The 230,686-nt window shown below is 36.0% G+C and carries 193 protein-coding genes, 3 pseudogenes and 1 riboswitch (2 of these 197 only partly in view); of the genes and pseudogenes, 117 read left to right on the forward strand and 79 right to left on the reverse strand.

Going from position 1 to position 230,686, the window contains the following annotated elements; all coding sequences use genetic code 11:
* Positions 1–1,277: the 5' portion of an OmpA family protein gene (locus CLU97_RS06195; RefSeq protein ID WP_121487152.1), read on the reverse strand. Its footprint begins 55 nt before the window's first position; the window shows 1,277 of its 1,332 coding nt (coding positions 1–1,277); the start codon lies at positions 1,275–1,277; its stop codon lies off the left edge, out of view.
* Positions 1,278–1,395: 118 nt separating this feature from the next.
* Positions 1,396–2,871 (reverse strand): proline--tRNA ligase, encoded by a 1,476-nt coding sequence (proS, locus tag CLU97_RS06200; RefSeq protein ID WP_121489668.1) that lies wholly within the window; start codon positions 2,869–2,871, stop codon positions 1,396–1,398.
* A 143-nt stretch (positions 2,872–3,014) separates the two neighbouring features.
* Here proS and CLU97_RS06205 point away from each other — a divergent pair, with 143 nt between their 5' ends.
* Positions 3,015–4,112 carry a prolyl-tRNA synthetase gene (locus CLU97_RS06205; RefSeq protein WP_121487153.1) on the forward strand — a complete coding sequence of 366 codons (1,098 nt, stop codon included), beginning with the start codon at positions 3,015–3,017 and terminating at the stop codon, positions 4,110–4,112.
* A 54-nt stretch (positions 4,113–4,166) separates the two neighbouring features.
* On the forward strand, positions 4,167–5,552 hold the full coding sequence (locus CLU97_RS06210) for an OmpP1/FadL family transporter (protein ID WP_228437548.1): 1,386 nt from the start codon (positions 4,167–4,169) through the stop codon (positions 5,550–5,552).
* Between the two features lie 59 nt (positions 5,553–5,611).
* Here the strand turns inward: CLU97_RS06210 and CLU97_RS06215 are convergent, their stop codons facing one another.
* Together CLU97_RS06215 and CLU97_RS06220 are read right to left on the reverse strand one after the other, a co-directional pair.
* On the reverse strand, positions 5,612–6,340 hold the full coding sequence (locus CLU97_RS06215; RefSeq protein ID WP_121487155.1) for a ZIP family metal transporter: 729 nt from the start codon (positions 6,338–6,340) through the stop codon (positions 5,612–5,614).
* Positions 6,273–7,064 (reverse strand): class I SAM-dependent DNA methyltransferase, encoded by a 792-nt coding sequence (locus tag CLU97_RS06220; protein WP_228437550.1) that lies wholly within the window; start codon positions 7,062–7,064, stop codon positions 6,273–6,275. The genes CLU97_RS06215 and CLU97_RS06220 overlap by 68 nt, the downstream gene beginning before the upstream one ends.
* Before the next feature lie 137 nt (positions 7,065–7,201).
* Here CLU97_RS06220 and CLU97_RS06225 point away from each other — a divergent pair, with 137 nt between their 5' ends.
* Positions 7,202–8,368: a class I SAM-dependent RNA methyltransferase gene (locus tag CLU97_RS06225; protein ID WP_121487156.1), complete on the forward strand. Its 1,167-nt coding sequence runs from the start codon at positions 7,202–7,204 to the stop codon at positions 8,366–8,368.
* 755 nt (positions 8,369–9,123) lie between these two features.
* On the opposite strand, the gene CLU97_RS06240 is transcribed toward CLU97_RS06225, so the two are convergent.
* Both CLU97_RS06240 and CLU97_RS06245 read right to left on the reverse strand, forming a co-directional pair.
* Positions 9,124–9,930, reverse strand: coding sequence for a helix-turn-helix domain-containing protein (locus CLU97_RS06240; protein ID WP_121487158.1), 807 nt, complete (start codon positions 9,928–9,930; stop codon positions 9,124–9,126).
* A 38-nt stretch (positions 9,931–9,968) separates the two neighbouring features.
* Positions 9,969–10,982 carry an SDR family NAD(P)-dependent oxidoreductase gene (locus tag CLU97_RS06245; protein WP_121487159.1) on the reverse strand — a complete coding sequence of 338 codons (1,014 nt, stop codon included), beginning with the start codon at positions 10,980–10,982 and terminating at the stop codon, positions 9,969–9,971.
* A gap of 209 nt (positions 10,983–11,191) precedes the next feature.
* Here CLU97_RS06245 and CLU97_RS06250 point away from each other — a divergent pair, with 209 nt between their 5' ends.
* The 8 genes from CLU97_RS06250 to CLU97_RS06285 all read left to right on the forward strand — a co-directional run bounded on the left by CLU97_RS06250 (position 11,192) and on the right by CLU97_RS06285 (position 22,362).
* Positions 11,192–12,196, forward strand: a complete 1,005-nt coding sequence (locus tag CLU97_RS06250) for a glycosyltransferase (protein ID WP_121487160.1) — start codon at positions 11,192–11,194, stop codon at positions 12,194–12,196.
* A 778-nt stretch (positions 12,197–12,974) separates the two neighbouring features.
* Positions 12,975–14,585 carry a T9SS type A sorting domain-containing protein gene (locus CLU97_RS06255; protein ID WP_121487161.1) on the forward strand — a complete coding sequence of 537 codons (1,611 nt, stop codon included), beginning with the start codon at positions 12,975–12,977 and terminating at the stop codon, positions 14,583–14,585.
* Positions 14,586–14,593: 8 nt separating this feature from the next.
* Entirely contained in the window at positions 14,594–15,829 is a 1,236-nt protein-coding gene (locus tag CLU97_RS06260; RefSeq protein WP_147436455.1) for a hypothetical protein, read from the forward strand.
* Between the two features lie 70 nt (positions 15,830–15,899).
* Positions 15,900–16,781, forward strand: coding sequence for an IS982 family transposase (locus CLU97_RS06265; RefSeq protein ID WP_121486905.1), 882 nt, complete (start codon positions 15,900–15,902; stop codon positions 16,779–16,781).
* A 2-nt stretch (positions 16,782–16,783) separates the two neighbouring features.
* On the forward strand, positions 16,784–18,370 hold the full coding sequence (locus CLU97_RS06270) for a hypothetical protein (protein ID WP_121487163.1): 1,587 nt from the start codon (positions 16,784–16,786) through the stop codon (positions 18,368–18,370).
* Between the two features lie 77 nt (positions 18,371–18,447).
* A complete protein-coding gene (locus tag CLU97_RS06275) occupies positions 18,448–21,225 on the forward strand; it encodes a DUF6443 domain-containing protein (protein WP_121487164.1) in 2,778 nt (925 codons plus the stop codon).
* Positions 21,225–21,902 carry a JAB-like toxin 1 domain-containing protein gene (locus CLU97_RS06280; protein ID WP_121487165.1) on the forward strand — a complete coding sequence of 226 codons (678 nt, stop codon included), beginning with the start codon at positions 21,225–21,227 and terminating at the stop codon, positions 21,900–21,902. The genes CLU97_RS06275 and CLU97_RS06280 overlap by 1 nt, the downstream gene beginning before the upstream one ends.
* Positions 21,874–22,362, forward strand: coding sequence for a hypothetical protein (locus tag CLU97_RS06285; RefSeq protein ID WP_121487166.1), 489 nt, complete (start codon positions 21,874–21,876; stop codon positions 22,360–22,362). The genes CLU97_RS06280 and CLU97_RS06285 overlap by 29 nt, the downstream gene beginning before the upstream one ends.
* 238 nt (positions 22,363–22,600) lie before the next feature.
* Here CLU97_RS06285 and CLU97_RS06290 read toward each other — a convergent pair whose 3' ends face one another.
* The gene (locus CLU97_RS06290) at positions 22,601–23,830 is read right to left on the reverse strand and encodes an aminotransferase class I/II-fold pyridoxal phosphate-dependent enzyme (RefSeq protein WP_121487167.1); all 1,230 of its coding nucleotides are present in this window, start codon (positions 23,828–23,830) and stop codon (positions 22,601–22,603) included.
* A 158-nt stretch (positions 23,831–23,988) separates the two neighbouring features.
* On the opposite strand from CLU97_RS06290, the gene CLU97_RS06295 reads away from it, so the two are divergent.
* On the forward strand, positions 23,989–24,447 hold the full coding sequence (locus CLU97_RS06295; protein ID WP_121487168.1) for an Lrp/AsnC family transcriptional regulator: 459 nt from the start codon (positions 23,989–23,991) through the stop codon (positions 24,445–24,447).
* Between the two features lie 23 nt (positions 24,448–24,470).
* Here CLU97_RS06295 and CLU97_RS06300 read toward each other — a convergent pair whose 3' ends face one another.
* From CLU97_RS06300 to CLU97_RS06315, 4 genes are all read right to left on the reverse strand, one after another.
* Positions 24,471–25,556, reverse strand: coding sequence for a serine hydrolase domain-containing protein (locus tag CLU97_RS06300; RefSeq protein WP_121487169.1), 1,086 nt, complete (start codon positions 25,554–25,556; stop codon positions 24,471–24,473).
* A 198-nt stretch (positions 25,557–25,754) separates the two neighbouring features.
* Entirely contained in the window at positions 25,755–26,786 is a 1,032-nt protein-coding gene (locus CLU97_RS06305) for a bestrophin family protein (protein WP_121487170.1), read from the reverse strand.
* 117 nt (positions 26,787–26,903) lie between these two features.
* On the reverse strand, positions 26,904–28,976 hold the full coding sequence (locus tag CLU97_RS06310; protein ID WP_121487171.1) for a thiamine pyrophosphate-dependent enzyme: 2,073 nt from the start codon (positions 28,974–28,976) through the stop codon (positions 26,904–26,906).
* A gap of 75 nt (positions 28,977–29,051) precedes the next feature.
* Complete coding sequence (locus CLU97_RS06315) at positions 29,052–31,193, reverse strand: S8 family peptidase (protein WP_121487172.1); 2,142 nt, start codon at positions 31,191–31,193, stop codon at positions 29,052–29,054.
* 256 nt (positions 31,194–31,449) lie between these two features.
* Between CLU97_RS06315 and dnaE the strand changes: the two genes are divergently transcribed.
* From dnaE to CLU97_RS06340, 4 genes are all read left to right on the forward strand, one after another.
* On the forward strand, positions 31,450–36,117 hold the full coding sequence (gene dnaE, locus CLU97_RS06320) for a DNA polymerase III subunit alpha (protein WP_121487173.1): 4,668 nt from the start codon (positions 31,450–31,452) through the stop codon (positions 36,115–36,117).
* 392 nt (positions 36,118–36,509) lie between these two features.
* A complete protein-coding gene (locus CLU97_RS06325; protein ID WP_121487174.1) occupies positions 36,510–36,818 on the forward strand; it encodes a hypothetical protein in 309 nt (102 codons plus the stop codon).
* Positions 36,752–40,012, forward strand: a complete 3,261-nt coding sequence (locus tag CLU97_RS06335) for a T9SS type A sorting domain-containing protein (RefSeq protein ID WP_147436456.1) — start codon at positions 36,752–36,754, stop codon at positions 40,010–40,012. Before CLU97_RS06325 ends, CLU97_RS06335 begins: the two co-directional genes overlap by 67 nt.
* Before the next feature lie 171 nt (positions 40,013–40,183).
* Positions 40,184–42,511 (forward strand): GEVED domain-containing protein, encoded by a 2,328-nt coding sequence (locus CLU97_RS06340; protein WP_121487177.1) that lies wholly within the window; start codon positions 40,184–40,186, stop codon positions 42,509–42,511.
* A gap of 160 nt (positions 42,512–42,671) precedes the next feature.
* Here CLU97_RS06340 and CLU97_RS23600 read toward each other — a convergent pair whose 3' ends face one another.
* Positions 42,672–42,830: a hypothetical protein gene (locus CLU97_RS23600; protein ID WP_164723348.1), complete on the reverse strand. Its 159-nt coding sequence runs from the start codon at positions 42,828–42,830 to the stop codon at positions 42,672–42,674.
* A gap of 43 nt (positions 42,831–42,873) precedes the next feature.
* Positions 42,874–43,641, reverse strand: a complete 768-nt coding sequence (locus tag CLU97_RS06345) for an ion transporter (protein WP_228437846.1) — start codon at positions 43,639–43,641, stop codon at positions 42,874–42,876.
* A 209-nt stretch (positions 43,642–43,850) separates the two neighbouring features.
* On the opposite strand from CLU97_RS06345, the gene CLU97_RS06350 reads away from it, so the two are divergent.
* Together CLU97_RS06350 and CLU97_RS06355 are read left to right on the forward strand one after the other, a co-directional pair.
* Positions 43,851–44,948 (forward strand): Nif3-like dinuclear metal center hexameric protein, encoded by a 1,098-nt coding sequence (locus CLU97_RS06350; protein WP_121487178.1) that lies wholly within the window; start codon positions 43,851–43,853, stop codon positions 44,946–44,948.
* A 2-nt stretch (positions 44,949–44,950) separates the two neighbouring features.
* Positions 44,951–45,727, forward strand: a complete 777-nt coding sequence (locus tag CLU97_RS06355; RefSeq protein WP_121487179.1) for a zinc ribbon domain-containing protein — start codon at positions 44,951–44,953, stop codon at positions 45,725–45,727.
* A gap of 63 nt (positions 45,728–45,790) precedes the next feature.
* On the opposite strand, the gene CLU97_RS06360 is transcribed toward CLU97_RS06355, so the two are convergent.
* From CLU97_RS06360 to CLU97_RS06365, 3 genes are all read right to left on the reverse strand, one after another.
* Positions 45,791–46,642 carry an IS3 family transposase gene (locus CLU97_RS06360; protein WP_262689617.1) on the reverse strand — a complete coding sequence of 284 codons (852 nt, stop codon included), beginning with the start codon at positions 46,640–46,642 and terminating at the stop codon, positions 45,791–45,793.
* Between the two features lie 14 nt (positions 46,643–46,656).
* Complete coding sequence (locus CLU97_RS23980; RefSeq protein WP_228437552.1) at positions 46,657–47,088, reverse strand: hypothetical protein; 432 nt, start codon at positions 47,086–47,088, stop codon at positions 46,657–46,659.
* Between the two features lie 192 nt (positions 47,089–47,280).
* Entirely contained in the window at positions 47,281–49,059 is a 1,779-nt protein-coding gene (locus CLU97_RS06365) for an AMP-dependent synthetase/ligase (protein WP_121487180.1), read from the reverse strand.
* Positions 49,060–49,416: 357 nt separating this feature from the next.
* On the opposite strand from CLU97_RS06365, the gene CLU97_RS06370 reads away from it, so the two are divergent.
* Together CLU97_RS06370 and CLU97_RS06375 are read left to right on the forward strand one after the other, a co-directional pair.
* The gene (locus tag CLU97_RS06370; RefSeq protein WP_105702523.1) at positions 49,417–50,556 is read left to right on the forward strand and encodes an acyl-CoA dehydrogenase; all 1,140 of its coding nucleotides are present in this window, start codon (positions 49,417–49,419) and stop codon (positions 50,554–50,556) included.
* A gap of 24 nt (positions 50,557–50,580) precedes the next feature.
* Positions 50,581–50,946 carry a hypothetical protein gene (locus CLU97_RS06375; protein WP_105702524.1) on the forward strand — a complete coding sequence of 122 codons (366 nt, stop codon included), beginning with the start codon at positions 50,581–50,583 and terminating at the stop codon, positions 50,944–50,946.
* 268 nt (positions 50,947–51,214) lie between these two features.
* Here CLU97_RS06375 and CLU97_RS06380 read toward each other — a convergent pair whose 3' ends face one another.
* From CLU97_RS06380 to CLU97_RS06410, 7 genes are all read right to left on the reverse strand, one after another.
* A complete protein-coding gene (locus CLU97_RS06380; RefSeq protein WP_121487181.1) occupies positions 51,215–52,159 on the reverse strand; it encodes a DUF4349 domain-containing protein in 945 nt (314 codons plus the stop codon).
* A gap of 331 nt (positions 52,160–52,490) precedes the next feature.
* Entirely contained in the window at positions 52,491–53,879 is a 1,389-nt protein-coding gene (locus CLU97_RS06385; protein ID WP_121487182.1) for a hypothetical protein, read from the reverse strand.
* 154 nt (positions 53,880–54,033) lie between these two features.
* Positions 54,034–54,240, reverse strand: a complete 207-nt coding sequence (locus CLU97_RS06390) for a helix-turn-helix transcriptional regulator (RefSeq protein WP_121487183.1) — start codon at positions 54,238–54,240, stop codon at positions 54,034–54,036.
* Positions 54,237–54,479 carry a hypothetical protein gene (locus tag CLU97_RS06395; protein WP_121487184.1) on the reverse strand — a complete coding sequence of 81 codons (243 nt, stop codon included), beginning with the start codon at positions 54,477–54,479 and terminating at the stop codon, positions 54,237–54,239. Before CLU97_RS06395 ends, CLU97_RS06390 begins: the two co-directional genes overlap by 4 nt.
* 64 nt (positions 54,480–54,543) lie before the next feature.
* A complete protein-coding gene (locus CLU97_RS06400; RefSeq protein ID WP_121487185.1) occupies positions 54,544–55,932 on the reverse strand; it encodes a hypothetical protein in 1,389 nt (462 codons plus the stop codon).
* Positions 55,933–56,086: 154 nt separating this feature from the next.
* Positions 56,087–56,527 carry a LuxR C-terminal-related transcriptional regulator gene (locus CLU97_RS23480; RefSeq protein WP_147436457.1) on the reverse strand — a complete coding sequence of 147 codons (441 nt, stop codon included), beginning with the start codon at positions 56,525–56,527 and terminating at the stop codon, positions 56,087–56,089.
* Between the two features lie 808 nt (positions 56,528–57,335).
* Entirely contained in the window at positions 57,336–58,931 is a 1,596-nt protein-coding gene (locus tag CLU97_RS06410) for a peptide chain release factor 3 (RefSeq protein WP_121487187.1), read from the reverse strand.
* A 280-nt stretch (positions 58,932–59,211) separates the two neighbouring features.
* On the opposite strand from CLU97_RS06410, the gene CLU97_RS06415 reads away from it, so the two are divergent.
* The 8 genes from CLU97_RS06415 to CLU97_RS06450 all read left to right on the forward strand — a co-directional run bounded on the left by CLU97_RS06415 (position 59,212) and on the right by CLU97_RS06450 (position 71,956).
* Complete coding sequence (locus tag CLU97_RS06415; RefSeq protein ID WP_121487188.1) at positions 59,212–60,042, forward strand: CPBP family intramembrane glutamic endopeptidase; 831 nt, start codon at positions 59,212–59,214, stop codon at positions 60,040–60,042.
* Positions 60,043–60,084: 42 nt separating this feature from the next.
* Positions 60,085–60,660, forward strand: a complete 576-nt coding sequence (rdgB, locus tag CLU97_RS06420) for an RdgB/HAM1 family non-canonical purine NTP pyrophosphatase (RefSeq protein ID WP_410493361.1) — start codon at positions 60,085–60,087, stop codon at positions 60,658–60,660.
* A gap of 69 nt (positions 60,661–60,729) precedes the next feature.
* Complete coding sequence (locus CLU97_RS06425; protein WP_121487189.1) at positions 60,730–61,644, forward strand: ribonuclease Z; 915 nt, start codon at positions 60,730–60,732, stop codon at positions 61,642–61,644.
* Between the two features lie 7 nt (positions 61,645–61,651).
* A complete protein-coding gene (locus tag CLU97_RS06430; RefSeq protein WP_410493362.1) occupies positions 61,652–62,422 on the forward strand; it encodes a TIGR02757 family protein in 771 nt (256 codons plus the stop codon).
* A gap of 12 nt (positions 62,423–62,434) precedes the next feature.
* Positions 62,435–62,992 (forward strand): DUF1003 domain-containing protein, encoded by a 558-nt coding sequence (locus CLU97_RS06435; protein ID WP_121487190.1) that lies wholly within the window; start codon positions 62,435–62,437, stop codon positions 62,990–62,992.
* A 203-nt stretch (positions 62,993–63,195) separates the two neighbouring features.
* Positions 63,196–65,556 carry a choice-of-anchor L domain-containing protein gene (locus CLU97_RS06440; RefSeq protein ID WP_121487191.1) on the forward strand — a complete coding sequence of 787 codons (2,361 nt, stop codon included), beginning with the start codon at positions 63,196–63,198 and terminating at the stop codon, positions 65,554–65,556.
* Between the two features lie 178 nt (positions 65,557–65,734).
* On the forward strand, positions 65,735–69,313 hold the full coding sequence (locus CLU97_RS06445; protein WP_121487192.1) for a choice-of-anchor L domain-containing protein: 3,579 nt from the start codon (positions 65,735–65,737) through the stop codon (positions 69,311–69,313).
* Positions 69,314–69,598: 285 nt separating this feature from the next.
* Positions 69,599–71,956 carry a choice-of-anchor L domain-containing protein gene (locus CLU97_RS06450; protein WP_121487193.1) on the forward strand — a complete coding sequence of 786 codons (2,358 nt, stop codon included), beginning with the start codon at positions 69,599–69,601 and terminating at the stop codon, positions 71,954–71,956.
* Between the two features lie 132 nt (positions 71,957–72,088).
* Here CLU97_RS06450 and rsmA read toward each other — a convergent pair whose 3' ends face one another.
* Positions 72,089–72,859, reverse strand: coding sequence for a 16S rRNA (adenine(1518)-N(6)/adenine(1519)-N(6))-dimethyltransferase RsmA (gene rsmA, locus CLU97_RS06455; protein ID WP_121487194.1), 771 nt, complete (start codon positions 72,857–72,859; stop codon positions 72,089–72,091).
* Between the two features lie 91 nt (positions 72,860–72,950).
* Here rsmA and CLU97_RS06460 point away from each other — a divergent pair, with 91 nt between their 5' ends.
* From CLU97_RS06460 to rluF, 5 genes are all read left to right on the forward strand, one after another.
* Positions 72,951–73,850: a cell division protein FtsX gene (locus tag CLU97_RS06460; RefSeq protein ID WP_121487195.1), complete on the forward strand. Its 900-nt coding sequence runs from the start codon at positions 72,951–72,953 to the stop codon at positions 73,848–73,850.
* A gap of 2 nt (positions 73,851–73,852) precedes the next feature.
* Entirely contained in the window at positions 73,853–74,149 is a 297-nt protein-coding gene (locus CLU97_RS06465; RefSeq protein WP_175579935.1) for a DUF3098 domain-containing protein, read from the forward strand.
* A 113-nt stretch (positions 74,150–74,262) separates the two neighbouring features.
* Positions 74,263–75,081: an undecaprenyl-diphosphate phosphatase gene (locus CLU97_RS06470; protein WP_121487196.1), complete on the forward strand. Its 819-nt coding sequence runs from the start codon at positions 74,263–74,265 to the stop codon at positions 75,079–75,081.
* Between the two features lie 21 nt (positions 75,082–75,102).
* A complete protein-coding gene (truB, locus tag CLU97_RS06475) occupies positions 75,103–75,801 on the forward strand; it encodes a tRNA pseudouridine(55) synthase TruB (protein WP_121487197.1) in 699 nt (232 codons plus the stop codon).
* Between the two features lie 32 nt (positions 75,802–75,833).
* Positions 75,834–76,556, forward strand: a complete 723-nt coding sequence (rluF, locus tag CLU97_RS06480; protein WP_121487198.1) for a 23S rRNA pseudouridine(2604) synthase RluF — start codon at positions 75,834–75,836, stop codon at positions 76,554–76,556.
* Between the two features lie 42 nt (positions 76,557–76,598).
* Here the strand turns inward: rluF and CLU97_RS06485 are convergent, their stop codons facing one another.
* Positions 76,599–77,861, reverse strand: a complete 1,263-nt coding sequence (locus CLU97_RS06485) for a helix-hairpin-helix domain-containing protein (RefSeq protein ID WP_121487199.1) — start codon at positions 77,859–77,861, stop codon at positions 76,599–76,601.
* Between the two features lie 373 nt (positions 77,862–78,234).
* On the opposite strand from CLU97_RS06485, the gene CLU97_RS06490 reads away from it, so the two are divergent.
* From CLU97_RS06490 to CLU97_RS06505, 4 genes are read left to right on the forward strand one after another with little or no spacing between them, the layout of a single operon-like run.
* Positions 78,235–79,845: a T9SS type A sorting domain-containing protein gene (locus tag CLU97_RS06490; protein ID WP_121487200.1), complete on the forward strand. Its 1,611-nt coding sequence runs from the start codon at positions 78,235–78,237 to the stop codon at positions 79,843–79,845.
* Positions 79,846–79,850: 5 nt separating this feature from the next.
* Positions 79,851–83,588, forward strand: a complete 3,738-nt coding sequence (locus tag CLU97_RS06495) for a DUF5977 domain-containing protein (protein WP_121487201.1) — start codon at positions 79,851–79,853, stop codon at positions 83,586–83,588.
* Positions 83,589–83,593: 5 nt separating this feature from the next.
* On the forward strand, positions 83,594–87,079 hold the full coding sequence (locus tag CLU97_RS06500) for a DUF6443 domain-containing protein (RefSeq protein WP_121487202.1): 3,486 nt from the start codon (positions 83,594–83,596) through the stop codon (positions 87,077–87,079).
* Complete coding sequence (locus tag CLU97_RS06505; RefSeq protein ID WP_121487203.1) at positions 87,076–87,564, forward strand: hypothetical protein; 489 nt, start codon at positions 87,076–87,078, stop codon at positions 87,562–87,564. Before CLU97_RS06500 ends, CLU97_RS06505 begins: the two co-directional genes overlap by 4 nt.
* 421 nt (positions 87,565–87,985) lie before the next feature.
* Here CLU97_RS06505 and CLU97_RS06510 read toward each other — a convergent pair whose 3' ends face one another.
* On the reverse strand, positions 87,986–88,330 hold the full coding sequence (locus tag CLU97_RS06510; protein ID WP_105683719.1) for a MerR family transcriptional regulator: 345 nt from the start codon (positions 88,328–88,330) through the stop codon (positions 87,986–87,988).
* A 213-nt stretch (positions 88,331–88,543) separates the two neighbouring features.
* Here CLU97_RS06510 and CLU97_RS06515 point away from each other — a divergent pair, with 213 nt between their 5' ends.
* On the forward strand, positions 88,544–89,425 hold the full coding sequence (locus tag CLU97_RS06515) for an AraC family transcriptional regulator (RefSeq protein ID WP_121487204.1): 882 nt from the start codon (positions 88,544–88,546) through the stop codon (positions 89,423–89,425).
* Between the two features lie 174 nt (positions 89,426–89,599).
* Here CLU97_RS06515 and ccoG read toward each other — a convergent pair whose 3' ends face one another.
* Complete coding sequence (ccoG, locus tag CLU97_RS06520) at positions 89,600–91,042, reverse strand: cytochrome c oxidase accessory protein CcoG (protein WP_121487205.1); 1,443 nt, start codon at positions 91,040–91,042, stop codon at positions 89,600–89,602.
* Between the two features lie 254 nt (positions 91,043–91,296).
* On the opposite strand from ccoG, the gene CLU97_RS06525 reads away from it, so the two are divergent.
* Positions 91,297–92,190 (forward strand): SMP-30/gluconolactonase/LRE family protein, encoded by an 894-nt coding sequence (locus CLU97_RS06525; RefSeq protein ID WP_121487206.1) that lies wholly within the window; start codon positions 91,297–91,299, stop codon positions 92,188–92,190.
* 103 nt (positions 92,191–92,293) lie between these two features.
* Here the strand turns inward: CLU97_RS06525 and CLU97_RS06530 are convergent, their stop codons facing one another.
* On the reverse strand, positions 92,294–93,601 hold the full coding sequence (locus CLU97_RS06530; protein ID WP_121487207.1) for a DEAD/DEAH box helicase: 1,308 nt from the start codon (positions 93,599–93,601) through the stop codon (positions 92,294–92,296).
* 534 nt (positions 93,602–94,135) lie between these two features.
* On the opposite strand from CLU97_RS06530, the gene rpsA reads away from it, so the two are divergent.
* From rpsA to CLU97_RS06550, 4 genes are all read left to right on the forward strand, one after another.
* Complete coding sequence (gene rpsA / locus CLU97_RS06535; protein ID WP_045494893.1) at positions 94,136–95,926, forward strand: 30S ribosomal protein S1; 1,791 nt, start codon at positions 94,136–94,138, stop codon at positions 95,924–95,926.
* Positions 95,927–96,308: 382 nt separating this feature from the next.
* On the forward strand, positions 96,309–98,939 hold the full coding sequence (locus tag CLU97_RS06540) for a T9SS-dependent M36 family metallopeptidase (protein ID WP_228437554.1): 2,631 nt from the start codon (positions 96,309–96,311) through the stop codon (positions 98,937–98,939).
* Between the two features lie 125 nt (positions 98,940–99,064).
* Positions 99,065–100,042: an EamA family transporter gene (locus CLU97_RS06545; protein WP_121487209.1), complete on the forward strand. Its 978-nt coding sequence runs from the start codon at positions 99,065–99,067 to the stop codon at positions 100,040–100,042.
* Positions 100,043–100,134: 92 nt separating this feature from the next.
* Complete coding sequence (locus CLU97_RS06550; RefSeq protein WP_121487210.1) at positions 100,135–101,127, forward strand: alpha/beta fold hydrolase; 993 nt, start codon at positions 100,135–100,137, stop codon at positions 101,125–101,127.
* 105 nt (positions 101,128–101,232) lie between these two features.
* On the opposite strand, the gene CLU97_RS06555 is transcribed toward CLU97_RS06550, so the two are convergent.
* Positions 101,233–102,375, reverse strand: coding sequence for an MFS transporter (locus CLU97_RS06555; RefSeq protein WP_121487211.1), 1,143 nt, complete (start codon positions 102,373–102,375; stop codon positions 101,233–101,235).
* Positions 102,376–102,451: 76 nt separating this feature from the next.
* On the opposite strand from CLU97_RS06555, the gene CLU97_RS06560 reads away from it, so the two are divergent.
* Positions 102,452–103,234, forward strand: a complete 783-nt coding sequence (locus CLU97_RS06560; RefSeq protein WP_121487212.1) for an AraC family transcriptional regulator — start codon at positions 102,452–102,454, stop codon at positions 103,232–103,234.
* A gap of 248 nt (positions 103,235–103,482) precedes the next feature.
* Positions 103,483–103,926 carry an SRPBCC family protein gene (locus tag CLU97_RS06565; protein WP_121487213.1) on the forward strand — a complete coding sequence of 148 codons (444 nt, stop codon included), beginning with the start codon at positions 103,483–103,485 and terminating at the stop codon, positions 103,924–103,926.
* Between the two features lie 75 nt (positions 103,927–104,001).
* Here CLU97_RS06565 and rplS read toward each other — a convergent pair whose 3' ends face one another.
* Positions 104,002–104,358 (reverse strand): 50S ribosomal protein L19, encoded by a 357-nt coding sequence (rplS, locus tag CLU97_RS06570; RefSeq protein ID WP_002980648.1) that lies wholly within the window; start codon positions 104,356–104,358, stop codon positions 104,002–104,004.
* Positions 104,359–104,654: 296 nt separating this feature from the next.
* On the opposite strand from rplS, the gene CLU97_RS06575 reads away from it, so the two are divergent.
* Both CLU97_RS06575 and CLU97_RS06580 read left to right on the forward strand, forming a co-directional pair.
* Complete coding sequence (locus CLU97_RS06575; RefSeq protein ID WP_121487214.1) at positions 104,655–107,393, forward strand: fibronectin type III domain-containing protein; 2,739 nt, start codon at positions 104,655–104,657, stop codon at positions 107,391–107,393.
* A 190-nt stretch (positions 107,394–107,583) separates the two neighbouring features.
* Positions 107,584–108,285, forward strand: a complete 702-nt coding sequence (locus tag CLU97_RS06580) for a CoA transferase subunit A (RefSeq protein WP_047376945.1) — start codon at positions 107,584–107,586, stop codon at positions 108,283–108,285.
* Between the two features lie 52 nt (positions 108,286–108,337).
* Here the strand turns inward: CLU97_RS06580 and CLU97_RS06585 are convergent, their stop codons facing one another.
* Positions 108,338–110,137, reverse strand: coding sequence for an ABC transporter ATP-binding protein (locus CLU97_RS06585; protein WP_121487215.1), 1,800 nt, complete (start codon positions 110,135–110,137; stop codon positions 108,338–108,340).
* Between the two features lie 124 nt (positions 110,138–110,261).
* Between CLU97_RS06585 and CLU97_RS06590 the strand changes: the two genes are divergently transcribed.
* Positions 110,262–110,915: a CoA transferase subunit B gene (locus CLU97_RS06590; protein ID WP_121487216.1), complete on the forward strand. Its 654-nt coding sequence runs from the start codon at positions 110,262–110,264 to the stop codon at positions 110,913–110,915.
* Between the two features lie 373 nt (positions 110,916–111,288).
* Here CLU97_RS06590 and CLU97_RS06595 read toward each other — a convergent pair whose 3' ends face one another.
* Together CLU97_RS06595 and CLU97_RS06600 are read right to left on the reverse strand one after the other, a co-directional pair.
* Positions 111,289–112,107: a DUF4197 domain-containing protein gene (locus CLU97_RS06595; RefSeq protein ID WP_121487217.1), complete on the reverse strand. Its 819-nt coding sequence runs from the start codon at positions 112,105–112,107 to the stop codon at positions 111,289–111,291.
* A gap of 29 nt (positions 112,108–112,136) precedes the next feature.
* Positions 112,137–112,904 carry an IS5 family transposase gene (locus tag CLU97_RS06600; RefSeq protein WP_121486240.1) on the reverse strand — a complete coding sequence of 256 codons (768 nt, stop codon included), beginning with the start codon at positions 112,902–112,904 and terminating at the stop codon, positions 112,137–112,139.
* A 353-nt stretch (positions 112,905–113,257) separates the two neighbouring features.
* Here CLU97_RS06600 and CLU97_RS06605 point away from each other — a divergent pair, with 353 nt between their 5' ends.
* From CLU97_RS06605 to CLU97_RS06645, 9 genes and pseudogenes are all read left to right on the forward strand, one after another.
* On the forward strand, positions 113,258–115,516 hold the full coding sequence (locus tag CLU97_RS06605) for a family 20 glycosylhydrolase (RefSeq protein WP_121487218.1): 2,259 nt from the start codon (positions 113,258–113,260) through the stop codon (positions 115,514–115,516).
* 7 nt (positions 115,517–115,523) lie between these two features.
* The gene (locus CLU97_RS06610; protein WP_121487219.1) at positions 115,524–116,165 is read left to right on the forward strand and encodes a Crp/Fnr family transcriptional regulator; all 642 of its coding nucleotides are present in this window, start codon (positions 115,524–115,526) and stop codon (positions 116,163–116,165) included.
* A 266-nt stretch (positions 116,166–116,431) separates the two neighbouring features.
* A complete protein-coding gene (locus tag CLU97_RS06615) occupies positions 116,432–117,226 on the forward strand; it encodes a sulfite exporter TauE/SafE family protein (RefSeq protein WP_121487220.1) in 795 nt (264 codons plus the stop codon).
* A gap of 86 nt (positions 117,227–117,312) precedes the next feature.
* Positions 117,313–118,734: an MBL fold metallo-hydrolase gene (locus CLU97_RS06620; protein ID WP_121487221.1), complete on the forward strand. Its 1,422-nt coding sequence runs from the start codon at positions 117,313–117,315 to the stop codon at positions 118,732–118,734.
* Positions 118,735–118,744: 10 nt separating this feature from the next.
* A complete protein-coding gene (locus tag CLU97_RS06625) occupies positions 118,745–119,308 on the forward strand; it encodes a YeeE/YedE family protein (protein WP_121487222.1) in 564 nt (187 codons plus the stop codon).
* A 27-nt stretch (positions 119,309–119,335) separates the two neighbouring features.
* A complete protein-coding gene (locus CLU97_RS06630) occupies positions 119,336–119,827 on the forward strand; it encodes a DUF6691 family protein (RefSeq protein WP_121487223.1) in 492 nt (163 codons plus the stop codon).
* Positions 119,828–119,972: 145 nt separating this feature from the next.
* Positions 119,973–120,964: pseudogene (locus CLU97_RS06635) on the forward strand (isoaspartyl peptidase/L-asparaginase family protein).
* Between the two features lie 191 nt (positions 120,965–121,155).
* Positions 121,156–121,710: a hypothetical protein gene (locus CLU97_RS06640; protein WP_121487224.1), complete on the forward strand. Its 555-nt coding sequence runs from the start codon at positions 121,156–121,158 to the stop codon at positions 121,708–121,710.
* An 18-nt stretch (positions 121,711–121,728) separates the two neighbouring features.
* Positions 121,729–122,391 carry a copper homeostasis protein CutC gene (locus tag CLU97_RS06645; protein ID WP_121487225.1) on the forward strand — a complete coding sequence of 221 codons (663 nt, stop codon included), beginning with the start codon at positions 121,729–121,731 and terminating at the stop codon, positions 122,389–122,391.
* Positions 122,392–122,519: 128 nt separating this feature from the next.
* Here the strand turns inward: CLU97_RS06645 and CLU97_RS06650 are convergent, their stop codons facing one another.
* Complete coding sequence (locus CLU97_RS06650) at positions 122,520–123,287, reverse strand: IS5 family transposase (RefSeq protein WP_121486240.1); 768 nt, start codon at positions 123,285–123,287, stop codon at positions 122,520–122,522.
* Between the two features lie 179 nt (positions 123,288–123,466).
* Here CLU97_RS06650 and CLU97_RS06655 point away from each other — a divergent pair, with 179 nt between their 5' ends.
* The 6 genes from CLU97_RS06655 (at position 123,467) to CLU97_RS06680 (ending at position 133,675) form a co-directional block, all read left to right on the forward strand.
* Positions 123,467–123,853 (forward strand): GxxExxY protein, encoded by a 387-nt coding sequence (locus CLU97_RS06655; RefSeq protein ID WP_121487226.1) that lies wholly within the window; start codon positions 123,467–123,469, stop codon positions 123,851–123,853.
* Positions 123,846–126,314: a beta-mannosidase gene (locus CLU97_RS06660; RefSeq protein WP_121487227.1), complete on the forward strand. Its 2,469-nt coding sequence runs from the start codon at positions 123,846–123,848 to the stop codon at positions 126,312–126,314. The genes CLU97_RS06655 and CLU97_RS06660 overlap by 8 nt, the downstream gene beginning before the upstream one ends.
* Before the next feature lie 132 nt (positions 126,315–126,446).
* Entirely contained in the window at positions 126,447–127,355 is a 909-nt protein-coding gene (locus CLU97_RS06665; protein WP_121487228.1) for an AEC family transporter, read from the forward strand.
* Between the two features lie 226 nt (positions 127,356–127,581).
* Positions 127,582–130,029, forward strand: coding sequence for a primosomal protein N' (gene priA / locus CLU97_RS06670; protein WP_121487229.1), 2,448 nt, complete (start codon positions 127,582–127,584; stop codon positions 130,027–130,029).
* Between the two features lie 161 nt (positions 130,030–130,190).
* Positions 130,191–131,660, forward strand: a complete 1,470-nt coding sequence (gene dacB / locus CLU97_RS06675) for a D-alanyl-D-alanine carboxypeptidase/D-alanyl-D-alanine-endopeptidase (protein WP_121487230.1) — start codon at positions 130,191–130,193, stop codon at positions 131,658–131,660.
* Between the two features lie 83 nt (positions 131,661–131,743).
* Positions 131,744–133,675, forward strand: coding sequence for a M1 family aminopeptidase (locus CLU97_RS06680; RefSeq protein ID WP_121487231.1), 1,932 nt, complete (start codon positions 131,744–131,746; stop codon positions 133,673–133,675).
* Positions 133,676–133,743: 68 nt separating this feature from the next.
* Here the strand turns inward: CLU97_RS06680 and CLU97_RS06685 are convergent, their stop codons facing one another.
* Positions 133,744–134,622: a cupin-like domain-containing protein gene (locus CLU97_RS06685; protein ID WP_121487232.1), complete on the reverse strand. Its 879-nt coding sequence runs from the start codon at positions 134,620–134,622 to the stop codon at positions 133,744–133,746.
* Positions 134,623–134,780: 158 nt separating this feature from the next.
* Between CLU97_RS06685 and kbl the strand changes: the two genes are divergently transcribed.
* The 5 genes and pseudogenes from kbl (at position 134,781) to gldG (ending at position 139,635) form a co-directional block, all read left to right on the forward strand.
* Positions 134,781–135,977 (forward strand): glycine C-acetyltransferase, encoded by a 1,197-nt coding sequence (kbl, locus tag CLU97_RS06690; protein ID WP_121487233.1) that lies wholly within the window; start codon positions 134,781–134,783, stop codon positions 135,975–135,977.
* A gap of 220 nt (positions 135,978–136,197) precedes the next feature.
* On the forward strand, positions 136,198–136,620 hold the full coding sequence (locus CLU97_RS06695; protein ID WP_147436458.1) for a hypothetical protein: 423 nt from the start codon (positions 136,198–136,200) through the stop codon (positions 136,618–136,620).
* Between the two features lies 1 nt (position 136,621).
* Positions 136,622–137,172, forward strand: a pseudogene (locus CLU97_RS06700) (CopD family protein).
* 59 nt (positions 137,173–137,231) lie between these two features.
* Positions 137,232–137,960 carry an ABC transporter permease gene (locus CLU97_RS06705; protein WP_121487235.1) on the forward strand — a complete coding sequence of 243 codons (729 nt, stop codon included), beginning with the start codon at positions 137,232–137,234 and terminating at the stop codon, positions 137,958–137,960.
* Between the two features lie 4 nt (positions 137,961–137,964).
* Positions 137,965–139,635 (forward strand): gliding motility-associated ABC transporter substrate-binding protein GldG, encoded by a 1,671-nt coding sequence (gene gldG, locus CLU97_RS06710; RefSeq protein WP_121487236.1) that lies wholly within the window; start codon positions 137,965–137,967, stop codon positions 139,633–139,635.
* 70 nt (positions 139,636–139,705) lie between these two features.
* On the opposite strand, the gene CLU97_RS06715 is transcribed toward gldG, so the two are convergent.
* From CLU97_RS06715 to CLU97_RS06725, 3 genes are all read right to left on the reverse strand, one after another.
* Positions 139,706–140,371, reverse strand: a complete 666-nt coding sequence (locus CLU97_RS06715; RefSeq protein ID WP_121487237.1) for a hypothetical protein — start codon at positions 140,369–140,371, stop codon at positions 139,706–139,708.
* Between the two features lie 480 nt (positions 140,372–140,851).
* Entirely contained in the window at positions 140,852–141,490 is a 639-nt protein-coding gene (locus tag CLU97_RS06720) for a hypothetical protein (RefSeq protein WP_121487238.1), read from the reverse strand.
* Positions 141,491–141,602: 112 nt separating this feature from the next.
* Entirely contained in the window at positions 141,603–142,031 is a 429-nt protein-coding gene (locus CLU97_RS06725) for a DUF4268 domain-containing protein (RefSeq protein WP_121487239.1), read from the reverse strand.
* Positions 142,032–142,181: 150 nt separating this feature from the next.
* Here CLU97_RS06725 and CLU97_RS06730 point away from each other — a divergent pair, with 150 nt between their 5' ends.
* From CLU97_RS06730 to CLU97_RS06745, 4 genes are all read left to right on the forward strand, one after another.
* Positions 142,182–142,589: an RrF2 family transcriptional regulator gene (locus CLU97_RS06730; protein ID WP_121489672.1), complete on the forward strand. Its 408-nt coding sequence runs from the start codon at positions 142,182–142,184 to the stop codon at positions 142,587–142,589.
* A gap of 88 nt (positions 142,590–142,677) precedes the next feature.
* Positions 142,678–142,866: a hypothetical protein gene (locus CLU97_RS06735; RefSeq protein WP_121487240.1), complete on the forward strand. Its 189-nt coding sequence runs from the start codon at positions 142,678–142,680 to the stop codon at positions 142,864–142,866.
* 1 nt (position 142,867) lies between these two features.
* Entirely contained in the window at positions 142,868–143,755 is an 888-nt protein-coding gene (locus CLU97_RS06740; protein ID WP_121487241.1) for a sulfite exporter TauE/SafE family protein, read from the forward strand.
* An 88-nt stretch (positions 143,756–143,843) separates the two neighbouring features.
* Complete coding sequence (locus CLU97_RS06745; protein WP_047376912.1) at positions 143,844–144,134, forward strand: putative quinol monooxygenase; 291 nt, start codon at positions 143,844–143,846, stop codon at positions 144,132–144,134.
* An 84-nt stretch (positions 144,135–144,218) separates the two neighbouring features.
* Here the strand turns inward: CLU97_RS06745 and CLU97_RS06750 are convergent, their stop codons facing one another.
* The gene (locus tag CLU97_RS06750; RefSeq protein WP_121487242.1) at positions 144,219–145,511 is read right to left on the reverse strand and encodes a T9SS type A sorting domain-containing protein; all 1,293 of its coding nucleotides are present in this window, start codon (positions 145,509–145,511) and stop codon (positions 144,219–144,221) included.
* A 196-nt stretch (positions 145,512–145,707) separates the two neighbouring features.
* Entirely contained in the window at positions 145,708–146,514 is an 807-nt protein-coding gene (locus tag CLU97_RS06755; RefSeq protein WP_121487243.1) for a T9SS-dependent choice-of-anchor J family protein, read from the reverse strand.
* Between the two features lie 95 nt (positions 146,515–146,609).
* Here CLU97_RS06755 and CLU97_RS06760 point away from each other — a divergent pair, with 95 nt between their 5' ends.
* The 9 genes from CLU97_RS06760 to CLU97_RS06800 all read left to right on the forward strand — a co-directional run bounded on the left by CLU97_RS06760 (position 146,610) and on the right by CLU97_RS06800 (position 156,062).
* Positions 146,610–148,715, forward strand: coding sequence for a TonB-dependent receptor plug domain-containing protein (locus CLU97_RS06760; protein WP_121487244.1), 2,106 nt, complete (start codon positions 146,610–146,612; stop codon positions 148,713–148,715).
* Between the two features lie 16 nt (positions 148,716–148,731).
* Positions 148,732–149,847, forward strand: coding sequence for an HmuY family protein (locus CLU97_RS06765; RefSeq protein WP_121487245.1), 1,116 nt, complete (start codon positions 148,732–148,734; stop codon positions 149,845–149,847).
* A gap of 21 nt (positions 149,848–149,868) precedes the next feature.
* Positions 149,869–150,747, forward strand: coding sequence for a hemin ABC transporter substrate-binding protein (locus CLU97_RS06770; RefSeq protein ID WP_121487246.1), 879 nt, complete (start codon positions 149,869–149,871; stop codon positions 150,745–150,747).
* The gene (locus tag CLU97_RS06775; protein WP_121487247.1) at positions 150,731–151,771 is read left to right on the forward strand and encodes a FecCD family ABC transporter permease; all 1,041 of its coding nucleotides are present in this window, start codon (positions 150,731–150,733) and stop codon (positions 151,769–151,771) included. The genes CLU97_RS06770 and CLU97_RS06775 overlap by 17 nt, the downstream gene beginning before the upstream one ends.
* A complete protein-coding gene (locus tag CLU97_RS06780) occupies positions 151,771–152,544 on the forward strand; it encodes a heme ABC transporter ATP-binding protein (RefSeq protein WP_121487248.1) in 774 nt (257 codons plus the stop codon). Before CLU97_RS06775 ends, CLU97_RS06780 begins: the two co-directional genes overlap by 1 nt.
* A gap of 2 nt (positions 152,545–152,546) precedes the next feature.
* The gene (locus CLU97_RS06785; RefSeq protein ID WP_121487249.1) at positions 152,547–153,197 is read left to right on the forward strand and encodes a class I SAM-dependent methyltransferase; all 651 of its coding nucleotides are present in this window, start codon (positions 152,547–152,549) and stop codon (positions 153,195–153,197) included.
* A gap of 4 nt (positions 153,198–153,201) precedes the next feature.
* Positions 153,202–154,230 carry a hemin-degrading factor gene (locus CLU97_RS06790; protein ID WP_121487250.1) on the forward strand — a complete coding sequence of 343 codons (1,029 nt, stop codon included), beginning with the start codon at positions 153,202–153,204 and terminating at the stop codon, positions 154,228–154,230.
* Between the two features lie 117 nt (positions 154,231–154,347).
* A complete protein-coding gene (locus CLU97_RS06795; protein WP_121487251.1) occupies positions 154,348–155,220 on the forward strand; it encodes a ChaN family lipoprotein in 873 nt (290 codons plus the stop codon).
* A 206-nt stretch (positions 155,221–155,426) separates the two neighbouring features.
* Positions 155,427–156,062 (forward strand): peptide deformylase, encoded by a 636-nt coding sequence (locus tag CLU97_RS06800; protein WP_121487252.1) that lies wholly within the window; start codon positions 155,427–155,429, stop codon positions 156,060–156,062.
* 191 nt (positions 156,063–156,253) lie between these two features.
* Here CLU97_RS06800 and CLU97_RS06805 read toward each other — a convergent pair whose 3' ends face one another.
* Genes CLU97_RS06805 through CLU97_RS06815 form a run of 3 tightly spaced genes read right to left on the reverse strand, consistent with a single transcriptional unit; the run spans position 156,254 to position 157,778 of the window.
* Positions 156,254–156,679, reverse strand: a complete 426-nt coding sequence (locus CLU97_RS06805; RefSeq protein ID WP_121487253.1) for an organic hydroperoxide resistance protein — start codon at positions 156,677–156,679, stop codon at positions 156,254–156,256.
* On the reverse strand, positions 156,676–157,113 hold the full coding sequence (locus tag CLU97_RS06810; protein ID WP_121487254.1) for a MarR family winged helix-turn-helix transcriptional regulator: 438 nt from the start codon (positions 157,111–157,113) through the stop codon (positions 156,676–156,678). Before CLU97_RS06810 ends, CLU97_RS06805 begins: the two co-directional genes overlap by 4 nt.
* A 32-nt stretch (positions 157,114–157,145) precedes the next feature.
* The gene (locus CLU97_RS06815; RefSeq protein ID WP_079241094.1) at positions 157,146–157,778 is read right to left on the reverse strand and encodes an NAD(P)H-dependent oxidoreductase; all 633 of its coding nucleotides are present in this window, start codon (positions 157,776–157,778) and stop codon (positions 157,146–157,148) included.
* Positions 157,779–158,033: 255 nt separating this feature from the next.
* Between CLU97_RS06815 and CLU97_RS06820 the strand changes: the two genes are divergently transcribed.
* Positions 158,034–158,786, forward strand: coding sequence for an SDR family oxidoreductase (locus tag CLU97_RS06820; RefSeq protein WP_121487255.1), 753 nt, complete (start codon positions 158,034–158,036; stop codon positions 158,784–158,786).
* Between the two features lie 6 nt (positions 158,787–158,792).
* On the opposite strand, the gene CLU97_RS06825 is transcribed toward CLU97_RS06820, so the two are convergent.
* The 14 genes from CLU97_RS06825 to CLU97_RS06890 all read right to left on the reverse strand — a co-directional run bounded on the left by CLU97_RS06825 (position 158,793) and on the right by CLU97_RS06890 (position 170,582).
* Positions 158,793–159,104 carry a hypothetical protein gene (locus CLU97_RS06825; RefSeq protein ID WP_121487256.1) on the reverse strand — a complete coding sequence of 104 codons (312 nt, stop codon included), beginning with the start codon at positions 159,102–159,104 and terminating at the stop codon, positions 158,793–158,795.
* Between the two features lie 69 nt (positions 159,105–159,173).
* Positions 159,174–160,133, reverse strand: coding sequence for a protein-glutamine glutaminase (locus CLU97_RS06830; protein ID WP_147436459.1), 960 nt, complete (start codon positions 160,131–160,133; stop codon positions 159,174–159,176).
* A gap of 427 nt (positions 160,134–160,560) precedes the next feature.
* Positions 160,561–161,289 carry a lipoyl(octanoyl) transferase LipB gene (gene lipB, locus CLU97_RS06835; RefSeq protein WP_121487258.1) on the reverse strand — a complete coding sequence of 243 codons (729 nt, stop codon included), beginning with the start codon at positions 161,287–161,289 and terminating at the stop codon, positions 160,561–160,563.
* Positions 161,290–161,320: 31 nt separating this feature from the next.
* On the reverse strand, positions 161,321–162,055 hold the full coding sequence (gene trpA / locus CLU97_RS06840; protein ID WP_121487259.1) for a tryptophan synthase subunit alpha: 735 nt from the start codon (positions 162,053–162,055) through the stop codon (positions 161,321–161,323).
* A gap of 89 nt (positions 162,056–162,144) precedes the next feature.
* Complete coding sequence (trpB, locus tag CLU97_RS06845; RefSeq protein ID WP_121487260.1) at positions 162,145–163,323, reverse strand: tryptophan synthase subunit beta; 1,179 nt, start codon at positions 163,321–163,323, stop codon at positions 162,145–162,147.
* A 4-nt stretch (positions 163,324–163,327) separates the two neighbouring features.
* A complete protein-coding gene (locus CLU97_RS06850) occupies positions 163,328–163,873 on the reverse strand; it encodes a GNAT family N-acetyltransferase (protein ID WP_121487261.1) in 546 nt (181 codons plus the stop codon).
* Positions 163,870–164,382: a hypothetical protein gene (locus CLU97_RS06855; protein WP_121487262.1), complete on the reverse strand. Its 513-nt coding sequence runs from the start codon at positions 164,380–164,382 to the stop codon at positions 163,870–163,872. The genes CLU97_RS06850 and CLU97_RS06855 overlap by 4 nt, the downstream gene beginning before the upstream one ends.
* Positions 164,383–164,398: 16 nt before the next feature.
* Positions 164,399–165,076, reverse strand: a complete 678-nt coding sequence (locus tag CLU97_RS06860; RefSeq protein ID WP_121487263.1) for a phosphoribosylanthranilate isomerase — start codon at positions 165,074–165,076, stop codon at positions 164,399–164,401.
* Positions 165,077–165,087: 11 nt separating this feature from the next.
* Positions 165,088–165,861, reverse strand: coding sequence for an indole-3-glycerol phosphate synthase TrpC (gene trpC / locus CLU97_RS06865; RefSeq protein ID WP_121487264.1), 774 nt, complete (start codon positions 165,859–165,861; stop codon positions 165,088–165,090).
* A gap of 182 nt (positions 165,862–166,043) precedes the next feature.
* Entirely contained in the window at positions 166,044–167,030 is a 987-nt protein-coding gene (gene trpD / locus CLU97_RS06870; RefSeq protein ID WP_121489673.1) for an anthranilate phosphoribosyltransferase, read from the reverse strand.
* 41 nt (positions 167,031–167,071) lie between these two features.
* Positions 167,072–167,674 carry an anthranilate synthase component II gene (locus tag CLU97_RS06875; RefSeq protein WP_121487265.1) on the reverse strand — a complete coding sequence of 201 codons (603 nt, stop codon included), beginning with the start codon at positions 167,672–167,674 and terminating at the stop codon, positions 167,072–167,074.
* A gap of 71 nt (positions 167,675–167,745) precedes the next feature.
* Complete coding sequence (locus CLU97_RS06880) at positions 167,746–169,170, reverse strand: anthranilate synthase component I family protein (protein ID WP_121487266.1); 1,425 nt, start codon at positions 169,168–169,170, stop codon at positions 167,746–167,748.
* A 246-nt stretch (positions 169,171–169,416) separates the two neighbouring features.
* Positions 169,417–170,061, reverse strand: coding sequence for a hypothetical protein (locus CLU97_RS06885; protein WP_121487267.1), 645 nt, complete (start codon positions 170,059–170,061; stop codon positions 169,417–169,419).
* Between the two features lie 59 nt (positions 170,062–170,120).
* Positions 170,121–170,582, reverse strand: a complete 462-nt coding sequence (locus CLU97_RS06890) for a cupin domain-containing protein (RefSeq protein WP_121487268.1) — start codon at positions 170,580–170,582, stop codon at positions 170,121–170,123.
* A gap of 191 nt (positions 170,583–170,773) precedes the next feature.
* Here CLU97_RS06890 and CLU97_RS06895 point away from each other — a divergent pair, with 191 nt between their 5' ends.
* The 4 genes from CLU97_RS06895 (at position 170,774) to lysS (ending at position 174,179) form a co-directional block, all read left to right on the forward strand.
* Positions 170,774–170,992: a hypothetical protein gene (locus tag CLU97_RS06895; RefSeq protein ID WP_121487269.1), complete on the forward strand. Its 219-nt coding sequence runs from the start codon at positions 170,774–170,776 to the stop codon at positions 170,990–170,992.
* Entirely contained in the window at positions 170,992–171,366 is a 375-nt protein-coding gene (locus CLU97_RS06900; protein WP_121487270.1) for a c-type cytochrome, read from the forward strand. The genes CLU97_RS06895 and CLU97_RS06900 overlap by 1 nt, the downstream gene beginning before the upstream one ends.
* 3 nt (positions 171,367–171,369) lie before the next feature.
* Complete coding sequence (rlmF, locus tag CLU97_RS06905) at positions 171,370–172,299, forward strand: 23S rRNA (adenine(1618)-N(6))-methyltransferase RlmF (RefSeq protein WP_121487271.1); 930 nt, start codon at positions 171,370–171,372, stop codon at positions 172,297–172,299.
* 182 nt (positions 172,300–172,481) lie between these two features.
* On the forward strand, positions 172,482–174,179 hold the full coding sequence (gene lysS / locus CLU97_RS06910; RefSeq protein WP_121487272.1) for a lysine--tRNA ligase: 1,698 nt from the start codon (positions 172,482–172,484) through the stop codon (positions 174,177–174,179).
* Between the two features lie 36 nt (positions 174,180–174,215).
* Here the strand turns inward: lysS and CLU97_RS06915 are convergent, their stop codons facing one another.
* The 3 genes from CLU97_RS06915 to CLU97_RS06925 are packed head-to-tail and all read right to left on the reverse strand — an operon-like array spanning position 174,216 to position 177,083.
* On the reverse strand, positions 174,216–174,731 hold the full coding sequence (locus tag CLU97_RS06915; RefSeq protein WP_121487273.1) for a ClbS/DfsB family four-helix bundle protein: 516 nt from the start codon (positions 174,729–174,731) through the stop codon (positions 174,216–174,218).
* A gap of 7 nt (positions 174,732–174,738) precedes the next feature.
* Entirely contained in the window at positions 174,739–175,743 is a 1,005-nt protein-coding gene (locus tag CLU97_RS06920; RefSeq protein ID WP_121487274.1) for a cytochrome d ubiquinol oxidase subunit II, read from the reverse strand.
* Positions 175,740–177,083, reverse strand: coding sequence for a cytochrome ubiquinol oxidase subunit I (locus CLU97_RS06925; RefSeq protein ID WP_121487275.1), 1,344 nt, complete (start codon positions 177,081–177,083; stop codon positions 175,740–175,742). Before CLU97_RS06925 ends, CLU97_RS06920 begins: the two co-directional genes overlap by 4 nt.
* A gap of 234 nt (positions 177,084–177,317) precedes the next feature.
* On the opposite strand from CLU97_RS06925, the gene gyrB reads away from it, so the two are divergent.
* From gyrB to CLU97_RS06980, 11 genes are all read left to right on the forward strand, one after another.
* Complete coding sequence (gene gyrB, locus CLU97_RS06930) at positions 177,318–179,252, forward strand: DNA topoisomerase (ATP-hydrolyzing) subunit B (RefSeq protein ID WP_121487276.1); 1,935 nt, start codon at positions 177,318–177,320, stop codon at positions 179,250–179,252.
* Positions 179,253–179,333: 81 nt separating this feature from the next.
* On the forward strand, positions 179,334–179,756 hold the full coding sequence (locus CLU97_RS06935; RefSeq protein ID WP_121487277.1) for a DUF5684 domain-containing protein: 423 nt from the start codon (positions 179,334–179,336) through the stop codon (positions 179,754–179,756).
* Between the two features lie 524 nt (positions 179,757–180,280).
* On the forward strand, positions 180,281–180,634 hold the full coding sequence (locus CLU97_RS06940; RefSeq protein ID WP_317125976.1) for a transposase: 354 nt from the start codon (positions 180,281–180,283) through the stop codon (positions 180,632–180,634).
* A gap of 90 nt (positions 180,635–180,724) precedes the next feature.
* A complete protein-coding gene (locus CLU97_RS06945) occupies positions 180,725–181,048 on the forward strand; it encodes a helix-turn-helix domain-containing protein (protein WP_121487278.1) in 324 nt (107 codons plus the stop codon).
* A gap of 428 nt (positions 181,049–181,476) precedes the next feature.
* Complete coding sequence (locus CLU97_RS06950) at positions 181,477–183,369, forward strand: DUF3857 domain-containing protein (RefSeq protein ID WP_121487279.1); 1,893 nt, start codon at positions 181,477–181,479, stop codon at positions 183,367–183,369.
* Positions 183,370–183,416: 47 nt separating this feature from the next.
* Positions 183,417–185,306 carry a transglutaminase-like domain-containing protein gene (locus CLU97_RS06955; RefSeq protein WP_228437556.1) on the forward strand — a complete coding sequence of 630 codons (1,890 nt, stop codon included), beginning with the start codon at positions 183,417–183,419 and terminating at the stop codon, positions 185,304–185,306.
* A gap of 658 nt (positions 185,307–185,964) precedes the next feature.
* Positions 185,965–187,248 (forward strand): tetratricopeptide repeat protein, encoded by a 1,284-nt coding sequence (locus tag CLU97_RS06960; protein WP_183084527.1) that lies wholly within the window; start codon positions 185,965–185,967, stop codon positions 187,246–187,248.
* A 436-nt stretch (positions 187,249–187,684) separates the two neighbouring features.
* Positions 187,685–188,119, forward strand: coding sequence for a transposase (locus CLU97_RS06965; protein ID WP_121487282.1), 435 nt, complete (start codon positions 187,685–187,687; stop codon positions 188,117–188,119).
* 331 nt (positions 188,120–188,450) lie between these two features.
* Positions 188,451–188,984 carry a hypothetical protein gene (locus tag CLU97_RS06970; RefSeq protein WP_147436461.1) on the forward strand — a complete coding sequence of 178 codons (534 nt, stop codon included), beginning with the start codon at positions 188,451–188,453 and terminating at the stop codon, positions 188,982–188,984.
* 1,124 nt (positions 188,985–190,108) lie between these two features.
* Entirely contained in the window at positions 190,109–190,933 is an 825-nt protein-coding gene (locus CLU97_RS06975) for an RsiV family protein (protein WP_121487284.1), read from the forward strand.
* Between the two features lie 44 nt (positions 190,934–190,977).
* Entirely contained in the window at positions 190,978–191,829 is an 852-nt protein-coding gene (locus tag CLU97_RS06980) for a diacylglycerol/lipid kinase family protein (protein ID WP_121487285.1), read from the forward strand.
* Positions 191,830–191,940: 111 nt separating this feature from the next.
* Here CLU97_RS06980 and CLU97_RS06985 read toward each other — a convergent pair whose 3' ends face one another.
* Positions 191,941–193,221, reverse strand: coding sequence for a dicarboxylate/amino acid:cation symporter (locus CLU97_RS06985; RefSeq protein WP_121487286.1), 1,281 nt, complete (start codon positions 193,219–193,221; stop codon positions 191,941–191,943).
* Between the two features lie 272 nt (positions 193,222–193,493).
* On the opposite strand from CLU97_RS06985, the gene CLU97_RS06990 reads away from it, so the two are divergent.
* The gene (locus CLU97_RS06990) at positions 193,494–195,566 is read left to right on the forward strand and encodes an ADP-ribosyltransferase domain-containing protein (RefSeq protein WP_121487287.1); all 2,073 of its coding nucleotides are present in this window, start codon (positions 193,494–193,496) and stop codon (positions 195,564–195,566) included.
* A gap of 1 nt (position 195,567) precedes the next feature.
* Positions 195,568–195,855: a hypothetical protein gene (locus tag CLU97_RS06995; protein WP_121487288.1), complete on the forward strand. Its 288-nt coding sequence runs from the start codon at positions 195,568–195,570 to the stop codon at positions 195,853–195,855.
* Between the two features lie 128 nt (positions 195,856–195,983).
* On the opposite strand, the gene ggt is transcribed toward CLU97_RS06995, so the two are convergent.
* Positions 195,984–197,672, reverse strand: coding sequence for a gamma-glutamyltransferase (gene ggt, locus CLU97_RS07000; protein ID WP_121489674.1), 1,689 nt, complete (start codon positions 197,670–197,672; stop codon positions 195,984–195,986).
* 202 nt (positions 197,673–197,874) lie between these two features.
* Between ggt and CLU97_RS07005 the strand changes: the two genes are divergently transcribed.
* Complete coding sequence (locus tag CLU97_RS07005; protein WP_121487289.1) at positions 197,875–198,840, forward strand: NAD-dependent epimerase/dehydratase family protein; 966 nt, start codon at positions 197,875–197,877, stop codon at positions 198,838–198,840.
* Positions 198,841–198,955: 115 nt separating this feature from the next.
* Positions 198,956–199,678: a polysaccharide deacetylase gene (locus CLU97_RS07010; RefSeq protein WP_228437558.1), complete on the forward strand. Its 723-nt coding sequence runs from the start codon at positions 198,956–198,958 to the stop codon at positions 199,676–199,678.
* 123 nt (positions 199,679–199,801) lie between these two features.
* Here the strand turns inward: CLU97_RS07010 and CLU97_RS07015 are convergent, their stop codons facing one another.
* Both CLU97_RS07015 and CLU97_RS07020 read right to left on the reverse strand, forming a co-directional pair.
* On the reverse strand, positions 199,802–201,007 hold the full coding sequence (locus CLU97_RS07015) for a metallophosphoesterase (protein WP_121487291.1): 1,206 nt from the start codon (positions 201,005–201,007) through the stop codon (positions 199,802–199,804).
* Between the two features lie 65 nt (positions 201,008–201,072).
* A complete protein-coding gene (locus CLU97_RS07020) occupies positions 201,073–202,146 on the reverse strand; it encodes a 3-oxoacyl-ACP synthase III family protein (protein WP_121487292.1) in 1,074 nt (357 codons plus the stop codon).
* 101 nt (positions 202,147–202,247) lie between these two features.
* Here CLU97_RS07020 and CLU97_RS07025 point away from each other — a divergent pair.
* The 8 genes and pseudogenes from CLU97_RS07025 to CLU97_RS07060 all read left to right on the forward strand — a co-directional run bounded on the left by CLU97_RS07025 (position 202,248) and on the right by CLU97_RS07060 (position 208,537).
* Positions 202,248–202,816 (forward strand): annotated as a pseudogene (locus CLU97_RS07025) (hypothetical protein).
* 3 nt (positions 202,817–202,819) lie between these two features.
* Complete coding sequence (gene ubiE / locus CLU97_RS07030) at positions 202,820–203,551, forward strand: bifunctional demethylmenaquinone methyltransferase/2-methoxy-6-polyprenyl-1,4-benzoquinol methylase UbiE (RefSeq protein WP_047096897.1); 732 nt, start codon at positions 202,820–202,822, stop codon at positions 203,549–203,551.
* Between the two features lie 3 nt (positions 203,552–203,554).
* On the forward strand, positions 203,555–204,337 hold the full coding sequence (locus CLU97_RS07035; protein ID WP_121487293.1) for a porin family protein: 783 nt from the start codon (positions 203,555–203,557) through the stop codon (positions 204,335–204,337).
* Positions 204,338–204,475: 138 nt separating this feature from the next.
* The gene (locus CLU97_RS07040) at positions 204,476–204,778 is read left to right on the forward strand and encodes a hypothetical protein (protein ID WP_041461837.1); all 303 of its coding nucleotides are present in this window, start codon (positions 204,476–204,478) and stop codon (positions 204,776–204,778) included.
* Positions 204,778–205,065 carry a cell division protein ZapA gene (locus CLU97_RS07045; protein ID WP_121487294.1) on the forward strand — a complete coding sequence of 96 codons (288 nt, stop codon included), beginning with the start codon at positions 204,778–204,780 and terminating at the stop codon, positions 205,063–205,065. Before CLU97_RS07040 ends, CLU97_RS07045 begins: the two co-directional genes overlap by 1 nt.
* A gap of 233 nt (positions 205,066–205,298) precedes the next feature.
* Positions 205,299–206,864: a ribonuclease Y gene (gene rny / locus CLU97_RS07050; RefSeq protein ID WP_183084528.1), complete on the forward strand. Its 1,566-nt coding sequence runs from the start codon at positions 205,299–205,301 to the stop codon at positions 206,862–206,864.
* Positions 206,865–206,937: 73 nt separating this feature from the next.
* Complete coding sequence (locus CLU97_RS07055) at positions 206,938–208,179, forward strand: MFS transporter (RefSeq protein WP_121487296.1); 1,242 nt, start codon at positions 206,938–206,940, stop codon at positions 208,177–208,179.
* 178 nt (positions 208,180–208,357) lie between these two features.
* Positions 208,358–208,537 carry a hypothetical protein gene (locus CLU97_RS07060; RefSeq protein ID WP_034695964.1) on the forward strand — a complete coding sequence of 60 codons (180 nt, stop codon included), beginning with the start codon at positions 208,358–208,360 and terminating at the stop codon, positions 208,535–208,537.
* An 81-nt stretch (positions 208,538–208,618) separates the two neighbouring features.
* Here the strand turns inward: CLU97_RS07060 and CLU97_RS07065 are convergent, their stop codons facing one another.
* The 4 genes from CLU97_RS07065 to CLU97_RS07080 all read right to left on the reverse strand — a co-directional run bounded on the left by CLU97_RS07065 (position 208,619) and on the right by CLU97_RS07080 (position 212,767).
* Positions 208,619–209,554: a YeiH family protein gene (locus tag CLU97_RS07065; protein ID WP_121487298.1), complete on the reverse strand. Its 936-nt coding sequence runs from the start codon at positions 209,552–209,554 to the stop codon at positions 208,619–208,621.
* 164 nt (positions 209,555–209,718) lie between these two features.
* On the reverse strand, positions 209,719–210,594 hold the full coding sequence (locus tag CLU97_RS07070; RefSeq protein ID WP_121487299.1) for a LysR family transcriptional regulator: 876 nt from the start codon (positions 210,592–210,594) through the stop codon (positions 209,719–209,721).
* Positions 210,595–210,730: 136 nt separating this feature from the next.
* A complete protein-coding gene (locus tag CLU97_RS07075) occupies positions 210,731–212,038 on the reverse strand; it encodes a voltage-gated chloride channel family protein (RefSeq protein ID WP_183084529.1) in 1,308 nt (435 codons plus the stop codon).
* 31 nt (positions 212,039–212,069) lie between these two features.
* Positions 212,070–212,137: riboswitch (Fluoride riboswitch) on the reverse strand.
* Positions 212,138–212,299: 162 nt separating this feature from the next.
* Positions 212,300–212,767 (reverse strand): acyl-CoA thioesterase, encoded by a 468-nt coding sequence (locus CLU97_RS07080; protein ID WP_121487300.1) that lies wholly within the window; start codon positions 212,765–212,767, stop codon positions 212,300–212,302.
* Positions 212,768–212,888: 121 nt separating this feature from the next.
* Here CLU97_RS07080 and CLU97_RS07085 point away from each other — a divergent pair, with 121 nt between their 5' ends.
* Together CLU97_RS07085 and CLU97_RS07090 are read left to right on the forward strand one after the other, a co-directional pair.
* Positions 212,889–213,242 (forward strand): arsenate reductase family protein, encoded by a 354-nt coding sequence (locus CLU97_RS07085; protein WP_121487301.1) that lies wholly within the window; start codon positions 212,889–212,891, stop codon positions 213,240–213,242.
* Positions 213,243–213,357: 115 nt separating this feature from the next.
* Positions 213,358–213,690 (forward strand): hypothetical protein, encoded by a 333-nt coding sequence (locus CLU97_RS07090; RefSeq protein ID WP_147436462.1) that lies wholly within the window; start codon positions 213,358–213,360, stop codon positions 213,688–213,690.
* 72 nt (positions 213,691–213,762) lie between these two features.
* Here CLU97_RS07090 and gcvT read toward each other — a convergent pair whose 3' ends face one another.
* Genes gcvT through idi form a run of 3 tightly spaced genes read right to left on the reverse strand, consistent with a single transcriptional unit; the run spans position 213,763 to position 215,831 of the window.
* Positions 213,763–214,839 (reverse strand): glycine cleavage system aminomethyltransferase GcvT, encoded by a 1,077-nt coding sequence (gene gcvT, locus CLU97_RS07095; RefSeq protein ID WP_121487303.1) that lies wholly within the window; start codon positions 214,837–214,839, stop codon positions 213,763–213,765.
* Positions 214,840–214,848: 9 nt separating this feature from the next.
* Positions 214,849–215,322 carry a hypothetical protein gene (locus CLU97_RS07100; RefSeq protein ID WP_121487304.1) on the reverse strand — a complete coding sequence of 158 codons (474 nt, stop codon included), beginning with the start codon at positions 215,320–215,322 and terminating at the stop codon, positions 214,849–214,851.
* Entirely contained in the window at positions 215,322–215,831 is a 510-nt protein-coding gene (gene idi, locus CLU97_RS07105; protein ID WP_121487305.1) for an isopentenyl-diphosphate Delta-isomerase, read from the reverse strand. Before idi ends, CLU97_RS07100 begins: the two co-directional genes overlap by 1 nt.
* Before the next feature lie 307 nt (positions 215,832–216,138).
* Between idi and CLU97_RS07110 the strand changes: the two genes are divergently transcribed.
* Positions 216,139–216,549, forward strand: coding sequence for a phosphoheptose isomerase (locus CLU97_RS07110; RefSeq protein WP_089695560.1), 411 nt, complete (start codon positions 216,139–216,141; stop codon positions 216,547–216,549).
* Positions 216,550–216,635: 86 nt separating this feature from the next.
* Positions 216,636–217,595 carry a D-2-hydroxyacid dehydrogenase gene (locus CLU97_RS07115; protein ID WP_121487306.1) on the forward strand — a complete coding sequence of 320 codons (960 nt, stop codon included), beginning with the start codon at positions 216,636–216,638 and terminating at the stop codon, positions 217,593–217,595.
* Between the two features lie 75 nt (positions 217,596–217,670).
* Here CLU97_RS07115 and mscL read toward each other — a convergent pair whose 3' ends face one another.
* Positions 217,671–218,048 (reverse strand): large conductance mechanosensitive channel protein MscL, encoded by a 378-nt coding sequence (mscL, locus tag CLU97_RS07120; protein ID WP_121487307.1) that lies wholly within the window; start codon positions 218,046–218,048, stop codon positions 217,671–217,673.
* 245 nt (positions 218,049–218,293) lie between these two features.
* Between mscL and CLU97_RS07125 the strand changes: the two genes are divergently transcribed.
* Positions 218,294–219,811, forward strand: coding sequence for an NAD(P)H-hydrate dehydratase (locus CLU97_RS07125; RefSeq protein WP_121487308.1), 1,518 nt, complete (start codon positions 218,294–218,296; stop codon positions 219,809–219,811).
* A 105-nt stretch (positions 219,812–219,916) separates the two neighbouring features.
* On the opposite strand, the gene lgt is transcribed toward CLU97_RS07125, so the two are convergent.
* Complete coding sequence (gene lgt, locus CLU97_RS07130; RefSeq protein WP_121489676.1) at positions 219,917–220,765, reverse strand: prolipoprotein diacylglyceryl transferase; 849 nt, start codon at positions 220,763–220,765, stop codon at positions 219,917–219,919.
* A 443-nt stretch (positions 220,766–221,208) separates the two neighbouring features.
* Positions 221,209–221,460 carry a membrane protein insertion efficiency factor YidD gene (yidD, locus tag CLU97_RS07135; RefSeq protein WP_047423501.1) on the reverse strand — a complete coding sequence of 84 codons (252 nt, stop codon included), beginning with the start codon at positions 221,458–221,460 and terminating at the stop codon, positions 221,209–221,211.
* A 101-nt stretch (positions 221,461–221,561) separates the two neighbouring features.
* Here yidD and CLU97_RS07140 point away from each other — a divergent pair, with 101 nt between their 5' ends.
* Positions 221,562–222,839 (forward strand): replication-associated recombination protein A, encoded by a 1,278-nt coding sequence (locus CLU97_RS07140; protein ID WP_121487309.1) that lies wholly within the window; start codon positions 221,562–221,564, stop codon positions 222,837–222,839.
* A gap of 234 nt (positions 222,840–223,073) precedes the next feature.
* On the opposite strand, the gene CLU97_RS07145 is transcribed toward CLU97_RS07140, so the two are convergent.
* From CLU97_RS07145 to CLU97_RS07165, 5 genes are all read right to left on the reverse strand, one after another.
* Complete coding sequence (locus CLU97_RS07145) at positions 223,074–223,511, reverse strand: hypothetical protein (RefSeq protein WP_121487310.1); 438 nt, start codon at positions 223,509–223,511, stop codon at positions 223,074–223,076.
* Positions 223,512–223,615: 104 nt separating this feature from the next.
* A complete protein-coding gene (locus tag CLU97_RS07150) occupies positions 223,616–225,859 on the reverse strand; it encodes a DUF2339 domain-containing protein (protein WP_121487311.1) in 2,244 nt (747 codons plus the stop codon).
* Between the two features lie 112 nt (positions 225,860–225,971).
* A complete protein-coding gene (locus CLU97_RS07155; protein WP_121487312.1) occupies positions 225,972–226,679 on the reverse strand; it encodes a hypothetical protein in 708 nt (235 codons plus the stop codon).
* A gap of 363 nt (positions 226,680–227,042) precedes the next feature.
* Positions 227,043–227,891, reverse strand: coding sequence for a prephenate dehydratase (gene pheA / locus CLU97_RS07160; protein ID WP_121487313.1), 849 nt, complete (start codon positions 227,889–227,891; stop codon positions 227,043–227,045).
* A gap of 245 nt (positions 227,892–228,136) precedes the next feature.
* Entirely contained in the window at positions 228,137–228,553 is a 417-nt protein-coding gene (locus CLU97_RS07165; RefSeq protein ID WP_121487314.1) for an acyl-CoA thioesterase, read from the reverse strand.
* 134 nt (positions 228,554–228,687) lie between these two features.
* On the opposite strand from CLU97_RS07165, the gene dnaA reads away from it, so the two are divergent.
* Positions 228,688–230,142, forward strand: a complete 1,455-nt coding sequence (gene dnaA, locus CLU97_RS07170; protein ID WP_089695534.1) for a chromosomal replication initiator protein DnaA — start codon at positions 228,688–228,690, stop codon at positions 230,140–230,142.
* 99 nt (positions 230,143–230,241) lie between these two features.
* Positions 230,242–230,686: the 5' portion of a low molecular weight protein-tyrosine-phosphatase gene (locus CLU97_RS07175; protein WP_121487315.1), read on the forward strand. Its footprint extends 5 nt past the window's final position; 445 of the gene's 450 nt are visible here — the first part of the coding sequence; it begins with the start codon at positions 230,242–230,244; its stop codon lies off the right edge, out of view.

Below are 230,686 nucleotides of genomic sequence, written 5' to 3' on the forward strand. Positions count from 1 at the left end.
GCTTTTGCATCTACTTTAGCAAATTGACTTCCGTAACCGTCAGCAGCAATTACCTGTGCACCAACTCCAGCTTTAGCTAAAGCAGCTTTAATGAATTCAGCTCTTGCTTTTGACAATTTTACGTTAGAAGCTTCGTTTCCTGTTTTATCAGTATAACCTCCCACTTTGATTTTTGCTTCAGGGAAAGCTTTAAGGATAACCACTAAGTTATCCAGCTGTCCTTGAGAACCTGCTTCAAGCTCAGTAGAACTTCCCATTTTGAAATTTACATGGTCAAAATCGTACCACTTGTCTTTCAATGCAGAATCATCAGCCGCATTTTTGTAACCGCCAGATTTCAGGAATGAAATCATCTGATCTTCCATACCACCTTTATAACCTTTTAACATTACTCCGTTAAGCTCAATGTCTTCATCGGTTTTAGCAGTGGTAGCAGCTGGTGTTGCTGTAGTAGCCGTAGCCGCTGTATCTGTAGTAGAACTTGTAGAAGCGGAGTCAGACGTAGTGGTAGTTGTAGTAGTTGTCTGTTTTTTCTCACACTGCTTCCATAAGAAATACGCAGCTGCGATCAATAATAAAAGCGGAAGCAACCATTTCCAGATTGAACCTCCGCCTTGATTATTGTTGTTGTTATTTTCAAATCTTTCTCTTACTTCTCTGGCTCCTTCAGATACATTTTCTCTAGCTGTAGCTACACCTTCTGCGATGTTATCTTTAGCTGTAGAAGTTACCGAAGAAACAGTTTCCTTCGCCTGGCCAAACCAATTTTCAGCTCCTAATCCAAAGGAAGCCAAAGAAAGACCTGCAGGCAGTAAAGACGAAATAATGCCTTTCTGATCGTTCAGTAAGCTGGAAATACCTGAAGCACCCAAATTATTGTCTGCTGCATATTTTCCTACTGTACCTACCGTAGCTCCAGTCACCAGGTTTAACAAAGAACCTGCAGTGGTGTTGCTGACTCCTGAAAAACTAGCAATGGAATTAACTAATCCACTTACTTTATCTCCGAAAATTGAAGATAACAAGGTAGAGATGATAGGATTACTAGACGCCCCGCCTAATAAATTTCCTAAAATTCCACTTGAAGAGGCTTGTGTAATAGCATCCACAACGCCAGGCTTATCTGCATTATTGGCTAATCCACCTACTACAGCAGGTAATAATCCGCCAATTGCTTTAGAAATACCGGATTCACTTTCTCCAAACTGCGATGCAGCCTGTGAAACCAATGCGGGACCTAATTGTCCTTTAATTAAATCAATGACATTTAAAGACATAATAAATAAATTTTTTTGATTAATGTTGACATAAATTTAAACAAAAATCCGTCCAAACGTCATTTTTTTTGAATATTTCTTTAAACTTTAATGATTTTACTCTAAATTATTAAAATTTTTAATAAGCTTTTGCGAATAATACACGTCTCTTAGAAGGTTTTCCGGAAATCAAAGAAATCCCTGCTTCTACATCATCATCCAAAGGAATACATCTGATTGTTGCCTTCGTTTCATCTTTAATTTGCTCTTCTTCTTCAGCGGTTCCGTCCCAATGAGCATAAATGAACCCTCCTTTTTCTTCCAAAACTTTTTTGAACTCTTCGTAAGTATCTACTTTTGTGATATTATTTTTTCTGAATTCAAAAGCTTTATTATAGATATCCTGCTGAATCGTTTTCAATAACTCTTCAATGTAAGTATCAAGACCGTCAATAGAACGAATTTCTTTCGTCAGGTTATCTCTTCTTGCAATTTCCACAGATTTATTTTCAAGATCTCTTGGTCCCATTGCAATTCTTACAGGAACTCCTTTCAATTCATACTCTGCGAATTTCCAGCCTGGTTTGTTCTGAGTGTCATTGTCGAACTTCACAGAAATACCTTTTGCTCTCAGTTTAGCCTGAATATCCAAAGCCACTTCACTGATTTGCTCTAACTGCTCTTCTCCTTTAAAAATTGGAACAATTACTACCTGAATTGGTGCCAAAGTAGGAGGTAGTACCAATCCGAAATCATCAGAATGAGTCATAATTAAAGCTCCCATCAGACGGGTTGAAGTACCCCATGAGGTAGCCCATGCATGTTCAATTTTTCCTTCTTTGTTGGTGAATTTTACATCAAATGCTTTTGCGAAATTCTGTCCTAAGAAGTGAGATGTTCCTGCCTGTAAAGCTTTTCCATCCTGCATTAATGCTTCTATACAATAGGTTTCATCAGCTCCTGCAAATCTTTCAGATGGCGTTTTCAATCCCTGAATTACCGGCATAGCCATAAAGTTTTCAGCAAAATCTGCATATACTTTATTCATCTTTTCTGCTTCTTCAATAGCTTCATCTTTGGTAGCGTGGGCAGTGTGCCCTTCCTGCCACAAGAATTCTGCAGTTCTTAAGAAAAGACGTGTTCTCATTTCCCAACGAACCACATTCGCCCATTGGTTGATCAATATCGGTAAGTCTCTGTAAGACTGAATCCAGTTTTTGTAAGTATTCCAGATAATTGCTTCTGAAGTAGGACGAACGATAAGTTCTTCTTCCAGTTTCGCATCCGGATCTACAATCAGTTTGGATGGATTGTCCGGATCTGTTTTTAATCTGTAGTGGGTAACAACAGCGCATTCTTTTGCAAAACCTTCTGCATTCTTTTCCTCTGCCTCAAACAAGCTCTTGGGCACAAAAAGCGGGAAGTATGCGTTAACGTGACCTGTTTCTTTGAACTTTTTATCCATTTCATCACGCATTTTTTCCCAGATTGCATAGCCATACGGTTTGATCACCATACATCCACGCACGCCTGAGTTTTCAGCTAAATCAGCTTTTACAACCAGCTCATTATACCATTTGCTGTAATCTTCGCTTCTTGAGGTTAATTTTGCCATTATTTTTTTAAATTTTTTTAACTTTTGTACATTATTGTTATCTAAAAATAAAAATCTATTTTTGATAGATTTTTTTACCAGTGTTTGGTACATTTTTGGTACAGATTGCAAATATAATTTAAATTAAAAATTTTTACGTTATCATGAAAAGAAATATACATAAAAATTTGTTTGGTCTGCTAAGATCCAAAGGGGTGTTGGCAATATCAGGCGGATTATTACTTGTGTCTTGTGGTGCTCAGATGGGAGGGTATAGCGAGACAGACGGGGTGTATTACGACCCCAATAAGGATACGCTACCTGAAGGAGTTATCATTAATGATAGCGGAAACAGAGTAGGAGAATATTATGACTACTATCAGGATTCTAATGTGATTCAGAATGCACAGGCAAATTCCAGAGAACAGCAAAACAGATATAATGACTGGGGTAATACCAATACCAATTGGAATACCAATGCCACAGACTCCGACTGGGGACTTTATGCAGGTTCTCAGACTAACTACTATGACAACTCATGGGGATGGGGATCTCCTTGGGGATGGTATGGTGGTTACAGCCCGTATTGGGGTTGGGGTATGAACCGCGGCTGGGGCTGGGGTGCAAGCATGTCCTGGGGTTGGGGCGGATCATTCGGTTGGGGCTGGGGAGGCTCTTTCGGATGGGGAAGTCCTTACTGGGGTGGTTATGGTGGCTATTATGATCCATTCTGGGGCGGATACTACGGAAACCCATATTGGGGATACGGAGGAGGCTACTGGGGTGGTGGTTACTACAACAGACCGGTTTACAGAAGAAGTGGTGTAAGTGGAGGCGGATTCCAGAATACTGGAGTAGCTAACGCTGTATACAGAACAAATACAAATAATTCAGGTTTCAGAAACAGTAATGGAAATGGTGGATTCAGAAACACCAATAATGGAGGTTTCAGAGATTCTAACTCAAGTGGAGGTTTCAGAAACAGCAATGGTAATTCAGGAGGCTTCAGAAACAGTAATTCGGGAGGTTTCAGAAATACACAGCAAAACGGTGGATTCCGTAATTCGGCACCACAGACAAGACCTAATTATAATTATCAGCAGTCACAGCCAAGAAATAATGGAGGGTTCAGATCTAATGATTCCGGAGGTTTCAGATCTAGCGGAGGCTTCAACGGCGGTGGAGGCGGCGGCTTCAGAGGTGGTTCTGGCGGCGGTGGCGGAATGAGATCCGGCGGCGGTGGCAGAGGAGGCTTCAGATAATTGTTCAAACTAATAAACTATTAAAAAATAATGTTAAAAAAATCTTTAGTAATAATGAGTATTTCTGCTGCATTTTATGCGCAGGCTCAGGATGTTTCTGTGATCAGAAATACTGTGGATGTTTACTCAAATACTCCTATGGTGGGGTCTGCTAAATTTAATGCAATGGCCGGATCTAATGGTGCGCTTGGTGGTGATGCAAACTCTTTGCTTACTAACCCGGCAGGTTTAGGGGTGGCTATTTCAGGAGAGGTTTCAGGAACTTTATCTATTTTAGGAAATAAAAACAGCAGCTCGTTGGCTGGTTCCACGATGGACTACAGCAAAACCAAAGGAGATCTTGGAAATGCAGGAGGAATAATCGCTTTTCCTTTGATGACAGAGAGTAAATGGAAATTTATTAATATCGGTATTAACTTTTCAAATCAGCAGCTGGACAATGTAATTCAGTCGCCGGGAAATAATAATATTGTTTATGCTTTTGATAAAGCTGATATAACGAAAGACGCTGCATTGGCAGGACATATGTATGAAAGATACGGTAATTTGTCAAAGATGAGCTTTGGGGTAGGAGCCAATTACAATCATAACCTGTATTTAGGAGCTGGTTTTAATTTCTTCAATGCTTCATTAGATCAGTATGATACTTTATTTTACCGAAATCTAACCAATAATTCTACAGAAGCATTTAGCAAGCAGGACACCCCATATTCAGAGAGATCTTCTGGCTTTTCTGCTTCGTTAGGGGTTATCGGAAAGCTAAGTCCTAATTTCAGATTGGGAGCATCTATCGAATCACCTACTTTCTGGAATATAGACAGAAATTACTATTTCTATAATGATGCTACTTATGGAGATGATATAGGAGCTGAAAACAGAAAATTCACTTCACCGCTTAAAGCAACTGTGAGTGCTGCATTTGTGGCAAGTAAAAACTTCTCTTTCAACGTAGACTATACCCTTGGACTTACAAAACCTGATTATAAGGTTTACGGAGGTGCAGAAAGAGAATTGAATGACTTCTTTAAAGAAAACTATAAAAATCTCTCAGAAGTAAGAGTAGGAGCTGAGTACAGAGTACAGCAGTTCAGACTGAGAGGAGGATATTCTTACCAGTCAAGTCCTTTCGATGCACTTACAATCAGCAGATTTAATGATGCAGGAAGTGTAGGAGATCAGTCTTACAGCAATCTGATATTAAGTGACAGAAATACACTTTCATTCGGTATTGGATATGATTTCAAATCATTCTATATAGATGCCTCTTATCAGAATATCTCTTCTAAATATACAAACCCTTTCATGAGAGGATATATGGGAGACAATTTTGATTCATCTTATTATTCCAGCACTAAAATCTTCGAAAGTGATTCTTACGCTGTAAGTGATGTAAAAAGTAACAGAAATAATTTCTTCCTGACTTTAGGATGGAAATTCTAAGCTTCTAAAATAGTAAGCTATATAACAAAAAAGCTCCGGATTTCATTTCGGAGCTTTTTTTATTTTTTTAATGTAGGAGGATGCTGATGGAAAACATGCATCATTAATGCAAGTGAAACTCCTAAAACAACCAACCCTATTTTTACCCAGTCTATATTGTGATTTTTATTACTTTCAAAAATAATCACAGAAGAAATATGAAGGAAAATTCCCCCTACAATGGCCAGAAAATAGGGCTGAAGATCAGGATTGAAATAATTTCCTAATAACATTCCCATAGGAGAAGCCATTGCAAATAAGGCTATAATAAGAATGGAAGGGTAAGATGAAGAACTTTTGGATTCTCCTTTTCTGTTAAATAAAAATGCTCCCAGAATAAATGAAATCGGAAGATTGTGAAATACAATTCCCCAAAGGTAAGGCGACATCTCGTGCGTTTCATTGGCAAGAGGAATCCCTTCAATAAAAGCATGGATGAATAATCCTACCATTAAAGCAGCGGGAAGAATATTATGTTCGCTATGATGATGGAAGTGCCCGTGTTCAAAACCTTTGGTAAGAGCTTCCAGAATCATCTGCAGAAGAACTCCTCCAATTACAAATATCCCAAGATTGCTGCTTCCGGCAGAGGTATAAACCTGCGGGAAGACTTCATTGAGACAGATTGTAATCAAAAAACCGGCACTTAATATCAGAAGATTTTTGGCCAGCTTTTCTTTTTTACCAAAGTGTTTTCCCAGGAATACTCCTGTTACTACACTTAAAATCAGTAAAAGTACTGTTGTCATTATTTTTCTTAAATAAATTGATGCATCGCGGAGAATTTTCTTTTTTAAATTCATTCAGCTGATAATCTCCCCAGATTTTTATTCTTTCAAAACCACATTCGGAGGCATAATTGTGAATAGCATCCAGTGTGTGAAGCTTTACCTTTTCAAAGAAATGAAACGGCTTACCGTCAGTTTCAAAGCGGATATCCTTGATAATATGTCTGCCCTCGATCTTTTTCAGGATCTTAAAGTCAATATCACCGCGGGTTATGGTGGTTTCAGGAACTAAAGTATTTCTTACAAATTCTTCATTCAGATAATCTAATACAAAATATCCTCCGGGCTTCAAGGCATTGTATACAGACTGAAACACTTTTTTATCATCACTTTCATTATCAAAATACCCAAAACTTGTAAATAAGTTGAAGACAGCATCCATAGGATCTGCATCAATCGGGTTTCTCATATCATGAACTTCAAAAATCAAAGTTTGATTTTCAAATTGTTTGTCAGATTCAATACTTTGTCTTGAAAGGTCAAGCCCCAAAACATCATATCCTAATTTATTAAGGAAAACAGAGTGTCTTCCCTTTCCGCAGGCAAGATCTATGATTTTCGACTGAGGCGGCAACTGAAGGTCCGCAGTGAGCTTTGTAATGAAGTTTTCAGCTTCAGTATAGTCTCTGTTGCTATAAAGCAAATGATAATAAGGGGTATCAAACCAAGATTCAAACCATTCCATAACGCAAAAATAGTTAAATTTGTGCGGTTAAAAGCAAAGTATTTTACAACATTAAGAGATTGAAAAATTCAATTGGACAAGAAGTTGGATAGCTAATCTTTTAATTTTTAAAGCTTTAAATCTTTTAATTCAAACTTATGGATACAGAAAATATTAAAATACAGATAAAGACATTCTTCGGATTGGAGCAGATTCTGGCGGAAGAAATCAAAAAATTGGGAGGAAGGAATGTTGAAATTAAAAACAGAGCGGTAAATTGTGAAGGAGATCTAGGTTTTCTTTATAAAATCAATTATTCTGCGAGAACAGCATTGAAAATTCTGGTGCCTATTCATGAATTTAAAGCTTTTAATCAACATCAGTTCTATGACAGACTATTCAAATTTGAATGGGAAAATTTTATGGATGTTGACCAGTCTTTTTCTATTGATGCTACTGTAAATTCTGAAACATTCAAGCATTCTCAGTTTGTGACTTTAAAAATGAAGGATGCAATTGTAGATTATTTCCAAGAAAAATTCAAAAAACGTCCGAATGTAGAAACGAGAAATCCGGATATCAAATTCCATCTTCATATAGACAGAGAATTGGTCATGATTTCCATGGACTCTTCTGGTGATCCTTTGTTTAAAAGAGGGTATAGAAGAGAGCAAGGTGAAGCGCCTATTAATGAAGTGTTAGCAAGCGGAATGCTTCAGCTGGCAGGCTGGGACGGAAAAGGAAATTTCCTTGATCCTATGTGTGGTTCAGGAACATTATTGATTGAAGCTGCAATGATTGCGATGGATCTTCCTGCTCAGATTTTCAGAAAAAGATTCGGGTTCCAGAACTGGAATAACTATGATGCTGATCTGTTTGCAAAAATCAAAGAATTCAGAATTAACAGAGTGAGACAGTTTGATGGGAAAATTGTTGGATATGACATTGATGCAAGAATGCTGAATGCTGCAAGAATGAATGTAGAAGCCGCAGAAATGGAAGATGTTATCGAGATTAAAAAACAGAACTTTTTTGATTCCAAGAAGGAGCTTTTCCCATTGTTGATGGTATTCAACCCTCCTTATGACGAGAGAATTTCCATTAATGATGATGATTTCTATAAAAAAATAGGAGATACCTTCAAAACGCATTACCCCAATACATTGGCTTGGCTTATTTCTTCAGATTTAGAAGCAGTGAAGAAGATCGGTCTGCGTCCTTCAAGAAAGATCAAACTTTTCAACGGAAAGCTGGAAACGAGATTCTTACAATACGAAATGTATGAAGGAACGAAGAAAGTACATAAATTGGAAGATAATAAATAGCAAAAAAAGTTGTTAGGAGATTTTTTTGATCTGTTAGACACTCTATTTAGTGTAGTCGGGCTTTTTCAGAGTGGTTCGGAATCATCATGTTCAAGTTCTGACAGAAAGAGCCTGAATTATGATGAGAAACCTCAAAAGAAAGAATCTAAGAGATCAAAATATTTCACAGAGAAAGTAAGTGCCTTAGCCTTGTTATTGGCAGCATTTTCTTTTTTTATTGTTTTTAAAGACCCTTTACCTGCAAAAAATTATACACAAACCTTAGTCATAGCTTCTTTAATAGGAACTGTTATTTCACTTATAGTGTTTTTTATTTTGTACGTTTTGGAGCTTTATTATTTTAAAACCCTGTTTAAACTGATTCTTTTCAGCTGCTCAGTAATTGTTTTTTTTATTTCAGCAATATTATATATCTACTTGAGGTCGGGATTTTTTATATAATAGGACAAAATAATATGAAGGAACGAAGAAAGTTCATAAATTGGAGGATCATAAATAATAACTTCTGAGATTAGAAATGTCCTGGAATTTTTTTGATGTATTTGATGTAATTTTTGATCTACTGGATTTGTTTGGTTCTGGATCAAAATCGTCACGGTCATCACAGTCAAAACCAGAAAGAAAAGCATTAAATCATAATGTAATATCTCAAAAGAAAGATTCAAAAGATTTGGATACTTTAAAGAAAAAATAGCTTCAGGAGTAATTAAAATCATAAAAAAAAATAGGTTGTACACACTGTACAACCTATTTTTTTATCGTGCTAAAGAAGGTGCAAAACCATACTGTTTTTTAAAGGCATGCGAAAAATGGGAAAGATCCTCAAAACCTACTTCCAGAAAAACGTCGGAAGGCTTTTTATTTTTTTCTGATAAATGATAATAAGCCAATTCAAGACGTCTTTGGGTAAGCCAGCGTTGTGGTGTTGTTTGAAAAACCTTTCTGAAATCACGGTTGAATGTTGATAAGCTCCTTCCCGTAAGATACCCGAAACGCTCCAATGGCATATTAAACATATAATTTTTTTCCATAAAATTGATCAGATCCACTTTTCCCGGCTCATCAAAATCTGCGAGTAAAGTATCGATATCCGGATCAATTTCCCTTAAAATACTTATTGCTTCTGTAATCTTTAAATGGGCTATATTTTCAGGAAGCGGACCTTCTATCTCAAAATAAGGAATGAGAGAAGCAAGACAGCTCTTCAAAAGCGGGTGGCCGCTGAAACTGTGAATGATGGATTCTCTCTGCCCGTTTTTCTTTTGCTCATCAACAGAACTGTAAAATTCTTTAAGCCGTTCTGTGGTAAGATGCATCACAACCGCTTTATGAGGAAGTCCGTCTTTAGGATAATTGATAATTGTGGCAAGATGATTTCTCGGAATAAGGAAAATATCTCCTGCCTTGAACAGATAGGTTTTATCTGCCTGAATAATTTTTGTTTCTCCTGATATGAACCAGACCAGCATGTGGTACTCAAAAACCGTTTCTGTTTTGAACAGCTTATCATCATAACTGGAAATTTTGATATCCGGTGTCAGGTAGTGTATCTGGAAGTCCATTGTCAAAAGTTTTCATTACAAATGTATTTAAAAAACGGTTATTGAGCATCAAACTGAAATCCCAGCATTTCTTCACTCAGTTTCCATAAGCGTTCAGCATTATTTTTATCAACAGAGTAGGCTTGTACTCCTCGGATGGTTGCGGGTTCATCAAACCTGTGTTCAATTTGCCCTTTGTCTATTTCTGCAACATCACAGTTTTCGCAATACACGCCACCAATCTCATTAAGTTGAGGACTTACAGCGCACCACACTGTTGTAGCAGCGCCTTGTGGGATGGTTTTCAATCGTGCTTTCACTTCAGGCTTGATGTTTCCGTTTTCATCATGGGTTCCTAATTGTTTAAAAAGTTCAGTAGGTTCTTCTCTGCCCAAATCAGTTCCGTACACAGATCCTGGATGAAGAGAATATGCTCTGATTTTGAACTCTTTTCCTCTTTCATCAAGTTCTACGGCAAACAGATTACAGGCTGTTTTGGATTGACCGTATCCTGAAAGAGTGTCATAATCTCTTTTTTCAAAATTAGGATCTTCAAAATTAAAAGGCGCCATCTGATGCCCGTAGGAAGAGACACTGATAACCCTTGCCCCATTTGCCTTTTTCAGAGCCGGCCATAGTTTTGTGGTAAGATGAAACTGCCCAAGATAATTTGTTGCAAGTTGAGATTCAAAACCTCTGCTGTCTCTGCGAAGCGGTACCCACATGATTCCTGCATTATTGATAAGTAAATCCAGACTTCTGCCTGATGATATAAACCTTTCTGCAAAAGCATCGATGGAGGCCGGATCCATAAGATCCATTTTTTCAAGTTCAAAATTTTCAATTCCTGTAAGGTTTTTTCCTGCTTTTTCAATATCTCTGGCGGGAATAATAACATGGGCTCCGGCTGAAGTAAGGACTTTTGTGGTTTCAAGACCGATTCCTGCATAACCACCGGTAATGATCACTGTTTTTCCGGTAAGATCAATTCCCTGAATAACTTCCTGAGCTGTTGAATAAGCATTAAATCCAGATTGAATAGGTTGTTGTAATGTACTGGTAATAGGTTCCATTTTTTTTTTGTTTTAAATTTCTATAGCAAAATTAGAATGGATTTTCGGGGTTGGTTTTGTTTAAAATGCCAAATAACTTGGCTCAGAATAGCATTGGTAATTTCCTTTAATTAAGAAGAATATGGTTTCACATCGTTAATTTCTCCGAATAAGCTGTTAAACTGTTTGTAGGTTGTTCTGCGAATAAGTAATTTTGAAAAATTTTCAATTTGAAGCCTACTATTTCCATTGTCGTTGCCATTTACAACCGAAAAGACGAACTTTTTGAGTTGCTGAACTCCCTTACCCAACAGACAGATAAGGAGTTTGAGATCATTATTGTAGATGACGGTTCCTTGATCGATCTAAGACCTACCATTAAAAATTTTGATGAAATTCTGGATATTAAATATTTCAGAAAAGATAATTCAGGGCCGGGGCTGACAAGAAATTATGGGGCAGCAAGAGCAGCTAACGAATGGCTGGTATTTGTGGATAGTGATGTGATTGTTGAGAAAGATTATATTGAACATATCAAAAACGATATTCTGACGACCCCTTGTGATGCTTTTGGAGGAGCAGATAAAGCGCACAAAGGATTTAATCTGATGCAGAAAGCTATTTCCTATTCCATGACTTCTGTTTTTACAACCGGGGGAATCAGAGGCAGCAAGAAAGCAGTTTCAAAGTTTCAGCCCAGAAGTTTTAATATGGGCGTGAAAAAGGTTGTTTTTGAAAAAGTTGGTGGATTTTCCGAAATGAGAATAGGTGAGGATCCGGACCTTTCCATGACACTTTGGGAAAACGGTTTTACTACTGCTTTTTTTGATGACATTGCCGTATATCATAAACGCAGGGTTGATTTTGGGAAATTCTCCAAGCAGGTCTATCAGTTTGGCTGTGCAAGACCAATTCTTAACCAGAGACACCCTAATTATGTGAAGATTTCTTTTGCATTTCCTACCTTATTTATGCTGGGATACCTGATGGGCTTTCTGGAGTATTTTCTTACGGGAAGAGGGGTGATTCTTTCTTTCTATGGTTTGTATACCTTTTTGGTGTTTTTCCATGCTTTATTGGTAACAAAAAATATAAGTATTGCAGGGATGGCAGTTATTTCCACTTATATTCAGATGTTTTCTTACGGTTATGGTTTCCTGAAATCCTGGATTTTACTGAATGTTTTCAGAATGAAGCCGGAGGAAGCTTTTCCCCATCATTATTATAAGAAATAGAAGGTGCTTTTCCATAAAAGAAAATTCAATAGGAATGGACTTTAGTTCATTTATCAAATCAATAAAATCTTCCGATAGCTTTAGCCAAAACTCATAATTACTCATAAGATTGGTTATTTTACATATTACTATGAATTTATTTGCTAATTATCAATTAATTATAGAACAGTAGGTCGTGGTTGCTAGTTGACATAGGGATATAAGATTGTAATTTCTGGTTTCAGAATGATCTTTTGTGGTCTTTTTACTTTTCGTTGAGGTCTGCTATACCAAAGTTACGTTTGTATAATCTAATCGTAGGTGTCAAAAAACATATATCGGGATACCGGATATTTCTTAACCACAAAGAACTATTATATAACTCTGTAGCAGAAATAAAAGCTCATTAACAATATTCCGGAGCTTTTGTTATTTCTCTGGGAAGGCTTTTATCCGTTTTAGAACTTTTGATAAAAACAAAGCATGATAATAGCTGGTTACGAAATGATTAAAGGTGATATAGATTGTATTTTGTCTGAGAAAAGCCAATAGTCATATTTTCTTTTTATATGATATAATTTCGTAATTACATTCAATAATTTTATACGACATGTTCTGTCGTAGTGGATAGATATTTTTGTATCAGAATGAAATAGAATCTTAAATATTATAAATAAGATTTAATTATTAATAGTATGATTTACAGCGAATCATAACAAGCTAATTTTTGAATCTTAAAAAGTGTTAAATTTGCAAAGTTTTTAATAAACAAATTCGTAACTCAGAAAACAATATTGAAATGAGAAAACTTTATCTCGGTGCATTTACTGTATGCACAGTCTTGAGCATGTCTGCTCAGGAAGTAGTGTGGCAAAAAGACATCAAATCCTCTACCCAGGATTTTCTAAGCCAGGTTACCACAACTATTGACCAGCAATATTTGGTCACAGGCAGCTCAATTCAGAGCGACAAATTACAACAAGGCAACAAACAAAACAACGGTTACGATTTCCATTTGGTTAAACTCAATCAACAGGGAGAAGAAGTCTGGGAAAAATATTTCTCAGGACATAATCATGATTATCTATCAGCAACAGTCACCACACAGGATGGCGGATTTTTATTAGCCGGAACCTCTTATTCCGGAAAAGGGCTGGATAAAAAAGAGGATTCCAAAGGAGGATCTGATATCTGGCTCATAAGAATCAATGAATTTGGAGATGAATTATGGCAGAAAACATTGGGAAGTTCTTCAGATGAAGAAGCAAGAGCTGTAATTCAAACTACAGACTTAGGATTCTTTGTTGCCGGAAATGTTCAAAATTCTTCAAAAGGTTACGGTTCCAAAGATGTTTTGATCACAAAACTAGATAAAGACGGAAAAGAACTTTCACAATTAATTTTAGGTGGAAAAGGCTTAGACGAAATAGAAAAAATGATTCCAACTCGTGATGGCGGAGCATTACTGGGAATTTACTCCAGAAGTTCTGAGGTTCGTGTTTCGGGATCTGCCAGCACTCAGACGAACAACCAACGATCTGCTCCTTCAACAGCCATTAGCCAGATGCCAAAAGCCAGCAGCAATTATGGTGAAGGCGACTACTGGATCGTCAAGCTAGACAAAACCGGAAAAGTTGAATGGGAAAAGAACTTTGGAGGAAAAGGTGACGATCATATCAGAACATTGGCTTTAACTTCAAACGGATTCATCGTTGGCGGAGAATCAAGATCAGAAAGGTCAGGAAATAAAACCGTAGGAATAGAAGAAGGAACAGATCTTTGGCTGATTGCTTTAAACGAAAGAGGCGATGAACAGTGGCAGAAGTCCTACAACTTCAAAAACCGCGATGTTTTAATGGGAATGAGTGTACTTCATTCTGCAGATGACAAATCTTCTAAAGGCATTCTACTGGGAGGTTATACCCAGGCTGAAGGAAGAATCCAAGCTGATGATGAAACTTTCTGGATGTTATATTTAGATCAAAACGGAAATGAGCAATGGAGAAAGCACGTGAAAGGAGAATCCAGACAAAAAGAAGAAAGACTTTCTGATGTAAAACTGAACAGAGACGGATCAATTGTTTTAGCCGGAACCAGCGCAGAAGAGCTTGGAAAAGAAAACTGGAAGATTGTAAAACTGGGCGACAAACAGGTTGATCAGTTAATCGAAAAATATGACATCAAAATCTATCCAAATCCTGTTTCAGATTATGCTTACATAGAAATCGGTTTTGACTTTAAAGATGCTGATATTCTACTGTATGATATGTCTGGAAGACAGCTTCAAAGTATAAAAACCAAAAATAAAGTAACCAAGATTAATACTCAGGCACTCATTCAGGGAGCTTATCTGTTGACGATAAAAACTGATACTAATAAAACGGCGAATGCCAAATTGATTAAAAAATAAATACACTTATGAAGAAAATATTTTTACTCGTGATATGTATGCTAACTTATCATTTGTATAACAGTCAGGTACAGAGCCACAATGTGGGGGTTACCCAGCCAGTGCCCTCTGTGTCGTCATTAACGACTTACAAAAATATTCCGGTCTCTTTGCAGACAGGAGTTCCTAATATATCATATCCTTTAATTAGCTTGCCTACAAACAGTAAATTTGTTAACATCAATCTGGGACTAAGCTATCATACAGGAAATATTTCCAAAGACAGTTGGACAAGTGAAGTAGGAAAAGGATGGTCAATTTTGGGGCCTGGAGCTATTTCCAGAGAAATTCTTTATGATTTTGATGAGGTTTTTGATGATGCAAACTTCCATCATTATATAAAAAATGAATTTGATGATATTTATAATTTTAACATTCCAGGAGAATCCGGGAAATTTAGAATTGTAAGGAATGTTACCACTAATACTTTTGGGATAGTAGCCTTAAGCCCTTATACTTCTAAGATAGAATATACTAGAACAAACAACACTGCTACATTAATTTTGGATTCTTTTACCATAACAAGCGATGAAGGAATTAAATATAAGTTTCAGGACTATAATATTTCAATGATGAATGTTTGGAGTTGGGACCACCCGAATCTTGGAGGGTTTTATTTTGATAAAACGTATAGAAGCGCATTTTATTTAACATCCATTTCGGATGAAAATGATCAAGAGCTGGTAAAATATACTTATCTGAAAGATATAAAAAATTTGTCCGGAACTCAGACTACAGAATCGCAAATCAATAAATTGACCCGTATAGAAGTAAAAGACCATGGAGTTGTAGAAATTAATTATACCAAAAACAACTCAGTCAATAAAAATAATGACATCTTCAGCTTAGATAATATTATTCTAAAAAATGCCAAGAATACATTTGTTAAAAAATATAAATTTAATTATTCATATAATTCTGATCGTACTTTAAATTCTTTTACCCAAGTAGATAATTCTGAAAATGATATTGAAAAAACAAGTTTTGATTATCAGGGGTACAGCTTACCTTCCGGCAGTGGGGAAGTGCATTTTAATAGAGTAAGAGTAAAACTGCCTACAGGAGGGGCTACAGAATATAATTTTGAATCAGTGCCCTATGCTTTTAAGGATTCAATTGGAACAGTTATGCCTCCGCAAGTTGACATTGCAAATGTATCTTTTAATCAGTTTAATGCCAATACCAAAAAATATTTCTACCCGTAGTGCATTATAAAAAAGGTTATTCATAATACGAAAAATTCGTATATTGTATTGACTATCAATCTGATACATAATGAATAACCTAGATGCAATTTACAATTTTATTTTAAATGAATTAAAGAAGTTAATCTCAGATGAGAACTTTTATTTCAAACCAATTAAGCCAAAACTGTCTGATTTAGAGATTGTTGCTCTTAATATTTCTGCAGAATATTTATCGATAGATTCAGAATACCAGCTATTTAGACATCTGTCAAATTCAAAATTAAACGGAATGATCGAAAGAAGTGTTTACAACCGTAGAAAGAGGAAATTATTCCTGCATTTGGAAAGGATTCGAAAGCTTATAGTTGTTCGGTTTAATGAGATTGAAAACGTTTTTATTATTGACTCTATGCCTTTGGAAATTTGTAGAAATGCAAGAGCAAAACGCTCCAAAATTTGTAAAGAAAGTGAATTTTCATTTCCAAGTAGAGGTTATTGCGCTTCCCAGTCCAGTTATTATTACGGTTACAAACTGCATGCAATATGTTCTGTTTCCGGGGTTTTTCAAAGTTTTGACATTTCTACGGCAAGCATTCATGATATTCATTTTTTGCAGGATATAAAACATCAAATTAATGACTGTACATTGATCGGAGATCGAGGTTATTTGTCCGCTCAGGTACAATCTGACTTGTTCAATTATGCAAATATAAAACTGGATACACCAATGAGAATCAATCAAAAAAATTACCAAAAACAGAAATATATTTTCAGAAAATCGAGAAAGAGAATTGAGACCCTGTTTTCTCAACTTTGTGATCAATTTAAAATTAGAAGCAACTATGCAAAATCATTTAATGGCTTTAAGACAAGGATATTGAGCAAAATAACAGCACTAACTTTTATTCAATTTGTAAATGTTTTTGTCTTTAATAGAAAAATGAACAATATTAAAATTGCGTTAGTTTGATAATGCACTACGAGTATTTCTTTACCATTCCTCAGGATAAAGAGTTAAATATAGAAATCTATGCTGGTCAGATTTCAGGTTATCCTTGGTTATTAACCTTTTATAAAAAAATTGGTGATGTTTATAAACCAACTCCTTATACATTAGGACCTGCGGTTGATGCAGATCCAAACTATCCAACAATACAGCAGAGAACATTTACCACTGGGGAATATTATGTTACATTATCTTCCGCTGTCCCCAATGCCACTTTTAGTGGTTCTATAAATTTTAGGGCATTTTATTATGATGGTACTCCTTCTGAGAGTAACATCAAGGTTCCCACAGATTCCTTTTTGAGAATTAAAAATATCAAATCTTTTGATTTGGATTTTGCCAGTGTAAATAATTATTCGGTTCCGTCATCAATAGAAGAATATGAGTATAATAAATTTGATGATCCTACTGTTTCAAGCGGTTATTTTGTAGACGGAGGCAGTATATTAGGAAAGTCAGAAAGTGGTGTAGTACCAGCCAATCCTGTGACAATTTATAAAAATGTAAAAGTTTCCAATGGAAATAATATAGGATATACCAAATATTATTTTAAAACGGTAGATACTTACCCAACCCAGCCTACCGAGGTGCCGAACAGACTATTATGGCCTAACTATAACATTATGAGGGAGGGACTTTTGGACAAAAAAGAAGTATACAATGCTGCCAATCAAAAACAGACAGAAGATAATTTTGAATATACTCTTGAGGATTTTTTCGGTCCCAGATACCTGGTAGCGCCTATATATTTAGGGGCAAACTTCTTTCTGAAAACAGCTTGGATAAAAAATCATAAAGTAATCTCGAAAACTTATCATAATTCAGCTACTACTGAAACTGCTGCTGAAACAACAAAAAGTGCTATCAACTATAAAACAAATCTGGAAAAAGTAACTTCTTTTGACGGAACTATTCAGGAAACAACCTATCAATATGCTTTTGATAAAGGAAATATGAAGCTGGTTAATGCCAATATCATAGGTATTCCTTTGGAAACTAAAACGATTGTTAAGAAAAATATCTCTGATACAGGGAAATTAATTTCAAGAGCTGAAACAAAATATGACAACCCTGCCAATACATTTCCCAGCTCCACTGTATCGTATGATACACAAAATAATATTTCTGATGAGGTTATCTTCAACAGATATGACAGCAAGGGAAATTTAGAGCAATACACCACCAAAGATGGTATCCCCGTTACTGTAGTTTGGGGATATGGCAAAACCCAGCCTATCGCTAAAATAGAGGGGGCAACTTATGATCAGATATCACCTTATCTGTCAGATATTGTTTCTAAATCTGATGCCGATATTGATGCGGGATCAGAACAGGCTTTTCAAAATGCTTTGGATCTTTTCAGAAATAATATAAGTATCGGAAATTATCAGATCACAACTTATGTGTATGATCCTCTGATTGGAATGAAGAGTATGACTCCGCCTTCCGGAATCCGGGAGTATTATAAATATGATAGTGCCAACAGACTGGATCAGGTGGTTGACGATAATGGAAAAGTCTTGAAGAAATACAAATACAACTACAAACATTAATTCATGAGTAATAAGCAATAGGGTATGCTAATTATTTTACATTTCGCCTATGCTTATATTTTAATTATTTATCAATTATGAAAAAAATATTTTTATTTAATATAGCATTGTTTGTAGCAGGATTATCTTATGCACAAACTAGTACAGAGAATTATATACAGACAACGAACTGCCTTGATGCAGACTGCATAAAAAAGGCAGAAACCGTACAATATTTTGATTATCTGGGAAGACCAAAACAGAGTGTCAGCGTAAAATCTTCTCCCACAGAAAAAGATGTTGTAGTTCATGTGGAATATGATGCACTGGGAAGACAGACTAAAGAATATCTTCCTGTTCCTCAATCCGGAACTCAGAATGGAGAATTTTATAGTTCTCCTCTCGGGAATGCTTCTGCTACATATGGGGGAGAAAAAATATACACCGAAAAAATTCTGGAAAACTCTCCTTTGCAAAGGGTTTTACAACAGAAACAGGTTGGAAATGCATGGACAGACAAGCCTGTAACTTTTGGATATGATGCTAACAACACAGCTGATCATGTCAAAAAGTATGCTCCTATTACAAGCTGGAATGCTACAGAAAAATTGTATTCTCAGGAGCTTCCGGCTCCTTCGGAGTATCAGGCAGGGCAGCTGGTGAAAAATACTGTTACCGATGAAGACGGAATTACAACCATCGAATTTAAAGATGGTTCAGGGCAAACCGTTTTGATAAGAAAAGTAGTGAACTCTTCCCAAAATGCCGACACTTATTATGTATATGATGATTATAAACAATTAGTTTTTGTAATTCCGCCACTGGCTGCTGCTTCGGCATCTGTTTCAGGTACTGTTCTCGATAATCTTTGTTATCAGTACAAATATGATAGCCGAAACAGACTTGTAGAAAAGAAGCTTCCCGGAAAAGCATGGGAATATATGGTGTACGACGGTGTTGATAAGATGATTCTGTCTCAGGATGCTAATCAGAGAGCTTCATTCAGCTGGACTATCTATAAATATGATATCTTTGGAAGACCTATTTATACAGGCATTGTAAAGTTCAATAATACAAGAATAGGGATGCAAAACCAGATCATTGGAGGAGCTATCCTTGAAGGCCGGGATAATACCCCGCTGACTGCAAACGGAATGCCTTATTACTACACCAATATGCATTGGGGACTGGATACTCTTCTCTCAGTTACGTATTACGATTCTTATCCTCAGCAATATGGCTTTAATCCACCTTTTCCTTCAAGCATTTTAGGAGAACCTGTATTGACTGAAAATCCGAATGCTGACGGCAGAAGTACAAAAGGACTTCCTGTACTAACCCTTGTAAAAAATATTGAGGATGATAACTGGACAAAAAACTATACCTATTACGACAGGAAAGGAAGAGTAATTGGGACCCATTCTGTCAACCATCTGGGAGGATATACGAGAGTAGAGTCTAAACTGGATTTTGCAGGATTACCACTACAAATCATAACAAAACATAAAAGGCTAGCTTCCGACGTAGAAAGAGTTATCAATGAAAATTTTGGTTATGATCATCAGAATAGAGTATTGATTCATAACCATCGGATTGATAACAGTCCAACAGAGGTTTTAGCCAAGAACGAGTATAACGAACTTTCTGAGTTGAAAAATAAAAAAGTGGGCGGCCCCAACCCTAGAACTACTCTTGAAAGTATTGACTACACGTATAATATCAGAGGGTGGCTCACTAAGATCAACGATCCTGCCAATCTAAACGGAAAACTGTTTGGATATGAAATAAAATATACAAATCCTGTGATTGGAAACTATCCCGGGAGATTCAACGGAAATATTGCTGAGGTAGATTGGAAAGCAGCTACAGATGGGCAGCTAAGAAGGTATAATTATTCATATGACCCCCTGAACAGATTAGTGCATGCCATATATCTGAAGCCTGATGCTTCGGTAGTACAGACCAGTGCTTATAATGAGTGGGTTGATTATGATATCAACGGAAATATCACCCGTCTGGACAGGTATGGAAATTCTGATGGTAACGGTCCTATACAAATAGACAGATTATACTATACCTATTCCGGAAACAGGCTAAGCAAGGTTGAAGACGCCACTCAAAATTCATCGGGTTATCCGTATGTTGCAACACCTAATACCATCAATTATGATGATAATGGGAACATGACCAGCCAGATGGATAAAGGAATTTCTTCCATCCAATATAATTATTTAAATTTACCAAAGAAGATTACCCAAAACTCCAAAGTAACAGATTATGTTTACAGAGCAGATGGAGTAAAACTGAAAAAAGTCTTTGATACAAAAATTACAGATTATCTGGATGGTTTTCAGTATGAGAATTCTATTCTAAAATTCTTTCCGACGGCAGAGGGATATTTTAATGTTGAGACCGGAAAGTATGTGTACAATTATACTGACCACCTTGGCAATGTCAGGTTAAGTTATGCTAAGAATGGGACAGCAGGCTCAGAGATCATTGAAGAGAGTAATTATTATCCTTTTGGATTGAAACACGAAGGGTATAATACTTTGTTAGGAAATCCAGCTTATAATTACAAATATAACGGCAAGGAACTCCAGGAGAATGGTATGTATGATTACGGAGCGAGAATGTATATGCCTGATCTGGGAAGATGGGGTGTAATGGATGCTATGTCTGAGAAATACAGAAGACACAGCCCTTATAATTATGCTGTAAACAATCCTATCATGTTTATTGATCCGGATGGTAATGACATTTCTTATTCAGGAGCAGATGCAGGATTAGCCTATAGTGCATATGTGGCAACAATGTCTACTAGTTCTGAAACTTCAGGGGGAATTTCTTTACAGGATCTAGTTTTGAAAGTTTAATGGACGATTATAGGCTTAATAGAAATGGTAAACTTGAACTTATAAATGGAACTAAAGATGGGTTTGATAGATTGTTCAATTGGAATAGCACTGAGTTTATAAAACTGAATAAAGAGTTTATAAAGAATTTGCGTCAAGACACAGAATATGATAGCTATTTAAAAGAATATAAACCCGTAGCAACAACAATAACATTTGAAAACTCTTCAGTTTCTGTAAAACAAATAAAAAACTATTTCTATTTCCTGGCAGCAAACACAGAAAAGGAATGGGGATTTAATCATTTAACTAAAAATGGATGGTTTTCGGATAGTTCTGTAACAATAATTAATAGTAATCATCAAGATGGTAGTGTTGGAATGAGCGCTGTATTTAAATATTTACAATCTGGTTATAATTTATTAGGATCCGGACATTCTCATCCTTTTTTAATCTATGACCACCCAGAAAATAAACATTTATTAAAAGCAAGGTACGATGAAATGGCATATCCTTCTGGATTCCAAAAAGGAGGGGCTGTAGATTTTAACCAAACGACTGGTGACAGGAGTAGCTACGAAAATTTATTAAATAAATATGGAGGGCAAATAAAAGCTAATCCATGGATATATATAGGTAACCCAGATAACCGACCACATTTTATATATTATGATACGACATCTTTTAGAAGGAAGTAAGGCATTGTTACTTTTTCTTATCTTATTCTCTTGCCAAGAAAATAAAAGAGAAAAAATTAAGGAATACTCTTATCCCAGAATTTTAATCAAAGAAAATCTAAAAAGAGAAATATATTCCTATAAACAGGAATTGAATAGGTTGCAAGCATCGAAAAGCAATAACTTAAGTATTTATTTTAGTAAGAAAAATGATACAACTTTTGTAGAAATAGGGGATTATAAACCAAACCTTAAAATATTAAATATAAAGGGGGTTGAAATCATGAAAAAGGATACAATATATTTATTTAGTGGAAATGATTCAATAAGTGTAGAACAGTTTTATGAAAATCAGTTTAATGACAAAATTAATATTATCGATAATTTAGAACCGTCTCTTAATCATTTTGATCCTCATTTTAAATGCCTTTATATTGATAATGAAAATTTAAAAGTACTTTTTTATGGTAGATGTAAATAGAGTGAGTGGTATAATAAATTAAGTACTATAGCTGTTTTGTAATTGTATTTAAAAAAATATGATCTCATTTAATATAACAGCTATTGAAATTTCAATAGCTGTTAATATTTTAGACATGATAAAACTCTAAAAATGAGTAGATTCAGAATGAGTGAAGATTTACTTTTTTGGTGGCTTTCCCTTGTTTTCAGACAATAAAAAAAGGCTGTTTCAAACGAAACAGCCTTTTACAATAAATTTAGATGATAGAAATGTTTTCATGGTGGTTTAGAACTCCTACTTTCAGCATACACTCTTTCATTTTATGATAAGTTCTTTTTATATCGTGGTCAAGACCAATGGAGAATCTGATCAGCCCGTCTGAAATACCTATGGAAGCTCTTTCTTCTTCCGGGATTTCAGATGAGGTAGATTTTCCTGAGCATGAGAATAAGGTTTTATAGAACCCTAAGCTCACGGCAAGATACCCCAGATTTTCTGTCTGCATCAGTTCCATCAGTTCGTTTGCTTTTTCTGTTGTTCCGGCATCCAGAGTCAGTAATCCTCCGTATCCGTATTCTTCATGAATCATACTTTTCATTAATTCATGGTTTTTGTGAGATGGTAAGCCAGGATAGGATACTTTTAATCCATCTTTTTCGAATCTTTCAGCCAGATACATCGCATTATGGCTGTGTTGTTTGATTCTGATATGTAATGTTCTCAGATTCTTTAAGATACTTGATGATCTTAAGCTGTCCATCGTTGGGCCAAGAAGCATACACGCTCCGGAATTGACATTTTTGGTGTCATCAATAAATGCCTGACTTGCACAATACACACCGCCTACCGTATCACTGCTTCCGTTGATGAATTTCGTTAAACTATGAATCACAACATCAGCTCCAAATAAAGTCGGAGATATAGAAAGAGGGGAGAAGGTATTGTCTACAATCAGTTTCAGATTGTGTTTTTTACAGATTTCGGAAAGTTTTCTAAGGTCAGCAACTTCAAGAAGCGGATTGCTTACACTTTCACAATAAATAACTTTCGTATTGGGAGTGATGGCTTTTTCTATAGAATCAAAATTATTGATATCAACAAAGGTAGTTGCAACATTAAACTGAGGCATGAAGTTTTTAAGAAAAGCATAAGTTCCTCCGTAGATGGTTCTGCTTGAAATAATATGGTCACCACTTTTGCACACCTGCATCAAAACGGAAGTAATGGCGCCCATTCCGGATGCTGTAACGTTGGCAGATTCTGTATTTTCCAGCTTGGCAAGAGCCTGAGCCAGATAAAGATTCATTGGGGATGAATGTCTGGAATACAGGTAGCATCCTTCTGCATTTCCTTCGAAAGTATCAAACATGGTCTTTGCAGAAAGAAATGTATAGGTAGAGCTGTCTGAGATAGAAGGATTCACTCCTCCGAATTCACCAAAATACTGTAGATCCTGAATCTCGTTGGCTGCGTTAAAGTTTTCCATAAATATTGTTTTTATTTTATTGTCCCAATTTGCATTAATTTGCTAATTATTACAACAGAAAATTGAATTTATAGATTATAAAACTGTAAATTTTTGTTTATATAGAAAAAATAATTAGTATCTTCGGAAATATTAAACTTTTACCAAAAAAATATCTAATGGAACTTGACGAAACTGATAAGAAACTCCTGTTTTTTCTGCAGGAAGACTGTAAACAAACCACCAAAGAACTGTCCGGTAAACTTGGTTTATCTGTTACAGCTGTTTATGAGCGTGTAAAAAAGCTTGAAAATGCAGGCGTTATTTCAAAATATGTAGCCTTGCTGGACAGAAGTAAAGTTAAGAAAAATTTTATTGTTCTGTGTCATGTAAAATTAATTCAGCACAAGAAGGAATTTGTACTGCAATTTGAAAAAGAAGTGATGGATCTTCAGGAAGTTACAGAGTGCTTCCATGTAAGCGGTGATTACGATTATATTCTTAAAATTGGCGTGAAAGATATTGAGGACTACCGCAGTTTTATGCTGACGAAACTGACGACGCTTCAACACATCGCAAGTACGCACAGCTCATTTATGATTTCCGAAGTGAAAAACACAACGGCCATCGTATTATAAATTTTGAAAAATTTCGTGATTGATTACAGATTTTCTTTAGTCATTTTATCGATGAAATAGTGAAGTCTTTTAATCTCTGTTCTGCCTTTGTTTTTGTCATTCAGGAAGCAGGTGGTTACAATAACCATTTTTAAATCGGGAATGACACAGATAAGCTGGCCGCCATAACCTGTGGCTACGAAAGCCTGATGTCCGTTAGTTTTTCTTCGCCACCAATAGTATCCATACCCGTTGGCATCCGGCATTACATCCCAGGAATCCAGCTTTGCATGTTCAGCGGTAGATTCCTGAATCCATTTTGAAGAAACAATTTGCTTGCCGCTAAATTTTCCGTTATTCAAAATCATGATACCGAATTTCAGCAGATCTTCAGGTTTCATAAACATTTCCGAACCGCCGATGTTCCTGTTCATAGGATCCGTGTCCCATCTGGGAGTATTCATTTTTAAAGGTCTAAAAAGGTTTTCTGTTGCAAATTGCTTCAGATTGGTCTTTACAATCTTTGCTAAAGCCGCGCCAAAAAGATGGGCTTCACCACTGTTATAATTGAATACTGTTCCCGGATATTCTTCGAAAGGCAGATCCAGCACAAATTTTACAGGATCACCGGAAAAAGACATTGCCGTTGAAATTTTTGAATTTTCAACCCAGTCAAAACCACCCTGCATGGTCAGCAGGTTTTTTAATGTTAATGTATTTCTGATAGAATCATGAGCTGCCTTTCCTTCAATATTGGAGATGTTTTTGAAACTGCTTCTTGAGATATTGTATTCCGGAAGGATTTTTAAAACCGGAGTGTTAAGGTTAGGAAGCATATTTTTATCCTGTGCAATACCGGCCAGTACAGAAACGATACTTTTGGTAACAGACTTTATACTGAAAATGTTTTCTTTATTGGCTCCGTGAAAATACTGCTCATAAATGATCTTATTGTTCTGGGATACAATGAAAGATCCCAGAGAAGGAATACTGTCATTAATTTCTTTGGTGAATTTCTCTGTAAATTCTTTCGGTAATTCTTTGTTGAAGGCTGTCTGTGACTTCATTTTAGGGCAGAATAGGATAAGACTTAGAATCGTCAAACCCTGCAGTAATTGCTTGGATTTCATTGTTTAAAAAAAGAAAGGATAAATGATTAGCTGATGAAAAGTATACGCTGACCCATCCGGATGGATAAACATAGCGAACGCTTTCAATGCCCCTAAATTATGAAAAACAATGAACTTTTAAAATATATTTTATCGGATATTTTAAATTTTTTTAATGATTCTTAAATTCATTTTTTACTTAAAATGGTCCACTAGAAATTACACTAACACCCCATTTTTAGAAGAAATAGGATCCGGAAGATCTGTTTCTCCGCTCATTTGAAGAAGATCTATTTCAATCGTTCTGCAGATAGAAAGCATTGGAACGTCAAACATTAATCCGGCAAAAGGGTTTTCGGAATAATCTCCTACGAGTTCCATAATGATATAAATCCATCCGATAATAATACAGAAAGGAATAGACGTCCAGATTCCCCAGTCTCCTAATTTTGCAAATTCGTTAACTAATCCCAATGGGAGCAGCATAATGAACAGGATGTTAAAAACAAAAGCCGTACTTGCAAACTGTCTTGGAGAAGGGAACTTTTTGATTCTTTCTGCCTGTCCCTGGAAATTGTAGAATTCATTCAGAGCATTCTGCAGTTGAGTCTGATTGAAATCTGTGATGGCATTCATGTTTTTTAGTTCGTTAATATCTTTTGCCTGCTGAGCAATTAAATAGGTAGCAAAGTTTTTGTAATCGTTTTTACGTTCATATTCTTCCTCTGAAAGATATTTGTGCAGGAAAATAGGGGCTCTTCCATAATCCGGAAATCCTGCCTTGATCAATCTGTTTCTTCTCAGGTTGATATTCCCGAATTTATTATTTTCCGTACTGATATGCTCCCATTCCGTAGGGACTAAAAGCTGCTCACGGAAAGTATATAACCATGCAATATGACGGTAAACGATCCTTCTTTTACGGTCTTCTAGATCAAAAACGCCAATTTCTTCATTTTTGGTATCGAAAGCATATACCATAGAGGCAAACGAACGGCTGGAATTTACAATTCCGCCCCATATTTTTCTGGCTTCCCAAAGTCTGTCATAGGCCTGGTTGTTTTTAAAACCCACAAGAAACGCTTCTGCTGTACCTATCAGTGCAACAGGAACCCATGGAATCGTCATCCAGTGCCAGTTAAAGAAATAAAAGAGAACGGCAATCAATGTGCACCAGATAGAAATGAAGACAAGATGTACACCGGCAAGATTGAGAACCTGTTTATAATTGACGTATTTGGTTGTGATCATAGAGCTGCGTAGAATTTTTGGTGTGCAAACAAACAAAATAGATACCAAAATAAGGTATCTGTTCCGTTTATTAAAAATAATAAAAAAAACCTCTGAAAAATCAGAGGTTTCATATATTTAATATTTCAGCATTTCTTCAATCTTACTGCTGAGCTTTTCAGCATTGGGAAGCATTTCTTTTTCCAACACCAGATTGATAGGAACAGCAGGTACATCCAAAGATCCCATTGTTTCTACAGGTGCGTCAAGATATTTGAAGCAGTTTTTGGAAATACGGTGTGCAAAAGCCTCTGCAAAAGAGTTGTTAAGCTGTTCTTCTGTTAGAACGATACATTTTCCGTGTGCTTTTACCCTTTCGAAAACAAGTTCTTCATCCAGAGGAATCAATGTTCTTAAGTCAATTACCTCAACTCTTCCGTTGAAATTCTTAGCGGCTTCTTTAGCCCAATACACTCCCATACCGTAAGTAACCACTAATAAAGTTCTGCCTTTTTCAGTTTCTTCCTTATCAGCTTCTATAATTACTTTTCCTTTTCCAAACGGAAGAACATAGTCTTCGGCTGGTTCTATGGTTTTAGCATCTTCAGTTCCGGGAACTTTACTCCAGTATAATCCTTTGTGCTCCAGCATTACTACCGGGTTCGGATCATAATAAGCAGCTTTTAACAATCCTTTAAAATCGGCAGCGTTGCTTGGATATGCTATTTTGATTCCTTTGATGTTGGCCAGGATACTTTCAACACTTCCACTGTGGTAAGGACCACCACCACCGTAAGCTCCGATAGGAACGCGGATAATGTTGCTTACAGGGAATTTTCCACCACTTAAATAGTTTGATTTTGAAATCTCTGTAATTAGCTGGTTGATTCCCGGGTAGATATAATCTGCAAACTGAACCTCAACGATTGGTTTCAGCCCAACAGCACTCATTCCGGCAGTAGATCCAATGATATAAGCCTCCTGAATTGCAGTATTGAATACTCTTTTACTTCCGAATTTTTTTCCTAAAGTCACTGTTTCACGGAAAACTCCACCAATTCTTTCTCCTACATCCTGTCCGTAAAGTAACGCTTCAGGGTGTTTCCACATTAATTCCTGTATCGCATGGATGGCAGCATCTACCATTACAATTTTTTCTCCGTTGGCAGGTTCACGTGTTCCTGTTTCCTCAGTAATAGGAGTGGGAGCAAAAACGTGCTGCATTACGGTTTCAGGCTTCGGATCTTCTGCATTTTTAGCTTTTTCGAAAGCTTCTTCTGCTTCAAGACGGGCCTTTTTGGTAATTTGTTTTAAAAGATCCTCATCAATTCCTGTTTCCAGTAGATGCTTTCTAAGGATTTCTCCCGGATCTTTAGCTCTGTGTTTTGTTAAATCTTCTTCGTCTCTATAGAATTCTCTTCTTACTCCGGAAGTATGGTGGCCAATCAGTACTGTTTTTGCGCAAACAACTATAGGTTTTCTTTCTGTTCTTACAAAATCTACAGCTTTTTTCATGGCTTCGAAACTTTCCACGAAATCCGTTCCGTCTACTCTCATTCTGCTTAATCCCGTGAATCCGGCTACGAAATCATAAGCGTCGCAGGTTCTTGCTTCATCCTTTGTTACGGAAATTCCCCATTCATTGTCCTGAACCAGGAAAATAATAGGAAGCTGGTGTAATGCGGCAAACTGTAAAGCTTCACTCACTTCACCTTCTGTAACAGAATTATCTCCAAGGCTGCATACCACAACTGGATTGTTCTCAAATTCCTGAAGATTGAAATCCTGAATATATTTAATTCCCTGTGCTACCCCTGTAGTAGGGATAGTCTGCATTCCGGTTGCGGAACTTTGGTGAACAATTTTAGGTTTGTTTTCATCCCTGCTTGAAGGATGGGAATAATAAGATCTTCCTCCTGAAAAAGGATCATCAGCTTTAGCCAGTAACTGAAGCATCAATTGATAAGGTTCAAAACCTATTCCCAGAAGAATACTTTCGTCTCTGTAATAAGGAGAAACCCAGTCTTCTTTTTTCAGCTGGTAAGCTGTTGCAAGCTGGATGGCTTCATGGCCTCTTGATGTGCTATGAACATATTTACAGACATTTCTGTTTTCTTCGTAAATGTCGGCCATGGCTTTGGCCAGCATCATATGATTATACGCTTTGAGTAATATATCCTGAGAAACTTTTTCGTGAAGTGCATTTTCCATAGGAAGCAAATATACACAAAAAAACAAAATACTAACAACTGTTAGTATTTTGTGTAAAATCTTTGTAGATATAGGTTATTCCTTGATCACTTTTTTAGAAATAACATCTTTGTCTGTTTTTATTTCAATAATGTAAATTCCTTTTGTGCAAGCAGATAAATCGATCTGTTCTTTGTCATTATTGATGATACCGCTTTGTAATTTTTTACCGGTAAGGTCATATACATTGAACGTAGACTTTTTAGGTGCTTTCAGAACGTTTGTAAAATCTTTTGTAATGGTAGGAGAAATAGCAAGATTATTAAGAGGGTTGGAAATATCTTTAGTTCCTAATAATTCAGTATATCCTGTTACGATAACAGAGTAGTTTTGAGGAGCATTTCCGCCTGTGTTATTTTTCAGGATGCCTTTGTTGGTGATCTCTATTTTATAAGTTCTTCCTGCAACCGGGGCATCTACCACCACCTGTTCTACGTTGTCTACTGTATTGTCTCCTTTGGTAGCTGGGGTCATTGGATTATTGGCATCCAGTTTCCATGGATAGTAAACCGTATTTGTAGTGGTATCTGTAATTTTCAGATCCAAATCATTAATCAGTTTGGAGCTTCTGTTATTGTAAATATTGCTCCATTGATTCGTGAAGTTGGTGAACTCAGGATCAATCCAGGAAATGGTTACTTTTAACGGTTCTGAACCTGATGCTTTTACCGTTTTTACATTAGCAACTCCGCTGGTTAAGGTTTCATCATTAAAAATAATACTGTTGTTGGATTTTCCTACCAAAAGTTCAGCTCCTTTTTTAGCATCAATAAAGCCCCATCCGAATTGAGGATCAGGTCCTATATTGCCTGCTTCTTTAGCAGAATGCACCATTAATGTTTTAGCCGAAGCTGCATTTAATAAGCTTCCTCCGAAAAGCTGCTTGTTAATCTGTGTCCAAAGCCCCATAATACCTGTCACTACAGGAGCTGAATAGGAAGTGCCATCTCCAATATCTATTTTACTTCCTCCTGTAGCATTATTATCAGTCCATGCGCTGGCCACTTCTGTTCCCACCGCTGTAATATCCGGTTTAATACCACCATCGTCTCTTGGTCCTGCACTGCTGTAGCTGGAGTGGATAACATCTGAAGAAGCAGTATATCTTCCGTCATTAGTGGTGATTCTATCCGTAGCTCCTACCACAATAATGTTTTTTCCAAGAGATCCAATTCCTATACAGTCATATCCCTGTGCACAGTTGTTGGGGGGAAGTGTATCCGTTGGCGCAAATTCCACCAAATTCCCGTTATTGTCTTTATAATATTTTTTATAGGTACTGGTATCAGCACTAGGCCCCTCACCAAATGAGTTTCCAGCTGACTTGACAATGATGTATGATGGGTTGTTGTATACAATCTGGTCATAATCACGATCATTGGTGTGGTAAGTTCCCTGAGCATCAAAAGAGGTGTTTGGGCTGGCGAAAGCTCCATTCCAAACCCATGAAGGTTCATTATTGATCAGCTGAGGATCTGCCCATCCCTGGTTGCTGCCATAAGAATGATTAGAAATATTAGGCTGGGCTGTAACAATTTTTTGAAATACAGTCTTTTGTGTTGTTTCTCCATCCAGTATAGACGTTCCAAAAGCATAAGCGTCAATGGTAGAATTAGGTGCAATACCTTTGAAGTTAACCTGTCTGGTTGTTCCATTCGTAAATGTTACCGTATAAGGATAGTCTTTAGCGCCTATAAAGCTGGATACAGCTGTGGCATGATCGCCGTAATTAACGGTACTGCTTTCTTTATTTGTTATTCTGTTAGGAAGGTTGTTGAAAAATACATGGCCTGCAAATACTCTTGCTACCCCTGAAGAAGTACTCCCGTCAAAAATCGTAAACTTAATGCCTTCTCCATTAAAAGATCCTGTTAATCCCGTGATGGTTCCCCCCTGTAAAAAATCAGAATTGGAATTTTTAATTTGATCACCATCATGCGCCTGCATAAAATAAGGCCTGTTATCTGGTAAAAAACCTGCCAGGGTGGCTCTTTGTAATTCAATCTGTTTTAAAGTTTCAGGGCTTCTGTCAGTACCAAATCTCTTAGATACGTAGGTGTCAAACTTGCTGTTGTTTTCTATTCTCTGCCGTTCAAACTGTCTGTTCAATTCTTCGTTGTTTTGTGCACTTAATAGTGAAACGGCAAAAGAACCGAATAAAAGTAATTGTTTCTTCATTTTAGGTAGTAAATTGTTAAAAAGTATAATGAATCAAAATTATAGTAAAATTTTAATAGTCAATGATGTTTTAATATATAACTCTAATTTTTTAATATTATTTTAATTTAACTTAAAAAATTAGAGTTATTCTTAAATTATTTTACATTTGATTTGTTTTGAATATTATTGATTCTTTGTATCGTGGCCATGAAACAATTATTGGAAAAAATGAAGTAACTTTACATTCTCTTTTATAAAAAAGTTAGAACATTATATGTATTTAATTTTTGACACAGAAACAACCGGTTTACCAAAAAATTTCAACGCTCCGCTTTCAGACTCGGATAACTGGCCAAGAATGGTTCAGATTGCATGGCAGGTACACGATGATGACGGAAACTTGATAGAAAACCAGGATTATATAATAAAACCTGAAGGGTATGATATTCCCTTCAACGCAGCACGTATTCACGGAATTACAACAAAGATTGCCAATGAAGAAGGACGGGATCTGAAGGAGGTTCTTGAAGAATTTTCGAAAGTCCTCGAAAGGATAAGAGTGGTTTCCGGACACAATGTGGAATTCGACTATAATATTGTAGGAGCAGAATTTTACAGAAAAGATCTGAAAGATAACCTTCAGGAAAAGCCCAAAGCAGATACCATGATTTTGGGAACCGATTTCTGCCAGCTTAGCGGAGGACGTGGAGGAAGATTCAAACCCCCGAAACTTGAAGAACTTTATGAAAAATTATATGGGAGCAAATTTGATGAAGCCCATAACGCTGCTGCCGACGTAAATGCTACCGCCAGAGCTTTCTTTGAAATGGTAAGAATTGGGGTAGTGCCTGCTGATACCTTAAAGATTTCAGAAGATCAGTTAGCTTATTTCAGAAGCTTATATCCAGATCCGATAAAGCCTTTCAATATTGTTATCAGAAGGCAGGTTGCAGATTTTCATAACAAGAAAAAGCAGCAGGATTTCGGAAGTATTGATGAGATTGATTTAGGTAAATATTTCAATTTTGATAACCATAGTGTATTCTCTACACTTACGGCTACTTCTAGCATCAATGATTTGATTAAAAAAGCTTCTGATGATAACTTCCCGGCTGTAGGGATGGTGGATCTCGGGAATATGATGGGAGCTTTTAAATTCGTTTCAGCAGTAGAAGGAGCAAATGGCGACAGAGCAAAAAAGCATAAAGAATACTTAGCAAAAAAGCAGGAAGCAGAAGAAAACGGAACAGAATTTAACGAAATTGAACCTGTTTCCGAACCGCTTATCCCAGTCGTGGGCTGTGAGTTTTATATTTCGGAACGTTACGAGCAAAAGCAGTTTACCAAAGATGATCCGGACAGGAGAACGCAGGTTGTGCTTTTAGCGAAAGATTTTAATGGATATAAAAACCTGGCCAAACTTTCCAGTATCGGTTTCCTTAAGGGATTCTATTTTGGAGTTCCAAGGATAAGCCGTGAACTGATAGCACAATATAAAGAAGGGGTTATTGCATTGACTTCCGGAATTATGGGAGATATTCCTGATGCTGTCCTAAATACCGGTGAACAGAAAGGGGAAGAGCTATTCAAATGGTGGAAAGATACCTTTGAAGATGATTTTTATGTGCAGATTCAGAATCATAAACTGCCTGAAGAAGAGCATTTGAATGAAGTTTTGCTGTATCTGGCAGATAAATATAATGTTAAAATTTTAGCGCAGAACGAGACTTTTTATACCAATAAAGATGATTCTAACATCCAGGATATTGTAAGCTGCATCAAAGATGGTGAAAAGCTGACAACACCTGTTGGGAAGGGATTTGGTAAAAGAAGAGGATTGGCTACGGGAGAATATTACATCAAAAATTCTGATGAAATCAAAGAAGCCTTTTTAGCCTATCCCGATGCTTTTGATGCCTATGAAGAATTCACCGCAAAGTTTAAACCTTATACCTTAAAAAGAGACGTTCTCCTTCCGAAGTTTGATATCCCGGAAGAATTTATCCATGCAGAAGATGAGGTAGACGGCGGAAAAAGAGGGGAGATGGCTTATCTTACCTATCTTACGTATGAAGGAGCTAAGAAAAGATATGGTGCAGATGGTATTACAGAGGATATTAAAGAACGTCTGGACTTCGAACTTGAAGTAATTGCCAACACTGGCTATCCGGGATATTTCCTTATTGTTCAGGATTTCTGTAATGAAGCCCGCAATATGGGGGTTTGGGTAGGTCCAGGAAGGGGTTCTGCTGCCGGATCTGCTGTAGCTTACTGTATCGGAATTACCAATGTAGACCCTATTAAATATGATCTCCTTTTTGAGAGATTCCTAAACCCGGAAAGGGTTTCCATGCCCGATATTGATATTGACTTTGATGATGAAGGGCGAGATAAAATTATCAAATGGGTAGTTGAAAAATACGGTAAAACTCAGGTAGCGCAGATTATTACGTACTCAGTATTGGGTGGAAAATCTGCTATTAAAGATGCCGGAAGAGTATTGGATGTTCCCATTCCTGATACCAACAATATTGCTAAGCTGATTCCTCCGAGTCCGGGGATGAACATTGCAAAAGCTTTAGCTAAATATGATAAATTAAAACCGGAAGAACAGATGCTCGTTGACGAGATGAGATATGTTCTTGAAAGTCCTGATGATGCACGACATGCCGTTTTGGCAAGTGCTAAAAAGATGGAAGGCTGTATCAGAAACACCGGAATCCACGCCTGTGGTGTAATTATTACGCCAGAGGATGTGAGTAACCTGGTTCCGGTCACCATAGCAGCGAAAGATGCGGATATCTTAGTATCACAGTTTGATAACTCTGTTGCGGAAAGTGCCGGTCTTTTGAAAATGGACTTCTTGGGGCTGAGAACCCTTACGATCATTAAAGATGCATTGAAGCTGGTAAAAGCAAGATATGATATAGATATTGATCCGGATCTTATTCCGCTTGATGATGCTAAAACCTATCAGCTGTTTAAAGAAGGGAGAACGGTAGGGATTTTCCAGTATGAAAGTCCCGGGATGCAAAAATACATGAGAGAGCTTAAGCCAACGGTTTTTGCTGATCTTATTGCCATGAATGCCTTGTACCGTCCGGGTCCTATTAAATATATTCCAAATTTCATCAACAGGAAGCACGGAATTGAAGAGATTGTTTATGACTTACCGGAAACAGAAGAATATTTAAAAGAAACCTACGGAATTACCGTTTATCAGGAGCAGGTAATGCTTTTGTCCCAGAAACTGGCCAACTTTACCAAAGGTGAAGCAGATACCCTGAGAAAGGCGATGGGTAAAAAGCAGATTGATGTTCTGAATAAAATGTACCCGAAATTCATTGAGGGAGGTAGAAAAAACAACCTGAATGAAGAAAGGTTAGAGAAAATCTGGAATGACTGGAAAGCCTTTGCGGAATATGCTTTCAACAAGTCTCACTCAACTTGTTATGCATTTATCGCTTATCAGACAGCATATCTTAAGGCAAATTATCCAGCAGAATATATGGCGAGTGTGATGAGTAATAACATTAACAATACAGATTCAATTACCATGTTCATGGAAGATTGTAAAAGTATGGGCGTGGATGTACTTGGTCCGGATGTGAATGAATCTCAATATAAGTTCTCAGTAAATGAAAAAGGCCAGATCCGTTTCGGATTGGGAGCAATTAAAGGAATTGGTGAAGGACCAAGTGAAGGAATTACCAGAGAAAGAGAGAACGGAAGGTTTAAAAATATTTACGATTTCTTCGAAAGAATAATGCCTTCTCAGATGAACAAGAGGGTAGCGGAGAGTTTGGTGCTTGCCGGAGCTTTCGACGAATTGGATTCTTTCCACAGAGGTCAGTATTTTGACATTGATATGGCCGGGAGAACAAATTTGGAAAGATTAATCAGATATGGGCAAAGTTTCCAGGAAAGTAAAAACGAGATGGAACACTCCTTATTCGCAGATTTTGCGGAAGAAGTTCAGATTGAACAGCCGAAATTAGCACCTTGCCCGGAATGGCCGAATATGCATAAGCTTAATAAAGAAAAAGAAATCATTGGTTTCTATCTTTCTGCACATCCGTTAGATGAGTTTAAATTTCAGTTTCAGTTTATGCAGGGACAGCTTTCTAAAAAATCGGTTCTTGAGAAAAACGAGGAAGATAAAATAGTGACGGATGAAGCACCGGTTTTGGAACAGGATACACAGGATGATGCTGTAGATCTTGCGGAAATTGTATCAGATGATATAGTGGCAGGTGAAGAGGAAGTAGTAGAAGAAGTAACTAAAAAGGCAGAGCCAAAAGGGAATTTCCTGTTCCTGAATCTGGATGAGGTGGATGCTTATAAAGAACAGGCTTTTTCGAATAAACAGGAAGAACTTTTCGAAGAGAAAAAGAAAGACTGGAAAACCCTTCAGAAAGAAAGAGAAAATGGCGGCGGCGGTAAAGAATACACGGTTGCTGGTCTGATTACGGAATATGTGGTGAAAGACGGCTTCAGAAGTGGCGAAAAAGTAGCTTTTGTTACCCTGGAAGATTATTCCGGATCGTATTCTTTCAGGCTGGGAGATAGAGATTATATGAGATTGAAGGAGAAGCTGGAGGTTCAGCGGTTTGTGATTTTTAAGATCAAATTTGCCCAGGTAAAAGACGGAAGAGTTTTTGTGAATGTAAATGATGTGATAGAACTTCAGGAAGCGTTTGAGCGGTTTGCAAAAAGCATATCGCTGGTGATGGATGTGATGGATGTAAGGCGGGAGGATCTCGACTTTTTCAGAACTGTTCTCGACAGGAATAAAGGAAACCAAAAGCTGAAATTCTTTATTAAAAATCTTGAAGACGGTTCTGATATTGAAGTGCAGTCCATGAAACATTCGGTAGATTTGAATGGAGATTTGATTAAGGAAATTCAACTTCTCAATAAATATGAGTTTTATTTGAATTAAAAAAATTAATATTAAAACATAAAGAGTGGCTTTTGTCACTCTTTTTTTGTCTACATATTAAATATAATGATGAAAATTTATAGATGTTTTTTTATGTTAAATAGAAAAATTTTCTGAAGTCTATTTTAATTATATGGTAGTTTAATGTTTTGATTATCAATTTATTAATGTTTTTTATTGAATTGCGAAATAATTCTTAAAATTAAATAAACGTTTGATTTTATTTCATTTTAATGGTTGTTTTATTCTGTATTGTTTAATGATTTATGATATTTTTTAATATTTCTATTAATAATCAGATTTATATTTATACATTTACAGCCCTAACTTTTTATTATTATATATTTATGAAGAGATTATTACTATTAAGTCTATTTTTAATAGCTTCGATTATGAATGCCCAGATAGGACTGGGAAGTGGGACGTCCCAGGGCGGATACGTCCCGGTTGATGTCAACTATGGATATAATTACACACAGCAGATTTTTACGAAAAGTGAAATGAATGCCAGTGCTGCCGGTAATATTACCGGTATGAAGTTTTATCTTCCAAACAATGCTGATATTTCAAAATCATTAGATTGGGTGGTGTATGTAGCGCACACTACCAAAACTTCTTTTGCAAGTAATACAGATTGGATTCCCGTATCTGGAATGACGCAGGTTTTTGCGGGTACTGTAACTGCTTCGGGGGAGAGGTAACTGTCAATTTTACGGCTCCTTTTGCTTATAACAATACGGATAACCTTGTTATAGCTATAGATGAAAATACCGCTGATTATACTGCATCAACGAATAGATTCTATACTTACACTGGTCCTTCCAATTCGTTGTTGTATTCTAGAAGCGATACGGTGAACCCTGATCCTGCATCCCCTCCAACAGGATCAAGAACAACCACAAAATCAGTTACAGGCCTGTTGGGACTTACTCCTGCAACGGCTCCTGCCTGTCCGGTTGTTTCTGCTCCGGCAGCGGCTGCAACCAATGTTTCTGTAATGCCTACGATTACTTGGGCTGCTTCCAACTATGCTTCATCATATAAGATCAGCATCGGAACCACACCGGGAGGAACCAATATTATGAATATGCAGGATGTAGGGATTACTAATTCTTACACTTTAACTACTTCTTTAAGTTTTAATACTCAATACTATTACACGGTATATGCTGTAAATGCTGCAGGCGCTTCCACAGGATGTACAGAAAGATCTTTTACAACCGTGGCTACATTGGCGTGTCCTTCTGTGAGTACACCTACAAGTGCTCAGACCGGATTGCCTGTATTAACTAATTTCTCTTGGAGCGCAGTAAGCGGAGCATTAGGGTATAGATTAAGTATCGGAACAGCTGCGGGTACTTCCAATGTTTTGAGTAATTTTGATTTGGGGAATGTTACTACTTATACCCTTACTTCTGCGCAGCAGCTAAGCCCTAATACACAATATTATTATACAATCACAGCTTATAATGGCGGTGTTGTATCCACAGGATGTACTGAAAGAAACTTTACAACGACAGTAGCACCTCCTGCCAATGACAACTGCTCAGGAGCTGTGAATTTAATAGTAAATCCTTCTTTAACTTGTACTGCTACAACTCCAGGTAATACTTTGGGGGCTACAGAATCTATGTCTGCAGGTACTTGCTTCGGAGGTCCGAACGATGATGTTTGGTATAAATTTACGGCTACAGCTGCAAGTCATGTTATAGCTCTGTCCAATATAACTTCTACAGGAACTACCACGGGAACTACAGATATGTATTTTCAGGTATTGTCAGGAAGCTGTGGTACTTTAACCAGTGTATTGTGTTCTGATCCGGAAACAAATATTGTTACCGGTCTTACTCCTGGACAGACTTATTATGTAAGAGCTTATACTTATTCTACTACAGCCACGGCTAATGCGAGTTTCAATATTTGTGTAAGCACACCGCCGCCGCCGCCAGCAAATGATGACTGTGCTAATGCAGTGGCTATTACAATCAATCCTGATATGAGCTGTGCAAGTATAACATCAGGAACTACATTAGGTGGAACAAGTTCAGGCGTTGCTCTTGGATCTTGTTCAGGAACTGCTGATGATGATGTTTGGTATAAATTTACGGCTACAGCAACAGGTCACACTTTCCAGTTGAAGAATATAGTTTCTGTTGGAAATATTTCTACAACGTCTTTGTATGCTCAGGTATTTAGTGGGGTTTGCGGAACTTTGGTTAGTACTACATGTATCAGCTCAAATACGAACTTTACAAACCTAACGGGGCTTACAGTAGGTCAGACTTATTATGTAAGAGTCTATACATATGATGCTAATTCTGGAGCAAGTTTTTATGCGAATTCATTCGATATCTGTATGGGAACGCTTCCGGCGGCTCCTGCTAATGACGAATGTTCAGCCGCTGTTTCTTTATCGGTAAGCCCAACACTGACATGTGCTTCACCTGTATCCGGAACAACTTTAAGTGCAACTAACTCAGGGCTGGCGGTAAGCCCATGTACAGGAACTGCTGATGACGATGTCTGGTATAAATTTACAGCTACAGGTACTGATCATGTGGTAATGCTTTCAAACGTTACTGCGGTAGGGACTTCAACATCTACAAGTTTGTATACTCAGGTATTTAGTGGTGATTGTGGAACTTTGACAAGTATTAAATGTGGTACTGCAGTAAATACTCCGCTTACAGGTCTTACAGCAGGTCAGACTTATTATGTAAGAGTTTATAATTCCAATACAAACGGTACTTCATTATATGCTAATGCTTTCAATATTTGTATTGGAACGCCGCCACCGCCGCCGGCAAATGACGATTGTGCAGGTGCTGTATCTCTTTCCGTGAGCAGTACAGATGCTTTCGTAAATGCTGTTAATGGTTCTACTGTAAGCGCTACTCAAAGTGCAGGTGTTACAGCGCCTACATGTAGTGCAACAGGTATTAATGATGATGTTTGGTATTCATTTACTGCTACATCTGCTACACACCTTGTACATGTTTTATATACGGATAATGCGACAAGTACTCAGATTTATTCTGGAACGTGTGGAGCTTTAACAGCTATGACTTGTTTTGATGGTGCTTATGGAAATTCAAACGTATTATTACAAAACCTTGTAGTAGGACAAACATATTATGTGAGAGTATATTCTTCTACCAGTACTGCGACTACAACATCTAATTTCCAGATTGCTGTAACAACTCCTTCACCTGTAACGAATGATACTTGTGATACAGCTACAGCGATAGCTTGTAACGGAACGGCTCAAGGGGTGAATGCCCTGGCTGCTGATGAAACACTTCCTTCTTCAACATGTGGTGGTACCACTACTACTGCATCTTATAAAGGAGTTTGGTATACAGTGAAAGCTACCGAAAACGGTCCTATTACCATTGATGCTTGTGGTACACAATATGATTCATATTTAAGAGTATATACAGGTACTTGTGGTTCACTTACTTGTTTCAGTAATACTTCAGGGGTAGGATATGCTGATGGAGGATGCGCAGTTACCCTTTATGATGCTCCTAAATTAACATTTACAGGAGTTGCTGGGACTACCTATTATATCTTGCTTACAGGATATGCTACAACCAGGGTGGGTAACTATAGTATTTCAGTAACGCAAGGTTGTTCAGCTCTTGCAACAGCTGAAGTTGAAAAGAAAAATAATGAGATTAAAGCTTACCCTAATCCGTTTGTAGACGTTCTGAATATCTCAGATGCTGCTAAAGTAAAATTTGTTTCTGTAGTTGATGCTGCCGGAAGAGTAGTGAAAACTATTGACAACCCTTCTTCTACACTTCAACTTGGAGATTTGAAGCAAGGAATGTATTTAGTGGTAATGAATATGAAAGACGGTTCTAAACAAACGGTTAAAGCAATTAAGAAATAAAAAAATCTTTAAAAAATATGATCTGGAGACTACTCAAACTGAGTAGTCTCTTTTTTGTAGTATAAATTACCTATTATTAAAAGAAAAGCTTAATACGTTATGATATAGTGATAAAAGTATTTTTTTTGTTGCTGATTTTTAACTAGATTTGATTAACTAATAATATATTGTATGAAAAATATTTTACTCGTTGGTTTCTTAATGACTGGCTTTTTATCCTCCGCGCAAACTTATTGTACGCCTGCGTTTGCTAGTGGGTGTAGTGGAGGAGATGTGATTGATACTTTTAAAATTCCGGGTGCCGGACTTGATCATCAGAATACAGGCTGCTCTGCTGGTGCGTATGGAGATTATACTTCTATGACGATTAATATGAATGCAGGCCTAAGCTATGATTTTACGGTTAAACATGATTATAGTGATCAGAATGTACGCATTTGGATAGACTTTAATAATGACGGAACCTTTGATGATTCCGCTCCGGAACTGGTAGCTTCTGCAAGCAGTGATTTTGTAGGAGGTGCTAATATTACATCTGGGCAAATAACAATCCCGTCTACAGTAACTCCGGGTTCCTATAGAATGAGAGTAGGAGACAGATTTTCCAGTGATCCTATTCCGTGTAATGTTGACGGATATGGAGAAGCTCATGATTATACAGTCGTAATTGGAGCTGTTCCAACTTGCTTTGCACCAACAGCTTTAACGGTTTCTGGAATTACAAGCAGTACAGCTCAGATTTCATGGACCGCTCCGGCATCTGCTCCGGCTGGTGGCTATGAATACTATTATTCAACTTCAAGCACTTACCCTGCCCCTACAGCAGTAGTGTCCGGAACAAGTACTTCGCTTACTGCCAACTTACCTTCTACACTTACCCCTGCTACTAATTATTATGTATGGGTACGCTCAGCATGTAGTGGATCAGACAAGAGTGCATGGTCTTCAGTAGCAGCATTTATGACATCGTGTGTTTCTGTAGGAGTACCCTATGCATTAGATTTTGAAAATGTAACTACCCCTGATCTTCCGGGCTGTACTTCGGCGGTTAATGACGGAGCAGGAAATATTTGGGAGACAGGTGATCTTGATGCCCAGGGATTTACGGGTAACGTTCTTCAATATTCATATGATTATGCCAATAATGCAGATACGTGGTTCTTTACTAATGGAATTAACCTTACTGCGGGTGTTACGTACAGAATCAAATATAAATATGCCAATGCAGAAGGATTTGTATATGAAGAAAAACTAAAAGTAGCCTATGGAACTTCAGCTACTGGTGCAGGAATGACTAATACTTTAGCGGATCATCCAAATGTTGTTTCAAGTACAGCCACAAGTGCTTTTGTAAATTTCACACCTTCCACCACTGGAGTATATTATTTCGGATTCCAGGCCTACTCTGATGCTAATATGAATCAACTGTATGTAGATGATATTAATATAGATGTAGCTCCTTCATGCAGCGAACCTACAGCAGTCACTACTTCGAATGTTACAGCAAATGGAGCTACAGTTTCCTGGACAGCTGCTACTCCTGTACCAGCGAGTGGTTATGATATTTATTACAGCACTACCAATACAGCACCTACAGCTGCTGCTACCCCTAATTTTACAGGAGTTGCAGCAACTACCTATAATATCCCCGGTTTAGCTCCTGCTACTCCTTATTATGTATGGGTGAGATCTGCGTGTACAGCTACCAGTACAAGTGTATGGAGTACTAATGCTGCATTTACCACTCTTTGTACAAGCACAGGTTTACCTTATACATTGGATTTTGAAAATGTAACAACTCCTGAGCTTCCAGGCTGTACAATAGCAGTAAATGCAGGTTCTGGAAATACATGGGATACATCAGATCCGCCATCAGATAGCCAGGGCTTTACTACCAATGTGTTGAGATATCACTATAACTCCTCGAATCCTGCCAATACATGGTTCTACACTCAAGGATTGAGCCTTACAGCTGGAGTACAGTATACAATCAGCTATAAGTATGGAAATAATTCTTCCACCTACGAAGAAAAGCTGAAAGTAGCATACGGAACATCACCTACAGCATCGGCGATGACCAATTCTGTGGCAGATTATCCAGCAATTAACGATGAAATGGCACATACAGAATCTATCACCTTTACAGTGCCTGCAACAGGAGTGTATTACTTTGGATTTAATGCCTATTCAGATTCAAATCAATATAATCTGTATGTTGATGATATCAGTATTAATAATGCCAACCTTGCAGTATCGGAAGTTTCTGCAGCGAAAAGTGGTATTAAAGTATATCCTAATCCATTCACAGACGTATTAAATATCTCCGAGGTGAAAAATGTGAAAAACGTATCTGTAACAGATGCCACGGGAAGATTAGTGAAAACAATTACCAATCCTGAATCCACCATTCATTTAAGAGATTTAATGCAGGGTGTTTATCTGGTTACTTTAGAATTGAAAGATGGTTCTAAACAAACAATCAAAGCGATTAAAAAATAATTCGTCATTTAAATAAAAAGAAGAAGGCGGATCCTGCGTGATCCGTCTTTTTTATTGATTTAAAAACTACAGATAAAAAGAGATGAGCAAAATACTTTGCTCATCTCTTTTTATTTTTATCCTATGACCGTTATTTAATATAAACATTGCTCGTTACTCATCATTTATTAGGTACCGGTTGAATTTCTCCCTTATTGAGAAGGTCAAAAACGGTAGGGAAGAACATTGCTAATATGAAGTAAACAATGATCATCAGTACAATAAGTACAAAAAGGATGATGACTAAACTATTGGGTCTGTTTTTCTTTTGTGGTTCCATGATTTTGTGGTATTTGGTGAATAAATTTTTCTTATACCAAATATTAAGCTAATTTCTTGCCACATTTCTTGCAATACCTTGCATCATCATCAATATCTTCATTTCCGCAGCGCTCACAGATCAATTCCAGATTCTGTCTCTTGTTTCTCATCTCTGCTGTTACAATACCCGTAGGAACTGCAATAATGGAATAACCAGCAAGCATCAGAACAACTGCAAAAAGCTTTCCTAAAGGCGTAATAGGAGAGACGTCACCATATCCTACGGTGGTTACAGTAACTACGGCCCAATAGATAGATTGGGGTATGGTCTCAAATCCTGGCCGTCCACCTTCCACCATAAACATCAGTGAGCCTACAATAACTGAAAAAATAATCAGGAATAGGAGGAAAATATAAATTTTTCTCGAACTGTTTTTCAAAGCCCTTACAATAAGATAACCATCATTCATAAAATCCAGCAGGTTGAAAATCCTGAAGATCCTCAACATTCTCAGCATTCTGAAAATCAGGAAATATTTCGTAATAGGGAAGAAAAAACTAAGGAAGAAAGGTACTAAAGCAAGGAAATCTATAATCCCAAAAAAACTAAAAATATAGTTTCTTTTGTTTTTTACCACTGCAATACGCATAGAATACTCTGCTGTAAAGAAAATAGAAATTACCCATTCAAGAATCAGGAAGGTATAATGAAATCTTTTATCAAGCTGAGGTACACTTTCCATCATGATGATAGCGGTACTTGCAAGAATTAAGGACAGTAATATGATATCGAACAATTTTCCGAGTCTTGTGTCGGCACGGTAAATGATTCGGTAAAGGTATCTTTTCTAAAGACTGTCTTCAGGAATAAGATTGTGTTCTCTTTCCATTGATATAGGATTATTTCAGGCTTACGTTAGTCGTTTTTATAAAGTATAAGGTAAATATATGACTGTTGAAAGAATTGTACAACTATTAAAATATTCTTTAGGTTTTTAGTAAAATTAATATCTTAGCTGTAACCGTAAAATATAAATTAATGAAGCTAAAAACTGTAATTGCAAAGATTGAAGAGGAAATAAGTATCAGACAGGCAGAAGATTTTGATAATGTAGGACTTTTGTGCGGGGTTTATGACCGTGATGTATCCGGAATTCTGGTTTGCCATGATGCGTTGGAAAATGTGGTAGATGAAGCCATTGAAAGAAACTGCAATCTGATTGTATGTTTTCATCCTATTATATTTTCCGGTCTGAAATCCTTAACAGGGAAAAACTATGTAGAAAGAGCTGTTTTAAAAGCTATCGAAAATAAAGTAGCCATTTATGCCATTCATACCGCATTTGATAATGACTTCTTTGGAGTAAATCATGGGATTTGCAGCCAGCTGGGATTAAAGAATATGAAAATTCTTCAGCCGAAAGAAAATAATTTAAAACAACTTACAGTTTTTGTTCCGAAAGAATATTCAGAAAAAGTAAAAGAAGCCATGTTTTCAGCCGGAGCCGGAAGTATAGGATTTTATGACGAATGCAGCTTTACGGTAAATGGGAATGGAACATTCAGACCTATTGAAGGCTCAAATCCGTTTTCAGGGCAACAGGGAATTCGTGAAAATGCAGATGAAGATATGATCTCAGTAATTTTTGAAGGGTTTAAACAGGGGCAGATTGTAGGAGCCATGAAAGCGGCACATCCTTACGAAGAAGTGGCTCATCAGGTTTATAGTCTTGATAATAAAAACCATCATGTGGGATTGGGAATGTACGGAGATCTGGAAGAAGAAATGGATGAAAAAGATTTTCTTGGATTTGTAAAAGAAAAATTTGGTCTGGAAGTGATAAAACATTCGTCTTTCAACAATAAAAAAATCAAAAGAGTAGGGGTGCTTGGTGGTTCGGGTGCCAGCGGTATAAGATCTGCAGCAGCCAAGAAATGTGATGCTTACCTTACCGGAGATCTTAAATATCATGACTATTTTTTAGCAGAGTCTAAAATGCTGATCTGTGATATCGGACATTATGAGTCTGAACAATTTGTAACTCAACAATTATTTGAAATTTTGTCACAAAAATTTAGTACATTTGCAATTTCAAAATCTATTGAAAAAACAAACCCAGTAAATTATTTCATTTAAATATGGCAAAAACCAACGATATTTCAGTTGAAGAAAAATTAAGAGCTTTATACGATTTACAGATCATTGATTCAAGATTGGATGAAATCCGAAATACTAGAGGAGAATTGCCAATTGAAGTTGAAGATCTTGAAATCGAGATTGAAGGACTTGAAAAAAGAGCTGAAAAATTTCATGCTGATATTAAAGATCAGGACGATCAGATCAAAACGAAGCATGAAGTTATTAACCATGCTAAAACTTTAATAGAAAAGTACAAATCTCAGCAGGATAATGTAAGAAACAACAAAGAGTTTGAAGCATTAGGAAAAGAAATGGAATTCCAGGATCTGGAAATTCAGCTTGCTGAAAAAAGAATTAAAGAATTCGGAGCTAAAATTGCTCACAAAAACGAAACTTTAAGCGAACTGAACGCTAAGATCGACGATTTGAAAAGCCACTTGAAATTCAAGAAAGAAGAATTGGATGGTTTGATCTCTGAAACTCAGAAAGAAGAAGAATATCTTATAGAGCAGTCTAAAGAATTCGCAGGTAAAATTGACGAGAGATTACTGGCTTCTTACAACAGAATCAGAACCAACTCTATCAATGGTCTTGCAGTAGTAGGATTAGAAAGAGGAGCTCCGAAAGGATCTTTCTTCACTATTCCGCCTCAGAAGCAAATGGAAATTGCTCAGAGAAAGAAAATTATTATCGATGAGCACTCAGGGAAAATCCTTGTAGATGACGAATTGGTAATGGAAGAAAACGAAAAAATGAAAACGGTAATTAAATTCTAATTATTGGTTTTTTGACTAGTCCTAAATAATCGTTACAGATTAATAAGATAAAAATACTAATATTTATGATATAGTTGTAGGGCTATCCTTACAACTATATTTGTTTTTATAGGTTCTTATTTTTACCCTATTCTGTTTGTGCATTTGTTCAGGTGTTTTCATATAACACGACCAATGTGGTCTTTTAGTATTATAAATTGTGATGGCATCTTCTACTAATAGCTTCATTGTTTGTATATTAACATGATAGTCTTCCAATAGAAACTCTTGTTTGAGTATCCCATTTACTCTCTCTGCAATAGCATTGGCATAAGGATCATAACTTTCAGTCATTGAAGGTTTGATATTTTTCTTTTTCAATATTTTCTGATAATCGTTACTGCAATACTGTAATCCTCTGTCAGAATGATGAATTAAGCTTTCCTTATACATTCTCTGCTTTATAGCCATATTCAATGCACTAAGAGCCCCCTGAGCTGCCAGACTATTAGAAACATCATATCCCATTATCTTTTTAGAATAAGCATCAGTGACCAAAGACAGATAACAATTACGGTCTCTACCTCCAATATAAGTGATATCCGAAACCCATACCTGTTCAGGGTGTTCCAGCAGCATGTCTTCTATCAAATTTTTATGTTTTCTGAACCGATGATGTGAATCAGTGGTTATCCGGTAGTTTCTTTTAGGTTTTATAAGCATATCATTGGCTTTCAGTATACGGAAAAGCTTATCTCTGCCTACATGTAAGGACTGTAACGATGGCTCCAGCATATGATAGAGCTTTCTTGTGCCCAGACGAGGCATCATCACCCGTAAGCTATTGACAAGCTGAATCACCTGATCAGCTTTGGCTCTTTTGCTTTCTGTAATCCAGAAGCTTCGATAATAGCGCTGTCGGCTAATCCCGACCAATCCGCAAAGATAGCTTATCGCTTTTTTGTTTTCTTTGCTGATATATTGGATTGATCGGGAGAGAAGTTTTTTCTTACCTGAATCAGGTATTCTTCTTCGGCTAAATCAATCAGCTTATCCAGAATAGAAGCTTTATCTTCAGATTTTACTAAGCGGTTCTCTAAGAATCGATTCTGGTGCTCCAAACGTTTTAGCTTCTCTTCAAGTTCTCTGATTTTTTGTTCCGGGGTTTGCATAGCTTTACTTTGTGAACGGTTATCCAGATCAAAGTTACCATATTTTCTACGCCATTCGGTAATAGTACCATGTCCCTGGATACCATATTTGCGCATTGCTGCCCGATTTCCAATCGAACCACTTTCTACTTCACCCACTACGGCTAGTTTAAAGGATAAACTGTAATCTTTTTGACTACGCTTTACATACTGATTATTAAATTGTTCCATAACATTACTTTTTTAGTTGTAACGATATGTTAGGACGAGACATTTAAAACATACAAAAAAGCTGTCTCAGAAATGAGACAGCTTTTTTTATACGGTATGGATTTCTGCGGTATTATAGGTGTCGTTAATCATAATGGTTGAAATAGCCAAAACCTATAAAAAACCGCTTCAAAATGAAGCGGTTGATATTTTTTAATCATGATGATCATACATTTTATTGTATAAAGCAATAAATTTCTCTTTTACCGCTTTTCTTTTCAGTTTTAAAGTGGGAGTAAGCAATCCGCTTTCAATGCTCCAAACTTCAGGAGTAAGCTCAATTTTTTTGATTTTCTCCCAATTTCCAAGATGTTCATTGATGCCTTCAATCTCTTTTTCAATTCTTTGTTTCAGTTCAGTGCTTTTGGCAATTTCTTCCGGTGTAGAACCGATATTCAGATTGTTTCTCAACGCCCAGTTTTTAGCAAATTCAAAATCCGGCTGTACTAAAGCACATGGCATTTTCTCGCCGTCGCCTACAACCATGATCTGTTCAATGAATTTGGAAGCTTTTGCTAAATTTTCAATCGTCTGGGGAGCAATATATTTTCCACCGGATGTCTTGAACATTTCTTTCTTACGGTCGGTGATCTGTAAAAATCCATCACTGTCGATATGGCCTATATCTCCTGTTTTAAAGAATCCGTCTTCTGTAAAGGCTTCTTTCGTCATTTCTTCATTCTGGAAATATCCTTTGAATACGGACGGACCTTTTACGGTAATTTCACCATCTTCCTGAATCTTAACCTTTAAGTTATCCAATGGAATCCCTACAGTTCCCACTTTCATTTTATCAAAGCTGTTTACGGAAATTACAGGGGATGTTTCTGTTAAACCATATCCTTCCAAAATAGGAATACCGGCGTTTTGGAACATCAGGTTAAGTCTTGTAGACAATGCCGCAGATCCTGAAACCAACGTTACAATTTCGCCGCCTAAACCTTCTCTCCATTTAGAAAATACCAATTTATCTGCAATTATTTCCTGAAGTCCGGATGGTCTGGAGATTACTTTCTTTTTGGAAATTAAGTTCAAAGCCCAGAAGAAGATTTTGGATTTCAATCCTCCGGCGGAGGACCCTGTATTGTAGATTTTATCATATACTTTTTCTACCAGTCTTGGTACAACAGTCATATAATGAGGCTTCACTTCTTTTACGTTTTCGCCCATTTTCTCGATGCTTTCAGCAAAATAAAGAGAAAAACCATTGTACTGGTAAAGATAAAACAGCATTCTTTCGAAAATATGGCAGATAGGAAGGAAGCTTAAAGCTCTCGCATCTTTATAATCGAAACCTCTCTTTTTGGGAATCCTCGGGATAGCCCCTAAAATGTTAGATACTATATTATTATGGGTAAGCATGACCCCTTTAGGTCTTCCCGTAGTTCCGGAAGTATAGATAATAGTGGCAAGATCTTCAGTATTGATCGCATTGGAAAGGTCATCTACTTCAATTTGTGTAGATTCATCCTTACCCAGATCCAGAATTTCTCTCCAGTTGGCAGCACCGCTGATATTATCAAAAGTAAAAATTCCCTGTAAAGTCGGGATATTATGCTTTACTTTCATCACTTTACCCAACAGCTCTTTATCAGAAACAAAACAGTACTGAATTTCAGCATTATTGAAGATAAACTCATAATCTTCAGGAGAAATACTTGGATAAACCGGTACGGATACCACCCCTATCTGAGAAAGTCCGAAATCCATAATAGCCCATTCTGTACGGGAATTGGTAGTAATTAAAGCGATTTTGTCACCAGGCTTTATGCCCAGTTTCAGCAATCCTCTGGATATCTTATTTCCCTCATTAATAAACTCCTGGGTAGAAGTTTTTTTCCACTCACCCTGATACTTTGTTACAAACATATCTGTTTTAGGATATTTTTCTAAAGCATAGTGCGGTATATCGAATAATCTCTTGATCGTCATGATTTTTTACGTAATTTATAAAGAAACTTAAATATAAGCATTTTTTTTAATTGAAAACATCTGCATGCAATAATTAGAAATAAGTTAAATGCCAACCATAATATATAGAATCAAAAAGGAGGCCGGAAGCCCTGAAAAAGGGATTTTATATTTTAAATTGATCTTTCGTGAGTGTTTGTTTTTTCTAAGGAATCTCATATTGTTTTTATATCTCACTACTCCCAATCCCGAAATGCGCATCCAGGATCATTAAACCTCTCCAAACTTCCATTTTATCTTCCTTTTTCAGGCTTTCAATTTAATTTTTTCAGATTTGCTTAAAAAGTGTAAATTTACGGCTATCTAATTATTTTTTTTATGGACTTTAATTTATCGGAAGAACAGCTGATGATTCAGCAGGCAGCAAGAGATTTTGCACAAAACGAATTATTACCGGGAGTGATTGAAAGAGACCGTGACCAGAAATTCCCTGCAGAACAGGTGAAGAAAATGGGAGAAATGGGACTTTTAGGAATGATGGTAGATCCAAAATACGGCGGCGCAGGTATGGACAGCGTTTCTTACGTGCTGGCGATGGAGGAAATTGCAAAAATAGATGCTTCTGCAGCTGTTGTAATGTCTGTAAACAACTCATTGGTTTGTGCCGGTCTTGAAAAATTTGCTTCTGAAGAGCAAAAAGTGAAATATCTTACTCCACTGGCAAGCGGGCAGGTAATCGGAGCATTTGCATTATCTGAGCCGGAAGCTGGTTCTGATGCTACTTCTCAGAAAACAACTGCTGAAGACAAAGGAGATTACTATCTTTTAAATGGAATCAAAAACTGGATCACCAATGGTGGTACAGCTACTTATTATATCGTAATTGCACAAACAGATCCTGAGAAAAAACACAAAGGAATCAATGCTTTCATCGTAGAAAGAGGTTGGGAAGGTTTTGAAATCGGTCTGAAAGAAGACAAATTAGGAATCAGAGGAAGTGATACACACTCTTTGATCTTTAACAATGTAAAAGTTCCAAAAGAAAACAGAATTGGTGAAGACGGATTCGGATTCAATTTTGCAATGGCTGTATTGAACGGAGGAAGAATCGGTATCGCTTCTCAGGCTTTAGGTATTGCTTCAGGGGCTTACGAATTGGCATTGAAGTATGCTAAAACAAGAAAAGCTTTCAAAACTGAAATCATCAACCACCAGGCTATCGCATTCAAATTGGCGGATATGGCTACTCAGATTACTGCAGCAAGAATGCTTTGCTTCAAGGCAGCATGTGAAAAAGATGCAGGAAAAGATATTTCTGAAAGCGGAGCTATGGCAAAACTATACTCTTCTCAGGTAGCAATGGATACTACTATTGAAGCAGTACAGATCCATGGTGGATACGGATATGTGAAAGAATACCACGTAGAAAGATTAATGAGAGATGCAAAAATCACTCAGATCTATGAAGGAACTTCTGAAATTCAGAAAATCGTGATCTCAAGAAGTATCGCAAAATAACATTTTATATAAAACACACTCCCTATGAAAAAATCTTTGTGGATCATCCTCGGTGTTGTACTGTTGTTACTGGGCGTTTTTGTCTGGTACAAGTATTATTTCGTTTTTGGAGAAGGCGTAAAATCCGGATACCTTAACTATGCTATGAAAAAAGGCTATGTCTTCAAAACTTATGAAGGCAAGTTAATTCAGGAGGGTTTCGGAAGCGGAAAAACAGGAACCATTACAAGCTATGAGTTTGAGTTTTCTGTAGACGACCCTGAAGTTTTCAAACAACTGGAAACCAACAGCGGAAAAACCTTTGATCTGCATTACAAAGAATACAATGGTGCTCTTCCGTGGAGAGGAAATACCAAGTTTATCGTAGATAAAGTAGTGAATATGAAATAAAACAAATAAGGCTCTCAATCTGAGGGCCTTATTTTACACCAAATCACAAAATATTAATATATGAAATAAAAATTTCCAAACTTATTTTGAACCTTGCCTTACTGCGAAGATTCATTACATTTTGCTTATACTTAAAGTTAAGAGGAATTTTTCTAATAAGCAAGCCCTTTTTTTAAATCTTGGATAAAATTAAATATAAGAATCGAAGTTCAATTCTAAATCTCATTAAAAAAATATTAAAAATCCACCCTTGAGGATGGATTCAAATTTAGTGAGAATCTTTATTAGGAATGTTTGTATTCTTCTTTTTATAAAAATAGTATCCAATACCGGCAATTAAGAATACAGGCCATAGAGGCAGAATAAACAGGAAAATAGAGGTGATAACATCCCAGCCGGATTCAATGGCAGCTAAAGATTTTCCACCGAAAGTTTTAGGTTCTGTTTCTGCTTTAGCCTGATCACTGATGTTGATATTGATCGTACAGATGGTATTGTCAAAGTAATTTCGTCCAGAAACCTGAATATCTTTAGTATCAATATCTCCTACATTATCATTGATTGCATTCATTAGACCATCAAAATGCTGGATGGGAACTTTAATATCAAGACTGTATACTTTTTGATCATCTCCATGAGGGCTGGCAGATTCTACATAAGAAAGATTTTCGCTTTTGATGTAGCCATTATTTCTGTTAGCTTCTTCTCTGATGATTTCCTTCACGGTTTCAGCGTTTTCTGCTCTTATGACAAGATATCCTGATTTTACCATTTTATCTTTAGGTATATTCAGTTCATAGCTGTCGTTTTTAGGTTTATCCTTATAAATGATCTTGGTTTCTTTAATGACTTTTGGCGCCAGAACTTTTGCTGCAATTTTTTCAGACTTCTTCTCCGCCGAATCCTTTTTCTCAATCTTGGATTCCAGTTTTGTATTGGCAATTTTATCAGATATAGAATCTACCATTTTGGAAGTATGCTCTATTTTTTGCTGAATGTCATTTTTAGTGTTTTCAAAATCTTTTATTTTGATACTGGCAGAATCCAGAACTTTATCTGCGGTTTTACTGGCATTGCCAATGGTCTCTGTAGCAACAGTTGCAGCACTGTCCGCAGTGTGTATGGCATCATTAATTTTATCCTGCGCAGCATCTGCTTTTTTACACATAATGAAAGTACCTGATACAGCAACGAGTAATACGAACTTTTTCATAACATTAATTTTTTTGATGAAGTAAAATTAGAAGGGAAGTTCTTGTAAAGATTGTAAATGAAATGTATTGTGCTGGTAAAATGATAACTGTTATATTATCAGTGTTTTGTATTTGTTTTACAAAAGATTTACAAAACGTTTTTGGTTTTAAATACAATCCACGCATGCCAATACATCACTGAATCTTCATCAGGTTTTATAATGCTTAAAGACCTTTTGAATAATCAAAGCCACACTCAATGAATGTGGCTTTGATATATTTTTTTCATTTCGAATGTGCTTAAAGAACATTCATCTGTGTTTTAGAATCGTCTTTTTATAGCAATTTGTATTATTGAGCACTTAATAATTCAACAAAAATGGTAATGGAAGATTGCAGAGCAGGAAATGCTCCGTTTGCCGTTAAGTTAGGATTGGCAACTACCGTAATTCTGTATACCTGCTTATTATCAAATAAACTAATGGTAGCCTGTGCAGAATCCCTGTTACCCACATTAAAATTTGACGGAAAATCCTTCCATGTATCTGCATTCAAGTCATTTTGAGCATAATAGGTGAACCATGAGCCACCTGTGCCTCCTTTCCAGTACCATACGGATGTTCTTTGGTTAATTCCGTTTATTCTATACTGTAAATTAGCAGTAGTTGCAGTTGTTCCATTATATCTGATCGATAGGTTTCCAATAGTTGTAATTGAATTTGTAGGTGTATCTGTATCAATTGGAGATATAACATTTCTTACATATTGAAGACTAGCCAAAGATGAATTCTGACCGATAATAGCATTACAAGATTGTCCCAAAAAATTGATTGGAACTGATATTGTATTCGGTGAGGTGAAGTTTGGAGTTCCGTTAACAGAATAGGTGATACTTCCATTTCCACTATTAAGGTTTCCCGGATTTAAGCTAAATGTCAATCCGTTTTGAGTAAAGGTTGCAGAAGAATTATACTTTCCGCCATTTCCGCCTGTATAGGGTACAGTTAAAGTTCCACTATAAGAAACACCCGAAGTAAAGCCTGAAGGGAAAATACTAGCCGCTGAACAGGTTAAGCCAGTAATAGTAGGGTTTACTATCGACTTATCATCAAAGGATCTCCATTCAAAGCCATTCCAGTATACATAACCGTTATAATTTAATCCTGCCACACCTGTATTATAAGCAAGTAATCCTGTTGCTGGTGAAGGAATAGTCACCTGATCTGTTGAATTTGCCAATGCTACTCTGGGAACCAAGACACCTTTGTTAGTGGCAGAAATATCCAAAATTGCAGATGCATTTGGTGATGCCGTACCTATACCCACAGCGCCATTATCTTTGGCTACAAAATCTGTTCCGGCAATCCTTGTGGTTGTTCCGTCAGACTGGGTACCTAATTTTACCATAACATTAGAGCTGTCATTTATCCACGCATCATTTGTATTATCTCCGGAAGCACCTCCGAAGCCAGTCCATACTGTTCCATTCCAGTAATAAAATCCTTTTGTAAAAGAACCTGTATCGCTGATTAAATAGACCAGTTGTCCATTTACTGAACCGTTTACTGATAGATCGTTCACTCTTGGGACAAGTACTCCATCTGTAGGGCTCACAGTTCCTAAATGATTTTTGGCCCGGATATCTAAAGTAGATTCTGGGGAAGCTGTGTTTATCCCCACCTGTCCGAATGTAAATGAGGATGCCACAAGCATAACAATTGCTGATAATAATTTTTTCATTCTTTAAATGTTTTTATTGTGTTTGTTTTTCAGTCGACAAAGTTATATTAACCAGAATGAGCGAAAGCATAATGAGGCACGTTAAACCACTTAAGCACCCCCTTAAGATCACTCAAATTTGTAATGTTTTGATTTTCTGGTATTTGTTTATAAATTATATTTCATTAAAGAATAACATTAGGTTGATACCTGAGTCAAGATTCAGCTTTTTTCTGACCCTGTATTTAATAGATTCTATCGCTTTATAGGTAGAATTTGTTGCTATGGCAATTTCTTTTGTTGTAAGCCCCAGCTTTATTAAAGCGCAAACTTCCAGTTCAGTATCATTAATTTTAGAACACAGTTCTTTGATTTTATTCACAAAAAAAGAATCAGTTGTCTAAACAAAGGCATAAAAGAGCCATCCCCTCTGTTGATGGCCTCAAAAATATCAGCCATTATTACAGTGTCTGCTTTTTCCTGTATAGTGTAGGTAGATTCTTTTGCCAAAGATTTGTTCTTAAGCCAAAAATCTACAATGTAATAGAGAAGTAAGGCTTTTGCAAATTGAATGATCAAAGCCACACTCAATTGAATATGGCTTTGATATAGTTTTTTCATTTCGAATGTGCTTAAAGAACATTCATATGTGTTTTTAGAGTCGTCTTTTTAAAGTAAATTTGTATTACTGGGCACTTAATAATTCAACAAAAATGGTAATAGAAGATATCAGAGCCGGAAATACTCCGTTTGCTGTTAAGTTAGGATTGGCAACTACCGTAATTCTGTATACCTGCTTATTATCAAATAAACTGATGGTAGCCTGTGCAGAATCCCTGTTACCCACGTTAAAATCTGCCGGAAAATCCTTCCATGTATCAGCATTCAAGTCATTTTGGGCATAATAGGTGAACCAAGAACCACCTGTACCTCCTTTCCAGTACCATACAGATGTTCTTTGGTTAATTCCGTTTATTCTATACTGTAAATTAGCCGTAGTTGAAGTTGTTCCGTTATATCTGATTGACAGGTTTCCAATAGTTGTAATTGAATTTGTAGGGGTATTCGTATCAATTGGAGAGATAACATTTCTTACATATTGAAGATTAGCCAAAGATGAATTCTGACCAATAGTAACACTACAGGATTGTCCTAAAAAAGTGATTGGAACTGATATTGTACTGGGTGAGCTGAAGTTTGGAGTTCCGTTAACAGAATAGGTGATACTTCCATTTCCACTATTCAGGTTTCCCGGATTTAAGCTAAATGTCAATCCATTTTGGGTAAAAGTTGCAGGCGAATTATACTTTCCGCCATTTCCACCTGTATAGGGAACAGTCAGAGTTCCACTATAAGGAACACCTGAAGTAAAGGTTGAAGGGAAAATACTAGCCGCTGAACAGGTTAAGCCAGTAATAGTAGGGTTTACTATCGACTTATCATCAAAGGATCTCCATTCAAAGCCATTCCAGTATACATAACCGTTATAATTTAATCCTGCCACACCTGTATTATAAGCAAGTAATCCTGTTGCTGGTGAAGGAATAGTCACCTGATCTGTTGAATTTGCCAATGCTACTCTGGGAACCAAGACACCTTTGTTAGTGGCAGAAATATCCAAAATTGCAGATGCATTTGGTGATGCCGTACCTATACCCACAGCGCCATTATCTTTGGCTACAAAATCTGTTCCGGCAATCCTTGTGGTTGTTCCGTCAGACTGGGTACCTAATTTTACCATAACATTAGAGCTGTCATTTATCCACGCATCATTTGTATTATCTCCGGAAGCACCTCCGAAGCCAGTCCATACTGTTCCATTCCAGTAATAAAATCCTTTTGTAAAAGAACCTGTATCGCTGATTAAATAGACCAGTTGTCCATTTACTGAACCGTTTACTGATAGATCATTCACTCTTGGGACAAGTACTCCATCTGTGGAACTTACGGTTCCTAAATGATTTTTAGCCCGGATATCTAAAGTAGATTCTGGGGAAGGTGTGTTTATACCCACCTGTCCGAATGTAAATGAGGATGCTACAAGCATTACAATTGCTGATAATAATTTTTTCATTCTTTAAATGCTTTTATTGTGTTTGTTTTTCAGTCGACAAAGTTATATTAATCAGAATGAGCGAAAGCATAATGAGACACGTTAAACCACTTAAGCACCCCCTTAAGATCACTCAAATTTGTAATGTTTTGATTTTCTGGTATCTGTTTATAAATTATATTTCATTAAAGAATAACATTAGGTTGATACCTGAGTCAAGATTCAGCTTTTTTCTGACCCTGTATTTAATAGATTCTATCGCTTTATAGGTAGAATTTGTTGCTATGGCAATTTCTTTTGTTGTAAGCCCCAGCTTTATTAAAGCGCAAACTTCCAGTTCAGTATCATTAATTTTAGAACACAGTTCTTTGATTTTATTCACAAAAAAAGAATCAGTTGTCATAAACAAGGGCATAAAAGAGCCATCCCCTCTGTTGATGGCCTCAAAAATATCAGCCATTATTACAGTGTCTGCTTTTTCCTGTATAGTGTAGGTAGATTCTTTTGCCAAAGATTTGTTCTTAAGCCAAAAATCTACAATGTAATAGAGAAGTAAGCCTATTGCAGATATGGCTGTAACACGCAGGTAGCCAATGTAAATACTACTGTCTCCCATAGATCTCAGTGTATTTTTGTTTTCCCTGAAAAGAAATAGCATCACAGTAATGCTAAGGATTGTTAAGAAATATAAAATAATCCTCTGTGCACTTTTGAACAAGAAGAAATTATATAAGAATAACAGACAGAAAATCGGAACAAAAAGCAAATCCAGATAGAAATAATGCCACAAAAATGAAAAATACATAATTAAGATAATCATATATGTAAAAATTATTTTTTTCATTGCAGGCTTATTAATATATAGTAGCGTAATAAGATTAAATATCAATACTGCCAGGGTGGGGTATAATAATATTCTTTTACTGCTGAAAAAGAAATCAGCAACACCTATAAAGAAAAATATGATGGAAAGAGTGATAACTGCTCTGAATAATAATTTTGTTTTTTCATTTTTCATTTTTTCTTTCATGGCATTTAATGTTTAAAAAATCTTCATAATAGGTGATAAGGGGATATATTTTGCAGACATTAAGACATCACTTAAAAACCCTTATTTGTCTCTTTTTATGATACTTCTGATAAAGAATGCTGTATTCTATATGGTTTTCGACTTAGATTTGCAAAATTAGCGGATTCAGACAATCAAGTATTTTAAATATAAGTGAGATTTGAAATTCGACTATTTTTTATAAATGATTTTAAATCATTGTTTTACATAAGTTATTTTAAAAAAATGAAATAATTATAGTGAAGAATTTTTTTTAAGGAATGAAGAATCATTAAACATAAAAAAATCCGCAGAAAACTTCTGCGGATCTATACGGTAAACAACTTCGCTTTTTCGCGGTTTTGTCTTTTATTTCTTAGTTTTCTTTGAACTCACTAATAAAGTGTAATTTCACATTCGGGAATTTTTCCTGCGTCATATGAATCGTGAAAGAAGAGTCTGCAAGGAATACCAGCTGATTATATTTATCTCTCGCCAGGAATCTCTGCTTTAATCTCGCGAATTCTTTAAATTCTTCAGATTTTTCATCGGCTTCTACCCAACATGCTTTGTGCATAGATAGGGGCTCATAAGTACATTTTGCACCATATTCATGTTCAAGACGGTATTGGATAACTTCATACTGAAGGGCTCCTACCGTTCCAATGATCTTTCTGTTATTCATTTCAAGGGTAAATAACTGGGCAACTCCTTCATCCATCAACTGATCAATACCTTTTGCCAATTGTTTCGCTTTTAAAGGATCATTGTTGTTGATATAACGGAAATGTTCAGGAGAGAAGCTTGGAATACCTTTAAAGCTTAATTTTTCTCCACCAGTTAAGGTATCTCCGATTCTGAAACTTCCGGTATCATGTAAACCTACGATGTCTCCAGGGAAACTTTCTTCCACCACCTCTTTTTTATCTGCAAAGAATGCGTTAGGAGAGGAGAATTTCATTTTCTTACCTTCTCTTACCAATAAATAGTTCTCGTTTCTTTTGAACGTTCCGGAAACAATCTTTACAAAAGCAAGTCTGTCTCTGTGCTTAGGATCCATATTCGCATGGATTTTGAAAACGAATCCTGTGAAAGTTTCTTCTTCAGGTTTTACCAGACGGGTTTCACTTTCTTTAGGCTGCGGCATTGGAGCTATATCAATGAAAGCATTCAATAATTCTCGTACTCCAAAGTTATTTAAAGCAGAACCGAAGAATACAGGCTGAAGATCACCATTCATATAATCTTCACGATTAAACTCAGGATAAACAGATTGAATCAGATCAAGTTCCTCTCTTAAAGTTTTTGCTGCTTTTTCACCAATTACGTCATCAATTGAAGTATCATTGATATCATCAAACTTAATAGAATCTCCAACTTTCTGCTTTTTCTCTTCTAAGAATAGCTGAATATTGTCTTCCCAGATGTTATAAATTCCCTGGAAGTCACTTCCCATACCAATTGGTAAAGAAAGCGGACAAACCGTTAATCCCAGTTTTTGTTCTACTTCATCCAAAAGATCGAAAGCATCTTTACCTTCACGGTCCAGTTTATTAATGAAAACCAACATCGGAATGTTTCTCATTCTACAAACCTGAACCAGTTTTTCAGTCTGTTCCTCAACCCCTTTTGCAACGTCAATTACTACAATTACGGAATCTACAGCTGTTAAAGTTCTGTACGTATCCTCAGCAAAGTCTTTGTGACCCGGAGTATCAAGGATATTGATTTTGTGGTCTCTATATTCAAAAGCCAATACGGAAGTTGCTACAGAGATTCCTCTCTGTCTCTCGATTTCCATAAAGTCGGAGGTAGCTCCTTTTTTTATTTTATTGGATTTTACCGCACCCGCTTCCTGGATAGCACCCCCGAAAAGAAGTAACTTTTCTGTAAGAGTTGTTTTTCCGGCATCCGGGTGGGAAATGATCCCGAAGGTCTTTCTTTTTTGTATTTCTTTGATTAAGTCTGACATATCGTATTTTGAAGTTGCAAAAATCGGGATTTTTTATGAGGTTTTCAAATTTAAATTAAAACAATGCTTATCAGGTTGGAGAGTAAAAGTTAAAAAGAGTTTGAGAAAATAAATAGCTTTATCTTAATAATTGTAAAGCTCTTCATTGTAGATTAAGCATTTGTAATAGAAATTTCATATTATCCATCGCTATGAACCGAAAATAAGAAATTCCTTTTTTAGTTGTCTGTAGCAGTCAAAAAAATTATCTTTGTTTCTATAAACTTTTACAGAGAAAAGGATGGAAAATAGCAAATATCCTAAGTTTACTTTTACATGGATTGGCGGTGTTGTTTTAGTGGTTGGATTATTTGTAGGAACAATGTCTGTTTCTTTATTCAGCACTTTTTGGAAAGTTGTTTTCAAAGAGAACCTTGAGCTTAAAGATTGGTTTTTTATGGTGGTGAATTCTGTAGGATTCCTTACTGCTATTGCGTTCTTCGATTTTTTTATTGTAAGACGTACTATCCAGAAGAAACTTAACTTCAATTTATCATCAGTCAATTTCTCTACCTATCTCCTCATTTTTCCGATGATGGCAGGGATGATGTTTATTTCTGAATTTATTGCCGCTCAGATCCCTACTACGGGTCCTTTTTTTGGTAAATTTTATGAATATTTTACCCAGCTGATGAGCCAGCTGACCGATAGCCCTGTGGTAATGATCATTATGACAGTGATTATGGCTCCGATTTTTGAGGAAATTATATTCAGAGGAATTATCCAGAAAGGATTGATTAATAAAGGAGTAGAGCCGTGGAAAGCGATATTGTATGCTTCCATTATTTTTGGAGTGGTCCATGGAAACCCATGGCAGTTTATCAGTGCAGTGATGCTGGGCTGTGTGCTGGGATTGGTATATCATAAAACAAAGTCTTTGCTGATGCCGATACTGCTGCATGCTTTTAATAATTTAATCCTATCCTTATTGGTACTGTACGGTAAAGATGAAAGCTTTGCAAAAGTTCTGAATGTTTCAGAATGGCTGGTGCTGGCCGTAGGAATTGTACTTTTCTCTTCATTCTACTACCTGTTTATGAAAAAGTATAAAGTACATTATGCTGAAATGTAATCAGCCCGAACTAAAAAAGTAAAATTGAAAATGAAAATAGAAATGGAATTATTAGTCGCTACACACAACGAACATAAAAAAGAAGAAATCCAACAGATCCTGGGAAGTGATTGTGTTGTAAAAAGTCTTACCGATTACAACATTCACGAAGAAATTGTGGAAGATGGAGACTCTTTTCATGCTAACGCCTTAATTAAGGCAAAATATTGTTTTGAAAAAACAGGAGTTCCAAGTTTAGGTGATGACAGCGGTCTGGTAGTAGAATCTTTAGACGGAAGACCGGGAATTTTCTCTGCCCGTTATGCCGGAGATCATGATTTTGCAAAAAATATCGAAAAGGTATTGGAAGAAATGCAGGGTATTGAAAACAGAACAGCCTATTTTATAACAGTTCTTTGCTATTATGATGAGAACGGAGCGCAATATTTTGAAGGCAGGGTTCACGGAAATTTATTGACAGAAAATAAAGGTTTCAAAGGGTTCGGATATGATCCTATTTTTGTTCCTGCAGGCTATGACAGAACCTTTGCAGAAATGGATCCGGCAGACAAAAATAAAATCAGCCACCGTAAACAGGCCCTAGACTTATTTATGGATTTTTTAAAAGTGACTGATTAGGTTTAAATATTAAAGGTAAAATACCCATTTAGATTTTCTGTCGTACATTTGTTATCATAAATTATTGATTTGAGTACTTATTTAACAATATTAGGCTTTAATTCTGCTATTCCGACTATCAATACATCTCCCACAGCACAGCTGCTGGAAATGGAAGAAAGACTCTTCCTGATAGATTGTGGAGAAGGTACGCAGGTGCAGCTGAGAAAAGCAAAAGCAAGATTTTCAAAAATCAATCATATTTTTATTTCACATCTTCATGGAGATCACTGCTTCGGGCTTCCGGGGCTTATTGCTTCTTTCCGTCTTTTAGGAAGGGAAAATCCTCTTCATGTATACGGTCCTAAAGGGATTAAAAAGATGCTGGAAACCATTTTTCAGATTACGGAAACCCACCGTGGTTTTGAAGTGGTATATCATGAATTGGATAAAGATTATTCAGAAAAAATATATGAGGATAATAGGATAGAAGTGTATACTATTCCTTTGGATCACAGGATTTACTGCAACGGTTATCTTTTTAAAGAAAAACCGAAAGACAGGCATCTGAACATGAAAGAAATTGCCAAGTACAGCGAGATTGAAACCTGCGATTATCATAACATAAAAGCAGGAAAAGACTTTGTACTGAGTGATGGCTATGTGCTTAAAAATGAAATTCTGACGCTTGAGCCGGCTCCGTCTGTATCTTATGCATTTTGCAGTGATACCCGCTATCTTGAAAGTGTCATTCCGATTATTAAAAATGCAACGGTTCTTTATCATGAATCCACATTTTTGCATGATCTGAAGGAAATGGCAGATTATACAGGGCATACCACGGCACTGGAAGCGGCTACCATTGCTCAGAAAGCTCAGGTTGAAAAGCTGATTTTAGGGCATTTTTCTAACAGATATGGAGATCTGACTGTATTTACCGATGAAGCAAGAGAGATTTTTCCCAATACATTTTTGCCAAAAGCATTGGAGAGTGTAAAGATTTAAAATGAATATGCTGAAATTTGAAGAACTCAGAGATTTTCTCAACGAAAAAGCAGATCAGTACAATGCTCCCGATTTTATTGAAAATGACCCGATACAGATTCCGCATCGTTTTTCTTTAAAACAGGACATCGAAATTGCAGGATTTCTGGCAGCTACAATTTCCTGGGGAAACAGAAAGTCCATTATCAATTCTGCAGATAAAATGCTTGATATTATGGGGAATTCTCCTTACGATTTTGTGATGAATTATTCTGAAAAAGATCATGAAAATATTCAGGATAAGAGTATTCACAGAACGTTTAACGGACAGGATTTTTCCTATTTTATCAGACAGTTCAACAGGATTTATAAAGAAAATGATACTCTGGAAAGCTTGTTTAAAGTAAAAGAAGAAGAAAATAATTTTCTTCACGCCATAGAAAGATTCAGAAGTGGATTTTTGGAAGCAGAAAAGCATAGAAGCCATAAACATATCAGTTCACCTTACAAAAACTCATCTGCTAAGAGGATTATCATGTTTTTGAGGTGGATGGTGCGTAAAGATAAAAGAGGGGTAGACTTTGGAATCTGGGAGAATATAGATCAGAAAAACCTTTCTATTCCTCTGGATGTACATACCGGAAATATTTCCCGAAAACTGGGATTGGTTTCCAGAACACAAAATGACTGGAAAACGGTAGAAGAACTGGATATTGCCATCAGAAAATTTGATGAAAAAGACCCCGCAAAATATGATTTTGCATTGTTTGGATTAGGAGTAACCAAAGAACTGTTGTAAAAATAGATAAGGATGAAAAAATATAACGAAAAAACAGAAGTTCTTGAAAAAATTGCAGACAGCATTACATCATGGATTGGATCTATTCAGTCTTTGATTGTGCATACCCTGTTGTTTCTTACATCATTTTTGCTTCCGATGCTGAATATTGTAGATTTTGATAAGATGCTTCTTATTCTGACAACGGTACTTTCTCTGGAAGCCATTTATCTGGCCATTTTCATTCAGATGTCTGTTAATAAAAGCCATGAGAAAATTGAAGATATCCAGGAAGATATTGAGGATATTCAGGAGGATATTGAAGAAATCAGCGAGGATATTGAGGAAATTAGTGAAGACATCGAAGAGATTAATGAAGATATAGAAGATATTCAGGAAGATATTGAGGAGATCAGTGAAGATATTGAAGAAATTAATGAAGACGAAGATGAAGAAGACCACAATGAAAGAGCGAAAAATGTAATTCTAAAGAGTAATGTAAGCTCAAACAAGAACGAAATAAAAGCCTTAAAAGATATTATCTCTCAGCTGCAGGGTGAGATTGATCAATTGAAAAAAGAGGATAAATAACCTAAGCATTGGCAATAAAAATACAAACCGGATCAGTACTTTGATCTGGTTTTTTTATGAATGAAATACTGTTTTAAATAATTACGGAAAATGTAATAATAAGAAAAATTCATTGTGAATGTAGGTGTTGAATGAGAAAATAGTAGTATGTTAAGATGCTTTAGTACAATTATTTTTGCTACATTTGAACAAATGAAAACAAAATGTTAATCTATAGACTAAAAAACTATTTTTTCCTTTTTTCTTTTTTATTGATTTCTGTTTCTGCATTTTCTCAAACGAGACCAGTCAGAAAATCAGAGAAGATAAAGCCTTCTGCTGCGGCTCTCAGGGCTGGAGCATTTATAGATGTGAATGTACCGCCTTATACCCCCTCAAACTATACTCCCGAGCAATTGGTGAAGAATATTTTGATCAACGGGGGGACCAACTGTACAACAGCCAATGTAACCAATGTTACCGTATCTCCGAATCATGATGTGACGAACAGCAACAGATTTTGGGGATATTTTCATAAAGGAACCACCAATTTTCCTTTTACGGATGGTATTGTCCTGACTACAGGATATGCCTCAGAAGCAGGTAATAGCTATGTAGCTGCTGTTGGACAGTCGACAGGAACGGGGAGTGACGCAGATCTTGTAACAGCTACCGGAGCAACCGTGAGTTTAACAGATGCTGTAGCACTTGAATTTGATTTCGTCCCGAATTCTAACCAGGTGAAATTTAATTACATATTCGTTTCTGATGAATATACTTCCAATTATCCTTGTACCGGATATTCTGATGCATTTGCGCTTTTGCTAAAGAAGGTGGGAGATCCTACGTATACAAATCTAGCGATATTACCAGGAGGTGCAGGGCCTGTAAGTGCAACCAATATTGTTCCTGCAGGAAACGGATTCAGCTGTGGACCTATCAATGCAGGATATTTCGGAGCGTTAGCCAATCCACATCTGGTTATTAATTATTTTGGAAGAACAACACCATTAACAGCAGTTGCAGACGTAATTCCGGGGCAGACCTATCATTTTAAAATGGTATTGGCAGATGCGAAAGACTCTTCCCATGACTCTGCAGTATTCTTGGAAGGTGGATCTTTTGACGTAGGAATCAAGATTGTAGATGAAACAGGAGTCGTTTTGCCAGGCAGTATAAACATGTGTGACAATACACCCAAACAGTTGAAAGCTCAGGTAGCAGCCATTCCGGGAATGACTTACCAATGGTATAAAGATGGAGTAGCTATTCCGGGAGCAACCAATGCTGTTTATATTGCTAACCAGCCGGGAGTGTATACAGTAAAAGTAATGGTTCCGGGGAACCAATGTCCTAGTGAAGCAACCATTACCATTATTGGAGGAACAAGTCCTACCGTTCAGAATGCTGAACTGAAGCTCTGTACAACACCTACGCTCACTACATTTAATCTTGAAACCGCAAAACCTCTCATCAGTACAACAACAGGTGCAGTATTTCGTTTCTATGCCAATCAGGCTGATGCGCAGGCTCAGAATAACAGTTATATTACCAATCTCACAAGCTACACCGGAACAGATGGACAAATCTTATATGTACTGGTTTCCAATGGTGCGTTTTGTAGCAAAATAGCAACTTTAACATTAAGAAAAGAAGAAACCCCCACAGCTTTAGTGACAGCTCCAAGATTAAAAATCTGTGCCGGAGAATCTGTACTGCTTACCGCTACAGGCGGCGTAACCTACCAATGGAGTGATTCTGCAAGTACTACAGGAGGAATAAGAACGGTAAGCCCTACTCAAACTACTACCTATACAGTATATGCTATCGGAGCGCAAGGGTGTAAATCTTTACAGCCCGCACGTATTACAATTGAAGTAGTACCGGCAATTGTTTCCAATTTAAAAGGTGGGCATATCTGTCAGGGAGATAAAATTATCTTAGATGCAGGTTCAGGACCTAATTATACTTACCAGTGGAGCAGCGGCGAAACAAGCCAGAGCATCACGGTAGGAACTCCGGGAGAATATTCCGTAATAATCAGTAATGGAGTATGTTCTAAAGAGTTCAAAACACAGGTGATCAAAGCTGTAATTCCTGAAGTTATAAAAGTGGATTATAACGATAACGGGACAATGATCCTTACCGCAAGTAATCCAAGTAACGGTATTCTGGAATACTCAGTAGATAACGGAGTTACATGGCAGTCTTCCAATGTGTTTAACAACGTACCTAAAAATAAAGTAATCGCCATCAGAGTGAGAGTAAAATACACAAGCTGTGTAGGTTTCCTTGAATTCTTTACATTCGTGATGAAAAACGTTATTACGCCAAACGGAGATAATGTTAACGATATTATCGATTTCAGCGGAGTGGTTAATTATAAAGACTTCAGCGGGCAGGTTTTTGACCGTTACGGAAGAGAAGTGTTCAAAGCATCGAAGATAACACCATATTGGGACGGATATTTCCAGGGTAAAAAACTGCCTACTTCCACATACTGGTATCAGATAACTTTCGAAGATCCTGCCAGTAAAGAAATTACAGTAAAAACCGGCTGGATATTGCTTAAAAATATAGAATAATTTAAACCATATTAAATGATATTAGAAAGACTGGCTATTTTGTCAGTCTTTTTTTATTATTTTAAAATAAACCAAGTTGATATTCTAACATAAATAAATTTGCGTTAGTAATAATGTAAATTATGTTAACTTGAATTTCAATCAAAAAAAATAGTATTTTTGTTTAAAATAATATAAAATGTTAAATAGGAGGAGAGGAAATTTATTTTTAGCAATATTTCTGGCTTTCATAGGGAACTTTGTTTTGGCTCAAAAACAAAAAAGAGTAGAAATTGCTGCAAAACCTAGTGCTGCTTCTTTAAGGGCTGGTGTCTTTATTGACGTGAATGCACCAAGTTACCCTGAATCCGGCTATCCTATCACTCAATTGATAAAAGATGTTCTTATATCCGGAGGCACCTGTACCAATTCCAGTGTAAGCAACGTAACCGTGTCTCCCAATTTACCAGCTAGCAATCAGAACCGAAGCTGGGGATATTTCAATAAATCCAATACCAATTTCCCGTTCAGCAAAGGAATTATACTTTCTACGGGATATGCTGCAAAAGCAGGAAATACTTTTCAGGGAACTTTAAGTGATGATCTGGGAACAGGAGGAGATACAGATCTTGCCAGCGCTTTGGGAATCGGTAATAACAGCCTTACAAATGCTACCTCTATAGAATTTGACTTTGTGGCGGCTTCTACGGAGATTACTTTCAGGTATTTATTTGCATCAAAAGAATATCAGCAAAACTTCCCATGTACCATTACAGATGGTTTTGCCCTGTTGCTGAAAAAAGCAACTGACCCTAGTTATACCAATCTTGCAGTGCTTCCCGGTGGAGCAGGACCTGTAAGTGTTACCAATATTCACCCGCAATACCAAAACTGCGGACCTAAAAATGAAGCTTATTACGGCGGTACCAATACCGCTCAGATAGAAACCAATTTTAACGGACGTACCATTCCCCTTACGGCAAAAGCAACTGTAATCCCGGGAGAAACGTATCATTTCAAAATCGTTTTGGCAGATTACCAGGATCCCAACTTTGATTCAGCTGTGTTTCTGGAAGCAGGGTCATTCGATATTGGAGTAAAAATCCTTGATCCGGCAGGAGTACAGCTTCCTTCGTCTGTAAATATGTGTGATAATACACCACAGACTTTCACAGCTTCAGTTCAGGGACCTAATATAACCTATCAGTGGTATTTAGGAACCAACCCGATTGCTGGGGCAACCAATGCAAGTTACACCGCTACACAACCGGGCGTATACACTGTTAAAGTATTTATTCAAGGGAATTCTTGCCCGGGAGAAGCAACTATTACAGTAGTGGGAGGAACATCTCCTACAGTTCAGAATGCAACTTTAACAGCGTGTTATGCTGCGGGAAATGCTACCTTTAATTTAACATCAGCACAGGCTTCAATAAGTACTACTCCAGGAGCTGTATTTTCATATTACACTACATTGGCAGATGCTAACGCAGGAAATGCCAATACAATTCCTAACCCAACAGCTTACCAAAGTGCAGGTGGAACAGTGTATGTAAGAGTAGCTAACGGTTTCTGTGCAAAAGTTGCAGAATTACAGTTGGTAAAAGCACCACAAATGATTCCTACTATTGCTCCTCCGATAGTGCTAACGTGTGCCAATTCTCAGACTACCCTGGATGCATCAGCATCAGTTTATCCGGCAGGGGCTACATTCAGCTGGACCACTACAGGAGGAAATATTGTTTCAGGAGCTACCACGTTAAATCCGGTGATCAATGCCGCCGGAACCTATACGTTAACAATAACAAAAGTTTACCAGCCCGGAAATCTTACCTGTACAGCAGTAGGTACTGTAACCGTAACAGGGAACAGCGCACCGCCAGTGACCGGACTTACAGCGAGTAAAATAAAAATTTGTAAAGGAGATTCTACAACACTTACAGCTTCAGGAGGAGCTACCTACAATTGGGGCAATGGCCTTACCGGAAACGGAAATACGCAGGTAGTTTCACCTACTGTTACCACTACTTATACGGTAACAGCAGTAGGAGCAAATGGTTGTGCCTCTCAAAATCCTGCTACTATAACTATTGAAGTATCGGAACCTTTTACCGCACAAAATGCGATACTCCATAAGTGTTATCAGCCAGGATTAGCTTTTAATCTTACTGAAGCGCAACCTCAGATTACTGCTACTTCAGGGGTGACATTTACTTATTATATCAATCAGGCAGACGCCAATGCTGCCAACGGAAACTTTATTGCGAATCCTACAGCCTATACACCGCCTGCAAACCAGACCATTTATGTATTGGTAAGCAATGGAGGCTGTAGCTATGTAGTTTCTCTTCAGTTGCTGCAAACAGCTCAAACCACTCTTACAATTGCTGCCCCACAAACAATTACCTGTACAACTCCACAGATTACAATCAATGCTTCGGCATCTGTTGTGCCTGCAGGATCTACCATTACATGGACAACAACGGGAGGAACTATTGTATCAGGAGGTAATACACTTACACCTGTGGTAAGTGCCGGAGGTACGTATACATTAACCGTTACAAATGTTTCACAACCAGGAAATCTAAGCTGTAACTTTACATCAACAGTAACTGTACAGGAAGATAAAGTACAGCCGGTGGCTGCTGTGGTTTCATCTCAGCCCCGTATTTGTATTGGAGAATCTGTGACATTAACGGCTTCCGGAGGGGTGACCTATAACTGGGGCAATGGTCTTACCGGAAATGGAAACACTCAGGTGGTTTCACCTACCGTGACTACTACCTATACGGTATTTGCCGTTGGAGCAAACGGTTGTATCTCTGCAACAGCAGCAAGTGTAACAGTTCAGGTAGGCCCGCCTATCGCAGGACTTACCGCATCAAAATTAAAAATCTGTGAAGGAGAATCTGTAACATTGACGGCTTCGGGTGGAATTACCTACAACTGGATAGGTCTTACCGGAAATGGAAATACTCAGGTTGTGACACCGACCACAACAACAGAATATTCGGTATATGCATTGGGAGGAAACGGATGTAGTTCTGTGGATCCTGCAAAAGTAACTATTCAAGTTGTTCCTGCAATTGTTTCTACCTTAAAAGATGTATTTGTCTGCGCAGGAGATAAAGGAACGCTTGATGCAGGAGCAGGAACTAATTATACCTATTTATGGAGCACAGGAGCAACCACTCAAACCATAACGACTAATATCCCGGGAACGTATTCTGTAACGATCAGTAATGGTACTTGTTCCAAAACGTTCTCGGCTCAGCTTATCAACCCTGATCTGCCACAGTTTACCAATGTTGTTTATGACAATCATATTCTTACCCTTACGGCAAGTAATCCTACAGGAGGGGTTTTAGAATACTCAATAGACGGGGGACTGACCTGGCAGTCATCTAATGTATTTACAGGTCTTCTAAATAATACCATGTATACTTTGATGGTAAGAGTAGTAGGCGCTAAATGTGGTACTTCTCTGGATTATTTTACCTTCATCATTAGCAACGCTATTACGCCGAATATGGATGGTATAAATGATACCATAGACTTTACGGGAATTAGCGGATATAAAGACTTTGCAGCTTCCATCTTCGACAGATATGGTGCAGAAGTGTTCAAAGCAAGCAAAGGGAATGTGATCTGGACCGGATCTTTAAAAGGAATCAATCTTCCTACCGCGACATATTGGTATAGGGTACAATGGGAAAACCCTGCCAGTAAGAAATTGGAACAGCGTTCAGGCTGGATCCTTTTAAAGAATAGAAATTAGAAATTCTTAAAATAAAAAAAGCAACAAAATCTTTCATTATTGAAAGATTTTGTTGCTTTTAAGAATATAGGTTATTGTGTTTTATGGATTATTTAAAATCATTGATAAATATGTTAAAACAATTAGTAGCACAATGCTGCCAAATTATTTATTGTTTGAACGGATAGGGATTGATTAACGAAAATAGACTATAAAAGGGAGATGTTTTGATTTTTTGTTGTAAAAAATGCAAATATGTATATGAGATATTTAAAAAAAAATTAAATTTGTTGAAACAAAAATATTATGAGAAGATATCTACCGCTTTGTTTATTTTTTTTAGTCACCTCGACTTTTTTATTTTCACAAAATCTTACTCCTAGGAAACCGGTAAAGAAAACCAGTTCCACCCTGTCCAGAAGAGCAGGAGCTTTTATTGACGTGAACGCCCCGTCATACCCTGAGTCCAGTTATACGATAGAGAAAATGGTAAAAGATGTATTGATTTCATCCGGAACCAATACCTGTCTGACTCCGAATATATCCAATGTGAAGATTACGCCTAATCATGCTGCAAGTGATGCGAACAGAGCTTGGGGATATTTTCATAAGGCTGCCACCAATTTCCCTTTTAAAGATGGGCTTATCCTTTCTACAGGATTCGCAAGAAGAGCTGGTAATACATTTGAGGATGGCCTTAACGATGTTAACGGTGGAGGATCAGATGCAGACCTTGCACAGGTTATTGGGGTAGTGGAAAGCAGGCTGAATGATGCCGTTCTATTGGAATTTGACTTCGTTCCTACAACCAGCCAGATTAAATTTAACTACCTTATTGCATCCGAAGAATATACAGGTTCATTCCCTTGTACCTTTGCAGATGCATTTGCAATCTTGCTTAAACCTACTTCAGGCGGACCTTATGTAAATATGGCCGTACTTCCTGGAGGGGCAGGACCGGTAAGTATTACCAATATTCACCCTGCAATCGGATCCAGTTGTGGAGCCGTAAACGAGCAATATTTTGCAGGATACAACACAGGTAACGTTGAAACCAACTTTAATGGAAGAACAATTCCATTGACTGCTACAGCAACAGTAGTGGCAGGACAGCAATATCACTTCAAAATGGTAATTGCCGATTATAGTGACCACAGTTATGACTCTGCAGTATTTTTAGAAGGAGGATCTTTCAATATTGGAGTAGACCTTTTAGACCCTGCAGGGACAAAATTACCTTCAGATATCAATGTGTGTGATAATGTACCTCAGGTAATCACTGCTTCCGTAAATGATCCTAACCTTGTATACCAATGGTATTATAATGGTACACCAGTACCTAATGCTACTACGAATACCATTACAGCTGTACAGCCTGGTACTTATACAATCGAAGTAAGTGTTCCCGGTAATCCATGTCCGGGTAAAGCTACCATTCAGATTCACGGAGGAACAACTCCTCAGGCTCAGGATGCCACGTTATTACTTTGTACTACACCGGATATTACTACTTTTGATTTAAGTACCATTATGCCTACCATCAGCCCGACACCGGGAGCGATATTTAAATTCTACGAAAATCAGGCAGATGCCGTTGCACAGAATGGTAATTATATTCAGACTCCATTGAACTATAATGGTAATGACGGACAAATCCTTTATGTTCTTGTTTCCAATGGTGGTTTCTGTAGCAAAATAGTTGAACTTACATTGCAGAAAGAAGTAACACCAACAGCTACAGTAAAAGCTTCAAGAATAAAAATATGCCCGGGAGAATCTGTAACCCTTACTGCTGACGGGGGGGACACTTATCTGTGGAGCAACTTCATGGGAACAGGTAATATGCAGACTGTTACACTATATCAGACAACAACATTTACTGTGTATGCAATTGGAGCAAAAGGATGTAAATCTCTTAATCCGGCTACCATAAGAATTGAGGTTACACCAGAAATCACTTCACCATTACAAGATGTTGAAATGTGTATTGGAGATAAAGTTACGCTTGATGCAGGAGCAGGACAAGGATACAAGTACCTTTGGAGCACAGGAGCTACCACGCAGAAAATTGTGGTAGACCAATGGGGAATCTACTCAGTAGAAATTGATAATGGTATCTGTAAAAAAGTTTTCGAAGCTAAAGTATTAGGCGCTGCCACACCTTTCGTTACGGCTATTAACTATGAAAGTATCAAGAAAACAGTAACCATTACTGCAGAGAACCCGCCAATGAACAATACACCAAGTACTTTGGAGTATTCAATTGACAACGGAATTACCTGGCAGGCTTCAAACGTATTTACCAATCTTTTAGATAATACAAACTATACTGTTTTGGTAAGAAGAGTAGGAACACATTGCGTTGGATCTCTTGAATTCTTCACATTGCAGATTAACAACATTATTACGCCGAACGAAGACGGAATCAACGATGTACTGGATCTTAAAGCTCTTGGAGACTTTAAAAACTTTACAGGTTCTGTATATGACAGATATGGAGTAGAGATGTTCAGATTCTCAAAAGAAAATCCTATCTGGGACGGAACAGTAGGAGGGAAGAGACTTCCTACAGCAACATACTGGTATAAGTTCCAATTTGAATATCCAAAATCAAAAGCTCAGATGAACTGGTCAGGATGGATTATGCTGAAAAACAGAAACTAGAATTGATAATGTAATATAAAAGAAAGCCTTTCAAATTTTATTTTGAAAGGCTTTCTGCTTTTAATGAATATTGTTTATTGTATCAAATCCAACAAAAAAGCTCCTAAGTCAGGAGCTTTTATCGTATTATGTTTATTGATTTTCTTTCCAGAGGTTGGCGAAATGGATGAAATCTGTTACACTCAGCTCTTCCGCTCTCTTATCTAGAAATTCATGTCCTTTCAATGCTTCAGGAATGTTTAAGGATTTTAATGCATTAGAAAGCTTTTTTCTTCTTTGGTTGAATCCTGTTTTTACAATCTGCTTAAACAGAACTTCATTGCCCGCAAGACCTTCTTTAGGGTTTCTTGTAAGGCGGATGACTCCTGACTTTACTTTCGGCGGTGGGTTAAAAACGTTTTCATGTACCGTAAACATATAGGATACATCATAATAAGCCTGTATCAGTACAGAAAGAATACCGTAATCTTTAGTTCTCGGAACTGCAGCCGTTCTTTCCGCTACTTCTTTCTGGAACATTCCTACCATTTCCGGAATCAATTCATAATGATCTACAATTTTAAATAAGATCTGTGATGAAATGTTATACGGGAAATTACCAATAATAGCAATCTGATCCTCTTTAAGAAAACTGAAATCCTGTTTCAGGAAATCTCCTACAAAAGTATCTTCAGTAACCTTTGTATAATTGTTTTTCAGGTATTCAATAGATTCTGTGTCTATTTCTGCAAGATAAATGTTCTGATCTTTTTCAAGAAGATATTTGGTAAGAACTCCCATTCCGGGACCTACTTCCATGATGTTGTTATAGTTCTCAAAACTAAGACCTTCTACGATTTTTCTTGCGATATTTTCATCTGTCAGAAAGTGCTGTCCCAGATGTTTTTTTGCTTTTACACTCAAAGTTTTTTATGATTTTATTAACAGTGATTTTCTTTTTTTCGTCCCAAATTTCGGAAGATTTTTTCTATTTTAGCCAAAAATTTTAATATTAATGGCTAAATCTGTAGATGAATTTAATAAGAAAAGGCTTCGGTCCAGCAATATTACAGTAGTGATAAGTATTGCCTTAGTGTTATTTTTGTTAGGATTAATGGGGCTTATTCTGATTAATGCCCAGAAGTATTCTGACTATATCAAAGAACAGTTGGTGGTGAACGCCTACTTTGATGAAAACTATGACGCTAAAGATTCTGTGAAAATTGCAAAACTGGAGGAAGAAACTTTTAAAAAGGTACAGTTATTAGCTCCTGTAAAAAAGGCAACCTATATTTCAAGAGAGATGGCGGCTAAGGAAGCCAAGAAAACGATGGGAATTGACAGTGATGCATTGTTCGAAGAAAATATTTTTCCATCTTCCATTGAAGTTGCTTTGAAACCGGAATTTGTAGATCCGGCAAAAATTGATGAAGCAATTAAAGAAATTAAATCAGTTCCGGGAATTATCGATGTAAAGAATGACAGTACGTTGATGGTGGATGTTTATAATAACCTGAGCAGAATCTTGAAGTGGATCCTTGGATTTTCTATTCTGTTTCTGGTATTGGCGGTAGTATTGATTAACAACTCTATCCGTCTGAAAATATTCTCGAAGAGATTTATTATTAAAACAATGCAGCTTGTAGGAGCGAAAAGAAGATTTATCCTTAAACCTTTCATTGTAGAAGCTATTATTCTAGGAGCTATTGGTTCCGTAATTGGTCTTCTTGCTTTAGGAGGAGTTTGGTATTACTTCACAAGTCAGATTGGTTCTGCTTTCGTACAGGACAACAACCAGTATTTCTGGCTGGTTATTCTGGTACTTGGAGTGGGAATCTTTATTTCTGTTTTAAGTACAATTTTCGCTACATGGAGATTCTTAAAATCAAACGTTGACGATTTATATTACTCTTAATAATGAGCAAAAAAATAAACAAAATTTCGGCTTCAGACTTTGGAAATGAAGCTGAGGTACCTCAGGAAAACGCTTTCTATTTCGGACAGCAGAATTTCAAATGGATGCTGATAGGATTGGCTTTCATTGTAGTTGGATTTCTCCTGATGATGGGGCCTGATGCCAACACGGTAGATGGTAAATTTGATCCCAACTCATGGAATGACGGTATCTTTTCTATCAGAAGAATCAGAATAGCACCTCTGTTTGTTGTTATAGGATTTGTAATAGAAGTATACGCGATCTTAAAAAGAAAATAAATAAAAATAATTTTATTTAAGGATTAAAAAATTTAAGAATTGAAAGATTCAGGCAGTGAGCCGGTCTTTTTTAATTCTTAAATTTTTTAATCTTTTTAATTTTTTAAAAGAATATGGACTTAATCAAAGCAATTATTATTGCCATTGTAGAGGGGTTAACAGAATATCTTCCTATTTCTTCTACCGCACATATGGGATTTACCGCAAACCTTATGGGGTTGGAAGAAACGGAATTTTTAAAAATGTTTCAGGTATCTATTCAGTTTGGGGCTATTTTGTCTGTTGTTGTAGCCTACTGGAAAAAGTTTTTTGACTTAAATAATATTCAGTTTTATTTTAAACTGGCTTTTGCTGTAGTTCCGGCACTGGTTCTAGGATATTTATTTGACGATAAAATTGAAGCTGTACTAGGAAATCAGATTGCTATTTCTTCTGTATTGGTTTTAGGAGGTGTTGTTCTGCTGTTTGCTGATAAATGGTTTAAGAACCCTAAAATTGACGATGAAAAAGGAATTACCATAAGAAAAGCAGTTACCATTGGTTTCTGGCAGTGTCTTGCGATGATGCCGGGTACAAGCCGTAGTGCGGCCTCTATCATTGGAGGGATGGCACAGGGGCTTACCAGAAAAGCGGCAGCGGAATTCTCTTTCTTCCTTGCTGTACCTACCATGCTGGCAGTAACGGTGTACTCCGTTTTTGTAAAGACTTGGGGAAAAGAGACACCCAATCCGCAAAAAGGATACGAAATGATTATGGCTTCACAGGATCACATTATGATTTTTGTGGTTGGAAATATCGTTGCATTTATTGTAGCACTTATTGCTATCAAAGCTTTTATTGGAGTACTTAACAAATATGGTTTCAAGCCATGGGGTTGGTACCGTATTTTCGTTGGAGTTGCTCTTTTGATCTATTTTTATTTCTTTAAATAAGAAATTACATTATACCCATTCATGACTGCTGAAGAACTGAAATCAGGATACATTTTTTTATTGGATAAGCCTTTGGACTGGACTTCCTTCCAGGCTGTCAATAAAATGAAATATAAACTTAAAAGGGAGTTCGATCTTCCTAAAAAATTTAAAATAGGACATGCCGGGACTTTAGATCCCAGAGCAACAGGGCTTCTAATTGTCTGTTGCGGGAAATTCACAAAGAAAATTCCTGAAATTCAGGATGCACCTAAAGAATATTGGACAGAGATTAAAATTGGAGTACAAACGGAATCTTATGATACCGAAAAACCCGAAATCTTTCAACAGGATATTTCCCATATTACTGAAGAACAGGTAAAAGAAGTTCTGGAAAAATTTGTGGGAGAAATTGAACAGAAACCACCGGTTTATTCAGCCATTAAAATTGATGGTGAAAGAGCTTACAACCTTGCGAGAGCTGGTGAAGAAGTGGAAATGAAAGCCAGAAAAACAACCATTCATTATATCAAAGATATTAAAATTGAATTTCCTTTGATAAGTTTTATGGTAGGCTGTTCTAAAGGGACGTATATTAGAAGTCTGGCTCATGACATTGGGCAGGAATTGAGTGTGGGAGCTTATCTGACTCAATTAAGACGAACCAAGATAGGGGATTATGCTATTGAAGATGCTACAGATCAGTTCTTGAATAATGAATACAGATTTGAAGGCCTGTAAAAATAAAATGATCCCGGTTACAGAAAAGACTAATGGAAAAAACGCGTATTAATAAATATTTATCAGAAGTAGGATACTGTTCAAGAAGGGCGGCTGATAAACTTCTGGAAGAAGGAAGAATCAAAATAAACGGAATAGTTCCTGAACTGGGAACGAAAGTTTCAGATGAAGATTTGGTAGAAGTAGACGGAAAACCAATCAGAGAACCACAGGAAAAACCAATATATATAGCTTTTAATAAGCCGGTAGGAATTGTGTGCACTACGGACACCAAACGTGAAAAAAATAATATCGTAGACTATATCAATCACCCCAAAAGGATTTTTCCTATCGGAAGACTGGATAAACCGAGTGAAGGACTTATTCTCCTTACAAGTGATGGTGATATCGTTAATAAAATTCTGAGAGCCCGCAATAATCACGAGAAAGAGTATCTGGTTCGTGTAGATAAGCCCATCACACCTAAATTTCTTGAAAAAATGAGAAATGGTGTTCCCATTTTGGATACTGTGACCAAAAAATGTGAAGTGGAGAAGATTGACGATATGAATTTCAGAATTATTCTTACACAAGGACTCAACAGACAGATCCGAAGAATGTGTGAATATCTGGGATATGATGTAAAAAAGCTGAAGCGAATCCGTATCATGAACATCAAGCTTGATCTTCCCATTGGAAAGTGGAGAGATCTTACAGAAGATGAAATGAATATGCTAAACACTTTGCTTACAGATTCCAGCAAAACAATCGATTAATTAAATTGATTAAATAGTTGAGAGATTGAAACAGTCTCTCAACTATTTAATATATAGCCTCATTCTTTCTTCATACTCTGGTTTTAGCTTTAAAAGTTTCCATATTTTTTTATCATCCGGATTACTGATTCTGTAAAAAATAATTTTGTCTGCAGAATATTTAAAATAAGGATGATTTTTAAGCCATTCTTCAGGCGCATCTACCAAAGAATATTTTGGAACATCTGAATTATTGAGCGGTGCTATCGAAATCAGTTTTTGAACAATATCCTTATCAATATTGTAAGTCGTTAAAATCTGCTGTTTATTCATAAAACCTCCCAGCTTCTTTCTAAATCCGATAATTGATCCGGCACTTCTTTCATCCAGACCGAATTCTATAAGCTGTTTGAATGTAATTGTATTGAGATCTGTTTTTGAAAAATCAGTTTTTTCCTGCTGTTTCTCCTGAAGCTTAATATAAGGTTTCATTTCCTGGAATTTCTCAGGGGAAATCACAAAACATTTTTGCAAATCTTCCGGAGTTTTAAAATTTCCCCGTAAATTTCTATCTCGGTAATTGATGATTGTGATACTCTGCTTTTCAGAAAAACCTAAAGTTTTCCATCCCTCTATATCCAGTTGATTAGGATCAAAAGTATGATATTGGATTTTGGTTTTAACTGCATCACTTTTTGCAAAATTTCTGAAATTTTCAGGAGTTTTTTCCGGTAACAATAAGTAGGGGTGTAGCTTACTGTAATTTTCCGTTGAAATAATGAAACATTCTTTGAATTTTTCCTTGCTGATAAAACTTCCGCCAAGATAATTTTTATATTTTATTATAGCTTCGGCTTGTCGTTCACTGAAACCCATTTTAAGCCAATCATTAGCAGAAAACTGATCAGGATTGAATCTTCTCGCAATTGTAAGTTCTTTTTTACCGATTTTATTATACTCCTTAGATTTTCCTGCTTCTACTATTTCAGGAAGTGATATAAATGATGCCAGCTCGTTGAATTTCTCTTCAGAAATAGCATAACATTTTTTCAACTGTTCTTTTGATGTAAATTTCCCACCTACTATACCCTTATACTTAAGAATTGTAGCAGTCTGTTTCTCTGAAAAACCAAGTTTCTGCCATTGCTCTTTATTCAATATATTAGGATCAAAATCCGATAAATAAGCAAGCGGTGTAGCGTTTGAAATGAACCTTACATCAGGAAAAGGTTCTTTTTCCCGACTTGTATATTTCTGATAGGCGAATAGGATGGTCAGCAATGTAACCATAAAGGCCAGTTTCCGGTAATAGTTTTTTCTCATCATACAGTAAACCTATGAAGAAGAAACAAGCATGTCAATAGCTGGTAATGAAATGATTAAAGATTATTTTAAAATTATTATTTATGCTTTAAAAGTTAATGTTATATTCTCTTTTATGTGATGTATTTTCTTAATTGAGGATGAATATTCTGATTTTGCTTTCTTGCTTTTTTATTTTTAATACGACATGTTCTGTCGTATTGGATAGATATTTTTGCATCAGAATGAAATAGCTTCTTATATATTATAAATAAGATTTAATAATTAATAGTATGATTTATAGTGAATCATAACAAGCTAATTTTTGAATCTTAAAAAGTGTTAAATTTACACAGTTTTTAATAAACAAATTCGTAACTCAGAAAACAATATTAAAATGAGAAAACTTTATCTCGGTGCATTTTCTTTATGTACTTTTTTTAGCTTATCTGCACAGGAAGTGGTATGGCAGAGAGACATCAAATCCTCCACCCAGGATTTTCTAAGCCAGGTTACTACAACTATTGACCAGCAATATTTGGTCACTGGCAGCTCAATTCAGAGCGACAAATTACAACAAGGCAGCAAACAAAACAACGGTTACGATTTCCATTTGGTTAAACTCAATCAGCAGGGAGAAGAAGTCTGGGAAAAATACTTCTCAGGACAGAATCATGATTATTTATCCGCAGCAGTTACCACTCAGGATGGTGGTTTTTTATTAGCCGGGACCTCTTATTCCGGAAAAGGATTGGATAAAAAAGAAGATTCTAAAGGAGGTTCTGATATCTGGCTCATAAGAATCAATGAATTTGGAGATGAATTGTGGCAGAAAACATTGGGAAGTTCTTCCGATGAAGAAGCAAGAGCTGTTATTCAAACGACAGACTTAGGATTCTTTGTGGCCGGAAATGTTCAAAATTCTTTAAAAGGTTACGGTTCCAAAGATGTTTTGATCACAAAACTGGATAAAGACGGAAAAGAACTTTCACAATTAATTTTAGGTGGAAAAGGTTTAGACGAAGTGGAAAAGATGATTCCAACTCGTGATGGCGGAGCATTACTGGGAATTTATTCCAGGAGTTCCGAGGTTCGTGTTTCGGGATCCGACAACACACAAACGAATAGCCAGCGGTCTGCAAGCTCATCGGCCATTAGTCAGATGCCAAAAGCCAGCAGCAATTATGGTGAAGGCGACTACTGGATCGTCAAGCTAGACAAAACCGGAAAAGTTGAATGGGAAAAGAATTTTGGAGGAAAAGGTGACGATCATATCAGAACATTGGCTTTAACTTCAAACGGATTCATCGTTGGCGGAGAATCCAGATCAGAAAGGTCAGGAAATAAAACAGTAGGAATAGAAGAAGGAACAGATCTTTGGCTGATTGCTTTAAACGAAAGAGGTGATGAACAGTGGCAGAAATCCTACAATTTCAAAAATCGAGATATTTTAATGGGAATGAGTGTACTTCATTCCGCAGATGACAAATATTCTAAAGGTATTCTACTGGGAGGCTATACCCAGGCTGAAGGAAGAATCCAAGCTGATGATGAGACTTTCTGGATGCTGTATTTAGATCAAAACGGAAATGAACAGTGGAGAAAGCACGTAAAAGGAGAATCCAGACAAAAAGAAGAAAGACTTTCTGATGTAAAACTGAACAGAGACGGATCAATTGTTTTAGCCGGAACCAGTGCAGAAGAGCTTGGAAAAGAAAACTGGAAGATTGTAAAACTGGGCGACAAACAGGTTGATCAGTTAATTGAAAAATATGACATCAAAATCTATCCAAATCCAGTCTCGGATTATGCTTATGTAGAAATCGGTTTTGACTTTAAAGAAGCTGATATTCTGTTGTATGACATGAGCGGAAGACAGCTTCAGAATTTGAAAACAAAAAATACAGTAACCAAGATTAATACTCAGGCACTCATTCAGGGAGCTTATCTAGTGACGATAAAAACTGATAATAATAAAACGGCGAATGCTAAACTCATTAAAAAATAAGCAGGATGAAAAAAAAATTAACGACACTGGCTTTAATGTCATTGTTTTCAATAGTATATTCTCAAATTGATAAAAATAAGCCATATTATTTTAAAGATTTCCCACAAACGCCTTCAACAGCAGCTTTTCAACGTTATGGAGAAATACAAAATTCGGAATATGTAGGAGCTAATTCTCCTGTAATACCATTAGAAAATATTAGAGAAGGTGATATTAATATTCCTTTAAATCTTAATTATGTTTCAGGTAATGGAGTTAAGGTTCGTGATGAAGCGTCAAGTGTAGGATTAGGATGGGGTATTCCTATGGCAACAATAACCCAGTATGTATCCGGAGGCTTTGATGACTTTAGTCAATATAATAAATTAAAATTTGATTTTTTATATGATAGTACACCTCCTTTTACAAGGAATAATTTTGAAGCCTGTGAAAACTCAGCCATTCCTTCTCAATATCTAAATCAGCTGGGATATGATAAATATACCTACTATAAATCAATGAGAGCAATGCTTCCAATTGGAGGATATTTTAAGAACTACAATACTAGTTTAACAGAGTATGATACAGCTCCTGATATTTTTGTTTGTAACCTGTTTGGAGAAAAGGTTGAGTTTATAACGAACAATTTTTCAACGCAACTTTATCCGGCAAGTTTAAACTTTGTTCCTACATTTGAAAGCATTAATAAAAGAGGGTTTAAGATAGAATATAATACAACTGATTTATTTATTATTACGAGCCCAGCGGGAATTAAATATTATTTTAGTAAGGCTGAAGAATTTGGTTCAGCCTCAGTAAATTCAAATGGTACAACCAGTTTGTCAAATGTACAGGGTCGAAATTATGTTGTCACAAAAATCATTGATAAAAATAACAGGACAATTGCAATTGGCTATAAAGAAAATTTGGAGCCTGAATATATTTCTCCTTATGCACAACATTTGAATCTAACACTTGCCTCAGATCACTATAGCCATAGTGATAGTGCATTTCCTCCCAATAGTTATTATATAGGAGATTGTAAACCGACAAGCGGGTATGGTGGTGAATATAATGGAAGTTACAATGGAGAAGGTTACACCAGTGCTCCTTATACTTCTTCACAAACCGTAGGGGACTATTTCATACCTGTAGGTTTTCATAGAGGATACTATACAAGAAATCTTTTGCTGGTAAATGAAATCAAAGGAGACTTTGGTAAAATAAGTTTTGAGTATTCTGGGAGAGATGATTGGTCAAAAAGTAATAAACTGGATAAAATTGTAGTTCAGAATAATGCATCTCAAATAACCAAAAAAATTGCTTTTAATTATTCATATTTCACTTCTCAAGATAGTAAAACTGTTAGAAGTGAAGCTGCAAATTTAAATATTCAACAAAGTAATATCTCCATTACCGATGTCAATCGTTACAATAAAAGATTAAAACTGAATTCTATAATTATTAATGACACTGATGAGTATTCTTTCAAGTATAGTTCGGTGTCTCTACCAGATAAAGATTCTTTTGCAGTAGATTACTGGGGGTACTTTAATGGAAGTATAGGAAATAAAACTCTTTTTCCTAATCCTACAGATTTTAATTTTACTCTCAATGGAGGAACCAATGTTCCTTTAAATGATAAAAACAATAATGATAAAAAAGCAAATATTGATTTTGCTAAGGCGGGTATATTGGAACGAGTTACATACCCTACAAAAGGGTATGCAAAATTTGAATATGAACTCAATTCAGCAGATAATCTATTTGTTAGTGAATACCCTTCAGTACTTTCCAGAGGTAATGGTGTTAGATTGGCAAAACAAACGAATTATGATCTAAATGACAATGTAGTAACTCAAACTATTTTCGAATACGAAGGGGGTAAATCTCATAACCCGCTGGATCTATTTAAAAAAACTACTACAAGACTTATTTCGGGTGTTAATGGCAGTTTTAATAGCTTTACTACCTACAACTTTACAACGCTGACTCTTTTGGCAGTATCTGATAACACCTCATCACCTTTGTCTACTGGAAATATGGTTGCATATTCTACAGTGACCAGGAAAGAACAGGACAATAATAATTCTTCAAAAGGAAAAATTGTTACTTCTTATTATAATAATCCTGAAACTGAATATCAGTTCAAAGATGATAAAGTTCCCGTTTATTTTCCTAAAATTAAATCAAAAGATACACCAGATAATGGTTCAGTAGAAAGTATAAAATTGTTTGATTCAAATAATTTATTAATTAGGGAGACAGTAAATGAATATTCAAATTCTCTTTCTAAATTATTTTATGGTTCTTCTCTTATACTTTTTCATAGTATTGCTTATACCAATGCCTGTGCTATAGCAAGCTCTTGTTACAATAATGGTTCCTATCAACCCGATCTCGTTGATAATCCGGTATCAGTATTTAGTTTTTACCCTATTTTTTCAAAACAATCATTATTGAAAAAATCCAAAACAATTGATTATTTAGACAATATGCCATTATTAACTAAAGTAGATTATAACTACGATAGTTATAATCTGTTATGGCAAACACAGACTGTTACCCCAGACTTAGACCAAATTAGTGAATCATTTGGCCATTCTAGTTCAATGAATAGATTTGCTCAGGCCAACATTCTTTCCGATGAGACTGGGACTAGTATTTTTAAAAATGATGTTCAAATTCTAAATAGGGCTTTTAAATATGATAATCAAAATCACTTTAATCCAACTTCATTAACTACTTATAACTTAAATGATCCAAATATAAATACTCCGACAGATGCAACCTACGATAAATATAATTCAAAAGGAGAATTGTTGCAATATACTACAAAGGATGGGGCTCCTGTTACAGTTATCTGGGGATATAAACAAACGCAGCCGATTGCAAAAATTGAAGGAGGAACATATGCACAGACAATGCAGGCTTTCGGTTTAAGTCCTGATGATATAAATGCCTATCAGCAGTTGGAAATAGTAAAGAAATCGGATTTAGACATGGATGATGCTACTGAAACGTCTTTACTTAATGAATTGGAAAGCTTTAAAAAGAAAACAGATTTTAAAGATTTTAAAATAACTGTATATACTTATGATCCATTGGTAGGTGTGAAAGCAATTATATCTCCATCTGGACTTAAAGAGACCTATAAATATGATGCAGCGAATAGACTTATAAGGATTTTGGATAGGGATGGTAACATTTTGAAAGAAAACAAATATAACTACGCACCGAAAACCTTTTACAGTTCAGCAGCAAGTCCATCTTTTACAAGAAACAACTGTGGTGGAAGTGCAATTGGTGGTTCTTACACATATGTGGTTCCTGAAGGAAAATATACTTCCATTATTAGTCAGGCTGATGCTGAACAGCAAGTTCAGAATGACATAGCCATTAATGGGCAGGCTGCTGCAAATCTGTATGGAACATGTACTCAATTAAACTGTTCTGTAACAAAAGGTAGTGGCATCAGTCAATTTCATTATGGATCAATCTCATTAAATAATCCTAGTGAGATTAGGGTTCAGATGGGATTCAGGTATTTTAATAATCTTCCTTGGAATACAGGAGTAGTGGTAGGAAAGATTAGTGGAATTTGTGTACCATCTAGTGAAAGGTCATCTAGTACATATGCAAATGGTGTATGGTTATTAACAATTGATACTAGTGGAAATATTATAGCTAAAATATCTTCTGCTTCTCCTTCTTTGGTTAATGATATGAATTTAGTTTTTGATTTTACATACTCGATACAATAATAATCATGAAAAATATTTTTATTGCGCTAAGTATATTTGTCATTGGACAAAGTTATGCGCAGACAGCAACAGAAAATTATATACGGTCAAGAGAATATCTTGAACCTGTAACAGATACAAGTACAACGGCCAAACGAATTGAAACAGTTCAATACTTTGACGGATTAGGGCGACCAAAGCAAACTGTTAATGTAAAAGCTTCACCATTAGGAAAAGATGTAGTAAATCATATTGAGTATGACGGATTTGGAAGACAATTAAAAGAATATCTTCCTGTACCTCAGCCCTCAACTCAAAATGGTAATTTCTATAGTAATCCACTTAGTAATGCAACTCAGCCAGATATATATGGATCCGAAAAGATTTACTCTGAAATTAAAATGGAAAATTCTCCTCTTGATAGAATTCAACAAAAGATTAATGTTGGTACAGATTGGAGTGGAAAGCCAGTTAAGTTTATTTACAGTACAAATTCAGATGGTGAAGTAAGAAAATATTATACTACACCAACAACTTGGCAGGAAAATAAAACCAACTCAGTTTTAAAAGTAGCCGATAATAATTCTTCAAATGGTTATTATCTTCCACAGCAACTCTACAAAAATAGTGTTATTGATGAGGATGGAAATACAGTAATTGAATTTAGAAATCATGAAGGACAGATTGTGCTAGAAAGGAGGATGTTAAATTCAAGTGAAAATGCAGATACTTACTATATTTATAATGACTACAATAAAATAGCATTTATCATTACTCCTAAAGCATCCGAAAGTATCAAAAATATTTCCCCGGGTACAATAATATCTGATCTCGTACGGAATGATTTCTGTTATCAATATTCTTATGATAAGAGATTACGCCTAGTAGAAAAAAAATTGCCTGGTAAGGGAATTGAATATTTTATCTATGACAGGCAGGACAGAGTAGTTGCAACAAGAGATGCGAACTTGGGAAATAAAGGACAATGGCTATATACAAAGTACGATCAGTTCGGAAGAGTAGCTTTTACAGGCATGTTTTCTGGAGGAACAAGAGTCTCCGAGCAAACTTTGGCAGACGGTTTTATATCCAATAATGTTAAGAGAACTACCAATGTTTTTTTTAATAGAGAAGGGATGGATGTTTTTTATGATCCAAATGGCACATATCCTAATGTTGGATGGGTTAAATTAATGTCGGTGAATTATTATGACTCCTATCCTTCATATAGTTTTAACCCTATATTTCCGGTAAATATTTTAGGAACAGCCGTTGTATCTGATTCACAAAATGATAATGTGAATACGAATAATTTATCTGTTGTATCTTTATTAAAAAATATTGAAGACGATAACTGGACAAAGAATTATACCTATTATGATACGAAAGGAAGGGTTATCGGAAGCCATTCCATCAATCATTTAGGAGGATATACTCATATAGAATCCAAATTGGATTTCACAGGCATTATGAAACAGTCCATAACAAGACACAAAAGGCTTAATTCTGATACAGAAAGAGTTATTGTAGAAACTTTTGATTATGATAATCAAAACAGGCTATTGGTGCACAAGCATAAGGTTGACAGTAGCCCGGAAGAGATTCTTGCTCAGAATAAATATAATGAACTTTCTCAGTTAGAATCTAAAAAAGTAGGAGGTGTTACAGTTTCTTCTCCACTTCAACAGATTGATTACAAGTATAATATTCGTGGTTGGATGACTCAAATTAATGACCCTTCTAATCTCAATGGAAAGCTGTTTGGTTATAAAGTAAAATATACAAACCCAGTCTATTCAAATATTTCTCCCGGTAAGTATAATGGGAATATTGCTGAAATTGATTGGAATATAGCTACTGTCAATAATCTCAAAAGATATAATTATACTTATGATAAACTTAATAGATTAACTGATGGTGAATATGCAGAACCAGAAACGACAAACCCACACAATAAGAATTTTGATGAACGTTTAGTATATGATTTAAATGGAAATATTACATTTTTAAAAAGAAATGCTTTACCCGTTTATGGGACAACTTCTACCCAAGTGGATGACCTTGAATATAAATACACAGGAAACCGTTTGGATCAGGTGATTGAAAGTTCTTTAAATGATTCTGGTTATGAAGGAGGAAATAATATTATTGATTATGACTTGAATGGGAACATGACAAGTTTGATGGATAAAGGAATTAATACTATTGTTTATAATTATCTTAATTTGCCTACTTCATATTCAATTTTAAACAATAAGTTTGGTCTTCTTACATATATAGGTCTGGAATACCTTTATAGCGCAGATGGAAGCAAACTGAGAAAAACTTATTCTAGCAGACCCTTGAGAGGGCAAACTAGTAACACTATAATTGATTATTTGGATGGGTTTCAGTATTCATATCGAGATGGTGGAGGGCTATGCCTGGAATGCCGCACTGAAAAGGCCTTTGAAGAACAGGCATATAGAAATATCAATACCTTTCCTGGGATTGGTGGAACACCTGAGTGGAAGCTTGACTTTGTTCCTACTTCTGAAGGATTTTACAGTTTTATAGAAAATCGTTATATTTACCAATATAGAGATCATATTGGTAATACCAGAGTAAGTTTTGCTAAAAATAATGAAGGTATTCTTGAAGTTACAGATACAAATAACTACTATCCATTTGGTTTGAATCATATCGAAGGAATGTTTAGTAATTCTAATTTTGGAGGATATTATAGTTACAAGTATAATGGAAAAGAGTTGCAGGAAACAGGAATGTATGATTATGGAGCAAGAATGTATATGCCAGACCTAGGAAGATGGGGTGTGATTGATGAACTTGCTGAAAAATTTAATAATAACAGTCCTTATAATTATGTTGTAAACGACCCCATCAATGGCTTTGACCCAGATGGAAGAGATGTAATATTTCTTGCAGATTCTAAAGCAGTACCTATAGCCGGACATGGAGCTGTTATTGTAGGAAATGAAAGAGATGGTTGGTATTATTATTCAATGAATGGAACGGGTGAAGGAAGTAGTCCATATGGTGATGCTAAAAATGCAGATGTTGGAACATTTTTAGGAACAGGATTAAGTCCTAAGCAAGCGATGTTAAAAGCAAATACTATTAATCCTGTTCCTAGTGAAAAACATCATTATGATAAATTTGTTACAGTTAAAACAACGAAAGAGGAGGATGTAAAAATAAAAGCAGCAGCAGCTAAGGCAGCAAGTGCAGAAAAATATTGTGTTATTGGTCAATCTTGTGCAACGGTGATGTTGGATTCCCTTAATAAAATTATAGATATAAGATCTAATAATGCATGGTATGTTCCGAAGGTTAGAGATCCTGCTCCTAACAACATTATGGATTATTTTAATAAAAATAAAGGAGGAGGAATTAACTTTTTAAATAGATTCCTTCTTCCTGCAGATAAAGAAATAAAAATTCGTAAGGTAGGTGTACTTACAGTTGGTCCAGTTATACCTGTAGATAAAAATGGAAAAGATATAAAGAAATGAAAAAGGATATTATTGTTTTTATAGGTATTGTTATACTTTGTACAATCCTTTATTATGCATTTGGAGTTTTTTCTTCATCAGTTGGATGGTATGGTTACCAAAAATGGAAATATAGAGGTGGAACCACAACAATCAAAGAAGCAAAACAAAGAAAAGTTTTTGTAAAGGAATTGGAATATAAAATCATTGATTCTGCTAATTTAAAAGGATTTCATTTTAAACCTTATATTGAGAAAGGTTTTAGGTATGGTTACCATTCTATGGAAGAAACGAGAATTGATAATTATAGTAAATATCCATATAATCTGAGCTATGAAAGAAATAAAAAAGATTCTATATCACTAGATATTTTCCTAGAGGACAAAAAAAAATTAGATAGTGCTGATGTAGTGTGGGGGTATTTAAAACAACCCTACTTAAAAGATACTATTAGAATAAAAATAGAAGGAGCAGGAAACCAGAAAGGGATAATAAAAATATGGTAATTATGTAAAATCATAAAAATTATTTATGTTTCCAAAATGTGTTTTTTTTATTACTGATGAGATTTCACAAATAAAACAAAAGCCATTGCAGCAGCAATGGCTTTTCATTTTTACTGAGACAACCTTTAACCACTATTTAAATGGCCTTTAGCCACTATACTGAGCCTTTTCACCAACTTCATCAAATATGTATAACCAGTTTATAAGTACCTCCATCCCGTTTTATAAGCCCCTGTACCTCTTATCAAAGTGGCTAGAGACTGTTATAGAGTTCCTTTTAGCCCCTTATCCAAAGGATATAGGGGTAAGCTGAAGGGGGTAGTACGTTCGGAAGTAGCTATTGATTCTATTTCCTGATAGAATTAAAACAAAACCTCCGATGCAATTCATTGCAGCGGAGGTTATTCTATTTTCAAAGAAATTATTCGCCATCTCTTTCTCCTAAAGATTCTTTTAGCTTGATGAGTTCAGCTTTTACAAATTCCAGTCGGTCGATGAGGGTAATTGTTTCGGAAATTTTACTGTTGGTGGTCAAAGCGATACGGGCTCCGTCCAGGGTATATCCCTTTTCTTTTACCAGGTGGTAGATCATCTGAAGGTTTTTGATATCTTCAGGAGTGAAATATCGGTTACCTTTTCTGTTCTTTTTAGGCTTGATAATAGGGAATTCCTGTTCCCAGTAGCGTATTAATGAAGTATTTACATCGAATGCTTTGGCTACTTCTCCTATAGAATAATACAGTTTATCAGGTAAATTTATTTTCATTTTACAACTCCTAAACTTCAAAGATAAAAATTTTTTAAAGTTTAATCCAAAATATATTGTAAAAAGTGCGGTCATACTTTGTTTCAAAGGAATTGATGGGGTTAATCATCCTTTAATAACAAACGTTTGTAGTAGTAGATATAGAGGTTCATGATATACTGGTTCTTTTTTGTTTAAATTTGTGAATCCTTACGATCCATATAAATATAAGTGATGAATCCGATCTCAGTTCTTCATATCAATCTTTTCCAGGCGGGTAAAAATACTTCAGATTTTTATTTTAATACGATGAAAAATCATTTGGTAGTGGGGCACCGTCATATTGAAAAACCTCACAGGCATGATTTCTATGCCGCAGTTCTTTTTACGAAAGGAACAGGAGTACATGAAATTGATTTCCAAAAATATGATGTTTCCGAGGGAAGCTTTTTCTTTTTGTCACCAGGGCAGATTCACAGCTGGGAACTTTCTGAAGATATTGAAGGGTATATTTTCTTTTGCTCTCAGGAGTTTTATGAAATGTACTATGTGAATCAGAAGCTTAGAAATTTTCCCTTTTTCGGATCTGTATCTTTTCCAAGAAAACTTCAATTGGATGCTCTGGAACTGAAAAGAAATATTGCTTTATTTCAGGAATTGGGGAAAGAGCATCAGGCTAAAAACATTATGAAAGAAGGCTTTATTTTATCATTAATGTCCCAGATTTTCATCAATGCTACCCGGTTATTTTCAAGGGATTTTGATCCCATGAATTCCACTGCCGGACTTTCTTATTTTAAGCATTACCAGGATTTTGAAAATTTGATTGAACAGCATTTTGCAGAACAGAAATCAATTACCTATTATTCTTCTTTAATGGGAATTTCATCTAAACATTTAAACAGGATCGTACAGACGGTTGTTCAGAAAACAGCCACAGATGTTATTACAGAAAGGGTAGTGCTGGAAGCCAAAAGAATGTTGATGTATCTGGATGAAAGCCTTGTTGAAATTGCTTTCCGGTTAGGATATGAAGAATACTCCTACTTTGTAAGAGTATTCCGGAAAAGCTCCGGAATGACTCCTACTCAGTTTATGAGGAAATATAAGGCTTAATGAGTTCAAAGTTTAATGTTTTGAGTTTAAAGTTGCTGGTTGCTTTTTATTTCTGGTTATTAGTTGATTTTGTTGATGGGTATCGCTTATTGGATCACAAATACGCTTTGTCAATATTTTCAAAGTATTTTCTTAGTCCCTAATCCCTGCAACCTGTCACCTACCATCTGCCACCTACAAAGCTAACTTAAATGGTCCTTCAAAAGTCGTTTCAAAAGAATCTACCAGTGATCCTTTTTCATCAAAAACTCCAATGACCATATTTTGTTTTGAAAATTTAATCTCTTCCTCAGGGAAGGAAATGTTGATGTTTCCTTTCAGGATCTGGTCACCTTTTAAGATGATTTTTTCGGAACCGAAATAGGTAATTTCAGCATGGTTAGGAGTGATCACTTTAATGAAAAGGGTTTTCTTTTCATTTGATTTATTTAAAAGAGTATAAATAAAAGTATTGGTGATTTTACCGTCTTTAACAAAAAAAGTAGAGCCGGCTGGTTTGATGAATTTTGCTTCCATAGAACCACGATCATACATTAAAAATCCAAGAAATCCGATGAGTAATGCCAGAATAACGGTTGTAGCTTTCATTCTTGGAGTAAACCGGAATTTATCCTGATTTTCAATTTCGGCTTCCGTAGCATAGCGAACAAGTCCTTTAGGTAAGCCCACCTTGTCCATTACTTCATCACATGCGTCAATACATGCTGTACAGTTTACACATTCCAGCTGCTGTCCGTTTCTGATATCAATTCCCGTAGGACATACTACCACACATTGGTTACAGTCGATGCAATCTCCTTTTCCGGCAGCTTTTCGGTCTTCATTGTTTCTCCATTTTGCACGCCCTTCTCCTCTTTTAAAATCATAATATACATTGATGGTCTGCTTGTCAATCAGTACACCCTGAAGTCTTCCGTATGGGCAAACCAGCGTACAGACCTGCTCACGAAGCCATGCAAAAACAAAATAAAATGTCATGGTGAAAAATATCATGACCGTAAATTTCAGTGAGTTTCCAGCGGGACCTTCACTCATAATACGGAAAACCTCTTTATATCCTACAATATACATGAACATGAAGTGGGAGATGATTAATGAAATTAAAAGAAAAACAGACCATTTCGTCAGTCTTTTCCGGATTTTTTCAGCATCCCATTCCTGTCTGTCGAGCTTCATTTGTTTATTCCGGTCTCCTTCAATCCAGTATTCAATTTTTCGGAAAACCATTTCCATGAAAAGCGTCTGAGGGCATAGCCAGCCGCAGAATATTCTTCCGAAAACTACGGTAAACAGCATCACAAAAATCACAGAGGTTACCGCTCCCAAAGCAAGAATGAAAAAATCCTGAAGATAAAAAGGCTGTCCCAGAATAAAGAATTTCCTGTCGATAACATTAATGAGAAGAAAAGGATTATTATTGATAGTTACAAAAGGTAATCCGAAAAATAAAGCAAGAAGAAGATAACTTGTATAATTTCTGTAATTGGTATATTTTCCTTTGGGCTTTCTGGGGAAAATCCATTTCCTTTTCCCGGTTTCATCCATAGTTCCCACTGAATTTCTGAAATCTTCATTTTCAATTTCCAAAGACTTGATATTGTTAGACTCTGCGCTCATTGTTGTATGCTATAAAGTATTTTGGTACAATTTTCATCCGGATTCATCCTTTTTTAATGACATTTTCCTTTCAAAAAAAGTAGTTGATCCTGTTACTGCAAAGCTCCGGAATATATCCTTTTACTACTAATATGATCCACTTATAAAATAGTACAATTAGGACATTTTATGTTTTGAATTTTTATTGTATCAAAATGAGAAAATATTTTGAAACCTGTGAGTCATATTGTAAATTGCAGCTTTAAAAATGAAGTATGAAGAATATCTTTAAAATAAGCATGATTGGTTTGGTTTTCGCATTGGTAAACTGTCAATCAGTAAATTATAGTAAAATGTTTTATGAAGGAGTACAGCCGGAAATGGTTTCCGACAAGTTCAGTTTCACGGAAGGACCATCAGCAGATCAGGAAGGGAATGTTTACTTTACAGATCAGCCGAACGATAAGATTTATTATTGGGACTGGAAAAGCAATAAGGTCATAGAGTTTTTAGATAAGACTGGAAGGGCAAACGGAACACATTTCGATAAAGACGGATATTTGATTACCTGTTCTGACGATCAGGGAGAGATCTGGAAAATTTCAAAGGATAAAAAAGTAGAAGTTCTGCTTAAAGGCTTTGAAGGGAAAAGGCTGAACGGACCTAATGATGTCTGGAATGATGACACCGGAGGGATGTATTTTACAGATCCTTTGTATGAGAGAGAATACTGGACAGGTTTTAAACAGGAAATTGAGCATAAAAGCCTTTATTACAGAGATAAAACAGGAAAAGTGACTAAACTTGATACTTTCACTCAGCCTAACGGAATTGTAGGAAGTGAAAAATTAAAGAAATTATATATTTCGGATATTGATGCCGGGAAAACCTATGTGTATGACATATTGGGCGACGGAAAATTGTCTGAGAAAAAGTTATTCTGCGAAATGGGCTCAGACGGAATGGAGCTGGATAAGCACGGAAATCTTTATTTAACAGGAGATGGAGTGTATGTTTTTAATCGTTTGGGAAAGAAAATTTATCATATTTCTATCCCTGAAAAGTGGACATCCAATGTTGCTTTTGGCGGAAAAAACAATAATGTACTTTTCATTACAGCTTCTAAATCTGTGTATACTTTCCCTACAAGGGTAAGAGGGATCAAATAATTTTTGTGTCATTGCGAGGAGCATAGATGAAGCAATCTCTTTTCGTTACATATGAGATTGCTTCACTTCGTTCGCAATGACAATAGAGTATTGAGTAAAAGGTTTAATAAGCAACCTCCATTTTCACTTTCTTTCCTTTCAGTTTTTCGTTCTGAAGTTTTCTTAAAAGAGCGTTTACTTTATTTCTGGAAACGGCAACATAAGAGGTAGTATCTTTTACTTCAATAATTCCGACATCTTCTTTTTGCAGTTCTCCTTTCTTTAAAAGATATCCTACAATATCTACTTTATTCACCTTATCCTTTTTTCCTGCGCTGATATAAACCGTCTGGAAAGGTGTTTTCTGCGGAACTTTAGTAAATCCGGCAACACTTTCTTCCGGTGTATTGTTTTTAATAAACGGGAAGTTTTCTTCCTCGGTCATAATCAGATATACAAAACCTTTGGCGTTCATTCTTGCTGTACGTCCGTTTCTGTGGATGAAAGCATCTTCTTTGGGAGGAAGCTGGTAATGAACAATAGATTCTACCTCAGGAATATCAAGTCCGCGGGCAGCTAAGTCAGTTGTAATAAGAATTCTTGCGGAATCATTTCTGAATTTGAGAAGAGCACGTTCCCTTTCGTCCTGTTCCATACCACCATGGAAGGTTTCTCTGTCGATTCCCATTTGGTTAAGAAGTTCGGAGATACGGTCTACAGCTTCACGGTGGTTACAGAAGATCAAAGTTCTCTTGTTTCCGATTTTACAAACCAGATTGAAAAGCGCATCCAGTTTTTCTTCAGGAATAGTCATTACTTTTCTCAATTGAAGATCTGGCTTTATGTCATTTTCTTTAAGGAAACTGATCACTTTTTCATCTTTTAAACCTGTAAAAGCAGGAATTTCATCCATTGCTGTTGCAGATGTTAAAATTCTTTGGGAAAGCCCTTTTAAGGAATTAGAAATAAATTCCATATCATCCTGAAAACCGAGTTCCAGAGCTTTATCGAATTCATCAAGAACTAAGGTTTTAATTGTTTTCGGCTCAAAATTGTTATTTCTTAAATGGTAAACCACTCTTCCCGGGGTTCCGATGAGTACAGCCGGAGCTTCAATTAAATTATTAACCTCTATCTTTTTATCATGTCCGCCATAGCATACAGATACTTTAAAATCTGTTCCCATAGATTTAAAAACCTGTTCAATCTGTAAAGCAAGCTCTCTGGCAGGAACCAATATCAATGCCTGAACTCCCTGAACATTTTTTTTCAGATTCCTCAGCACCGGAAATAAAAAGGCAAGAGTCTTTCCTGATCCTGTAGGAGAAAGCAAGACCATGTCTGTATTGTTTTCAGACGCCTTATAAGCAGATTTCTGCATCTGATTCATATCCTGAATCTGCAGCTTTTGATAGATTGATTCTAATTCCATGGTGCAAAGGTAGTGAATTTAGGTGGTGTTGAGTGTGAGGATGGTGAGTTTGAGGGTTGAGAGTTTGAGGTGGTAGCGTTTTAGAATAAGAGATGTTGAGAGGAATAAGAAAATGTTGCCCTTCTTTAATTCTGTGTTGCTGTCATTCTGAATGAAGCGTAGCGAAATGAAGAATCTCATTTTGTTTTCTACTTATTATCGATGCTTCGTGAACTGCGTTCGTAAGCGTTCAGTTTATGCTCAGCATGATACTGGATATTAATTTATTCTAAATTTAAAACAGTTAGTATTAGGATGTCATGCTGAGCGCAGCCGAAGCATTCTTTTAATCAAAGTATTGATTTTTAACTATATAAGCCAAAAAATAACATGTTTGAATGTATTGCTTGTTTTAAATAAAATTCATATCTTTGCACCCACTTTTGTGGCGAAAAGGTTTGAAGAGTAAATTACTTACAATTAATTACTTCCGTATTTTTTAATCCGCATTTATTCAAACCGTTAAAAAAGAAGGAATACAAATTTTATTAGAAAATGTCAAAAGAGACAAATTCAGCAGAGGTTATTTTAAACCAAAACGTAGCACCAGAACAATTTGATTGGGATTCATTCGAATCAGGTCTTGATGCAGATGCGAGAAAAGAAAAAAGCGACTTAGAAGAAATCTACAACGGATCTCTTAACAGCCTGAACGATAACGACGTTTTAGTTGGTAGAGTAGTAAGATTAACTGATAAAGAAGCTATCGTAGACATCAACTTCAAATCAGAAGGTGTTATCTCTCTAAACGAATTCCGTTACAACCAAGGCCTGAAAGTAGGTGATGAGGTAGAAGTAATGGTTGACAAGAGAGAAGACAAAACCGGACAATTACAGTTATCTCACAGAAAAGCGAGAACGCTTAAGGCTTGGGATAAAGTAAACGAACTTCACGAAACTGGAGAAATCGTTAACGGTTTTGTTAAATCTAGAACTAAAGGTGGTATGATCGTTGACGTTCACGGAATCGAAGCATTCTTACCTGGTTCTCAAATTGACGTTAAGCCAATTAAAGATTACGATCAGTTCGTAGGAAAAACTATGGAGTTCAAAGTTGTGAAAATCAACCCTGAGTTCAAAAACGTAGTGGTATCTCACAAAGCATTGATCGAAGCAGATATCGAAGGTCAGAAAAAAGAAATCATCGCTCAGCTTGAAAAAGGTCAGGTTCTTGAAGGAACTGTTAAGAACATCACTTCTTACGGTGTATTCATTGACTTAGGAGGTGTAGATGGATTGATCCACATTACAGACCTTTCTTGGTCTAGAGTGAACCACCCATCTGAAATCCTAGAGGACGGACAGACTGTGAAAGTTGTAATCCTTGATTTCGATGATGAGAAAACAAGAATCCAATTAGGTATGAAGCAATTAGAAGCTCATCCTTGGGATGCTCTTTCTGCTGACATGAAAGTAGGTGACAAAGTAAAAGGAAAGGTAGTAGTTCTTGCTGACTATGGTGCATTCGTAGAAATCGCTCCAGGTGTAGAAGGATTAATCCACGTTTCTGAAATGTCTTGGTCTACTCACTTAAGATCTGCTGGAGATTTTGTAAAAGTAGGTGATGAAGTAGAAGCTGAAGTATTAACTTTAGATAGAGAAGAAAGAAAAATTTCTCTTGGTATCAAGCAATTGTCTAAAGATCCATGGGAAAACATCGAAGCTAAGTATCCGGTAGGATCTCAGCATGTAGGAACGGTAAGAAACTTCACTAACTTTGGTGTATTCGTAGAGTTAGAAGAAGGTATCGACGGATTAATCTACATCTCTGATCTTTCTTGGACTAAGAAAATCAAGCACCCATCTGAGTTCTGCGCAGTAGGTGATAAATTAGACGTTGTAGTTCTTGAATTAGATATCCAAGCTAGAAGATTATCTCTAGGTCACAAGCAATTGACTGAAAACCCATGGGATAAATTCGAAACTAAATATGCTGAAGGAACTATCCACGCTGGTAAAGCTGTAGAAGTTCACGATAAAGGAGCTTCTGTTCAATTCGAAGATGCTGAAGTAGAAGCATTCTGCCCTTCAAGATTATTAGAGAAAGAAGATGGATCTAAAATCAAAAAAGGTGAAGATGCTCAATTCAAAGTAATCGAATTCAACAAAGAATTCAAGAGAGTAGTAGTATCTCACACAGGTATCTTCAGAGACGAAGAAAAGAAAAACGTTAAAGAATCTTCTTCTAGAAATGTAAGTTCTTCTTCTAACAACGAAGAAAGATCTACCCTTGGAGACATCGATGCATTAGCAGAGTTGAAAAGAAAAATGGAAGAAGGTAAATAATCTTTGAACCATTCATACATAAGGAGCCGCTCATTTGAGCGGCTTTTTTTTATGCCTATATAATTAACGGTAAAGGAAAAAAGACATACTTTTTTTAGTTGTCAGGAAATGAAGATTTTCAAAAAACAGTAAAAAGAGGGTTAGAAATATTCATTGATTGATGATTTTATTTAATGAAATAATTACATCAAAAAAAATATAAAAGTGCCATAAATATAATGTGTTAGGGGGTAGATTTATTATGGTGTTCTCCTTATTGAGAAATAGGCAAAACCAATTTAATTCTCTTATTTTGTTTGTATTAAATTATTTTTAAATTTTGATTAAAGAAAACAATAATAATTTATGAATTATTTGTAGATTAGCGACTTTAATAATGGATATGAAAAATAAAGCTCTACCTCTTTTATTTGCAGTGTTTTCTGCATTTCCTACAGTATTGTTTGGACAAGACAATGAAAAACTGATTAAAGATTATATTTCTCAAAATAAAATAAGAGAATATAAGAAGTCTGATCTTAACAATATCATTATTGATAATGTAGATCCTTCAAAATCATTGAATGGTAATGTTGTGAAATTTTTACAGACCTATAATGGCTTGCCAATATACAGCTCTGTAGGAACAGCATTGATTAAGGACAATAAAATTGTTTACTACACAGATAATTTTGTAAAAGATTATACTGCATCTACATCAGGTACAGCTGTTATTAATAAAGGTACAGCACTTCAAAAGATTGCTGAAGATCTTAAGAATCCTGATATTGCCAATTTTACGATTCTGGAATATCTTGAAAAAACTCAGAAAAAATCTACCTCTGCCAATCAAAGACTGGTATATACGAATGATGAGAATGGAAATCTTCGTCTGGCATATGAGTATATCTTAATGGAGCCAAAATCTCCGAATTACTGGAATATTTTAGTAGATGCGAACAATGGGAATATCCTGATGAAAAATAACCTGACGGTATCTTGTAATTTCCATCATGATGCCTATAGTTCAGACGCGGATTATAGCCATGCTGATCATTTTGAGAATACCTTGTCAGGACCTCAGAACAGTATCGTACAAAACAATATTCCTTTCCTTTTGCCGGATAATGCATCTTATAATGTATTTCCATTGCCTATTGAAGCGCCAACTTTTGGTTCAAGATCAATTATTACCAACCCTTGGCTTCTGAACGCTTCTCCTGAAGGATGGCATTCTGACGGAACCAATCATTATACTATTACAAGAGGAAATAATGTTTTTGCTTATGAGGATGCTGCCGGAACGGCTTTAACAGCGCCTGATTACCTTACAGGAGCCCCGGCTGATGGTGGTGCTGCAAGAAACTTTAATTTCCCTTTTGATATCAATGAAACTCCATTAAACAACAGGAATGCTGCTATTACCAATTTATTTTATCTGAACAACAAAATTCATGATGTGTTCTATCAGTTCGGGTTTACAGAAACCGGAAGAAACTTCCAGCAGAACAATTTTGGAAATGGAGCGGTAGGGACAGATGATGATTCTGTATATGCAGAAGCTCAGGATGGAAGCGGGTTAAATAATGCCAATTTCTCTTCACCACCGGAAGGTTATAATGGAAAAATGCAGATGTACCTTTGGTCTCCCATTGGAAGAGTATTTTATTATAATGCACCAAGTGCTGCGGTTTCCCGTACACCGGGAGCCGGAACGGCTCAGTTTGGTAACCCGTTACCTATGAACGGAATAACAGGAGATGTAGCATTATCTTCAGTTTTAGATGGATGTACTGCTTTGCCTGCAGGTTCACTGACAGAAAAAATTGGTTTGGTTGAAAGAGGAACATGCGCCTTTGCTGTTAAAGTAAAAAACCTTCAGGATGCCGGAGCAAAAGCGGCGATTGTTTATAACAACGCAGTGAATGGGGCTACTATAGGAAATATGGCGGGTAATGATCCAACAATTACAATTCCTTCAGTACTTATTACCAATGCAGAAGGAGAATATATCAAAACGCAGATGGCAGCAAGTACAACTGTAAATGTTACCTTAAAAGGAAATATGACTCCTGATGGAAGCTTTGATAACGGAATCGTAACTCATGAATATGGCCACGGAATATCCAACAGAATGACCGGTACCGGATATAACTGTCTGAATTCAGGAGTAAGTAAAGAGCAAATGGGAGAAGGATGGTCTGATTTCTTTGCATTAATGCTTACAAACAAAGCAGGAGATAATGCTACTGTAGCAAGAGGTACAGGTACTTATGCATTAGGACAGGCAATTACAGGGGCTGGTATCAGACCTGCAAAATATTCAACAAACCTTTCAGTTAACGGATATACTTACGGAAATACCAACGGAATGGAATACAACAACGGAACGGCAATAGTTCCGGATGTACACTCCATTGGTTTTGTATGGGCTACCATGCTATGGGATCTTCACTGGAAATATGTTGAAAAATATGGATACTCTTCAGATGTATTATCTTCAACACCTAACGGAAGCACAAAAGTATTACAACTTGTAACAGACGCTCTGAAACTTCAGGGATGTAACCCTAGCTTTATTGAAGGAAGAAATGCAATATTGGCTGCAGAGCTGGCAACTACACAAGGACAGGATAAATGTATGATCTGGGGAGTTTTTGCCAGAAGAGGTTTAGGAGTGAATGCTTCTGCAGGAGTTAAAAATAATATTAATGACCAGATTCAGGACTTCAACGTGCCGGAAGAATGTGCATTATTGAGTACTAATGAAGTAAACAGTAATAAAAACAAAGATGTTTCTATCTATCCAAACCCGGCTAAAGATGAATTCTATATCAAATTCCCAAGCAATACTTTAGGGAAAGTAAGCGTAGAACTGTATGATATGACTGGAAAACTGGTTTCTTCTGAAGATAAAATTTCACCGGATGCTAAGAAAGCAATCTCTACAAGCAATTTGATCAACGGAACTTATATGGTTAAAATCAAAGGACTTGGTTTTGAAGCTTCTTCAAAAGTAATGGTTAAAAAATAATTTACATATATTCAATTGTAAAATCGCCACAAGCTTGCTTGTGGCGATTTTATTTATCTATTACTATACACGCTTCAGAATGGTTTAATTTATATATCGTACCTTTGCAGGTTGTTAAAAAAATTATGAAGAAGAAAAATATACTAAAAGGTGTTTTATTTGTAGGGATTGGAGCTAGTATATACGGTATGTTGGCCACTTTTGTGAAAATGGCTTACCATGATGGGTTTACAACCTCGGAAGTGACTACCTCTCAATTCGTTTTAGGTTTGACAGGACTTTTGATCCTTAACCTTATTCAGACTTTAACCTCAAAACAGAAATTATCACTGCCAAGTTCTAAAGAAGTAAGAATGCTGCTGCTTGCAGGAACTTCCCTGGGAGGAACAAGCTTATTCTATTATATTGCGGTACAATATATCAATGTTTCTATTGCTATTGTACTGTTGATGCAGTCAGTTTGGTTCAGTGTAGTAGTGGAAAGTATTATTACTAAGAAGCTGCCCAACGCAAGAAAAGTAGTTTCTGTGGTGATTGTATTGCTGGGAACAGTTCTCGCAACGAATCTTATTAATATGGAAATAGAGCTGGACTGGCACGGGGTATTCTGGGGATTGATGGCGGCTGCTTCCTATACTTTGACGATGTTCACTTCTAATACACTTGCTACCCATCTTCCGGTTTTCAGAAAGAGTATTATTATGTTGGCAGGTGGTTCAGTAGTAGTCTTTGCATTTTTATTTTTTGCTCAGATAGGACCTATGTATTTTGATGGTTTAAAATCATTATACTTAAATTTTACAGACAATACAGAACATATCCACTCATTTAACTATTCAATATTTTTGACCTATGGATTTGTTTTAGCGTTGTTTGGAACGATTATCCCTCCAATTTTATTCAATGTAGGGTTTCCAAATGCAGGATTGGGGCTGGGAAGTATTGTTTCCTCACTGGAGCTTCCGGTTTCTGTAACGATGGCTTTTGTTTTATTGGGAGAGAAAGTGTTTCTCATCCAATGGGTAGGAATTGCCCTTATCCTCTTTGCTATTGTTCTGATGAATTTACCTTCAAAGAAAGAAAAAGAAATTTCGATGGCATAATATAGCTTAAAAAATATTTAACTAAAAATAACAGTTGAAACCGTTCCTTTTGGAGCGGTTTTTTTAATTTTAATCTTTAAAATTAAAGTTTCATGAAACATTTCAGAAATATAATGACCATTTTTACTTTATCGGTTTCCGGTTTTATGTTCTCACAGATAAAACCTCTGGATGCAATGTTGTCTGATTATCAATATCCTTACGAAGTTCATTTTCTCAATCTCACATCTCAAGGAGAAGATCTGAAAATGGCTTATATGGATGTAAAACCACAAAAATCCAATGGAAAAACAATTATGCTTCTTCATGGGAAAAATTTTAATGGTGCATATTGGGAGAGAACTGCTAAAGATCTTTCTGCTAAAGGTTTCAGAGTGGTGATTCCGGATCAGATAGGATTTGGAAAATCTTCAAAACCTCATGCGTACCAGTTTTCCTTTTCGCAACTGGCAGAAAATACAAAAGGAATTCTTGATGAACTCAAAATTGATAAGGCAATAGTGCTTGGACATTCAATGGGAGGAATGGTAGCAACCAGATTTACATTACTATATCCTGAAAAAGTCCAGAAACTGATTCTCGAAAACCCAATCGGGCTGGAAGATTATAAGACTTTTGCAGCATATCAAACCATTGATCAGGCTTATCAGTCCGAGCTGAAAAATACAGCCGAAACTTATAAAAATTATCAGCTGAAATTCTATTATGACAACAAATGGAAAGAAGAATACCAACCATGGCTTGACTTAATTGCTGGATGGACGCTTCATAAAGATTATCCGCAAGTGGCCTGGGATGCGGCGCTTACCTCAGATATGATCTACAATCAGCCTGTTTGCTATGAATTTAAAAATATTAAAGTTCCTACATTGCTTATCATTGGCACAAGAGACAGAACGGCAATAGGAAAGGACAGAGCGCCCAAGGAACTTCAGTCTAAAATGGGGCAGTATCAGGAATTAGGAAAGAAAACCCAACGTGAAATTACCGGTTCAAAGCTTGTAGAAATTGAAAATGTAGGGCATCTTCCCCATATTGAAGTTTATCCAAAATTCATGGAAGCCCTGTATAATTTTATACAATAACTCAATCTTTAACTATAAAATATTTGAAACATTAAGTTTTTGTAAGTGATTAAAATAATAAGCTCAGCTCATCTTATCACCTTCATTAAACTTAATGTTTCAAAATCATTTATTTTTGTTCCTAAATAGCAATAAAGTACAAACCCCAATTCCAGAAAACAGCACACACGAAATTCCCAGATTTTGTATAAAACCAATACTTATTAATCCTGAACCTATCAGAACATAATAAATTAGTCCCAGTAAAGCTCCGGCACTTCCTGTTTCATTTTTATAATTGATAAGTGCTGTACTCAGAATATTAGGGATTGCTGTACTGAATGCCATCACAATAAAAAAGTAGGGAACTAAAAAATAAATTCCCGTACCAATCAGGATCCACACCAAAACAGAGGCAATAAATGCGGTAAATGTACTTGCTTTAACTAAATGTTTAGGTTGTATGTTTCTCAATAACAGAAATCGGTTAAGTTTTGCTCCTGCAAAGGTGCCAGTTGCTAATATGATACTGCTGTATCCGAATGCATACGAAGAGTAATAGTATTTTTTAAAGATAAATGGAGCCAGTGAATAGTATGAAAACAACAGGACATTAAAGCTCATGATTAATAAACAGCATTTGATAATCTCCCTATCCTGAATCATTCGTTTGAACAGGGTTTTCAAAGTCTCCGTATTGATTTCCTTTCGGGAATGATGAGTTTCAGTAATGTTTTGTTTCGAAAGAATAAAGAATAATAGCGCTAATATACATAATGTGATAAATACACCTTGATGTCCAACGAAGGAAGCTAGTACTGAACCGGTAATCATTCCTACCACAGGACTTATGGATAAGCCAATTCCGATCCAGGAAAATACTTTACTGAGATTGTCTTTGTCATAGCTGTCTCTTAAAATAGTTTGTGTCACAATAGAACCTACAGAAATTCCAAATGCAGAAATAATTCTGGCTGATAGAAAAATAATAAAATTGGGAGCAAAAATAGCTATTAAAGCTCCGATTCCATAGGTGATGAGCCCGTATTCAAGTGATTTTTTCCTTCCGATTCTGTCACATTGAATGCCCCAAAACGCTACACCCAATGCAAATGCTATAAAATATAAACTGATCGTCAGAGTTACAGATTCTTCCTTTATTCCGAACTTTTGCTGAACCATAGGCAAAACAGGACTGTAAATGGTTTCTATGAACTGCGGAAACATTATAAGCAATGTCAACAGCCAGATAGGATTTGTCTTTTTCATTTTTTTTCTGCAAAGTTTCCAAAAAATCAATGTATATTTATAATGATATAAAAACAAAAAATATCAAAAATAGGACATGGCTGTATTGAAGCAAAATGAAGAATTTAATGCCGATTCTATTTCGGAAAAGGTAATCGGAATAGCTTCAGATATGATATTGCATGATTCCGGTTTTCATTTTCATAAAACGAAAGCACAGTTGTTGTATGCACCATCAGGTTGTATGACGGTTACTACTTCTGACAAACAATTGGTGCTTCCTCCATTCCGAATGCTCTGGATTCCGGCAAATGAAGTTCACCGTGTTAATTTCCGGAATATTGTAGCTTACAGATCCATCTATTTTGATGAAAGCTATGCAAGAAAATATATCAGTACCGGTCTTAAGGTTTTACACGTAAACCCTTTGTTAAAGGAAATTATAGAACGAATTTGTTTTTGGGAATGGTCTGTCCTTAAAAATGATCAGGTTCATCTTTTAAAAGTATTTTGGGATGAAATGCAAAGAGCACCGGAAGAAAAACTGGAACTTAAAATGCCGAAGGACTGGCGCTTTAAAAAAAGTATAGAAGACTGGACTCAGCGTAATTCTATACCTCCCATGCTGAAAGATCTTGCTGAAAAAACGGGAGCGGTAGAGAAAACAATCAGCCGTATTTTTAAAAAAGAAACTGGATTATCTTATCAGGACTGGAGACAGCAATGGAGGCTGCAGCGCTCCATTGAACTTTTAGTGGAAGGCAACTCAATAGGAGAGGTATCATATGTCCTGGACTTCTCATCTGACAGCGCTTTTATTGAGTTTTTCAAAAAACATACAGGATCTACTCCATTGCAATATCTCATGAAAAACGATTAGTCATCGAGTATATATGATGACCCCTGTCAAGGTTTTAAACCTTGACGGGGGTAAAGACTTTATAGTAAAAAAGTCAAAATAGTTCTTGCTTCAAAAATCTTTGATTTTTCTTAACTTATCTTACCTCCTTAAAAACTCTTAATGGTTTAAAAACTGGTAAACATTCTTGCCCTATGCAAAGTCTATTGAAAAGTAATTTGCTTAAAATTGTATGAGTCAACAGGATAGATTTACAAAAAATAAAGGATATGGACAATTATACTACTACAATTGAGCTCAAAGCTACGGCAGAGAAGGCTTATGATGCACTTGCTCATCAGATTCCTCTTTGGTGGTCTGAGTTGTTTACTGGTGCCTCGGCACAAGTGGGAGATATATTTACAGTAAGATTTGGAGAAAATATCCACAAGACAATACGGATAAAAGAATCAATACACAATTCAAGAGTGATCTGGCTTGTTGAAGATTCTCTGATTGCTGTTCCTGAATTAAAAAATCAGACAGAATGGATTGGGACAAGTATCGTCTGGGAAATGGAACAAAAGGAAAACAGCAGCTTGCTGCAGCTTACCCACGTGGGGTTAAATCCAGCTGTAGAATGTTATGATATTTGTTCGGGTGGCTGGGATCAGTTTATTGGAAGCCTGAAACTTTTTCTGGAAACCGGAAATGGAACTCCGTATAAGAAATAAGATATAAAATGCTTTAACAAAAAAAGAGACTGTTTACGTGTAAACAGCCTCTTTTTGTATGTATTGTTGTCTGAATTATTTCTTCTTGTAAGCAGCGTCTTTGATTCTTGCTTTTTTACCTCTAAGGTCTCTGAAGTAGTAAATTCTAGCTCTTCTAACTCTACCTCTTCTATCAACTTCAATTTTTTGAAGTGCAGGCATGTTAATAGGGAATACTCTTTCTACACCTACATCACCACTCATTTTTCTGATAGTGAAGGTTTTTGTAGATCCAGTACCTCTTAATTGGATAACTGTTCCTTTGAAGAACTGAGTTCTGGTCTTTTGTCCTTCTTTAATTTCGTAATACACAGTAATTGTATCACCTGCTTTGAATTCAGGGAATTCTTTTTTCGCAATGTACTTGTCTTGTACGTACTTTAATAAATCCATTATTAATAAAATAAAATGTTAAAGCTAAGCAACTTGCACGTTCTTCGTCAGAGGTTGAATAACAGGTTGCAAATGTACAAAATAGTTTTTGAATACACCAAATAATTAATGTGCTAAAAACTATAATTTTTTCATTCCGATTTTGCTGAAAATTTAACGGTTTCTTCAAAGTACCATCAGACTGAGTTTATATGGGAATTCTACTTTTGCCCGAAATAAAAAATCAAAGCAACGATTTTTTAATTGACTGATTTACAATTCGAAATTCTATATGTTATTTTAAAACGAAAACGATTATGAAACATTATTTCTTCTTTTTTTGTTTCGCGGTCCAGATGGCTTTCGGGCAGGCTTTGTATCCTTATTTACAAAATCCTACTCCCAATTCTATGATCGTCAATTGGAAAACAGCTTCCAATAATGAAACAACAGTGATCTACGGAGATTCTCCAACCAACCTGAATGTAACGGTAACGGGAACAACTAACATCTTCTCCGATACCGGATACAACAACAATTATTATTATCACACGGCAAAGATTAACAACCTGCAGCCGAATACCAAGTATTATTACAAAATTAAAACAGGAACAGGCGAGTCTGCTGTTTATAATTTCAGAACACTTCCTTTACCGGGACAACCTGTGACGGCTAATGGAAAGATCCGTTTCCTTATTATGGGAGACAACCAGATCAAAGCAGAACCAAGATATGATACGCTTACTTTGAATGCTTATAAAAAGCTAAAAGAAAAGTTCGGGGCTACATCAGATCCTTCTGATAATATTGCGCTTACTTTTATGGTGGGTGATCAGGTAGACGTTGGAACGCTGGATCATTATGAAAACGTTCACTTCAAAAAGAATATCAAATTATCCCCATATCTGCCTATCCAGACCACAGTAGGAAACCATGAGACTTATGGAACAATGGGAATGAATTCTTACTATGCGCACTTTTATATTGATGAAATCAGTTATAAAGGAATCAGCTCAGGAAATGAAAACTATTATGCTCAGCAGGCTGGTAACGTATTATTTGTAAGTTTAAGTTCAGAACATACGGGATCTGCACAGCAGACATGGCTTCAGCAGGTCTTAACAGCTGCTAACAATGATTCTACCGTAGACTGGATTATTTCTTTAAGCCACAGACCTTATCAGGCAGAGCAGTATGTAGGGGATATTTCTACATGGGTAAGAGAAAATGCGGTACCGCTTCTGGTAACTTCAGACAAATATCTGATGCACGTAGGAGCTCACCATCACCTGTATCATAGAGGTCAGCTTAAAAATACGCCGAACTATCAGATTATTTCAGGGGGAACGGCATGGGATCAGTATTGGGGAATGTCTAATGAACAGGATTTTGATGATGTTCAGAAAACTCTGACAGACTGGACCTATCAGATTGTAGAAGTAGATATTCCGACAGGAAAAGTGGATATTGAATGTTATTCTATCGGTGGGGTTTACAACAAGAAAAACAATGTGCTTGTAGATTCTTTCCACAGATATAAAAATCAGCCTAAACCAGCAAAACCATCTATTAACAACAATTTCACGGGTACTATTACGTTACCATTAACATTGAATGGAAGTGCGTTTTCATCTTCAAACGGAGAACTTTTAAATACAACACAATTCCTGATCAGTAAAACTTCAAATTTTTCTGTAATTGAAAAGGAATTCTATCGCGATTTTGAAAACTGGTTCGGAAAAGACGGAAACGGAACTCCGGATAAAACCAAAAACCTGAATGACGGAGTAGATATTACAAAAGTAACACTGGATGCTAACTCTATCCCAAATGGAATCTATTATGTAAAAACACGTTACAGAGACAGAAACCTTGAGTGGAGCGACTGGAGTGATGTAAAGCAGTTCGAAATTACAGGAAGTGTAGTTTCCAACCCTACATTTACTTTAAATAAAACAGAATATGCTCAAAATGAAGCCATCACAGCTACTTATACAGGAGGTCCCGGAAATCAGCAGGATTGGGTAGGAATTTATAAGAAAGGGCAAACTCCGGCATCTACCACTTCTCAAGGGTTTATTTATACAAATGGACAGACTGCCGGAACAGCTACTTTCACGAATGGTCTGGCTACTAAAGGTCAGTATTTTGCAGGATTTTTTGCTAATGGTGGTTATACGGAAATCACAGCAAGAAAAAATTTCTATGTGGGCCCGAAAGTACAGCTTCAGGCTACTGCTGATACCTATCCGGTAGGAGGAACGGTTGTTATCAATTTTACAGATGGTCCGAATTTGCAGAAAGACTGGATCGGAATTTATAAAATGGGACAGACTCCGGGAACAACGGCTTCTATCAAATGGAGCTATGTAACAACTGCTTCGGGAACGCTTAATTTCACAGGTCTTCCAAAAGGGTATTATTATGCACAGTACTTATTGGAAGACGGATATAACGGAATCGGGGAGAAGGTATTCTTTAAAGTAGGAGATATCGTTACGGATCTGTGGATCAACAAACCGGTATATACTTTGGGTGAAAATATTACGGCTTCATGGACAGATTCTCCGGGAATCATCAAAGACTGGTTAGGAATTTATCCCCAAACTGTGCAGACACCAGATGATAACTTTGTTTCTTACACCTATTTTGACGGGGTAACTCAGGGAACAAAAACAATTCAGGGAACTGCAGTGCCTGCCACTCCGGGTAATTATTATATGGTTATGTTTACCAATGATTCTTATACGGAAGTTTCGAACAGAGTACAGTTTCAGGTAGCTTCTCCTACTTTGGGAACAGAAGAAACAAGAAGCACAGAGAAAAATGTAGTGTTGTATCCAAACCCAACCAAACCGGGACAGCCTACTTTTATTAAGAGTGATTACCCAATTGAAAAAATTGAATTGGTCTCAGCTTCAGGAGAACTGCTTTATGTATCGAAAAATATCAATAACCAGCGTTTCTCTTTGGTAAATGAAAACCTTCCGGCAGGTGTGTATTTTGTAAAAGTACACGGAAGGAAATTATTTACTTTAAAACTGATTATTCAGTAAAATAAGCTAAATGCAATTATAATTTTAGAGGCTGCCAGCAATGATAGTCTCTTTTTTATTTATTTGATTATTAATGTTTTAAATGTGTAATGATGATGTTTAAAAAAAACGTGAAATTCAGTACTGTTTCCCTTCACCAGATATCCCGGAAAATTTATTAAATTTAGCCAACAGAAAAATCTAATATTTCATGATAGATAAAAGAGTAAAAAATGCAAAGGAGGCCATTGAAGGCATTAATGATGGAATGACCCTGATGCTTGGCGGATTCGGACTTTGTGGAATCCCGGAAAACTCAATTAATGCTTTGGTAGAAAGTGATGTGAAGGATCTTACCTGTATTTCGAACAATGCAGGAGTAGATGATTTCGGGTTAGGATTATTGCTTCACAAAAGACAGATTAAGAAGATGATCTCTTCGTATGTAGGAGAAAATGCTGAGTTTGAAAGACAGATGCTTTCCGGTGAACTGGATGTAGAACTTACTCCACAGGGAACTTTAGCAGAAAAATGCAGAGCCGCTCAGGCTGGAATTCCTGCTTTTTATACTCCTGCAGGTTACGGAACCGAAGTAGCAGAAGGGAAAGAAGTAAAAGAATTCAAAGGGAAGCCTCACATCCTGGAGCACGCTTACGATGCAGACTTTTCTATCGTAAAAGCATGGAAAGGGGATCATGCAGGAAACCTTATTTTCAAAGGATCTGCGAGAAACTTCAATCATCCGATGGCGGGTGCAGCAAAAATTACCATTGCTGAAGTAGAAGAACTGGTAGAGCCAGGTCAGTTAGATCCAAACGAAATCCACATTCCGGGAATCATGATTCAGAGAATTTTCCAGGGAGAAAAATTTGAAAAAAGAATTGAGCAGAGAACAGTGAGAACTAAAGAATAGGCTCAAATCATAAAATAAAAAAGCGCTGAACTTACATTCAGCGCTTTTTTTATCATTGAGGAGTAAGTGTTTTTCTTTCTCCGATCTGTTGTCTCCACATGGCGTAGTAAAGTCCTTTTTCGTCAATAAGATTGGCATGGGAACCTGTTTCTACAACCTGTCCGCGTTCAAGAACATAAATTTTGTCTGCATGCATAATCGTACTTAAACGGTGTGCAATCAGCACGGTGATCTGTTCTCTTTCCTTAGAAATGTCTTTAATAGTTGTCGTAATTTCTTCTTCAGTGATGCTATCCAGTGCAGAAGTTGCCTCGTCAAAAATCAACAGATGAGGTTTTCTTAAAAGTGCTCTTGCAATAGCAATTCTTTGTTTTTCACCGCCACTCAGTTTCAGACCACCTTCTCCAATAACCGTTTCTATTCCTTTTTCTGCTCTTTCCAATAATGCCGTACAGCTTGATTTCTGTAAAGCAACTGCCAGTTCCTCTTCAGTAGCGGAAGGATTAACGAAAAGAAGGTTTTCCTTAATAGTTCCTGCAAATAACTGGGTATCCTGAGTTACAAAACCAATCTGATTTCTCAGTTCATCAAAATCAAATTCTTTTCCATTAATTCCATTATAAAAAATATTCCCTTCCTGAGGTCTGTACAATCCCACCAACAGTTTTACCAAAGTACTTTTCCCTGAACCACTAGGTCCTACAAAGGCAATGGTCTCACCGTTTTTAAGATCAAAAGAAATATTATTTAAAGCTTTATACTGAGCAGACTGATGTTTGAAAGAAACATGTTCGAATTCTAGTTCTTCAATTGCTCCGATTTTTTTCGGATGAAGAGGTTTCTCTTCCACCTCTTTTTTCATCAAACGGTCAAAATTCTGAAGAGATGCCTCCGCTTCACGGTAAGAAATAATAATATTCCCGATTTCCTGCATGGGCCCGAAAATAAAGAAACCATAAAACATCAGAGACAAGTACTGACCTGGAGTAACAATATTTTTAAATATTAAATACAGTAAAGTCAGTGTAATCATCTGCTGAAGGAAATTAACCATTGTTCCCTGAATAAAACTTAAAGAACGGATGCTTTTCACCTTTCTCAGCTCAAGACCAAGAATCTTATAGGTATTGTTATTTAAACGGATCACCTCCTGATTGGTTAATCCTAAACTTTTAACGATCTCGATATTTCTAAGGCTTTCTGTAGTACTTCCGGCTAAGGCTGTTGTTTCAGTTACAATATTTTTCTGGATAACCTTGATTCTCTTGCTTAATAAATTGGTAACAATGGCAATAAAGAAAATTCCGCAGATATAAACAGGCATAATAGACCAGTGTAAGCGGATGGCATATACCGAAACGAAAATAATACTCACCAGAATTCCGAAGAAAATATTGATGAAATTTGTGATAAATTTTACTGTATCTTCTCTTACTTTGGTTAAAATCGACAGGGTTTCACCACTTCTCTGATCCTCAAATTCCTGATAAGGCAATGCCATGGAATGTTTTAAACCGTCCGTAAATATTTTGGCTCCAAACTTTTGGGTAATCACGCTTACCACATAATCCTGGAAAGCTTTGGCAATTCGGCTCACCATTGCAGTTCCGATCAGAAGTCCCAAAAAGTAAAAAGCCCCATGGTATACAGAACTTCCGTATAAATATTCATTCAGGTTTCTGGACAATAACTTTTCTTTATCAAAAAAGTTAGGATGGGTAACCAGCTGATCAAGGATATTTCCTGTGATAGCCGGAGCAAATAAAGAAAAAACCTGGTTCACTGTAGCTAAGAATAAAGAAATGATTATCAGCCACTGATAAGGTTTAAGATATCTAAAAAGTATTTTCATTCTGTTAAAAAATAATGGAGCAAAATTACATATATTATTTTAACTAACAGTGTTAATTATTGAACAGAACAAAGCCCTTTTGTATTCTAGTGAAAATAATTAAATTGCAGTCTAAGTTTTTATTATGCTTACAAAAGAACAAATTGCCAAAAGAATTTCAAAAGAACTGAAAGATCGTTATTATGTAAACCTGGGAATTGGGATTCCTACTTTGGTTGCCAACTATGTTCCGGAAGGTATTTCCGTAGAATTCCAGAGTGAGAACGGAGTTTTGGGGATGGGACCTTTCCCTTTCGAAGGAGAAGAAGATGCAGATATTATCAATGCCGGAAAACAAACCATTACTATTCTGGAAGGAGGCTCATTCTTTGATTCTGCCTTTAGTTTCGGGATGATTCGTGGTCAGAAAGTAGACCTTACCATTCTTGGAGCTATGGAAGTTTCAGAAAACGGAGATATTGCCAACTGGAAAATTCCCGGAAAAATGGTGAAAGGAATGGGAGGAGCGATGGATCTTGTGGCCTCCGCTGAAAATATTATCGTTGCCATGATGCACGTAAACAAAGCAGGAGAAAGTAAAATCCTTAAAAAATGCACCCTTCCTTTAACGGGTGTAAACTGCGTGAAAAAAGTAGTTACTGAATTAGCTGTTCTGGACATAACTCCTGCAGGATTCAAGCTGGTAGAACGAGCACCAGGTGTTTCGGTAGAAGATATTATCAAAGCTACAGAAGCAGATCTGATTATTGAAGGAGAAATTCCTGAAATGCAGTTCTAATCTGTTTAAAAAATATACAAGTTTCGGCCTCACAAAGTGAGGCCGAAACTTGTATATGACGTCGGTAATGAAACGACATAGGAACTCGCAGCGTTAAAAAAATAATTCCAGTGAACGTTAAGAAAATTCTCCTGTCCGAAGCGCAACACGAATTCAGAACCGATTAAGCAATATGGAAATCGCGCAAGTTTAGAATTTTTAGAGAACAGGATTTATTTTTAGCGGAGAGATCCAAGTCTTGAATTTTTGTTTCTTTTGTTTGACTACGTCGAATCTTCGATTTCAAGACAAAAGAAATTAAAACAAAAAAACTGTTTCATCATGAAACAGTTTTTATATCTAAAAAGCTAGAAAGTCAATTTAACCACTTATTTTATTTCCCATCCGCGGCCCCAAATACCTTCTGTAAAATACTGGTAGTTCTCATGGCAGGTGTATTTCTGATTCCGCTTTCTTTATCTGCAACCATTTTGAATACACCATTAATGGTTTCTGTAGTAACATATTCGTTAAGGTCAGTGGTTACAGCCTGTCCGGTAAATGTATTATATTTTGAAATCAGGTTTTTCCAAAGTGTGTCGGCACCTACTTTTCCTAAAGAAGCTTTTACTTTAGGCTGAAAAGCATTGAATAGCTGAGACTGGGTTTTTCCCTGCAGGTAGCTTGTTGCTGCATTATTACTGCCTAATAAAATATTTTTGGCATCTGTAATCGACATGGAAGTAATGGCATTCGCGAAGATAGGGGCAGCTTCTGTTACAGCGTCTTCAGCAGCTCTGTTCAGTAATTTTACTCCCTGATCAGCAAGACTTCCCATCCCGATGGAACGTAAAGTAGTATCAATCTTTCTTAATTTTTCAGGCATTAAAATCTTTACTGCTTCATTTTTGAAGAAACCGTCCGTTACCCCCAGTTTTTTTACTCCATCTGTTACCCCCATGCTTAAAGCCTCTTTTAATCCTGACGAGATCTGAGAAGAAGTAAGATTTCCAAGGTTAGCGGATGAATTATTCGTCTGACCGGCAGATGTAGTTGTTGTAGTGGTAGAAGTTGCAGTACCATTATTTTTTACGGGAAGATCAAGATCTACACCCGTTTTGCTTTTAACGGTAGATTTTATGATATCTAAAAGTTGTGCCTGTGCTGACATTGAGAATAATAATCCGGCTGCTAGAAAAATGCTCTTTTTCATCGTATTTTTTTACAAATTTAAGAGCCTGTTTAAATTTTATTGAGTAATAATTTTATAGCGGATAATTTGGTCATATTTTCGGAAGACTCATGCAGTAGTTCATAGTTCCTACAAAGCCTTCTGTCATTATCAAACCAAGCAAAAGTTCTTTCTATTACCCATCGTTTACTTACGGGTTTAAACTCTTTTTTAGCTTGTTTTTCTTTATCCCGACTTACCACTTTTACCAGGTATGAATAAAGGCTATGAGCTTTATCTAGAAAATCTCCTCTATAGCCTGCATCAGCAAGAATACACTTGAAATTCATCAGCTCTTCCCTGAGTAATCTAAGCAAAAGCAATCCAGCCTTACTATCATGAATATTGGCTACACAAACCATCACTGCGATTAAAAATCCATTCTTATCTACTAGCACATGGCGTTTTATTCCTTTTATTTTCTTATTTCCATCTACGCCATGAAGACCTCTATTATTGCCCCAGCGTACACTTTGGCTATCCATTATTCCTAAGGAGGCTTCTGCTCGCTGACCCTTTTTTATACGAACTTTCATTCGTAGCTTTTCTAGAATTAAGTCAAAATATCCCAACTCCGTCCAACGGATATAATAGTAATAAACCAATTGCCATTTGGGGAAATCTTTAGGAAGCATACGCCACTGGCAACCTGTTTTTATCAAATACATTAAGGAGTTCCAAATCAAAAGAAGAGGATATTTTCTCTTTCTCTCTTTTAGGTTCATCGTTTTCTTTATATATTGCCACTGGTTTTCAGTTAAATCGGTTGGGTATTTCATTTTTTTTTTTCAAATATCCAACCTCTGAAAGCCTCTTAACAAAATTTTCTACGAAAATTTAAACAGGCTCAAATCTTTTAATTTTTAAAGTCATCTAAAATGATCAAAAAGCAAACCATAACTTATTGTTTATTGCAGATTCAATTCAATCATTTAGACGATGTAAAGAAACAATAGGAGCTAAGAGAAAATCATAGATTTTTTTCTATAGAGTTGATCTTACTATTCTTAAACACTGATAACAGGCTGAGGATTACGTTAAATTGTTTTTAAATACCTGTTAATCAGTTAGGTGGAAGTGAGTCATAAGTCTTTAAAAATAATTATCTTAGCTCAAACCTTAACCCCATCCAATGATACGGACTTTTTTAGCATTTTTTATACTGATTTCAAACGTGATTCTTGCCCAAAATACATTAAACTTAATTCCTTACCCTCAAAAAGTTCAACTTTTACAGGGAGAATTTGTAATTCCGGATACTTTTGTATTAAGTGGTGATCTGCCGAAAGAAGAGACCGAATATTTCAAAAAACGAATAGGCTCTCAGTTAGAATTTCAATATGCTCAGAAAGGTGGTGAAATCCACTTAACGAATTCTATAATTCCTTCCGGAATAGATGCAGAACAGAAAAAAGAATATTATTCACTGGAAATTTCTCCAAAGCAGATTCATATTAAGTCATATACCAAGCAAGGATATTTTCTGGCATTACAAACTTTAATTCAGATTATTGATCAGTATAAGGATACTAAGAAAATTCCGGTGATGAAAATCGAAGATCAGCCTAAGTTGGCATGGAGAGGAATGCATCTGGATGTTTGCCGACACTTTTTTACGGTGGATGAAGTGAAACAATACATCGATTATCTGGCAATGTATAAACTGAATACCTTCCATTGGCATTTGACGGATGATCAGGGATGGAGAATTGAGATCAAAAAATATCCAAAGCTTACTCAGATCGGATCAAAACGTAAAGAATCCATGATTGGAGCTTATGTTGATAATACCTTTGACGGTCAGCCTTACGGACCTTATTTTTATACTCAGGAAGACATAAAGGATGTGGTAAAATATGCTCAGGAAAGACATATTACAGTGGTTCCGGAGATTGAAATGCCGGGGCACGCGTTGGCAGCACTGTCTGCATATCCTGAACTGGCATGTACTAAAGGACCTTTTGAACCTGCTACAAAATGGGGCGTTTTTGATGATGTTTTCTGCCCGAAAGACGAAACATTTACCTTTCTGGAAAACGTTTTGGATGAAGTGATGCAATTATTCCCATCCAAATACATTCATATTGGTGGTGACGAGTGCCCGAAAACAAGATGGAAAGAATGTTCACACTGCCAGGAATTGATTAAGAAAAATAACTTAAAAGACGAGCATGGCTTACAAAGCTACTTTATTCACCGAATTGAAAAATACGTTAACAGTAAAGGACGAAAAATTATTGGGTGGGACGAAATTTTAGAAGGAGGGTTGGCTCCGAATGCAGCTGTAATGAGCTGGACAGGCGTGAACGGAGGTATTGAAGCTGCAAAATCAAAACACTTTGCCGTAATGACACCGGGTGCATATTGTTATTTCGATCATTATCAGGGAGATCCACAGTCTGAACCTAATGCTTTTGGAGGGTTTACGCCTTTAGAAAAAGTATATTCTTATAATCCTATCCCTTCTGAGCTGAATGCTGAACAGGCAAAATACATAATAGGGGTTCAGGCTAATCTTTGGACAGAATATATCTTAGATTTTAAACATGTACAGTACATGATTTTCCCAAGATTAATGGCTCTTTCTGAAGTGGGATGGGGAACATCTGACCCTAAAAAATATAAAGAATTTGAAAACAGAGTGATCAGCCAGTTTAAAGTGCTGGATAATATTCAGGTGAACTATGCGAAAAGTATTTATAATATCATAGGAGAAGTAGTTCCTTCCAATAACGGAATTGGGTATGAACTTTCAACATCACAGAATTCGAATGGAATAAGATATACTTTGGACGGAACTAATCCTACCATCAATTCTAAAACCTATCAGAATGCCGTTCAGATTCCTAATTCTTTAACAATTAAATCTGCCTATTTCGAAGAAGGTCAATTGAAGAGTGCCATATCTACACAGGAATTTACGGTTTCAAAAACAACCGGAAAAAAGATAACCCTTGAGCAGCAGCCTAACGAAAATTACTCTTTTGGAGGCGCTTTTACATTGGTAGATGGTATTATCGGGAACGTAAAACAGTTGGGCAAAACATGGCTGGGCTTCCAGGGGAAAGATGTTGCGGCGACAATAGATTTTGGAAAAAAAACGGCTTTTACAGAAGTGTATTTCAATACGCTTGAAAATAAAGGAAGCTGGATTCATCTGGCCAAATCTGCAAAGATCTTTGTTTCCGATGATAACACGAATTTTAAGCTGATCAAAGAAATCGGAACTACAGAAATTCAGGATGCCTATGGAAAAATCAAAGTAAATGTAGGAGCTCAGAATGCAAAATATTTGAAAGTAACAATTGAAAATGCAGGTATTATTCCGGCTGGAAATCCTGGGGCAGATTCCAAAGCATGGTTATTTGTGGATGAAATTGGCGTAAATTAGAATAAAAATGCAGAACGACACCGTACTTTCTTCCGAATTCTCATCATCCCCGGAACTGGTAGAAAAGCTGTATCAATATGGTACAACAAAAAATTATCATGAAGGAGATATTGTTTTAGATGAAAATGCTTCCATCCGTTCTATTCCAATTGTGATGAAAGGAATGCTGAAAGTCATCAGAACAGAAGAAGACGGACGCGAAATTCTGTTATACTACATTAAAGCTGGAGAGAGTTGTATCATGTCTTTTCTGGGTGGAATGCACAATGAAAAAAGCATCGTAAAAGCAGAGATTGAAGAAGATGCAGAAATCCTTTTTCTGCCAATAGACAAAGTGTCTTTATTCATCAAAGAGCATCCGGAATGGCTGGATTATATCTTCAGACTATATCATAAAAGATTTGAAGAACTGCTGGATATTATTAATGCCATTGCATTCAAAAAAGTAGACGAAAGGCTTTTAAATTTTCTACAGAAAAAATACGAGCTTACCGGCTCTGAAACCATTCATACAACCCACGAACAGCTGGCCAATGAACTGGGAACCGCAAGAGTAGTAGTATCAAGACTTCTGAAACAGTTAGAAGAAGATGGAAAACTTAAGCTGGGCAGAAACAAAATCACTCTACTGAAACCCCTGAACTCGTAAACTCCACTTCAATTGAATCAAAGGCACTCATATTACCCACTTTCGGAGGGGTAGCAAAAATTCAAAAAATTTTTGACGGGGTGGTAAAAGTCATTGAGAACCGTAGGTGAAGCAATCTCAAAATATAGCCTCCCCAAAAAACTTATTTGTGTTCTTTGTGAACCTATTCGTGTTCATTCGTGTTAAAAAATCTCCTTATGTAACAAAAGTAGCTGTAGCTTCCTTCTTACATTCCCATTTTTGTATCATAATTATTGGATTGGAAAATGGAAATCATAGGATATACAGCTGCAGTTTTAATAGGAGTTTCTCTTGGCTTAATCGGAGGCGGAGGAAGTATTCTTACCGTTCCCGTACTCGTTTATCTCTTTGGAATAGATGTTTTTATGGCAACGGAATACTCTCTTTTTGTAGTAGGGATAAGCAGTTTGGTAGGATCAATATCGTATTTTAAAAAAGGATTAATCAATTTTAAGGTGGCGTTGATATTCGGAATTCCTTCTGTTATTTCCATCTTTCTGACGAGATTATATCTTCTTCCCTTAATTCCTGAGGAAGTACTAAAAATACAGAACTTTACCGTAACCAAAAATATTTTTTTACTCCTGATTTTTGCGGTCTTAATGATTTTGGCTTCTTATAAAATGATAAGGAAAAGTATTTCAGAAAAGTCTTTAGATTATCAAACAGGTAAGAATAGCGCTTTTGTGGCAGCTGGACAAGGCTTAATAGTGGGCATTTTGACCGGATTGGTAGGAGCCGGAGGCGGTTTCATGATCATTCCGGCATTAGTCAACCTTCTAAAAATTCCGATGAAAATTGCCATAGGAACTTCATTAGTTATCATTTCCATCAACTCTCTGATCGGTTTTCTTTCCTCTGTAAATCATGTACAAATACAATGGAAACTATTAATTTCTATTACAGGTATTGCTGTTGCAGGAATTATTATAGGCTCACAAATATCAAAAAAGATAGACGGTACAAAACTGAAACCCGCATTCGGATGGTTTATCCTTGTAATGGGCATTTATATTATTACCAAAGAAATCTTCCTTTAATTTTCTTATGTAACAAAAGTAACTGTACAGGAAAAAGGAAAGCAGGAGATTTGTATCAGATAACAGAATCAAAAAAATAAAATACAATGAAAATAGAACAGATTTATACAGGATGCCTCGCACAGGGTGCTTACTATATCACCTCAGCCGGAGAAGCTGCAATTATTGATCCTTTAAGAGAAACACAGCCTTATATCAACAGACTGGAAGAAGATGGAGTACAGTTAAAATATATTTTTGAAACCCATTTTCATGCAGATTTTGTAAGCGGACATCTTGATTTAAGCCACAAAACCGGAGCTCCTGTCGTTTATGGTCCCACAGCTAATCCTGAATTTGAAGCGATTATCGCAAAAGATGAGCAGGTATTTGAATTGGGAAATATTAAAATTAAAGTTCTTCATACACCAGGACACACCCTGGAAAGCTCATGCTACCTACTGATCGATGAAAATGGGATTGAAAAAGTACTTTTCAGTGGTGATACCTTGTTCCTGGGAGATGTAGGCCGTCCGGATCTAGCCCAGAAAGGAGCTGATATGACGCAGGAAGAGCTGGCAGGACTTTTATATGATAATTTGTACAATAAAATATTGCCTTTAGATGATGATATTACTGTCTATCCAGCTCACGGAGCTGGTTCTGCCTGTGGTAAAAATATGCAGAAAGAAACCATAGATACACTGGGAAATCAGAAAAGAACCAATTATGCTTTGAATCAAAAGGATAAACAGAGTTTTATCAATGAAGTAACAGATGGTCTTTTGCCTCCGCCAGCATATTTCGGGATGAATGTGATGATGAATAAAAAAGGGTGCAGCAGTTTTGAAGAAGTCCTTTCGCAAGGGCTGCATGCTATTCCCCTAGAACAGTTTGAAGAAATTGCTGAAGCTTCAGGAGCTTTGATTTTAGATGTAAGAACCAGTAGTAAATTTGCCAGTGGTTTTATTCCACAGTCTGTCAATATAGGATTGGATGGTGATTTTGCCCCTTGGGTGGGTGCTTTAGTGGCAGATGTAAACCAGCCTATTCTGCTGGTAACGGAAAATGGAAACGAAGAAGAAGCTGTAACGCGTTTGAGCAGGGTCGGATTTGATCATATTTTAGGCTTTTTGGAAGGAGGTTTCGAAGCCTGGAAAAAAAATGGAAAAGAAACAGACTTTGTCAATCGTATTTCGGCACAACAGTTTGAAGCCGAAATCAAAGAAAAAGAAGCAAAAATCATTGATGTAAGAAAAGAAAGCGAATATCATGCAGAACATATTCATGAAGCCTACAGCAAGCCTCTTGCTTACATCAACGAATGGATTCATAAGATAAAGTCAGTGGAGCATTTCTATATACACTGTGGAAGCGGTTATAGAAGCATGATAGCAGCGAGCATCCTTCAGGCAAGAGGGTACAGGAACTTTTCAGAAATTGAAGGAGGTTTTAAAGCGATCGCATCTGAAAATATTCCTAAAAGTGATTTTGTGTGTCAGACTAAAATTTTAAATAAATTAGATTAAAAAATAAAGAATGTTGGAGATTATAAAAGAACCATGGCCGTGGTATGTTGCTGGTCCGTTGATTGGGCTTACCGTTCCTGCTTTGTTAATTATGGGAAATAAATCCTTTGGAATAAGTTCCTCACTAAGGCATATCTGTGCGGCTTGTATACCTGCCAATTTGAATTTTTTCAAATACGACTGGAAAAAAGAAGCCTGGAATTTATTTTTTGTGCTGGGAATCTTCTTCGGTGGAATGATTGCTGCTCATTTTTTAGTGAACCCTAATGAAATAACAGTAAATCCCAATCTGAAAACAGAACTGGCCGGCTATGGAATTACAGACTACAGCAATCTGGTTCCCGTACAGCTGATGAATTTTGAAAGTCTTTTGACACTGAGAGGATTTATCACAATGGTTGCGGGAGGATTTTTGGTAGGCTTCGGGACAAGATATGCAGGAGGATGTACCAGCGGGCATGCCATTATGGGGCTTTCCAATCTGCAGTGGCCCTCTTTGGTAGCAACAATATGTTTTATGATCGGAGGGTTTTTAATGGCCAATCTTATTCTGCCTGCCATTCTTTCCCTGTAAGTATAATTTTAAAAGAGAATTTGAATCATGATAAAAGAAAAAGAACAGGATATTCATTATCAGGATGCTGTTTGTGGGAACGAAGAAAAGGCTCTTACTCATCAGTGGTATCACAATCTGAAATATCTCGCTGCAGGAATTATTTTCGGGATTATTTTTGTGAAAGCTGAAGTCATCAGCTGGTTCAGAATACAGGAAATGTTCCGCCTGCAGTCTTTTCATATGTACGGAATTATTGGAAGTGCTGTATTAGTGGGCGTAATTTCAGTTTGGCTGATCAAAAAATTCAATATAAAAACAATCCATGGTGAACCCATTACCCTGACTCCTAAAAAGTTTAATAAAGGCCAGATCTATGGAGGGTTGATATTTGGTTTTGGCTGGGCTATTACAGGAGCTTGCCCCGGACCTTTGTTTGCTCAGATCGGAACAGGAGCATTAGCCGTATCCGTTACTCTTTTGAGTGCTGTTGCCGGAACATGGGTATATGGATATTTTAAAGATCAATTACCACATTAGAAAGAATTTGATGATGCTTACAACAAAATAATACCATCAATTTTTGTAATTAAAAATAGATAAAGACTGCAGATCATTTTTCTGTAGTCTTTTTACTTTTCTACCAGCCGGAAAATCGTTAATTTGTAGGCCTAATAAACCTGATATGCAAAGTAGACGAAACTTTATAAAAAAAACCGCTGCAGCTTCCCTTGCATTGGCTGTAAATCCACTAGATTTAATCGCTAAAGACATTCCTGAAACTCCTAAAACGATTAACAAACCCATTGTCCTTTCTACATGGAATTTCGGGCTAAAAGCCAATGAAGAAGCCTGGACAATCCTTGGAAAAGGAGGAAAAGCTTTGGACGCGGTTGAAAAAGGAGTACGTCTCGTAGAGTTGGATCCAAAAGAAAGAAGTGTAGGATACGGAGGCCGTCCGGACAGAGATGGAAGAGTGACATTGGATGCCTGCATCATGGATGAAAATTATAATATCGGTTCTGTTGCATGTCTGGAACATGTTAAAAATCCAATTTCTGTTGCAAGAGCCGTAATGGAAAAGACCCCCACGTAATGCTGGTAGGAGATGGAGCATTGCAGTTTGCCCTTTCACAGGGATTTAAAAAAGAAAATCTTCTCACTCCCGAATCGGAAAAAGAATGGAAAGAATGGTTAAAAACCAGCCAGTATAAGCCAATTGCCAATATTGAAAACCACGATACGATAGGAATGATTGCTTTGGATGCTCAGGGAAATCTTTCCGGAGCCTGTACAACCAGCGGAATGGCATTCAAAATGCATGGCAGAGTAGGAGATTCTCCAATTATCGGAGCAGGTCTGTTTGTAGATAATGAAGTGGGAGCCGCTACAGCAACAGGTCATGGTGAAGAGGTGATAAGAACTGTAGGAACTCATCTTGTGGTTGAACTGATGAGACAAGGCAGAAATCCACAGGAAGCCTGTAAAGAAGCCGTTGAAAGAATCGTAAAGATTACTCAGCGAAGAAACAAAAATCTGAAAGATATTCAGGTAGGCTTCATCGCCATCAATAAACAGGGAGAATATGGCTCTTACTGTATTCAGGACGGATTCAACTTTGCGGTGTATGACCAGAAAGGTAACCGCCTTGAAAAACCTGAATTTGCTTTAAAATAATTGTATAATAGAAGCAATAAATAGCCAGAGTTATAAATAAACTTTATCGGAGATAAAATCCTTGCGCCCTAAAAGAATGCTACAGGAAAAATCTTTGTGTTATTCCAACAAAAAATAGCAAATCAATAGGAATTTAGCCCATTTAAACAAATCAACGACATCTATTGGCTTTAGCCAAACATAAAATAAACATGAAAAGAACGATAATCGCTTCCTTATTTCTCATCATTGCATGTAAGGAAGAAAAGAAGGAAATTAAAATAGCCGTAGAATCACCTCAAATAGAAGAAAAAGTAATTCAGAATAATCAGTCTGATGAAGCTGAAGCTGCAAAAAAATGGCTGGAAAAAAGTATAGTTGATTATTTTAAAGCCAATATTGAAAACGGAGAAAAGAATTTGCAGAAGATCACTACCAAAGACTATTTTGATTATAAAATGGACGCTATGAATGTTGATCTTGATGTAGACGGAAGTCTTACTCAAAAAGAATTTCAGGATAAATGGAAATCTAAATTTGATACCACCAAAGCAGGTATTGGTATAGGATTTCTCATTCCTGCACAGGATTGGATTAATATTGAAGTAGAAAGCTGTGATTTAAAATCCTCCTCTAAAGATGAATATATCTTCAATGTTGTGTTGAGAGATGATGGTTTTAAAGCACATTATCCATCTGTTGTAAAAGTAGTAAAAGAAAGCGGTTCATTTCTTATAGCAGATGTATTGCAGGATGAACCGAAGTAAAATTAAATAAATCATAGAATGTCAAAAATAGAAATAGCTTGTTTTAACCCTGAATCAGCAGTAATTGCGTTTGAAAACGGAGCAGACAGAATAGAATTATGTGACGGTCTTAGTGAAGGAGGAACTACTCCGGATTTCGAAACCATGAAAAAACTTCGCGAAAAAATTACAATTCCGATATTTGTGATGATTCGTCCCAGAGGCGGAGATTTTACCTATTCTGATTCTGAATTTGAACAGATGAAAAATGATTTGATTCATTTAAAAACTTTACAGGCAGACGGTTTTGTATTCGGAATTTTAGATAAAAATGATGAGGTTAATACAGAACAGAATAAAGCTTTAGTTGAATTAGCTGCACCACTTCCATGCACTTTTCACCGCGCTTTCGATCGTGCTGTAAGTCTGGGAGATTCTTTAGAAAAAGTAATTGAATGCGGCTTTACAACGATCCTTACTTCCGGCCAGAAACCGAATGTATCTGAAGGAAAAGAAAATCTTAAAAAACTGATTGAACTTTCCGATGGAAGAATAGAAATCCTTGTTGGAGGTGGACTTCGTTCATCCAATATTGAAGAAATTAGAGCTGTTACCAATGCCGGTTACTTTCACTCTTCAGCCATTACGGATGGCGGTGCTTTTGCCAATCCGGATGAAGTGATTGCATTGAAGAGCAAGTAATGTAACTGTACAATTGCAATAAATTAAACGCAAAGTTTAAAAATAAACTATATTATAATTTGAGAGAGCAAAGAGTTGCGGCAAAGCCGCTGAAAGCTTAAGAATAAATACATTCGCTTAGAGCCTGTTTAAATTTTATTGAGTAATAATTTTATAGCGGATAATTTGGTCATATTTTCGGAAGACTCATGCAGTAGTTCATAGTTCCTACAAAGCCTTCTGTCATTATCAAACCAAGCAAAAGTTCTTTCTATTACCCATCGTTTACTTACGGGTTTAAACTCTTTTTTAGCTTGTTTTTCTTTATCCCGACTTACCACTTTTACCAGGTATGAATAAAGGCTATGAGCTTTATCTAGAAAATCTCCTCTATAGCCTGCATCAGCAAGAATACACTTGAAATTCATCAGCTCTTCCCTGAGTAATCTAAGCAAAAGCAATCCAGCCTTACTATCATGAATATTGGCTACACAAACCATCACTGCGATTAAAAATCCATTCTTATCTACTAGCACATGGCGTTTTATTCCTTTTATTTTCTTATTTCCATCTACGCCATGAAGACCTCTATTATTGCCCCAGCGTACACTTTGGCTATCCATTATTCCTAAGGAGGCTTCTGCTCGCTGACCCTTTTTTATACGAACTTTCATTCGTAGCTTTTCTAGAATTAAGTCAAAATATCCCAACTCCGTCCAACGGATATAATAGTAATAAACCAATTGCCATTTGGGGAAATCTTTAGGAAGCATACGCCACTGGCAACCTGTTTTTATCAAATACATTAAGGAGTTCCAAATCAAAAGAAGAGGATATTTTCTCTTTCTCTCTTTTAGGTTCATCGTTTTCTTTATATATTGCCACTGGTTTTCAGTTAAATCGGTTGGGTATTTCATTTTTTTTTTTCAAATATCCAACCTCTGAAAGCCTCTTAACAAAATTTTCTACGAAAATTTAAACAGGCTCTTAATCCAATCGATTGAAAATCGATTCTTTCTTAGCTCCCTTAAAATAGTGCATAAAAGAAATAAATACTTTGCGTTTAAATAAATAATTAAAATAAAAACACAAATGAATGACCGAAAACGAATTATCCTACAAAATAATAGGAGCTGCTATAGAAGTACATAAAAACCTAGGAGTTGGTCTTTTAGAAAATGCATATGAAACAGCTTTAGCTTATGAATTAAAGATGTTGGGACTGAATGTTAAGCAACAGTCGTCTTTATCTTTAAAGTATAAAGAAATTTGTATAGAAAATGCCTACAGAATTGACTTGATTGTAGAAGATAAAGTTATTGTAGAAGTGAAATCTATATTGGAGCTACATCCTATTTTTCATTCACAGGTATTGACGTATCTGAAACAGACTGATATAAAATTGGGATTGCTTATTAATTTTAATAATGAACTTATTAAATACGGTATCCACAGAATTGTAAACAAAATTATTGATGAATAGAACGATCCTTTTTGCTTTCCTTTTCACACAGAATATCCTTTCCGCACAGTTTTCACAAAGGAATCTGTCTTCCGAGAACTGGCAGTTCAGAAATTCAAAAGACCAAAACTGGCTTCCTGCGAAAGTTCCGGGAACGGTTCATCTGGATTTAATGGATAACAAGATCATTCCCGATCCTTACAAAGATGAAAATGAAAAGAAAGTACAATGGATAGAAAATGAAGATTGGGATTATCAGACTGCATTTACGGTTTCTTCCGAAGAATTAAGAAATGATAATATTGATATTGTTTTTAATGGATTGGATACATTTTCGGAAATTTATCTCAATGGTAAACTATTGAGGAAAACCGACAATATGTTCCGGAAATGGGAAATTCCGGTGAAGCAATATCTGAGAGCAGGACAAAATACAGTTAATATTAAGTTTAAGTCTGCTGTCAATACCGGAAAGGAATTAGCCAAAAAAGTTCCGTTCACCATGCCGGAATCACCAAGAAGTTTTGTGAGAAAAGCACAATATCAGTTTGGATGGGATTGGGGACCAAGACTGGTCACAGCAGGAGTGTGGAAAGATGTTCAGCTGGAATTCTGGAATAATGCCAAAATTATTACCGTTAAAGACATTCAGAACAGATCTGATAAAGGGGTGAATGATTTACATTTTGATGTAGAAATTGATGTGCAAAATGCCGGAAATTATACTTTAGATCTGAATAAAACCCACCAAAAAGTATCTTTAAAAAAAGGAATAAATACAATATCAGTCCCTTATGCAACAGCCGGGATGAAGCTTTGGCAGCCTAACGGACGTGGTGAAGCTAACCTCTATGATTTCGAAGTAAAACTTTCAAAAGATCAGAAAAAGATTGATGCTAAAAATATCAGAATAGGGTTGAGATCGGTTGAATTGGTTCAGGAAAAAGACGAAAAAGGAAAATCATTCTCCTTTAAAGTCAATGGACAGCCATTATACATTAAAGGAACCAACTGGATTCCGGGAGACAGTTTTTCACCAAGAATGACCAAAGAAAAATACCAGAAACTGATCAGGGACACGAAGGAGGCCAATATGAATATGATCCGTATCTGGGGTGGAGGAATCTATGAAGACGATGAATTTTACAAAGCCTGTGATGAAAACGGAATCTTAGTCTGGCAGGATTTTATGTTTGCAGGAAGTTTTTATCCGGCAGATGAAGCCTTTTTAAATAATGTAAAAGAAGAAGTAAAAGATCAGGTCAGCAGACTTCAAAATCACCCGTCAATTGCCTTGTGGTGTGGAAATAATGAAATTGATGAAGCCATTGTCAACTGGGGATATCAGAAACAGTTCAAATATTCAAAAAATGATTCATTACAGGTTTGGAAAGACTATAAAAAACTTTTCCATGATGTAATTCCCAATGCATTGGCAGAAAACCTGAAATCTGATAAAAATATATACTGGCCAAGCTCTCCATCCATTGGTTGGGGGCATAAAGAAAGCCTTACAGAAGGAGATTCTCATTATTGGGGAGTCTGGTGGGGAGAACAGCCCTTTGAAATTTATAACGAAAAAGTAGGACGTTTCATGTCTGAATATGGTTTTCAGGGCACACCCACTCTTGAAACCACAAAATCCATGTTTTCAGGAACTCAGGATTTAAGCCTTCATAATCCAACCATTAAAGCTCACGAGAAACATGCCCGTGGCTGGGATATTATTAATGAATACCTGAAACGGGATTATAAAATCCCGACCGATTTTGTACAATACCATTACGTTTCACAACTATTGCAGGCAAGAGGAATGCAGATTGCCATTGAAGCTCACCGCCGTGCAAAACCCTATAATATGGGAACGTTGTACTGGCAGCTCAACGATTGCTGGCCGGTGGTTTCCTGGTCTTCCATAGATTACCTCGGAAACTGGAAAGCCTTCCATTATCAGGCAAAAAGAAGCTTCGAATCTGTTTTGGTATCAGTAGCCGAGACTGATAAAAGTTATGACGTTTATCTGATCAGTGATTTATTGAAAGAATTTAAAGCAGACACAAAGTTTGAATTAATTGATTTTAAAGGGGAAACACTTTGGGAATCAAATCAATCAGATGTTATCAATGCGGATGTAAGTAAGAAAATTAGAAGCATCAGTAAATCAGAACTGGCTCAGTTTGATTTGTCCGGAGCTGTTTTAAAAATCAGTTCTCAAAAAGATTCAAAATTTGAAAAACTGTTCTTTTTTAATAAGCCGAAAGATTTAAAGCTTTCAAAACCGGAAATTATAATCAAAAAAATATCACCCACTGAAATTGAAATATCAACGGATATTCTGACGAAAGATGTTTACCTGATAGGAGATACTCATTTCAGTGATAATTTCTTTGATCTTTTACCAGGGACTTCGAAAAGAATCCTACTTTCAAAACCTTTGGATAAAATTGAAGTAATGAGTCTTTGGGAGGTAATGAAGAATTAAAATATAAAAGTTCTCAAAACCTATAAGGTTTAAATATCTTATCCCGCATTAGAAATTCTACTGAAAAAATATAAATTTTACCCTTCCAACTCAAAAATCAGCCGTAAATTTGTACCCTATTTCTTTATAATTATGGTAAATTTTGTTCTGATTGCAGTGTGTATCATTGCAGGAATGATATTCAAAGCAACAAAATCTATCCACCCCGATGCCCACAAAGGTATCAACACCTGGATTCTTTATCTTGCTCTTCCGGCAGTTTCTTTTAAATATCTGCCTAAAGTAAAATGGACAACAGAAATGCTGTTCCCGATTGCAGCCACATTTTTAATTTCTGTGTTCTGCTTTTTCTTTATGATGCTGTACAGTAAGAGCAAAGGATATTCAAGACGTTCCAGAAGTACTTTAGAACTGGCAAGCGGCTATAGCAATACATCATTCATAGGATTTCCTTTAATCAGTGCTTTTTATGGCGAAGGATTGTTGAGTATTGCCATTATCTGTGATCAGACTATGTTTTTTTCCCTTTCCACACTCGGAATTATTGCTGCAGTGAAAGGAGGAAGCAGATCAGGAAAAGTAAGTGCACTATTCATTTTAAAAAGACTTATTACGTTTCCTCCGTTAATAGGATGTATTTCCGCTTTGGTATTGTCGCAGTTCATTGATTTTACCGTGGCAGAACCGTTTTTTGATAAATTAGCTGCAACAGTAAGTCCGTTAGCTTTGTTTTCCGTGGGATTACAGCTGAAATTCAACGGATGGAAAAAACTGATACCACAAATGTCGATGTCTATGCTTTATAAACTGATTCTGGCGCCGGCAATTGTTTTGGGAATGGCTTTGTTATTCGGAATAAAAGGAGATGTGGCAAAAATTACAGTCTTTGAAGCAGCAATGCCTACACTCGTTACCTCAAGTATCATCGCAGAACAATTTAGACTAAATACAAAACTGACCAATCTGATCATCGGAGTCAGTATTATTGTCGGATTTTTTACCTCCGCATTTTGGTACGAGATGACTCAAATCTTTTTTTAACCACAAAAGCTTAAGGTTAAATACTGATTGTGTAAAGTTTACATAATGAAAATCTTCATATTTTTGAACTTATATGTACTTTTATACATAAAGATTGGCACTAAAAGAGTTAGATCTTTTGTGGTAGAACAGGCCTTTAGCCCCAAGTTTTAAATGTCACGAAAGAATTTCTGCAAAGTTGCAGTTCTCTCAGGAAAATTCTAATTTTACACTTTAAATATTTCCCTTGCAGTACGCTCAAATTGTATTACCCCTGAACCTCAAAGGATCTTTTACCTATAAAGTTCCCGAAGAAATGATGTCTGAAATCCAGCCCGGAATGCGTGTGCTGGTACCATTTGGCGGAAAGAAAATCTATACAGGAATTGTATTTGAGCTTCATGATAACGCACCGGAAAACTTTGTGGTAAAAGAAGTCATCAGCATGCTGGATGATCAGCCGATTATGCCTGAAGAACAGATTAATTTCTGGAACTGGCTGTCGGAATATTATATGTGCAGCCTTGGGGAAATTTACAGGTTTTCGTTTCCTTCTTCATTAAAACTGGAAAGTGAAACTTATTTAAAATTAAAACCGGGTGCCGTTGTTGATTTTGAAAATCTGGATGTCAACGAAATGTACCTTATTCAGGCATTGGAAGTACGCCAGCTGATCAATCTTACAGACATTGAAGCTTTTATTCCTAAAAAGGATATTATTAAGACTATCAATTCATTAATTGATCTTCAGTACATTGAGATTGATGAAAAAATTGCTGAGAAATATAAAGCAAAAGAAGTAGCTTATGTAAGAATCAATGATGAGGTTTTGGCCAATCAGAATCTTACGGACATACTTTTAAAATTGAACAGAGCTCAAAAGCAAAAGGATTTGTTTCTTCTTATCTTAGAAAAGCAGACAGAAAACCCTGATATTCCTATTAAAAAATCTGAACTTTTTGAAGACGGTTATTTCGGTAGTTCCCACTTAAAACCTTTGGCAGACAAAGGTCTTGTAGAGGAATACTACATGCAGAAGGACAGAATTGAAAGCTATGACGGAGAAATTGAGGAGCTTGAAGAGCTTTCTGAGCAGCAGAAAACAGCAAAAACTGAAATTGATGAAGCCTTTGAAGAAGGAAAGAATGTTCTGCTTCACGGGGTCACTTCATCAGGAAAAACCCATATTTATTTAGAGAAAATTGATGAATATATCAAAGAAGGGAAAAATGTTCTCTTTTTACTTCCTGAAATTTCTCTGACGAAACAAATTACTCAAAGATTAGAAAAAAAATACGGCAGACAGCTTGGTTTTTATCATCAGAAACTGACAGATTTTGAAAGAGTAGAAGTATGGCGAAGAATCAGGCAGAATGATATCCGTATTTTGATTGGAACCCGTAATGCTTTGTTTTTGCCTTATCAGAATCTGGGACTTATTGTGGTAGATGAAGAGCATGATTCAGCATACAGGCCAAGAGAAGTTTCTCCCTATTTTAATGCTAAAGATGCATCATTGGTGCTGGGTGGATTTTACAATGCAGGAGTGATTTTAGGTTCTGCAACGCCTTCCGTTGAAAGCTATTACAGAGCCCGAAAAGATAAAATGAAATATGTTTTCCTGAATGAAAGATTCGGGAATGTTAATCTGCCGGAATATGAACTGATTAATTTCAAAGAAGCCCAGGAATCTAAAAAGGTTTCCGGTAATTTTTCTTTGAAATTGATTGATGAAATTAAGAAAACGGTGGATGAAAAAAATCAGGCGATCGTTCTGCACAATCGTCGTGGTTATTCCAATGTCATAGAATGTGAGAGCTGTGGTTATGTGAATTATTGCTCCAATTGTGATGTCGTGATGACGTATCACAAGGCTGCTAATGAAATGAAATGTCATTATTGCGGACAAAGAGCTTCCAAACCGAGAACCTGCCCGAAATGTAATTCCGAAAAGCTGAATGAAAGAGGAGTTGGAGTAGAGCAGATTCACGAGGAAGTTTCCAAGCTGTTCCCTGAAAATGAGGTGGACAGAATGGATGTAGACTCTATGCGTAAGAAATTTGCCTACGAAAAGCTGTATGAAAAGATTGAAGACGGAGAAACAGACATTATCGTAGGAACACAGATGATTTCCAAAGGACTTGATTTTGACCATATCGAACTGGTAACCATTCCTAAAGCAGATTCCTTATTATATGTACAGGATTTCAGAGCGGAAGAAAGAGCTTATCAACTGATCACGCAGGTTTCAGGTAGAGCGGGAAGAGTTTCCGGGAAAGGGAGAATCCTGATTCAGACCTATAATCCTGAACATTCTGTATTTCAGCTGATTAAAATGAATAATCCTGCCAAGATTTATAAATATATTCTTACAGAGCGTCAGAAATTTCATTATCCGCCCTTTACCAAGCTGATTATGATTGAAATGAAGCACAGAAAGGAAGATAAAGTAGACCGTGCTTCTCAGTTTCTGGGCTCCATTCTTAGAAAATATCTTCCGGAAGATTGTGTTTTAGGGCCGGAAAGAGCTCAGATTGCAAGGCTGAATAATTTGTACCAATTCCAGATTATGCTGAAGCTTCCCCGCGGTAAAAACTATGAGAAATTCAAAAATAGGGTTTTGATAAGTTTGAAAGAATTTGATGAAATCACTGCTTATCAAAGCATTAAAAAAGATGTTTTTGTGGATTTTTAACAATTTTTAACAAACTTTACACTCTTTTATAAGACGCTGGTAGCTCGTTGTATAACAATAATTTCTACTTTTGGACGTTGATTAAGTGTCTGACTTTTTAATTAAATGATTTAACCTCTCATTTTTTATAGAGTCAAAGCTATAGAACTAAAAGAAGATAGATGGTAAATTTCAGAAAATATTTTTCAAGTGCGGCGGTGTTGGCTTCTGGTTTTTTCCTGGCTCAATCTACCGTTTCTACCGTTCTTTATTCTCAGAATTATGACAGTCAGAAAAGCAGCTTAAACCTGCCTTCACCCGTTAGTACGATGGTGGAGAAAACTGTGCTGTCAGCAAAAGAACTGGTAGACATTAACGTAAACACAATGATGGCGGATCCTGTGCTGAAAAACGCAAGCTGGGGATTCGTAGTGTACGATCCGAAAACGAAGAAAGTAATCTCTTCGTACAATGAAAACACTCCTTTAGTACCTGCTTCTACTACAAAGCTCCTTACAACGGAAACAGCTTTAAACCTTTTAGGTGAGAACTACCGTTGGATGACGCAGCTTGAGTATTCAGGAACGATAGATGAAAATGGAGTTTTAAATGGAAATCTTTATGTAATAGGAAGCGGTGACCCGTCTTTGGGAACCAATAAAGCTGGTGCTGCATCTTACAGAGATATTATTTCAGATTTCGTAGGCGGAGTTTCAAGAGAGGGAATCAAAAAGGTAAATGGTGATATTATCATTCAGACAGCGCTTTTCAAAGGCAATATTTCAGTGCTTCCGGAAAATGTTGTATGGTTGGAAAATAATAATTATTATCTGCCTGCAGGAAGTACCCGAGATATTAACCCGGCCAACGAAAAGCTGATTGTTAAAAAAGGAAGCTTCTCTACAGACAAGAAGTTTTTCTATGTTTCTCCTTATAATCATCAGATGGTATATGCTGATAAATATGAAGGAAACGGAGTTTTAACGACCAAAATTCCTGATGCTCCAGCATTTCTCGCTAACTCTTTCAGAACCACATTGGTGAAAAGCGGAATTCCTGTTACCGGAAAAGTAACTCCGAAAATGACAGATTCAGCTCCGGAAGGAAGAAAAATGCTTTCGGCATATAAATCTCCAACTTTAGGTGATATTATTTATTATACCAATCAGCACAGTGATAACTCATTAGCCGAAGCTTTATTAAAAACTGCGGGTTATCAGAAAATGGGTGATCAGACTTCAGAATCTGGAAGAATTGTGGTGACAAACCACTTAAGAGAGGCAGGTTTTGATATGAATGGTCTTAATTATATGGATGGAAGCGGACTTTCAAGAAGCAATAATGTAACTCCTATATCCCAGGCGAAATTTCTTACCTCGCTGATGGATCAGAAGTATTACAGATCTTATCTTACTTCGCTGCCGGTTGGAGGACAATCCGGAACTTTAAAAAGAATGTTCATTGGAGAAGGTAACGGACAGGTTTTTGCAAAAACCGGAACTTTAAACAAAGTAAAAACATTAGCAGGTTATCTGAAAACAAATTCCGGGAAAACATTAGTGTTCTCCTTAATGGTGAACAACTATGCCGGATCGGTAGACATGGTGAAAAAGAGAATGGAAAAAATTCTTGAACCGGCACTGGATCTTTAAAAATATTTTATTTTATATATTATAACAGCCTTTTAATCATTGATTAAAAGGTTTTTTTTATATTTGATTAAATTTTTCTAAACATGACAAAATTGTACCTGTTGGTGTTGGGTTTTGTATTATTTCAGCCATTTTATGGCCAGAAGTATGAGCAAAATACCGATATGAAAGGATTGATCGAGAAAGAGAAAAAATCCTTTACCCAGAAAATGAATATTGGGAATACGAATCCCAATACATTAAATTATGACTTGCAGTATCAAAGGATGGACGTGAGCCTGGATCCTGCGGTATATAATATCTCCGGATCGGTAACTTCGCATTTTAAGCCTAACCAAAGTATGGGAAGTATTTATTTTGATCTTTCCAATTCTTTGACCGTTTCTCAGGTGAAATATCACGGTACTAATATTACCAGCTTTCAACAGCTTCCATCAAAAGAGCTGAAGATTGATTTCCCGGCTTCTATTCCTGCCAATACATTAGATTCTCTTACGATTTATTATGCAGGAGCACCAACTACCGAAAACGATGCATTCAGAACATCACTTCAGGGCGGAACTCCGGTTCTTTCTACTTTGAATGAGCCTTATGGAGCACAGGACTGGTTCCCTACAAAACAAAGTTTGAATGATAAAATTGAAAGATTTGATTTTAAAATTACAACTCCATCCAATTACAGCGTAGCAGCAAACGGAAAGTTGATGTCTGAAACTTTTCCAACAGGATCTACAAAGCTTACTTTTTGGAGAACTATGTATCCTACAGCAGCATATTTGATTGCTTTGTCTATCACTAACTTTGTGAAACTTACTGATACAATGGGCAATCCTCCGTTTCCTTTTATCAACTATATCTACCCTTCTACCAATTCAAATGCAACCAGTGTATCGAATATTAACTGGACAAAGCAGGTGATGGATACTTTTGAAACCTATTTTGGCTCTTACCCTTTCCGTAATGAAAAATACGGCCATATGGAATTTATGTATGGAGGAGGGATGGAGCATCAGACCATGTCCTCAATGGGAGCGTGGAGCAAACAGCTTATTGCTCATGAGCTTACTCACCAGTGGTTTGGAGATAAAGTGACCTGCGGTGCATGGAACGATATCTGGCTGAATGAAGGCTTTGCTACTTTTGGAGAGCATGTTGCCAATGAAAAACTATTGATGCCCAATACAGATTTTCTAAACTATTTACAGGGGCAGTCCAGCTTTATTACGGGAAGTGCAGGTGGTAGCGTTTATGTACCTGCCAGTGGGCTTAACAGTATCGGCAGAATATTTGACAGCAGACTTACCTATGCTAAAGGTGGCTATGTACTAAGAATGCTGAAGTGGATTTTAGGCGATGCCGCTTTTTATCAGGCACTTAAAGATTATCATGCAAGACCAAATCTGGCTTACAGCTATGTACGTACTTCAGATTTTAATGCTTCTTTGCTTCAGTCTACCGGAACAGATTTTACAGAATTTTTCAATGACTGGATCTATGGAGAAGGTTATCCTACTTACAATATAAAATGGATGCAAAGTGGTAATCAGGCCGTATTCAAAGTTTCTCAGACGCAGAGTAGCCCTACAGTAAGCTTTTTTGAAATGCCTTTGCCTATAAAAGTAACCGGAACAGGTGGTCAGACCGCTTATCTGGTTCTTAACAATACTTCCAATAACCAATATTTTCTTCAATCGGTAACTTTTCCTATTGCAAGTGTTCAGTTTAATTATGAATACCAGATTATTGAGAAAAACTCTACAGTTGCTCAGGATAATACGTTAAGTGTTTCTTCCGTTGAAAAAGAAAGCTTTGGGTTATACCCAAATCCAGCCAAAAATGAAATTAATCTGAAAGGTCTTAACAGAGCAGCAGATTATACTATTCATGCTATAGATGGTAAACTGGTAGGAAAAGGGACTTATCAGCCGGGTAAGGCAATTGGGATTTCAGAATTGGTTCTGGGGGCATACTTTATTACCATTAATGAAAAGAATATTAAATTTATCAAGCATTAAAATGACAGAAAGTAAACGATAATTTTTTACTTTTTCAAAAGTCAATTGTACTATAAACAAAGAAGCTTTCATATTTGAAAGCTTCTTTGTTTTCTTGCAGCTCTGGCCCCTCTTTTTCTGGCTGTTTTTACTTTATATTCAAACCATTTTTCTTTGAATATTCTCCGCATGAGATTATCAAAATGCCTGGTAATGACTAAGTTTTTAAAGCCACGCCATTTTTCAAGAGCGCTCGAAGGAAGTGCCCTCACAGATATAGAGTAACCTTCTGTATCATATTGAATATAATGCCACCATCCGGAAGGAATGTAAAGGGTTTCTCCGGGGTGAATAATTGCTTCATAACCATTCAAATAGAGTAGTGCCGGATATTTCCTGTAATCCGGATTTTTTATCTGAGTAAGACTGTGAAAATTATAAGGCAGTTTATACATAAAATCAGACTGTTCCCACGGGAAAAGCCATACCCTTTTGATTCCCTGAAATTGAATGATGAAAACATGTGACATGTCAATATCAATATGATTTCTGGTTACAGAACCTTCACCACCAAAGAACATAAAAGGCAGCCATTTTAATATTTTCCCGTTCGTAACATCGTTGTAGATGATATCATTCTTGAGTTCAGGTTTTATTTTTAATAGATTAAATAAGAAAAGTCTGTGTTCAGTAGGGCCAGACTGGATCAAATCAAGATATTCCGAAAATGTGGATTGTGCTATGGGATCACTCGCTACCCTGTCCAGAGAATCAAGTTCACTGCCATATATACTGACCACATGATCGCCTGCAATTTCTTTGAAATACTCGTAGTTCCACTTTTTGAAAGCTGGACTTTCCGGATGAATAAAGTTCTCAAGAATAATAGGAATTCCTGGCTTCATATGTTTATTAATGAACGTTTCTGAACTTATTTGCTTTATTTTTTGTACCGGCTGTAGTCTCATGCATTAAAATTTTAAACAAATATAAATATTATCCCACTAAATTTGTAGACTAATAATGTTAAAACTGAAATCTCTACTGATTTTTTAGAATTAAACTGATAAAAGGTTTTATTTTACTGCCTTTTTAGTAAATTAGCACATCTAAAAAATTACCAAAAATGATCTCTGAAAAATACCTTCAACATTTACAGAATGAACTTCAGAATATTGAGAATGACGGACTTTACAAACGTGAAAGAATCATTACCTCTCAACAAAGTGCAGAAATAGAAGCCAACGGAAAAAAGCTTTTGAACTTCTGTGCCAACAATTATCTGGGATTATCTAACCATCCGGAAGTAATGAAAGCTTCTCAGGATATGATTCAGTCTCATGGTTACGGGATGTCTTCTGTACGTTTTATTTGTGGAACACAGGATATTCACAAAGATTTGGAGAAAAAAATTGCTGATTTCTTAGGTCTTGAAGATACTATTCTTTATGCTGCAGCATTTGATGCGAATGGGGGAGTTTTTGAACCTTTGTTTACAGAAGAAGATGCTATTATTTCAGATGAATTAAACCACGCTTCAATTATTGATGGTGTTCGTTTGTGTAAAGCAGCGAGATACAGATATAAAAACAATAACATGGCTGACCTTGAAGCTCAGCTGATTGCTGCTTCTGAAAAAAATCACCGTTTTAAAATCATCGTTACAGACGGAGTATTCTCAATGGACGGAATTGTGGCAGACTTAAAAGGAGTTTGTGACCTTGCCGATAAATATGATGCTTTGGTAATGGTAGATGATTCTCACGCAACAGGTTTCATCGGGAAAACTGGTCGTGGAACTCACGAAGCAAATGAAGTAATGGGTAGAGTAGATATCATCACTTCTACTTTAGGAAAAGCTTTAGGTGGAGCTTTAGGTGGATTTACTTCCGGTAAGAAAGAAATCATTGATATGCTGAGACAACGTTCAAGACCTTATCTGTTCTCTAACTCTCTGGCACCTGGAATTGTAGGAGCCGCTTTGAAAGTATTGGATATGATTTCTGATGATACATCTCTTCGTGATAAAGTAATGGAAAATGCAGAATATTTCAGAACGGAAATGAAAGCGAAAGGTTTTGATATTCCGGAAGGAGATGCTGCTATTGTTCCGGTAATGCTTTACGACGCACCGCTTTCTCAGAAAATGGCTGAAAAGCTTATGGATGAAGGTATTTATGTAATCGGATTCTTCTATCCTGTAGTACCGAAAGGAAAAGCGAGAATCAGAGTACAGTTATCTGCAGCTCATACAAGAGAGCATTTGGATAAGGCTATTGCTGCATTTGAAAAAGTTGGAAAAGAGTTAGGAGTGATCTCTTAATCGTTGAATTGGTTACAATAATGAAAATATAATGTTCGGCTCGGGCAGCTTCGCTGCCCCGAGCCGAACTATTTTTTATAGAAATCTGTTTTTACTTATATTTTCCTGATCAAAAGAAAATTATTTTTAACAATTAGATAAAAACTTATCTTTGTGCCTGATTAAAATTGATATGTTTTTAAAATCCAAATATCAGGTTGTATTTTCGAAACCAAAGAAATTGATACTGTATAAAATTGAAGAGAGTATATTTCATGGCTTTCCTGATTATAATGGTAAAAAATTTAAAGGTGAAGTGACTGATAATGGATTTGAAGTAAAAGTAATGGGAAATGAATACTTATCTTTTATAGGAAAGTTTGTTTCAGAAAAGAATGATGAAGAAAATCTTGAATTATCGGTTGGAATAAAATATTTTGATCTGCTTATTCTTGTTCTTCTTTCTGGAATTTTTGTTCCTTTTTATACAGATGAAAATTCAGGAACAAAATACGGAATTATGTTTGTCTGTCTTGGGCTAATTATTTTTATGGGATATTCTTATTATAATAATTCAAAGAACATGAAAAAGATTTTTTTTGATGCATTGAAAAATTTCGACCAGGACTGTAAAATTACTTCTATCAATAAATTTATTTATTAAAATGCTTTATACAATAATCAAAGCGCTGCACATTATTTTTATGGTAAGCTACTTTGCTGGAATTTTTTATCTCGTGAGGATTTTCGTTTACTATAAGGATACCGATGAATTTCCGGAAGAAAAAAGAAAATTCTGAGAGAACAGTATACCTTTATGGCCAGAAGACTGTGGAATATTATCACTGTTCCTGCGGGAGTAATCATGGCAGTTTGCGGATTGGTCATGATCTTTTTAAATCCGGGGCTGATGAAAATGGGGTGGTTTCATTTGAAACTTACTTTCCTTATCGGGCTTGCAATTTACCATTACTGGTGTTGGAAAAAAGTTCTTCATTTAAAAGTATTGAACGGAAATACACTACCCATTGCCAATATCAAACTGAGACAGGCTAATGAAATTGCCACTTTCATTCTGTTTCTGGTAGTATTTACGGTTATTTTAAAATCAATGGTGATCGAATACTGGTGGCAATTAATTGCAGGATTTTTCGTTCTTGTATTTCTGATCATGATGACGGTGAAACTGGTTAATAAAAATAAAAAAAACAAATAATTGTTGAGTAGGACGTATGTCTTAAAACATTCATCCTTTTTATATCTTACAAAAAAACTATGATTGCAATTTTAAAGAAAGAACTTTGGAGTTACTTTGGAAACTGGAGTGCGTGGGTGATTATTGCCGCTTTCAGTCTGATAGCAACCCTTTTCCTGTTCTTTTTCGACAACGATTCTAATATTTTTGAGATCGGAATGGCATCGCTTCAGAGCTATTTCGTATTGGTGCCATGGCTGCTGATGTTTATCATTCCTGCACTTTCTATGAAAACTTTTGCGGAAGAACAGCAAACCGGAACCTTAAACTGGCTTTTTTCACAACCATTAAAAGTTTCAGAACTGGTAACCGGAAAATTTCTTTCTGTATGGATTGTTGGTATCTTATGCCTTATTCCTTCATTAATTTACCTTTATACAGTATATGTGCTGGGTGTTCCTGCAGGAAATATTGACCTTGGAATGACCTTTGGAAGCTATCTTGGCTTGATCATGCTAATTGCAGCATTTTCAGCAGTGGGAATTCTGGCTTCTTCATTATCACAGAATCAAATTATGGCTTATTTGCTAGGCGTTTTCATGTGCTTTATCATGTATTTTGGAATCGAACAGCTGGCAAGTTATAAACTATTGGGAGGAGCAGACTTTATCCTTCAGAATATCGGTTTTTATCAACATTTCTTAGGCTTTACAAGAGGGCTTATTGATTTTAAAGATGTAGCCTATTTTGTACTTGTAATAGGAGCTTCATTAGTATTGTCTAATCATTTTATTAACAAAAAGAAGTAGAATCATGAAGAAGTTCAATGCTAAATCTCCGCTGGGAATTTTCTTAATTGTAATTGTTCCTTTAGTGATTATCCTGACCTATTCGGGAATCAGATTAGATTTAACGAAAGAAAAAAGATATACACTTTCAGATAATACCATCAAAGTTCTGGAGTCCGTTAAAAAGCCTCTGACTGTTGAAGTATACCTGGAAGGTGATTTTCCTGCAAGTTTCAAGCAGCTGCAAAGCGAAACGAAATTTATGCTGGAAGAATTCAGAAAAATTAATCCGAAGATTGATTTTAAATTTATAGATCCGATTAAAACAAAAATGTCTCAGGATACGCTGATGGCAATGGGCATGCAGCCGTCCATTCTTCCGGATGTAAAAGACGGAAAGATCTCACAGATTACCCTTTTCCCATACGCTGTGATCAAATATGGGGATGGCGGAGCTTCTATACCATTAGTAGTACAGCAGGCAGGAATTGATGCGGATCAACAGCTGACAAGATCTATTGAAGGATTAGAGTACAATCTTGTTTCTAACATTAAGAATATTTCAGCAGCAAAAAGAAAAAAAATCGGGATCCTGGTGAATCATGATGAGCTAAATCCGGACGAGTTTCAGGGATTTGTAAAGCTGGCTATGGAAAATTATGATGCAGGACCTATAATTCCTAAAAATCAGACTGAACTTTCCGTAGAAGATATTCCGTTATTGAAGCAGATGAGTGCTTTGGTGATTGCAAAACCAAGAAAAGCCTTTACAGATAATGAAAAGGTAATTCTTGACCAGTACATTATGAATGGCGGAAAAACCCTTTGGATGATTGATGCGGTAAATGCTGAAATGGATACTTTAACAAGGTCTAAAAAAGTAATGCCTTTCCCTGTAGATATCAACATGACAGACTTTTTCTTTAATTATGGAGTGAGAATCAATCCTGCTTTAGTAAAAGACGTTAAAAAGTTTGCCCTTTTAAGACTGGTTACAGGTGAAGTAAGTGGAAATCCTCAGTATACAAGCTTACCTTGGCCCTATTATCCGCTTGGAATTGCTGAAAATAATAACCCGATCACCAAAAATATCAATCCTGTAAAATTTGAATTCCCAACTTCCATTGATACATTAGGAGGAAGAAAGAATATCAAAACAAAAGTTCTTTTCGAGTCCAGCGAGAGAACATTATTGAAACAGGTTCCGAACTATGTAGATCTGAAAGAAATTGCAAGCGTAGACAGTCTTGGACAAATGGAGAAACCAAGTACTCCAAAGATCTTCGCTGTTGCTCTGGAAGGGAAGTTTAACTCTGCATATGCATCAAGAATTGAAAGAAAATCTTACCCTGGATTCAAAGCATCAAGCCCGGAAAACAAAATGATCGTTATTGCAGACGGAGATGTAGGAAGAAATAAAGTGATCAAAGGAAAACCGCTTCCGCTGGGAGTAGATCTTTTAACCAACGAACAGTTTGGAAACGAACAGTTTCTTAGAAATGCTTTAGATTATTTACTGGATGACAGCAACTTAATGGAGCTGAGAAACAGAAATATTGAAGAAAGACTTCTGGACAGACAAAGAATTACTGAAGAGAAATCTACCTGGCAATGGCTGAATTTACTGCTTCCGCTGGTGATTATCGGTCTTATCGGAGGATTGTTTTTCTGGTTAAGAAAAAAGAAATTTGGATAAAATTTAAAACTCCCGGAAGATTTTCTTCCGGGAGTTTTTGTTAATAATATTGAACCTTGTCTTATCGGAATTAATTCAGCTTAATAACTCCTGATGAAGGTGCACCACCACCCGCAGGAGGAGGACCGCCGGCAGAAGCCTGATCGGATAACATACGGTACTGTGATGTTCCTTTTTCAGTTTTGATCGTTCCCGAAACAGTGTACAGATAAAGATCCCCGGAAACAGAATAACTGTTGGCAGAATTGTTTACATAAAAATCAATTTGTACTGTAGACATTTTTTTTGCCATTTCCAGGAAGGTATTCATCAATGTAGTGATCTGAGCTTCAGTAAGCCCTTTTGATTTCATTAAATTCTTTGTTTTTTCATAAGAGGCCGAAGCACCTCCACCACCAAAAAACCAAGTCCATACAGATAGATTAGCGCTCGCTGATGTTTTTTCAAACTCTCTGATTTCTTCTTTGGCGCTGGCATTCAACATACCCATAGCAAGATCATTAAGTTTTTTTACATCCTCGCTGGACATAGCATTGATCTGAAGTTTTGCTTTTATTCTTCCTTCTGTGTGAGCAGGTACCGTGTAAGAAAGTCCTGTAAGCTGGCCCTGTCCTGCCACTTCAATAGAGTAGGACTCTGTGGATGCTCCGGTCAAACTTTCCGGTTGATCAAAAATAACTCTTTGAAAGGGATCGTTAATCCCTACCTCAGTTCTTGTGATTTCAATTGTTTCCATGTTTTTGCTTTTGGTTGTTGATTAGTTTTTACCCGTTATAACGTTATAATGAGTTGGTTTTTTCAGCTTTAGGAAACCAAAGTAACAAAGAAAAAAATAAGAATTTTAGAGTATAAATAACCAAAAACTATTTTGTGTGGAAATACCTAATGATCTGTTTAATAAATGATTGAAGTTGTTTTGTAAAGTAAATAGCAGATATGTTTACAGCTTATCTTGATATTTTCCAACACATTCCAGATTCCGAAAAAAGCATCATTCCCTTTTTTATCAGAAAATTGATATAAGATCATATAATAGGCATTAAAAAAACTGCCCCTAATAAGAGACAGTCAATATTATTTTTCTAAAGATTCAATCTTATGAAAAGATCAATCTTGTAGATATTTATTAAGTTCAGGATTTAATTGCTTCCTGTTTGATAAAAAATAGAGTTCACTTCGATTAATAATTTTTTGAGATAAGTGTTTTTAGTAAAAATTATGACTGATAAGCTTCTTTGGGAAGTAAAGCGGCGGTTCTGTAATAGCTGATGTCAGTAGATATTTTTGCCTGAAGGTCCGGGAAGGTATCGTAATCATAATGGGACCAGTTTTCTTCATGTTCAGGATCTGAAGTTTTGTCTACAGCTAGCTCCAGTTTTCCGTCTTCCTGATAGCTGCATTCTATGGCTGCGTATTTTTCTCCGTTTTCGTCGTGGGTGTACCAGCATTTTATGGTTCTTTCAAGCAGCGGTTCATGGGTTTCGTTGTCTATCACCTGGGAGCAGATGAAGTTTTCAGGGTCGTCCGCTTTGAAAACCGTTTTAGAAATTAAGGGCAGCTCATCTACAGATAGTGAATACAGCTTATTGGTGGAGATCATAAAGCTGTCGGTGGTTTCTTTCTTTTCAATGTCAAAAAAGTCAGATTTTTCCCCGAGGTAAGCCGCTACCTGTGCCTCGTCTTCGTCTTCACTTAGATAGTAATTGATGTTGTAAACACTGTCTTCGTTGATGAATTCAATCTCCTTCAGAAAATCGGAGCCTTCCTCATAATAATACAGATGATATTCATTTAGCTTTACAGCTTTACTTTTGGAGATAACTTCCCCAAAAATGTTTTTGTACACTTTTCTCATTTTTAATCATGTTAGTTTAGTTTCATCTATTAGTTTAAGTGGTGTGGCAAAGATAAGTTTTCTTTTTTTATCTTAAAACTAAGCATGAAATAGTATTTTTTTCGTAAGTATATTAAATATCTTTTATAAAGTCTTCATATTCGTAGTAAAACCTCTCAAAGCCATCCATTTTGTCTATAAAAAACTCGAAAGTTTCCTGCCAGGTATTTTTATTAAAAACAGAAACACCATGTTTTTCTATCCATATTCTGCTGATAACCTTGCCGTTTTCTAAGGTAAAATATTCTTCTTTATGAAAATCTCCAATGAAATCTTTTAAAATATCTTCCAAAGACCAGATCTTCTCGTAGTAGGCATTTCGGAAAATTTCGTCCTTCATTTCAATATCCAGAGAAACTTCTGCTTTTTTGTTGTCTGCAGAAAATTTAAATGCCATATCCTTGATTTTGGTATCATATAGAATCCATTTTCGGGGAAATGATCTTCCAAAAGCAGTCCAAAATTCCTTTTTTAATTGCTGTGCCTCTTGTTTACTGAACATACGGCAAACTTAATGATTTAATGGGAGAAAGACAAAAGTATGGTACTGAAAACCGTAAAATTACGGATAAAGAAATCTGCCTTTTTACCCTTTTATAATTTCATTTTTGTCCTTTTTCAAATATTAAACAATTTTCTTATTTTTGCTGTAATGCTTTCAAAAAAATCTCAATATGCTTTTAAGGCGCTTTCATATCTTGTAGAAAAAAGAAATGATGGCCCGATTCTTATTTCTGAAATTGCGGAACACAAAAAGATTCCTTTAAAGTTTTTGGAAAATATCCTGCTTGAACTGAAAAAAGCGGATATCCTTGACAGTAAAAAAGGAAAGGGTGGTGGATATTTTTTCAAGGAAAAGCCAGAAAATGTGAAACTGGCTAAGATTATCCGCCTTGTTAATGGTCCTATCGCTATGCTTCCCTGCGTAAGTCTGAATTTCTACGAAAAATGTGATGACTGCAATGAAGATCACTGCGGACTTCACGATGTTTTGATAGAAGTTCGGGACGCTTCACTTAATATTCTGGAAAGTAAAACTTTAATGGATCTGGTAGATTAACCTGATCCTTTTTTTTGAATTATTAGTCTACTTATTTTGTAGGATAAATATTTTATCAGATATTTGCACTACTTCAAATGAATAAATTATGATTTCAAAAGAAGAAGCAAACCAATTACAAAAGCTTTCACATTCTGCAATAACAGTAAATTCAGCTGTTGGACTCATTTTATACGGAGAAAAAATGAGATGCTGTTCTGAAAAAGAAATACGGTCAGCTGTTTTTATGGTAAAAACAGCTGTAGATGAAGTAGAATGGGCTAAAAAGATTCTGTGATATGGTGATTTCAAGAAAAATTCAGGTAAGGCTTAATGTCCTTTTTATAACAGCTGCTGTTATATTCATTGCTGTTTTTTCAATGTACGAACTTGGGTATCTGGATGAGCTGCTGAACATTTTAGCAAAAGACAATTATATTTTTTACTGGATGCTTCTGGTAGGTGTTTTTGCAGAAATTGTCGCTGGATCTATGGGAATGGGATATGGTGTCATCTGTACTACAACTCTTATGCTCCTGAATATTCCGCCGCATATTGTAAGTGCCAGTATTCATTCTGCGGAAAGCTTTACGACAGCAGCAGGAAGTCTCAGCCATATAAAACTGAAAAATGTAAGCAAAAGCCTGGTGAAAAAACTGGCAATTCCTGCTGTAATTGGTGCTGTAATCGGTGCTGTATCTCTTACATACCTTGGAGAATATTATTCAAAGATCACCAAAACATTAATTGCCTTTTATACTTTATACCTCGGATTCCAGATTCTGTCCAACGCTTTTAAAGAAAAACAAAGCAAGGCCCTGAAAAGGAAAACCAATCTGACAAGACTTGGAGTGATAGGAGGTTTTATAGATTCTTTTGCAGGTGGAGGATGGGGACCTTTGGTTACCGGGACACTTATAAAAAATGCTTTTACCCCAAGATTCGCGGTGGGAAGTTCTACAGTGGCGAAATTTATCCTTACCATCACTGCTGCGGTTACTTTTTTCTTTACCCTGGGAATTCAGCACTGGAACATTATTCTGGGTCTTTTAATAGGGGGAATTATTACTGCTCCTTTCTCTGCAATGCTTACGGCTAAGCTTCCTGTAAAGAAAATGTTTGTGATTATCGGAACATTGGTGATTGTGATGAGTTCTATAACTATTTATAAATCAGTTTTTAATTAAAAAATAAGTCCGGTGTTGAAAAATAAAGGCATAAAATAGATATTCGGTTTTGAAAATATTTTACTTTTACATCACTAAATATTAGAACATGAATTTACATATCATTGCACTTTTTAAGTTTAATGAAAATTATCTGATGGATGCCGTAGAGCTGTTTCAGAACCTGGTGAAAGAAACAAGAAAAGAAGAAGGCTGCCTGCAGTATGATCTTATTGAGGATAAAGATAATAAAGGAACTTTTTTCCTTATTGAGCTTTGGGAAAGCGTAGAGCACCACAACAGACATAACGGTCAGGATCACCTTTTAGACTTCCGTAAAGATGCTTCCAAAATCATGGAAAGCTCTGCAGAGGTTTACAAAGGATTTAAAATATATTAAAATTTAAAAGAATAAAAGGCGGTTCCAATAGTTTGAAACCGCCTTTTTATTAGAAAAAATAGAAAGTATTAAAATAAAAATATTTTATTTTACGATAAGTTTTTTCGTTTCCGAATGCCCGCCGTAAGTTATTTTTACAAGGTAATTCCCTGAAGTAAGGGTTGAAAGGTTCAGCTCCTGCTTGTAGAATCCTGCCTGATTGGTAAGTTCCTCAGAATATACCTTTTTACCAGTAAGATCATACACTTCCACGCTTCCTTTGTTACTTGCCTTTTCTTTTACATCAAAAAGAACCGTTACTTTTTTATCAGCTGTAGCCGGGTTGGGATAAATACCGAAAGAAGCTTTTTTACCTACTTCAGTAATTCCCAGAGTTTCCGTGATCTTTTTGTATTTGAAATACATATTTCCTGTAGTGGCACCACCGTTGGTTGTGAAGTACATTCTGTAGTAATCGTCGCCTTTTTTAACGTAATATACAACATCATTTTTCACCGTTCCGATACCCTTCCAGGAATGTCCTACTGTCGTAATCGCAGAAGAAAAACTTGTAGTGGCAGGAATTGCTGAAGCTGCTGTTGCCTGGGTTTCCGGCTGAACCATGGCCACTTTTATATTCGGGTTTTGGATGGCTCCTGAAAGTGGATACATCTGTACACCCATATAGAAAGTATAATATTTAGTAAATACAAAATCCCATGCCGCTTTAGATGGTTCTAAACTAGGAACTTTTGCACCTGTATCAAATGAGAAATAATTGAAATAAGAATCATCTGTTCCGTTAGCGATTGTTCTTGTTTCTGTAGCTCCCCATGCGGTACCGTTCCATTTTGAATACCTGAAGGTATATCCTGCAAAAGCATCTTCAATGGCAAATTTAATATAAGTTCCTGAAGCATATTTTAAAACAAAAATAGCCTTCCCCTGAATATGATGATTAACGGGGTTGTATACTCCCCATCCTGTTGATGGAATGTTAGGATTTGAAGAAGTTACAGGGCCTTGCTCAAAAGCACCCTGACTCCAGTCAGTCGTCTGGTCTGGATTATAAAGAGGGGCTCCCCATGAAGCCTCATTGCTGATGCTGATATTATCCCAGTCTGCTAAGTTTGTAGAAGCGGTGAATACTTCAATATCTTTTGCATCATTTACTCTTGATCCGAATGCATAGTTTGAGTTTCTATAAAAAGCAATATCCCAGCTATTGGCAGGTTGAGAAACCATATTACCATCTGCAAGGTTTACAAACACGCGGTTCTGATATCCACCTCCCATTGTCATATTTACCTGTGAGTATCCCAATGCATCAGTTTGTGCCAAAACAGTCTGCTGAACAGACAGTGCCAATGCTGAAGCCAAAAATAGTTTTGTTTTCATAACTTATTTTTTAAATCCTTATTTAGAATGATTCCACAAAAATATATAATTATTTTTAATAAGTCTAAATAAAAACATGATTTTTATCGTGTTTTTATTTTAACTGGCATTTAAAATAGAAAGAAATAGGCACAGGAAAAAGCCGGAAGGAGTAATCCCGCCGGCTTTATAAAGGTCAATAATAGTCTAATAAACCCTATTTCTTGATGAATTTCGACTGAATAAGTTTTCCTTCCGCAGTTTCAATATTCATATAGTAAACCCCTGTCTTAAGGGTGTTGATGTCAAATCTTCTTTCGTTTAGTTTTCCTTCTGCGACTTTACTTCCCGCGGCAGAATAGATCTGGATGTTCTTTGGATCTTTCTTCACGATAAACTCCAATGCACTTTGATCAGCATTCAGTGCAAATCTGAAATTTTCTGTTGCTTTATTATTGTCGGATACCCCTAAAGATGCCGTTGTATTATAAACAACATTATCTACCTGGATAGCAGTGTGTGAAGCTGTTGGGGTAAATTTAAACACAATATATGATCCCGTGGAAGCAGGAATATTTACACTCACATTCTGAACTGTTCCAATAGTAGTTACGCTGATTGGGCTTCCTACAGCAACAAATGTTGCCATATCCGCAGGGTTGGATGCTACTCCTACCTGGATGGTTCCGGTACCCGGAGACTGAACAACTAATGTTGTATCAAAAGTTAATGTTTTATTTCCTGTAGGGGCTTCAATTTGTGGAGTAATCAGATAAGATGATCCGGTAGCATTGTTTCCTGCATAAGACTGAACAGCTCTGTTAGGATCTCCAGCCACAATCATTCTGGGAGGTACAGGAGGAATTTCTCCGGTAATAGGGGCAACGATGGCAGACCATCCAAACTGAGGGAATGTAGTGTTCCCAAGCGTGAAATTGTTGAAATTTTCATTGATGTTAGACACCTGAGCATTTACAGTTAAGGCTGTAAGCATCAGAGTTCCTAAAAGTAATTTTAATTTCATGAGATTATTTTTATTTAGAATTATTCCACAAAAATATACATTTATTTTTAATGAGTCTAAATAAAGTTTTATATTTGTCGAAAATTTGTACCCTTATGAAGAAGAAAGTGCTTTCCGTTCTTTCATTATCCATAGCTTTCTGGATGAATGCCCAAGAAAAGGATTCTCTTAATCAAAAGAAAATTGAAGAGGTTGTTATTACAGGACAGTATATGCAGCAGTCCATTAACAAATCCATCTATAAGGTTGACGTTATTGATGCTGAGCAGATTAAAAATATGGCAGCAACCAATGTTGCAGAAGTTTTGAATCAAAGTCTTAACATACAGATTACACCAGATACCCGTTCCGGGAACTCCACAGCCAATATTATGGGACTGAACGGAGATTATGTGAAAATCCTTATTGATAATATTCCGGTGGTAGGAGATACTGGATTAGGAAGTAATATTGACCTTACAAAAATTACTCTAAGCAATATAGAGAGAATTGAAATTGTAAAAGGAAGTATGGGAGTTGAGTACGGAAATGGTGCTGTAGCCGGGGTAATCAATATTATTACAAAGAAAACCAATACAAAAAAGATCAGTGTAAGAGGCTCATTGCAGGAGGAAACGGTAAGAGATCAGTATGATCTTAAGAAAAGAGGAAACGGAAGACATATTCAGAACCTGAATGTAGACTACAACATCAGCAATGAATGGTTTGCAAGTATCAATTTCAACCATAATCAGTTTATGGGATACGCAGGAGAAAGTAAAGGTTACAAATATTTCGGTCAGGATAACCAAAGAGGGTACGACTGGAATCCGAAAGATCAGTATGATGCCTCTGCATTACTGAGATATACCAAAAATAAAACAACATTCTTTTATAAACTGTCTTATCTGAATGAAAAATTCAACTTCTATAATCCGGAAGTAAGCAGAAATCCTCTTAATGACGGCTTGGGTGGAGTAGCCTACGAAAGCAGAGACAGAGAATACAATACAGACCGTTGGATTCACCAGTTCAATATTCAAACCAATTTGGGACATATCCGCTATATGGGAGATTTCTCCTATCAAAATCAGGATAGAAAATATTTTGACTACAACTACGATATTCCGAACAGAGTAGTGAAAAGCAAACAGGAAGAAAGATCTTATTATAAAACAGATGTGATCTATTCAAGAGGGATGTTCAGCAACTTCCTGGATAGTAAAGTGTTTGACTTCCAACTAGGATATGAGTTAGACTATACCAACGGATACGCCGCACTTATTGCAGGTGACTTCTTTGGTGAAGCGGTAAAGAGAAAAATATTTACCTACTCTAATTTCCTTTCTGCAGAATGGAATGTTTCAGACAAATTTTCTTTGAGACCGGGAGTAAGACTTTCTCTAAGTGAGAATTTCAACAATCAATACAATTACTCTTTATCAGCCAGATATAAAACTTCTGAGAATTCAAATCTGAGAGCTGTAGTAGGATCAGCAAACCGTTTTCCTAAGTATGACGAGCTGTATACCTACTTTGTGAATCTTAACCATGACGTACAGGGAAATCCTGATTTAAATCCTGAAAAAGGTTTCTCCGCAGGGCTTTTCTGGAATCAGAATTTTACCGTAGATAACGGCTGGAAAATCGCTTACGGATTAGATGCATTATATCTGGATGTACGCGACAGGATTGAAATGGTGATGGTGAAGGAACCTTCTACCTATAAATACATGAACCTTGATACGTATAAAAACCTATTGTTCTCCGCTAATGTAGATTTCAAAAAAGATCAGTTTGCCCTGTCTTTAAGAGGATCGGTAAACGGAACATCTGTATCTATGAATGATTTGAAATCTTCTTCCCCTACAGATTTCCAGTATCTGGTTCAGGCAGGAGCTTCCGCAACTTATAAACTGAAAAGTACCGATACCAATTTCGCCCTTTATTATAAATTCACCGGTCCGGACAGAATTTACGTATCAGACGGTGCAAGCGGGTTCCGATTAGGGAAAGTAGACAGCTTTCATATGATGGATTTCATTGTGAGCCAGCCTTTCTGGAACAGGCATTTTGAAATTTCTGCCGGGGTGAAAAATATATTTGATGTAACAAGATTAAACTCTACTGCAACTGCCGGAACAGCCCATACCGCAGCGAATGGTTTTGTTAATTTATACTATGGCAGAAGTTATTTTGCCCGATTAATGTTTCAATTTTAAATAATAAGTTACTGTTATGAAGTATTTAAAAATATTTTCTATTCTTTCTGTTATGCTGGCCGCACAATCTTGTCTTTCTGCTGACGAAGATCCGGTTCCGGTTCCTCCTATGACAGGGTCTGAAGTGAATGCTAAAATAGGAGGTCCTACAGAGCCTAACCAGGTGTGGATAGATTTGAGCGACTATACCAATCCGGCTATTAATAAAAGAACAGATTGGGATCTTGGTTTTTATACAGGAGATGAATTCCGTGTCATCATGAACGGTTCTCTTGCCATGACGGCCATTAAAATTCCCAATACTACAAATATCAGCCAGGTAAAAGAATCTGATATAGCCGCTTTAAAAGATGTAGCCCAAGTAGGAACATTTGATGCTGCAAACATGAAGTACGTTGACAATCCGAACGGAAATTTCTTAACACAGACTACCGGGATTGATGCTGTAAAAGAAAATGATGCAGATAATCCTATCTATCTGATCAATCTTGGAAGAGAAATTCCTTCTTCAAACAATATCGGGGCAGGTTCTGTTTCTTTATCAGGAGATCCGAGAGGATGGAAAAAAGTACAGATTGTAAGAGCTCCGGGCGGATACAAAATCCGTTATGCTGATGTGAATGCTACCGGAACAGATATCAAAGAATATATCATTACAAAAGATACAGAATATAATTTCACATTCTTCAATCTGAAAATGGGAACTCCTGCAAAAATTCAGCCTAAGAAAAAGAGCTGGGATCTTGCATTTACAACATTTACCAATGAAGTGTTCATGGGGCCTACAACCAGCGCGGGAAGTTATTTCTATGCAGATTTTATTACCACCAATACATTGAATGGAGTAGGTGCTTATCAGGTAACGGTTACCGGAAATCTGGAACAGGCTTACGCTGCATTTAAACTGAAAGATGTAGAACCTGCTAAATTTGTTTTTAATGATCAGAGAGCCATTGGTGATAAGTGGAGAACCACTACCGGTACGGCAGCCAATCCGGTTCCGTTTGTGTATGCAGACCGCTTCTTTGTGTTGAAAGATGCTGAAGGTTTTTACTTTAAGCTGAGGTTCAATAAAATGAAAGACGATAACGGAAACCGCGGGTACACCAATTTTGAATTCGAACCTTTATAAATAATCAAATAATAGTATATCATGAAAAAATTCATCCTTGCAGCTTCTGTACTTGTAGCAGTATATTCTTGCAAAAAAGCAGAGGGAACAGCAAAAGAAAATACGACGGAAGCTACTTCTGAAGCACCAAAAACAAACAATAAAATAGTAACATTAAACGGAGGAATTACTGAAATTGTAGCTGCTCTTGGCCACGAAAAAGAAATCGTAGCAACAGATGTTACCAGTACTTATCCTGCCTCTTTAAAAACGACAGCTAAAGATTTGGGGCATATGAGATCCATGACTATAGAACCGATTATGGCAGTTTCTCCAACGTTAATTTTAGCTTCTGATAAAGATATCAACCCTGAATTAATGGGAAAAATCAAATCTTCCGGGATCAAAACTGAAGTTTTCAAACAGGAATATACTGTTGAAGGAACTAAAAAACTGATTGAACAGGTAGCAAAAGCAATCGGAAATACAGATTATCAGAAATTAAATGATAAAATTGATGCTGACTTGAAACAGGTACAGCCTATTGCTAAAAAACCAAAAGTATTGTTCATCTATGCCAGAGGAAACATGCTGATGGTAAGTGGTAAAAATACCCCAATGGCTTCACTGATTACCCTTGCAGGAGGAGAAAACGCTGTTACTGATTTTGAAGATTTCAAACCTTTGACACCGGAAGCCGTAGTAAAAGCTAATCCTGACGTACTATTCTTCTTTGAAACTGGTCTACAGGGAGCAGGAGGAAATGAAGGAGCATTAAAAATGCCGGGAGTATCTCAAACCAATGCAGGTAAAAACAAAAAGATTATTGCAATGGACGGAGGTTTAGTATCAGGTTTTGGACCGAGAGTAGGAGAAGCAGCAGTAGGATTAAACAAACTTTTAATTGAAAGCACAAAGTAAACTATACTTTTATCTTATTATAAGTGCAGTACTGCTTGCCATTATAGCGGTACTGTCACTTAATACAGGAGTTTATGATTTTGGAGAAAAATCTCCGTTCATGGCCCTGTGGCAATTTATAAAAGGAGATTCCGGTTTATCACTCAGTGATAAATATGTGATTTGGGACGTAAGAGCAGCCAGAATTATTATGGCCATTTTAGTAGGAAGTATGCTGTCGGTTTCAGGAACCAGTCTTCAGGGACTTTTCAAGAATCCGCTGGCAACGGGAGATTTAATAGGACTTACATCAGGAGCAACTTTGCTGGCAGCCATTGCGATTGTTTTAGGAGGACATTTCAAAGAATATCTTCCTGAAGCTGTACAATTTTCACTGGTAGGAATAGCGGCTTTTATCGGTTCTTTTTTATCAATGATGCTGGTTTACAGAATTTCAACAAGCGGAGGAAAAACAAATGTAGTCATGATGCTGCTTACCGGAGTTGCCATAACAGCTATTGGTTTTTCAATCACCGGATTTTTGATCTATATCTCAAAAGATGAGCAGCTCAGAGATCTCACTTTCTGGAATTTAGGAAGCCTGGCAGCCGCTACATGGACGAAGAATATCATTCTGGCGGTTGTTGCCGTCATTGCTTACATTATTTTACTCCCAAAAGGAAAAGCTTTGAATGCTATGATGCTGGGAGAAAAAGATGCTCAGCATCTGGGAATAAATGTTGAAAGACTGAAAAAGCAGATTATAATCATCGTGGCTTTAATGGTGGGAAGCTGTGTGGCATTCTCAGGAACCATTGGTTTTGTAGGTCTTATTGTACCTTATATTTTAAGATTGTTATTCAAATCCAATTATACCTTTATTTTGCCATTATCGGCAATGTGCGGAAGCATTTTGTTATTAACAGCAGATACCTTCAGCAGAAGTATTGTAGCACCGTCTGAACTGCCGATCGGAATTTTAACAGCCTTAATGGGAGGCCCTATTTTTATCGCTATTTTGGTTAAATTTAAAAAATCACTTTAATGATCAAGGCACACCAGATTAATTATAAACATAAAGAATTCAGGATTCTGGACGGGGTAGATGTCTCTCTGGAATACGGTGAATTTTTGGCCATTGTGGGACCCAACGGAGCAGGGAAGTCAAGCCTTATGAGTGTATTGGCAGATGAAGTGAAATCCGGCCATAACAAAGTTTTGTTTAAAGATAAACCCATCAGAGAATGGAATATACAAGAACTTTCAAAGCACAAAGCAAAGTTCTCACAGCATAACAGCAATGATATTCCGCTTGAGGTAAAAGATGTGATCATGATGGGAAGGTATCCGTATTTCGATGCCCAGCCCGGAAAAGAAGATCTGGAAGCCATGAATAATATGATGTACGAAACGGATATTTTTCACCTGAAAGAAAGAGAATACAACACCCTTTCAGGAGGAGAAAAGCAGCGAGTACACTTATCAAGAGTCATGGCACAGCTTGAAAATGATATTGCCCATAAGCTGGCTTTTCTGGACGAACCTTTGAATAATTTGGATATAAAACATCAGTATAAAGCATTGGAAATCATCAAGAATTTCACAAAAAAAGCCAACAGTGCTATTGTTGTTTTGCATGATCTGAACCTGGCTGCACAGTTTGCAGATAAGATTTTATTAATGAAATCAGGACAGGTTTCCGCCTATGGGACACCACAGGAAGTTTTTACTGCTGAAAACATCAGCAATGCCTATAATTTTCCCTGTACCATTTGCGAACACCCTATTACCAATAACCCAATGATCATTTTTGGATAACCATGGAAAAAGACGAACTCAAAATCCTCGCACAGAATCTTGCCAATCCTCAAGGTGAAAAAGGCATCGAGATTGGTGAAATGATGAATGCTACTAATATCAGCATGACGTTGGAAAGCATCAAAACATTGGTGATTGATGACGAGCAGCAGATCCTTGAAATAGGACACGGAAATGCAGCCCATCTGAAAAGTATAATGAGTCTTGCCAAAAACCTCAGATATACAGGGATTGATATTTCTGAAACCATGCACAATGAAGCCAAAAGGCTCAATAAAGAATTTGAAAGCGAGGCAGATTTTGTTCTGTATGAAGGTAAAAAGCTCCCTTTTCGGGATAGATCTTTTGATAAAATATTCACTGTAAACACAGTTTATTTCTGGGAAAATCCGGTAGAATTTCTAAACGAGATCTACAGAGTTTTAAAAGACGACGGAACATTCGTCCTTACGTTCGGACAAAGGGAGTTCATGGAAAAACTGCCGTTTACAGAATATGATTTCACCTTGTACAGCAACAGTGAAATGGAAGAACTCATCTCCAAAAGCCGCTTTAAAAGAATGAAAACTTCTGAAAAAGAAGAAGAAATAAAAAGTAAAACAGGAAACGAAACCATACGAAGAATTTATACAATTTTAACCATAAAAAAGTAAAGTAATGAGCACATTAGTTAATGATTTAAAGGAAAAATGGGAAGCTCTGAAAGCAGAAAATCCACATATCAGAATAAGAAATGCAGCAGCACAGTTAGAAGTAAGTGAGGCAGAATTATTGGCAACAAGCATAGGAGAAGGCGTTACTGTCCTGAACCCGGATTTCCAGGGAATCCTTACAGAAGCTGAGCAATTAGGAAAAGTAATGGCTCTTACCCGTAATGATGAATGTGTTCATGAAAGAAAAGGAACTTACCTGAACGGAGATTTCAGCAGTCCTCATGCACAGCTTTTTGTGGGTGAAGATATCGATCTTAGAATTTTCCTTAACCACTGGAAATTTGCTTTTGCAGTATTGGAAGGAGACAAGAAAAGTCTTCAGTTTTTCGGAAAAGATGGGTTGGCACTTCACAAGATTTATCTGACTAAAGACAGCAATGAAGCAGGTTTCGATGTGATTGTAGAAAAATTCAAAGCTGAAGATCAGAATCAGGCATTGGTTTTTGAAGCAGTAGCTCCAAAACAGGCTGAAAAAGCAGATTCAGATATTGATGTGGAAGGATTCAAAAAAGCATGGACAGAATTGAAAGATACTCACGATTTCTTCATGATGACCAGAAAATATGGAGTAAGCAGAACACAGGCATTAAGACTGGCTCCTGAAGGATTTGCTAAGAAAATTGATAATGCGAAAGTAGTCAACATCCTTGAAGATGCTTCTGAAAAAAATACACCGATCATGGTTTTCGTTGGAAACAGAGGTATTATCCAGATCCACACTGGAAATGTGAAGAAAACACTTTGGCACCAGCAATGGTTCAACGTAATGGATCCGGATTTCAACCTACACCTTGATGTAACGAAAATTGCTGAAGCATGGATCGTTAAAAAACCAACTGAAGACGGAGAAGTGACCGCTATCGAAGTATTCAACAGTGAAGGTGACTTCATTGTTCAGTTCTTCGGAAAAAGAAAACCTGGAATTCCTGAACTTCAGGAGTGGAAGGACCTTGTAGCAGCATTAGAGAAATAATAATTAGATGATTTGAATGAGACCGTTTTGTTTGTAAAATTCAAAGCGGTCTTTTTTATTGCATGTGATCTGAAAGTGCCGAATATTTGTGTAATTTGTGATTAAATATAAAATAAAATGAAAAATATTTTCATAGCGATACTGCTTGCCGGCTTCTGCTCATTAAAAGCGCAGGATTTTAAGGCGTATCAGTTTTATGATAAAAAAGGAAAAGAAGTAAAGACCGAAAAGCTGGTAAAAGAACTGGCAGATTATGATGTGGTTTTTTTTGGTGAAAATCATAACAGCTCTATCAATCACTGGCTTCAGCTTAAAATTACAGAAGCGCTCTTTGCCAAAAAGAACGGTCAGCTTATTTTAGGAGCAGAAATGTTTGAAAGAGATAATCAGGCTCAGCTGGATCAATATTTAAACGGTAAATTTGATGCTAAAACACTGAAAGATTCTGCCCGTTTGTGGAACAATTATGCAACAGATTACAAACCTTTGGTAGATTTTGCCAAAGATAAAAAGCTGAATTTCATTGCCACCAATATTCCAAGGAGATATGCCTCTCAAACCGCGAAAGAAGGTCTTGAGTCCTTAAATAAATTAGGCGAAAAAGAGAAAACCTATATTGCTCAGCTGCCTATCAAAGTAACTTTAGACACTCCCGGATATCCGGAAATGAAAAAAATGATGGGAGATCATGCTGAAGGAACAAAAGTGATGAATTTTATCTCGGCTCAGGCTACAAAGGATGCTACGATGGCTGAATCTATCCTGAAAAGTTATCAAGCCGGAAAAACTTTCATCCATTACAATGGAAACTACCACAGCAAAGAATTCGGGGGAATTTATTGGTACATCAAACAGAAAAATCCTAATCTGAAAATGGCGGTTATCTCTGTTTTTGAATCAGATGATCCGGAGCTGAAAGTACCAGCCAAAGATTATATCCCTACAGACTTTAATCTGATTATTCCGGGAGATATGACGAAGACTTTTTAATCTTATAAAGTGTCATTCTGACGAAGGAAGAATCTCACTGTTAAATTATTATGAGATTCTTTACTACATTATATTCAATAGGGTGGGGCTTTAGCCCGACTATTTTTAATTAAAATATTCATTGGCTTTAGCCAAAACTTAAAATTCCACGGTAAATAAATTATTTTTACTCCACAATATTTACCTTTGTATCACATTCAAAAAACATGAAGAAATTACCCATCCTGCTGATCTTTTTTATCGGACTGTTCAATGCGCAAAAATTGACTTCCTATGAGGTTTCAATCATCAATCAGGGAGACGTAAACACCGCTTTACCCGTCTATCAGACCACCGATTCTAATCAGCATAAAACATTATTGAGCATTTCTTCAGAAGCAGACCCTCTTGATCCGAATACAGCTGTTCTGGTAAAAAGAATGAAAGAATCTCTTCTGTCAACAGATGGTGGAGTAGGAATTGCAGCTCCTCAGGTGGGAATCAACAGAAAGATCATCTGGGTACAGCGTTTTGATAAGGAAGGAACACCGTTTGAATACTTCATCAACCCGGTAATTGTATGGCGTTCCGATTTGCAGAATCTTGGTCCTGAAGGCGATTTGTCTATTCCTGACTTCAGAGATCAGTTCTACCGAAGCAAAGTCATTCAGCTGGAATATGTGGATTTGAAAGGACAGAAATATTCAGAAATTGTAGAAGGTTTCACAGCGGTTATTTTCCAACATGAGATCGACCATCTTTTTGGAATTCTGATTTCCGATAAAAAAGAAAAAGAAAAAAACGATTCTTACAGAAAAGTAGATGCCTATCAGAAAAGTGACGTAAATAAAGACAGAAGGTAATGATGAATTATGAATTATAAATGATGAATGATGAATGATGAATGAAATTCTTAAGCATTATATAAAAAAATATCCTCAATCATCTGTGCTCATCTGCGAAATCTGTGGTTAAATCATATAATGAAAAAATTAAAAGGAGCTGTTTCTACTGAAACAGCTCCTTTCGTTATAACTATGCTTAAAAAATTGGATTAATTGTTGTTGGTTACTGAAAGTTTCACCTCCATATTATTTCTGGTAGCATTAGAATAAGGACAGATCTGGTGTGCCTTTTCTGTCAAGGCCTGCGCTTCCTCAAGAGAAACACCAGGAATGTTCACATCCAGTTCTGCTGCCAGTCCGAAACCGCCATTCTCAAGCTGACCGATGCTAACTTGAGCGGTTACTGTTGTTTCTCCGGTTTTTACTTTAGAAAGAGTGATTACTCTGTTCAAGGCACTGTCGAAACATGCTGAATATCCAGCTGCAAAAAGCATTTCAGGGTTGGCAAAATCTTCATTAGCTCCTCCTAATGCTTTTGGCATTCTTACATCAAGTTCTAAAACTCCGTTTTCGCTTTTTACATGTCCGTTTCTACCTCCCTGTGCAGTTACTTTTGTGGTGTACAATGTTTTCATTTGTGTTCTATTTTGTTTAATATTTTTAATACTGTGTCTTTAAGGTGCAGCAGCTCTTCCGGTTGTATTCCCAATTTTTCCTGGATTTTTCCTGGAATTTCACAAGCTTTCTGCTGAAGCTGTTTTCCAGCCTCATCTAAAAATACTTCAACTACTCTTTCGTCCTCTTTTTTTCTTTTTCTGCTGATAAATCCTTTAGACTCCAGCCTTTTCAGGAGAGGGGTCAAAGTTCCACTATCCAGATAGAGTTTTTCTCCGATGTGCGTTACCGTAAGTCCGTCACCATCCCATAATATCATCATCACAAGATACTGCGGATACGTAATGCCCAGTTCATCAAGAAAAGGACGGTAAAGCCCTGTAATCTCTTTGGCAATTACATACAGCGGGAAGCAGATCTGGTTTTCTAATTTAGGTGTTTTCGGATTTTCCATAATGTTTGAGTACGAAAGATTCGATGAAGGTATTACTTTTTTATGATAAATTCATCCATTGGAATTCTGACTTTTTTCATAGAAGAAAGCCAGTCATTAGCTTCGTCACGGTATCCAAGATATAAAAGTGTCACACTTTTTAATCCCAGTTCTTTCAATCCCAGTACTTCATCCACTACAGCATTGTTGAATCCTTCTGCCGGAGTACTGTCAATTTTAAGTTCTGCCGCCTGTGCAAGAGCAATTCCTAATGCTATATAAGTCTGGCGGGCAGTATGTGCAAAATGTTCTTCAGCAGTTTGTGCTCCGTACATTTTTTTGATAGTATCAGTGTAGCTTCCGAAACGACCTCTTGGAAGATCTCTTACATCCGTGTGATAATCGTAAACTTTGTCAATTTTTTCATTAGAATAGCTGTCCCATGCTGCAAAAACCAAAACATGAGAAGAATCTCTCATGACTTCAGGATTTAAAGCACCTGCTACCATTTTTTCTTTCAGTTCCTGATTTTCCACTACAATAATTCTGAACGGTTGTAGTCCGGATGAAGTAGGGGCCAGCCTTGCTGATTCAAGAATGGTATTAAGATCTTCCTGTGATACTTTTTTGGTTGGGTCATACGCTTTTACAGCATGTCTCCAGTTTAGGTTTTCTATTAATGACATTTTTATTTTTGTTTTAAATTAAACTACTTGGCGATTATTAAACTTCATGATTTTATGTTGAAGTAAATTAACAGTACAAATGTACACTCAATTTAATTGTGTGCAATTTAATTTTGAAAGATTTTATTGATCGCGATTATTGATGAAATTTAAAAAGATAAATTATAGCTTCAATTTTGTTGATTTTCACATGATTCGGATTTTTTCAAAGCCTTTGTATTACAATCTTTGCAATAGAAATTTAAACTAAAAACAATGCAGAGATTTAAAAACAAAACCGCTTTAATAACCGGAGGAACCAATGGAATGGGTTTCGCTACTGCTCAGAAATTCGTTGAAGAAAGAGGAAAAGTGATCATCACAGGTAGAAGTGAAGAAACCTTAAATAATGCTTTGGAAAAGCTTGGAGAAATGGCTTTTGGAATCGTATCCAATGCAGGAGATATGAAAGACCTGATGAATCTTCAGCAGGAAGTCAGAAAATATACAGACCATATTGATCTGGTCTTTCCCAATGCGGGGTACGGAAGATTTGCTCCTGTAGAATATGTAGATGAAAATCAGTTTGAGGAACTTTTTAATATGCTGGTAAAAGGACCGTTTTTTACAGTTCAGCAAATATTACCCTTGATGAAAAGCGGAAGTTCTGTTATTTTCAATACTTCTGTGGCAACGGAGATTGCGATGCCTAATTTTTCAGCGTATTCTGCTGCTAAATCTGCAGTGCAGTCATTCATTAAAACTTTTGCTGTAGAACTTACAGAACGTGGAATCCGTGTCAATGGAGTAAGCCCCGGACATATTAAAACCAATATTTTTAATAATACAGGATTAACACGAGAGCAGATAGAAAGTGCCATTGATGCTATTATTCCTACCATTCCTTTTAGAAGACAAGGCGAACCGTCAGAAATTGCCAATGTGGTTCTGTTTCTGGCTTCAGAAGAAGCTTCATACATTCATGGGGCAGAGGTGAAAGTGGATGCCGGAATTTCCGTAATCAGATGAACCTGATTATTTGACCTCTTTCATTTCTTTGATGATATTGGTTTTATTTTCAATACCGATATTATAGATTTTACTCTTTTTAAAGCTCTGGTTAGCTTTTTCCAGGAGATTTTTATAATCTGGTGATTTTTTTGAAAGATAAAAAACCTGAGCACTTATTCCAATGGAAACGCGTACAACCTCGTTCGGTTTGTCCGGATCTTCTGTGATATTTGAAATAGTGGCATTATTATACCATGTTAAATTCTGTGAACTGGAATTACCGGAACAGGATGTAATCATAATAAAAAGCAATAATAAATAGGACCAGGCTTTCATAGCAAAAAGTATTAAGTAAAAAGCTCCTGCAATATAGTAAAATACAGGCAGGAGCTCTATATAAGTTAATTAAAATCCACAGCTTCCTACGCTAGGTGCAGGAGAAGGAGAGCATCCTGAAAGGGATGAGAATATATTCAATACACAATTGGTATTTACATAGTTGTTGTCATATAATAAAGATCCGGACGGACTTCTGTAATATACATTTCCTGCAGTATTGGCATAAGAAGATACAGAAGCAGATCCACAGCTTGTATTGGTACAAGCAGCTCTCCATGCAGCGTCAGTTACAGGTCCGCTGGAGAATAATGAAGGGTCAATGATTCTTTTTTCAACAATTCCGGAAGCATTTTTGAAGCTTACCAAAATTGCCACGTGATATACCCATGATACACAGCATGTTCCTGTAGAAGCTCTAAGGTTACCATAAACGAACTGTTTTTCACAATCGTAGCCTGCGTTCAAAAGAATTTGTCTCATTTTGTGAGCTCTTGCATAGCATCCATCCACAGGATATCTGAAAGTAATACACGGTGAAGATGCCGTAGAAGTTCCGCAAGCCTGGTTTTTGATTTGAGTAAATAAGCTGTTCAGAGTTGCAAGATTTGGAATAACGCTTACGGCTTTTTTGCTGTCACCTCTTTCTTCTTTGTTAAATACAGATTTGAAATAACGGATGTCATCAGCAGTTGCTTTGTCTACCTTTGCAATCTCATTAGAGTTAGCTTTCAGGAAAACCTGAACTGGAGTTTCGTTTTCTACAGCTTCTTTGATCATGGAGATGTATCCTGCATTTTCCTTAGTATCTTTAATATGATACGGCTGAGCAGAAACCATAAAGGAAACTTTAAACTTTCCATCCTCTTTTTCTATCCCTACCGGAACAGTTTTACCGAAATCTTTCATAGCAACGTTGTTTGACTCTTTGGCTACGAGATTAGGATCCTGGTTGGCACTTGAATCCGAACAGGCATTGAATGACAGCATCGTCACGAATACCATCATGGATAACAGAAATTTTTTCATAGTTTTTATATTTTGGTGGTTAATGTTTAGTGAACTTTTTATTTATAATAGTTCACTATTTTGTGATATTAAAATTAATAAAAATTAAAATACCCGCAAGAATTTTTTCAAAAAAATATAATATTCTGCTTTATTTTTGATTTTATGGTATTAAAAATGGAATAAAACCTAATTATTTTGATAGTGAATTAGGAAAAACAGAAAAATTTTAAAATTGTTAAATCTGTCATTTTTTGCGTTTTGGATTCCTGCGGAAAGAACAGGGTGGAGGTATATATCTGTTTTAGCTGACAAACACTTCTAATGTGTGTATGGTCTAACCAATTCCATAGGAATCTAAGCAATCCAAGAATAATAATCCAATTTAAACTAAAAACCCGGTTTCAATTATTGAAACCGGGTTTATTATATGGTAAGTAAACTTTGACTATTTGTAAATCAATTCTGCCTGAAACACATCCGCAAAATGTTTTCTGATTTTTGCTTTCAGTTCTTCCATTTCTTCCGGTGTCAGTTCTCTTTCAAGCTCTCTTTTCAAAGAAGTAACCTGCTTATCTTTTATTCCGCATGGGATGATGTATTCAAAATAACGCATATCCGTATTCACATTCAATGCAAAACCGTGCAGCGTTACCCATCGGGAAGCTTTTACTCCCATGGCACACATTTTTCTGGCGTAAGGTTTTCCCACATCCAGCCATACTCCGGTTTCTCCTGGAGAGCGTTCTCCTTTAATACCGTATTCGGCAATAGTTCTGATGATCACTTCTTCCAGATTCCTCATATATAAATGAATATCTGTGAAAAAATTTTCCAAATCCAGAATAGGATAGCCTACAACCTGTCCGTAGCCGTGATACGTAATGTCACCACCACGGTTTACTTTCACGAAAGTAGCATCAATTTCTTTCAGCTTATCAATACCGGCAAGCATATTTTCTTCATGTCCGCTTTTTCCCAAAGTATAAACATGAGGATGTTCTACAAAAAGAAGGTGATTGGGAGTGGTGCTATGCTGTTCTGCAGGAAGATCTCTGTTTTTTATTTTGGTGTCAATGATGTTTTTCATCAGTTGTTCCTGATAATCCCAGGCTGGCTGATATTCTTTGACTCCTAAATCTTCAAATTCTACTGCTTTATTTTGATTTGTATTCATTTCAATTTTTGATATACAAATTTAGTGAATTTTACGCTTTTATGGAATGGATAAAATCTATAGCGCTTTTCTTCCAGTCTCTATCCTGAAGTAAAATATTCACAAAGGCTGTCCCGATGATTCCGCCATCTGCTTTTTCCGTCACATTTTCAAAATCTTCTTTGGATTTAATTCCAAATCCGATCATCACCGGATTTTTAAGCGGAAGAGATGCTACCCTGGAAAGGTAGTTCTCATTTTTTAAAACAGCATTTTCATTTCCGGTGGTGGAGGAAGAGCTTACGGCATACAGGAAACCTGAGCTTAAGGAATCCAAATAGATCATTCTTTCATCAGACGTTTCCGGAGTGACCAGAAAGGTGAAATTGAGATTATATTGCTTTAGAATATGCTTGTAATTTTTTTCAAACTCAATAGGAGGAAGGTCAGGAAGAATCAATCCTGAAACACCACTTTCCGCACATGCTGCACAGAATTTTTCAAATCCAAAGCTCAAAACAGGATTGATATAACCCATCAGGATAATCGGAATTCTGATTTCATCTTTGATGGCTTTCAGTTGAGATAAAAGCTTTTCGATAGTCATTCCGTTTTGTAAAGCCAGTTCATGAGCTTTCTGGATCACAGGTCCGTCTGCCACAGGATCAGAATATGGCATTCCGATTTCGATCATATCTGCTCCGGAATCCTGAATCAATTTTATAATATCAGCGGTATCTTCCAATTGAGGAATTCCTGCTGTGAAGTATATATTTAATTTTTTCATTTTTTTATTGTATTGATGTATTCACGTAAAATGTATTAATGATCAGTTTTTATATATTAAAATCATTTTACATAAATACTTTTTACATTTTACAGATTTTTCAAATACGTTTCCATATCCTTATCTCCGCGGCCGCTCAGACAAATGACAACAACATCATTTTCATTAAATTTTTTCTTGTCTAAAACTGCCAAAGCATGAGAACTTTCCAGTGCCGGAATAATTCCTTCCAGTTTGGTAAGGTCAAAAGCACATTTTAAAGCTTCATCGTCATTAATACTAAAAAATTCTGCTCTTTTTTCTTTAAATAAATGCGCGTGGAAAGGCCCTATTCCAGGATAATCTAATCCTGCGGAAATAGAATGAGGTTCTATAACCTGCCCGTCTTCTGTCTGCATTACAAGGCTTTTGCTTCCGTGAAGCACTCCAAGCGTTCCTAAAAAGGTAGTAGCCGCAGATTTTCCGGAATCTACTCCTAATCCTCCGGCTTCAGCAGCAATAATTTTCACCTCTTTTTCCTCCACAAAATGATAAAAAGTCCCTGCTGCATTACTTCCTCCACCTACACAGGCAATCACATAATCTGGGTTTTCTCTTCCGATTTTTTCTTTAAGCTGTTCTTTGATTTCTTTTGAAATAATACTTTGAAATCTTGCCACAAGATCTGGAAAAGGATGTGGGCCTACCACGCTTCCAATTACATAATGAGTGGTTACAGGATTGTTGATCCAGTCTCTTAAAGCTTCATTTACGGCATCTTTAAGGGTTTTGGATCCAGAAATAGCTGCTACAACTTCTGCACCCAGCATTTTCATTCTTGCTACGTTGGGAGCTTGCCTCTGAATATCAATTTCTCCCATGTAGACGATACACTCCAGACCTAATAAAGCACATGCCGTAGCAGTTGCAACACCATGCTGTCCTGCTCCGGTTTCAGCAATAATCCTGGTTTTTCCAAGACGTTTTGCCAGTAGAACCTGTCCCAGCGCATTGTTGATCTTATGAGCTCCGGTATGGTTGAGATCTTCCCGCTTTAAATAGATCTGTGTCTGGTATTTCTGGCTTAAGTTTTTAGCAAAATATAAAGGAGTAGCCCTTCCGACATAGTTTTTGAGCAAATCCTGATATTCAGCCTGAAAATCTTCAGATTCTATAATTTCAAGGTAGCTTTTTTGCAATTCTTCTACATTAGGATAGAGCATTTCGGGGATAAAAGCTCCTCCAAACTCTCCGTAATATCCGTTTTCATCGGGGTTTTTATAATTCATTTTTTTATTCTTTAGTAATTAAATAAGCATTGTTTTGTGAGCTTAACTGATTGAACAGTTCTTTTCTTTCCTGTGAGGTATGAAAAATCAAAATATCATCATCTTCAGAATTCACCCAGTCTGAACCGATGCTTTCTTTGATCATTTTGGCTTTGTCATAAAGAATTTCTACATCACATTTTTCATAAAATGGACGAAGATCCGAATGACAAAAGCCTATAGTTTCTATATTTCTCTGAATCATATTTTCTTTGAAATTCTCAACCAAAGCTGCACCATATCCTTTCTTTTTATGAGCAGCCACAAGTCCTACAGCTTCTGCAAAAGTATACTCTGAGTCTGCTATTTTTAAGGTAAAATCAAAATTCACTCTCATAATGGCCAGAATATTGTCTTTCACATCCATCATAAAATGAAATTCCGAATTTTTGAAAAAAGTACGAAAATACGCTGCCTTCATTGTATTCCAGACAGAGATATCCCAAAGTTCCAGGATATGTTCTATCTCAGTTTCCGTTAGATTTTTCGTTTCTTTTATCTGATATTTCATGGGTTCAAACTATTAATAAATATGATGTTGTAATCGTGTTGTTGCTTGGTAATCAGTTTTTTATAATGTAATAATTCTATTTTATGCGTTAAATCAATTAAAGTGGCTTTATCTATTTTCGACTGATACATGGTAATAGCAATCTCCAGGTTGTCAATCAGATAATAAGGATCGGAGTCTTCATACAGCAGAAATATTTTAGCATAAATCTTTCCTAAGTCATATTTGATCACGGATTTTACATGAGCTTCTAAAAACTTATCCGAAATAATAACCAGATAATAACTGTTCCATAATCCGATTCTCTCAAAAAAATACTGGATGTCACTTTCTTCAAAATCTTTAATAATGCTAATGAATTCAGATAATAATCCACCTACTTCCCAATGTTCTATATTACTGTCGTTTTGAGAAACAAAATGGTAGAGGTTCTGGATCTTTTCATTTCCAAATTTAGGAGGAAATAATGTTTTATAAAATGTCTTCTTTAGCAAATGTATATTCATCATTGTGTGTCTTTTTCAGTTATCTGTTTTGCTGGTATAAGATTTTAAACTCTTTTATTCTATTTATATTTTTATTGCCGGGTTCTGTTTCAAATTTTGAATTGATATCTAAAGCGAAAGGCTGTTGCTTCAATGTTTTCATATTCCCGATATTTTCTTCAGAAATACCACCGCTTAGAAAGTAGGGAATGGGAATATGGAATTCATTCAGAATATTCCAGTCGAATTGTTTTCCTGTTCCTCCAAAGGCTTTGCTGTCAGTATCAAAAAGGTAAAAGGTAATAGGTTGCAGGTTGGAGGCTGTTTGTTGCAGATCAAAAATTTGTGTTATTTTATTTTGATTTTCTGTTGTATCATTTCCTATTCTTATTGCTTTAATAATTCCAACTTTCGGATTCAGTTTTTGTCTTAACTCAGTAATAAAATCATTACTTTCATCACCATGAAGCTGCACAAAATTTAAATCCGCCTGTTGAACAATATTTAAAATTTTATCTATTTCTTCATTCACAAAAACACCTACTTTACCCTGATGATCAATCATTGAGATTTCTTTCAGGTTCAAATGATTCAAAACATATCTCGGTGATTTTTCATAGAAAATGAAACCAAGAAAATCTACATTCATAGAAATCAGTTCCTGAATCTGGTCCGGTTTTGTAAGACCACAGACTTTGAGTTGAGGTTGCAGGTTCATTATGATTGATTTTAAATTTGAGAAGTGAATTCTTCAAAAGCTTTTGCCGGATGAGTGTTTTTCATGAAATATTCTCCCATCAGGAAACCGTCAAATCCTTTTTCCTTTAAAAATTTGAAGTCTTCAAGACTGTAAATACCGCTTTCCGCAACGGACAAAACTCCTTTCGGAAGCTGGTTTTTCAACCGAACAGAATGTTGCAGATCTACCTTAAAATCTTTAAGGTTCCTGTTATTGATTCCTACCAAGTCGATTTTTGAATTGAAATGTTTCAGCTCATCTTCCGTGTGGATTTCCAGCAAAATTTCCAATTTCAGCTCATGAGCGAGTTCTGTAAATTCCTGTACCTGCGCAGGAGAAAGACATGAAGCAATCAACAGAACGACATCGGCTCCGATGCTTTTGGCTTCATAGAACTGATATTCATCAATCATGAAATCTTTTCGCAGAATCGGAATGTTAATCTCATTTCTTAACCCTAGAACATCATTTAAGTTTCCTCCGAAGAAATCATAATCTGTCAGGATAGAGATTCCGCTGGCTCCAAAATTTTCGTAAGCAGAAACTACCCCTAAAGGCTCCACACTATTGTTGATAATACCTTTTGAAGGCGATTGTCTTTTGAACTCAGCGATAATTCCGCTTTTATTTTTGATAGATTCTTTCAGGGAATAGGTTTTTCTTCCAAAAAAATCCGTGTTTTTTAAATGATCAAGAGAAATGCGTGATTTTGCCGCTGTAACTTCCTCTTTTTTTCGTTCAATAATTTTATCGAGTATCGTCATTTTTTGTGTTTGAATTTGGTCAGTTGTGAATTGTATTTGAACTTTTTTATTTTTGAAACATTAAGATTGTAGTAAGGTGTTAAGATTATTAAGATGAGCTTCGCTTTAACTTACAATCAGAATGATTAATCTTAACTATTCTTTATTACTTAAAAGTTCTTAATGGTTTAAAAATAATATTACTAATGAATTAAAAGATTAAAGCAATTCAATGCTTTTCTGCTATGTAAACTTTCTTTAGCCAGCAGAAGACAGTCTTCATACGTCCCAAATTTCTGTGTGTTGTAAAGCGCTACTGATGCGTTGGCAAGAATCACAGAGTTTTGTTGTTCCGTACCGTTTCCTTCTAAAATATTCATGAATATTTTTGCTGTTTCCTGAATAGAGCTACCGGCTTTAATATCCTCAAGCGTTACCGGACTGAAACCTAAGTCTTCTGCCGAATAGATTTCTTCCCCATTTTTTGTGATGATTTTGCTGTCGTCAGTAAGGCTTATTTCATCATATCCGTCAAGACCATGTACCAGCATAAATTCACGTTCCTCTTTTTGAAGGAGATACTGATAAATTCTCGCAATTTCCAGATTATAAACCCCAATCATTGAATATTTAGGTTTTGCCGGATTCACCAACGGCCCCAAAAGGTTAAAGAATGTTCTTAATCCCAGGGATTTTCTCAGTAATCCAACCGATTGTAGGGCAGGATGAAAATGAGGGGCATGCAAAAAGCAGATGTTGGCTCTTTCAAGGTCTTCATTCAATTGTTCTGAATTGCTTTTAAACTGATAGCCCAGTTCTTCAAGCACATTAGATGAACCTGTAGTGGTAGAAGCCCCGTAGTTTCCGTGTTTTGTTACCTTCTGTCCGGCTCCGGCCACTACAAAGCTTGCTAATGTTGATATATTAATGGTGTCTTTTCCATCACCTCCGGTTCCTACAATGTCGATGGCATCACTGGCATCAATATCTACAGCAACAGCCATTTGTAATAATGCTTCTCTGAAACCTTCCAGTTCTTTCAATGTGATGCTTCGCATCAGGAAAACGCTTATGAAAGCTGTAACTTCCGCAGCGTTGAATTTATTCTGTGCAATCTCAATCATCATAGCCTTAGCTTCTGATTTGGACAGCGTATTGTGATTGAACAGGTATTGCAGTATTTCTTTCATTTGTGGTGTTTTTATAGTTGTTGAAGAGGTTTCTAAGGTTTTCATGACAACAGAAAGTTTTTAATAATTACTTCTCCTTCCGGCGTTAAAATGCTTTCAGGGTGAAACTGTACTCCATGTACATCATAGGTTTTGTGCTGCAAAGCCATGATCATTCCATCTTTATCTACAGCAGTGATTTCCAGTTCTTCTGGAAAACCTTCCGGATTGACTGCCCAGCTGTGGTATCTTCCCACTTCCAGTCCTGAATTTAAGTCTTTGAAAATTTTGGTATTTTCTTTTACAATTTCAGTAGTAGTTGCCACCCCATGGAAAATTTCAGAAAGGTTAATCAGAGTTCCTCCGAAAGCTTCAGCGATAGCCTGCTGTCCAAGACATACCCCAAGGATACTTTTTGAAGGAGCATATTCTTTAATAAGGTCTAATAAAATACCCGCTTCTTCAGGAATTCCGGGACCGGGAGAAAGGATGATTTTGTCATATTTTCCAATCTCTTCAAGAGTAATTTTATCATTTCTTACCACATCCACTTTCTGATTCAGAATTCTTTCGATAATCTGGACAAGGTTATACGTAAAGCTGTCATAGTTGTCAAAAACGAGAACTTTAAGCTGTGACTGTTGGGAGTTTATATTGTTGTTCATTGCTTTTTTTGTTAGAGAGTTGCGGGTTGTTTTTGGTTGCGGGTTGCAGGTTGATAGTTGGTGGGTTTATTTTATTTCTCAACTATTTTTTCTGCTTTTTCTACAGCTTTTTTCAGGGCGTTCAGTTTGTTATTGACTTCCTGCAGTTCACTTTCAGGGACAGATTTTGCTACAAGTCCGGCACCCGCCTGATAAAATAAAGTGTTGTTTTTGCTTAAAAAAGTTCTGATCATAATGGCCTGGTTACAGGTTCCGTTCAATCCGATAATTCCTATACATCCTCCATAATATCCGCGGGAATCTTTTTCGTATTGATTGATCAGCTGAAGTGCTTTATGCTTCGGTGCACCGCTCAGTGTTCCTTGTGGAAAAGTGGCGGAAACCATTTCCAGAGGATTAATATTGTCTTCAACATCGGCAGTTACTTCACTTACCATATGAATAACGTGAGAGAATAACTGGATTTCCTTAAGTTTAGTTACCGTTACATTTTTTCCAAGCTTTCCAAGATCATTTCTTGCCAGATCAACCAGCATGGTATGTTCTGCATTTTCTTTGGGGTCAGCTTTTAAAACTTCAATTGCTTGAAGATCAGTTTCAAGGTTTCCTGTTCTTTTGGAAGTTCCCGCAATCGGGTGAATGATCGCTTTGTTATTTTTGATAATTAATTGGCTTTCAGGGCTTGATCCGAATAATTTGTAATTTCCGTAATCAAAATAGAATAGGTAAGGAGAAGGATTGATGTTTCTCAAAGCACGGTATACATTAAACTCATCACCTTTGAACTTCTGCTCAAATCTTCTGCTTAGAACAAGCTGAAAGACATCTCCGCGCATACAGTGTTTCTGGGCTGTTTTTACCAGTTCAAGATAATCTTCATCGGTAATATTAGAGGTTTCCTCACTTGTTTTCTCGAAAGGATAAACCGGAGTATTCTGATTTTTAATAAGGTTTTCCAAAAGATGAAGTTCAGATTTTACCCCATCAATGAAGTTTTCAATCATATGCATTTCATCATTGAAATGATTAATAGCAATTACATATTGATATAATCTGTATCTCATCACAGGAATTTCTACTTCCTTGCTCTGCGGTTTAAGATTGATATTTTCAAAAAACTGTACCGCTTCAAAACTTGTGTAGCCAAAAAGACTCTGAGCTGTTTGTTCTATAGGATCATTCGTTTCTTCACATTTAAAAATTTTACGGAAATTCTCAAATATATCTGTAATCTTCTGGTCATTAATTAATTGCTTTACCGGAGCAGAAGCTGGAAGTTTGATTTCATATTCATCAAGGTTTTTCACTTCTATTCCCGCAATGGCATTTACTGCGATAAAAGAAAAATTATTATCAATACTTTTTGAATCCGAGCTTTCCAGAAGAATGGTATCCCGGAATTTATCCCTGATCTTAAGATAAATATTCATAGGAGTATGGAGATCCCCCAGTGTTTTTTTCGAAACAGTTTTTATTGTAATTGTGTTTGTAAACATCTTATTGTTTTTTGTGAGATTAAGGAATAAAAAAAGGCTTTAACGGTATCCGTCAAAGCCTATATATTGTTTTTTGATTATTTCTGCTGTAGTTAACAACATGACAATACCTCCAGACCCGACGAAGAGTTTGAAAGCCACCACCAAATATTGTTGTTCATTTTTAACATGGGACAAATGTAGAAATTTTTTTAATACTAAGACTAAAAAATATCAAAAAATAAATAAACTTAATATGGAAATCCTCTATTTAAGCTGCTTGAGCTCTTGTTTTAATTCCTTGATTTTTTCTTTGTAAGTTTTGTTATCATCATATTCTACATAATTTTCCAGAGCAGAAATATATTCTTCAATAAACTCTTTATTCGTTCGGTCTGCTTCATATTTAATTCTCGCAGAGTTGACAGGAGCCAGTTTTGAGTACTTAATATTGGCTTGTCCTTCATTTGACTGATAGTAGAGAATGACTATGTTTTTTTCATATCCCGGAATATATTTTACAGGAAATGAAACTTCTGCCTGAGGGATTCGGATTGCATTTTCGATGGGATAGATCGCTGCTGAAGTAGTGGAAAAATAAGTTGAAATATACTTCCCGTCCTGCTTTTTTACAATAGCTTCATAATCATGGATATACATATCATTTAATGTGGAGTTGGTCTCTACATCTGAGGTGATAATAGCTGTACTTTCTACTCCGTATTTGTTTAAAAACCATGCATTTAAAAACTGTCCGCCAACTCCATTTAATATAGCCAGTGGAATGATTGGAATTAAAAACCATGCTTTTTTGGTGAGATAGGAGAGAAGCCCAAAGAACACAAACAGCAGAATCACGGTATAAAAACCATGATGACTGGTGAAAAACAGAATTTTTGAAATTAAAATCATGTTTTAAAATTACTATTATCTTTTTAAAATACAGTTAATTAAATGATAATTGAAGTAACTTATTTTACGGGTTCAGACAAAGGGATATCAGGAGTTCCGCTGTAAAAAACGATAAGAGTGGCTCCTTTATCTCCGGTTTTGCCTCTGTGTGCTACATTTACCATTTCCGGAAGAACTTGTCCTTTTCTTACCCACTGCGTTTTACCATCTTCTTTTCGTTCAATCTGGATTTCTCCTTTTTCCACATAAGCAGCATTGATTACAGAATGTTTATGCCAATCTAAAGCTTTGTTTGGGGGGACGGCAATCTTAAGAACAGAAATTTCAGGTTGTGTGGCAGGATAAGCAGGATATGCCGTTCCATCCCATGACTTTGTCGTTTTTAATAACGTCACTGATTCAATTTTATCAGAATATTCTGATTGTGGATCGTTTGATGAGTTGTCACATGAAAAAAGGAGGAAAGGAAGTATAGCAACGAATGCCGCACTTAATACACTTTTTTTAGTTATAAGTTTCATATTATAGATTGATTTGGTTTGGATAATCTGTTATACAAAAATAACAACCCGGTTTAAATTTCCCTGATGTTTGAAATATTTTTTTATTGATTGGATTACAATTCAGTCAGTAAAAAATATTTATCAAAGAAAACATTTGTCATAAGTTTAAAACTTTATTTTTTATATTTTTGCTTCCAAATTAGAAAAAAATGAAAAAAGTATTAGCAATCGCATTTATCGGAGGTTTATTAGTAGCAAGCTGCAAAAAAAAGCCAGATCACTCTTTACAGGATAGCAACACGATGCTTGAAGAGCCAGAAGCAACTACAGTTGTAGACTCTACTGCTAAGACTGCTGCTCCAGCTGCTGCAACTCCGGCTGCACCTGCACCAGAAGCTGCTAAAACAGATTCTACAGCGAAGAAATAATGAAAAAAATACTTTTAGCAGGAATTGTTGGTCTTATGATCATTTCCTGTTCTAAAAAAGAAAATACAGCAGAGGTGGCAACTTCTTCTGAAACAACTGCTGTTTCAGAGCCTGCTAAAACTAATCTTTCGGGTGATCAGATCATGGAAACATTGGATTGTTCAGGATGTCACGCTGTTAATGAGAGAATGATAGGACCTTCTTATAAGGAAATTGCAGGAAAGTACTCTGAAAAGGATACAGAACTGCTGGCTTCCAAAATTATAGAAGGCGGAAGTGGAGTATGGGGAAGTGTGCCTATGGCCGCCCATCCACAGGTATCGAAGGAAGATGCCAAAAAAATGGTAGAATATATTTTAAGTCAGAAGAAATAAAATATGTCCGCTGAAAAATCCAGTCTGCACACAAGAAATCTACATCGTAATCCCTATGATTTTGATCAGCTTATTTCTTGTGTGCCGGAACTGAAACACTATGTTTTCGAAAATGCTTATCAGACAGTAACCATTAATTTCAGTATTCCAAAAGCTGTAAAACTGCTCAACAAAGCATTACTCTTACATTTCTATAAGATTAAAGGCTGGGACATTCCTGACACCAATCTTTGTCCTCCCATTCCTGGACGGGCAGATTATGTACATTATGTTGCAGATCTTCTGGCGGAACAATCAGATAAAATTCCTACAGGAAATTCTGTAAAAGGTCTGGACATAGGAACAGGCGCTAATCTTGTGTATCCATTAATCAGTTACAGGTCTTATGGCTGGACGATGCTGGGAACAGATATCAATCAGGATTCTTTGAAAAATGCTCAGCATATTCTGGATCAGAATGAAGATTTGTCATCTGTTATTCTATTAAAAAATCAGCCAGAAGTTAATCATATCTTTACCAATATCATTAGTCCTGAAGACAGATTTGCCTTCACCATGTGCAATCCTCCTTTTCACGATTCTGAAGAGTCTGCTATGAAAGGAAATATAAGGAAAACGAAAAATCTCAGCAAATCAAAGAAAGCAAAACCTCTTCTTAACTTTGGCGGTCAGCAGTCTGAGCTGTGGTGTGAAGGAGGTGAACTGGCTTTTATTACAAAGATGATTAATGAAAGTGCATTATTTTCATCACAGGTTCTTTGGTTCACATGTCTGGTTTCCAAAAAAGAAAATCTCAATAAGCTTACGCATCTTTTAAAGAAGGTAAACGCCGTAGAAGCAAAAACTATTGATATGGCTCAGGGACAAAAGGTAAGCAGAATGCTGGCCTGGACGTTTATTCCTAAAAAGGACAGAAAAAACTGGTTGATTTAAAATTCAAAGTTTACAGTTCAAGGTTTAAAGTCTATAGCATAATAATTCAGATCTCAAACCCTGAATCACGGAACACGTATCCCAATAGCCCGCATCTCAACCACTTTTTAAAATTTCTGAAAAAAGACATTGATGGTCAGGTCAAAAATGCCTAAATTTGTACGCTTTTAGAAAAATAAGAAATGCAATTATCAGAACAAGAAATCATTAGAAGAGAAAAGCTGAATAAGCTTACTGAAATGGGAATTAATGCGTTCCCGGCGGATGAGTATATAATCACAGATACTACAGAATCTATAAAACAGGACTTCTCTGAAAGTAAACAGGTGAAGATCGCTGGTAGATTGATGTCCCGCAGAATTCAGGGGAAGGCTTCTTTTGCAGAATTGCAGGATTCTAAAGGAAAAATTCAGGTTTATTTCAACAGAGATGAGATTTGTCCGGGGGAAGATAAAGAATTATATAATGAAGTATACAAGCATCTTTTGGATATCGGTGATATTATCGGAATTGAAGGGGAATTGTTTACGACTCAGGTAGGAGAGAAGACGGTTTTAGTGAAAAACTTTACGCTTCTTACAAAGGCTTTACGTCCACTACCTCAGGCTAAAACTGACGAAAACGGAGTTGTACACGATGGGTTTACAGATCCGGAATTAAGATACAGACAGCGTTATGTAGATTTAACGGTAAATCCGCAGGTTAAAGAAATTTTCGTGAAGAGAACAAAACTGTTCAACGCCATGAGGACATTCTTTAATGATGCAGGATATTTTGAGGTGGAAACACCTATTCTACAGTCAATTCCTGGTGGAGCTGCTGCAAAACCGTTTATCACGCACCACAATGCGCTGGATATTCCATTATATTTAAGAATTGCTAACGAATTATATCTGAAAAGATTAATCGTAGGTGGTTTTGACGGAGTATATGAGTTCTCTAAAAACTTCAGAAATGAAGGGATGGACAGAACACATAACCCAGAATTTACCGCTATGGAAATCTATGTAGCTTACAAAGATTACAACTGGATGATGGATTTCACTGAGAAATTACTGGAATTCTGTGCTATCCAGGTAAATGGAACTACAACAGCTACCTTCGGAGAACACAATGTAGACTTCAAAGCACCTTATCCAAGAGTTTCCATGACAGAAGCGATCCTGAAATTTACAGGATTCGATATTACTGGAAAAACAGAGAAAGAATTATACGATTTTGCTAAGTCTATCGGTATCGAAGTAAACGAGACGATGGGGAAAGGAAAGCTGATTGATGAGATCTTTGGTGAGAAATGTGAAGGAAACTTTATTCAGCCGACTTTCATTACAGATTACCCGATCGAAATGTCTCCACTGACAAAGAAACATAGAAGCAAAGAAGGTTTAACAGAACGTTTCGAATTAATGGTGTGCGGTAAAGAAATCGCAAACGCTTATTCAGAGCTTAATGACCCTATAGATCAGAGAGAGCGTTTTGAAGCACAGATGGCGTTATCTGAAAGAGGAGATGATGAAGCAATGTTCATCGATCAGGACTTCTTAAGAGCTCTTGAATATGGTATGCCGCCAACCTCAGGATTAGGAATCGGTATGGACAGATTAATCATGTTCTTAACGAATAATGCCTCTATTCAGGAAGTATTGTTCTTCCCTCAGATGAGACCAGAGAAAGCGGTTCCGCAAATTGAATTGGGTGAGGATGAAAAAGTGATCCTTGAAATCCTTAATTCTCAGGAAGAAGCAATGTCTTTAGCTGAAGTAAAGGAAAGAAGCCAGTTATCCGGTAAAAAATGGGATAAAGCTTCCAAAACTTTAACAAAGAATAATATTGTGAAAGTAGAGAAGATTGACGAAAATCTTTTGATGAAATTGGCTTAAAATTTCTCAGAAAATACAAATAAAAAAGGTACAGAGCTATTCTGTACCTTTTTCTTTTTTCCATTTCCGAAGCTGTAACCTGAAATTCTTAAACGGAGCGACGGTATTGATATGAATCCATTTCCAGACTGGCCATTGAGCTGATGTTGTTGCCCATTTTCTCTGTCCGGGAGTAAATAATGTCTCATCATCAAGGCTTTCTATCCAGTTAATAATTTTATTAACCTGATTTTGCAGAAGTTCTCTTTGCTTTTGTAAACTATGAGAACCATATTTATTATAAAAAGATTGATATAATCCTCCCAGGTTATTCCATTTGTATTCTGGAGTAGGAGTTTTTACATCAATTCCTTTTTGCTCATCAGCTTCCCATTGCAAAAGCAGGTGAGTCCAGCCTAACTGATAAGAAATATTTTGCGATGGAGTTTTGTCAATTCTTAGCTTCAAAAGATCCCTTTCCTCTTCTTTTATATCATTAAATTCCTCATCATACATTATATGTCTTTTCCTGATCTCCTCAATAAGCGCTGCTTTATCTTTATAAGTCTGCATATTTCATCTATTTTCTCAACTTACTGAAAGAAGCCATCAGATAAAATAAAAACGGAAGAATAAATAATGAACCTAGCATTAAAGCCCAGCCCAATGCCGCAATAGTCTTTTCAGGAGCCATATGCTCAAGTAGTGAAAGGTGCTGTCCGTTTCCTAATAAAATAATATCCGGATTATGCTGATAGGTTGCTGCTACCAGAATCATCACCATCTGAAATCCTGCCAATGCACGTACGGGAAGTAGTTTTTGATGGTTCAAAGCTCTTAAAATAAGCAATAATGCCACTGTAGCAAAGGCAATCGCCATAATACCCAAAGGCTTAGAAAATACCCACATCAAAAGAGGAATATCCGAAATATAAGCCGTAAAAAATACAAGTACTCCGGTAATGACCACAAAGATCATGGTCTGTTTTGATTTTCTTATCATTAATAAAAGATCGGCCTTATCACGGGTTTCTCTTAGTGAAAAGATAGAAGCAAGATAAGCACAAAGTGCCACCGTAAATAAACCTACGGAAACTCCAAACCAGTTCAGCCAGCTGAAAACGTACAGATCCAGAAAACCTACTGCATCAGGATTGATAGAATGGGAAACCGTTGCCGCTGCAATTAATCCCAGAAAGAAAGGCGTTAAAAGGCTCGCATAGTAGAAAATATGAGTATATAAAACCTGCCAGTTGTCCTTCACCGCATCATAATGTCTGAATGTAAATGCAGTTCCTCTCGCAATAATTCCCAGAAGCATCAATACCAAAGGAATATGAAGATAAGTAGACATGGTGGTATAAATTTCAGGAAAACCTACAAAGAGAATTACAATCGCTATGATCAGCCACATGTGATTGGCTTCCCAAACGGGCGCTATGGACTCATACATGATTTCCTGGGTCTTATTTCTGGCTTTTTTATGCGTGAAAAGCTCCACAATTCCAGCTCCGAAATCAGCTCCGCCCAAAATAATATAAAGACAGATGGACAGCCATAGAAAACCTATTACAACGTAAATCATGATTTTTTGTTTTTATCGTTAAACTGAGAATCCGTAGGATCGTAAAGTTTCGGTACCATTTGGATCTGTCTCTTTAAAAGGAAAACAAGAATCAATGATAATGAGATGAAAATAGCCGTAAAGAAATAGAATGAATACTGTATTCCCGGCATAGGAGTAACTGCGTCTACTGTTCTCATAATTCCGTAAATGATCCATGGCTGTCTTCCGACTTCTGTTACCGTCCATCCGGCTTCCAGTGCAATATATCCGAAAGGTGTTGCTATTAAAAAAGTTTTTAGCAACCAATGTTTTGTCAGCCATTCTTTTTTGAAGAAGAAAGCATATAAATAAATAGCACCAATAATAATCATGACTACTCCAAAGAAGATCATAATCTGAAAGGCATAATGAACAACCGCAATCGGAGGCCATTCGTCTCTTGGAAAATCTTTAAGACCTTTTACTTCAGCATTGAAATCATTACTCACCAGAAAACTTAAAACTTTTGGGATTTTCACCGCATATTTTACTTCTTCTTTTTCCTCATCGGGAATTCCACCAATCACAAATGAAGCCCCTTTTTCAGTTTCAAAATGAGCTTCCATTGCTGCTAATTTGATGGGCTGTCTATCTGCTACCGATTTAGCGGCAACATCACCACTTAATGGAGCACCAAATGCTCCGATCAAAGCAAAACCTACCGCAATTCTAAACGCTTTGGTATGAAATTCAATATTTCTTTTTCGCATGATCATAAAGGCATGTACTCCGGCTACTGCAAATCCCGTAGCGCAAAATGCAGCAACCGTCATGTGAAGAGCCTGTGGAAACCATGCATCATTAAACATTGCTTTAATAGGATCTATATTAAGATACTGCCCATTGATATAATCAAAACCGGTAGGAGAGTTCATCCAAGAATTGGCTGCCACTACCAGAATTCCGGAAGCAAGCCCGCTTAGCCCTACAAGAAATCCGCAGAACCAGTGAAACCATTTATTGAATCTTTCCCATCCATATAAAAAGAACCCGATAGCAATTGCTTCAATAAAAAAGGCTGTTCCTTCCAAAGAAAAAGGCATTCCGAAAATAGGGCCCGCATGTTTCATAAAACCGGGCCATAAAAGTCCAAGCTCAAAAGAAAGCATCGTTCCTGAAACGGCTCCTGTAGCAAAAAGGATAGCAACCCCTTTGCTCCATGCTTTTGTTAATCCTTTATATACTTCATTATTGGTTTTAAGGTATTTCCAATGGGCAAAAGCCATCAGAAAAGGCATCACCATACCCACACAGGAGAATATGATATGAAAGCCCAGAGAGAGTGCCATCTGAGCGCGTGCTGCTATAAAATCATCCATAATATCAACTTTTCAGTAAATAAATTTACGCATAAATTATTGATGTTGAATATGATTTACAACAGTTGGTATTTCACCAATACGTTTTAATTTTGATTCTTTTATTAGTATACTTTTCCTTATGTTTTCCCTAAGAAAACTCTACATTTTTTTGACACTTTTTAACTTTCATACCTCGAAAAAAATCACGATATTTGTAAGTCTTTGCATAGAGCAGGATTTTTAATATTTAATATGAGTCAAAAACAATATACAGCTAGTAGTATTCAGGCATTGGAAGGAATGGAGCACGTTCGTATGCGTCCTTCAATGTACATTGGTGATGTAGGAGTCAGAGGACTTCACCACTTGGTTTATGAAGTAGTAGATAACTCTATTGACGAGGCATTGGCAGGATACTGCGACACGATCTTCGTTAGCATCAAGGAAGGAAACGGAATTGAAGTAAGTGATAATGGTAGAGGTATCCCGGTTGATTTCCACGAAAAAGAGCAGAAATCTGCCCTTGAAGTGGTAATGACAAAAATTGGAGCCGGAGGTAAGTTTGATAAAGACTCTTATAAGGTTTCAGGAGGTCTGCATGGGGTAGGGGTTTCGTGTGTGAATGCGCTTTCCAATGAGATGATCACTACTGTTTACAGAGATGGAAATGTTTACCAGCAGATTTATTCCAGAGGAAAAGCACAGACAGGTGTTGAAGAGATTGGTCACAGCGAAAAAAGAGGTACCAAGCAGTTTTTCCAGCCGGATGATAGTATATTTACAGAATTAATTTACAATTACGATACATTAGCAAGCCGTTTAAGAGAACTTTCTTACCTTAATAAAGGAATTACCATTACATTAACTGATGAAAGAGAAGCATTAGAAGATGGTTCTTTCAGAACAGAGATTTTTCATTCTGAGGGAGGATTAAAAGAGTTTGTTGCCTATATTGATGGCAGCCGTGAATCTATCATGGAGCATGTGATTTTCATGGAAGGCGAAAGAGATGATATCCCCGTAGAAGTTGCAATGCGTTACAACACTTCTTTCAACGAAAATTTACACTCTTACGTAAACAATATCAACACTCATGAAGGAGGAACTCACCTGGCAGGTTTTAGACGTGCTTTGACGAGAACCCTTAAGAAATATGCTGATGATTTGGGTATTCCACAGAAAGAAAAAGTGGAAGTGACAGGAGATGATTTCCGTGAGGGATTAACAGCTGTGATTTCCGTAAAAGTAATGGAGCCTCAGTTTGAAGGACAAACGAAAACAAAACTAGGAAACTCTGAAGTTTCCGGAGCTGTAGATAAAATTGTAGGAGAAATGCTTACGAACTTCTTAGAGGAGAATCCGGCAGAAGCTAAGTTGATTGTTCAGAAGGTTGTTTTAGCAGCAAAAGCAAGACAGGCAGCTAAAAAAGCTCGTGAAATGGTTCAGAGAAAATCTCCTATGGGAGGATCTGGCCTTCCCGGGAAATTATCTGACTGCTCATCCAAAGACCCGGCAGAATCTGAATTGTTCCTTGTAGAGGGAGATTCCGCAGGTGGAACAGCTAAGCAGGGAAGAGACAGACACTTCCAGGCTATCCTTCCTTTAAGAGGTAAAATTTTGAACGTAGAAAAATCTATGCTTCATAAAGTTTATGATAATGAGGAAATCAGAAATATCTACACGGCTCTTGGAGTTTCTGTAGGTACTGAAGAAGATAGCAAAGCATTGAACATGGCTAAGCTAAGATACCACAAAATTGTTATCATGACCGATGCCGATATTGACGGATCCCACATTTCTACATTGATTCTTACTTTCTTCTTCAGATATATGAAAGAACTTATTGAGAACGGGTATATTTATATTGCTCAGCCTCCTTTGTATCTATTAAAGAAAGGAAACAAAAAAGTATATGCTTACAACGAAAAAGAACGTGAAGAGTTTACTTTAGAAATGGCTCCGGACGGAAAAGGAGTAGAAGTACAACGTTACAAAGGTCTTGGAGAGATGAACCCTGAGCAGCTTTGGGAAACAACGCTTAACCCTGAACACAGAATTCTGAAGCAGGTAAACATTGATAATGCAGTGGAAGCAGACAGTATTTTCTCAATGCTGATGGGAGATGAAGTTCCGCCAAGAAGAGAGTTTATCGAGAAAAATGCGAAATATGCAAAAATTGATGCATAAACCTTTTTTAAAATATAATAAAAAAGCTTCTAATTATTTAGAAGCTTTTTTTATATTTGGACAAACCAAAAAAACTATAATATGTTAACTCTTTTACAAACAGACCCTTACAATGGGGCGGATGCCGCGTCTGGAGCAGTAGCAGCAGGATTAGGAATAGGAACTATGTTCTTTGGCTTACTTTGCTATATTTTTTATGGATATTGTATGTATAAAATCTTCCAGAAAGCAGGAAGACAAGATGCATGGGCAGCCTTTATCCCAATTTATAATACAATCGTATTGCTGGAAATCGTGAAAAAACCAATATGGTGGATCATTCTTTTCTGTATTCCGTTGGTAAATATCTATGCCATCTGGGTTGTGTATGACAGATTGGCTAAAGGTTTTTCTAAAGAAACTCCATTGTACACTATTCTGATTCTATTTTTCGGATTTATCTTCATCCCGGTGTTGGGTCTTGGAAGTGATCAGTTTGATAGTAAACTGGTTCCGAATGATTAATAAGAAAGAAAAAAACTTAAAGACTTCAGAAATGGAGTCTTTTTTATTTCAAAATTGGAAGTATGAATTTAATATGGACGCTAAAGCTTAAATAGATTACTTTATTAATCATAAAAAACTCAGTGATGTATATCTGTTTTGAAATACGTAATTATCTTATTTTCAGTTATTTATTAGTTGTGTTGTGTTTTTGATGTAGCCATTTTATTGGATTTAAAACTATTTTGTTATCTCTTTGCAGCTAAATTTTAGCGATAATAATTTTATTAACGCAAAACTTTAAGATGAAAAAAATGTTATTATTTAACAATAATCTATTTATTAAATTTTAATAGTTAATAAAACTAAGAGGGTTTAAGAAGCCCATCCTGCCTTACTTTTTAATTGAAGCAGTACTGAAGCAAAGAACACAAGGAAAATTCAGGAAGAGCTTAAATGATTACTTTCTTAGTTTAATGAAATTAAAGTGTAAGTGATTGTTAATCAATTTGTTTTGTAGATGTAGCCATAACTAATCAAAATCTATGAATCTGAAAAATCTGAATATTGGATCGCTTATTAAAGATAGTGTTGTTAAAAGTGAGATTGATATGAACCGTATCTGTAATTTTTTGAATTGTACAGAAAAAGAAGTATTAGAAATGTATGTATCAATGTCATTAAATACAGAAGTATTACTAGGCTGGTTAAAACTTCTTGAATATGAGTTGTTTAGACTTTATCCTCAACATTTGATCCTATACGTCCCACAATCTTCCATGGAATATGTGCACAAGAAAAAAGAAGATAGCTCACTTCCTGCTTTTCGGAAAAATCTTTATACTAAAGAAATTGTAGAATTTGTATTGGAAAAAATCAAAAAAAGGAAAAATGACTAAATCAGAAGTGATTACAAAATATAAGATACCTAGGAATACACTTTATAATTGGTTAGTAAAATATAATGAATAAGAAAAACAACAAATCACATGACAAAAAATATCCCAGATTACAAAAAGATCTATATAGATCTTATTAACGAAAAATATCCAGAAAAAAAAGAAGAATTTAAAATTATATTCTCTAAAAAAGACTTTTCCTTACTTGATGTGATGAAGTGCAGTAAGATGCTTGTGGGTAAAGAAGATGAAAATACTTTTGTATTTAATCAAAAACTTCATTCTTTTGATAAGGAATCTATCCTGAAAATACTTGATTACCAAAAGGACCATAATTATAACAACAGTGAGGTTGCCCGATATTTTAAAATAAGCAGAAATACAATTGCTAGTTGGAAAAAGAGATTTGTTTAAATAAACAATGCTATTAGATTCCAAATATTTATATGTGAAATCTTATAGACTTCAGAAATGGAGTCTTTTTTTATAAACTATTTCTTCAATTGTAGAATTTATTGTACTTCCAGTTATTATTAATTCTACATTATCCCGATATCCCGAATTATAATTTATTTTAAATTTGAAATGCAGATAATATGAAGTTTATCCCTTCGTACCGCAGAATATATACTTCCTTCTCCCAATATAGAATGAGTATAAATATTCTGTTTTTAACTTTTCAGAATTTAATAATGAAAAGTTGATAATGTGTTCATAATCTTATAGGTACATTTAAGATGGTACTTTTTTAAGTATTAGGTTAAGGCTTCACATGTTGAAGCCTTTTATATTTTTTTTAACAGTTATTAAGATTTTATTATTTTTGCATAATTTTAATAACTATGATGAAAATACTAGTTCTTGGGGCTATTTCTGTCGCCTCCTTATATTTTGCCCAAAGCTATCCTGCATCGGCAATTCCTGAAAGTTTAAAGAAAAATGCGAACGTTGTTATCCGTAAAGATCTTACAACCGTTCAGATCAATAAAGTAGATGAAATAAGATATCAGTGCAATACAGTTACCACAGTTTTAAATAAAGATGGCAACGAGCAGGCGGTTGCTTATATTCCTTATGATAAAGCAAGACGTATTTCAAACATTAAAGTGACCATTTATGATGAAGCCGGAAAAAAAATTAAAAGTGTTTCAAAGTCTGATTTTCAGGATATAGCCAATAATTCTCAGGGTGTTTTTTATTCGGATAACAGAATGCTTGTCTATTCATATACACCTGCACAATATCCTTATACGGTTGATTTCTCTTACGAAACAAATGATGAAAATACAGTTTTCATACCAGATTTTGTGCCTTTTACTACTGTAAAAACATCATTGGAAGATGCACAGTTTAAAATTATCAATAACTCAGGAATTGAATTGAGAACTAAGGTTTATCCCTCAAAATACAATTATGCATCTGTGACAGAAAGCGGCAGTGCAAATGATAAAATGTATTCTTATAAAAATGTACCCGCTATTGATGATGCTTTTATGATACCACAGCCTGTTAAAATCTTACCTTCAGTCAACTTTGCTCTGGCAAAATTCAGTCTGGCAGGGAAGCAGGGCACTTTAAATAACTGGAAAGATTTCGGAACCTGGATTTATAATGATCTTCTGATACCCGTTTCAGTATCTACACCTGCCATTAAAGCAGAAGTGGCCTCTTTACAGCTGCAGGGATCTGTAGAAGATAAAGTAAAGAAAATTTATCAGTATATGCAGAACAAAAGTCGTTATATAGCTGTATCATTAGGGATAGGCGGCTGGCAGCCTATGCAGCCGGATGAGGTCCAGAAAAAAGGGTATGGCGACTGTAAAGGACTTACCAATTATATGAGAATCCTCTTGACAGAGGCAGGGATTCCTTCTACATATTGTATCATCAATTCTGGCCGTTCACAGGTTTCCTTTGATCCTGAATTTCCTTCTATGGGGGGAAACCACGTTATCCTGATGGTTCCTACTGAAAAAGGAAATATTTGGCTTGAAAATACTTCTCAGCAAATTGCCTTTAACCACTTAGGTTACACTACCACTGATAGAAATGTGCTTGCTGTAACCCAAAAAGGAATCGAATTAATCAATACGCCAGCTTATAAAGCGGAACAGAATAAAGAAAAGCAGGCTTTGAAAATTAACCTTCAAGAGGATAACAGCATTATAGGAACAGGAAATTTTGCCTACACAGGAAATCAATATGATTATAATTTAAGATTTGCCAATCTTAATCCTAAAGAGAAAAATGATGCAGTGAAAGGAACATTTGATATTTTAAACTTTGAAAAGGTTGAAATGAAAAACTTCAATAATGACAGAGACAATGCCATTATAACCTACGATCTGGATTTTAAAACCAATAATTTTTCTAAAAAAGCAGGAAACAGCCTTCTGTTCAGGTCTGTACCTATTTTTTCTGATGTGATTTATAAAACAGACGAAAGCCGCGAGCTTCCCTTTGAAGTTAATATGTCTTTTGAAGATGAATATGAAATTGTCTACATTCTTCCTAAAGGATACAAAATTGATGAAACCCCGGATAACTCAAATATCACTTCAGAATTCGGCTCTTATAAACTAAGTTTTGTTAGAAGTGATGATCAGGTGAAAGTGATCAGAAAAATGCAGATTAATAAAGGATTATATCCCAAAGAAAAATACAATGACTACATAAGTTTCAGAAAAAAAATTCTGAACATGGATAATTCAAAAATCTTAATAACTAAAATATAATCATTAAAAAAATAATAGTATTGGTGCTTTGCTCTGCCGGTACAATCATGCTGAATGCCCAGAAAAAATACGAATTCCTGAATCCTCCTAAATTTAATGATGCGGATCTGTCTAAAGTAAAATCATTGCTCGATGAAAATGCTCCTGCGGAAATTTTGTATAAATCGGCTTACTTTATGGTAGATGCCTATACGGGGAATCTTCACAAAAAATATTTTTACAGAGTTAAAATCTACGATAAAGATAAAGCTGAGAATTGGTTGAATCTTGAGATTCCTATTTATAATGTGGGTACTAATAGAGAAACATTAGGTAAATTCAAAGCATTTACATACAATCTTGAAAATGGAAATGTAGTTCCTGTAAAAGTGGAGAAAAGTTCTCAGTATAAAAGTAAAGAGAATAAATATGTAAGCCTTACGAAGTTTGCTTTTCCCAACGTGAAAAACGGATCCGTCTTAGAATATCAGTATGAAATTGTGTCTCCGTTTCTTTTCACAATCCCGGAAGTACTGATAGAGTCAGATACTCCTTCACTGAATACCGAATATGTATTGGATGCTCCGCTTAATATCGCTTATAATGTAAATTATACAGGTGAAATGGCTCCAAAATACAGAGAGATTGAAGAAAGAAATTTATATGGTTCACAGTATAAAACATATAGATTCGGCTATGAAAATATAAAAGGTTTCAAAGCTGAGAAATTTGTGAGAAATGATAGAAATTTCCGTACAAAAATCAGTGCTGAGCTTAATTCAACCAATTTTCGAGAGCTTAAACTGTATTCTTCTTCCTGGGAACAAATTGGGAAAAGACTCTATCAGAATGAGGACTTTGGAGAAGAGCTGAAAAGAACAAAATTGGCTAAAGAAAATATGCCGGCAGAAATTTCGACAATGAAAACCGATCTTGAAAAGGCAAATGCTGTTTTTTCTTATGTTCAAAAAACTTTTACCTGGAATAAAGATAAAGGTGTTTATACGGAAGATGGCATCAAAAAATTGCTGGAAACTAAAATCGGTAATGCTGCAGAAATCAATCTTTTCTTAGTGATGATGCTTCGTGAAGCTGGTCTTAAAGCAGATCCATTGGTTATTTCTACAGTAGAAAATGGAGTCATTAATCTTGTATCACCCAATATTTCCAATATGAATTTTGTATTGGCAGCCGTTAATCTTAATGATCAGCTTCATATTTATGATGCCACATCCAAACAGTCTTCACTGGATGAGATTCCTCTTAAGAACTGGAATCAGTTTGGAATCCTGGTAACAAAGGATAAAACGCTGCAGATTCAGATGACGAATACCAAATCCAGTAATACATTCCTTACCGCTAATGCAAAGATCAATGATGACGGAACTATTTCCGGTACTTATTCGGACAGGGATACCGGTGCGTATGCAATGTATGTGAAAGATAGTTACGATGATAACGCAGAGAAGTATAAAAAACAGTATAAGGAAAATTTTTCCATGGACTTTACGGATATTAATTCAAAAGTATTGGAAAATGGAGATTTTGAAAGCAGTATGAAATTCTCTTCATCCAATCTTATTGATAGAGTAGGAAAGAAAATGATTATCAATCCGATGTTGTTTTTAAGCAAGAACTCCAATGAGTTTGATCAGACCGAGGTTAGAAGATATCCTATTGATTTTGGATCACCTACCACCAAAGTTAAAAAAGTAACTCTTGAAATTCCTGAAGGATATGTGATTGAAGAAATGCCTAAAGAGAAAAAGATTGTTACAGAAGATAAAGAAATATCATATAGTTATTATATAGAACAAAAAGGAAATAAACTGGAAGTCACCACAACAACAAAGATTAACAGTGCAGATTATCCTAAAGAATACTACCCGGCATTTAAGCAGATTTGGGGAGTCGCTTCAAAATTTGAAAATCAGGTGATCAGCCTTGTTAAAAAGTAGCCTTTCACATGGTATAATGAACGTAAAAAAGACTTCATCTCTGAAGTCTTTTTTTATTTTTATTTTCTTATTGTTTCTTGTGTAGAAACAATAAATTAATTGATAATCATATGTTTATATGTTGTGCTGTATATTTGTTGTAGTTGCTTTTTGGTCTAAACATAATTTTTTGTTGTCATTTTGCACCGCACAAATTTTAAGACACACAGATGAACACAAACAATAATTTCCTGTTAGCATTCTGCTATTCCCAGCATTTCTCAGACAGACTCATATTCCTATTTTTCGATAATTATAAGCAAATAAACCTTTCTGCTTGCTTTTTTTGTTAAACATTAATGATTATTTTACGATAAAACTCATTAATTGTTAATCAAATTAATTAACTTTATTGTTATTGTTTATTTGATTAACAATTAATGGGTTTATGATGTAATAATAATTGTTCAATATTGAATTGATTATGAAAAAAAAAATACTTTTTATTGTCTTTTTTATACTAAGCCTGTCCTTTTATAAATCACAGGAATACAACAGGAAACAATTGGATAGCTTACTTACTCATGCCCAGGATTTTTTTGTGAAGACCCCTAATAACGCTATTCCACTGAACGAAAAGAATTACAAAATATTTCAAAAAGCTGGTTATTCCAAAGGTATGATAGAAAGTTTATATATGCTTTCTATATCTCATTTAGGTTTAGGACATTATCAAAAAGCTCTTTTCTATGCTCAGGAGACTGAGAAACAGGCTTCAGAAGTAGATGATTATAAGTATATTTCTAATGGATTACGAATATCAGCTCTATTGTATTCCCTTTTGGGATTACATTCAGATGCAAAGAAAATGTTTGCTGAAGCCTTTTCTATTTCTGATAAAATAACTGATTCTGATGATTTTTATGAAGCCAGAGGAAACTTATATAATACTAGAATCGAAATGTCAGCCTATAGCACTGCAAATCCTATGACTGTTCCTGAATATTTTGAATACGCTAAAAAAATAGCAAATATTTTTTCAAAAATTAAAAATACTAAAGTTAGAAGCAGTTATTTGGCATTTTCGTATACAACTTTGGGATGGGTTTACACAGAAAAAAAAATGTACGATTCCGCATATCATTATTCAAATAAAGCTTTAGAAATGGCTAAAAATGATGGAAATCTTCATAATGAATGTATTGCTCTGAATATTTTAACCTATACCTCAATGAAACAAAAAAAATATCAGCAGGCGATTGCTTATCTTGAAAAGTTGATTCCTCTTTCTCAAAAAGCAAATGAAGTGAATATGCTGCAATCTTCCTATAAAAGTATGCAAGTGTCGTACAAAAGCCTGAGTAATAAAGAAAAAGAAATGGAATATCTTAATAAATATGATGTAATTACTGATAGTTTGTCCAGAAATGACAAATCACTGAGAGAGACATCTGTCCAAAAAATAGCATTGGAAAGAGAAAAAACTTTCATTGATGAAAAAGACAAGCTTTATCTTCTTATTATTGCTATCTGCTTAATGTCAGCGTTGGTGTCTTATTTTGGTTATAAGTCGTATAAAGGTTATAAACAGGAAAGGAAAAAGATAAAGCATAAAGAAATTGTAATTGAAGAAAAAGAATACCAGCTTACTGAACTGAAATTAAAAGTAAATAATGCCTTTGAAGAAGTAGTGGAGCTGGCAAAAAAGGATGATTCTTCTTTCCTTACAAGATTTAGCGAAGTATATCCTGATTTTATTCAAAAAATGCATCTTGCTTATCCGAATCTTACCCCTGGCCAGTTAAAATTCTGTGCCTTATTAAAACTTAACTTTTCTACTAAAGAAATTGCACATTACACCAATATAACGATAAGAAGTGTAGAAATAAAAAAAGGTCGTCTTCGTAAACAATTAAATATTTCATCTACCGAAGATCTTAATAAATGGATGATGAATCTATAAAAAAAATTAATCAACTGATCTGATACGGATTATCTGGTTGTAAATTTTCTGTACTACCTGTTTTATCTCTTTTATAATATAGAGTAAAGCTTTTATTATGTATAATAAAAAATCTCCTGGCGGCTTCATTGTTTTTTCTAATAGACAATGAAGCTGTCAGGAGATTTTTAAGTAAGTACAACTACTGTTGTTGAATTTAATATATTTTCCGTTTTTTAAAATTACCATTTGATTATCAGTTGCTTAATTCGTTGTTGTAAATTTGTTGTAACTGTTTTTTTTGAAGAATACTATTGTTTTTGTCACTTTGCCAGAGAAAACTAAATCAAAATTGAGCATAGTGAACAGCAGTAATAAAATTTGGATTGATAACTCTGATAATGATTCTATTATATTCTGTGTTCCACAGTAAACTAAATACAAACGGTCTAAAATTATGAATCTGAAAAATCTGAATATCGGATCAAGTATCGAAGATATTGTTGATAAAAACAGGATAGAAATGCAGCGTATCTGTAATTTTTTGAAGTGTACGGAAGCAGATGTTTTTGCAATGTATAAATCTAAATCTTTAGATACGGAAGTGCTGCTTCGCTGGAGCAAACTTCTGGAATATGATTTCTTCAGGCTGTATTCTCAGCATCTGATCCTGTATTCTCCGCCATCTTCCACAGAAGCTGCGCAAAAGGGAAAAATACTTAATTCCCTTCCTGTTTTCCGCAAAAATCTATATACTATGGAGATGATAGAATTTATTCTGGAAAAGATAAGTAATGGTGAAATGACCAAGTCGCAGGTGATCACTGAATATAGGATTCCCAAAACAACTCTCTATAAATGGGTGCAAAAATACAGAAGCGTAGACAAATAGAATATTTAAATGCACAACAATTTATTTGAGGGAGGAAAATGAAAGCTTTTTACATTTAAGTAAAATATAACTGAAGCGTTACAGTTCCAAAATCAATTTTCAAAGCAGACATCATATTATTCCTCAGATAATACTATTATATAATCAGATTTAGATTACAAAATTTCAGAACAATAATTAACTTTAAAATACTTAAAATGAAAAAAAATCTAATTTTTGGATGTTTTCTGCTTATTTCATCATTGGCCTATTCACAAGTGGTATCAATACAACAAGCCCTCAAGGAGTTTTGGATGTTGTAAGTACTACTGGTACATTTATCCCACCCAGGATGACTACCGCACAAAGAAATGCTCTTGCTTCCCCTCCTACGGGAGCTGTTATTTATAATACGACGACAGCTGGTTGGGAATTTAATTATGGTACCCCTGCTTCTCCAACCTGGAAATCGCCTGTGACTGCTACGACGGCGTCTTCAAACATTGTACTGGCAGGAGGATCTACTAATGCTGTAGCACCTGCTGTAGGAAACGTTACTACTGATGGTGAGGGATACTACGAGTTTACATTCTCTCTACCTTCAGCTGCAAAATGTAAGCTTGACCTCTATCCCAGCGCATGGGCTGACACTGCTAGTGGTGTAGGAACGCGGTTATTTATTGATACCTTTGTCACATCATCCACACTCGCTACCGTTGTTACTGCAAATCAATCTCCTCAGAGGCTGCACGTTATAGTACCTTATAGCTATGTAACTCCAGTTAATCTAACTGCAGGTACTCATACTGTCAGAGTACAGGCTGGAACAACTTCTAGGGTAGATAATAATGATAGAATAACATACTCTTATCTATGCTGGAACTAATTTTAGCTTCGGCAAAAATAATTATTTGAAATTTGAAAAAAACATAAAAAATTCTTCTGTTCTTTAGTAACATAAAAATTTAAGAATAGCAAAAAAAATTGGGCAAATATTTAAGATAGAATTAATGCTAGCTCTCTTTCCTTTTTAGGAGAATACAAGGTTAAAAAATAAGAAAGGACAAACAAACAACTCAGATATTTAATTTATATAATAAATAAAAATAATTGCCTCATTTTTGTGAAAATGTTCAAAGAAATCACTGGATTTTATATTGAATTGGCAAAACAAATAATGGTGTCGTACTACCATTATTTTATTCTTGTGTATTGATAATGATAAATTTTCATTATTAACAGTTTAGTTATTTAACCATTCATGAAAATGAATGGTTTTTTATGATATTTTAAAAATTAGCCTTACGAAAAAATTATAATATTATTTTGTTTTTTTCTGAAACTTATCTTTATTGCTTAAAAAGAAAGCGGCAATTTAAATTGTGTATTTATTTAATTTTTTAAAATTTTTTCAACGATCAGTATTCTTTTACATGTTATAATGTGATAGATGAGGTTCAATGTATACAATCGGAAAAAAATGAAAATTAATTATATTTTATTGATAATCAGTTTATTGTTTTTTGTGATGTGCATTTGTTGTAGATTCTTTTTTTGAAATGAAGACTTTTTTTTGTCAATTTGCAGCAGTAATTTTTTATAAATACTAAGCAGATGAAAAAATATTTATTACCCTTATCCTATTGATAACTATAGCCTAGATTAATGTTCAAATAGAACGAAATAAAGCAGATAATAGTCAGTATATTTTACTTATAAAATATGGATTAAGACCAATAATATTTTTTCCTTAGAATCAGGCAAAAATTCTAAAACACAAATGAGAAAAAGCGCTTATACAAATATTCTAATTCCCTCGAAGATGGTATATGTTGCTTTTTCTCTTATTATTAGTATAGAAATTTGTTCATCAAATTATAAAAAATAAAAAATTAACAGATAGTTTCAGATTTACAAGCATTGATATTTCTACCATTAAAAAATGAATTTATCAAAACCATTCAATTTTTGAATGGTTTTTGCATTGACTAATTAAAAAAAATTAGACTTATGAAAAATACGATTGCTGTTATAGCATTATCTTCTTTCTTAGCAGTGATTGCCTGTAAAAAAAGTGAAAAAGCAGAAGCTGCAGATAAAATAGAAAACAAAGCACCTGAAGAATTTGTTGTAGACTCTGTGAAAGTAAATGATTCTGTGAAAATAACAGATTCATTAAAGCTTTCTTTCACTTCAAAACTCCTGGTTTTCCCAACAATAAAAGATAAAAAGCTGCTGGACAGTATCTATTTCCAGAATGAAAAAATTACAGACTTCTCTAAAGCCGGACTTCAGGCTTATCTTGATAGCGAAAAGAATAATTACTTCAACTCTGTGAAAAATGATAATAAAGACTGGGTTTCAGATGTCACTTATGCCCAAAATTGGTATTCAAGCTCACACATGAATTTAATTTCTAATACCAATGGCTATATGCATATACAATATACAGGAAGTGGCTATGAAGGTGGTGCTCATGATAATTATGGATTTTCAGAAAGAGTTTTTGATCTTAAAAACAGTAAAAAATTAGAATTGAAAGATATTACTTCAATGCCTGAAAATAATATTGAAGCTATTCTGATGAAAAATATTGATAAAATGAACAGCGGAACGATGGATGGGGACGGCGAAGTAAAAAATTCGGAGATGTTGTTAATAGAGAAAATTCCGGCATCAGATAACTTCTATTTTGATGATAAAAACCTGTATTTTCATTACAGTCCATACGAAATTGCAGCTTTTGCAGCAGGAGATATTACAATTCCTGTCTCATGGGAAGACCTGAAAGGGACTTTAAATGCAGAATTTAAAGAAAGAATGAAAATTAAGTAAATTAATGCTTCCAGTTTAAGGAAGCATTTTCTATTTTTGCGTTGATGAAAAAAGTAGCATTTATTATCAATCCATTTTCAGCCAAAAAGAATTACCAGCCGTTTTTGAACGAGCTTAAAAATAAGGTTGAAAATCCATTATATTACGTTTCAGAATCTATTCTGGGAACGGATGAGTTCATTAAAGATCATTTTGATGAAGTGGATATTTTTGTCGCTATAGGAGGGGATGGAACTATTTCCACCGTGGCAAAAAATCTTATTAATACTGAAAAAATTCTGGCAATTTTTCCGGCGGGTTCAGGAAACGGATTTTCCAATGAAACACAATTCAGTAAAAATCTGGACGAACTTTTAGAAAAAATAAAAGTCAAGAACTCCAGAAAGATTGATACATTTACGGTGAATGACAGGCTATCAATCAATGTTTCTGGGACAGGATTTGATGGTAAAGTAGTCAAAGAGTTTGAAAAAACGAGTCGTGGATTCAAAAACTACATCAAGGTTTCTCTGAAAACCTTCTTCAATTATAAACCTATTAAGGTGAAGTTTTTTGATGAAGAATACCAACAGTATAACGGCCGTTATCTGATGATGAACATCGCTAATACGCGTCAGTTTGGGAACAATGCTTATATTGCACCAAAAGCAAGTAAAAGTGACGGACTGGTGGATATGGTTTTGGTTAAGAAGTTTCCGCTTACTTATTCTGCACTGTTTGCTTTCAGGATGTTTACCAAAAGGCTGAAAGATGATGAATACGTAACGTATCTTCCGGTTTCCGAAATATCATTTAAAGTAAATACCAAAAACTGGCATCTGGATGGGGAATTCAATAAGATCAAATCACCTGTTCATATAAAAGTACAGCCAGCGAGTTTGAATATTTTGGTTTAAGGTTTTGAGTTGCTGGTTTGTTCGAGTTGCGGATTATACATAACATTGCACTCTGAACCCTGAATTCTCTCCCTAATCCCTGCAACCTAAAACCCACTATCTGCCGCCTATTTACATTTCCAGCTTTTTTTCCACTTCAGCCGGATGATCCAGGCAATATTGAAGCTGCTCTTTGTCAAGCTGTTTTTCCCAGTTGGCAACCACTACTGTTGCTACAGAATTCCCGATTACATTGGTAAGAGCTCTGCATTCACTCATAAATTTGTCAATTCCAAGAATCAAAGTCATTCCGGCAATCGGAATTTCAGGAACTACTGCCAACGTTGCTGCTAATGTAACAAATCCGGCACCTGTAACTCCTGCAGCCCCTTTTGAACTTAGCATAGCCACTAAAAGAAGCATCAGTTGCTTTTCAATCGGAAGATGAATGTTTAAAGCTTGCGCAATAAAAAGAGAAGCGAGCGTCATATAAATATTGGTTCCGTCGAGATTAAAAGAATATCCGGTAGGAACTACAAGACCTACAATGGCTCGTGAGCAGCCTGCTTTTTCCAGTTTTTCCATGATTCCCGGTAAAGCAGATTCTGATGAGCTTGTACCCAAAACGAGAAGAAGTTCTTCTTTAAGGTAGAAAAGAAGTTTAAAAATATTAAATCCATTATACCATGCTACGGCTCCCAACACCAAAACCACAAAAAGAATAGAGGTGATATAGAATGTTGCTACCAGAAATATCAGGTTCAGTACAGAATGAAGTCCATATTTTCCGATCGTAAATGCCATAGCTCCGAAAGCTCCAATTGGGGCAAGCTTCATAAGCATATGAACAATTTTGAAAACCGGAGTAGACAGATCTTGCAGAAAGTCTGTAACTTTCTGGCTTTTTTCTTTTGTTAAAACCAAAGCAACTCCCATTAAAATAGCCACTAAAAGAACCTGAAGGATATTTTCACCCACCAAAGGACTGAATAAAGTCTCCGGAATAATATTCATAATGAAGCCCGTAAGTGTTGATTCGTGAGCTTTTGCCTGATATTGTGAAACATCACCGGAAAGGGTAGAAGGATCAATATTCAAACCATGACCTGGCTGTAAGAGATTTCCGACTATTAACCCGATGATTAGAGCAAGGGTTGAAAAGGTAAAGAAATAGATCATTGCTTTGATAGCAATTCTTCCTACCTTTTTTAAATCGGTCATGTGGGCGATTCCTAAGGTGAGGGTGATGAAAATAACCGGAGCGATTATCATTTTAACCAATTTGATGAATCCGTCTCCCAAAGGTTTCATCTTTTCTCCCAATTCAGGGTAGAACTTTCCCAGAAGAATACCGGTAACAATGGCTATAATCACCTGGAAGTAAAGCTGATTGTATATTTTTTTTGCTTTCAAAGAACAGTCGTTTTGTTTTTTTAAGGCCGAAAATTAAGAAAATTTATCTGAAAACATGACAAAAGTCATTGAAAAATCCCTGTAGAGATAATTAATATAAATTCATCTAGATACTATAATTGGGAAGATTTGAAAAAAATGTCATTCGTTAGGTTTTCAATAACCTCGCAAAAGTATAGAAGGAAATTTTAACACGTCAAGTTTTGTCGCTATTCCCATTTACATTTGTTTTTAGAAGCGTTTCAAAAAAAAAACAAACAAAACACAATTTTATGGAAAATATTTTAGACGATCTTAATGATTTTGACGAAGAAAGTAAAAGAATGCTTCGAGGAAGTCGTATCATACAATTCGGAGAACTAAGGAAAGGGATTTATGGAAATGATAAAGACCCTTTTGAAGACATAAAAAGGAATAAAACATTTGATGAAATCTCTAATGAATATGTGTTGAGTACGCCTTTTGAGAAAAAGAGTACTTTTTATAAACCTACTACTGAAGATTATGATGCTTTATCCAAGGGTTTTTACACGGGTGGGATTAATTATGAACTTCTTGCAAAAGATTTGAAAGAAAAATTAGGACTGATAAATAACTTCTTGTTTGAGCCAGAAAAGTATCTATTGGAAGATAAGACCGTTTATTCAGGTTCTTCCTCGTTTAATGCTCCTGTATTCAGTAGTATTAAAAATAACAAACCCTTTGTATATAAAAAGAATGATACAGAAATTCAGGCGACTTTTGATTTAGCCAAATTAAATACCAGAAAAAATTTACTGAGTAACTCTTATAATTTTGGGATTTATTTTGACAATTATAAAGTGACCTATAATATTAACTTTATCTATAAAGACGGAGAGAATAAGAAGTTTTCTGATGCACAAACGGATGCAACTGAAACTCCCTATGATTTCAAATTGAATGACGAATACATAGCAATAAAACTTTATACAGGAAGTGCAGAAACCTTTATTGAATTTTTGAGAATTATAAAAGGTAATTCACAAGCTGAGCAAATGAAAAATGATATTATCCGATATTATAAACATTTTTTTGCAACCGCTAAAAGCAACCCTGATATTATAGATGCTTTATATGAAAATATCCCTGATTTTGTTTTGGAAGTCCTTACAGATGAAATGCTTTGGAAGGATTTTGTTTCTCTTTCTGAAAAAGCTATTGATACATCTGGTACTAATGAAAATCTTTCAGTCATTAATCTGTTAAAAGGTGTAAAAAATGGTGTTTGGTGGAGCACGCAGGTTAATAACAGTCCTAACGTAGTAAGAAAAGTTTTGAATAAACTCAAAGCCAACTATCTTGAAAATTTCATTATTGCATTGACAAAAGTGGGAATTAATGCATGGAAAGATTCTGATTACCAAAATGCGATAACCTATTCTCTCGAAATGAAAGACACGTTGAAAAATGGTGTTGTTGAAAACAGATTTGTGTATTGGAGCGGATTTTTGGAAAAAGAGAAGAAATTTGAAGTCGGTTTTACCATTCACTCTTATGAAAATGGGAATCAAGCTCCTTCGGAAAGTGGTTCTGAAACATTGGGCATAAATGAAGCCTTTACTCCGCTGAGAATATCAGATGAAAAGGAAGATTATTTTATACCTACAATTGTGGCGAATTATTTCACTGAAAAGCAAATTGAAAATGACAGATGGACAATTTTAGAGAATATTACAGCAGGGTTACTACCTGAATTTGAATTAATTGCCTTTAGGAATTTTTCTTCTTTAATTTCAAAATTAAGATATTCCAGATATTTAAAGGTTTTGGGAGAAAATCCTGCGTTTCAGAAAATATTAGTTGAGCTTTCCAGCACAAGGTATATGGCAAAATATTTATCTTTGGAAGAGGAAACGGCAGTAAGGCTTTATACATCAGGATATTATTCTGGTTTAAACAGAGCTTTAAGAGGAGAAATTGCGATAACAGAAGAATATAAAGTATTTAAAGAGTTACTCAATAATGCTTTGAAGAAATTACCAAAAACAAGTTCATCTACTTTTTACAGGTTAGAAAAAATGTCTCCTGAAATGTTGAGTAAAGAATATGCAATAGGTAAGACAATTGAAAAGAAAGGCTTTACTTCTTCTACTTATGATTATATGGCAGCAGAAGAAATGATGTTTGATGATTCTGGTCTTAATGTATTAATAAAAATTACAGGAAAAAATGGTAAGAACATAGAAGATGCATCATTATTACCAGCAGAAAGAGAAGTGCTTTTTAGAAGTAATACCAAATTTGAAGTAGAAAGTGTAAAATTTGATGTAAGTCCTGTTGATAATGTAAGTCCCATAACAAGAGTAAATATAAAAGAGAGATAACATGGAAGATTTAAACAATAAACTAAATATTTTATTAGAGAAAGAGAAGGTTATTAAAGATGAAATTGAGATTATTAAGAAAGATTACAATTATAATGATGGATTTTCAGATAAAGACGATTTAGAAAAATTCATTAAAGAAAATAGAAAAATCTTAGATGAGTTGACCAATATTAAAAAAGAAATAAGAGTATTAAAATTAGAATTAATGACACCCGAAGAGAAGTTAGAATACTATCGCCAAAAGGAACTTGCTAAAGAAAAATATAAAAAATCTGATTTGAGCTAGTTATGATTTAATTTGACCGTAGGTAAAAAATGATTGGTTCTACCTTAGTATTATGGTAGAACCAATCATTTATATTTATAAAATTTAATTAATTATAAAAGTTTAAACAGCTTTGGTGAATTAGTTAATTATTCCACCGCTACAGAATCATCCCCACGCCCATCTGCCACAGCATGAATATTTCCTTTTTCGTCAAGGACAATCATTTCTGTTTTGCCGATATATTTTGTTTTTTCAATCACATAATTTTTGCTTTTCAGCTCAGAAATGGTACTTTCCGGGAAATTATTTTCCACAGTAATGGTTTCCGGCAGCCACTGATGATGGAATTTCGGTGCATTCACCGAGGTATTGGCATTCAATTTAAAATCTACCACATTCACAATGGATTGATAGACTGAAGTCGGGATTGTAGTTCCCCCCGGCGTTCCCACAACCATAAAAGGCTTTCCGTTTTTAAGAATAATAGTTGGAGTCATAGAAGAAAGCATTCTTTTATTCGGCTGGATAGAATTAGCTTCTCCACCTACAGCTCCGAACATATTCGGTACACCCGGTTTGATAGAGAAATCATCCATTTCATTATTTAAAAAGAATCCAGCTCCTGAAACAAGAACTTTACTTCCGTAATATCCATTAAGAGTAGTGGTTACAGAAGCGGCGTTTCCGTCTTTATCCAATACGGAGATGTGAGTAGTCTGCATAGATTCTTTAGGCTGTTCTATAATTTTACCTACTTCTGCACTTGGAGTTGCTTTGTCAAAACTGAAGCTTTTCCATCTGCCTTTCAGATAGTCATCCGAAATAAGGTAAGTGGTTTTGTCCTGAATAAAATCCGGATCGCCCATATATTCTGCTCTGTCTGCATAGGCTCTTCTTTCTGCTTCCGTCATGATCTGAACTGCCTTTGTAGAGTTTTGCTGGTATTTTTCAAGATTTTCGAAGCTGGCCATTCTTAGCATCTGGGCAAGAAGAACACCTCCGCTTGACGGCAAAGGCATGGTAACTACATCATTTCCTTTGTAATCAAATTCAAGCGCTTTTCTTTCGGCGACTTTATAATTTTTAAGGTCTTCCAGGGTGATAATTCCGTTGCCTCTTTTCATTTCAGCGACCAGAAGATCAGCTGTTTTTCCTTCGTAGAAACCTTTAGCACCTAGTTTTTGGATCAGCTTTAGTGTTTCTGCTAAATCTTTTTGAACCAGAAGATCCCCTGCTTTCCATGGAGTATCTTTTACAAAGAGAATAGAAGATTTATTATGTTTCTGGAATTTTTCCCTTTGGCTGTTCAGCATATCTGCTTCCTTGTCGGTGATGGCAAATCCTTTTTCAGCAAGATCAATCGCAGGCTGGATTATTTTTTCCATAGGAAGTTTACAGTATTTCAGCGTAGCAAAGAATCCAGCCACACTTCCGGGAACCCCTACGGCCAGTCTTCCGTTTTGAGAAAGATCAGTGTCTGCTTTTCCTTTTTTATCAATGTACATGTCTCGGGAGGCTTTTTTAGGAGCAGTTTCCCTATAATCTAATGTGAATTTTTCTCCATTACTTTTTACACCTACCAAAAATCCACCACCTCCGATATTTCCTGCCTGTGGATATACAACAGCAAGAGCATATTGTGTTGCCGTAACAGCGTCGTAAGCATTTCCGCCCATCTTTAAGATTTTGGCTCCCGCTTCACTGGCTAATGGGTGTGCAGAGACTACAACACCTTTATTCTTCACCTGTACTTCTTTGATAATATTGATATCTGTATATTGGGCCCAGCTAAGTTGAGCCGCCAACAGCATCGAAGCAATTAAAATCTTCTTCATATGATTGTTTTTCTTGGAAGCAAAATTATTGAATTTTAAGTTAATCACAGCCTGATGATCATTGCATTTGATTTTTTCTTTTATTGAGATCATCTAATTGAAGTTATATGTAGTTTATCAGTGTGATGTTTTTAAATACACCTTTTTTATTATGGTTGACATGTTTTTTTTACTTTTGTAGAATTCTAAAAAAATCTGAAAAATGGAATCCTATACGGAAAGAATACTGATTACAGGTGCCTTGGGACAAATTGGTACCGAACTTACAAACAGACTTGTTGAAATTCACGGCGCTGAAAACGTGGTTGCTTCAGGATTAGACAGATGGCAGGAAGGAATTACTGCTGCCGGGCACTATGAAAGAATGGATGTTACCAATACCCAATTGGTAAGACAGGTGATTAAAGATTACGACATCACTACTGTGTATCACCTGGCTTCGCTTTTGTCCGGAACTTCTGAAAAGCAGCCTATTTTTGCGTGGAAACTAAATCTTGAACCACTGCTTCATTTTTGTGAAATGGCGAAAGAGGGACTTCTTAAAAAGATCTTCTGGCCAAGTTCAATTGCTGTATTTGGAAAAGGAATTCCAAAGCATAATGTGGGACAAGATGTGGTGCTTAACCCAACCACAGTTTATGGCATCTCTAAAATGGCAGGGGAGAAGTGGTGCGAATATTATTTTGACAAATATGGGGTAGATGTAAGAAGTATCAGATATCCCGGATTGATCTCATGGAAGACTCCGGCAGGAGGCGGAACTACAGATTATGCCGTTGAAATTTTCTACAAAGCCATTGAAGATGGAAAGTATACAAGTTTCATTTCCGAGAATACAGGAATGCCAATGTTGTATATGGATGATGCCATCAACGCAACCTTAAAATTAATGGATGCTCCTAAGGAAAGTGTAACGGTTCGTTCTTCTTATAATTTGGGTGGAATGTCATTTACTCCGAAAGAATTGTCAGATGAAATCAAGAAAGAAATTCCAGATTTTACGATTGATTATAACCCGGATTTCAGACAGGCAATTGCAGATTCATGGCCAGCTTCCATTGATGATTCTGTTGCGAAAAAAGACTGGGGTCTGACTTATGATTTCGGAATTTCTGAGATGACAAAGGACATGATTAAGAATCTAAAAGTAAAATTAGGGAAGGATTAATTAATGTAAAGTAAAACTTTAATTAATTTTCTTTTTAACGTTTGATTTTTAATATTTTATAGAATTTATATAAACTTTAATTTAAATGGTATTATTGACTTTTAACATCACATGTATGGAAGCTGAAGTAAAAAATGGCTCTCAAATTACGGCTGATGAACGACTGAAAATTACAGAAAATAATACCAAAGCGATTCTTAGAATTCTAGATATTCATGATGTCAAATCAAGTTTTTTTGTAGAGATTTCTCTAATCGAAAAGCTTCATAATTTAATAAAAGCAATTTCATCCAAAGGGCATGAAATTGCTTTTTATAATAAAGGTTCCAACCCTGAAGAAATTGAAAATGCCAAGAAGAATATTCAGGATCTGTTGGAGAAACAGATCAGGGGAATTCGTCAGAAAGATGTAAAAGTTTCGCAGGAAATTTTGAAACTGATGGAATTTAACTACGTCTCGAATATTGATAATGCCAATATCCTTTTTCCTTTCAAAAGACTTAAAAGGGATACAGTGATCACGGAAGAGGATGGACTAAGTATTGTACCGGAAAGTATCTCCCCGTACAGTCAGCTGCCTTACAATGATTTTGTATTTCAGATCCTGCCGATGAAGTATTATCAGAATATGGTTCTGGAAACTTTGCAGAATGAAGAGTTTGTTCTAATTTATCTGAACACATGGCAGTTTACAGATTTCAATAAATACCGTTTCGATATTCCTTTTTACCGACGCTTATTTTCGGGCAAAAAAATGGAGGACAAATTAGATGCCCTCCTTACTTTTCTTAATGACAGGGAAATGGCTACTTCCCGCATGAAAGATTATATTTTTTAGGTTGAAGGTGCTAGGTAGCAGCTATTAGGTCAAAGGGATTAGAGAGAATTATTTCTCATGATCAACAATATTCAATTTCTAAACCCCTAACATTAAACTCTAACCCCTAAACTTTAAACTTTACTAGCTCAATTCAAAAAGGGTAATCTCAGGCAATACACCCACTCTTCCAGGATATCCCAATACACCAAAACCTCTGTTTACGTATAATAATTTCCCTTCACTTTCGTATAAATCGGCCCATTTCGGGTAGCGGTACTGTACTGGTGACCATTTTACATTTTTAAGATCTAAACCAAACTGCATTCCATGGGTGTGTCCCGAAAGGGTCAGGTGAATGTTGGAAGGATGTTTTTTTACCACATAATCAAAATGGGTAGGATCGTGGCTCATTAAAATTTTAGTGGCAGATTCCGGTACTCCTTTTAAAGCATCATCTATTTTTCCGAATTGAGGAAATGGTTTCAATCCCCAGTTTTCAACCCCCAGAATATAGAGTTTCTCTCCGTTTTTTTCAATGACTCTGTGCTCGTTTCTCAGCATATCAAAGCCTGCTTGTTTTTCATAACTGATTAAAGTGTCAAGGTTTTCCTTTTTGGCTGCAGGTGATTCCCAGGTTACATAATCTCCGTAATCATGATTTCCTAATACGGCCAATTTGCCGTCTTTAGCTTTAATTTTTGAAAATAGAGGAATGAAGGGTTTGAACTCGTCCGCAACGTTATTCACCATGTCTCCGGTAAATAATACCAGATCAGGGTTTTGTTCATTGATCAGTTCGATAGCGTGTTGTAATTTGCTCGGATCAGAGAAACTTCCACTGTGAACATCAGAAATCTGGATGATTTTGTAGCCTTTAAAGCTTTTCGGAAGATTGGCAAAATTCACTCTGACTCTTCTTACTTTATGTCTGTATTTTCCAAATGTAATTCCGTCTATGAAAAGCGCTGAGAGAACTCCGCTCATCCCAAGACCTGCCAGGCTCAGGAACTTCCTTCTTTCAGGGAAGAAATTTTCCGTGGGTTTGGCAAAGCCTATCAGATAACCTCCCATTCTGATGAGATCATCAATTAATAAAAACAGAACCACGAAAATTTTAGGAAGGATAAAAATCAAAAATAATGAAATCATGATCTGGGCTCTTACCATGCTTCGGTCTGACCTTTGGTAATGGGTGACTTCATAGGCGAAAATGGCGTAAGCGGTTAATGATATTACCCAATATCCGATTCTAATCCAGGAATTATCGGTAAGCGTTCTTACTGCCTGATAGATGTATACTTCCAAAAACAGGAAGATTCCGGCGATGATTAAAAAATTCTTTTGCATGTCTGATCAAAAAAAGCACAAAGAATAAACTTCCCTGTGCTTTTATATTTTTAATGGTTTAAATATTACTTTTTAGGAAATCTATAAACGATAGCATTGATGTTCATTCCGGCACCTACCGAAGTCATCACAATGTTACCATTATCTTTAAACGATTGACCTTCCATTTTTCCTTTAATTATAATATCATACATCGTAGGAATTGTTGCGACGGAAGTATTTCCAAGATCCTGGATCGTCATAGGAGAGATGGAATGATCGTATTCTTTCACATCATAAAGCTTGTGAAGTCTCTCAATCATTGCATAATCCATTTTAGCGTTAGCCTGATGAATTAAGATTTTATCTATATCTTCAATAGAAAGACCTGCATCTGTAATGGTGTCCTTGATAGCATCAGGTACATTTTTAAGAGCATATTCATAAATCTTTCTTCCCAACATTCTTACATAAAGACGTTTCTGATCTGCTTCTTTATTGATAGATGGTTGGTTTTCAAGGTAGTTTAATTCTGGTCCGTTGTCGCAGATGGTGTTGTGAGCAATAATTCCTACGTTTTCTTCGTCAGTTGCTTTTACCACTACAGCTCCGGCACCGTCAGCAAAGATCATTCTGTTTCTGTCATAAGGATCTGTTACTCTGCTTAAAGTTTCAGCTCCCACTACAAGAATTGTTTTGGCAACCTTAGCTTTAATTAAATTATCAGACAAAATCATAGCTTCTACCCATCCTGGACATCCGAAAACCATATCATATGTTACGCATTTTCTGTTTTTGATCCCCAGTTTATTCTTTACTCTCGCAGCCATTGTAGGCATAAAATCTGCATATCCGTTTTCGGTAACTTCCCCGAAATTGCTTGCATAGATAATATAATCTAAATCTTCGCCATCTACTTTTGCATCCTCAAGGGCAATTTTTGCAGCTTCATATCCGATTTGAGAATTAGAAAGATCATCCTCAATGAATCTCCTGTTTTCGATTTCTGTAATTTCTACAAATTTCGCAATGGTCTCTTCCACAGGCTTTTCAATCTTTACTCCGTCTTCAGTGTAGAACTCGGAATTCATGAAGTAATCTCTACCAATAACTCTGTTCGGAATATAAGATCCAGAGCCAATAATGATCGTATTCGGCATTCGTTTATATGATTTTTTTAAAGATGCAAAGTTAATAATTAATATTAATAACAGAGAATTAAAAATATTATTAAATTTGCAAAAATTGTACTTTACAATCTATGAAAAACAACTCGTCCTTAAAAGGCTTACTTATTGCAGCTGTGGCGTTTATCGTTGCCTTTGGGATCTACTTCCTTTTTTAGCCAAGAAGAATTATTATGTTGTAGATAATCCTACCCCGAATACGTATTATTTTAAGATCAATAACGGATCTGAAGGAATTATTTCTGCGGGGCAGTATGTGCATGTGGATTTGAATAAAGGGAAAAACTCTATTCAGGTTTTTGATCAGAACAAAAAAATGCTTTACGATTCAGCATTTGAAGTGAACAAACTTCGTGGTCTGATTAATATTACGCACCAGGATTACTATGTAAATGATCAGTATTACGGATATAATCTTAAAAAAGATTCGTTGCTGACAGCACTTGATAAAACGGTTATTGACGGAAAAGATTATTACGGAGGAGCAAGGCACTTCAATAAGCTTTACACAGAAGATTTTTATTACAATGTAGATGAAGATTATGACCAAGTGATCAAAAATATCCAGCAGGTGGAATCAAGATCTAAAATCTTCAGAAAGCAGGATTACCTAAATTATTACAAAGAATATTACAAGTTTTAAGTTTTGACAAAAGATATCACCAAAGTTACTCCCTACAATTCGGAGGCTACAAAAAAGAGCCAGGTAGAGGACATGTTCGACAACATAGCACCGAAGTATGACCTTCTGAACCATGTTTTATCCATGAAAATAGACGTTTTGTGGAGAAATAAACTGGTAAGATGGATGAAAAATGATAATCCGCAGGAAGTGCTGGATGTGGCTACAGGAACGGGAGATCTGGCAATTACTATTGAAAAAGGAACCGGTTCTAAAGTAGTTGGATTAGATTTATCACAACAAATGCTGAATGTTGGCGTTATTAAAATAAAAAAACTTAAATTAGACGGCAAAATTTCCATGCAAAAAGGAGATGCAGAAAATTTACCTTTCGAGGACAATAGATTTGATGCTGTTTCCGTTGCATTTGGAGTAAGGAATTTTGAAAACCTTACCAAAGGTTTAGCAGAGTTAAGAAGAGTAGTTAAAGATAACAAAAGTGTTTATATACTGGAGTTTTCAAAGGTTGAGGGTTTCATGGGGCCATTTTATATGTTTTATTTCAAAAATATATTGCCTGCCATTGGCAGATTGGTTTCTAAGGATAATAGGGCGTATACATACCTTCCGGATTCTGTAAATGCTTTTCCTTTCGGGGAGAAGATGAAGCAAATTCTTTTAGATACGGGATTTAAGAAAGTTGAATATAAAAAATTAAGTTTAGGTATAGCCACAATTTATAAAGCAACAAAGTAACCTATGAATAAATTTCTATTAAAAGCACTGGTTTTAGCCTCAGTAAATGTTGCCGTTTTTGCAAACGCGCAATTCAGAACCCGAAACAGAATGGATAAGTTGGAAGATTTCGACGAACAGAAATTCAGCTGGGGGTTTTATTTGAACGGGAACAGACTGGATTACCGCATTGTTTTGCATCCGAAATACGGGATGAATGATAATGAAAACCTTGTTACCTCTAAGGAAAGTTATAGTTTTGGTGCCGGGCTTATTGCAAAATGGAGACTGAATGACTATCTTGACGTAAGAATAGAGCCAGGTTTACAGTTTGCACAAAGACAGTTGACTTTTAATACTCAATCCAATGACATTTATGCAGGTGGGTCTCTGACCAATCCTCCTTTTATGCCAATCCCTTTACAGGAAAAAGATAGAGTAAGAGAAATTAAATCTACTTTGATTGACATTCCGGTGCTTCTGGAACTTCACGGTCAGAGATGGTACAATTCAAGACCTTACGTTGCTGCCGGGGTAAACTATGTCGTGAACCTTCAGTCTAACGCAACTTCTACAGATGATAATATGCAGGGAATCTACAGATCCACAACGCATAACTTTGCGTGGTCTGCAGAAATGGGAATCCAGTTCTACTTCAACAAGTTTAAACTGACTCCTGCTGTAAGAGGAACATTCTTCATGAACAATGAGAAAGTGGCAGATAATGCTACTACACCGCCTTACTGGGCATCTGCAATCTCTACATTACAGACAAGAGCCGTAATGTTTGTTCTGAAATTCGAATAAAAAATATTTCATTGAAAAATAAACGGGAGGTGCATTAGCACCTCCTTTTTTGTTGTTATATCAAAATATAGAGTGTTTTATTTTGTTAGTGTTATTATTTTTTTATTTTTGCTTTTAGTTAGAATATACAAACCTGAAATGCTTCAAGATTTAGAAAACAATTTTTCAGAATTAGAGAGAAAGATTTCGACTCTGCAAAAGAACTATAAAAATCTTACGGAAAATTTAAAAGAATTAAGTATTGAGCATGAAGAGTTGAAGAAGAAATATGATGAGGAAAGAAGAAAGAATCAGGTATTAGCAGAAGAACAAAAAAATATAAAACTTTATTCAGCAATATCAGGAAATCCTGAACACAATAGATTAATGAAAAACCATATCAACAGATTGGTAAAAGAAATTGATTTCTGTATTGCTCAGCTTCAAAACAGTGGATTATAATGGAGGTAAGGAGAATAACCGTCAACATTGCAGGAAGAGTATATCCGCTGAACGTACCGGCAGCAGAGGAAGAAACTTTGCGTAAAGTAGGGAAGCAGATAGAGAATATGATTAAAGATTTTGAACAGAACTTCGATGTAAGAGATAAACAGGATGCTTTGGCAATGTGTGCCCTGAAACTGGGAACCAATGCAGAAGTAGTTTCTCTGAACTACGAAAAAAATATTAATTCTACCAACGAAAGGTTAATGCAGATTAACCAGTCGTTGAATGAAATCGGGAAATAGATTTTTTTTCCTGAAAAGTACTGCCTACAATAATTCTAACACATTAAAGGTAAACTCAACGCTAAACAATTACCGAACAAATGTCCATCGAATGGCGTGCCGGATTTCCGGATTACAGACAGTGGAAATCAGTTCAAATCGTGTTGATTAGGAGTTTACTCTCAATCTCTGGATTATTGTGGGCTTTTTTTATTTTAAAAGGATATGAATACAATTAAAACTCAATATAAATTATGATAGAAGTTATAGTAGGTGTTGTTTGTTTAGTAATTGGGGCTGCTGTGGGGATGTTCTTCTCCAGAAGCTCTCTGAATACGAAGGCAAAATTCATCATAGATGATGCTAAGAAAAACGCCGAAAACCTTATAGAAAAAGCTAACGTACAAGCTGAATCCATAAAGAAAGAAAAGAACCTTCAGGCCAAAGAAAAATTCCTGGAACTGAAATCTCAGCATGATGCAGACATCCAGTCCCGCGAAAAGAAAATGCAGGAAGTTGAAAAGAGAACGAAAGACAAAGAGCATAAGCTTAATGACGAACTTAGCAAGACTGGAAAGCTTGAAAAAGATTTAGACAAGCAGATTGCAGATTATGCTAAGAAAACTGAAATCCTTGAAAGAAAACAACAGGAATTAGATACAGCGAACGCTAAGAAAGTAGAAATACTTGAAAAAATCTCTAATTATACGGCGGATGAAGCTAAAGCAGAATTGGTAGAAACCATGAAAGCTGAAGCTAAAACAAGAGCGCAGGCACATGTTCAGAGCATCATGGAAGAAGCTCAGATGAATGCCAAAAACGAAGCGAGAAAAATCGTTATTCAAACCATTCAGAGAATCGGAACCGAGCAGGCTATCGAAAACTCAGTATCAGTTTTCAATATTGAATCTGATGAGGTAAAAGGTAGAATTATCGGTAGAGAAGGTAGAAATATCCGTGCTTTAGAAGCAGTAACAGGTGTAGAAATTATTGTTGATGATACTCCGGAAGCTATTCTTCTTTCATGTTTTGACCCTGTAAGAAGAGAGATTGCAAGATTGTCCCTTCACAGATTGGTAACCGATGGTAGAATTCACCCGGCGAGAATTGAAGAAGTTGTAGAAAAAACAAGAAAACAGATCGAAGAGGAAATCATTGAAGTAGGTAAGAGAACGATCATTGATTTAGGAATCCACGGATTACACCCTGAACTGATCAAAATCGTAGGGAGAATGAAATACCGTTCTTCTTACGGACAAAACTTACTACAGCACTCAAGAGAAGTAGCAAACATTGCTGCAACCATGGCTGCTGAGTTAGGATTAAACGTAAAATTAGCTAAAAGAGCAGGTCTTTTACATGATATTGGTAAAGTGCCTGAGCAGGAATCAGAACTTCCACACGCCCTATTAGGAATGCAATGGGCTGAGAAATATGGTGAAAACCCTGAAGTAGTAAATGCTATCGGAGCTCACCACGACGAAATTGAAATGAAGTCTTTATTGTCTCCGATCATCCAGGTAGCCGATGCGATCTCAGGAGCGAGACCGGGAGCAAGAAGACAGGTATTGGAATCTTACATCCAGAGATTGAAAGATCTTGAATCTGCAGCATTAAGCTTCGATGGAGTATCAAGTGCTTATGCTATCCAGGCAGGTAGAGAATTGAGAGTAATGGTAGAGAGCGGAAAAGTAAACGATGAAGTAGCTTCTCAGCTTTCTTACGACATCTCTGAGAAAATTCAGAATGAACTGACTTATCCTGGGCAGGTAAAAGTAACAGTAATCAGAGAAACGAGAGCTGTGAATATTGCCAGATAATAATCAGAAAAAGATATTTGATAAAAACCTTTCAAGAAATTGAAAGGTTTTTTATTTTTATCAAAACTTAAAAATGCAAGAACTGTCTCTGTCTTCAAAACTGAAGTACATTTTCTCTATTCCCGTTATTATTTCAGCCTTAGGCTATTTTGTAGATATCTATGACCTCCTTTTATTTGGAATCGTTAGAATCCCGAGTTTAAAGGCATTAGGGCTTAATCCTGATGCAGACGGAACCTTTATTCTGAACTGTCAGATGGTGGGACTTCTGATAGGAGGTGTTTTCTGGGGGATCTTCGGAGATAAAAAAGGAAGACTTTCTGTACTTTTTGGATCTATTTTAGTGTATTCTTTAGCCAATATAGCCTGTGGCTTTCTTCCTTACTTTCCTAAAGAGCATTTGGTGTATCAATATGCAGGGTTAAGGTTTATTGCGGGGATTGGACTTGCCGGAGAGCTAGGAGCGGGAATTACACTGGTTTCTGAAAGTCTGCCGAAAAATTTAAGAGCCATCGGAACCTCAGTGGTTGCCGGTTTCGGATTAATGGGAGCTGTAGTGGCTCAGCTTACTGTAGAATTGGCCGGAGGGTGGAATATTTCCTACATCATTGGCGGAATTATGGGAATTTTGCTATTGCTGCTAAGAATAAGCGTATCCGAATCCGGAATTTATAAGAATATTGTACATAAAAACGTCTCAAAAGGAAATTTTCTATCCTTTTTTACCAATAAAGACAGGTTGATAAGATATTTAAAATGCATTGCTGTAGGATTGCCTACATGGTATTGTATCGGAATTCTTGCGGTTTTGGCTAATCAGTTTGCTCCTGAAATGGGAATTAAAGAGATCAACCCGGGAAAAGCAATTATGTGGGCTTATGTAGGGATTTCTGTAGGTGATTTACTGAGTGGTTTTATCTCTCATGCTTTAAAATCACGTAAAATGGCCATTTTTTATATGCTGATTTTTACCCTGATTGGAGTGGCAATAATGTTATTTGGTAATACCAATACAGAAACAAAATATTATCTGTTTTGCGTATGGCTTGGTTTCGGAACAGGATATTGGGCTATGTTTGTGACACTGGCTGCAGAACAGTTCGGTACCAATATCAGAAATACGGCAACAACTACCGTTCCCAATATGGTAAGAGGGCTTGTTCCGGTAATGATTTTTGCTTTTGATTCTCTTAAAGGTCATTTCCCTGTGGTGGAAAGTGCAGCCATAGTTGGAGTGGTGGTATTCGGGCTTGCATTTTATTCTTCACTTACCATTTCAGAAACGCATGACAGAGATCTTGAATTTACTGAATAATTTAAATTGTTTAATAAATAATATACTGGTATTCCTTATTTTGAATATAATAATTAAGTTATAATCAATAATTTATTAATTTTTTCAATGGTTTTTGTTGCAAGTGTTTAATATTTGTTTAACTTTGGAGGGTAACTAAAACTATATTGTTTAATCAAAACTAAACCACATCAACATTATGAAAAATGCTAAAAAACTGAGAAAACAAGACTTGAAAAATATTACAGGAGGAATAAGCGGTAATCCGGATCTGTCTCTTTGTGGATGCAGCTGTTCAGGATCTGTAACAGGACCTTGGTATTGTGTACAGTATATCGGTTGCCCGCAGGTATATACTTGTGGTGAAGCCGCAATCTAAAGAAAATTATTTCAATTAGAAATAAACATTTCCACATTTAATATGCAGAACCCTTTTGATTTCAAAAGGTTTCTGCTCTTTTTAATGAATAATGTAAAGAAGACTGCCAATACTTATCGTTACCCATAGGATAACAGCCATAAGTAAAGGTTTTAATCCAATAGACTTCAGCGTTTGAATAGAAAGCGTAGAACCAATGAAAAATAAAGTCAGATTCAGTCCGGATTTTGCCAAAACAGTAATAGAACTACTGAAACGGTCAGGAAACGGGAAATAAGTATTCAGGAGAATGGCCACAATAAAATAACCGATAAACCAGGGAATCTTTATTTTAGAGTCTTTGCTTTTAAAAATAAACATTGTGATCAGTGAAACAGGAATAATCCATAAAGCGCGGGCTAATTTCACAGTAGTTGCTATTTTTAAGGCTTCATTTCCATATTTGCTGGCTGCACCTACTACAGAACTTGTATCATGAATTCCTACCGCACACCAAAGTCCAAACTGCTCCTGCGAAAGATTGAGAAGATGTCCTATAGCAGGATAAACAAACAGAGCAATAGAATTTAATGTAAAAACAATGGCCAATGCAAGAGAAATCTGTTTTGTACTGGGCTTAATAATAGGAGAGACGGCTGCAATGGCACTCCCGCCACAAATAGCGGTTCCCGCAGAAAGAAGATAAGACAAAGGCCTTTCCAGTTTAAATACTTTTCCCAAGAAATATCCCAAAACCATTACTGTAACAATACTTACAACTGTTAACATCAAACCTGTTTTCCCGGCATGAAGCGCTTCATCCAGTTTCAGCCCGAATCCCAGGCCAACAATTGAAATCTGTAGCAACAAATGAATATAGTGATGGAGATGCTTTTCAAAAGGATTTCCTATGAAAACAGCCAGTCCAAATCCCAAAGTAAGGGCTATAGGTGAAGATATAAATGGAGTAAGGCACAAAATAGCCAATACAATAAAAAAAACTTTCCGTGTCATTTCATTTTGAATGAAATCTTTCATAATGCGAACTTTTAAAATCTGCATCAAAATTCCGGAAAATACTATTACTAAGTAAATCGTATTTTGTTATATTGGATAACTAAAAGTTATATCTTTGCTTATTGCTTATTGCTTATTGCTTATTGCTTATTGCTTATTGCTTATTGCTTATTGCTTATTGCCTGTCACTCTGCAAACCTCAGAAAAAGTTTGATCAGTTCGGATTGTTCACCTTTAGGTAAGATAAAGTGAAAATCTCTTTCAATACTGAAATTTTTAATGTCAATCACTGTAAGGACATTGTTTTTCAGTTCGTTCAAGATGGTGCTGATAGAAAGAAAGGCCATACATTCTGAATGGAGAAGGTAATTTTTAATACTTTCACTGCTTCCCAGCTGCATAACAGTATTGAGTTCATGGATATTGATTTCCTTTTCTTTAAGCCTGTTTTGAATAAATTCCAGTGTCCCTGAGCCTTGCTCTCTGAAAATCAGATCCAGCTGATAAAGATCTTTTAGATTTAATGTTTTATGAGCAAGGGGATGATCTGATTTTGCAGCCAGAACAATTTCATCCGGCTTAAATGTTTTATATTCAAAATAAGAAGACTGTGATTCTCCTTCAATAATGCCCAGGTCAATCTTTTCCTCTTTTAAAAGGGTAGAGATGGTTTCCGTATTTCCCGTAAGCAGCTCAATCTTAATATCTTTATAATAAGAATTGAATTTAGCCAGAATTTCCGGTAAAATATACTGAGCAACCGTTGTACTTGCTCCGATAATCAGCTTTCCCTTATGCTGTTGATTAATCTGACTGATCTCAAATTCCATATCACGATAGATATTTCTGATCTTCTCTGCATGTTCAAACAAAATCTTTCCACTTTGAGTCAATTGGATTGAAGTTCCTTTACGGTCAAATAATTTAGCGCTTATCTGATTTTCAATCTCTTTAATGTGCTTGGTAACAGCAGGTTGAGAAATGTGAAGCTCTTCTGAAGCCTTTGTAAAACTTAACCGGGAAGCAACCGTATGGAAAACTTTTAATCTGTAATCGAACATGTGGTAAAATTACGAATTATAGTTGGAAGTGGAGAAGAGGAGCTGGTGAGTTTGAGGGTGGGAGGGTTTGAGAGTTTAATGTTTAGAGTTTAACGTTATGGATAACTAGTAACTAAAATAACTTGCAACCAGCAACTTATAAAAAATCCGAAACAGATTTATCCTGCTGGCTTTCAAATCTTCTGTTTTTCGCTTCTCCGATTTTCTGTTTGGAATAAATACTGTTGTGACCGGAAAGGAGATAAGAGACAACACAGGCAATCGCTACATACACCCCACATTCAGCTCCGAATAATTCAATTCCCATCAGCATGCAGGCCAAAGGGGTATTGGTAGCTCCGGCAAATACAGCTACAAATCCCATCCCGGCCAATAATCCGAAAGGTAACGGAATAAAAAGTGATAAGGCACTGCCCAAAGTGGCTCCAATGAAGAACAAAGGGGTAACTTCACCACCTTTAAATCCGGCTGAAAGGGTAACGATAGTGAAAATCATTTTTAAAGCAAAATCATATAGCGGAAGCTGCTTTTCAAAAGATTCTAGAATCACGGGGACTCCTAATCCAATGTAACGGGTTGTCCCCATTGCAAAAACTGCCAGAGCAATAATAATTCCACCTACAACAGGGCGAAGCGGAGGATATTTAATTTTTGATTTGAACACTGAGCCCATCCAATGGATAATTTTACTGAAGGCGGCCGCACATATTCCAAATGCTATTCCCGCCAGAATACTGTATATGATTGGTAAAAACTCTAGTTTTGGAATAAAATCGATATGATAATGAGTATGTTTTACATTCCAGAGATTAGTGGCCCAGTCTGCCAGAATTGCGGAAGCAAATGCGGGGAAAATAGCATTGTATCGAATTCTTCCGATCAGAAAAACTTCAAGACCAAAAACCGCTCCTGCCAGCGGAGTTCCGAAAACCGAGCCAAATCCGGCAGCAATAGCCGCAATAATCAGTATTTTTCTTTCGTTTCGGTCAAGCTTAAAAGGTTTTGTAAGCTGATCGGCGATAGCTCCTGCCATTTGAAGTGCTGTTCCTTCACGACCTGCTGAACCTCCGAAAAAATGAGTGACAATGGTTCCGAGATATACAAAAGGAGCCATCTTAAAAGGAATTATTTCCCCGGGTTCATGAATCGTATCTATCAACAGGTTATTTCCTGCTTCCACATCTTTCCCGAAGTAATAATAAAGAAGCCCTATCAGGAATCCGGCTACAGGAAGCAATGCAATCAGCCAGAGATGATTTTCCCTGAAATTGGTTGCCCACTCCAGAGATTGAAGAAAACCAGCAGAAGCTGTCCCAACTAAACCTCCAATAATGGTACTGATACACAGCCATTTTAAAATATAGGGTAAAGCCGGAAATTTTCTGAAGAAAAAATGAGTGTGAAAAATTAATTTTTTACCTGGTGTTCTTTGACTTTTTGACATAATAATCCTGATTAGTTATTTGTTAATAATCTTTTAATCAGGCGTCATCAGCTTTTGTAAAGCGGTTGGGTAAGGAAGAACACCATTTCCTTTGATAATGCAAATATAAAAAGAAGAATCTGTTTTTCAAAAATAAATTCTTTGTTGCTGGTTGTTTTTTTGTTGCTGATTGTTACTGGTTTTACTACAACTTTAAACCTTAAACCTTAAACTTTGAACTTTAAATATTTAACCTAAAACTCGAAACCTGAATCTCATCTCTTACAAAAAAGGCTTCATCTCATCCTCAATCTGAGTTCTCAGCTCCATCAGGCGTTTAGCGTATAATTCCTGTTGCTTTTCTTCTTCTGTTTCTGGGATCCATTTCGGTACAGGCAGTTTTTTTCCATTTTCGTCTACCGCAACAAAAACAATAATACAGTGGGTTTTTTTCTCAAAATTAGGCTGTTTCAGGTTTCTGGAAAAGACATTAATGGCGATATGCATGCTGGATATTCCGGTAAAGATCACCTGAGCGTCTACTTTTACCACTTCCCCGATTTTGATGGGATCGTAAAAACGGATTCCACCAACGTACACCGTGACAGAATAATTACCACTCCAGGTGGTGGCACATGCATAACCGGCCTGGTCAATCCATTTCATAACACTTCCTCCATGTACATTTCCTCCGTAATTAACATCTGAAGGCTCCGAAATAAACTGAAAAGTAATAGGTTTGTTCTGCATCTTTATAAAATTTGAATAAAGTTATTTAATAATTTCCAAAGTTTTAGATTAAATCCTACTTTTGAAAGACGAAACCTTCAATAAAAGGGAACTTTAACCAATAACAGATTTAGAAACAGTAATGAAGAAAGTATTTTATCTCAACACATGTGATACATGCAGAAAAATTTTAGCTCAATTTGACCTTACAGGCTGGGAACTTCGTGAAATTAAAAAAGAGCCGATCACGAAAGAGGAATTGGCTGAAATGCATAAAAAAACAAAATCATACGAAGCTTTGTTCAGTAAAAAATCCACTCAGATCAAATTGAGAGGCCTGGATGTGAAGTCTTTGGCCGAAAAAGATTTTAAAGAATTATTGCTTGATCATTATACTTTCCTGAAAAGGCCTGTTTTTATAACAGATAAGGAGATTTTCGTCGGGAATGATAAGAAGAACGTTGAAGAATTGCAGAAATTCTTTGGTGTGATATAGCGTATATAGGATTTGGATTAGAGATCTATCTCATTTTTGATGTAAAGAACCATTTGAAAAGTATTTGGAGCTTAGAGACCGTTACCATTTTGATCATAGAAATGGCTTAAACTTAATGATGACAGGAGATGGGGATGCAGGTGATGAAGATCGACTGTTAAGGCAAGTTGAAAAAGTTTTAAACGTTGATCTTACTTTGTTGTATTTCTGGGATTACACCGAAGAATATGAAGGTTTTACAAGTATAGAACCTTTACGAATAAAACTGATTGAACTGGAATATGCGCTAGCAGAAAACCCTGAATTTTATAAAAGAATCAGCTGGGGGCACGATGTAGAAGAAGGATATTTGAAAGACAGCTTTATAAAAGATGTCCGCTTTTTCATTGAAAGGCTGAATTTAAATCTTGAAAATGGAGCTTCTCAGGTAAAATATATTTCAGACTGAAAAATTTTATAAAATCAGCCCCGCAATTTTTTGCGGGGCTGATTTTATTATTTCTTATATCTTTTGAACAGATTATACAAAAGGAGCCTTCACCACTTTTGCAGGAATGTTCTTGTTTCTTACCTGAATAAAGATCTCAGATCCTAATTTGAAGTGAGGTTTGTCTACATAAGCAAGACCTAAACCTACTTTCTTCATTGGAGACTGTGTTCCGGAAGTTACTTTTCCAATCACATTTCCTTCAGCATCTACTACAGGGTAATCATGTCTTGGAACTCCTTTGTCTGTCAATTCGAAACCAACTAATTTTCTGCCAACTCCTTCTTCTTTCTGTTTTGCGAAAACATCTTTAGAAACGAAGTCCTTGTCAAATTTAGTAATCCATCCTAAGCCAGCTTCAATAGGAGAAGTAGTATCATCAATATCATTTCCGTAAAGGCAGAATCCTTTTTCTAATCTTAAAGTATCCCTGGCAGCCAAACCGCAAGGAATAATTCCTTCTTCTTTACCCGCTTCCATTACAGCATCCCAAAGTTTTTCAGCACTTCCGTTGTTGAAATAGATCTCAAAACCTCCGCTTCCTGTGTATCCTGTGTTTGAAATGATTACATCATTTTCTCCTGCAACACTTCCTACAGTGAAATGGTAGTAAGGAATTTCGGAAAGGTTTACTTCCGTAAGTTTTTGAAGAATTTCAGTAGCTTTTGGCCCCTGAACTGCCAATAAAGACATTTCGTCAGAAGCATTGGTCATTTTAGCCCCGAAAGTATTGTATTTTGAAATATGATTCCAGTCTTTGTCGATGTTAGAAGCGTTTACCACTACGAAATATTTGTGATCTTCCATTTTATAAACGATAAGGTCATCTACAATTCCTCCATTTTCGTTTGGAAGGCAAGAATACTGAGCTTTTCCGTTTTCAAGTGCATCTACATTATTCGTAGTTACAAACTGTAAAAGATCTTTTGAACCTGGTCCTTCGATGAAAAACTGTCCCATGTGTGAAACATCAAATAATCCTGCTTTTTCTCTTACGGCAAAATGCTCTTCTGTAACCCCTGAATATTGAACAGGCATTTCAAAACCTGCGAAAGGTACGATCTTCGCTCCCAAAGAAACATGTTTGTCGTACAAGGCTGTTTTCTTCATATTTAATTTTTATTTCTTTATTTTAAAACTGTTAAAAGTCTCATTGAATTGGGTCATATAATTTCCGTTCCAGAATTTCTGACCGCAGTTGATGGTAATCAGATACAGATCTTTATCTTTTTGGAAAGCTTTGGTAATCCAATACAGCTTTCCTTTTTCATCAAAATATTCGTAGAAATATTCTGTATACCCTTTTTTGCTTCTGCTTTCTTTTACTTTATTTTCCGGATCGGTAGATTTATTAAGATCCAGAACAAATTTTTTCATTTGTTCCTTCGGAAGTTCCAGCCCGTGGTACTCGGAAATAGTGATTGCTCCTATTTCACTTGTTGGAAAAATATTTACAATTTCACTGTCGTTGGTAGATTTCCAGCCTTCGGGAACATTAATAGTGTAATTGGGGCTTTCATATACTTTTGCTTTTTGGGCAAAGAACAGGCTTCCCGTTATAAGAGCAGAAAAAAACAAGATTTTCTTCATCATTAAAAATGGTGTTTATATTCTTCCAGGATGATTTTGAACCATTCTGTAAAGTTTTCAGGAGTTTCAGCAATTTCTTTATCCAGATCTTCCGGAGTAATGAACCGTACTTCTTCCACTTCATCTTTATTCAAATTGAAATCAGCTTCATGATTTCCTACAAATACATGATCCAGCTCGTGTTCCCAAAGACCACCGCCTACATCTGCTTTGTAAATAAAATTGAATTTTTCTGAAAGCTCTGCCTCAATTCCCAGTTCTTCCTTCAGCCTTCGTACCGCTCCTTCCTTATAAGTTTCCCCTTGTCTCGGGTGTGAGCATACCGCATTGGTCCATTGGTTGGGAGAATGGTACTTTCCTGACGCTCTTTTCTGAAGAAGCATTTCTCCTTTACTGTTGAACAGAAATACAGAAAAAGCACGGTGCAGCAAGCCATTGATGTGAGCCTGCTGTTTCTCCATCAGCCCTAAAACTTCATCTTCAGGATTTACTAAAACGACAAATTCTTCCATTCCTACAAATGTAAGAGTAATAAATGTATTTTGGAAATTTTTAGATAAACATCATGCTTTTTGTAATAAGGCCGATGAGACGGAAGAAGAGCAGGCGGCTTACAGATAAATTGATAATTCACTTATAAGATTTATTTACCCGAAAGGAAATTAAGGCGAAAAATTTTAACTATTTGCAATAAAATGGCTGGTAAATTATTAATATTATTCTTTAAATAATTTTTTTGCAGTAAAATTTGAATATAAACTAAAATTGATATAGCCTCATAATGGGAAAAACGCTAACTTTGTTTTTTAATATTTAGTAATGGAATTAGAATACATTGAACACATTAGTCCTATTCTAAAGGATGGAATAAAAAATTACTTAATAGATATCGACGGAACCATTACTGATGATGTTCCCAACGAAGAACCGGAAAGAATGGTTACCTGCGAACCCTATCCTGATGCACTGGAAACCATCAACAAATGGTATGATGAAGGGCACCAGATCTGCTTTTTTACTTCAAGAACCGAGAATCTGAAACAAATTACTATCGACTGGCTGGATAAGCATGGTTTCAAATACCACAGCGTGCTTTGCGGAAAACCAAGAGGAGGAAATTACCACTGGATAGATAACCACCTGGTAAGAGCTACAAGATATAAAGGAAGATTTACGGATTTGGTTGAAAAACAAGTGACCATTGAGGTATTCAAAGAAGACGGAGAATAAAAATATAATTCAAAGATTTAAAGATTAAATGTGAATCAGTTCCTTTAATTTTTAAATCTTTCATTTTTTAATATACTTGATATTTTATGAAAGTTTTAGCAAATGACGGCCTGGATCAATCTGGAATAGATGCATTGACAGAAAAAGGCTTTGAGGTGATTACTACAAAAGTTCCACAGGAATTTTTGGTAGATTATATTAACGAGCACAAGATTCGCACTCTGTTGGTAAGAAGTGCTACACAGGTAAGAAAAGATATTATTGACCGGTGCCCATCCATAGACATTATTGGAAGAGGTGGAGTAGGTATGGATAATATTGATGTAGATTATGCAAGAGAAAAAGGAATTCATGTGATCAATACGCCTTCGGCTTCTTCGGAATCTGTGGCTGAACTTGTTTTTGCTCATTTGTTTTCCGGTGCAAGATTTCTTCAGGATTCCAACAGAAAAATGCCTTTAGTAGGCGATACTGAATTTGGAGGTCTTAAAAAAGCATATGCTGCCGGTATTGAATTGAGGGGAAAAACCATTGGTATCGTAGGTATGGGAAGAATCGGTCAGGAAGTAGCGAGAATTGCTTTAGGCCTTGGAATGAGAGTGGTGGCAGCTGATAATAATGTAGGAAAAGCAAGCATTAAAGTGAAGTTTTACAACAATCAGTTTATCAATGTTGATATCGAAACCGAACCGTTACAGGAAGTGCTGAAACATTCAGACTTCATTACTTTACACGTTCCGGCACAGAAAGATGGGTATATGATCGGTCAGAATGAGTTTGAAATGATGAAAGAAGGAGTAGCTATTGTCAACTGTTCCAGAGGTGGAGTTATTGATGAAGCGGCTTTAATTCAGGCTTTGAATTCAGGCAAAGTAAGATTTGCCGGATTAGATGTTTTCATTAACGAGCCAACACCTTCTAAGGAAATTCTTAACCACCCTAAAATTTCGCTTACCCCTCACACAGGAGCCTCTACTCTTGAAGCACAGGATAGAATCGGGCTTTCTCTGGCAGAGCAGATTTCAAGTATCTTACAGATTCAGTAATTTGAAATGATATAAAACAAGAAAATCACCTCCGCGGAGGTGATTTTTATTTTTACACTGTAGTGAGGGTACAGATTATATATTTTTGCTTTTTAATAAATCTCTGATTTCCATCAGTAATTTCTGATCTTCTGTAGGTCCTGCCGGAGCCGGAGCTTCTTTTTTGTTCACTTTATTGGCGAATTTAATGATCCAGAAAAGAACCATAGCAATACATAGGAAACTGATTACAGCTGAAATGAAATTTCCATAAGCAACACCATTCCATGAAAGTTTTGCAATATTTTCTGCACCGGCAGCTTTCAAAGCCGGGTTAAGGATCAGAGGAGTAATTACATCCTCTACCAAAGACGAAACAATTTTACCAAATGCAGCCCCAATGATCACACCGACAGCCAGATCGAGAACATTGCCCTTAAAGGCAAACTCTTTAAATTCTTTTACAAATCCCATAATTTATATTTTTTTAATTAGTATATACACAAAAATATAATTTAAAAATGTAAAAAACACTACTTTTTATAGTTTTTTATTCCCAAAACATTGAATTTTAGAACGAATTATTAGAATTTGTTTTAATGAATATTTCAGCTTTTTACAGATACATTATCTCATTAATGAGGTCTCTTTATTTTTGTTATTGACGTGGCATCATAATGAAAAATCTTTTGTAATTTGCTTAAAAGTTTGATGTACCTATGAAAATTTTTACCGCAAAACAGATACGCAGCTGGGATCAGTTTACAATTTCCTACGAGCCGGTTTCGTCAATTCAATTAATGGAAAGAGCTTCAATGGCAGTGGCACACTGGATTTCAGAACACTGTAAAAACCATAAAAAGCTGGCGGTATTTTGCGGTAAAGGAAATAATGGAGGAGATGGGCTGGCAGTAGCAAGAATTCTTTACCTGAAAGGTTTTGATGTAGATGTCTTTGTAGGAGATCCTAAAGGAAAATTTTCAGAAGATGCCTCGGTAAATTTGAAAAGGCTTCGGGATATGTCAGGAATATCCGTAAGAAAATTTGATCAGAGTGGGCACTATAATTTTGATGATAAAACAATCATTATTGATGCTCTTTTCGGAACCGGATTATCCAGACCGCTGGATGGAGAATATAAAATGCTTGTAGAACAATTGAATGCTAAAAAAAGCATTAAAATTTCTATTGATATCCCTTCCGGATTGTCTGCGGATGAAATATTTGACCAGGATGCTGTTATTCTGAATGCGGATTACACTCTGACTCTTCAATGTTGGAAAAGGACTTTTCTTCATCCTGAAACCGGAAAATATACTGGAAAAGTAGAAGTTTTGGATATAGATTTAAGTAAAGCTTATTCAGAAAATACAGAAACAGCATATTTTGTAACAGATGATGATCTGATAGAATCTATTTTTAAACCTAGAAATGAATTTTCACATAAAGGTAGTTTTGGTAAGGCTGCCATTATAGGTGGAAGCTATGGAAAAATAGGTGCTGCAGTTCTGGCTACAAAATCTGCCTTAAAAACCGGGGCTGGCTTAACCTTTACGCTGGCACCGGAATGTGGATATGAAATACTTCAGGCTTCATGTCCGGAAGCCATGTTTATAAAAGGAGGAGAAGAATTTATTACCAATTTTGAGATTGATAATGAATTTACCATTGGCATTGGACCTGGCTTGGGAACTCATCCTAATACAGGAAAAAGTTTTCTGAGTTTTCTGAAAAACTATACGAAACCAATGATTTTGGATGCTGATGCCCTGAATATTATTTCAAAAGATCCAAATAACCTGAAATTAATCCCAAAAGAATCCATTATAACTCCCCATCCGAAAGAGTTTGAAAGGCTTTTCGGAAGTACTGAGGATTCTTTTAAAAGGCTTGAGCTGGCAGGGGAAAAGGCAAAAGAACTGGATATTTATATAATACTCAAAGATCATCATACCCAGGTCATTACTCCGCAAGGAAAGATGTTTTATAATATAACAGGGAATTCTGGACTGGCAAAAGGGGGTAGCGGAGACATCCTTACCGGGATTTTGACCTCACTTTCAGCACAAGGATATTCTCAGGAAGAAACCTGTATTTTAGGCGTTTGGCTTCATGGGAAAGCGGCTGATTTTGCAGCGGAAAGATACTCAAAAGAAGCGATGTTACCTACCGACGTTATTAATGAATTTGGGAATGTGTTTGAAGAACTGAACAGAAAAGTGGAGAGGATTTTATAATAAAGCTAAAAAGCAAAACTGCGAAATCACTCAATAATTCTAAGATAAAAAAGGCAAATCTGTATTGTTACAAATTTGCCTTTTTATTTTTTAGTCTAAAACGGTTTATTCAGGTTTCTCGTTTTCTGCCGGAGTGATTTTAAATTTCTTAGAAACAATCATGATAACAACTCCTGCAATCATAAAAGGAATGGAAAGAACCTGACCTGTATTCAGTCCGCCAATCTGGATGAACTCATCTCCCTGTGGCTCTTTCAGGAATTCTACAAAGAATCTGATCGCCCAAAGAATAATAAAGAACAGTCCGAATAACCAACCCTGCTGATATTTTTTATCCGTTTTTCTATACAAAATCCATAATAAAATGAATAATAGAACATATCCTACCGCTTCGAATAACTGGCTTGGGTAACGAGGTACAGTAAGACCGTATTCACTGCTTTGCTGTGGGAAAAGAAGAGCGAACGGAGAGTTCGGATCAGCTGGTTTACCAACAATTTCAGAATTGAAAAAGTTACCCATTCTTACAAAAGCACCTCCTAAAGCAACTACAATCCCTAATCTGTCATATACCCAGAAAGGATTTTTCTTAATGATTTTAAATGAATAATATAATGTAGTGAAAATCAAAGCGATGGTAGCTCCATGGCTTGCTAACCCTGAAAATCCTGTGAATTTAAAACCATTTTTTGTGCTGATGGGTAAAAATACGCTCCAGAAATCTTCTTTGAATAATTCCGGCTGGTAGAAAATAACATGTCCTAATCTTGCTCCTAAAATAGTTCCAATCAATGTCCATGTGAAAAGAGGTTCCAGGTATTTCTGGTTTACATTATCAATTTTAAAGATTCTGGTCATTAAAACATAACCGAATCCAAAGGCAAACACAAACATCAAACTATAAAAATGAAGGGTAAAAGACCCAATATGAATCCCTTTGGAAGGATCCCATATTTTGAATGAAGTTTCAAGTTCTACTTTATCAGAATCTGTAATAGGTTTTGCAGATTTTACTGCATATTTGAAGGTGGTAACATTCTCAGAAGTAGCAGGAGCATCTATCAGCTTAAAGTTTTTATCAAAAAACTGATATTTGGAATCCTTGAATCTTGATAATGCTGAAACAGCATAGTTATAATAGGCAGGTTCAAGGCTGGATCCGTTAAGAATCACTACTACATTATTGTTGATGGCTCTGTCCGGAAAAGCGCTCAGGTCTCCCATTTCTGTGGTAGAATAGATTTTTACCGGAACATTATTTCCGTTGACATCTAAAGTTCCGTCAGATAAACCTCCAGGGTATTCCTGTGCAAAAAGAAGCTGCGTGGCGAACGCAAAAAGCACAAGATAAATTCTGAAAAAAATAGTATTCATTTTCTATTGATTTAATAGTTTGATTATTGACATTTATGTTTGGGAGGTACAGGATCGTAACCGCTTCCTCCCCATGGGTGGCACCTTAAAATTCTTTTAAATCCCAGCCAAAACCCTTTAAAGATCCCATGAACGCGAAGTGACTCAATCATGTAATGAGAACAGGTAGGTTCGTAACGACAGTTTTTTGGAAGTAAGGGCGAAATAAACCATTGGTAAAATTTTATCAAAATTACCAGTGGGAATGTAATGATTTTATTGAATGTAAGTTTCAAAACAATGCAAAAATAGGGTAAAAAAATGAAAATTAGTTTAAATTTGTTATAAGTTTCGGAGATCAAAAACCCGGAACATTGATCTTAAAAATAGAATTACTTTGAATCAAAATATTCCATTAGCCGAAAAACTGAGACCCAAAACACTGAACGATGTATTGGGGCAGGAACACCTTACCGGCGACAAAGGAACGATCCGGAAAATGATCGAAAATAATACCCTGAATTCCCTGATTCTCTGGGGACCTCCGGGGACAGGGAAAACCACATTGGCTGAAATTATCTCAGAGCAGTCGGGGAGAAAGTTTTATAAACTTTCTGCAGTTTCTTCAGGGGTGAAAGATGTAAGAGATGTGATTGATGATGCCAAGAAACAGAATTTGTTTTCAGGGAAATCTCCTATTTTATTTATTGATGAAATTCACAGATTCAACAAATCTCAGCAGGATTCACTGCTGCATGCAGTAGAAAAAGGATGGATTGTATTGATAGGCGCCACTACGGAAAACCCAAGTTTTGAAGTGGTTTCGGCTCTGCTTTCCAGAAGTCAGGTTTATATTTTAAAAGCTTTGAGCTATGAAAAGCTGGAGGAACTCATTGATATTGCTTCCGAAAGATTCAATAAAGATGAAGAAACCGATTTTAAAATCCTTGAGAAAGAAGCTTTCATTCAATATTCCGGTGGTGATGCCAGAAAGCTGATCAATTCTGTAGAATTGGTTTTGAACCAATATAAAAATTCAGGTACAACGGAAATCATTAATTCCGATGTGTTAGAAGTTCTTCAGGAAACGATGGCTCTTTACGATAAAAATGGAGAACAGCATTATGATATTATTTCTGCTTTTATCAAATCTATGCGTGGCGGAGATCCTAACGGAGCGGTGTATTGGCTGGCGAGAATGATTGCCGGGGGAGAAGATATTAAATTTATTGCAAGGAGAATGCTTATTCTGGCTGCTGAAGATGTAGGATTGGCCAATCCAAATGCTTTAGTGGTTGCCAATAATTGTTTCCAGGCGATTAATGTAATCGGGAACCCTGAAGCAAGGATTATATTAAGTGAAACAGCAGTATATCTTGCAGTTTCGCCTAAAAGTAATTCCGCTTATATGGCAATTAATGAAGCTTTGGCTTTGGTGAAGCAAACAGGAAACCTTCCGGTGCCTCTTCATTTGAGAAATGCTCCTACAAAACTGATGAAAGACCTGGATTACGGAAAAGAATATAAATATGCCCATTCTTATGAGGGGAATTTTGTAGAACAGGATTTTCTTCCTGAGGAAATTCGGGATGCGAAATTATATGAGCCAGGTAATAACTCCACGGAAAAGAAAATTTACGAGGAACTTAAGAAAAAGTGGAACAACAAATATTAAAATAAAAAAGGATGCTGAAAAAACAACATCCTTTTTATATTAAATCTATTTAATTTTTTTATAATCTATATTATTTCAGCTGTTAAAAGGTGAAAATTGGATGTAAATATCTTTAAATCATTAAGAATTTTGAAGAATTAAAGTATAATTAAGACTAATCATTCTGATTTTAAGTTAAAGCGAAACGTATCTTAATCATCTTAAGACCTTAATATAATCTTAATGGTTCAAATTTTATTCGGTAGTGTAGATAAACAATGTCTTCTTACCGTTATAATCTTTTGTTTCTGCTCTTTTCTTAATTTCAGGATAGATCATAGTGCTGGTATCCGAAAATTCATAGCCTTCAATAAATACAGGGTTATCTGCCGGAATGTTGTATTGCGCATTCATATTGGATAACGCCATTCTGTCAAGTACATTGTCTCCGTTTTTGAATTTGTATTCAGTTACTCCTTTTGTAAAAACAGAACTGTATTTTTTTAAACTTTGGGGAAGGCTAGCCGGGGAATTATAGGCTTTAGAAACCTGCAATACGTTCTTTTTCGCATTGAATAATTCTACTGTTCCAATAGCGTTGTCAGCAACTGCAAACTTTACAGCAGGATTTTTTTGCTGTGCAAACAGAGTCACAGAAGACAGTATTAAAAAAGAATAGAGTAATTTTTTCATAATCAGAATATGTAACTGTTAAAAACGTGATAAATATAGTTATTTTTTATAAAATGTGAATGAATTCTTACATTGTTTTACATATTATTTAGAAATAAAAACTTTTATCCTGATTGTTGGTCTGTGCTTTCTTCATCATTATCTTTTTTATCAACCATATTTCTGATAATGTTTTTCAGACGTTGAAAAGCAAAAGAACTTAATAATAAGATAATTCCAAGTGCAATAAAAGCACTGATTCTTGAAACATTGTCCATTTGCCATACATCATAAGCGTAAAGTTTTAATGCCATAAGACCAATCAGCGCAAACCCAATTTTATTATATTCCTGAATATCCTTTCTCAAACCTGTATAAATAAAGATACTGGCAAGAATGGTCCATATAATAGGGAGATAAAGAATGTTGAAATGCTCGCTGGCTTCATAAGAATGAGGAATGTCATTAGAAACCATTAAAACATAGGAATGATGAAGTTCATAACTGATACAGATAATAAGCGCCAAAGACATGATCCAGTAAGAAATCTGACGTTTATGAAATTCAGAAGAAGGAAAAATCCTAAAACAGGTATATATAAAAGGAATCCATTGAAGCAGATGAAGCCAATAAAAACTTAAATGAAGTCTTTTTGTTAAAACTGCCGGAACAATGGACGAGACAGAACCTGATAAATTAAGAGTTGCTAGGATAAAAAGCAGATAAATAAGAGCGGTTTGGATATCTGTCTTTATATTCAGTGGTTTTCTGAAAAGTAATAAGATGAAAATATAATAAATTGTGAACAGTAATCCTATGCTGGTAATCGCTTCCCATGGCATATCTGAAATGTGGTAAGTGATTTCAAGAAGAAACGTAATATAAATAACCCCATAACTGGCAACCGTAATCAGATCTTCAAAGAAATTATTGGATTTTTCTTCAGATTCATGTTTCGTATTTCTTAATAAATATAAATTGGCAATAATAGAGGCTATAGTAAATGAACTGGTGATAAATGGAGGGTTCAAGATAATATTAAAGTTGTTGGTTTCCATATATTCTGTCCAGGTTACAATCTGAGCAATCATAACCATGGGAAAAAGAATATAAAAGAAGACTTTGAAAATATGGTGTCCTGTTCTTTTCCAGATAAAAAGGAGTAGAGTAGCCTCTATTGCCCAAATACTCGTGATGAGGTGGGTTTTAAACTGAATGGCAATGGCCGTTGTGACAAGGCTGGTGACCAATCCTGCAAACACGGAATAGGGTACACCAAAGTTTTTTCGTCCATATTCTCTTAATAACAATATGGAATTTACAGTCGCAAAAATAAGAGGAAATATAATAGGCGGTTCATAACCCAATGTGTCAAAAATATAAAGTAGTCCAAGAATGCTGGAAAAATTAGCTAAAGCAAGTATTAAAATATCAGATGTTGAAAGTGTATTTTTCCTGAAATAATCATGCAGGGCAAAAATGTAAAAAATAGCGTAGCTGATCAGATAAAAAGTAATGCTTAAAAGTTCGGTACTCTCATTCGTCCAGTAAAAAAGATAGGCTGTTGTAAAAAGATAAGCCGTCCATCCCACACTCTTCCAGTGCTGAAGAAAAGAAGCGGTAAGCATTCCTGTATTTAAAAGAGTAATGTATATAAAAAGGAAAAGATAGTTGCTTTGTCCTGTACTGATCATCAGTGGAGCCGCGAAGCCGCCTATTAATGAAAAAATAATCAGGACTTCACTCTTGTAATAATAGGATAGGAGAATAGAAGCTGCGGTTATCAGGGCTGTAATAAAAAACGCAGTGTTCTGTGTGAAGAGATGATATTCGCGGAAAGCAATAGTAGCTGTGAAATACAAAACGGCAATTCCACCTCCGGTTATAATAGAGGCAAATGCAGTATAATTTTTTCTTAGAAAATGTCCGGTGACAATAATTCCGGCTCCAATACAAAAACCAATGGCTGCTCTGGTTGTTTCTCCAATCCAGTTTTTATCGATCGCGTATTTTACAAAATACCCAATTCCAAGAACAAGAGTAAAAATACCAATTATGGTTAATGCATTTTGTTTTAAAAAATCAAAAACAGGAGTGAGCCAATCTTTTTGAACAGGTGTTGGGATTTGTTCTTCTCTTTCTGTTCGTTTTATATCTTCAATAATAATCTGATGAGGTTGTAATGGTTCCTGAATAATAGTTTCTTCTATGGAAGGGTTTTTATGAATAACCTCAGACGGAACCGGAGTCTTACTTATTTTATAGTTAAGATCCGAAATTTCCTTTTCAAGTTTTCTGATTTTAGTATTCAGATTATTGAAAATGATGAAAATTATGATAAGAAGGATGACAGCAACAAATTCACTCATTTCATTAGTTTTTATCAAATATAAAGAAATGTTTGGGAAGCTATTTAAAAAATTAACCCATCACAGTATTAGCGATGGGTTAACGGTATAGATAACTAACAATATGTTTTTACTAGTTTGATACTTTGTAGATGTAGAAAGATGCTACACTGGATCCTAATAATCCCACGTCAATCCCGGAAGTTAAAAGTCCAAAAGAAATCTTATCACCTGCCTGGAAGGAGTACAATGAATGTATGCTTGAGTCAGACATTGTTAAATTGATTGCTAAAGCAAGGTTGATACCGCTAAAAGTACGGCTGTCAATAATAGTAGCTACCCCACCTCTGTTTCTTGCTATGGCAATACCGGGAGCGCCGGATAGCAGAGAGGCTTGTAATCCTGTTCCATAACGGAATGCGTATCCTACAGCGTAAACACCTGTAGAAGGAATATTGTATGAGCCGTCAGAATCTGTAAATAATGTACCTGTACCTATGCTTCTGTCTGTAGCTATAAAGTTAACTGGCTGAAATCCTCCCGGAAAAATTCCTACAGAGATAAGATTTAAGCTTGATGTCTTTTTTGCGGCATAAACAGTGGTATTCGTGTTGGAGGCGCCTATCAATACTGACGGATCCATTGAGAATACCTGAGTAGTTCCTTGGTTAACTGCTAAAACCTGATATCCGGGTAGTGCAGTGGCTGCAGGAATGTCCCTAACTTTCAATGTTCCGTTAACATCTAGAGTAGCAGTTGGATTTGCTGTATTGATACCGACTTGAGAAAACAGCGGTATAGCAGCGCACGCTAGCATTAAGCTGTAAAGTTTAGTTTTCATGATCAAGATTTTAATTAGTTGCTTAGCAAATATACAATAAAAATTACACACATGATTGTGATATTTGTATTTTTAATATTAATATGATGTAATATATTTAAACATATGTTTGTATTTTAATTGATTTTACTTCATAATTTAATTACGAATTATTATATTCTTTTTTCAATTAATATCCTGTTTATAAGGGTTTTAAGAAAAAATAATTCTCCCTGTATAGTGGGTTATTATGAATCGAAATGAAGTTGTTATCCTCCGAATAGTTTATCTTGAATTTTTTTGAAATTTTCATGTTTTTTAGTGGATATAAACGAAAAAACACCGCCTGATGGCAGTGTTTTTTTATCATTTTCCTCTGTTTTCCTAGCTTTCCAGTAGAAATTCTTTGTAGTTTCCAAGAAAATCAACATTTGCTTTGATAGATTCAAGCTCTTTAAGGGCATTTCCATACAGAACATCTTCCCAGGGTCCTTCTACATTGATGAAGAAGAAATAATTACCCAATCCGGTCTTTAGTGTTCTGGATTCAATTTTACTAAGGTTCATTTTTCTCCATGCAAAAACAGATAAAACCTGATGCAGGCCACCGGGATGATCTTCCGGAAGAGTAATCAGCATGCCGGCCTTTTCTCCTAAAATTTCCAGCTTGTCATTTTTATATTTGTTCTGTTCTTTAGAGATGATAATGAAACGCGTATGGTTTTGTTCAAAATCCTGAATGTTGCGGTTAATGATCTTTAGTCCGTATAAATTAGCTGCAAACTGATTGGCTACTGCTGCAATAGGGCTGCCCTGATTTTCCGAAACAAATTTAGCTGCTGCTGCTGTAGAGGAGAAGTCTTGTTTAGGGATCTCTTTATAATGGGTGTCCAGAAAATGAAAGCTCTGTGCCAGCGCCTGCGGATGAGAATATATCCTTTCAATGTTCTCAATAGAATTTGCCGGATGAATCATCAGGTGATGCGCAATAGGCATTACGGCTTCTGCTTCAATTTTAATAGACGGGGTTTTGTATAAATAATCCAGCGTCATAGAAACTGTTCCCTCAATAGAGTTTTCCAAAGGCACTACTGCCTTTACTGCTCCTCCGTTTTCAACAGCCTTAAAACAATCCAGAATACTGGCTTGTGGCAATAACTCTTCATCAGGAAAAAGCTGCGCAGCGGCAAGCTGAGTAAAACTGGCATGAGGTCCCAAAAATGCAATCTTCATAATATAATATATAAGGGATAATTAAAATAAAGGTACAAAGGTGCGAATTAATTCATAAATAGAGTAGGTGTTGCGGGAATGTTTTGTTGTGAGTTTTGAGGTGCTGGTTATTTGGTTGCAAGTTTCGGGGTATGAATTGCGGGTTGTTTTTGTTACTGTTACCCAAAACGTTAAACTCTTAACTTTAAACCTTGAACTTTAGACTCTCAAATCCTCAAACACTCCCACTCTCAAACTCAAGACTCCTACTTCCTTTCCTCCCAATTCTTCTCAATCATTTCCATCAGAAAATCCGGACACTTGATTACTTTGCCGGTTTTTGCATCCAAAAAGAAAAGAGTAGTGGAAGCTTCTGTTATTTTAGTATGCTCTTCATTGTAAATTTCATATTCAAATTCAATTCTTACTCCCGGAATTTTTTTTACATAAGTATGAATTTCTAATTTTTGATCATACAAAGCCGGGCGGATATATTTGATTTTATAGTCTGAAACAGGGAGCCAAATTCCTTGGTTTTCAATTTCATCGTATGAAATTCCTATGCTTCTGAAGAGCTCAACTCTCGCTACTTCGAAGTAGGTTGCATAGTTACCGTAGTATACATATTTCATGGGATCTGTTTCTGCGTAACGTACTCGTATTGAGTGTGTTGTGTGTATCATTTTAGGCGTTAAATTATACATACAAATATATTTTTAAATAATCAATACCTGCAATATTTTTTTTGAAAAGAAAAAATTAGACCTTTGTCTTCCTTCTAAACACAGTACAAACAAAGAATAATCGGGGCTTAAAAATGGATGACAATTTAATGATGATATGGCAGAAATGCCTTCAGTTTATGCGCGATAACCTGAACGCTGCTGAAGACAATTCTGACCTTAAAAAACTTGAAAAATCTTTCGATATGCTATTCGATAAGGTTCAGCCGCTTTCATTGGTGGCCAATAACCTTACGTTGATCGTACCGAGCGATTTTTACAAGGAATATATAGAGGACAATTACCTGTCCTTACTTTCTGCTGCCCTGAAGAAAAATATTGGAAAAGGAGTGAAATTATGGTATTCTGTGATGGAAAACAGACCAAAAGGCGAAGAAAAGCCGGTTACCATGAACATCAAGGGACAAAGCGTTCCTACTCCAAAAACACAGGAAACAATGCCGCAAGGTTTCTCTGCTAATATTGTAAACCCGTTTGTAGTTCCTGGAATTAGAAAAGTAAATATAGATTCTAACCTGAAGCCGGACTATTCATTTGATAGTTATGTAGAAGGAGAAAGCAATAAATTTGCAGCCACTGTAGCCAGATCCATTGCAAAAAGACCTGGAGCAACAGCTTTCAATCCGTTATTCTTATATGGAGGTTACGGAGTTGGGAAAACACACTTAGGACAGGCTGTAGGTCTTGAAGTAAAAAATCAGTTTCCAGATAAAGTAGTTCTTTATCTGTCTTCCGAAAAGTTTATCCAGCAGTTTATCTCTGCAGCAAAAGCTCATAAGCAGACTGAATTTGCGAATTTCTATCAAATGGTAGATGTACTGATTATTGATGATATTCAGTTTCTTTCAGGAAAATCTGCTACACAGGACAGCTTCTTCCATATTTTTGATCACCTGCATCAGAACGGAAAACAGATTATCCTAACTTCAGATAAAGCCCCTGCGGATATTATGGATATTCAGGACAGAATTGTTTCCCGTTTCAAATGGGGACTTTCTGCTGAAATCAAATCTCCGGATCTATCTACAAGAAGACAGATTATTGAAGATAAACTGAGCAGAGACGGAATTGTTCTTCCGGGTGATATGCTTGACTTCCTTGCTGTAGAAACGAAGACCAACGTAAGAGAACTTATCGGGGTAATTAACTCGGTGATTGCTTACTCTACTGTATATAAGAGAGACCTTAGTCTCGAATTATTGAAGGAGACCATCAACAGAATTGCAGCTAATCAGAAAAAAGTGATCAATATTCCTTACATTCAGGAAGTGGTTTGCGATTATTTTGGAATTAAAAAAGAACAGCTGCTTTCAAAAACAAGAAAAAGAGAGATTGCATTGCCGAGACAGCTTGCCATGTACTTCTCCAAAGAATTTACCAATTCTACATTTACTAAAATTGGTGAGGAAATGGGAGGAAAAGATCACTCTACTGTAATGTACGCTTGTGATACTATCAAAGACGTTTCGAAAATTGATAAAGAAATCAAAAAGTACGTAAAAGACCTTACAGAAAGAATCAAACAATAATAGTGTTGAGCTGAAATAAATTAAAATGAAGGATAGTTTTATTCTTCATTTTTTATTTAGTTTTGTCAAAACAAAAGGCTCTTTTTAAATAAACAGGATATGAAAATATTAATGGTTTGTCTGGGAAATATATGCAGAAGCCCACTGGCAGAAGGAATTATGAAAGCAAAGCTGCCGGATCATTATACAGTAGATTCTGCCGGAACCATTTCCATGCATGAAGGCGAACATCCTGATAAAAGAGCTGTTAAAACTGCGGCTAATCATCATATTGATATATCAAAGCAAAGATCAAGACCCATCACCAGAAAAGATTTTGAAACCTTTGATAAAATCTATTGTATGGATATTGATGTATTGGAAGATGTAGTTTCTAAAACTAAAAATGAGGAAGAACGCCAGAAAGTATCTTTGTTTTTAGAAGTATTGGGAGATCATAAAAATGCTGAAGTCCCAGATCCTTACTGGGGTGATATGAAAGATTTTGAAAATGTTTTCCAGCTTTTGGATAAAGGATGCGACGCTATCAGAAACCAAATATCAA

This window comes from Chryseobacterium sp. 7 (genome assembly GCF_003663845.1).
Taxonomy (GTDB): domain Bacteria; phylum Bacteroidota; class Bacteroidia; order Flavobacteriales; family Weeksellaceae; genus Chryseobacterium.

Coding starts and splice junctions, on each gene's coding strand:
- CLU97_RS07020 (WP_121487292.1), bottom strand. CDS start 202,146: ATGCCGAATACGATCATTATTGGCTCTGGATCTTATATTCCGAACAGA.
- CLU97_RS06540 (WP_228437554.1), top strand. CDS start 96,309: ATGAAAAATAAAGCTCTACCTCTTTTATTTGCAGTGTTTTCTGCATTT.
- rlmF (WP_121487271.1), top strand. CDS start 171,370: ATGTCCGCTGAAAAATCCAGTCTGCACACAAGAAATCTACATCGTAAT.
- dnaE (WP_121487173.1), top strand. CDS start 31,450: ATGTATTTAATTTTTGACACAGAAACAACCGGTTTACCAAAAAATTTC.
- CLU97_RS06895 (WP_121487269.1), top strand. CDS start 170,774: ATGAAAAAAGTATTAGCAATCGCATTTATCGGAGGTTTATTAGTAGCA.
- CLU97_RS06655 (WP_121487226.1), top strand. CDS start 123,467: ATGACCGAAAACGAATTATCCTACAAAATAATAGGAGCTGCTATAGAA.
- CLU97_RS07155 (WP_121487312.1), bottom strand. CDS start 226,679: ATGAAAACTAAACTTTACAGCTTAATGCTAGCGTGCGCTGCTATACCG.
- gcvT (WP_121487303.1), bottom strand. CDS start 214,839: ATGAAGAAAACAGCCTTGTACGACAAACATGTTTCTTTGGGAGCGAAG.
- CLU97_RS06915 (WP_121487273.1), bottom strand. CDS start 174,731: ATGCAGACTTATAAAGATAAAGCAGCGCTTATTGAGGAGATCAGGAAA.
- CLU97_RS06765 (WP_121487245.1), top strand. CDS start 148,732: ATGAAGTATTTAAAAATATTTTCTATTCTTTCTGTTATGCTGGCCGCA.
- CLU97_RS06505 (WP_121487203.1), top strand. CDS start 87,076: ATGAAAAAGGATATTATTGTTTTTATAGGTATTGTTATACTTTGTACA.
- CLU97_RS06355 (WP_121487179.1), top strand. CDS start 44,951: ATGGCAAAAACCAACGATATTTCAGTTGAAGAAAAATTAAGAGCTTTA.
- CLU97_RS06945 (WP_121487278.1), top strand. CDS start 180,725: ATGACAAAAAATATCCCAGATTACAAAAAGATCTATATAGATCTTATT.
- CLU97_RS06370 (WP_105702523.1), top strand. CDS start 49,417: ATGGACTTTAATTTATCGGAAGAACAGCTGATGATTCAGCAGGCAGCA.
- mscL (WP_121487307.1), bottom strand. CDS start 218,048: ATGGGATTTGTAAAAGAATTTAAAGAGTTTGCCTTTAAGGGCAATGTT.
- CLU97_RS06650 (WP_121486240.1), bottom strand. CDS start 123,287: ATGAAATACCCAACCGATTTAACTGAAAACCAGTGGCAATATATAAAG.
- CLU97_RS06890 (WP_121487268.1), bottom strand. CDS start 170,582: ATGAAACTTATAACTAAAAAAAGTGTATTAAGTGCGGCATTCGTTGCT.
- CLU97_RS06415 (WP_121487188.1), top strand. CDS start 59,212: ATGGAAAATAGCAAATATCCTAAGTTTACTTTTACATGGATTGGCGGT.
- trpD (WP_121489673.1), bottom strand. CDS start 167,030: ATGAAAGAAATACTGCAATACCTGTTCAATCACAATACGCTGTCCAAA.
- CLU97_RS06365 (WP_121487180.1), bottom strand. CDS start 49,059: ATGACGATCAAGAGATTATTCGATATACCGCACTATGCTTTAGAAAAA.
- CLU97_RS06295 (WP_121487168.1), top strand. CDS start 23,989: ATGGAACTTGACGAAACTGATAAGAAACTCCTGTTTTTTCTGCAGGAA.
- CLU97_RS07090 (WP_147436462.1), top strand. CDS start 213,358: ATGATGACAGGAGATGGGGATGCAGGTGATGAAGATCGACTGTTAAGG.
- CLU97_RS06960 (WP_183084527.1), top strand. CDS start 185,965: ATGATAGAAAGTTTATATATGCTTTCTATATCTCATTTAGGTTTAGGA.
- CLU97_RS07125 (WP_121487308.1), top strand. CDS start 218,294: ATGAAAATTTTTACCGCAAAACAGATACGCAGCTGGGATCAGTTTACA.
- CLU97_RS07055 (WP_121487296.1), top strand. CDS start 206,938: ATGCAAGAACTGTCTCTGTCTTCAAAACTGAAGTACATTTTCTCTATT.
- CLU97_RS06780 (WP_121487248.1), top strand. CDS start 151,771: ATGATCAAGGCACACCAGATTAATTATAAACATAAAGAATTCAGGATT.
- CLU97_RS06920 (WP_121487274.1), bottom strand. CDS start 175,743: ATGATTTACGTTGTAATAGGTTTTCTATGGCTGTCCATCTGTCTTTAT.
- CLU97_RS06380 (WP_121487181.1), bottom strand. CDS start 52,159: ATGAAAAAGTTCGTATTACTCGTTGCTGTATCAGGTACTTTCATTATG.
- CLU97_RS07115 (WP_121487306.1), top strand. CDS start 216,636: ATGAAAGTTTTAGCAAATGACGGCCTGGATCAATCTGGAATAGATGCA.
- CLU97_RS07110 (WP_089695560.1), top strand. CDS start 216,139: ATGGAATTAGAATACATTGAACACATTAGTCCTATTCTAAAGGATGGA.
- lysS (WP_121487272.1), top strand. CDS start 172,482: ATGCAATTATCAGAACAAGAAATCATTAGAAGAGAAAAGCTGAATAAG.
- CLU97_RS06715 (WP_121487237.1), bottom strand. CDS start 140,371: ATGGAAACAATTGAAATCACAAGAACTGAGGTAGGGATTAACGATCCC.
- proS (WP_121489668.1), bottom strand. CDS start 2,871: ATGGCAAAATTAACCTCAAGAAGCGAAGATTACAGCAAATGGTATAAT.
- CLU97_RS06440 (WP_121487191.1), top strand. CDS start 63,196: ATGTTAATCTATAGACTAAAAAACTATTTTTTCCTTTTTTCTTTTTTA.
- CLU97_RS06760 (WP_121487244.1), top strand. CDS start 146,610: ATGAAGAAGAAAGTGCTTTCCGTTCTTTCATTATCCATAGCTTTCTGG.
- CLU97_RS06940 (WP_317125976.1), top strand. CDS start 180,281: ATGAATCTGAAAAATCTGAATATTGGATCGCTTATTAAAGATAGTGTT.
- CLU97_RS06280 (WP_121487165.1), top strand. CDS start 21,225: ATGGACGATTATAGGCTTAATAGAAATGGTAAACTTGAACTTATAAAT.
- CLU97_RS07045 (WP_121487294.1), top strand. CDS start 204,778: ATGGAGGTAAGGAGAATAACCGTCAACATTGCAGGAAGAGTATATCCG.
- CLU97_RS06385 (WP_121487182.1), bottom strand. CDS start 53,879: ATGAAAAAATTATTATCAGCAATTGTTATGCTTGTGGCATCCTCATTT.
- CLU97_RS06990 (WP_121487287.1), top strand. CDS start 193,494: ATGGAAAATATTTTAGACGATCTTAATGATTTTGACGAAGAAAGTAAA.
- CLU97_RS06500 (WP_121487202.1), top strand. CDS start 83,594: ATGAAAAATATTTTTATTGCGCTAAGTATATTTGTCATTGGACAAAGT.
- CLU97_RS06720 (WP_121487238.1), bottom strand. CDS start 141,490: ATGAGAAAAGTGTACAAAAACATTTTTGGGGAAGTTATCTCCAAAAGT.
- CLU97_RS06205 (WP_121487153.1), top strand. CDS start 3,015: ATGAAAAGAAATATACATAAAAATTTGTTTGGTCTGCTAAGATCCAAA.
- CLU97_RS06265 (WP_121486905.1), top strand. CDS start 15,900: ATGAATAACCTAGATGCAATTTACAATTTTATTTTAAATGAATTAAAG.
- truB (WP_121487197.1), top strand. CDS start 75,103: ATGACTGCTGAAGAACTGAAATCAGGATACATTTTTTTATTGGATAAG.
- CLU97_RS23980 (WP_228437552.1), bottom strand. CDS start 47,088: ATGGAACAATTTAATAATCAGTATGTAAAGCGTAGTCAAAAAGATTAC.
- CLU97_RS06880 (WP_121487266.1), bottom strand. CDS start 169,170: ATGTTTACAAACACAATTACAATAAAAACTGTTTCGAAAAAAACACTG.
- CLU97_RS06640 (WP_121487224.1), top strand. CDS start 121,156: ATGAAAAGAACGATAATCGCTTCCTTATTTCTCATCATTGCATGTAAG.
- CLU97_RS06560 (WP_121487212.1), top strand. CDS start 102,452: ATGGCTGTATTGAAGCAAAATGAAGAATTTAATGCCGATTCTATTTCG.
- trpA (WP_121487259.1), bottom strand. CDS start 162,055: ATGAAAAAATTAAATATATACTTCACAGCAGGAATTCCTCAATTGGAA.
- CLU97_RS06530 (WP_121487207.1), bottom strand. CDS start 93,601: ATGGAATTAGAATCAATCTATCAAAAGCTGCAGATTCAGGATATGAAT.
- CLU97_RS06400 (WP_121487185.1), bottom strand. CDS start 55,932: ATGAAAAAATTATTATCAGCAATTGTAATGCTTGTAGCATCCTCATTT.
- CLU97_RS07165 (WP_121487314.1), bottom strand. CDS start 228,553: ATGATACACACAACACACTCAATACGAGTACGTTACGCAGAAACAGAT.
- CLU97_RS06585 (WP_121487215.1), bottom strand. CDS start 110,137: ATGAAAATACTTTTTAGATATCTTAAACCTTATCAGTGGCTGATAATC.
- idi (WP_121487305.1), bottom strand. CDS start 215,831: ATGGAAGAATTTGTCGTTTTAGTAAATCCTGAAGATGAAGTTTTAGGG.
- CLU97_RS06595 (WP_121487217.1), bottom strand. CDS start 112,107: ATGAAAAAGAGCATTTTTCTAGCAGCCGGATTATTATTCTCAATGTCA.
- CLU97_RS06565 (WP_121487213.1), top strand. CDS start 103,483: ATGGACAATTATACTACTACAATTGAGCTCAAAGCTACGGCAGAGAAG.
- CLU97_RS06685 (WP_121487232.1), bottom strand. CDS start 134,622: ATGAGACTACAGCCGGTACAAAAAATAAAGCAAATAAGTTCAGAAACG.
- CLU97_RS06445 (WP_121487192.1), top strand. CDS start 65,735: ATGTTAAATAGGAGGAGAGGAAATTTATTTTTAGCAATATTTCTGGCT.
- CLU97_RS06525 (WP_121487206.1), top strand. CDS start 91,297: ATGAAGAATATCTTTAAAATAAGCATGATTGGTTTGGTTTTCGCATTG.
- CLU97_RS07035 (WP_121487293.1), top strand. CDS start 203,555: ATGAATAAATTTCTATTAAAAGCACTGGTTTTAGCCTCAGTAAATGTT.
- CLU97_RS06430 (WP_410493362.1), top strand. CDS start 61,652: ATGCTGAAATTTGAAGAACTCAGAGATTTTCTCAACGAAAAAGCAGAT.
- CLU97_RS06975 (WP_121487284.1), top strand. CDS start 190,109: ATGAAAAATACGATTGCTGTTATAGCATTATCTTCTTTCTTAGCAGTG.
- CLU97_RS06515 (WP_121487204.1), top strand. CDS start 88,544: ATGAATCCGATCTCAGTTCTTCATATCAATCTTTTCCAGGCGGGTAAA.
- CLU97_RS06800 (WP_121487252.1), top strand. CDS start 155,427: ATGAAGAAATTACCCATCCTGCTGATCTTTTTTATCGGACTGTTCAAT.
- CLU97_RS07080 (WP_121487300.1), bottom strand. CDS start 212,767: ATGCAGAACAAACCTATTACTTTTCAGTTTATTTCGGAGCCTTCAGAT.
- CLU97_RS06305 (WP_121487170.1), bottom strand. CDS start 26,786: ATGATCACAACCAAATACGTCAATTATAAACAGGTTCTCAATCTTGCC.
- CLU97_RS06465 (WP_175579935.1), top strand. CDS start 73,853: ATGAGCAAAAAAATAAACAAAATTTCGGCTTCAGACTTTGGAAATGAA.
- ggt (WP_121489674.1), bottom strand. CDS start 197,672: ATGAAGAAGATTTTAATTGCTTCGATGCTGTTGGCGGCTCAACTTAGC.
- CLU97_RS06810 (WP_121487254.1), bottom strand. CDS start 157,113: ATGGAAAATCCGAAAACACCTAAATTAGAAAACCAGATCTGCTTCCCG.
- CLU97_RS06740 (WP_121487241.1), top strand. CDS start 142,868: ATGGTGATTTCAAGAAAAATTCAGGTAAGGCTTAATGTCCTTTTTATA.
- kbl (WP_121487233.1), top strand. CDS start 134,781: ATGATCTCTGAAAAATACCTTCAACATTTACAGAATGAACTTCAGAAT.
- CLU97_RS06825 (WP_121487256.1), bottom strand. CDS start 159,104: ATGAAAGCCTGGTCCTATTTATTATTGCTTTTTATTATGATTACATCC.
- CLU97_RS06790 (WP_121487250.1), top strand. CDS start 153,202: ATGAGCACATTAGTTAATGATTTAAAGGAAAAATGGGAAGCTCTGAAA.
- CLU97_RS06240 (WP_121487158.1), bottom strand. CDS start 9,930: ATGGACTTCCAGATACACTACCTGACACCGGATATCAAAATTTCCAGT.
- CLU97_RS06795 (WP_121487251.1), top strand. CDS start 154,348: ATGAAAAATATTTTCATAGCGATACTGCTTGCCGGCTTCTGCTCATTA.
- CLU97_RS06310 (WP_121487171.1), bottom strand. CDS start 28,976: ATGGAAAATGCACTTCACGAAAAAGTTTCTCAGGATATATTACTCAAA.
- CLU97_RS06285 (WP_121487166.1), top strand. CDS start 21,874: ATGATACGACATCTTTTAGAAGGAAGTAAGGCATTGTTACTTTTTCTT.
- rny (WP_183084528.1), top strand. CDS start 205,299: ATGATAGAAGTTATAGTAGGTGTTGTTTGTTTAGTAATTGGGGCTGCT.
- CLU97_RS06885 (WP_121487267.1), bottom strand. CDS start 170,061: ATGATTTTAATTTCAAAAATTCTGTTTTTCACCAGTCATCATGGTTTT.
- CLU97_RS06860 (WP_121487263.1), bottom strand. CDS start 165,076: ATGAACCTGCAACCTCAACTCAAAGTCTGTGGTCTTACAAAACCGGAC.
- CLU97_RS06555 (WP_121487211.1), bottom strand. CDS start 102,375: ATGAAAAAGACAAATCCTATCTGGCTGTTGACATTGCTTATAATGTTT.
- CLU97_RS06680 (WP_121487231.1), top strand. CDS start 131,744: ATGACAAAATTGTACCTGTTGGTGTTGGGTTTTGTATTATTTCAGCCA.
- CLU97_RS06995 (WP_121487288.1), top strand. CDS start 195,568: ATGGAAGATTTAAACAATAAACTAAATATTTTATTAGAGAAAGAGAAG.
- CLU97_RS06485 (WP_121487199.1), bottom strand. CDS start 77,861: ATGATGAGAAAAAACTATTACCGGAAACTGGCCTTTATGGTTACATTG.
- CLU97_RS06965 (WP_121487282.1), top strand. CDS start 187,685: ATGAATCTGAAAAATCTGAATATCGGATCAAGTATCGAAGATATTGTT.
- CLU97_RS07145 (WP_121487310.1), bottom strand. CDS start 223,511: ATGAAAAAATTACTCTATTCTTTTTTAATACTGTCTTCTGTGACTCTG.
- CLU97_RS06815 (WP_079241094.1), bottom strand. CDS start 157,778: ATGTCATTAATAGAAAACCTAAACTGGAGACATGCTGTAAAAGCGTAT.
- CLU97_RS06770 (WP_121487246.1), top strand. CDS start 149,869: ATGAAAAAATTCATCCTTGCAGCTTCTGTACTTGTAGCAGTATATTCT.
- CLU97_RS06495 (WP_121487201.1), top strand. CDS start 79,851: ATGAAAAAAAAATTAACGACACTGGCTTTAATGTCATTGTTTTCAATA.
- CLU97_RS06925 (WP_121487275.1), bottom strand. CDS start 177,083: ATGGATGATTTTATAGCAGCACGCGCTCAGATGGCACTCTCTCTGGGC.
- rluF (WP_121487198.1), top strand. CDS start 75,834: ATGGAAAAAACGCGTATTAATAAATATTTATCAGAAGTAGGATACTGT.
- CLU97_RS06935 (WP_121487277.1), top strand. CDS start 179,334: ATGTTAACTCTTTTACAAACAGACCCTTACAATGGGGCGGATGCCGCG.
- CLU97_RS06645 (WP_121487225.1), top strand. CDS start 121,729: ATGTCAAAAATAGAAATAGCTTGTTTTAACCCTGAATCAGCAGTAATT.
- CLU97_RS07005 (WP_121487289.1), top strand. CDS start 197,875: ATGGAATCCTATACGGAAAGAATACTGATTACAGGTGCCTTGGGACAA.
- CLU97_RS06855 (WP_121487262.1), bottom strand. CDS start 164,382: ATGATGAATATACATTTGCTAAAGAAGACATTTTATAAAACATTATTT.
- CLU97_RS06605 (WP_121487218.1), top strand. CDS start 113,258: ATGATACGGACTTTTTTAGCATTTTTTATACTGATTTCAAACGTGATT.
- CLU97_RS06395 (WP_121487184.1), bottom strand. CDS start 54,479: ATGAAAAAACTATATCAAAGCCATATTCAATTGAGTGTGGCTTTGATC.
- CLU97_RS06745 (WP_047376912.1), top strand. CDS start 143,844: ATGAATTTACATATCATTGCACTTTTTAAGTTTAATGAAAATTATCTG.
- gldG (WP_121487236.1), top strand. CDS start 137,965: ATGAAGAAGTTCAATGCTAAATCTCCGCTGGGAATTTTCTTAATTGTA.
- CLU97_RS06450 (WP_121487193.1), top strand. CDS start 69,599: ATGAGAAGATATCTACCGCTTTGTTTATTTTTTTTAGTCACCTCGACT.
- CLU97_RS06850 (WP_121487261.1), bottom strand. CDS start 163,873: ATGAAATATCAGATAAAAGAAACGAAAAATCTAACGGAAACTGAGATA.
- CLU97_RS06755 (WP_121487243.1), bottom strand. CDS start 146,514: ATGAAATTAAAATTACTTTTAGGAACTCTGATGCTTACAGCCTTAACT.
- CLU97_RS06630 (WP_121487223.1), top strand. CDS start 119,336: ATGATAAAAGAAAAAGAACAGGATATTCATTATCAGGATGCTGTTTGT.
- CLU97_RS07060 (WP_034695964.1), top strand. CDS start 208,358: ATGAAAAATGCTAAAAAACTGAGAAAACAAGACTTGAAAAATATTACA.
- CLU97_RS06750 (WP_121487242.1), bottom strand. CDS start 145,511: ATGAAAACAAAACTATTTTTGGCTTCAGCATTGGCACTGTCTGTTCAG.
- CLU97_RS06550 (WP_121487210.1), top strand. CDS start 100,135: ATGAAACATTTCAGAAATATAATGACCATTTTTACTTTATCGGTTTCC.
- CLU97_RS06410 (WP_121487187.1), bottom strand. CDS start 58,931: ATGTCAGACTTAATCAAAGAAATACAAAAAAGAAAGACCTTCGGGATC.
- CLU97_RS06340 (WP_121487177.1), top strand. CDS start 40,184: ATGAAAAATATTTTACTCGTTGGTTTCTTAATGACTGGCTTTTTATCC.
- dnaA (WP_089695534.1), top strand. CDS start 228,688: ATGGATGACAATTTAATGATGATATGGCAGAAATGCCTTCAGTTTATG.
- CLU97_RS06210 (WP_228437548.1), top strand. CDS start 4,167: ATGAGTATTTCTGCTGCATTTTATGCGCAGGCTCAGGATGTTTCTGTG.
- CLU97_RS06470 (WP_121487196.1), top strand. CDS start 74,263: ATGGACTTAATCAAAGCAATTATTATTGCCATTGTAGAGGGGTTAACA.
- CLU97_RS06875 (WP_121487265.1), bottom strand. CDS start 167,674: ATGAACAACAATATAAACTCCCAACAGTCACAGCTTAAAGTTCTCGTT.
- CLU97_RS06315 (WP_121487172.1), bottom strand. CDS start 31,193: ATGAAGAAACAATTACTTTTATTCGGTTCTTTTGCCGTTTCACTATTA.
- CLU97_RS06620 (WP_121487221.1), top strand. CDS start 117,313: ATGAAAATAGAACAGATTTATACAGGATGCCTCGCACAGGGTGCTTAC.
- gyrB (WP_121487276.1), top strand. CDS start 177,318: ATGAGTCAAAAACAATATACAGCTAGTAGTATTCAGGCATTGGAAGGA.
- CLU97_RS06225 (WP_121487156.1), top strand. CDS start 7,202: ATGGATACAGAAAATATTAAAATACAGATAAAGACATTCTTCGGATTG.
- CLU97_RS06255 (WP_121487161.1), top strand. CDS start 12,975: ATGAGAAAACTTTATCTCGGTGCATTTACTGTATGCACAGTCTTGAGC.
- CLU97_RS07040 (WP_041461837.1), top strand. CDS start 204,476: ATGCTTCAAGATTTAGAAAACAATTTTTCAGAATTAGAGAGAAAGATT.
- CLU97_RS07100 (WP_121487304.1), bottom strand. CDS start 215,322: ATGATGAAGAAAATCTTGTTTTTTTCTGCTCTTATAACGGGAAGCCTG.
- CLU97_RS07085 (WP_121487301.1), top strand. CDS start 212,889: ATGAAGAAAGTATTTTATCTCAACACATGTGATACATGCAGAAAAATT.
- CLU97_RS07075 (WP_183084529.1), bottom strand. CDS start 212,038: ATGTCAAAAAGTCAAAGAACACCAGGTAAAAAATTAATTTTTCACACT.
- CLU97_RS07010 (WP_228437558.1), top strand. CDS start 198,956: ATGGAAGCTGAAGTAAAAAATGGCTCTCAAATTACGGCTGATGAACGA.
- CLU97_RS06220 (WP_228437550.1), bottom strand. CDS start 7,064: ATGGAATGGTTTGAATCTTGGTTTGATACCCCTTATTATCATTTGCTT.
- CLU97_RS06545 (WP_121487209.1), top strand. CDS start 99,065: ATGAAGAAGAAAAATATACTAAAAGGTGTTTTATTTGTAGGGATTGGA.
- ccoG (WP_121487205.1), bottom strand. CDS start 91,042: ATGAGCGCAGAGTCTAACAATATCAAGTCTTTGGAAATTGAAAATGAA.
- CLU97_RS06950 (WP_121487279.1), top strand. CDS start 181,477: ATGATGAAAATACTAGTTCTTGGGGCTATTTCTGTCGCCTCCTTATAT.
- lipB (WP_121487258.1), bottom strand. CDS start 161,289: ATGAATACAAATCAAAATAAAGCAGTAGAATTTGAAGATTTAGGAGTC.
- CLU97_RS06725 (WP_121487239.1), bottom strand. CDS start 142,031: ATGTTCAGTAAACAAGAGGCACAGCAATTAAAAAAGGAATTTTGGACT.
- CLU97_RS06735 (WP_121487240.1), top strand. CDS start 142,678: ATGATTTCAAAAGAAGAAGCAAACCAATTACAAAAGCTTTCACATTCT.
- CLU97_RS06900 (WP_121487270.1), top strand. CDS start 170,992: ATGAAAAAAATACTTTTAGCAGGAATTGTTGGTCTTATGATCATTTCC.
- CLU97_RS06435 (WP_121487190.1), top strand. CDS start 62,435: ATGAAAAAATATAACGAAAAAACAGAAGTTCTTGAAAAAATTGCAGAC.
- CLU97_RS07015 (WP_121487291.1), bottom strand. CDS start 201,007: ATGCAAAAGAATTTTTTAATCATCGCCGGAATCTTCCTGTTTTTGGAA.
- CLU97_RS06375 (WP_105702524.1), top strand. CDS start 50,581: ATGAAAAAATCTTTGTGGATCATCCTCGGTGTTGTACTGTTGTTACTG.
- rplS (WP_002980648.1), bottom strand. CDS start 104,358: ATGGATTTATTAAAGTACGTACAAGACAAGTACATTGCGAAAAAAGAA.
- CLU97_RS06490 (WP_121487200.1), top strand. CDS start 78,235: ATGAGAAAACTTTATCTCGGTGCATTTTCTTTATGTACTTTTTTTAGC.
- CLU97_RS06820 (WP_121487255.1), top strand. CDS start 158,034: ATGCAGAGATTTAAAAACAAAACCGCTTTAATAACCGGAGGAACCAAT.
- CLU97_RS06350 (WP_121487178.1), top strand. CDS start 43,851: ATGAAGCTAAAAACTGTAATTGCAAAGATTGAAGAGGAAATAAGTATC.
- CLU97_RS06660 (WP_121487227.1), top strand. CDS start 123,846: ATGAATAGAACGATCCTTTTTGCTTTCCTTTTCACACAGAATATCCTT.
- CLU97_RS06215 (WP_121487155.1), bottom strand. CDS start 6,340: ATGACAACAGTACTTTTACTGATTTTAAGTGTAGTAACAGGAGTATTC.
- pheA (WP_121487313.1), bottom strand. CDS start 227,891: ATGAAGATTGCATTTTTGGGACCTCATGCCAGTTTTACTCAGCTTGCC.
- CLU97_RS23600 (WP_164723348.1), bottom strand. CDS start 42,830: ATGGAACCACAAAAGAAAAACAGACCCAATAGTTTAGTCATCATCCTT.
- trpC (WP_121487264.1), bottom strand. CDS start 165,861: ATGACGATACTCGATAAAATTATTGAACGAAAAAAAGAGGAAGTTACA.
- CLU97_RS06300 (WP_121487169.1), bottom strand. CDS start 25,556: ATGAAATCCAAGCAATTACTGCAGGGTTTGACGATTCTAAGTCTTATC.
- CLU97_RS06805 (WP_121487253.1), bottom strand. CDS start 156,679: ATGAAAACATTGTACACCACAAAAGTAACTGCACAGGGAGGTAGAAAC.
- CLU97_RS06625 (WP_121487222.1), top strand. CDS start 118,745: ATGTTGGAGATTATAAAAGAACCATGGCCGTGGTATGTTGCTGGTCCG.
- CLU97_RS06730 (WP_121489672.1), top strand. CDS start 142,182: ATGCTTTCAAAAAAATCTCAATATGCTTTTAAGGCGCTTTCATATCTT.
- CLU97_RS07065 (WP_121487298.1), bottom strand. CDS start 209,554: ATGAAAGATTTCATTCAAAATGAAATGACACGGAAAGTTTTTTTTATT.
- CLU97_RS06970 (WP_147436461.1), top strand. CDS start 188,451: ATGACTACCGCACAAAGAAATGCTCTTGCTTCCCCTCCTACGGGAGCT.
- CLU97_RS06245 (WP_121487159.1), bottom strand. CDS start 10,982: ATGGAACCTATTACCAGTACATTACAACAACCTATTCAATCTGGATTT.
- dacB (WP_121487230.1), top strand. CDS start 130,191: ATGGTAAATTTCAGAAAATATTTTTCAAGTGCGGCGGTGTTGGCTTCT.
- CLU97_RS06665 (WP_121487228.1), top strand. CDS start 126,447: ATGGTAAATTTTGTTCTGATTGCAGTGTGTATCATTGCAGGAATGATA.
- CLU97_RS06275 (WP_121487164.1), top strand. CDS start 18,448: ATGAAAAAAATATTTTTATTTAATATAGCATTGTTTGTAGCAGGATTA.
- CLU97_RS23480 (WP_147436457.1), bottom strand. CDS start 56,527: ATGGGAGACAGTAGTATTTACATTGGCTACCTGCGTGTTACAGCCATA.
- CLU97_RS06980 (WP_121487285.1), top strand. CDS start 190,978: ATGAAAAAAGTAGCATTTATTATCAATCCATTTTCAGCCAAAAAGAAT.
- CLU97_RS06325 (WP_121487174.1), top strand. CDS start 36,510: ATGAATGCCCAGATAGGACTGGGAAGTGGGACGTCCCAGGGCGGATAC.
- CLU97_RS06510 (WP_105683719.1), bottom strand. CDS start 88,330: ATGAAAATAAATTTACCTGATAAACTGTATTATTCTATAGGAGAAGTA.
- CLU97_RS06460 (WP_121487195.1), top strand. CDS start 72,951: ATGGCTAAATCTGTAGATGAATTTAATAAGAAAAGGCTTCGGTCCAGC.
- trpB (WP_121487260.1), bottom strand. CDS start 163,323: ATGAATTATAAAAACCCCGATGAAAACGGATATTACGGAGAGTTTGGA.
- CLU97_RS06610 (WP_121487219.1), top strand. CDS start 115,524: ATGCAGAACGACACCGTACTTTCTTCCGAATTCTCATCATCCCCGGAA.
- CLU97_RS06575 (WP_121487214.1), top strand. CDS start 104,655: ATGAAACATTATTTCTTCTTTTTTTGTTTCGCGGTCCAGATGGCTTTC.
- CLU97_RS06270 (WP_121487163.1), top strand. CDS start 16,784: ATGCACTACGAGTATTTCTTTACCATTCCTCAGGATAAAGAGTTAAAT.
- CLU97_RS06580 (WP_047376945.1), top strand. CDS start 107,584: ATGATAGATAAAAGAGTAAAAAATGCAAAGGAGGCCATTGAAGGCATT.
- CLU97_RS06830 (WP_147436459.1), bottom strand. CDS start 160,133: ATGAAAAAATTTCTGTTATCCATGATGGTATTCGTGACGATGCTGTCA.
- rpsA (WP_045494893.1), top strand. CDS start 94,136: ATGTCAAAAGAGACAAATTCAGCAGAGGTTATTTTAAACCAAAACGTA.
- CLU97_RS06785 (WP_121487249.1), top strand. CDS start 152,547: ATGGAAAAAGACGAACTCAAAATCCTCGCACAGAATCTTGCCAATCCT.
- CLU97_RS06600 (WP_121486240.1), bottom strand. CDS start 112,904: ATGAAATACCCAACCGATTTAACTGAAAACCAGTGGCAATATATAAAG.
- CLU97_RS06615 (WP_121487220.1), top strand. CDS start 116,432: ATGGAAATCATAGGATATACAGCTGCAGTTTTAATAGGAGTTTCTCTT.
- CLU97_RS06705 (WP_121487235.1), top strand. CDS start 137,232: ATGATTGCAATTTTAAAGAAAGAACTTTGGAGTTACTTTGGAAACTGG.
- CLU97_RS07070 (WP_121487299.1), bottom strand. CDS start 210,594: ATGTTCGATTACAGATTAAAAGTTTTCCATACGGTTGCTTCCCGGTTA.
- CLU97_RS06590 (WP_121487216.1), top strand. CDS start 110,262: ATGCTTACAAAAGAACAAATTGCCAAAAGAATTTCAAAAGAACTGAAA.
- CLU97_RS06260 (WP_147436455.1), top strand. CDS start 14,594: ATGAAGAAAATATTTTTACTCGTGATATGTATGCTAACTTATCATTTG.
- CLU97_RS06290 (WP_121487167.1), bottom strand. CDS start 23,830: ATGGAAAACTTTAACGCAGCCAACGAGATTCAGGATCTACAGTATTTT.
- CLU97_RS06955 (WP_228437556.1), top strand. CDS start 183,417: ATGCTGAATGCCCAGAAAAAATACGAATTCCTGAATCCTCCTAAATTT.
- rdgB (WP_410493361.1), top strand. CDS start 60,085: ATGGAATTATTAGTCGCTACACACAACGAACATAAAAAAGAAGAAATC.
- CLU97_RS07150 (WP_121487311.1), bottom strand. CDS start 225,859: ATGAGTGAATTTGTTGCTGTCATCCTTCTTATCATAATTTTCATCATT.